The sequence below is a fragment of the Cupriavidus sp. UGS-1 genome (assembly GCF_021213615.1).
Lineage (GTDB): Bacteria > Pseudomonadota > Gammaproteobacteria > Burkholderiales > Burkholderiaceae > Cupriavidus.
Genome location: NZ_JAJQJF010000005.1, coordinates 169002 through 381055 on the forward strand (window position 1 = coordinate 169002; position 212054 = coordinate 381055).

Here is a 212054-nt window from a genome sequence, read left to right on the forward strand (position 1 = left end):
TGGCCATGCGGGGTCCTCGGGTAAGACAGCGTCCGGGAAATTCGTCGCCCCCGTGAATGCGGGGGCCCAGCGGCTTTTCCCATTTCCGCGTGGCGCGGCAAGCCACTGGGTCCCCGCCTGCGCGGGGACGACGGGATCAACGGCCCTCGGCGAGGGCCAGCGCACATATTGCTGCCGCGGCTTACTGCGGCCGAGCCAGGCCCAGCTTCTCGATGATGGCCTTTTCCTTCTTGACCGTATCGGCCGCGAACTTCGCGTACTGCTCGCTGTTCATGTAGAACGGCTCCATGTCGAACTTGGCCAGCGACTCGCGGTAGTTCGGCATCTCCATCGCCTGCTTGAACGCGTCATGCAGCTTCTTGACGATCTTCGGGTCGGTGCCCTTGGGCGCGGCCAGGCCGAACGGCGAGGTCTGCACGATGCCCAGGCCCAGCTCCTTGAGCGTCGGCACGTTGGGGAAGCGCGGCGAACGCTTGTCGCCCCACACCGACAGCAGGCGCAGGCGGCCCTGCTCGACGTACGGCGCCCAGGCCGGCGTGTCGGCCACCGACATCACGTGGCCGCCCAGCAGCGCCTGCATCGACTCGGAATTGCCCTTGAACGGGATGTGCGAGAACTGGACGTTCTGCTTCATCGCCAGCTCTTCCATCGTCAGATGCAGCGTCGTCATCGAGCCGGGCGTGCCGTAGGTCAGCTTGCCGGGGTTGGCCTTGGCGTAGGCGATGTACTCCTGCATCGTCTTGATCGGCGAATCGGCCGGCACGACCAGGCCGAACGCATAGCCGGCCAGGTTGATCACATAGGTCAGGTCCTTGACCGGGTCCCAGTTGATCTTGGTCGTGTACGGCAGGCGGAACACCGGCAGCGGGATCTGCGCCAGCGTATAGCCGTCGGGCGGCGTGGCCTGCATCATCTGCGCCGGCAGCACGCCGCCGGCACCGGGCTTGTTCTCGACGATCACCGGCTGGCCCAGGATCTTCGAGGCGTTCTCCGCGAGCACGCGGAACGGGATATCGGTGGAACCGCCCGCGGTATAGCCGATGATGAGGCGGATCGGCTTCTGCGGGAAATTGTCCGCCTGGGCGTGGGCCGCGGGGGTGGCGGCCAGGCCGGTTACCGCGGCGGCGGCGATGGCGCCCGCGCGGGCGAGGAAGTGGCGGCGTTGCATCTGTAGTCGTCTCCTGTTGCTACAAGGTACTGCTCGGGTACTCGTGGATTGCCTGAAAAAACCGGGGGTTCTGCGACCGCCTTGGCTTGGCATCGAGCGCGGCCCTAGTTGGGCGGCGCCGTGCCGAAGGCCGTCCGCAACGCGCGCACGGCATCGTCGTGCGCGCGCGCCACTGCCGGGACGAAGCGTCCCAGCTTGAAGAAATCATGGATCATGCCGGGGTAGTCCGCCACTTCTGCCGGCACGCCGGCGGCGCGCAGCTTGCCGGCATACGCGACGCCTTCGTCGTGCAGCGGATCGTAGCCCGCCACCGCGATCCAGGCCGGACAGCACCCGGCCACATCCGCACCGCTGCCGCCGCCATCGAGCGGCGCAAAGCGCCAGTCGTCGCGGCTCTGCTCGCGGTCCAGATACTGCGCGAAGAACCACTGGATCATCGACGCGGTCAGCAGATAGCCGTCGGCCAGCGCCCGCTGCGACGGCGTGTCCTGGCGCGCGCTGGTCCCCGGATACAGCAGCATCTGCAGCACCGGCGCGAGGCCGCGGTCGCGCGCCTCGACCGCACAGGCCGCCGCCAGCGTGCCGCCGGCGCTGTCGCCGCCCAGCGCAATGCGATTCGCATCCACGCCCAGCCGCGGCGCCTGCTCGAAGACCCAGTGCAGCACGTCGAACGCATCGTCGACGGCCGTGGGGAATTTCCATTGCGGTCCGAGCCGGTAGTCGACCGACAGCACCATCGCATCGGCGCGCGCGCACAGCAGCCGGCACAGCGGCTCGTGCGTGGCGATGCTGCCGACCGTGAAACCGCCGCCGTGGAAGTACAGCAGCAGCGGCAACGGCTCGGCCCAGTTCGCCTCGCGCGGCGCATAGAGCCGTACCGGAATCGGATGGCCATCGCGCGCGGGTACCGTCATGTCCTCGACGCTGTGCACCGGCGCCGGTGCCACGTCCAGGATCAGCGCGCTCTTCTCGTAGGCGGTCTTGGCGTCGGCCGGGTCCAGATGATGCAGCGGCGGCCGCTTGGCGCGCGCCACCATATCCAGCAGCTGCGCAATCTGCGGATCGAGCGGCTGAGCCGGCATGCCGGGCACGCTGGACTGGGGCGAGGACGCGGGGAACGCGGACGGGACGGCTGACATGAAGACGAGGCGATCGATGCGGTGGATCCGGTGTAACGGTGAACTGCGCGGCTGGAATTCCGGTGAAGTTCGAATTGTGAACGAGCGTTCGATTTTAGTATGATGCCAACGCTTTGTGGGCATACCGGCATGGAAAATGTGGCAATGCGACACCGCGTTTGCCCCCTCCCCACCCGACGGAAAACGCTGCGACAATCGTCCGGGCCTGGATTTGCACCGCGGCGCCGGCATGGCAGCGCAGCACGATACGGCCGCCCATCGCCCGCACCGACATAACAATCACGGAGACAAGCACGATGGCCTTTATCTATTACCTGACCCATATCCATCTCGATTTCGGCGCGGTCAAGCTGCTGAAGTCCGAATGCGAGCGCATCGGCATCCGGCGGCCGCTGCTGGTCACCGACAAGGGCGTGGTCGCCGCCGGCATCGCGCAGCGCGCCATCGACGCGCTCGCCGGGCTGCCGGTGGCCGTGTTCGACGACACCCCGTCCAACCCGACCGAGGCAATGGTGCGCCAGGCCGCCGCGCAATACCGCAGCGAGGGCTGCGACGGCCTGATCGCGGTCGGCGGCGGTTCTTCGATCGATCTGGCCAAGGGCATCGCCATCCTGGCCACGCACGAGGGCGAACTGACGACCTACGCGACCATCGAGGGCGGCAGCGGCAAGATCACCGAGCGCGCCGCGCCGCTGATCGCGGTGCCGACCACCTCGGGCACCGGCAGCGAGGTCGCGCGCGGCGCGATCATCATCCTCGACGACGGGCGCAAGCTCGGCTTCCATTCCTGGCATCTGCTGCCCAAGGCGGCGATCTGCGATCCCGAGCTGACGCTGGGCCTGCCGCCGGGGTTGACCGCGGCCACCGGCATGGACGCGATCGCCCATTGCATCGAAACCTTCCTCGCCCCGGCCTTCAACCCGCCCGCCGACGGCATCGCGCTGGACGGCCTGGAGCGCGCGTGGGCCCATATCGAACGCGCGACGCGCGACGGCAGCGACCGCGAGGCGCGGCTGAACATGATGAGCGCGTCGATGCAGGGCGCGATGGCGTTCCAGAAGGGGCTCGGCTGCGTGCATTCGCTGTCGCACCCGCTCGGCGGCTTGAAGATCGACGGCCGCACCGGCCTGCATCACGGCACGCTGAACGCGGTGGTGATGCCCGCGGTGCTGCGCTTCAATGCCGATGCGCCGAGCATCGTGCGCGAGGACCGCTATGGCCGCCTGCGCCGCGCCATGCATCTGCCTGCCGACGCCGATGTCGCGCAGGCGGTGTACGACATGACCGCACGGCTGGGCCTGCCGACCGGGCTGGCCGCGATGGGCGTGACCGAGGCGATGTTCGACAAGGTCGTGGCCGGCGCGCTGGCCGACCATTGCCACAAGACCAATCCGAAGGAAGCCAGCGCCGACGACTACCGGCGTATGCTGGCGGAATCGATGTAGGGCTCAACCGCTGCAAGCCGCGGTCGGTGTAAGCCGCAGTTGATGTAAGACGCAGTTGATGTAAGACGCAGTCGGTGTAGGGCGCAATCGTGTAAGGCTCGATCCGATGCCAACCGCATCGGGCGCAAGGAGGCAAGCATGGCTGGCGAACACTTGCAGGTGGTGCACGGCGATATCACGCGGATGGAGGTCGATGCGATCGTCAACGCGGCCAACAGCGGGCTGCTGGGCGGAGGCGGCGTCGATGGCGCGATCCACGGCGCCGGCGGTCCGGCCATCATGGCGGCCTGCCGCGAGATCCGCGATCGCCAGGGCGGCTGCCCGACCGGCGAGGCGGTGATCACGACTGGCGGCCTGTTGCCGGCGCCCTATGTGATCCACGCGGTCGGCCCGGTCTGGCGCGGGGGCAACGACAACGAGGACGCATTGCTGGCCAGCGCCTATCGCAGCAGCATCAAGCTGGCGGCCGAGCATCGGCTGCGCACGCTGGCGTTCCCCAATATCAGCACCGGGGTCTACGGCTTTCCGCGCGAACGCGCGGCCGATATCGCGATCGCCGCGGTGCGCGAGGCGCTGGCCGACGCCGACACGATCGAACAGGTGACCTTCGTCTGCTTCGACGACGAGAACTACCGGCTGTATCGGGAGCGGCTGGGGGCGTTTGGCGGGCTTTGATATACCGGCGGGTCAAGGGACGCCCTTGCGCCCCGTCCCTTTCCCTAGCTCAACGCGCTCCGAATCAGCAGATTGATCCGCTCCGGCTGCTCGTGCACGACCCAGTGGGTGCCTTCGGGAATCCGTTCGAGCCGCAGCTGTGGCACGAAGCGGTCGAGCCCGTCGACCAGTGACTTCGGCAGCGCGCGATCGTTCTCGCCCCAGATCACCAGCGTCGGCACGCGCACGACGAAGGCCTCCGGATCGAGGCGCGACAGATCGGGCGGCGGCTCGCCCGGCGCCGGCGGATGCAGCGGCGAGGCGCGATAGTAGTTGACGCTGCCGGTCAGCGGATGCGAACCGCCCTCGCCCGGCTGCGACCACGCGGCCAGATACTTGTCGCGCGTGTCGCCGCTGAACCAGTCCGGCGGCGCGTCGCCGCCGGACAGCAAGGCGGCCAGCTTCGCATGGTTGTCGGCCGCCAGCACCTCCTCACAGCCGGGCTTGCGCAGCCAGTTCATATAGGCCGACGCCGCCTGCTGCTGCGGATCCTCGGCCAGCGCCCGGGCGAACAGATACGGGTGCGGCGCGTTGACGATGACGAGCTGCTGCACCAGCGACGGATACTGGATCGCCAGGTTCCAGCACACCGCCCCGCCCCAGTCGTGCGCCACCACCACGCAGCGGTCATAGCCCAGCGCCGCGATGAACTGGACCAGATCCTCGACCAGATGGCGCGGCTTGTAGGCCTCGACCGCGGCCGGCTTGCTGGACAGATTGAAGCCGCGCAGATCCGGCGCAACCGCGAAATGGGTCTGGCCGAATTCGGCGAGCTGGGCCTCCCACGCGTACCAGAACTCGGGGAAGCCATGGACAAAGAGCATCAACGGCTTGCCGCGCTGCCCCGCGCTGGCATAGTGCAGCCGCGTGCCATTCGGCAGCGAGGCGTACTGCAGATGATGAATCACGGCCGATGTGCTCATGGTCTCCTCTCTGTGTGGTGCAAATGCCGTCGTCCCCGCGAAGGCGGGGACCCAGTGGCTTCCGCCGACGCGGAGAACGTCACTGGGCCCCGCCTTCGCGGGCGACGAGCGTGGTCGTCAATGGAACGGCATGCACGCTCCATGCCTGCGCGCGAAGGCCTGCCTCAGCCCCGCAGCGCCGCCACCAGCTCGTCGCGCACCTGCGGCTTGCCGGCGAACGGGTCGCCGGGATTGCGCTGCCCGACGATGTCCTCGAAACGCTGCTGCACCGGCGCCAGCGCGTGCGGATGCGAATAGATATAGAAGCGCTGCTCGCGGATCGCGTCGAAGGTCATCCGCGCCACGTCCTCCGCGCTGACCTTGCCCGAGGTGACCGCCTTGTCCGACAGCGCTTGCGCGACCAGCTGCGAGCGCGTCGGCGGCGCCTCGTTGCTCAGGTCCGCCGGGCGATTGCGGTGCGACTGGTGGATGCCGGTCGGCACGAAATACGGGCACAGCAGCGAGCAATGCACCTGTTCGGTCACCAGCGCCAGGTCCTGGTACAGCGACTCGGACAGCGACACCACCGCGTGCTTGGACACGTTGTAGATGCCCATCGCCGGCGGGTTCAGCAGCCCCGCCATCGATGCGGTATTGACGATATGGCCTTCGTACGAGGCATCGCGCGCGGCCGCCTCGAGCATCAGCGGCGTGAAGATGCGCACGCCGTGGATCACGCCGTGCAGGTTGACGCCGAGCACCCAGTCCCAGTCCTTCTGCGAGTTCTCCCAGACCAGCCCGCCGGCGCCGACGCCGGCATTGTTGAACAGCAGGTTGACCTCGCCGAACGCCTCGATCGCGGCATCGGCCAGCGCCTGCACCTGCTCGGCCTTCGATACGTCGACGCGCAGCCCGATCACGCGCGCGCCCTGCGTGCGCAGCTCGGCCACGGTGGCATCGAGCGCGTCCTGCTGGACGTCGGCCAGCACCAGCCGCATGCCGAGCGCCGCGCCAAGGCGCGCGAATTCCTTGCCGAATCCCGACGCGCCGCCGGTGATCACGGCCACCCTTTCCTGGAACTGTTTCATCGTGGTCTCCTGGTGGTCCCCTTCGCGCGTCAGTCGAGCAGGTCGGGCTGTTCCTTGACGATGCGCGCGTACAGCGGCTGGAACTGGAACCAGCCGGCCTGCGCGGTGCCGACGATCGAGTAGGCCTGGCGCGCCGCCGCGTCCGAGATCGTCTTCGGCGCGCCGCCGGTGCGCGCCGCGGCCGCCTCGGCCAGCAGCTGCACCTGGCACGAACGCTCCATCGTGATGAACCACCAGGCCGCCTCGTCCACCGTGCGGCCCACGGTCAGCAGGCCGTGGTTCTGCAGGATCACGGCCTTGTTGGCCCCCAGCGCATTGGCGATGCGCTGGCCCTCGTCCAGCTCGACCACCACACCGCCGAAGTCGTCGTAGACCGCATGGTCCTGGTAGAACGCGCAGACGTCCTGCGTCAGCGGATCGAGCGGCCGGCCCAGCGTCGACCAGGCGCGCCCATAGGTGCTGTGCGAATGCGCGGCGGCGACCGCGTCCTCGCGGGTCTGGTGCACGCGCGAGTGGATCGCGAAGGCGGCGGCGTTGACCGGGTGATCGCCCTCGACCACGTTGCCGTGATGGTCGCAGCGGATCAGGTTCGACACCTTGACTTGGCTGAAGTGGACGCCGAACGGGTTGACCCAGAAGGTATCGGGAAACTCCGGGTCGCGCGCGGTGATATGGCCGGCCACGCCCTCGTCAAAACCGAACTTCGAGAACAGCCGGAAGGCCGCCGCGAGCCGCTGCTTGCGGTGCAGGCGCTCCTCGGCGTGGGTCTCGAAGCGCGGCGGACGCGGCAACACGCGGTACTTCGCCTTGATTTCCTCGGGCAGATCGGCGCCGATCTCGTCGGCGCGGCCGGCACGCTGCGGTGCCTGGATGGGAGCGTTCATCGCGATCTCCTGCGGCTAATGAGCGGATAACGAGGGCCGATCAGATCAGCTTGACCAGCTGCTTGCCGAAGTTCTTGCCCTTGAGCAGGCCCATGAAGGCCTCGGGCGCGCTCTCCAGCCCCTGCGCCACGCTCTCGCGGAACTTCAGCTTGCCCTGCGCCACCGCGCCGCCGAGCTCGGACAGCGCCTGCGGCCATACGTCCATGTGCTCGGAAACGATGAAGCCCTCGATCTTCAGCCGCGACACCAGGATCAGTTGCGGATTCTTCATCGGCAGCGGCTCGCCGTCATAGCCGGCGATCATGCCGCACACCGCGATGCGGCCGAACGCGTTCATCCGCGACAGCACGGCATCGAGGATCTCGCCGCCGACGTTCTCGAAGTAGCCGTCGACGCCCTGCGGCGTGGCTTCCTTCAGCATCGCGTACAGCGCCTTCGGGTCGGACGCGGCCTTGTAGTCGACGCAGGCATCGAAGCCCAGCTCGTTGACCACGTAGTCGCACTTCTCCTTGCCGCCGGCGATGCCGACCGCGCGGCAGCTGGCCATCTTGGCGAGCTGTCCGACCACGCTGCCCACCGCGCCCGAGGCCGCGCTGACCACCACGGTCTCGCCCGCCTTCGGCGCGATGATGCGGTTCAGGCCGTACCAGGCGGTGACGCCGGGCATGCCGACCGCGCCCAGATAGGCCGACAGCGGGATCTTGCTGGTGTCGACCTTCTGCATGCCGCTGCCGTCGCTGACGCCCATCTCCTGCCAGCCGAACATGCCCAGCACCTTGTCGCCGACCGCGTACTTCGGATTGCGCGAGGCCACCACCTCGCCGACGGTGCCGCCGATCATCACCTCGTCCAGCGGCTGTGGTGTCGCGTAGGACTTGCCTTCGTTCATGCGGCCGCGCATGTACGGATCGAGCGACAGATAGTGGTTGCGGACCAGCACCTGGCCGTCGGCCAGCTCGGGCACCGGCACCTGCTCGAGCCGGAAGTTGTCCGGCGAGACGGCGCCGCTGGGACGGGAGGCGAGGACGATGCGCTTGTAGGTATCGGACATGGGCGGTTCCTTTGTCAGGGAGTCGTGGGACGTTGGACTTCGATGTTGGCGTCGGGTTTGGTGTCGACCCAGCCGCTCAGCGCTGCATCAGCGCGAACGCCAGCGCACGATAGGCGCGCAGCGTGATCGGGTCATTCGCGGCATTGCCGGCGATCGGGTGCGAGGCATAGCGCACGATGGTCATCTCGGCCTTCGGGTCGACATGGATGCGCTGGCCGAAGATGCCGCGCGCCTCGAACACACCGTGATCGTCGTGCGAGACCCACCACATATCGCGATAGCTCCAGCCAGGCAGATGAGCATAGACCGATTTGGCGAACTTCGCGCGGTCGCCGCCGCCGCGGATCTCGGCCACCACCGCGCCGGGGATCACCTGGCGGCCGTTGAAGCGCCCGTCGTTGCGCATCGCCTCGCCGAAGCGGGCCAGGTCGCGCAGCGTGGTGCTGATCGCGCCGCCGCCGCCCGGCGTGCCGATGCTGTCGACGGTGAAGTAGGCGTCCTCCTCGGCGCCGAGCGGCTGCCACAGCTTGTCGGACATCAGCTTCGGCAGCGGCACGCCCGATGCGCGCTGGACGATCCACGCCAGCACCTCGGCATTGACGGTCTTGTAGGCGAAGGCGCGGTCGTGCTCGCCCTCCTTGCGCAGCGTGGTCAGGAACTCGTAGAAGGTGCGCGGGCCCGCATAGTCGGGCGCGCGCGGGATCATGCCGCCGGCGCGCGCATAGTCGTTGACCTCGGCCTTCGGATCGGCGTAGTCCTCGGAGAATTTGACGCCGATCGTCATGTCCATCACCTGGCGCACAGTGGCGTCGCCATAGGCGGTATCGGCGAGCTCGGGCACGTAGCGCGTGACCGGCGCGCTCGGGTCCAGCTTGCCCTCGACGGCGAGCATCGCCGCCAGCGTGCCGACGAAGCTCTTGGTGATCGAGAACGCGGCGTGCGGCAGCTGTGGCTGCAGCGCGCCGAAGTATTTCTCGTAGACGACCTTGCCCTTGTGCATCACCAGGATGCCGTCGGTATAGGTCAGCGCCAGCATGTCGGCGAAGGTGCCGCGCGTGCCGTCGGCATCGACGAACGGAACGCCGCCGATATCGCGCTCGGCGCGCGGCAGTGCCGAGACCGGGCCCGGGCCGCGCCAGACCGAAACGGTCGGCACCAGCTCGCGCACATGCGAGAAGGTCCAGCGGTGCCGTGGGAAACCGTTGCTCTTGCCGCTGAAGCTGATGACCTTGTCCGGCGCCGGCGGAAAGCCCTGCATCCATCCCAGCGTGATGGGATCGGTCGCGGCGGCATCGGCGTAGGTGCGTGCCGGCGGGGTCTGTGCTTGCGTGGGATTCGTCATGGCGGTCAGCAGCGCGGCCGCGACGGACAACGCGGTGGGAGCGAAACCGGGAACAATACGGGGGAAGCTGCGGCGAAGGCGCGTGCGCCCGCGTCGAAAGGCCTGCATGGTGTCTCCATTTGTTTTTTCTCTTTGGATTCGGTTGGTGCGGATTGCTTGGTGCCGCAATACCCGGCGCGGGCAGCGTCAGCCGTCGGCGCCGGTATCCGCCGCGGTGTCGGCGCGCTGCGGCGGCGAGCGGCGCACGTACTTGAACGTGCCGGAGCTGCGCGCCACCAGCTTGCCGTCGGCGTCGACGATTTCCGCCTCGCAGAACGCCATCGACGTGGTGCGATGCACGCAGTCGCCGCGCGCAATCAGCGTGCCACGGCCTGGCGCCATGAAGCTGGTCTTCATCTCGATCGTCACCACGCCGCGGCCGTCCTCGGTATCGGCCGACCGGCAGGCCACCGCCATCGCGACGTCGAGCAGCGTCATCAGCACGCCGCCATGCGCCATTTCCCAACCGTTGTGATGGCGTTGCTCGATGTCGAGCTCGAGTTCGCTGACGCCGCCGCCCATGTGCGTGCAGCGCAGGCCGAGGTTATCGACGAAGGGGATCGGGATCGGGAAGCCTTTGCGCGGCTCGGTCATGGTGTGATGGTCCTTAGGGTGGTGGCGATGGCCTGGGTGTCGGTCGGGATGCGCTACTTTGCCCTCTCCCTCGATCCCTCTGCCGCAAGCGGGAGAGGGAAAAGAACCATCGAATCGCCGATGGTGTTCTCCCTCTCCCCTCATGGGGAGAGGGCTGGGGAGAGGGGTGGTCTCAGCGCACACAATCTCAAACCGCGCTGACGCCCCCATCCACCGCCAGGATCTGCCCGGTAATGTGCTTGCCCGCCTCCGTCGCGAACAGCAGCGCCGCGCCCTTCAGGTCCTCGTCGTCGCCGAGGCGATGCAGCGGCACACCCTCGCACATCTTGTCGACGCCAAGCCGCGCCAGCGAGCCCTGCGTCATCTTCGACGGGAAGAAGCCCGGCGCCAGCGCGTTGACGGTGATGTTGTGCTCGCCCCATTCGGCCGCCAGCGTGCGCGTGAAATTGACCACCGCGCCCTTGGACGTGTTGTAGGCGATCGTCTCCATCGTGCCCGGCGGATTGCCGGCCAGCCCCGCGATCGACGCGACGTTGATGATGCGGCCATAGCGGCGCGGAATCATCGATTGCTTGCCAATGCGCTGCGTCAGCAGGAACAGGCCGCGCACGTTCAGGTTCATCACCTTGTCCCAGGCCTCGACCGGATGGTCCTCGGCGGGCGCGCCCCAGGTTGCGCCGGCATTGTTGACCAGGATGTCGACGTGGCCCAGGCGCGCCAGCGTCTCGTCGGCCAGCCGCGCGATCTCGTCGTCGCGCGAGCCATCGGCGGCGATCCAGTCGGCCTCGATGCCGCGCGCCTTCAGATGTTCCTGCGCGGCCTTCAACTCGTCGGCCTTGCGCGCCGACAGTACCAGCCGCGCGCCCTGCTCGCCCAGCGCCTCGGCAATCTGCAGGCCGAGCCCGCGCGAGCCGCCGGTGATCAGCGCGGTGCGCCCTTTCAAGTCGAACAATTCAGCGATGGTCTTCATGGTGTCTCCTCGTTATTCGGTGCTGCCGGGCCGGTGCGCCGGCTAGAACCAGGCGTCCTGCATGTCCAGCGTGGTGCGGTCCAGCGACGCGAGCAGATCCAGCTGCGGTCCGACCTTCGGCAATTCCCAGCGGAAGAAGTAATCCGCCGCCGCCAGCTTGCCGCGATAGAAGTCCGCGTCCGCATGGCCCGACGGCCGCGCCGCCAGCGCGGTGTGCGCCAGCATCGCCTGCTCCAGCCAGATCCAGGCGACCACCACGTGGCCGAACGCTTCGAGGTAGACCGAGGCATTGGCCAGCGTGACCGCCGGATCGCCGGCCGCCCACAGTTGGGCCGTGACGTCGGCCAGCCGCGCGACGCGCGCGGCCAGCGCGCGGGCATGCGTGCCCAGCGCCGCGTCGCCGCTGGCCATCGCGCGCTCGATCGTCCCCTGCACCACCTGCCCCAGCGCCTTGAACGCGGCGCCGTCCTTCATCACGACCTTGCGCCCGAGCAGGTCCAGACCCTGGATGCCGTGCGTGCCTTCGTGGATCGGGTTCAGCCGATTGTCGCGATAGAACTGCTCGACGTTGTACTCGCGCGTATAGCCGTAGCCGCCGTGCACCTGGATCGCCAGGCTGTTGGCCTCCAGGCACCATTGCGACGGCCAGCTCTTGGCGATCGGGGTCAGGATGTCGAGTAGCAACGCGAGGCGCTGATGTTCCGCCGTATCGCCAGCCGTGGCGGCGGCGCGCTCCTCGTCGACCAGCCGCGCGCAGTACAGGTTCAGCGCGAGCCCGCCCTCGACGTAGCTCTTCTGCGCCAGCAGCATGCGGCGCACGTCGGCATGCTCGACCAGCCTGACCTGCGGGCTCGACGGGTCCTTGCCGCCGGGGCCCACCGGCCGGCCCTGCGGCCGGTTGCGCGCGTAGTCCAGCGCGTGCAGATAGCCGGTATAGCCGAGCATCACCGCGCCGAGGCCGACGCCGATGCGGGCCTCGTTCATCATGTGGAACATGCAGGCCAGGCCCTGGTGCGGCTCGCCGACCAGATAGCCGATCGCGCCCGCCTTGCCGCCCGGTCGGTAGCGCGTGCCCTCGCCGAAGTTCAGCAGGCAGTTGGTGGTGCCGCGATAGCCCATCTTGTGGTTCAGGCCGGCCAGCACCACGTCGTTGCGCTCGCCCAGCGAGCCGTCGGCATTGACCAGGAACTTGGGCACGATGAACAGCGAGATGCCCTTGACGCCGGGAATCAGCTTGCCGTCGGGGCCGGGGATCTTGGCCAGCACCAGATGGACGATGTTGTCGGACAGCTCGTGCTCGCCGGCCGAGATCCACATCTTGTTGCCGCGCAGCCGGTATTGCGCGCCCAGCGGCGATTCGCCCTCGTACTCGGCGCGCGTGGTGATGTCCGACAGCGACGAGCCGGCCTGCGGCTCGGACAGGCACATGGTGCCGAAGAAGCGCCCTTCCAGTTCAGGCTTGACGAACGTCTCGATCTGCGCCGGCGTGCCGTGCGTCAGCAGCAGATTGGCGTTGCCGATGGTCAGGAACGGATAGGAGCTGGTGCCGACGTTGGCGCCCTTGAAATACGCGAAGCCGGCCTTCTCGACCACCACCGGCAGCTGCATGCCGCCCAGCTCGTAGTCCTGCCCGGCCGCCATCAGGCCGGCCTCGCAAAACGCCTTCAGCGCGGTCTTGACCTCGGGAATGATGGTGACGGTGTCGCCGTCGAAATGCGGTTCCTGCTGGTCGTTCTTCTTGTTATGCGGCGCGAACAGATCGGTGGCGATCTTCTCGCAGGTATCGAGCGCGGCATCGAAGGTTTCGCGCGAGTGGTCGGCATAGCGCGGGATGCGCGTCAGCGTTTCGACATCGAGCCACTCGTAGAGCAGAAAATCGAGGTCGCGGCGGGAAAGGATCAACGACATGGCGATTGCCGCTCCTTGGGATGGAAATGGATTGGGGATGCGGGCGTGAGTTGCCCTCTCCCCCGGCCCTCTCCCGCGAGCGGGAAAGGGGAGCAGACCGATGGCATGTCAAAGCCCGCCGGTGTTCTCCCTCTCCCGCCTGCGGGAGAGGACCGGGGAGAGGGCAAGCCGCCCCACCCCAACAAAAAAACCGCTCAGCCCGCCTCGCCCATCCGTGCAATGGTGCCCTGCGCGACCGCGCACAGCCTTTCCTCGCCGTCCCGGACGGCGAAGACATCGCAACGGACCACGGCCTGCTGCCGCCCGCGGCTGATGCACTCGGCTCGCGCGATCAGGCGCTCGCCCAGCGCGGGGCGAACGTAGTTGATCTTGTATTCCGAGGTCACCACCGGCGCCGCCATCGCGGCGCCGCCGGCATAGGTCAGCGCATTGTCGGCCAGATAGCTGACCACGCCGCCGTGGGCGAAGCCATGCTGCTGCTTCAACGGTTGCCGCAGCGGCAATTGCAGCTCGGCACGCTGCGGCGTCAGCAGGGTCAGCTCCGCGCCGAGCAGCACCGAGAACGGCTGCTCGGCGAGGATCGCGCGGCCGTGGGCCAGCAGGTCGCCCGGCTGGCCCAGGTCACGCGGCTGGCCGCGCTCGGACGATGCCTCGGCGGAGCCGGCGGACGGTGCGGCGGACAGTGCGGTGGACGAGGTGGAAGACACCGCGGCCTGCGCTTACAGCACCTCGAACAGGCCTGCCGCGCCCTGGCCGCCCCCGATGCACATGGTGACGACCACGTACTTGACGCCGCGGCGCTTGCCTTCGATCAGCGCATGGCCGACCAGGCGAGCGCCCGACACGCCGTACGGGTGGCCCACCGCGATCGCCCCGCCGTTGACGTTCAGGCGGTCCATCGGGATGCCCAGCGTGTCGGCGCAGTACAGCACCTGCACGGCGAACGCCTCGTTCAGCTCCCACAGGCCGATGTCCTCGACCTTCAGGCCGGCCTTCTTCAGCAGCTTGGGCACGGCGAACACCGGGCCGATGCCCATTTCATCGGGCTCGCAGCCGGCCACCGCGAAGCCGCGGAAGGCGCCCAGCGGCTTCAGGCCGCGCTGCTCCGCCAGCTTGGCGCTCATCACCACCGCCGCCGAGGCGCCGTCCGAGAACTGCGACGCATTGCCGGCCGCGATCACGCCGCCCGGCATCGCCGTGCGGATCTTCGACACGCCTTCGTAGGTGGTATCCGGACGGATGCCCTCGTCGGCCGAGACGGTGACCTCGCGCGTCACCAGCTGCCCGGTGGCCTTGTCCGCCACGCCGGCCAGCACCGTCAGCGGCACGATCTCGTCGTTGAACTTGCCGGCCTCCTGGGCCGCCGCCGCGCGCATCTGGCTCTGCACGCCGTATTCGTCCTGGCGCTCGCGCGGGATGTTGTAGCGCTTGGCGACGTTCTCCGCGGTCTGCAGCATGCTCCAGTAGATCTCGGGCTTGTTCTTGACCAGCCAGCCTTCCTGGATCATGTGGCGGTTCATTTCCTGCTGCACGCAGGAGATGCTCTCCACCCCGCCGGCGACGAAGATGTCGCCCTCGTCCGCGATCACGCGCTGCGCAGCCATCGCGATGGTCTGCAGGCCCGACGAGCAGAAACGGTTCACCGTGGCGCCCGGCACCGTCACCGGGCAGCCGGCGCGCAGCGCGATCTGGCGCGCGATGTTGGCGCCGGTCGCGCCTTCGGGGTTGGCGCAGCCCATCAGCACGTCCTCGACCTCGCCCGGCTCGATGTTGGCGCGCGCGATCGCGTGCTGGACCACATGGCCGCCGAGGGTGGCGCCGTGCGTCATGTTGAAGCCGCCCTTCCAGCTCTTGGCCAGACCGGTCCGTGCGGTCGATACGATCACTGCCTCGTTCATTTGTTGCTCCTCAGTATTCTCGGTGTCTGGTGTATCGATGTCTCGATGTCTCGGTGCCCATGCGCTGTCGCACGGGCCATCTCAGCTCAGCAGCTCGGCGGCACGCACCCTGCCGACGCCCGCCTCGGCGAGGCTCGCCCAGGCGGCGTCCAGCGATCCGTTCAGGTCGATCGCGCGGCAGGCGTCCTCGACCACCACCGCATCGAAGCCCGCCGCGCGCGCGTCCAGCGCGCTCCAGGCCACGCAGTAGTCGGTCGCCAGGCCGACGCAGATCACGCGGCGCACGCCATGCTCGCGCAGATAGCCGGCCAGCCCGGTCGGGGTCGTGCGATCCGCCTCGACAAAGGCGGAATAGCTGTCGACCTCGCGCTGATGACCCTTGCGGATCACCAGCCGCGCGTGCGGCACCGCCAGTTGCGGATGCAGCTCGGCCCCCAGTTGCTCCTGCACGCAGTGCGCGGGCCAGAGCACCTGCTCGCCATACGGCAGCGTGGTGGTCTGGAACGGCGCCGCGCCGGCATGGTTGGCCGCGAACGACACGTGGTCGGCCGGGTGCCAGTCCTGCGTCAGCACCACATGCGTGAACGCCTCGGCCAGCCGGTTGATCACCGGCACGACCTGGTCGCCTTCGGGCACGGCGAGCGCGCCGCCGGGCATGAAGTCGTTCTGCACATCGATCACCAGCAGGCAATCGCTGTTGCCGAAGCGTCGTTGCATGGTCGCGTCCATTGCGTCGGTGCCGTGCCGTTCGCCGCTCAGCCGTTGAAGCCCTTGCCCTCGGCCGCCAGCTTCTTGAGCAGCGGCGCCGGCTCCCACGCTTCGCCGTGGTAGCCCTTGGCATAGCGCTGCATCGACAGCAGCACGTTGTACAGGCCGACCTGGTCCGCATACAGCATCGGGCCGCCGCGATGCAGCGGGAAGCCGTAGCCGGTCAGGTAGACCATGTCGATGTCCGAGGCCTTCGAGGCAATGCCTTCCTCGAGAATCTTCGCGCCTTCATTGACCAGCGCGTACACCAGACGCTCGACGATCTCCTCGTCCGAGATCTTGCGGCGCGTGATGCCCAGATCCTTGGAATGCTGGACGATCATCTCGTTGACCTGCTGGTTCGGGTACGGCTTGCGGTCGCCCGGCTTGTAGTCGTACCAGCCCGCGCCGGTCTTCTGGCCGAAGCGTCCCATCTCGCACAGCAGGTCGGCGGTCTTCGAATACTGGATGTCCGGCTTCTCGACCGCGCGGCGCTTGCGGATCGCCCAGCCGATGTCGTTGCCGGCCAGGTCGCCCATGCGGAACGGGCCCATCGCGAAGCCGAACTTCTCGATCGCCTTGTCGACCTGCTCGGGCAGCGCGCCCTCGTCGAGCAGGTAGCCGGCCTGGCGGCTGTACTGCTCGATCATGCGGTTGCCGATGAAGCCGTCGCAGACGCCCGACACCACCGCGGTCTTCTTGATCTTCTTGGCGACCTGCATGACCGTGGCCAGCACGTCCTTGCCGGTCTTGTCGCCGCGCACCACTTCCAGCAGCTTCATCACGTTGGCCGGGCTGAAGAAGTGCATGCCGACCACGTCCTGCGGACGCCTGGTGAACGAGGCGATCTTGTTGACGTCGAGCGTCGAGGTGTTCGAGGCCAGGATCGCGCCGGGCTTGGCAACCTCGTCCAGCTTCTTGAACACGGTCTCCTTGACGCCCATTTCCTCGAACACCGCCTCGATGATCAGGTCGGCGTCCTTGATGTCGTCATAGGACAGCGTGGTCGACAGCAGGCCCATGCGCTGCTCGACCTTCTCCTGCGTCAGCTTGCCCTTCTTGGCGCTGTTCTCGTAGTTGCGGCGGATCGTGGCCACGCCGCGGTCCAGCGCTTCCTGCTTGGTTTCCAGAACGGTGACGGGGATGCCGGCGTTCAGGAAGTTCATCGAGATGCCGCCGCCCATGGTGCCGGCGCCGATCACGGCAACCTTCTCGATCTTGCGGGTCGGCGTGTCCGACGGCACGTCGGGGATCTTGCTGGCGGCGCGCTCGCCGAAGAAGGCATGGCGCAGCGCGCGCGATTCCGGCGTATTGACCAGGAACATGAAGCCTTCGCGCTCCAGGCGCAGGCCCTCGTCGAAGGGCTTCAGCGAAGCGGCCACCGCCTCGACGCACTTGCCCGGCGCCGGGAAGTTCTTCGCCACGGCGGCGACGGTGTTCTTGGCGAAGGCGAGGAAGCCCTCTGCGTTTTCATGGCGCACCTTCAGGTCGCGCACCTTGGGGTGCGGGCCCGACGCGGCGCCGACATTGCGGGCGAAGGCGATCGCCGCGGGCAGCACGTCGCCATCGACGATCTCGTCGAACAGCTTGGTGCCGGCGAACTTCTCCGACAGCACCGGGTTGCCGGTCACGATCATGTTGAGCGCGGCCTCCAGGCCGATCACGCGCGGCAGGCGCTGCGTGCCGCCGGCGCCCGGCAGGATGCCCAGCTTGACTTCGGGCAGCGCGATCTGCGCACCCTTGGATGCGACGCGGTAGTTGCAACCCAGCGCCAGCTCCAGACCGCCGCCCATCGCCACCGAATGCACCGCGGCGACGACCGGCTTGGTCGAATTCTCGATCACCTTGATCACCGAATGCAGCGTCGGCTCCTGCGTCGCCTTCGGCGTATTGAACTCGCGGATGTCGGCGCCGCCCGAGAACGCCTTGCCGGCACCGGTGATGACGACCGCCTTGACCGCGGCATCGTCCAGCGCACGGGTCATGCCTTCGACGATGCCAAGCCGGGTGCTGTGACCCAGGCCGTTGACAGGGGGATTGTCGAGCGTGATGACGGCGATGCCGTCCTGAACCTGATACTGCGCTGTCATGCTGGTTCCTTTGGTGTCTTGGTTGTCTCGGGATTCGAATTCTCGAATATTGTTTTACTTCGGCTGCGCCATCGGCATCGCGGTGCGCCTCGGGAATAGTAGGCGCGAGCCGGCCGTCCGGGGAGGCGAGCGAAACAAGCATACACAAAATAGAACGGTCGTTCAATTTCTATTTTGGAGGAGAAATCCGCCGCCGCAGACACAAAAAAAGCGCGCCATGCGGGGGCTGCATGGCACGCCTTCATGGCATGCATGGTCGTGTGGGGAAAGAGGGAGTGAAGTCTCGAATCGAGCGCTGCTGCCCTCTCCCCCAGCCCCTCTCCCGCAAGCGGGAGAGGGGAGCAAACCGATGGCCCCCTGATGAGCACCGCGTGTGTCCCTCTGCGGGAGAAGGAGCAAACCGATGGCCCTGATCAGCACCGCCTGTGTTCTCCCTCTCCCGCTTGCGGGAGAGGGTCGGGGAGAGGGAAACGGCGCCGTATCGACCGATACGGCCGATCACACCTCCAACCACTCCTTGCGCACCTGCGCATTGGTCTTGAGCTCCGCCGGCGTCCCTTCGAAAACGATGTGCCCGTGGCCCATCACGTAGACGCGCTGCGAGATGTCCAGCGCGATCGCCAGCTTCTGCTCGATCAGCAGCACCGACACGCCGCGCTCCTTCAGCACCTTCAGGTAGTCGGCAACCTGGGCGACGATCATCGGCGCGAGCCCCTCGGTCGGCTCGTCGATCAGCACCAGGTCGGGGTCGCCCATCAGCGTGCGGCACAGCGTCAGCATCTGCTGCTCGCCGCCCGACAGCACGCCGGCCGGCGTGTTCTCGCGCTCCTTCAGGCGCGGGAACAGCGCGAACATGTCGTCGGTGCTCCAGCGCGGCCGGCTCTGGCGCGGGTTCGGCTTCTCGCCCAGCAGCAGGTTCTGGCGCACCGTCAGCGTCGGAAAGATGTCGCGATTCTCGGGCACGTAACCGACGCCGAGGTGCGCGATCTCGAAGGTACGCCGCCCCAGGATCTCGTCGCCGCGAAAGCGTACCGAGCCCTCGGCCTTGACCATGCCGAGGATGGCCTTGGCCATCGTCGAGCGCCCCACCCCGTTGCGTCCCAGCAGCGCGACGATCTCGCCCTCGTCGATATGCAGATCGACACCATGCAGGATATGGCTCTTGCCGTAGTAGGCGTGCAGCCCCTGCACCTCAAGCATGCGCTTGCCCATCAGTGCGCCCCCTCGCTTGCGCTTGCGCCTACCGCGCCCTCGCCTTCGCCCTCGTCCAGCGTTGTGCCCAGATAGGCTTCCTTGACGCGGCGATCGTTGCGGATGGCCTCGGGCGTACCGGTCGCGATCACCTCGCCGTAGACCAGCACCGAGATGCGGTCGGCCAGCCCGAACACCACGCTCATGTCGTGCTCGACCATCACCAGCGTCTTGCCCACGGTGACCTTGCGGATCAGCTCGACCGCATGGTCTGACTCCGAGCGGCTCATGCCGGCGGTCGGCTCATCCAGCAGGATCACATCGGCGCCGCCGGCGATCGTGATGCCGATCTCCAGCGCGCGCTGCTCGGCGTAGGTCAGCAGGCCCGACTGCGTATGGCGGCGATGCTGCAGGCCGATCAGCTCCAGCACCTCCTCGGCCCGTTCGCGCGCATCGCGCAATTCGGACAGCCGGTGCCAGAACGAATACTTGTAGCCGAGCGCCCATAGCACCGCGCAGCGCAGGTTCTCGAATACGGTCAGCCGATGGAAGATATTGGTGATCTGGAAGCTGCGCGACAGCCCCTTGCGATTGATCACGAACGGCTGCAGCCCGCCGATCTCCTCGCCATTGAGCCGCACCGATCCCGAGGTCGGCGCGAACCGGCCGGAGATCAGGTTGAAGGTGGTCGACTTGCCCGCGCCGTTGGGGCCGATCAGCGCATGGCGCTCGCCGCGCGCAATGTTCAGCGTCACGCCGCGGATGATCTCGGTCTGGCCGAAGCGCTTGCGCACATCGGTCAGCTCCAGCGCCGCCGTGGTATCCCGCCTCATGCCGCTCCTCCCGCGATTTCCGCCTGCACCTTGTCCCACCGCAGCCGCGCCTGCCCCACCGTGAAGCGCCATGCGGCCAGTCCGACCAGCCAGAGCGCCGCCGCCACGCCCCACGGCGCCAGCGTGCCGGCATCGAACGCGATGCCGAACAGCGACATCGCGGTGCCATTGGCGCTGTCGACCTGCACCTTGTAGACCAGCTCGACCGTCAGGATGATCGCCGCCAGCAGCACCACCCCGGCCAGCGCGCACAGCCCGTAGGACGGCAGCATCTGACGGAACTTGCCGCGCGCCACCAGCGGCAGCTGCATCATCAGCAGGCTGGCCAGCCCGCCCGGCACGAACATCACCATCAGCACGAAGAACAGGCCGAGGTACAGCAGCCACGCCTTGGTCAGGTCCGACAGCGCGACCGCGAACAGCACGAACACCACGGCGCCGACGATCGGCCCGAAGAAGAAGCCGGCGCCGCCGATGAAGGCCGCCAGCAGCACGCCGCCCGAGCGCACCGCGCTGACGTTCTCCGCCGACACGATCTCGAAGTTGATCGCCGCCAGCGCGCCGGAGATGCCGGCGAAGAATGCCGACAGGATCAGCACCAGATAGCGCACGCGCTGCGTGTTGTAGCCGATGAATTCGGCGCGCTCGGGGTTGTCCCGCACCGCGTTGGCGATGCGGCCGAGCGGCGTCTGCGTCCACGCATACATCGCCGCCATCGACAGCAGGCACCAGATCGCGATCAGGTAGTAGACCTGCCGGCCCGGCCCGAACGTGATGCCCAGGAACGGCTCGCCGACCACGCGGTTGGTCGAGATGCCGCCCTCGCCGCCGAAGAATTCCGGGAACATCAGCGAGCTGGCGAACACCATCTCGCCGATGCCGAGCGTGATCATCGCGAAGGTGGTGCCGGACTTCTTGGTCGTCACGTAGCCAAAGATGACGCCGAAGAAGGCACCGGCGAGTCCTCCGACCAGCGGCAGCAGCGACACCGGCATCCACACGGTGCCGGCGCCGGCCATGTTCAGCACATGGACCGCGATGAAGGCGCCCAGGCCCGAATAGACGGCGTGCCCGAACGACAGCATGCCGGTCTGGCCGAGCAGCATGTTGTAGGACAGCGCGAACACGATCATGATGCCCATCTGCGACATCAGCGTGATCGCAAACCCGCCGGTGAAGATCAGCGGCAGCACCAGCATCAGCAGCGCCGTGGTGCCCCACAGCACCCAGCGGCCCAGGTTCAGCGGCCGGTAGCGCATCGTGCGGCCGGTGACCGTGGTGTCTTGCGTGCGTTGCATCGTCGATTCCATCGCGTCAGCTCTCCCGGGTTCCCATCAGGCCGCGCGGGCGGAAGATCAGCATCACGACCAGCAGCAGATACGGCAGCACCGGGGCGACCTGCGCCACCGTCAGCCGCCACAGCGAATAGAACGGCGTTTCGCTGGTCACGTTCAGCCCCAGCGAATTGAACATGCCGGCGAGCGACGCGTCGATGGTGACCGCGAAGGTCTGCAGCAGCCCGATCAGGATCGACGCGATGAACGCCCCGACCAGCGAGCCCATGCCGCCGACCACCGCCACCACGAACACGATCGAGCCGACCGCGGCGGCCATCGACGGCTCGGTGACGAAGGCATTGCCGCCGATCACGCCGGCCAGGCCCGCCAGCGCGGCGCCGCCGCCGAACACCATCATGAACACGCGCGGCACGTTGTGGCCCAGGGCCTCGACCATCTCCGGATGCGTCAGGGCGGCCTGGATCACCAGCCCGATGCGGGTGCGCGTCAGCACCAGGTAGATCGCCACCAGCATCGCCAGCGACACCAGCATCATGAAGGCGCGGTACTTGGGGAAGGCCGAGGTGAACACGGTAAACAGCGGACCGTCGAGCTCGGCGGGAATCCGGTACGGCACCGCCGCCAGACCCCAGACCAGCTTGACGCCTTCCTCGATCAGGTAGGCCAGGCCAAAGGTGAACAACAGTTCGGCGACGTGGCCGTACTTGTGCACCGCCCGCAGGCCGAAGCGCTCGACCAGCGCGCCCGCGAACGCCACCAGCAGCGGCGCGGCGATCAGCGCCGGCCAGAAGCCGATCTTGGTCGAGATCGAATACGCGAAATAGGCGCCGAGCATGTAGAAGCTCGCATGCGCGAAGTTCAGCACGCCCATCATGCTGAAGATCAGCGTCAGGCCCGACGACAGCATGAACAGCAGCAGCCCATAGCTGATGCCGTTCAACAGCGAGATGATGAAGAATTCCACAGCCAGTCCTTCCATCTGGCGCCGGGCCGGCGGCAAGTGCCGCCGTCCGGCGAAGGCGAAGCGAGGGCGGGCGCGGCGGCCGTGTCTGCGCCCCCAGGGGCTGGCAGCATACCACCGGCGCTGGCGGTCAGAGGCCGCGCGGGCGCGCCGCGTGTGGCGCGTCCGGGATCAGCCTGGACGCTTCATCTGGCAGGAGGTGGGCTGGGCGGCGACATGCGCGTCCAGCACCGCGTTGGTCTTCCAGCCGTAGCCGGTGTTTTCCTGGTCGTACTTGACTTCCTTGCCGTCGACCTTGGTCCAGGTCGCGATGGTCAGCGGCTGCTGGGCCTGGTGGTCGGTCGCGCGCATCTCGACGGTGCCGTTCATGCTCTCGACCTTCATGCCCTCGAGCGCCTTGGCCACCTTGACCGGATCGGTCGACTTGGCGTTCTTGAAGGCCTGGCTGAGCATCGCGATGCCGGTATACGAGGCCATCACGTAGAAGTCGTCGTTGTACTTCTTCTCGTAGCCCTCGATCACTTCCGAGCCGCGGAAGCCCTTGTTGTTCGGGTTGTAGTAGCCGACGTAGCGCACGCGCTCGGCTCCCGCCGCGCCCATCGCGGTCGGCACCCCGGTGGTGGCCGCGTAGTAGGTGTAGAAATTGGCGGTCAGCCCGGCATCCTTGGCGGCCTTGATCAGCAGCGCGAGGTCGCTGCCCCAGTTGCCGGTGATCACGGTATCGGCGCCGGCCGCCTTGATCTTGGCCACGTAGGGCGAGAAGTCCTTGACCTGCGCCAGCGGGTGCAGGTCCTCGCCGACCACCTGGATGTCCGGGCGTTTGCGCTTCAGGTATTCCTTGGCGGCGCGCGCGACCTGGTGGCCGAACGAGTAGTTCTGGTTGATCAGGTAGACCTTCTTGACGTTCTGGTCCTGCGCCAGATAGGTGGTCAGCGCCTCCATCTTCATGTCGGAGTTGGCGTCCAGACGGAAATGCCAGTAGTTGCATTTCGAGTTGGTCATGTCCGGATCGACCGCGGCATAGTTCAGATAGATGATCTCCTTGCCCGGGTTGCGCTCGTTGTGCTTGGCCACCGCGTCCTGCAGCGCCAGGCCGACCGACGAGCCGTTGCCCTGCACCACGTAGCGAATGCCCTGATCGACGGCCTGCTTCAGGATCGTCAGGCTTTCCTGCGGCGACAGCTTGTTGTCGAATCCCACGACCTCGAACTTGTGCCCGCCGGCCCAGTTCTTCTGATTGGCCAGCTCGGCGACGTACTGCCAGCTCTTGAGCTGGTTCTGGCCGACCGGCGCCATCAGGCCAGACAGCGGATCGATGAACGCGATCTTCACCGTATCGGCCGCGGCGGCTCCCGAACCGAGCGCAGCCATCAATGCCACGCCGGCGACGAGCGGACGCAATCTGATCATGGTTTGTCTCCTTCTCTCTTTCTCTCGTTGGCTATCGTGATGAGCGGGCGCTCGGGGCTGCCGCTTTTATGCTGTCTCGCGGCTTGCCCGATGGTCCCGTTTGCTTCTACCGCGGCGCCGGGAAGACGCCGCCGCTGCTGCACGTGCCCTGCGACGGCCCTGGTTCAGGCCGTCGGCAGCCGATAGTCCTTGAACTGCTCGCGCAGCTTCAGCTTCTGCATCTTGCCGGTGGCCGTCAGCGGGATCTCGTCGACAAAGGCCACATCGTCGGGGATCCACCATTTGGCGACCTTGCCCTCGAAGAAGCTCAGCAGCTCCTCGCGGGTCAGCTCGGAGCCAGGCTTCTTCATCACCACCAGCAACGGCCGCTCGTCCCACTTGGGATGGTGGACCGAAATGCAGGCGGCCATATGTACCGCCGGATGCGCCGCGGCGACGTTCTCGACGTCGATCGACGAAATCCATTCGCCGCCGGACTTGATCACGTCCTTGCTGCGGTCGGTGATCTGCATATAGCCGTCCGCATCGATGGTGGCGACATCCCCGGTCGGGAACCAGCCGTCGGCCAGCGGCGAGCTGTCGCTGCGGTAATAGCGGTCGATGATCCAGGGGCCGCGCACCATCAGGTCGCCGAAGGCCTTGCCGTCCCATGGCAGCTCGCGCCCTTCGCCGTCGACGATCTTCATGTCGACGCCGTAGATGACGCGGCCCTGCTTTTCCAGGATGGCCTGCTGCTGCTCCGGCGGCAGCGATAGATGCTTGTTCAGCAGCTTGCAGGTGGTGCCCAGCGGCGACATCTCGGTCATGCCCCAGGCATGGATCACCTCGACATCGAGCGCGTTCAGCGCCTTGATCATCGCCGGCGGCGCGGCCGAGCCGCCGATCACCGTGCGCTTGAAGCTGGAGAAGCGCAGCTTGTTGGCCTGCACATGCTGCAGCAGGCCGAGCCAGACCGTCGGCACGCCCGCCGAAAAGGTGACCTGCTCCTGCTCGAACAGCTCGTACAGCGAGGCGCCGTCGAGCTTGGCGCCGGGGAATACCAGCTTGGCGCCGACCAGCGGCACCGAGTACGGCAGGCCCCAGGCATTGACGTGGAACATCGGCACGACCGGCAGGATCACGTCCTTGGCCGAGCAGCCCAGCGCGTCGGGCAAGGCGGACGCATACGAATGCAGCACCGTCGAGCGATGCGAATAAAGGGCGCCCTTCGGATTGCCAGTGGTGCCGGACGTGTAGCAAAGGCTCGACGCGGTGTTCTCGTCGAAGCTCGGCCAGCTGTAGTCGCCGTCCTGGCCCTCGATCAGGTCCTCGTAGCACAGCAGCGGCAACTTCGATTCGGCCGGCAGGTGCGCGCGGTCGCTCATCAGCACCCAGCCCTTGACCTGCGGGCAATGCGGCGCCAGGCCCTCGACCAGCGGCAGGAAGGTCAGGTCGAAGAACACATAGCGGTCTTCGGCGTGATTGACGATATAGGCCAGCTGCTCGGGGAACAGCCGCGGGTTGATCGTGTGGCAGACCGAACCCATGCCCGATACCGCGTAGTAGATCTCGAGGTGGCGGTAGCCATTCCACGCCAGCGTGCCGACCCGCTCGCCGGGCTGCACGCCCAACTTGCCCAGCGCCTGCGCCAGCTTGCGGGCGCGCAGTTCGCAGTCGCGGTAGGTATAGCGGTGGAGATCCCCTTCGGTGCGCCGCGAAACGATTTCGGTGCTGCCGTAATGGCGGGCGGCGTGGGTGATGATGGAGGAAATGAGCAACGGCGCGCCCATCATTTGTCCCATCAATGCCATGGGAATGGTCTCCTTTATCGGTGGCGACGTCCGCCCCGGCAACGCCGAGAAGCGAACAATCGTTCTTTTTTTAGGCCGACAAAAACCTTCCAGCGGAAGGCGTCGGCAGACACGCTCGCACTTTCCATCGATGCACTACCCCGGTGCACTGCGGGCGTGCAAGCGGGCGGCATGACGGGAAGACTGCCGGTGATGGCCGCGCCGCGCGATGGGTACAAGCAGGAGCAAGCGTGAACAAGCGGGAACACCGGCCGCGGCGCCGCGGTCAGACCAGGGAAAATGCGGCGTGCAAGTACAATACTGCCAGCCATGTTGCACCTCAACATGTCGTTTTCCCTAGCCTGCAAGCGCACTTCCAGGCAGGCCTCCGATTGCAGGCTGTTGCACCGCGCCGGTCCCCAGCCACCCTCCGCGACCATTCGCGCCCGGCGCGTGATGCCAAGGCCCCGACCTCATGTCCTCTGATCCGACCCCAGCTGTCTCCCCCGCTCCGGCCCCGTCGTCGCCTGCGACCAGCACGCAGCCGCCCTTCTCCGTGGCGCCGGGGTTTGCCGCGCTCGGCGAGCGTTTCTTCACGCGCCTGCGCCCCACGCCGCTGCCCGCGCCGTATCTCGTGGCCGTGGCGCCCGCCGCGGCGGAACTGCTGGGCTGGCAATGGAGCGACGGCGCCAGTGCCGGCAACGCGCTCCCGCCGGACTTCGCCGAGATCTTCATCGGCAACCGCGTGCCGGACTGGGCCGATCCGCTGGCCACCGTCTACTCGGGCCACCAGTTCGGCGTCTGGGCCGGCCAGCTCGGCGACGGGCGCGCGATCCGGCTCGCCGAGGCGCAGACCGCCAACGGTCCGTGGGAAATCCAGCTCAAGGGCTCCGGCAAGACGCCGTATTCGCGGATGGGCGATGGCCGCGCCGTGCTGCGCTCGTCGATCCGCGAATACCTGTGCTCGGAGGCCATGGCCGCGCTGGGCATCCCGACCACGCGCGCGCTGTCGATCGTCGGCTCCGACGCGCCGGTACGCCGCGAGACCATCGAGACCGCCGCGGTGGTCACGCGCCTGGCGCCCACCTTTATCCGCTTCGGCCATTTCGAGCATTTCGCCGCGCACGACGACGTGGCGGCGCTGCGCCAGCTGGCCGACTTCGTCATCGACCGCTTCATGCCGGAATGCCGCGACAGCACCGGCGGCGAGACCATCAGCCCCTACCAGGCGCTGCTGCGCGAAGTGTCGCTGCGCACCGCCGACCTGATGGCCCAGTGGCAGGCCGTGGGCTTCTGTCATGGCGTGATGAACACCGACAACATGTCGATCCTCGGCCTGACCATCGATTACGGCCCCTTCGGCTTTCTCGACGCCTTCGACGCCAACCATATCTGCAATCACTCGGACACCCAGGGCCGCTATGCCTACAGCCAGCAGCCGCAGGTCGGCTTCTGGAACCTGCATTGCCTGGCGCAGGCGCTGCTGCCGCTGTGGCTCGAGCGCGGGGATGGCGAGGCGCCGACCGAAGCCGCCAAGGAGGCCGCGATCGAGGCCGCGCACGCCGGGCTCGATCCCTTCCGCGACCGCTATGCGCAGCGCTTCTTCCAGCTGTACCGCGCCAAGCTGGGCCTGGCCAGCGCCGATATCGACCACGCGGCCGATGAGGCGCTGCTGACCGACCTGTTCCGCCTGCTGCATACCCAGCGGGTCGACTACACCTTGTTCTGGCGCAACCTCGCCCGCATCTCCTCGGCGGACGGCAGCCGCGACGCGCCGGTGCGCGACCTGTTCATGGACCGGGCCGGCTGGGACGCGTGGGCCGAACGCTACCGCGCCCGCCTGCGTGCCGAGAACTCGGACGACGCGGCCCGCGCGGCATCGATGCTGGCCGTCAATCCGAAGTACGTGCTGCGCAACCATCTGGCCGAGGTGGCGATCCAGCGCGCCAAGGAGAAGGACTTCAGCGAGGTGCAGCGGCTGCTGGCGGTGCTGTCGCGGCCATTCGACGAGCAGCCCGAGGCCGAGTCGTATGCCGCGCTGCCGCCGGACTGGGCGTCCGGTATCGAGGTAAGCTGTTCGTCCTGATATCGGTCCCCATCTCGAACCGATCCATCGAACCCAACACCGATCGCCCCCACAAGGATCCGCATCATGCCCGTCAACAAGACCGAAGCCGAATGGCGCGCGCAACTGTCCGACATCGAATACCGGGTCGCGCGCGAGGCCGCCACCGAACGCGCCTTCACCGGCCGCTACTGGGACCACTGGGAGCCCGGCATCTACCGCTGCGTGGGCTGCGGCACGCCGCTGTTCGAGTCCACCACCAAGTTCGATGCCGGCTGCGGCTGGCCCAGCTATTTCCGGCCCATCAACGGTGAGGTGATCGACGAACACGTCGACCGCAGCCACGGCATGGTCCGCATCGAGGTGCGCTGCAAGGAATGCGGCAGCCATCTGGGCCATGTGTTCGAGGATGGGCCCGCGCCGACCGGCCTGCGCTATTGCATCAATTCGGCTGCGCTAAAATTCGACGACCGCGAACCCGAAGCGGGCTCCGGCGAGGATGCCAGCCACGCCGGCAAGTCCGGCACGCCTGGCTGAGCCGCAGCGCTGACCAACGCACGCCGACCAACGCACGCTGACCAACGCACGCTGACCCGCCGCGGCCAGACCCCACGATAACGATTCCGCGATGCCGCGCGCCGGCATCGCCTTCCCCGACGGACCCGCATGAAATTTCTGTTCGACCTGTTCCCGGTCATCCTGTTTTTCGTCACCTTCAAGCTGGCGGGCATCTTTGCCGCCACCGCGGTCGCCATCGCGGCCACCATCGTGCAGATCGGCTGGGTCTGGCTGCGCCACCGCAAGGTCGAACCGATGCAGTGGATCAGCCTGCTGATCATCGTGGTGTTCGGCGGCGCCACGCTGCTGCTGCACAACGAGACCTTCATCAAGTGGAAGCCGACCGTGCTGTACTGGCTGTTCGCGGTCGCGCTGCTCGCCTCCGCCGCGATCTGGCGCAAGAACCTGATCCGCGCCATGATGGAAAAATCCGTCAAGCTGCCCGAGCCGGTCTGGGGACGCCTCAATACCGCCTGGGCCGGCTTCTTCGCCGTGATGGGCGTGCTGAACCTGTGGGTGGCCTACCAGTTCTCGACCGACATCTGGGTCAACTTCAAGCTGTTCGGCAGCATGGGCCTGATGCTGGTCTTCATCGTCGCGCAAAGCCTCTGGCTGTCGCGCCATATGAACGAAAACGCGCCCGAAAAAGCGCAGGAAAGCGCCCGCGATTGAGCAAGGGCATCGCAACCATGAACCACGTCTCTTCTTCGTTGCCTCCCGAAAACTCCGGAAGCCCCGAAAGCCCCGCCGGCGATACCGCCGCGCAGATCGATGCGCTGCTGCGCGCCGAACTGGCCCCGTCGCAACTGACGGTGCGCGACGACAGCGCGCTGCACGCGGGCCATCCGGGCGCGGCCTCCGGCGGCGGGCACTATCATGTCACCATCGTCAGCGAACGCTTCGCCGGCGCGAGCCGGGTTGCCCGGCATCGCATGGTGTATGATGCGCTGCGCAGTCTCTTCCCCATGCGGATCCATGCCTTGGCAGTGTCCGCATTCACCGAGCAAGAGTATTCCGCGCAGTGACCATCATCCGCGCGGTGTCTGCACAAGCCTCTGCGCAAGTATCTGCATAATCGTCCAGCCTTCCCCAGACTTCCCAACACTGATTCCATGAAGACCACTGTCCTCTCGTTCAGCCTGGCGGCTGTGCTTGCCGCTGGCAGCTTGCCCGCACTCGCCCAGAATGCCGCCGTCGTCAATGGCAAGGGCATTCCGTCGGCCAAGCTCGACAAGCTGATCGCCGGCACCGGCCAGCCGGATTCCCCGGAGCTGCGGGATCGCGCGCGCAATATGCTGATCGACCGCGAACTGCTGGTGCAGGAAGCCACCAAGCGCGGCGTCACGCAGAACCCGGACGTGCAGGAGCAGCTGGAACAGGCGCGCCTGAACGTGCTCGCCGGCGCGGTGTTCGAAGACTATGTGCGCACCCACGGCACCAGCGATGCCGAGCTGCGCAAGCAATACGACAAGATCAAGGCCCAGTTCGGCAACGGCAAGGAATACCGCGCCCGCCATATTCTGGTCGAGAAGGAATCGGAAGCGGTCGCGATCATCGCCAAGATCAAGGGCGGCGCCAAGTTCGCCGACGTGGCCAAGGCCTCGTCGAAGGATCCGGGCTCGGCCGCCAACGGTGGCGATCTCGACTGGGCCAGCAGCAACAGCTATGTGCCGGAGTTCTCGGCCGCGATGGCCGGGCTGAAGAAGGGCCAGATGACCGAGACCCCGGTCAAGACCCAGTTCGGCTGGCACGTGATCCTGCTCGAGGACGAGCGCGAGACCAAGATCCCGACCTTCGAGGAAGCCAAGCCCCAGCTGCAGCAGATGCTGATGAGCGACCAGAACTGGCAGCGCGAGCAGTTCCAGTCGATGATGAAGTCGCTGCGGGACAAGGCCAAGATCCAGTAAGCCATCCCGTCATTCCCGCGCACGCGGGAATCCAGCGTCTTTGGCAGGCCACTGGGTCCCCGCCTGCGCGGGGACGACAAAGAAAAACCGGCGCTTTAGGCGCCGGTTTTTCTTTGGGGCGGCGAGACCTTGGCCCGCCCTACTTCGTGTCGATCTTCACCGCGATACCATCCTCGGTCACGGTGATCGCGCCGGGCTCGACCTGCTTGCCGTTGACCTGCAGTTCCTCGGGCTTGAACGTGTGCAGCGGATAGTCCTTCAGCAGTTCCTGCGCCACCAGATTGCCCACCGCATTGAGCTGCGCGCTGTATTGGCCCGGCACGCCGTCGACCTGCACCTGCTCGACGGTCGGGTTGTCGAGCAGCACCGCGCGCTTGACCGGGTCGTAGCGCAGGCCGCTGTTCAGCGCCAGCGTGCCGTTGATCGGCGGCGCCGGCAGCAGGCTGTTGGTCAACTGCGCATCGACCTGCGTGGTGATGCGGTTGCCCGCCGCATCGAGCGTCAGCCGCGGCCGGGTCAGCCGGACGTCGAGCACTTGCGCATAGCGCAGCGTCGCCGGAAAGCGGCCTTCGACGGCGCGCTGCAGTTCCTGTCTGGTGAAGGTGTATTCGCCGGTCCAGATGTTGTAGCCGGCGATGGCGGCGCCCGAGAGCACGGCGAGGCCGGCACCGAGGCCAAGCGCCGCGGCGGTTGCCGTGGCCGCCAGGGGCCGCCGGAGGCCCCGGCGGCGGCCATGCGAAGGGATCGAAGACATGCGCGATGCTGGAGTGGTCACCTCGGTCAGACCCGGGCGGCGTCCCGGCGTTCCACCATCGGCGGTCCAGGGCGGCAATGGCTCAATAGTGCGGCGGTATTTCGTGCACCGACCCGTCGGCCGCGGTGCCCGTGGCGGCGGGCAATTGCTGGTACAGCGCCTGCATTTGCTCCTGCAGCAATTCGATCTGCCGCTGCTGCTTCGCGACGGTCAGGTTCAGCGTTTCCAGCAGGTCTTCCTGGAAGGCCAGCTTGACCTCCAGCTCGGTGATTCGCGATTCCATGAGGTCCTCCAATGCCAGATGTCAGACATACGGGCGGGCATGCGCCCGCGGGGCGCGCATTGTACCGGACCGGCGCCCCGGCCCGGGCCACCGCGGACGGGGTTGTCAGCACATCATAGAGCGTGTACGCTTGCGCGAGTCGTGCCGCGGAGAGCATTCGATTTCGGTCTGATTCCGATAGATCGCCCCCGCCGACGCACCGGCCGTCCCATGACGGTCGTGTGACGGTTTTCCACCCCTTTCGGTTCCGCTTGGGTTCCATGACGCCTGTACGCCGCGCTTCTTCGATTGCCGATCCGGTCCTGCCGACCGGTGGCGCGCGCGCGTCGGCGCCTCCCCGCGTTTCTCCTGTCTGGTCGCCGCCGGCCGCTGTCTGCTCGCCCCCGGCTGACGTCGCCGTCGTCGTGGCAGGCGTAGCACCGCCGCGCGCTGTCGTGGCCGGTGTTGCACCGCCGCCGCGCGCCGTCGTCGCAGCGGTCGCCCCGCCGCCCGCGGCCGTCCTCGGCTGACCCCAGCCGACCCCCACTCTTCCGTCTGACCGTGCGCGCCCGGCGCGCGCGAACGCCATTGCCGCCTGCTCGATGCCGCGCATCGCGCCGATGCCGGCTCGCATTCGCAGCCGGCGTTCGCTCACGGTCGACCGAAGCCCGTCACACCAATGACAGGTGAAACCGATGAACTTCCAAAGATTCGCGCATGCGGCGCGATCGACGTTGTCCTTGCTGTCGCTCTCGTCCTTCTCGACCTTCTCTTCCCGGCTGTTTCCGTCGTTGCCGGATACCTGGGCCGCCCACGGCTCCACGGCGCTGTTCGTGCTGCTGTGGAGCAGCGGCGCGATCGTCGCCAAATGGGGCCTGGCCTATGCCTCCGCCTTTGCCTTCCTGACGCTGCGCTTCGTGCTGGCGTTCGGCGTGCTGCTGGCGATCGCCGCATGGCGCCGCCGCTGGCTGCCCGAGCCCGGACAGCGGGCGCGGGTCGCAATGGTCGGGCTGCTGCTGACCGGCTGCTATTCGATCTGCTACCTGCTGGCCCTGGACCGCGGCGTCACGCCCGGCATGCTGGCCACGCTGCTCGGCGCCCAGCCGATCCTGACGCTGCTGCTGACCGAGCGCCGCTTCTCGGCGTTGCGGCTGGTCGGGCTGGTGCTGGCGCTGGCGGGGCTCGTGATGGTCGTCTACCAGGGCATCGGCATTGCCGGCACCCCGGTGGCCGGCATGCTCTATGCGCTGACCGCGCTGGCCACGATGACGGCCGGCACCATCGTGCAGAAAGGCATCCGGCAGGCGCCGATCGACGTGATGCCGCTGCAATACGGCATCGCGCTGCTGATGTGCCTGGCGCTGCTGCCGTTCGAGCCGATCCACGTCTCGTGGACGCCCGCGCTGCTGCTGCCGCTCGGCTGGATGGCGCTGGTGATCTCGATCGGCGCAACGCTGCTGCTGTACCGGATGATCCAGGGCGGCAATCTGGTCAACGTGACCAGCCTGTTCTACCTGGTGCCCGCCGGCACCGCGGTGCTCGACTATCTGATCCTCGGCAACCGGCTCGCGCCGCTTGCATTGGCCGGCATGGTTACGATCCTGCTCGGGCTGGCGCTGGTGTTTCGGAACAAGCCCGGCGCTTGATGGGTCCGTGCGACGTCGCTCCGCCGGCCGCCACTGCTCAGGGCGGCGGCCGGCGCCGGCGGGCCAGCACCGCGCCCAGGATCAGGCCGACCACCAGGGCGACCACGATCCACAGCCATGACGCGGCCGTCGGTGGCGCCGTAGCGGGCGCCGTCGGCGACCCGGGGGCGGCGGTTGGCGTCACGCCGGCCATCGTCGCGGTCAGCGCCTGCCAATCGGCTTTCGTGATCTGCGTCATGCGGGCCGCATCGGGCAGCCCGAACACGCAGATCTCGCCGCCCGGCAACTGGCAGAAGCGCTCGGCCGGGCAAGCCTTCAGGATCTGTGGGGTTTCTCCCGTGCCGCACCGTGCGCCGGCGCTCTTGAGCACCTGCAGGGTGACGTCGGGATGCTTGGTCAGTTGTTCCGGCATGGTGCCTCCCGCTGACATCGGCGACGAAACGCGTCGCAAGCGCGAGGCCCCTGCCCCGCCTTACTTCCAGAACCCAGTATGGGACTGGGCCGCCTCGTCTTCCAGCATCGGACCGTGCACCTCGATCTGGCGCTGTCCCCGCGCGAAGACTTCGCGGCAAGGCAGCGAGAAGGTCGGATTCTCCGGATGGTCGCCGGTCAGCCCCAGCAAGGTGTGCTCCGACAGCGCATAGACCACGCGGCCGATATTGCACCAGTAGATCGCGCCGGCGCACATGCAGCAGGGTTCGGCGCTGGTGTACAGCGTGCAGCGTGCCAACTGTTCCGGACTCAGGCGCTTGGCGGCCAGCGCCGCCGCGGCCAGCTCCGCATGCTGGGTCGGATCACCCTGCGGCGGCATCGAGTTGTTGCCGGCCGACGCGACGATATTGCCGTGCTCGTCCGCCACGATCGCGGCAAAGGGATGGCGGCCGTTCTGCTTCGATTGCTCGGCCAGCGCGATCGACTCGCGCAGCAGCCGCAGGTCCAGTTCGGACAGCGTGGAGGTGGTGGTACGGGTCTGGGTGTCGATGGCTGGCATCGGACGATTCTCCTGGCAAAGATGCGCGTGATGGCGCGATTCGATTCGATCCAAATAGATTGCGGCCGGCATGGCCCCTTGAGATCAGGACTGGCCCGAGGCGACGGCATGCTCGCTGTCGGTCACCGCGGCCTGCGATGTCCCACGATTGAGCAACAGGTTCAGCAGCACGGCCGTGATCGCGCCGAGGAAAATGCCGCTGTCGAGCACCAGCTTCAGCGGCCCTTCGACGCGCTCGAACAGCGCCGGCAGCGACATCGGCAATACGCCCACGCTGACCGACACCGCGACGATGATCGCGTTGCGCGTGCCGTCGAACTTCACGCGCGACAGCTCCTGGATGCCAGCCACCGTCGTCATGCCGAACATCACGATCGCGCAGCCGCCCAATACCGGCCGCGGTACCGATGCAATCAACGCGCCAAGCTTGGGGAACAGGCCCATCAGCACCATGATCGCGCCCGCCGAGGCGACGACATAGCGACTCTTGACGTTCGAAAGCGCGATGAGCCCGGTGTTCTGCGTGAACGCGTTATAGGGAAAGCTGTTGAAGACGCCGCCGAGCATCGTCGACAGTCCATCGGCGCGGAAGGCATCGCCCAGCGTGCGCTGCGTCGACGGCCGGCCGACGATGGTGCCGATCGCCAGCACATTGCCGGTGGTCTCGGCCATGATCACCAGCATCGCCAGCAGCATCACCAGCGTCGGCATCGGGGCGAACGACGGCGCGCCGAACGCGAACGGCGGGCTGATCTCGAACCAGGCGGCACGCCCGACCGCGTCGAAACTGGTCATGCCGCAGGCCATCGCGATCGCGGTGCCCGCCAGCAGGCCGATCAGCACCGATAGATTGCCGATAAAGCCGGAGAAGAGCGCATAGACGAACAGCGTGATGGCGATCGTCGCCAGGCCGAGCAGCAGGTTCGGCGTCGCGCCAAAGTCCGGTGCCGCGGGATTGCCGTCGCCCAGCCAGATCGCCGCCGCGGGCATCAGCGTGACGCCGATGATCACGATCAGACTGCCGATCACCACCGGCGGAAACCAGCGCAGCAGCCGGCTGAACAGCGGCGCGATCGCGATGGTCAGTGCACCGGCGGCAATGACGGCACCGAACACATGGCTGAGCCCGTATTGCTGGCCGATCAGGATCATCGGCGCGATCGCGATAAACGAACAACCCTGGATCAGCGGCAGGCGTGCGCCAAAGCGCCAGAAGCCCAGTGTCTGGATCAGCGTCGCGATGCCCGAGGTCAACAGATTGGCATTGATCAGCGTGACCATCTGCTGCTGGGTCAAGCCCAGCGCGCTGCCAAGAATCAGCGGCACCGCGACGGCGCCCGCGTACATCACCAGCACGTGCTGCAGGCCGAAGCTGGCCAGCTGCCGCACCGGCAATCGTTGGTCGACGGGGTGGACGGCCGGGCGGACGTCCGGGTGGTTGGCCGATTGATAGGCCGATTGATAGGCCGATTGATAGGCCGATTGATAGGCCGAGTCACCGGCCGAATGAGCGGCCGGCTCCTGCGGCATCGGTTCTGGTCCCGCCTGCTGCTGCGAATGCATCGTGGTCTCCTCCGTCTGGTCTGTGGTCCCGCGCTTTTGCGCCGGCCGGATCGGTGCGCCATAATCCGGCGGGTTTGCGCGGCGGGCCAAATCGGCAGCCATCGATTTTTTTGATAGGCAGTTTTTTGACGGGCAGGAGTCAGGCGGCGATGCGCTATTCGCTCGATCAGCTGGAAATGTTCACCCTGGTGGCCAGCACCGGCTCGTTCTCGGCCGCGGCCCGGCAACTGCGCAAGACGCAGTCCGCGGTCAGCACCGCCATCGCCAATCTGGAGGCCGACCTCGGCCTGGTGCTGTTCGAACGCGGCGGCAAGGCGTCGACGCTGACGCCGGCCGGAGAAAAGCTGCGCAACGAGGCCGAACTGGTGCTGGAGCGCTGCCTGCAACTGGAGGCGCATGCCAACGAGCTGGGCGAACGCGTCGAGCCGGCGCTGACGCTGGCGATCGAAGTCCCTTACTCCACCCTGATGCCGCCGCTACGCGACTTTGCCGAACGGTTTCCGCATGTCGACCTGCAGATCCGGCATCCGCTGCATGGCGATGTGGCCGAACTGCTGGCGCGCGGCGAAGCGGACCTGGGCATCGCGTTCTCGCAGCCGGCCTACCCGCGCGATCTCGGCTTTGCCCAGATGGGCAAGCTGATCCTGTCGCATGTCGCCCACCGCGACCACCCGCTGTCGCAATTGAAGCGCGTCGATTTCGCCGACCTGCGCGCGCACCGGCGGCTGGTGTTCAGCGGCCACAACCACAAGCTGCCCAGCAGCGAATACCTCGATGCGACGCGATGCTGGCAGGCGGAGAGCTACGCGGCGCTGCTGGAACTGGCGCGCACGGGCCTAGGATGGACCACGCTGCCGCGGCAACTGATCCTGTCCGAATTGGCGTCAGGCGAACTGGTGGAACTGCCACTGACCGCTTATCCGTACACCGACTGGCTGGTCGGTGTGGATCTGATCTGGGCGAAGGCGCATGTGCTCGGCAAGGCCGGGTTGTGGTTGAAGCGCCGGCTTGGCGAGCACAAGGTGTATGAGGTCGATCGGGAGGGGAAGAGGACGACGTTGTAGGTTGGCGTCGTCATTGGCAGTGCGACACGCGCATACCCCGCCTCTGCACTACCCGCAATTCGCGCTACCCAGCCCTACCCGACGTTAGCCGCCGGCGCGAACGACAAACGACTGTGTCGTCGTGAACGGCACCAGGGCACCGCTACCCCGAGCTGAACAACGCATGCCGTTCATCGCCCGGCGCGCCGCGTTGTCGACTGGCTGAAAGCCCGACGGTTTCTCCACCGCAGTGCGGGCGACGGAGCCATCCTCGCCGATCCAGACCCGTACCGTCACCGAAACCGGCTTGTCGGGCAGCTCGCTGACCAGGCTCAGGCGCGGCTGGGAGCAGCCGACATTGGGCGGCAGCCCTTCCCGATAGCTGACCGGCGCGGATGCCGCGGGACGCGGTGAGGTTTCTTCATTGCGGCAGATCGCCTGCTGTTCCTCGAACACCTTGCGCATCGCCTGCAGCGTCTTCGGCTGCGTGGCGGCGCCGGCGGACCACTTGGCCGCCAGCGGTGCCGGCAGGGCCTTGCCGACGACCGCGGATTCCTCGGGCGTCAGCCGGAAAACGAGATTGCCCGACGCCAGCCGTTCGGCTCGCGCCTGCTGGATGCGCTTGCCTTCCGGGGTATCGAGGAAGCGCGTCAGGGCAAGGAACTCGTCCCTGGAGAAATCCTCGGCGAGCGGATAGCCGATCCGGTTCGCGACGGTGCGCGGCTCCAGGGCAGACAGGCAGGCCGCGCGCGCCGGCGGCACCTTGTCGCCTTGCTGCTTCAGCGTGCCTTTTGCGGCGGCGATCACTTCGCCAGTGGCGACGGCTTCGGAGACGCGTTTTGCGGCGCGTTCCAGCGCAGCGGCGCCGTCTGCATTGCCGGCATCGGCGGCGACGGCCACGCCTGCAACGACCATCAGCGCCACGGCGGCCGTCAGCGAGCCAGGCCATCCGGCTCGCCGGAACGATGCGGCATCGCGCGTCATTCGGCGCTCAGCGTAGATTCGGCGGATTGCTGCTTGCATCCTTGACATAGGGATCGTCCTTCGAGACGGGCGCGGCCTCTTCGATGTCCTTCGGCCAGACCGGCACCCGGCAAGTTCTCATGACCAGCGCGCGCGTGCACGCCAGCAGAAGGTTGAATGGCCACATCAGCCAATAGATCGGCGGGGAACCGGCGTCATTGGCGAAGACACGTTCCAGGCCGACGCGGAAGCGCTCGCGCCGCCCGTCGATCGGCACGCAGTACCGGATCCGGTCGATCAGGTCCTTCGGCCCCTCTTCCATATACCGCCGCAGGAATTCCCAATGCGCCTTCAAGCGCTGTGGGTCGACTTCCCACAGCGAAAACGCGAACTGCTCGCGTACCGTGACGCCGTCGCGATCCAGCACCAGGCCGCGAATATCGCGCACCGGCTGAACCGAGCCGGAACAGCGCCCGAGCGTGAAGAACACATCGTCCCAGCGCACGCTCAGGATGCTGCCATCCAGCCGGAACACATGCAGCATCCGGTTGCGCCGATCCAGCCGGATCGGATAGTGCGTGTAGCGCCCGAGCTCCCGGCGTGCCATCCATACCGACAGCGCCACGATGGGCGCCATCACGAATGCCACGAAGCCGAGGAAGACGGCGGCGGTACCCGGGGTGTACAGCCCCAGCGCCAGCGGCCGCTGCGCGGCCAGGCTCATGGCGACGAAACCGCCGACGCAGACCATGATCACGACCAGCGCCATCAGCGTCAGCGCGCCCCGGGAGTCGTAGTAGCGGTCGACCGAATCCAGATAGCTGGAATTGATCTTGATCACGCAGAGCTGATCGTGCGGCTCGACCTGCAGACGCTGCCCCTGACGCAGGCGGTGAGCGCGCTCGTCGTCGTCGATTGGCCGGTTGACGCGGTACTTGCGCACCAGTCCCGTGAAATCCATATCAGTCCTTCGTGGCCAGCTTCAGCTGTTCCATCTCCTCTTCGACGTCCCCATAGCGCTCGTCGCTGAGGCTGCCCCAATAGCAGCGCTCGAGCCAATCCTGGATCTTGTCGTCGGCAAGCCAGGCGATCAGCCCCGCGATTACGAACATCACGATGGCAATCACGATGCCCCAGCCCGTCATGCCGACGTACACGGCCCAGACCATCAGCAGCCCCACCGCCGCCGACAGCACGTAGAGCCCGCCGACGATCACGTTGCCCTCCGAGAATTCGAGCCGTGCCTGGTTCAGATCGAGCACCGCGATGATGACACCGCCGACCGCGGTCGCGCGGCGCCCCACACTCTCCAGCATCTTGGCTAGCGACGCGTCCAGTGCGCGCCCGAACTGCAGGCCGAATGTGACGCGGGCCTTGGCGACCTTCGACACCAGTTCGATGATGCCGCCCGCGACGCCAACCACCCCGCCGAGAATGCGCCCCCATGTATCGCCGACCTTGTGATTCATCGAGTCGTCGCTGTCGCTCCACAGCTTGATCAGCAGCACGATATCGAGAACGGACGACGCCGCGCCGACGCGCACATCGGTATTGATGACGCCTTTCCATGCACCGGGCAGGCGCATCAGCGCATAGTTGTTTGGTAGCCGCAACGAGCGGGCCAACCACGCGGTACGCTGTGCCTTGGTCAGGCCGGAGGGCATGCCTTTCAGATGAGCGGGATCGACCAGCACCAGGAAGGACTTGTTGGTCGTTCCCTCCATCGGCAGTCCATGCACCTCGAGGCGCCGCAGCTCCAGCTCGACCGGGTCGTACAGGGCTCGGCGCGACGGCACATCCTGCCCCGCCTCCGCGCTCAAATTGCGGATCTTGCGGATCAGTTCGCGGCGGAACGTCCGGTAGTCGCCCTCGACCTGCAGCGGCACCATGGCCTTCCTGGACAACATGCCGAACAGAACGGCGATGCCCTTGATCGGCCCATCGGTGGTCGCCTTGCTCAGCGCCCATGCCAAAGGACCGTTGATGCCGAGAATGAAATTGGCAATCAGGCACGACGCCGTGGCCGGGTTCGACACGCGCTGGAAGGCGAAGTCGTAGACCTTGATCAGCGAAGGCCAGGACAGGTTCCACGGATCCACGCCGCTCGATGACGCCTTCGCGGCAGCCGCAAGCACGTCCTGCTGATTGAAGCCCAGCGCGCGCAGCAACAGGTTCTTCTGGTCGTCGGGACTTCCGTCGAGCCACTTCTTGTACAGATCGAAGCAGATCGGCTTGTCCTGCGTATTGCCGATACACAGCATCACGGCGCCGGTATAGGCCTCGCCGCTGCGCATATTGGTCTCGTCGTAGTTGCAGGCGAACACGTTGGCCATCGCCTCGCTCTCGAGCCACGCACGATGCGCCTTGGCCAGCGGATCGATCGTCTTCTTGTTGAACCCGTCGAGCGCGCGGTCGAATGCCTTCTGGAAATCGTCGCGGGCCTTCTCGTCATAGCGCTTCGCGCCGGTCACCATGCGCGTCTCGTACTTGGTCCACGAGCTGCTGCGCGCCTGGTGAAGGCGGGCCTTGGGCACATTGCGATAGGCCTCCGCAATACTGCGATTGCGGGCCTTCTCGGGTTCGCCGAGCAGCCATTCGGCCAGCATCTTGCCGGCCGCCAGGGTCTCCGCGCCCGCGCCGCCCGGAATCGGCATCGCATGCGGATCCGCGGTGCCGTAGATCTCGACGTTCTGGGCGCTCTCCTCGGCCGTACGCATGACTTCGAGTTCGGCATGGTTGCCGATCGACTCGCGGATCGACATGATCGCCTGCGACACGGCCAGCTTGCGGGCGCGGTCGGGATCTTCGTACAGGAAGTCCTCGTAGCACTCCCGCATCAGCGGATCGAGTTCCGACGCGATGCCGACCGGGTCCCACAGTGCCGCCAAGGCCGGCCGATACGGGGCGGCGGCGGTCTCGGCCCACTTCAGAAGATCGGCCTCTTGCTCCTTGCAGGCATTGAAGTCGTGCGGCGAGAAGCTGAAAGCCGGGTATGCCTTGATCACGATGGTCGGCAGCGTATGCGCGTCCGGATGACTTTCCGGCATCGGTTGCGCGGGCGTGTCCTCGACCGTCGCGCCCTCGGCACGGAACTCGGCCACCAGCTTGCCGGCGTCGGTCAGCGGGGCCATGTGAGGCAAGGCCGCACCGCCACCGCGCCACTTGTCGATATCGATCCGGCGCATATGCTTCTCGCGCCAGGCTTGGCGCTTGTGCCGCTTCTTGACCTCCTCGGTCCACATCACATCGGAGAAGCCGATCCAGACCGGACCGGCGACATGGGCGTCCTTGACCGTGATGCAGCGCGCGATCACCGCATCCTGCTTGTTGCTGCAGCTGAATTCGATGTCTTCCGGCAGCGGCGGTGCCGGGTCGTTGAAATCGAACTCATACAGGTAGCCGGCCTCGGTCACGACGTAAGCGGACCACAGGCCGCGCTTCTCGTTGAAGACGTAGAGGTAGCCGCCGCGCAGCAGGCGCAGGGTGTAACGGGCCACGTCCTCCGGCAACGAGATGGCCGTCACCTTGTCGCCGAACTGCGGATCGAGCGCCGGCGGTACCGGGGCCAATTGCCGTCCGCTCCTGTTCTTTCCGGTGCGGCCGATCGCGTATCGTACGGGCAGGATGGGCAGCCCTTCCTTGTCGCAGAAGGGGCATTTGGACGCTTCCTCGATGGCGGCTGCGTTCATGTCGCTTTATCCAGTAGTCGATCGTTGTGGTCCGTTCCGGTTGCAGGCGGAACGCCCAGCGGGTCGTCGGTCAGTTCGGCACAGGCGCCGACGTAGCTTAGTTCGCCGGCCTCGGCCTTTTGCAGCGCCGCCCTCAGCGCGGGATGGGCGTCGGGGCGGCCTTGCATCGCCACGCATTGGACGGCGTATAGCCGGCGGTCCGCGTCATCGCGCAGGTTGTGCCGTTGCGTGGCTTCGACCAGCGCTTCGTCCAGCTGCCGGCCCAGCGCGACCGCGTCGGCGCAGGGCCAACCGCCTCTGACCAGCGTTTGCAGGCAACCGTTGACCAGCCCCACACGCCGCAGCGGCCCGATCTGGCCGGTCCGGACCCGCAGCGGCAGATGGGGATCGCCGCTGGAGATGTGCTGGCGATGCTGCCCGATGGAGTCGACCCAATGCCATTGCGCGACAGGCCCCATCAGGGCGTCGAGTTGCGCCTCGTCGAGGATGCCCAGCAATTGCGTCATCACGCGCGGATCGCTGAAGCGCAGCAGAAAGCGGCCGCTGGCGGGCGCGCTTAGCAGCTGCGCCGTACCGAGATGGTGGGCAATCCGTTCGGTCGCGTGCTCGCTGACCAGGCAGGCGCTGAAATATGGGCGCAGATAGTCCTGCTGCCAGCGCGACGCGGCTTCGATCAGGCCGATCTTCTGCTGGCGATCGAGCTCGGCCAACGCAAGCAGTGCCGGCATCAGATGCGGCTGAACGTCGACGCCCCGAGGCACGAGCGGCGTCACCGGATACGCGGCCACGGCCTGCCGCCCCAGCTGCAGCGGGCTCAGCACGACGTGCGTGAAATCGTCCAGGAAGCGATGATGCAGATCGAACATCGCCATCAGCCCAACGGCACCAGCGCGTCGCCCGCGGCTTCGGCGCCGCGCGTCTTGAATTCGCACAGCCCCAGGTCGCCCTTGGCCAGCGAATTGTTCGCCTCGGCACCGCCCGGCCCCACAAACCGATGCCCCGCCCCCTTGAACTCCACCTTCCCGGGCGCGTGCAGTTCAATCTTGCCGCCCAGCACGCGGATCTGCGCGCCGGCGGCGTTCAGCAGCACGTGCTGCTTGCCCTCGACCGTAACGTTGGCCTGCGTCGAGGCGATCGTCACCGTGCGCTCGGCGGCGTAGCGGCTGGCGCCGGTCAGGCTGGCGACTTCGACCTTGCCGGCGGCGGCGTGCAAGGCCATGCCTTTCGCGTCGCCGCCCTTTTGCCCGGTCTGCGTACCTTGGCCGGTGGAACCAGAGCTTGAGCCGGAGCCCGAGCCCCCCTGCCCATCGGTAAACAGGCTAAGACCATCGGCCACCGCGACGGCGAGATTGCCGCCTGCCGCCAGATTGAAATGTTCCCCGGCCACCAGCGTGGCATTGGTGCCCGCGACGAGCACCGCATCGGCCGGCGTCGACAGCGCCACGCCCTTCGGGCCGGAGACCACCAGATGCGGCTCGCTGTAAGCAATCGCAGAGCCGCCGTCCTCGGCCTTCGCCTCGGTACGCAGCACCTCCGCGCTGCGCTTCAGCGATTCGAGCGCTGGCAGTGCATCGGCAGCGGGCTCGCCTGGCAGCGCGGCCTTCTGTTTTGCGGCCCGCTGCGCCAGCGTGCGGGCGAGCTCCAGGCTGTCTTCGACCTGCGTCGCCGCCTGTTCGCTCTGCAGCAGCGGTTGCGTGACGCTGCCATCTTCGGCGGCGATCAGCAGCCCGGAGCCGGCGCGGACGCTGCCGGAAGCGTCGGTGGCGAGCGCCGCGCCGTGGCCCAGGTCCGCCTCGCGGGCGTTGTCGCGCTGGAACAGGTGGTGGCCCAGCGTCAGCGACGTCGCGGCCTGCGTGGTCGACAGCAGCGTGCGGCTCTGGCCCTCGGTGTCGTCGAACACCAGCTGGTTGTAGCCGCCGTTGCCGGTCTGGCTCGCGGACAGCGCCTGCGTCTTGATGCCGGACAGCACGGCGTTGTGTGCGTGCGCCTTGTCGTTCTTGCCGTCACCGGCGAACCAGGCGGGGGCATTGCCGGTCGCGTTGGCGGCGCCGGCGTGTTGCTTGTTGATCTGCGCGTCGGGCTCGCCGGCGCCGTTGTAGGCCGCGCCGACGACCACCGGCCGGTCGATATCGCCGTTGACGAACTCGACCACCACTTCCTGGCCAACGCGCGGCAGCGCGACGCCGCCCCAGTTGTCGCCGGCCACCGGCGTGGCAACGCGCAGCCAGCAGCCCAGTGCGGACTCGGCCCGGGCGTTGTCGTCGCCGGCCGGGTGGGATTGGCGGCTGGATGAACGCCCGCCGCGCTGCCAATGGAATTGCACCTTGATGCGATGGTCCCGATCGGTATGGACAGGACCGCCGTCGCCGACGACCAGTGCGGTCTGGCCGCCGCGCACGGTGGGACGCGGATGCAGCAGGCGGCCGTCGTCGCCGCGCAGCGCGGGGCGGTATGGCACGCTCGCGCGCACGGCGGTGAAGCGGTTGCGGTATAGCGGCAGCGTTTCGTTGTCGCCGGCCGGCGCCAGGCCCGTCATCGCCAGCAAGGCTTGGCCGAATCCCTCGTTGAAGTTGTTGCGGGCCTCGTGCGTAACCGACAGCACCACGAAGCGGCGGCCGTCGTCCTCGTCGCCATCGTGCTCGTAGTGATCGAGCAGAGAGAACGTGGTGGCCGGCGCCAGCGTGCGGACCGTGCCGCCGCCATGGAAGGCCTTGTTGCGAACCTCGAGCGATTCCATCGCGATGCGCGCGATGCGCTGCGCCTGCTCGGCATCCTCGAACGCGTACTGGCCGACGTAGTCGGTGTCGGTCAGCGCGGTGGCTTGCTCGCCGTTGTCGTGGTGCGTGCTCAGCGTGGCGCTGCGCAGCGAGGCGGTGCGGTAGTCCCAGGTCGCCAGCTCGACCGCATTGGTCTGCCACTGGCGCTCGCCCTGCCATTCGGTGATCACGTCCTCCGAAGCGGTCGCATCGGCGCGGCCGAAGCGGATGCTGGCCTGCGCGTTGTCCTTGAAGACGTCGTTGCGATCGGCGATCACCATCCGATGCAGGCCGAGGGCGTCGCCATCGGCAGCCTCGTGCTCGAAGTAGTAGAACAACCCCTCCTCGGCCAGCAACCGCGTCACGAAGTGGAAGTCGGACTCGTCGTACTGCGTCACCACGCTGCGCTTCGGATAGATCGCGGGGTCGACCACCGCCCAGCGCCATTCCGGCACCAGCTTGCCCTGCCTGCGGTAGTCGCCGAGCACGCTGTCGACGACTTCGATCACCGACATGTCCTGGAACAGGAAGCTGTCGTGCCGATGCCGCAGGAAGGCCAGCCACGGCTCGATCACGAGCCGGTAGCGCGCCAGGCCGCCATTGGCGCCGACGCGCTCGAACACCGTCACATGGCCGTGCAACGCGCGCGGCTTGTCGCGGCTGAGCTGCGTCAGCAGATCGATGCGCACCGGCTGGCCGAGCAAGGCGGCCGGATCGAGCTTCGCGTCGTCCGACAGCGCCGACAGCTCGATACGAAAACCGCCGCCATCGAGCTGTTCGCGCGCGAGCAGACGCTCGGCCAGCAGCACGTCGTCGCCCAGCGGCGTCGCTAGCCGCAGCAGCCGGTCGTGCTGGCGGAAGGCCGCGCGCAGTTGCGCCGCCAGTTCATGCGCCATATCGGTCAGTACGCCCATCGCTGCCTCGACTGTGAGTTACGGTGTCAATCGACTCAATCGACTCAATCGACTCAATTGACTCAATTGACTCAATTGATCTTGTAGCGGAAGCCGCCGTTCTTGTTGACGCCGACCTTGATCTTCTGGATCGCCTCGCCCTGCGCCATCTTCGCCAGCACGGACTGCGCGATCTCGGGCAGCAGCGTGCCGTTCAGGATATGGTCGACCGCGCGCGCGCCGGTATCGACCTCGGTGCAGCGCTGCAGCACCGCCTCGGTCACGGCGTCATCCCATTCGAAGACGGCGCGGTGGTTCTGCTGAACGCGCTCGCCGATGCGGCGCAGCTTCAGCTCGATGATCTCGACCAGCGTGTCGTCGCTGATCGGGTAGTACGGCACCACCTTGGTCCGCCCGATAAACGCCGGCTTGAAGGTCTTGTACAGCGTCGGGCGCAGCGCCTCGGTCAGCGCGTCGGCGTCCGGCAGTTCTTCGGCCGACTTGTTCAGGCAGGCCTGCATGATCGAGGCCGAGCCCGCGTTGGAGGTCAGGATGATGATGGTGTTGCGGAAGTCGATGGTCCGGCCCTCGGCGTCCTCCATCCAGCCCTTGTCGAAGACCTGGAAGAACATCTCCAGCACGTCCGGATGCGCCTTCTCGATTTCGTCGAGCAGCACCACGCTGTACGGGTTGCGGCGCACCGCCTCGGTCAGCACCCCGCCCTCGCCATAGCCGACATAGCCCGGCGGCGAGCCCTTGAGCCCCGACACGCTGTGGGCCTCCTGGTACTCGCTCATATTGATGGTGATCAGCTTGCGCTCGCCCCCGTACAGGATGTCGGCCAGCGCCAGCGCGGTCTCGGTCTTGCCGACGCCGGACGGGCCGACGAACAGGAACACGCCGCGCGGCTTGTGCGGGTCTTCCAGATTGGCCGCCGCGGTACGCACGCGCTGCGCCACCGCTTCGAGCGCGTGCGGCTGGCCGACCACACGCTCCTCGAGCAGCGGCTTCAGGTTCATCACCGTGTGCAACTCGTCCTTGACCATGCGGCCCAGCGGAATGCCGGTCCAGGCGGAGACGATCTCGGATACGACCTGGCCGTCGACCTGGATCGGCACCAGCGGCTTTTCGCCCTGCAGTGCGCGCAGTTCGGCCTTCAGGCGCGACAGTTCGTCGGCCGGGGCCGCCGGCGCGGCGGCCTTGCGACGGCGCCCGGCGGCGGGCGCGATATCGCTGTTGGCAGCGACCGGCTCGGCTTCCTCGACGGCGGCCTCGACAGGAGCAGCGGCCTCGCCCGTACCCGCATCCCTCGAGCGCAGCAGCGCGACAATCCGTTCGACCAGCTCGCGTTCGCGTGCGAGCCGTTCGTTACCCGCGGCAATGCGCTCGCGCAGCGCCTGCTCCTGCTTTTGCAACTCGGCCAACCGTGCCTGATGCTGTCCGCCGGTCGACAGCTCGCGCTGCAGCGCGCCGATCTCGACGGTCAGGCGCTCCAGCGCCTTCTGGTCCTGTTCGATCTCGGCCGGCGTCGCGCTGTGCGCCAGCGCCACCTTCGCGCAGGCGGTGTCGAGCACGCTGACGGCCTTGTCCGGCAATTGCCGGCCGCTGATATAGCGGTGCGACAGCCGCACCGCCTCGGTGATCGCCTCGTCGAGCACGCGCACGTCGAAGTGCCGCTCCATCAGGCCGACCATGCCGCGCAGCATCGCCGAGGCCAGCGCCTCGTCCGGTTCCTCGACCTTGACGACCTGGAAGCGCCGCGCCAGCGCGGCATCCTTCTCGAAGTACTTCTTGTATTCGGCCCAGGTCGTGGCCGCGATCGTACGCAGCTCGCCGCGCGCCAGCGCGGGCTTCAGCAGATTGGCGGCGTCGTTCTGGCCCGCCTGGCCGCCCGCGCCGATGATGGTGTGCGCCTCGTCGATGAACAGGATGATCGGCTGCGGGCTGCGCTTGACCTCGTCGATCACGTTGCGCAGCCGGTTCTCGAATTCGCCCTTGACGCTGGCGCCGGCCTGCAGCAAGCCCATGTCCAGCGTACGCAGTGCGACGCCGCGCAGCGGCGGCGGCACGTCATCGGCGGCGATGCGCAAGGCCAGCCCTTCGACCACCGCGGTCTTGCCGACGCCGGCCTCGCCGGTCAGGATCGGGTTGTTCTGCCGGCGGCGCATCAGGATGTCGATCATCTGGCGGATCTCGGCGTCGCGGCCGATCACCGGATCGATGCGGCCGTCGCGCGCGGCGGCGGTCAGGTCGACGGTGTACTGGTCCAGCGCCGGGGTCTTCGACAGCGCGCCCTGCCCCGAGGGCTCGTCGGCCGCCGCGGCGCCCGCGTCCGCGAATGCCACGGCCTGCTCGGCCTCTTCCGAGCCCTTGGTCAAGGCGGCCAGTTCATGCTTGAGGCGCTCGACCGGGAACTGGCCGAAACGTTTGGAGCCGCGCTCGGCCAGCGGCGCCAGGCTCGGCTCGGTCAGCAGCGCCAGCAACAGATGACCGGAGCGGATGCGCGTGGTCTGCGAATCGAGCGAGGCGATCAGCCAGGCATGCTCGAACAGCTTCGGCAGCCACGGCGAGAACGCCGGCGTGCGCCCATTGCCCGTCTGGAAGCGCCCCAGCTCCCTGTCCAGATCGCTTTGCAGCGCGGCCGGATCGATACCGCTCGCCTTGGCCGCGACCGACACGTCGCTGCGGGGATTCTCCAGCAACGCCAGGAACAGATGCTCCAGGTCGACCTCATAGTGGCCGCGCGCCATGCACAGCGAGGCGGCCCGTTCGGCGGCCTGCCGGCTGGTGGCATTGAGCTTGGCGATCAGCGTCTTCAAGGGGGTGGCCATGATGGCTCGGCTCCGGTCTATCAATGAATGGGCGACAGCGTGTAATGCGCGTCGCTGCGATCCTGCGTGGCGGGTCGCGAAACGAGGAAGGTGTCCCAGCCGACATGGCCGCTGCCTGCGGCGCCGAGCCGGGACCCGGTCACGTCCTGCCGGCGCAGGATCGGTTTGACTTCGTATTCGAGCGTGGCGCCGCCCAGCACGGTCAGCATCTTGCGCAGCGCCAGCGCGCCCTCGGCGCCGGGCAGGAAGGCGCGGTACTGCTCGCGCGCCAGCGGCCCGATCCAGACGCGCACGCGCAGATCGCGCTGCCAGACCCGCTGACCGGCCAGCGCGGTGGCGCCGAGCACGTTATTGACGCCGCCCAGCCGCGACCACTGCGACGGCGGCACCCGATACCAGCCGCCGACGAACTGCTCGACGCGGAACGGCACGCGGAAATAATCGGCCAGCACCTGCTGCAGATACGACGCCGACATCGGCCGATGCCGCACTGCCGTCGCATAGCCGGCGACCGCTTCGTCGTGGATGGTCCCCGGCGTCTCGTGCAGGCCGCGGCGGACGCCGGCATCGGCGACGCCGGCCAGCGACAGCAGCAGCGGCAGGTAGTGGCGCGTGCGGTCGACCTCGTGCTGGAACGGCAGCCGGTATTTCTTCCACGCCAGATAGAACAGCGCGGCGGCGCGGTTCGAGAAGATATCGAAGAAGGCGCGCGCGGCCCCGTCGCGACGCATCGTCTCGCGCTCGGCGACCACTTCGGTGTAGTGCAGCGGCAGCGCGCCCTGCCCGCCCAGCATGCCGAAGAAGGCCGGCGTCACGGCCACGTCGTCGAGCGGGCGTTGTGCCAGCGCCTCGGCGAAGCCGGCATCGCTGTCGAGCGCCTCCTTGGCGAGGTTGCCCGCCTCGATGTGCACGATTTCGCTGGCCGGGAATGACAGCGACAGCGCGTTGGGAAAGCGCACGCGCGTGGCGAGCTGGTGCTCGGGAGTGTCGGCGACGCGCGCGATGGCATTGCCGTTCACTGCCCCGTTCACCGTGCGATTCGCCACGCCGTTGGCCGCGCCATGCACGCCGCCATTGGCATCGCCCTGCGCCCGGCCCTGACGCGCGAACTGAATCTGCAGCAGCCGCACCGCCTGGAAGAACTGGAAGCGATACGGCTGCCGCAGCAGCCGCCGTATCACACCAGGATCGATTCGCCGCTTCGGGGAGCGCATTGGATCAATTCCTTGCCGGTGCGGCGCGAGACGGCGACGAGCTGCACGAAGCTGTTCAGATGGACGTACAGACCGAAGAAGTGGTCCATCACGCGGATGAAGCGGTGCAGGCCGGTGCCGACAAAGGCTTCCTCGTCCAGCGTCAGGCGGACTTGCAAGCCACGCACGAACGTCGCGAACGGCTTGCCGGCCAGCCACTGGGTGGTGGGCTGATAGTCCAGTCCGACGATGCCTTCGATCTGCCGCGCCGAGATGCCGCTGCGGGCCAGATCATGCAGGCGCAGCATCTCCTTGAGCGCCGGCAGGCCGTCCTGCACCAGCGACAGATGGTTCAGCGCCAGCAGCGAGATCAGGCGCCATTGCGCCGCGCGGCCGCCCGGCAGCCTCAGCGACGGCGTCGGCTTGCGCAGGAACGTGATCTGTCGCGCGATCGACGTGCCTTCCATCGTCAGATCGCCGTCGGCATGGCCGAACGACAGGCTGGCCGGCAGATCGCGATTGGTGCAGGTGACGTCGATGCTCAGCGTATCGGTCTGCGGCTGCGCCGGATCGAAATCCAGGTCGACGATCGAGATCTCGGTTTCGTAGCCGGGACTGCGGCGCGCCACCAGCTCGTCGCGCCGCGCCAGCCAGAAATGGCCAGCGCGGTTCGGATCGTCGGCGTGATGCAGCGAATAGAACGGCCGGAATTCGATCAAGTCGTTGCCATTGGCGGTCTCGCGCACCAGATGAACGCGGTCGATCGAGTAGATGTCGTAGCCGTGCGCGCGGCGGCCGTCGGCCACCACCGGATAGGCGCTGGCCGTATGCTCGATGCGGATCGGGTCGGCCTTCTGTGCGAACAGGTTGACCACCGGTGTGCAATGCAGCCGCAGATGCTCGGCCTGCAGGCTCTCCAGCAGGCGCGCGGTGTGCGAGTCGCTGCGGATGTCGGTCATCACCAGATGCAGCTGCAGGCGCCGGGTGTTGCCGCCGGCCGGCCCCAGCGCGCGCCGCAGTGCCGCCAGGTCGATGTCGACAAAGTTGAATTTCTCGGCGAAGGCGAAGTGTTCGGACAGCAGCCGGTAGGCGGGATGCGAGCGCGCCGGCGTGTCGATCAGCGCCTCGTCGGCGGCAAAACCGACCTCGCGCAGCGGCACGGCGGACAGCCGCTGCCAGACGCCGGGCCTCGGGCCCTCCAGATACGCTGCCGCGGTATGCAGGAACAGCGCGTCGCCGAGCGCGGCGACGAAGGACGGCTCGCCGTCCAGATAGACCCGCAGCGTATCGAGCGCCAGCGTGTCGAAACCGCCCCGCTCGCCCTGGTATTCGAGCGAGACCGTCAATGCACCGGTCGCGCCCTTGGGCAGCACGGTGGCGGCCGGCGCCACCGCCGCGCCCCGATAGCTGGCCTCGGCGATGCGGACCGGGGCAAACGTCACGTCGTAGGCGGTACGAAAGCGGCATTCGACCCGGTTGACTGGCCGCGTGCTCAGCATCGTGCCGCGCGGCACCGTCATCGGCGCGGACAACTGCGCGGCCGCGCCACGGACATCGAAGTGCGCGATGGAACAGGACGGAAACGGCCGCAGGTAATGCGGATACATGACCTCCAGCAGCGCTTCGGTCAGTTCCGGGTAGTCGTCGTCGAGCTTCTTGCTGATGCGCGCCGTCAGGAAGGCGAAGGACTCGACCATCCGCTCGACGTGCGGATCGTCGCAACCGTCGGCCGACATGGCGAGCCGCCCCGCGATCTTCGGATATCGCTCGGCGAAGTCGCGCGAATACCGGCGCAGATAGGCCAGTTCACGCTCGTAGTAAGGCAGTAGCTCTTCCATGGCTGCTCGGCGGTCGGTGCGTGGCGGTGGCGGGTCGGATTGGCTCGGGCATGGCTTGGGACAATGACCCGTTCATGGATCCGTGCATGGGTCAAGGGCCATGCGCCTGCCTTGTCAGGTTCGTCCCCGCGTCACCGAGTACTGCAGCGTCGACGGCTGCAGCAACGCATCGAAGCTCACCGGCTCCCGCGCCGGCCCCACCAGCAGCATGGCGGTGATGCCGAAGCACAACGCATTGGTGTTGCGCTCGCTGACATCCAGCGACACGGTGACATTGCGCAGCCGCGGCTCGTGGCGCTCGATGGCCTTGGTCAGCGACTGGCAGATGTAGTTGCGGTCGTAGTAGCTGGCCAGACTGAGCCCGGCGAAATCGTTGAGCCCGTACGTCAGCAGCGAACGCTTGCACTCCGGCAGGCCGCTCAACTGCGCTTCGTCGATCACGATGCGCGTATTGAGCAACGCCTCGATGTCGCGCGCCACCGTCGACTTCAGCTCCTCGAGCGTCAGCTGCCGCATCGCGGTGGGCAGCGGCGCGTGGGGCTCGTCGTCGAACAGCTTGTCGAGCAGACTCGGTTCGAAACCTTTCATGGCAAGCGCCGGCACCCCGGCAACCCGCGCGTTGCCGCGCCGAATCGCCAGGATGCCGGCATTCGCTTCAACCGATCATCGGCCAGCATCGCCCCCAAGGAACGGCATCAGACCGAGTAGGTCTTGTCGTTCTTGGTCAGGCTCCAGGCGCCCTGCGAGTTGCCGCCCTGGTTGCCGCCGATCTTCTGCTGGGTGTACTTCCACTGCACCGCGGCATACTTCAGCGAGAACTTGTCGGTCGGCAGGCCTTCGGCCGCGACCTTCGCATCCACCGCGCCCAGGATCGCGTTCTTCAGCTTGATTTCCAGGTACTTGACGCGCTTGCCTTCGCCGTCCGCGCGCATGAAGTCGATCGTGACCTCGTCGAAGGTCGTGCCGCCCGACGCGTGCTGATACAGCAGCGGGCTCACCACGTCCATGTCCTTGGTAAAGATCATTTCGCCGTGCTCGCAGCGCTCGGCGGTGTGACCGCCAGCGGTCGAAGCGGTCGCCGAACGCGGCTGCTTGATGTTGTGCTCCCAGCTGAGGACTTCGATCCAGTCCTTGTGGTCCTTGTCCTGGGATTCACCCTTGATGGCGGGATTACCGAACTTGACGTAGATATCCTTCATGAGACCCTCGATGAGATAGTGGCTTTGTTTCGCCTTAGAAAGTACTGCTGCCTCGGCCGTCGGACGCCGGCACAATGCCGGGCACCGACGGCAACCGGTTACGAGTTGGCGGCCTGCGGCAGGTCGGCGACCAGGCGCAGCGAAATCGACAGCTCGTCGAGTTGGAAATGCGGACGCAGGAAGGCTACCGAACGGTAAGCGCCGGGCTTGCCCGGGATTTCGGAAACCTGGATCGACGCCTCGCGCAGCGGGAACTGCGCCTTCTGCTCCTGGCTGGCGTTGTCGTCCAGCAGAACGTATTGCGAGATCCAGCGGTTCAGGAAGCTTTCAACGTTCTGGGCCGAAGCAAAGCTGCCGATCTTGTCGCGCATCATCGCCTTCAGGTAATGAGCGACGCGCGAGACCGAGAAGATGTACTGCAGCTGGGCGGACAGCACCGCGTTGGCATTGGCGCTGTCGGTGTTGTACTTCTTCGGCTTCTGCACCGATTGCGCGGCGAAGAAGGCCGCGTAGTCAGAATTCTTGCAATGGACCAGCGGGATGAAGCCCAGGTCGCTGAGCTCCTTCTCGCGGCGGTCGGTGATCGCGATCTCGGTCGGGCACTTGAGCGCGATCTCGCCGTCGTCGGTCTTGAAGGTGTGGGTCGGCAGGTCTTCCACCAGGCCGCCACCCTCGACGCCGCGGATCGCCGCGCACCAGCCGAAGTCCTCGAACGCCGCGGTCAGGCGCGCGCCGAAGGCCCAGGCGGCGTTGCACCACAGGTACTTGCTGTGATCGGTACCGTCGACGTCTTCGACGAAGTTGAAGCCCTCGACCGTGGTGCCGTCCTTCGGGTTGTACGGCAGGCGGCCCAGGAAGCGCGGCATCGTCAGGCCGACGTAGCGCGAATCCTCGGACTCGCGGAACGACTTCCACTTGGCGTATTCGACGGTGTCGAACACCTTGGCGAGGTCACGCGGCTTGCCCAGGTCGGCAAACGATTCCAGGCCGAACAGCTCCGGCGAGGCCGAGGCGATGAACGGCGCGTGCGCGGCCGAGGCGACGTGCGACATCTGTTCGATGAAGTAGATGTCTTCCGGCTGGCGCGTGATTTCATAGTCGCCGATCAGCGCGCCGAACGGTGCGCCGCCGAAGGTACCGAACTCTTCCTCGTAGACCTTCTTGAACAGCGCGCTCTGGTCGAAATCGATCGCGGTCTTGAAGTCGCGCACCAGGTCGCGCTTCGTTGCGTTCAGCGCCTTGATCTTGATCATCGTGCCGGTCTGCGTTTCCTTGACCAGGTACGACATGCCGCGCCAGGTGCTTTCCAGCCTCTGGAATTCCGGCGCGTGCATCACGGCGCTCAACTGCGCCGAGATCAGGCGGTCCAGCTCGGCCACGCGGGCATCGAGCGTCGCGGACAGGTTGTCCGACACCACCACGGTGCCGTCCAGTACTTCCTTGACCAGCTCGCCGATGATGTCCTTGGCACGCGCGTGTTCGGCGTCGGACTTGGCGACACGGCTTTGCTCGACGATCTCGTCGAGCAGGCTGGCATTGGCAACGGGCGCCGCCTGCGCGGCGACTGCGGCTTGCGTCTCAGGCATCCTGACCACCCTTCGGTTCCTTGCCGCCATGGCCGAGCTGCTGCAGCTTCTCGGTATTGGTCAGCACTTCGCTAAGCAGATCTTCGAGCTTGTCGTTGCCGGCGAGCTTGTTACGCAGGTCGGCCAGCTTCGAGCGGGCCTCGAGCAGCTTGCGCAGCGGCTCGATCTGGTCGACCACGGCTTCCGGGCTGAAATCGTCGAGCGAGCGGAACTTCAGGTCGACGCCGAACTTGCCGCCATCCTCGGACAGCTTGTTGGGGACCTGAAAAGCCGCGCGCGGCTCGACCGCCGACATCACGTCGTCGAAGTTGTCCCGATCGATATTGACGAACTTGCGGTCGCGCAGCTTGGGCAGCGCGACTTCCGACTGGCCGGACAGGTCCGCTACCACGCCGACGACGAAGGGCAATTCCTTCTGCTCGATGGCGTCGCCCTTCTCGACGTCATAGGTGAGCTGCACCCGGGGCGGACGCACCTTCTGCAGACGCTTCTGCACGCTTTCCTTCTTGGCCATGCGGATTCTCCGGTTGTTCCGGTCGTGTTTGTCGGGGTGTTCGGGACGTGGGTGCCTGGCCGTGGATCAGCGCAGCGCGCCGAACGGATCGGCGGAACCACCGCCGGCATTAGCGGCGGCCGGCGCGGCAGCCGGAGCCGCCTGTTCCGCGGGCGCGGCCTTGGCGCGCGGCGCCGGACGCGCGACCGGACGCTTGCGCACCGGCGGCTTCTTTTCCTCGGGGAACAGCACCTGCTCGCCCAGCGTTTCGCGCAGCATCTTGGCCAGCACCTGCGCGTCGGTGCGCACGTCCCCCGCCAGCGCGCTGTCGTCGCGCAGTTCCATCACCGAGCGGCGCGCCACGCGCAGGCCGCTGACGGCCAGGATGCTCTTGGCCTTGCGATCGTTGCTGTCGCGCTGCAGCGCCTCTTCGGCAGCGAGGATGGCCTGCGGATATTTCTCGTCGGCGTACTGGATCTGCGCGATCTGCGACCACGGCTCCTGGCGAGCGGGGTTCGCCTTCGCGATCTCTTCGTACAGGCTCACCGCCTGCTCACGCTGGCCGCCCTTCAATGCCGCGTCGGCCTGCGCCATGCTTTGCGTGAATGCCTCTTCCGATTGCGGACCCGAGGTGCTCCCCGTGGAGGCGCAACCGGAAAACAATGCGGCGGCACCAATGGCAATTGCAAAAGATCGTGAAAAGCGAAAAGGGATCATGGCTCTGACCGTCGCGTGGCTTTGTTGTTGACGTATTGTTCAATGCCTTCTCCGCGCTGGATAAAACAAAGCGGAGTAATTGATTGGTAAGCGATATTGGCCCAATCGGCGCGCAATAGTACACTCTGCGCGTCGCCGCTGACAACCATACCGAGGGTAGGTTCCAGACAGTGAATTAAATGAAACTGAATTCTGGTTTTCATGTGGCAATGCATGGTTGTGCAAGCCATTACATAACACCGCCGCCAGACGTCAGGGTCGCCCGCCACATAGCACAGGCCAATAAGAAGAATCCGATTTGTATGACTTTTTTACAATTCTTTATAAAACCCCGGATAGCACTGGCCGGGCTGGCCGTCGTCACGCTGGCGTCATGCTCCGTTGGTACGCAAGTCCTGGCCGGCGCAGCCGGTGGAGCGCTGGAAGCGTTGGGAATCAAGCCTACCAACGTACCGGATGCGCAAAAGCCGCCGCGGCAGGTACCATTGCGGCTTTATGCCGGCAATAACCTGAATGCGGCCAATGACAACCGCGCCGCGGCATTGGTGGTACGGGTTTACACCTTAAAGGAATCGACCGCCTTTATGCAGGCGCCCTTCGACGCCTTTGTCGATCCGGCGCGCGAAAAACAGGTGCTCGGTTCCGAATTGGTCAACGTTCGCGAAATCACGCTGATTCCGGGTCAGCGTTATGACGTGATGGAAAAAGTCTCGCGCGAAGCGGGTGCGATCGGCGTGGTCGCCTTGTTCCGCAGTCCGGCGCCGCAGCGCTGGAAATTCGCCTTCGATGCAGCAAAGGGAGAGAAGTCCGGTATCACGATCGGCCTGCATGCCTGCGCGATGACGCTGACCGCGGGCGAGCCGCTGACGCCCAGCGATGGCGTGCCGCGGTCCTCGCTGAACCTGCTGTCGCCGACCAGTTGCCGGGCGTGAGAGCGCAGCCATGATGGCATCCATTGCCCGCGGCCGCGCCGATCGGGACAAGAAAGACAACAAGGCTATACAAGGCTAATTGTGAGCGATTCCGCCAAGATCCTCTGGGGCGAAGGTCTATTCCTTCGCCCGCAGCATTTCCAGCAGCAGGACGCCTATCACGAGGCGCGGCTGCACGCCACCGCGCAGGCGATCCAACCCTACGCCTGGGGGGTGCGCCACGCCCGCTTCGATACCGACGCACTCGCCAGCGGCATTCTGCGCATCAGCGAACTGTCGCTGTTCTTTCCCGATGGCGAATGGTATTGCGCGCCGCAATCGGACGAATTGCCGGCGCCGCTCGCCCTGGCCAATCTGCCGGCCGGCGTTTCCGAATCGACGTTCCATCTCGCGCTCTATCCGCTGCGCGATTTCGGCGGCAATTACCGCGAAGCCAGCGAAGGCTCGCCCTCTTCCCGCTTCGTCGGCCACCAGCGCGACACCGCCGATCTGTTTACCGAAGCAGAGCCGGCATCGATCACCTATCTGAAGAAGGCGGTCAAGCTGGTCGCCGATTCGGAACCGCGCGACCAATATATTTCGCTGCCGATCGTCCGCGTGCGCCGCACGGCCACCGGCGGTTTCGAGCTGGACGAGAATTTTGTCGCGCCAAGCCTGGCCATCAACGCATCGGCCGTGCTGTATCAACGGCTGCGCCGACTGCTCGATGCGCTGCAGGCCAAGGTCAATGCGCTGTACGGCTTCCATCGCGAGCCGACCAAGAACATCATCGAATTCCGCTCCGGCGATATCGCGTCGTTCTGGCTGCTGCATACGGCCAACGCCTCGTTCGCCGCGCTGTCGCACCTGTATCACCATCCCGAGGTCCATCCCGAACGGCTGTTCCAGGAACTGCTGCGCCTCGCCGGCGCCTTGATGACCTTCTCCAAGTCGTACTCGCTGGCCGACCTGCCGGTCTACGACCACGGCAATCCGGGCAAGGTCTTCGCGCAACTCGACACGATGGTGCGCGAGTTGCTCGATACCGTCATTTCCACGCGCTATTTCGCGATTGCGCTCGACGAATCGCGGCCATCGTTCCATCTCGGCCGCCTGGACTCCGGCAAGATCGACGACAAGACCCGCTTCTACCTGTCCGTATCGGCCGACATGCCGACCGTCGAACTGGTCGATGCGATTCCCGCGCGCTTCAAGGTCGGTGCGCCTGACGACGTCGACAAGCTGGTGCTGTCGTCGATGCCCGGCGTGCCGCTGACCTATACGCCGCAGGTGCCGCCCGCCATCCCGGTGCGCCCCGGCGCCTGCTATTTCGCCGTCGAGGCACGCGGGCCGTTGTACGAACGCATGCTGCAGGCGGGCACGATCACCATCTATACGCCGGCCGGTATCCGGGAACTTCAACTTGAACTGATCGCGGTGACCTCATGAGCTCCACTTCGATGCCCTCGCTGTTTGGCGACGCCCCCGCCGGCGCGGCCAGCACCTTTGCCGATTCGGGCGACGCCTCGCGCCACGCGCGCACGCTGCTCGATCTGCTGTACGACGGCTTCTTCATGCTGTTCCTGCTGCGTAATGGCCAGCCGCCCGACAGCGCCGAGAACTTCCTTGCCAAGGTACGTGGGTTTCTCGACGAGTTCGACCGTGGCGCCAAACGCCTGAACGTGTCGGCCGACGATGTCTTCGACGCCAAGTACGCGTTCTGCGCGGCCATCGACGAGACCATCCTCGCCTCGGACTTCGCAATTCGCGCCGATTGGGAGCGCCGCCCGCTGCAGCTGGTGCTGTTCGGCGAGCAGCTTGCCGGCGAAGCCTTCTTCACCAAGCTCGAGGCGCTGCGCGCACAGGGCGCTCCGCGTCTGCAGGCGCTGGAAGTCTTCCACATGTGCCTGCTGCTGGGATTTCGCGGCAAATACATCCTCGAAGGCCCGGAGAAGCTGTCCTACCTGACCGCGCGGCTCGGCGACGAGATCGCCGCGATCAAGGGCAAGCGCGCGCCGTTTGCCCCGCACTGGCCGCTGCCCGACAAGATCGCGCACACGCTCAAGCGCGAGACACCGCTGTGGATCTTCGGCGCCGTGTTCGCGCTGATCGCGCTGCTCGGCTACCTCGGCTTGTCGTCGGTGCTGAACAAGCAGACCAACGACGCGATGCAGGAGTACTCACAGGTAATCAAGCTCGGTCCGCGCTTCTCGCATCTGACGATTTCGCTGCCGTAAGGCGGATGCCGATCGAACGCCTGGTCGCGCCGCACTGACACAGAGAGAGCTCCGAAGCCGGACGCCTACCACCACCTCGCCAAGGTAGCCATGATGCCCACCACGTCGCTGCCGTCGGCCGTACTTGCCTCGCTGCTCGGCCAGGGCACGCGGCAGATCGCGCTCGACACCCCGCTTCGCGAAGCGAATCTGATCGTCGAGCGCTTTACCGCGATCGAGGCGGTCTCGCAGCCCTTCGCCATCGAGATCGACTGCCTGTCGCCGTCGGCACATCTCGATACGGTCGAACTGGCGCGCCAGGAAATCACGCTGCGGCTGATGCTGGCCGACGGCCGCTACCGCGCCTGGCACGGCTTCGTCGTCGATTGCGCGGCAATGGGCGGCGACGGCGGCCTGGCCCGTTACCGGATCACCGTGGCCCCTTGGCTCGAGCGCCTGCGCGGCCGCGTCGACTGCTACGTCTACCAGGACAAGACCGTGCAGGAGATCGTCGAGGAAGTGTTCCGCGACTATCCGGCCGCCAACTTCCAGTTCTCCGTCTCCCAACCGCTGCGCCGCCGCTCGATCTGCGCCCAGTACCGCGAGAGCGATTTCGACTTTGTGCAGCGGCTACTGGCCGAGGAAGGCCTGTCGTATCGCTTCGAGCACCTGCAGGGCGAAGACGACAAACCGGAAGGCAGCCAGGCTCGCCACAAGCTGGTGGTGTTCGACAACGATGCCGAACGCCCGCCCTGCCCCCAAGCGAGCATCCGCTTCCATCGTGCCGACATGACCGAGGAAACGGACACGATGACGGTCTGGTCCACGCGGCACAGCATCGGACCCAATGCCGTCACCGTCTCGTCGTGGGACTACAAGACGCTGACCGCCGCCTCGGCACAGGCCAATGCCGCGGCGGTGCCCGGCGAGTGGCCCACGCTGGAATCGTTCGATGCGCTGGGGCCCTATCGCTATCCCGATGCGGCGACCGCCGACCGTGCGGCGCAACTGCGCATGCAGGCCGAGGAAAGCGGCTTTGTCCGCTTCGACGGCGCCGGTACTGTGCGTCAGTTGGGCGCCGGTCAGCGCTTTGCCCTGACCGAACATTTCGCAGCCGACGGCGACGAGTTCGTCGCGCTGTCGGTGCGCCACGAAGCGGCCAACAACCTCGGCGCCGATGTCGCCAAGCTGCTCGGCACCACCGACATCGAGGCTGGCGGCTATCGCAACACGCTCGAAGTGGTGCGGGCCGATGCCCCGATCGTGCCGCGCTTTCGCGCCAAGCCGACCGCCCCGGAAGGCCAGACCGCGATCGTCATCGCCGAGGGTGAGACGCCCCTGCACACCGATCGCGATCATCGTGTGCGTGTTCGCTTTCCTTGGCTGCGGGCCCCTGCGCCGGCTGACCAAACCGGCCAGGCGGGCCAAGCCGCGGCCTTCACCGATCCCGGCTCTGATGACCTGACCCAGGTCACCGCCTGGGTCCGCGTCGCCGGCGCCATGGCGGGCCCCAACTGGGGCACCCACCACCTGCCGCGCGTCGGCACCGAACTGCTGCTGACCTTCCTCGACGGCGACATCGACCGGCCGCTGGCCGCGATGCAGCTGCACAACGAACAGGACACCCCGCCCTGGACCAACGACGACAAGCCGCTCGCTTCGATGCTGTCCGGCTGGCATACCCGCGGCCTGGGCGGCGATGGTTATAACCAGTGGGTCGTCGACGACTTCAAGGGCCGGCTGCGCATGCGGCTGGCCAGCTCCGCGGCGCAGGCCCAATTGAATCTGGGCTATCTGGTCGCTCAGGACCCGCAGGATGCGCAGCGCGGACCGTGGCGCGGCACCGGGGCTGAGCTGCGCAGCGATGCGTGGGCGGTGGTGCGCGCCGGCCAAGGCCTACTGCTATCGACCACCGCTCGTCCGCGCGCCACCGGCACCGTGATGGGCATGCCCGAGGCGATCGCGCTGCTCAAGGGCGCGCAACGCACCGCCGACCGCCTGTCGACGGCGGCACGCACGCAAACCGCCCTGCCCCTGGCTGCCAACGAAGCTTTCGAGCCGCTGCTGACCATGGTCGAGCCCCAACAGGATGGGCACTACGCCGACACGGTCAATGGGCAGGATGCCAAGCAGCCGGACGGTAAGCCCGTCGAGCGCTTCGCCGAGCCGTTGCTGGTAGCGGAGGCGCCGACTTCCATCGCGGTGTCGAGCCAAGAGACCACCGCAGTCTATTCGGGCCGACATCTGCATGGGACCGTGCAATCGGACTGGCAGTTGACAGCCGGCAAGACCATTGCGATGGCCGCCGCTCAAGGCGTGTCGCTGTTCGTGCAGCGCAATGGCTTGAAGGCCGTGGCGGCGAACGGGCCACTGTCGGTGCAAGCGCACGACGGCGCGATGGCGATTTTGGCGGACAAGGAAGTGGTGGTGACCTCGTCAAATGAGGCGGTCGAGATTCTGGCGAAGAACACCGTCGTGCTGCACGGCGCGGATTCGGCGATCCGGCTGGAGGGGAACGCGATTACGTTCGAGACGCCGGGGATGTTTGAGGTTAAGGGGGCTGGGCATCCGTTTAGTGGTGGGGCCGGAAATGCCGCCAGCATCCCCGCCCTTCCCACTGGCGCCACCGCGCTCGACCACTGGATCGAGATCAATCACCGCGACGTTGACGGTGAGCCGTTCGAAGGCCAAGCCTACAAGATCCACTTCGAGGATGGCCAAATCATATCGGGCAAGCTCGACGCCGCGGGTCATGCCCGCCATGAAGGTGTACCGCCGAAAGCGGTGCGCGTCGAATACGAATTACCCCCTCCCGGCGAAGACGAGCCGTGGGATCCCATCGCCAAACTGATTCAAGCCTCTCGCTCCAAGCTCGGATAAGACAACAATGTGGGAAGAACTCGAGAACGCGCTTGCGTGGTTCAAAAGCGCACCGTCCGACTGGGTCAAGAGCGGCAAGCAAAACCTCGCTGCGGCGGCGGAGTGGATCTGGACCGTAATCCAGGGCGATTTCGCCGACGAGCAATCCACCGCGCAAGTTGCGACGGGGACAGTCATCTCGATGATCCCCTTCGTCGACCAGATTTGCGACGTGCGGGACGTGGTCGCCAACTGTCGCAAGATCAATCAGGACACTTCCGATAAATGGGCGTGGATTGGGCTCATCTTGACCCTTATCGGGCTGTTTCCGGTGTTGGGATCGCTGGCAAAGGGCTGCTGCAAGATTCTATTTGCGTATGGACGCAAGTCTCTTGCCCGCGCCAGCAAGGCCGCCTTGGATGCGGATTTTTGGAAAGCCAGTAAACCATTTGTGGAGGCCGGCATCTTGACGCTGAACAGGCACCTTGAGTCGTCGGCAGTGCGCCGGGCGCTGAAGCTGGCCAAAATCGCGAACCCTTACCGGTGGCTTGCGGACAAGATCCGAGAAGTAATGGCGCGCCTCAGCGTTGCCGAACTGACAAGGTCCTTTGACAAGTCGATGGAGGCGTTCAACTATTTTGTCAATTTGATTAAGCGCTGGGGTACTGTGCCCATGGGTGCACAGGCGGAGGAATTGCTTGCTGTTGTGCAAAAAACCCGGGAAACAATGACCCAAAGACTTGGAGAATTCCTCACTCCCGTGCACGAATGGCTCCATCGCCTGGCGCGCCGCCTTGAAATCGAAGCGGACATACAATATCGCGCTCATGTTAATGCGATCAATCCACACAAATATCGCTTCATAACTCCGGATGAAGAGGCGAAGCTAATCGCAGATCATAAGCCGAACTGGACGACCAACTTAAAGAAGTTGCCATACGAGCCCATGCGTCGCTTCCGACCGGTCGACGGCTGGCCCGACTTAGACCCGGTGGTTCCACCTAGCAAGAAGCATCCACTCGATTCCGCCTACAAGACCTTCCACAGCGCTGAAGCTAAAACGATTCCTCCTGGAGAGGTACTTTATCGGGTGGTAGACCCCTCGTCGGGAGATAACAGCATTTGTTGGATGCGTAAGGGGGAATATGAAGCGCTTACTGGCCGCGCGGATTGGCGTAGTCGCTTCGCAGTTTGGCGCAGTTGGAATCGCAACGGAGAGTATGTAACTTATACGGTGCCGCCCGGCCCCGGCCTACGAGTGTGGGAAGGGCCGGCAGCCAGTCAGCGCCTCGCCGGCCATCCAGAACATGCTCTAGAGGGAGGGGGCATGCAGATTGTTCTTGATCCCACCCACCTGCATCCTGAATATCTAGGCAAGCGAATGTCGACTCCGTGGGGATATACCGATTTTCCAGGAGAGACCGACGAGTTCCTTGGGCTGCCGAAACTCGCAAACAATTTGAACAAGAAGAATTTGCCGCCCGACCATCCAATGAAGGACAACACGTGACCACGCCACTCTACGCTCAGGAGATCTATCTACTGGAACGCTACAGTTCTCCTGAGTATTTTGACAGCATGCGGCGCGCCTGGGAAACCATGCTGAGTCATGTCGAAGACTGCTTGGCACGTTTCATGACACAGCTGCCTGCGGACTATCGGAATCGCCCGCTTCCCATGCAACCAGACGTAGTTTGGGGCCAACGTGTACTTCCGAATTTTCGCCGAACCTCCCTAGTTCTGGATGACGGCTTTATCAAGCTCACTCACGGTGACGCCTCCGGACTGTTTGCTGCTGCCGGCGTCAATGGCGGCGTACGAGGACAAAGGGAATTCTCCTCCGACTGGTTCGATGAGGTGGACCCCGATGCAGGCGGGCTGTATCACGAGCTGCTCTACAAGGCTGATATGTATGCGTCAAACATCAGTGCTACGGTAGAAGCGGGATGGCCGCAAACTGTACTTTCCACAGATTATTCGACTCGGCATCAAGGGCCGCTTGATGCGCCCGCAGAATGGCCGAAGTATGAACTGGACGTCGCAGAAAGAATCCGGACTGGTGAACCAGTTAAGGAGTCTGGCGTCTACCTTCCAGATATCGACGATTCGTGCGCACAGTTCTTGGTAGCCGGTAAGCCAGCCCCCCCTGCATTGATTGGATTCGACGGCCAACAGTATGTGTCGGCGAATTTGGCTATCTGGACACGCGTCCGTCGCGTAGAAGGCGAAAGCGTAGCCGATGGGCTTGCCGACCTGTCGGCCGCGACGGAGGTACGACAGTCTGTCCGTGTGCCGGGCGGCGACGTATGCCCGAGGAGCGGATGGTGGTTCACGCCATCGAGGGCCGCTTCGCGTCGGTATTTCAATCAGGGCGAGTCGTTTCCGATCGTGGAAGGGAGTGAGTATGGTGTGACCTTCTGGCAGTGGGATGTCGACCAATCCCATCCCCAACTGTAAGCGTCATCATCGAGTTGGATTATCACGCTGCAAAGCACGTAGGGCTATTAACCTCACAATTCCTTTTCTCAAACACCTGCCGCTTTATTTGCTCAACAGGATGCCATTGCCTAATGCCTGGAACAGCTATTCCTAAATGCCTTCAAAAAATCGAGCTCAGCCTTCGTCGACAGAAGCCGGATATCGAATTGCTGCCAAGATCCTGACTCCTCAGAAGTTTCCAGGTCAGCTCTGAATGCATCAAATTTTACTGACATAGCTCTTAATTTTTCTCTGCAGTCATTATTTGCAGTAGAGCTCACAACCTCATCAATATTTTTTTGATATTTCGCGATCGCCTCGTCATAACATCCCTTCAGGATGAGGCCGCACCCAGATCCACACGATGTTAGTTCAGCACGGACGCGCTTTATGCATAAATCAAAATTTTTGTCCTTTACCGTTGCCCCATAGGCATATATTGGAAAACAAAGAAGCAACAATAGCGCCCACTTGAGATTGAGAAAATTACACCGGCTCTTCATAATCCACTCTCACTGTAACGTTGTTGCGGGGCACCACAAAATCGCGAATTGCTGATGTGTCATCATCATCCATTAGTATTCGCGCAGCGTATCTCGCATATGCCTGACGCTCATAATATCCGTTCCCACCGCCATTCACGAGGATATTAATCCTATGGATCGCCCTTGAATTGAACTCAGTGTCAGCTACACGGTTAATATTTATCTCAGTGCCGGTTCTGTTGAGAACTTTCTGCACCCAATAGAATCCTCCACTGTCACACGCCGTGTGTGCATCCGTTTCCACTATGGACGGATCATAGCGAGGCGCCCAACGTCTTGGCGTACCAATAACCCTAACAACACGTCCTCTGTCATCTCGTTGAGTCGGGTCTGCCCAATAGTGGCTTGAATCGGCTCTGATTCGGCGATCTCCGTATGTGCCGTGAAATTCCCTAAACCCGCGAAACTCACCATAGTCGGCATAGTTGCCCGCCCAGGTGAGTTGCATTATGCCGCGGCCATAAAAGGCCGCATAGTACTCTGCCATCGGAATCAATGGATGCGGAGCGCCCCTTCCATACTCATATACAACTTGCCAACGATCTGTTTCTATGATTGTTTGCGCAAAGAAGTGAGCAAATCTTTGCCTGGCCGAACTGACTCCGTATTTTCTCGCGGTCCTATTGAGGTGAGCAAAATAAGGACGAAGCCGGTTAATGGAGGAGATACGACTCACTAGGCCAGCGGCTTGGGCGGTCCTTACCTGACCGGTCTGCGAATAGGCTATGCGCCTAGGTATAAGCCGTGACATTTCGTCTAGGCTGAGCCAGCCGCATCGCCTAAATACTTGCACGAAGGCTCTTGGATGGAAATGCCAATGTCCGCCCGGTAGCGCCCTAGGTGCTTCTGATTGACCTTGCCCGTTATATTGAGACGCCTGCAACGCAGCCTGCCCCCAGAATGCCAACGCCTGAACGTGTGCCCGAATCCGGCCAAACTGCTCCTCCGTCATCGGCGTCGGGTTGTTCGGGCTCCGCACCTTCAGCCATCCCCATCGCGCTTCGACGGTGCTGGCATCCCACTCAGTCGGAAACTTGCAGATAAGCCGCTTCAAGAATGCCTGAATCTGCGGCGACCGTAGGCGCTCGTGCGCTTCATCGGCTGAGACACTGCCGTCTCGGTTCACGTCGACGGCGCGCAGGATGGTCGGCGCATTGCAGAGGCTGTTACCGTCCTCGGCGTCTTGGACCAAGAACCATCCGCGCCAGTGCGGAAAATCCGCATCGCTGTACTTCGTTACGCCAGCAGCGTTGAGGTTTACCCACCCGGTACCAGCAGGCGTACGAATCTGGCGCCAGTGCGGTACGTCCTGCGGCACCAAGGCGTCAGGGCCGATGACCCGCCCGAAGCGAAGCAACTCATATACTGCGCTCGGTGCCGGACGAGCATTGACTGGATATGCATCGCTGATGGCATTGGCATCGCGATACAGGTTGTATTCAGCGTCGCGTTCGGTGAGCGGGTCACCCAGCGCCGTACCGACCGGACGATAGGTCGTCACGTACGCATTGCCTCGCGCATCTTGCGCGCCGTCTCCTTCCGCATAGCGCAAGCCAACAAAGAGCTCTTCACCGAGCGGCGTCCCGCCGGCCGGCGCAGGCTGGTTCAATGGCGGACGCTCCGCATAAACCTGCGTACTTGCCGGGAGCCGGAAATAGATCTCACCGAAGACCGCATCGTCACGGCCATCCCGTGTCAGGGGGACATCGCCACTCGTCCTGCCGATCAGCTGGCGCAAGTTATCGTCGTCACAGATGATTTCGAAGTGGATCCGATTTGCCTGCCCGCGAACGTAGCCCGCCTGGCCCAGCTCGGCTTTTCGGTTGATCCGACTACCAACCTGAACCGTGTTCCTGACCGTATGCAGGTGCATATAGATGGAGAAGAACACAACACGGGTCGGCGCATTGCCCTGACGAGCGGCGCCAATCTCCGTTTCATGCCGAATGACGACCACTCCATCGCTGGTGCGGCCACCGAAACTCAACGGACTGTCAGGCGCAGGCGGAGGCGGCGGCTCGTGGGATCCGCGTCGATAGACGACTGTGCCGTCGGCAATCGCTCGTACCGGTTCCGTACCATTGGTACCCCGCGCAGGGGCCGTCAAATGCAAGCCTCCGTGCCAGCCGAGGTTATAGCTAACCGGATACGACCCGTCGCCCCGCTCGCCACCGGACATTGCGGCGTCGATCCATTCGCTTTCGGTTTGGTTGGCAGCGCGCGGCGGCAAAAAAGGAGGGCTGATCAGCATGGAGCTCGACCGGAGAAGTCAGTCTTAAATTGAGAAGGGGTAGTCGTTGTGGGGCGAAATGCTGTTCTGAGGGAATAGCGGCAGATCACGGTCAGTGCGAGCCGGCCCCTCAAACTTCCTCTGCGCACTCTTGTAAGTAATCGCCCCCGGGCACTCCACCGTAATATTCCCACCCTCGATCGTGATCGAAGCCCCGCCGGCCGTCGCCACGCGAATGCGCTTCGCGGCAGCAAAGTCCACCTGCATATTCGCCGACACGACCTTCAGCTCATCCTTGGCCTGCAGCTTCATCACGTCGTGCTGGGCTTGCACGTCGATGTCCTCGCTGCCCGCGATCAGCTTCAGGCCGGTGTCGCCTTCGCCCGCTTTCTCCAGCGCCGCGGCAATGCCGAGTGCCTGGCCGTTGTGCAGCCGTGCCTGTTTGCCGATCGCCAGGTTGGTGTCCTGCCCTGACGCCATGCCCAGCGACTTGCCGTTGACCATCTGCAGTTCCTGCCCGGCGATCATCGTCAGACCGGCACGGCCGGCCAGTTGCACGATGGCTTCGCTCGGATGCGGCACCTTGCCTTGCGTCTGCAGGTTACCGCTGGCGGCATCCTGCATCGCGGCGTCGTAGTCCTTGCCGTCGACCATGCCGGAGGCGGCGGTCTCGAGCTTGGCCAGCGGGGCTTGGTCGTCCTTGGCGGTCAGCAATGCAACGGTCTGGTGTTTGACCGCACCCTCGCCCAGCGTCTGCGTCAGCGACTTCGCCTGGCGGATCAGCGCGATGCCGGCGGCGTTGTCGCCGGTCGGCACCGGCCGCTGGCTCTGCGCATCGCGATAGGTGCTGATCAGCACGCCGGCCTTGCCGCGAATCGCGCCGTAGCCGTCGGTGCGCAGCTCGAACCCTTCGCCGCGGAAGCTGCCGCGGTAGTTGTCCTGCTGGTGGATCAGGTGGCCGAGATTGAGTTGGCTGTGCTGGACCGTCGTGGCCAGTTGCGTGCGCAGCTGGTTGTCGCTGTCGTCGAACACCAGCTGGTTGGTGCCGTCGCCACCGTGCTCGCGGCTCTTGAAGCCACTCAGTGCGGCGGCGTTGCGGTGTCCTTCCTGATCAGCGCTCATGCCGTGCCAGGCGGGCGCATGGCCACCGGCGACATTGGCCTGCGCGCTTGGCGCGGTGTCGCTGCCTTGCTGATACACCGAGGCATCGGCGGCAGCGGCCTGCTTGCCGCCCGGCGTCGGCGCAATGCCACCCTCACCCTGTCCGTTGTACAGTGCGCCGATCACGATCGGTTGATCGATATCGTCGTCGGCGAACTTGACCAGCACCTCCTGGCCGATACGCGGCAGCCATTGCCAGCCCATGCCGGCACCGGCCTGGCGCTGAGCGACGCGGACCCAGCGCGTGCTGCGGTCATCGTCGCGCTCGCCCTTCTGCCACGGGAAGCGGACCCGAATCTCGCCGCGCGGGCTGACATGGTGCTCGGCATCGCCGCTGGGCGTGGTCTCGCCTTGCGGGCCGACCACGGTCGCGGTCTGCACGCCGATCGCGGTCGGCGCGGCAAACAGCCTGGTGCCGTTGCCATCGACCACGCGCGGGCGCCACGGCCGGCGCGCATCGCAGGCGCGGAACAGATTGGCATAGCCGTATTGCTCGGCCGCCTGGCGCAGCGACGCCGTCGGCACGCTGCGCTCCACCGCATCGCCAAGCGCCAGGAAGCCCATCGTCATCGGCCCATTCTCCGGCGCGCTGGGCGGCGTATCGAAGCACAGCGCGGCCTCGAGCGGGCCGAGCCGCTGACCCAGCGCGGCGCGCGTCTCTGCTGCCAAATTGTTCAGGCCGCAGTGCTCGACGATATCGAGCAGCAACGGATAGGCGGCCTCGGCATCTTCCTGTTTGGGCAGATGCGGACAATCGGAGACCGCCACACGGGTGCCGCTGACGAAGGTGCGCACCGTACCCTGCCCGGCGAACAGCTGCGCGCGTGCCTCGATGCTCTCCATCAACTGCTCGGCCAGCCGCTGCGCGCCGGCGGCATCGCCGACCACCGACTGGCTGACCGACAGATAGGGCTCCGGGCATTGCGCGCCGCCGCCGAGCTTGGCTGGCGCATGGCCGCGCAGCGTGCGCTTGCCGTTGCCGTCCCACGCCACCACCGCGACGCCGGGCACCGTCACGCGGCTATGGCAAGCGAGCTGCTGCACAGCGTCGGCTTCTTCCTGGCTGTGGGCGCGGTGATAGCGAATGCCTGAAACCTGACCTTCCGGCAATTGCGGGCTGTCCGCGAAGATCGTCATCGCATGGCCGGACGGCGCCTGCTCGTCGTCGACGAAGGCGAAGCCCAACCCTGCCTCGGCCAGCAGCCGCGACAGGAACGCGTAATCGGTCTCGCGGTATTGGCTGACGTGTTCGCACGGACCCAGCGTGTCGATGCGCTGCTGCGCGCCCGCGGTATAGCGCCATACTGCATGCGGCGCGTACGGCGACAGGATTTGTTCGGCGATATCGGCCAGCGTGCGGTTCTGGAATACCTGGCTATGCCGCTGCTGCGTGGCGAGCCACAGCCACGGCACCACGGTCAGCCGATAGCGCGCCAGGCTGCCATCGGCGCCCAGCTTCTCGGCCTTGCGCACCAGGCCGCTGCGGCGAATGCGCCCGCCATCGGCCAGCGTGGTCCACAGCGTGACCTTCGCACCGAGCAGGGACTTCAGCGGCAGGCGGGCATTGGCGCTGACCGCGACGATGCGCCATTCGCTCAGCTCCGACAGCGCCTCGCGGCCGAGCCAGGCCTCGACGGCCAACTCGCCGACGGACCCCTCGCCTTCAAGCTGGAACAGCCGCCGCGCCGGGGAAAACAGGGTCTGAATCAGGGTGGTGTGGTCCATGGCGGTTCGGTGTCATGACGCGGGACAGGGGGCAGATAGCCAACACCGTCCATCCTGCCCCGTTGATCCCTACCAGGCTATGAGACAGAGCCACTCGAATTAACCACGCATCTCCATCTCGCGATATGCGCCCGACCATGCCGGCACATATCCGGCCCCCTTCTTGAACGACATTTGCTCTAGCCGAATTGGGCCAAGTCAAATCTTCGTTTCTTATTGTGACCGTCCGATGATCGCGTCGGTAATACGGCTACGGTGCATTTCGAGGGTGGCCTTGGCAGCGATGTCCCTCGTCAGTGCAAAGAACGATGCTTCATCGGGGGGCGCAACTCCTTCAAGCGGACCGAGCTACTGGCCCAGTGCGTCGCATGTCTCGGTTGCCAGATGGTTCGGGTCGCAGTGCGCGACGATATCGCGCAGAAAAAGTACGGGCCTGCGCCCCACGGGACCGCATGCCAATGGCACTGCTCCTGGCGTCCGCCTAACGATTCTGCCCTATATCTTCGAGTGAGGGACGCGAGTCCGTATTCGATTCACACTGTGACGCCGATACAAGCTCATACACCACTATTGGGCTTTTTCGGTAGCCCTGATCTTGACGCGTGCAGCGATTTCGCGTGCCAGCGCGAGGAACGAAGATTGGTCCAACGGCGCAACGCCAGCCTTCTTGGCGAAATCGGCGCGCTGTATGACGTAAAGCATCACACTCGAGCTGCCCCCGGTGCCTGGGCGACCCAATGCCACGATCAAGTAGCCATGGTCAATGGTTCCATCCTCGCGACGAAGACGCACGAATGACTCCACGCCCTTCACCCCGGCTATCGTGATGCTGCGGTAGCGGTCTTTCCAGACGCTTCGGACTTCCTCGCGATCCTGATACCGGGCGGTCCAGAAGAAGTCCGAGACACCCTCTGGGTCGCGCATCCTGGCATTCATCTTCAGATCCAGCGGGGTGGCGGACTTGTCTTCCAAACCGACAATGACATCGGGCTGCCCCTTCAGGCGATAGTTGGCCTCGACAAAGCGTGGCGCGACCCCATCGTCAGGAATGAAGATATATGGCATGCACAAACCTGGCATCGTGGGGACCACGTTAGCGTCACGGGGTCTCGCCTTGGCCACTGCTGACGCAAAATACGCTTGTTCGGCAGCGACATCGCCATCACGGTTGCTGAGTCTCCACCACAACCCGACCTTCCCAACCTCAGTAAATGCCGACAACTGGCTGCCAATACGCCAGGCCTTGCCTGTCTGCCCCGTCCAGTCCAATGGTTCGAACTTCACGCGGTCCCCGTAGACATCCTTGCCATCGCGAGCCTTCAACATGGCGATATCCTTCTTCAACCGCACGTTCACGGCGTCGCGCATCCTCGTCCGCGCTGCGTCGCTAAGCGGATGCGTAATCAGCGACGGCCCGCGACTGAGGTTCACACGAAAGGTACGCTGCCCATCGGGATAGCGCGTGGCGGGTTCAATGCCTAGGTCTCCACGGATGTCCTTGGCAACCTCGTCCGCATCCCAGGCCGCCTGTTCGGACGGTCCAGGCAAGCTCAATTCCAGGCGGCCGACACATTCGCGCAGCCATTGCGGTTCCCCAGATGCCATTTGTGCGTGTGCCAGCGACGTACACGTTAGTGCAACTGCAGATAACCACCAATGTGCCATAGACTCCCTCATACCGCGCTCCGTTCAGAAGGTCGCGCCGGATCGCTTCTGTGTGCGATAGCCATGCTCTCGCGATTGGTACCCGACGAAGGCTCATCATTGTCCGCGACCAGCATTGTCGGATATGAGAACCGGTTGAACTCGCCTTCCGTCCACTCAATCGGTAGAGCGGTAATAAATCCCTTGATCTTCTCCAATGAGCCCGCCTGATCGACGACGTGCCGTGGTGCCGTCCAAAACATGTCCTCCGAAGGTTGTGGAAAATCGGGGTATCCTTGCCCAACGCCATCCGGGCGTAGTTTTCCGGGATTCCAGTTCGGCACGATGGAAGCAAAACGGTCGGGTTGAAACGGAGATCTATTGCGCGGTACAAAATGAAACGCCTTCTCATAGGCTTCGGCATTGAGGCGCGCCTGTTGCTGTATCAGACGCCAGCTGTCCGGCTTGCCAGGCTCTTCAATGGCGCGAGCCAGATGGGATGCGGGCCGAACCTTGCCGCTGATGCCGAACAGCTTGTTCCACACCGCTTTCCGAAGCGCATGGGCACTATCCCTTGTCGGACGCATGCTGCCGGTACCATTGATATCGGCCCGTTTGGTATTCTCGTCGACAACCAGGACCGCGATCTCCGAATCGCGCTCTCCCAACAGACTCCGGTCATTGATATTGGCACTGCCCAATAGGGCGTAGAGATCGTCGACAACCATCAGCTTCGTATGGACGTAGATTTGCTCGGTCACGTAACGATCGCGGAGCTTGGTCCAATTGCGCAGGTTCAGCAGCGTCACATACTCGAAGCACTGTTCGATCGGAATGGACTCATATTCTCGATTGTGATCGTCCTGGATGACGCGGAGATATTGCGGGTCTTTCTTCTCGTACAGTTCCCGTGCCTTTAGCGCACGGCGTACGCCATTGAGCAGACTACGGCTGCCGTAGACCAGCGTCTGCATCGTCCAGTAAACTTGCACCGCAATCGTAGCGTTTGCCAACGCCCCCTCCGGATGTACGGGGAGGGTTATATAAACGTGATACTTCGGCTTGCCTTTGGTGAAGATCGCTTTGGTAATGCGCGTGATGAGCGCCTGGCACACACCGTTCTTCGGTGGGTCGAACATCCCCTTGTCGTCGACGTCCAGTTTGACCCGGAAGCCGTCGACCTTGGGACGCACTTTGCTGTCGTCATCGGCCATCACGGCCATGCGCGCACCACTCGAGGCATCCTTGCCGCCGAATGAATTGATATATTGCGCGGCCGGAGATAGTTCCTTCCCGAAATCCGCTTCCCGTCCGAAGGCCGAAACGAAGAACTGGCTTTCGATATAAATGAACCGGTCGCTCTTCGCGATCAATTGGAGCATCGCGCGATGGATATCGTCTTCGGTGCCGGATGGCGCCGCCCCCTTCGCCGTCATGCCCTTATGCTCGGCCTGCCGCATGCCGGCAGGCGCGCTGCGTAACACTTGAATTTGCACGGAACCGTTCTTCTCGTACTTCTCAGGCGGCTGGGGCGCTCGCAACTTTAGCTTGCTGCACGCATTCCATCGCACGACAAAATTGCGCGTCAGGTCGGAAACGGCTGGTCCTTGAATGCGGCTGTGCACGTCCTGCCAAGGCATACGCGGTTGTGCTTTTGCGCTCAGCGTCAGGCGGGAAACAGGGTTACGTTCGAAGCTGCTGCCTAGTCCAACAGCATCGCTGGCCACTGCGTCCGTGGGCGCCTCACCATAGGGCAGCTGAAACGCGCCCTTCTGAATTTTGGCAAGCACATCTTCGGCAGCGCTCTTGGTGAGAAAAGGCACCTTCGCACGATCGGCAGCACCAGAAAGCAAGTCAGGATCGATGAGGCTGTCAGACTTCTCCGGCAGCTTACCTACCCACGCGACGCAAGGGTTATAGCGGTTCAGCGCGTAACGGCCGTCCTTGTCGGCATGCAGGTCGTAAGTTTCGTCGTCATAACGGCCATATGCGAGATCGATGCCTCCGACATAGCCAATCTTTCTGTCGATGACGACCTGCTTCTGGTGATGGCTGAAGTAGGCGTTGTTTCGCGTAGCGTACGACTTCGGCAACTCGACGTGGACACGCTTCTCGCCCACCAACTTGTTGATGGCCTCGAGCGCCGCCTTGGCCTGATCGTCGTACGTTTGGACCGGATTGGTATCGTTCCAGGGCAGCACGTATATCTGCACACCACGCGTGGCGGCGCGGTGCAGCACATCCCACAATCGGACATTCGGTGCAAGCATGGCGTCCCAGTTGACTTGCCATCCGATGATGTAAATCTCCTGGGTAGCCTTATCGCACTCGGCGATCAGATCGGCGAAGTATGCCTTCCCAGTGGTGAAGAACTGGAAATGATTGCCGACCGTCGGCTGCGAGAATACGCCTTTGTGTCCGACCCAGACGTTGCTGGTCACCGTGGCTTCTGCCGCGGAACCATCTGCGCCGACAAGTTGCGGCAAGACGCGATTCGGACTGGCAGTCCTGGTCATGGTCATTTACTCCTTAGCGACTCAAGCAACGCCTTACCGGACCGCGTGTTTCCTTCGCGCATCGCCAAGTCGGCGTGAAACTCTGATACGTGAACTCCCTCGGCCGCATCAAGGCTGTCTGCATATCCCATCGCATTCAATGCGTGCGCCTTCTGCTGACGTTCAGACCAATCCTGCCTTTCTCGCATCATCGATATCTGGTAGGCGCGGCTCTCACACACGAGCCAGACACGACCACTGTCCTCGTTGCAGGCGTCCTGCAGCGTGCGCTGCTCCGTGTCCGATAGCGTCAATTTGCCTTCATCATCGCTCTGGCCCGCCAGCACGTCTTCCTCAGCCATTAGCGCCGACAACTCATTGTCCGCACGGACGACACGCCACTGTGTGAGCGGCAGGGCTACACCTGTCGGACCCGGAATGTCCTTCAGAACAAAATTGAACTTGACCGGAACGTCGGTAATAGGTGTATCGGGAAATGCTGGAAGGCTGGAAGGCGTATCCACCGGCCCATCGAATTTGCGCTGCGCACTCTTGTAAGTAATCGCCCCCGGGCACTCCACCGTAATATTCCCACCCTCCATCGTGATCGACGCCCCGCCAGCCGTCGCCACCCGAATCCGCTTCGCCGCAGCAAAGTCCACCTGCATATTCGCCGACACGACCTTGAGCTCATCCTTGGCCTGCAGCTTCATCGCATCGTGCTGGGCCTGCACGTCGATATCCTCGCTACCCGCGATCAGCTTCAGGCCGGTGTCGCCCTCGCCCGCTTTCTCCAGCGCCGCGGCGATGCCGATGGCTTGACCGCTGTGCAATCGTGCCTGCTTGCCGATCGCCAGGTTGGTGTCCTGGCCCGACACCATGCCCAGCGATTTGCCGTTGACCATCTGCAGCGCCTGCCCCGCAACCATGGCAAGGCCGGCACGGCCGGCCAGTTGCACGATGGCTTCGCTCGGATGCGGCACCTTGCCTTGCGTCTGCTTGTTGCCGCTGGCGGCGTCCTGCATCGCGGCGTCCAGGTCCTTGCCGTCGACCATGCCGGAGGCCGCGGTTTCGAGCTTGGCCAGCGGGGCCTCGTCGTCCTTCGCGGTCAGCAGGGCTGCCGTCTGGTGTTTGACCGCGCCATCGCCCAGCGTCTGCGTCAGCGACTTCGCCTGGCGGATCAGCGCGATGCCGGCGGCGTTGTCGCCGGTCGGCACCGGCCGCTGGCTCTGCGCATCGCGATAGGTGCTGATCAGCACGCCGGCCTTGCCGCGAATCGCGCCGTAGCCGTCGGTGCGCAGCTCGAAGCCTTCGCCGCGGAAGCTGCCGCGGTAGTTGTCCTGCTGGTGGATCAGGTGGCCGAGGTTGAGTTGGCTGTGCTGGACCGTCGTGGCCAGTTGCGTGCGCAGTTGGTTGTCGCTGTCGTCGAACACCAGCTGGTTGGCGCCGTCGCCACCGTGCTCGCGGCTCTTGAAGCCGCTCAGTGCGGCGGCGTTGCGGTGTCCTTCCTGATCAGCACTCATGCCGTGCCACGCGGGTGCATGGCCACCGGCGACATTGGCCTGCGCGCTCGGCGCGGTGTCGCTGCCTTGCTGGTACACCGAGGCATCGGCGGCAGCGGCCTGCTTGCCGCCCGGCGTCGGCGCAATGCCGCCCTCGCCCTGCCCGTTGTACAGCGCGCCGATCACGATCGGTTGATCGATATCGTCGTCGGCGAACTTGACCAGCACCTCCTGGCCGATCCGCGGCAGCCATTGCCAGCCCATACCGGCACCGGCCTGGCGCTGCGCCACGCGGACCCAGCGCGTGCTGCGGTCATCCTCGCGCTCGCCCTTCTGCCACGGGAAGCGGACCCGAATCTCGCCGCGCGGGCTGACGTGGTGTTCGGCATCGCCGCTCGGCTGCGTCTCGCCTTGCGGGCCGACCACGGTCGCCGTCTGCACGCCGATCGCGGTCGGCGTGGCGAACAGCCTGGCGCCGTTGCCGTCGACCACGCGCGGGCGCCACGGGCGGCGCGCATCGCAGGCGCGGAACAGATTGGCGTAGCCATATTGCTCGGCGGCCTGGCTCAGCGACGCCGTCGGCACGCTGCGCTCCACTGCATCGCCAAGCGCAAGGAAGCCCGTCGTCATCGGCCCGTTCTCGGGCGCGCTGGGCGGCGTATCGAAGCACAGCGCGGCCTCGAGCGGGCCCAGCCGCTGACCCAGCGCGGCGCGCGTCTCCGCCGCGAGGTTGTTCAGGCCGCAGTGCTCGACGATGTCGAGCAGCAGCGGATAGGCGGCCTCGGCATCTTCCTGTTTGGGCAGATGCGGGCAATCGGAGACCGCCACACGGGTGCCGCTGACGAAGGTGCGCACCGTACCCTGCCCGGCGAACAGCTGCGCGCGGGCCTCGATGCTCTCCATCAACTGCTCGGCTAGCCGCTGCGCGCCGGCGGCATCGCCGACCACCGACTGGCTGACCGACAGATAGGGCTCCGGGCATTGCGCGCCGCCGCCGAGCTTGGCCGGCGCATGGCCGCGCAGCGTGCGCTTGCCGTTGCCATCCCACGCCACCACCGCGACGCCGGGCACCGTCACGCGGCTATGGCAAGCGAGCTGCTGCACGGCGTCGGCTTCTTCCTGGCTGTGCGCGCGGTGATAGCGAACGCTTGAAACCTGCCCTTCCGGCAATTGCGGGCTGTCCGCGAAGATCGTCAGCGCATGCCCCGATGGTGCCTGCTCGTCGTCGACGAAGGCGAAGCCCAACCCCGCCTCGGCCAGCAGCCGCGACAGAAACGCGTAATCGGTCTCGCGATATTGGCTGACGTGTTCGCGCGGACCCAGCGTGTCGATGCGCTGCTGCGCGCCCGCGGTATAGCGCCATACCGCATGCGGCGCGTACGGCGACAGGATCTGTTCGGCGATATCGGCCAGCGTGCGGTTCTGGAATACCTGGCTATGCCGCTGCTGCGTGGCGAGCCACAGCCACGGCACCACGGTCAGCCGATAGCGCGCCAGGCTGCCATCGGCGCCCAGCTTCTCGGCCTTGCGCACCAGGCCGCTGCGGCGAATGCGCCCGCCATCGGCCAGCGTGGTCCACAGCGTGACCTTCGCACCGAGCAGGGACTTCAGCGGCAGGCGGGCATTGGCGCTGACCGCGACGATGCGCCATTCGCTCAGCTCCGACAGCGCCTCGCGGCCGAGCCAGGCCTCGACGGCCAGCTCGCCGACGGCCCCCTCGCCTTCGAGCTGGAACAGCCGCCGCGCCGGGGAAAACAGGGTCTGAATCAGGGTGGTGTGGTCCATGGCGGTTCGGTGTCGCAGCGGGTGTCGCAGGGGAGATCACAGCGGATGTCGAGCGATCGGCAAGCCCGATCGGTTGCCCGACAACGCCAATGGCCGCGTCGATGCCGCGGCCATCTGCTCTGTCAGCACCCTTGCCTCTCGGCCGTCATTACTGCGAACGCTGGGCGGTGCCGCTTTTGCGCGTCCGCGACGCGGTCGTGGTTTTCTCTTCGGGCGTGGGGGCCAGCAATGCCGCAAGCAATTCGGCATCGCGATCATTGCCGGTATTGGCGCCCATCTTTTTTGAAACTCGGCGCGTATTGTTGGAGGCAATACGCGAGCGCTCGGTTTTCGTCTTCCCTACAGTCGTAGGGTTCGAATTGGAACGCGAAGCAACCTTGGTCGCCGTATTCGAATGTTGCCGTTTTGTCGCGGTCTGATTCGATGCAGTGATCTTCGTTTTATTTACTTCTTGGTTTAGCGTTTTTTTATTCGGTTCCTTGGCGGCGACCGTCGTCGATTTGGCGTGACGGTCCGCAGCGCTCTTGTCATGATCTGGCGCCGCATTTGCTGCCAGCGCGGTACCGCCGGCCAGTGCCGCGGCACCGAGGCCGGCAGCGGCCAGATCGCCGGATGGCATCTTGCCGAGATTGTCGAGCGCATCGTCATCGGCATCGCGCTCGGGGCTGACATCGACGATGGTGGCGGAGCTGGCCGGCGCTTCGACGGAAGCGGCCGCGCCTGCCGCGGCGGCCTGCATGTCGGCGGCCGGGGCCGCGCTGGCGGCGGAACTCGTGCTTTCAGCCGGCACGACGGTGGCCACCGTTGGGGCCTCGACGTCGTTGCCCTTGCCCAGCCAGAAGGCCACGGCGCCCGCGCCGACCAACAGCAGCGCCAGCGTGGCGAACACGCCGTGGCGCTTGATATCGGGAGTCTTCTTCTTGACAGGAGCGTGACTGGCGACCCGCCCTTCGAGGCTGGCCAGGATGCGCGTATCGGGTCCCTGGCTGTCGGCATTGCCCGAGCCGAACAGCGACGGTGGTCCATTTCCTTTGAAGTCGTCGCCGTGGCTCATCTTTTGGCTCTCGAATTGCAATAAAATGCGCGTCGGGCAGCGCAGGGATGGAATTGAGTTAAGCGATCGGCAACATAACTCGAAGACAGGGCCCGAGCAGAAATTCGACGAGGTGGCGCCAGCTGCCGATGCGGACGAAGCGCGCAGATTTTATAGCTGGCCGCAACAAAAATGCAAATATGTGAACGGCGCCGTCACAACTCGCAGACGGCGATTTTTTTGCAGCCGAATGTCAGCCTGGAATCGAGCCAAATAAAATGTCACAAAATGTAACTATTGAAGCCGTTGTCAAGGACGGTTTGGACGGCGCGCGGCACGCGCACTGAGCGGATGATCTTTATTACGCTGTTCCTGTATTTCGCGCTGATGGTCGCGATCGCGGCCATTCTGCTGCTGCCGGACGTGCGCGAGCGCGTGCTGCTGGCCGCGCGCACGCAATGGCAGCGGCTCAGTATCCATGCCAGCGCGGCAAGCCAGCGCTCGGCCGGAACCCTACGAACGTCGGCTTCCCAGGCGGCCGATTCGATGGAAGCATTGCGCGCCTTCGTTGCGCGCCGAAAGGTCTTTCTGCTGTGCGCGGCGGGCGTCGTCGCGACCCCGCCGATCGTTGCCCTCGCCTTGCGACCGAAACTGCTGTTCGAGTACGATGACGCGCTGCGCGAGCCGGACCAGAAGATTTCCGCTTTATTGAATGGCGAACGCCTGGTTCCGCCGGCGCCATTGCCGCCGGAAGTATTCACCACGCAGGAAGTCGAACGGATTCGCCCGACCATTCGCGAAGCCAGCCGCAATTGGGATCTGCTCGACGCCGATTTTCGTCAGCGCCTGCTGCTGGTCTACAAGATCATGCGCGACGAGCATGGCTATGAAATGGCGCTGCTGGAGGGCTATCGCAGTCCGGAGCGCCAGGCCAGGCTGGCCGCGATGGGCACGCATGTCACAAAGGCGGGCGCCTATCACAGTTACCATCAGTTCGGCCTGGCCGCGGACAGCGCCTTCTATCGCGACGGCAAGCTGGTGATCAGCGAAAAGGATCCGTGGGCAATGCGCGGATACGAGTTGTATGGGCAAATCGCCGAGTCCGCGGGGCTGACCTGGGGCGGGCGCTGGAAGATGATGGATCTTGGGCACGTCGAGTTGCGCCGGCCCGGCGTGCTCGGCAAGAAGCCCGGCTAGCGTGCGATGTGCGGGGGCATGGCGCACGCAACGGCGGCCGGCGAAAGCAGGCTGCGAATCGATAGCTGGTGGCGGGATCGCCCTTCTCAGTCGAGAGAACAACAATGACACGGCCATTTATCGTATTGGGTGACAAGACCGACCACGGCGGCGTCGTGATCAGCGCGTCGGGCACCACGTCGACCAACGGCAAGGGCATCGCCTGCGTCGGCGATCGCGTGACCTGTCCGAAGTCGGGTCATGGCGAAACCACCATCGTCACCGGCGATTCGACCGTGATCATCGATGGCCGCGCCGCGGCCCGCCACGGCGACAAGACGGCATGCGGCGCGACGCTGCTGTCCAGCCAGGGAGTCACCGGCAGCGCGTAAGCCGGCGCGCCCTTCCGCTGCTGCGCTTCCTGTGCCGACCCTCCCCGACACCATGCTCGCACGCCTGTTCCGTTCCGGCCTGATCCTGTTCGCCGTCTTCGCGCTGGTCTGGACCGCGACGATCCTGTGGTGGCAATCGATCCATCGGATGCCGACCACGACCGATATCGTCACGCATCTGTTCCTGCTGCCGGCCGGCATGATTGCCGGCTATCTGGTCATCCGCCGCGCGCTGGACGGCATTCGCCGCAATGTCGCGGCCGCGGTCAGCCCGCCGGCGGCCGCCGCGCAAGACGGCGGGGACTCGGCCGACGGCGCCGTGCCCGACAACGATCCCACCCGCCGTTGGCGCGCGCTGGTGTTGGGCGCTGCCCTACATACCGCCAAGGGCGGCGACACGGCCGCCACCGCCGCGGCCACCGCCGGGCAGCAGCGGCCGGACGTTGTCGACGTGCTGGGCGATGGCGTGCCGATCTTCGCCGCGCCTGCCGAGGACATCGATGTCGATGGCACGCGCGAGGTGCTGGAGCAGGCCTTTGCCGAGCTGCCGTGGAATGACGAGGCCGTGCGCACCGTCGCGCTGGCCAGCGATGTGGCCGAGCGGCTGGTGGCGCAGGTGCTGGAGCAATATCCCGGCCTGTATTTCGCCGCCGCCGATGAGACAACCACGGCGCCGCAGGCCGAAGAGCCCCCGCGGCTGGTGCTGACGCTGCTGCTGCCGGAGCGCTGGCAGGCGCCGATGGCGGCGGCCGCCGGCCAATATGTGCGCGGCCGCCTGACCGGGCTGTGGCCGGTCGAACGGATCTCGATGGAGACGTTGACCGCCAAGGGCGACGGCGATGCGATGGTCCAGGTCGATCGCGCAATCCTTGCGCTGCATCGCGAACCGACGCACGAACTGCGCGGCGTGATCGCGGCGGATTCGCATATCGGTGCCGAAGCGATCGACCGGCTGCGCGCAACCAACCGGCTGTTCAGCGCCCAATGCGAGCACGGCGTCGCGCCCTCCGAGGCGGCGGCGGGCATCCTGCTGTATCCGCCGCAGGGACCGCTGGCCGCGATGCTCGCGCAGGACGCGCCGCCGGCGTCGATCGGTCGCGCCACGCTGACGCGGCTCGATGCGCCGACGCCCGACAAGGGCCAGCCGCGCACCGCGGCGCTCGATCAGGCCATTGCGCAGACCGTGGCGCTGCTGGCCGAACCGGCTGACGACGCGAAGACGAAAGACGACGACCAGGCAGAACCGGCCGCCGAACCAGCGCCGGCGCCCCAACCGGTCGTGGTCACCGCAGACATCAGCCCGCATCCGGTCCGCACCGTCGAACTGGCGCGGGTGTTCTCCGAACGCTTTGGCGAACTCGACGTCAGCGCGGACCTGCTGGCGGTCGGCACCGCCTGTGGATACACCGGCAATGCCGGCGCGCTGCTGGCGATCGTGCTCGCGCATCAGCAGTGCACCGAGCGCGGTGGCCCGGCACTCGCACTGACCGCGGCCGATCCGCAGCAGCGCGGCGCGATCGCGGTATTGCCGCCGGCCACCACCTAGCGGCCATCCGCCCCAAGCCAGAACACGCACGAACTCGCACCAAGCCCAAGCACAAGCACAAGAACCAGCACACGCATTCGCAAACCGCAGGCCACCATGCATCGATTCCTCAGTTTCCTGACCAACACGCGCACGCTGTCCGTGATAGGCGTCGTCGCGCTGACGCTCTTCCTGCTGCTGGCGGCCGATACCTTCGAGGTGGGGCTCACCTGGGTCGGCATCGTGCTCGGCCTGCTGGTGGTGGCATGGCTGATCGCCTTCGCATGGCGTCACTATCGCGCACGGCAAGCCAGCGGCAAGCTCGGCGCACTGCTGGAACAGCAGGCCAATGCGGCGGCCCAGGAAGCGCCGCAGGAAAAGCGCGGCGAGGTCGAGGCGCTGCGCACGCGGCTGGTCGATGCGGTCAAGACGATCAAGACGTCCAAGCTCGGCCAGCTGTCGGGCAACGAGGCACTGTACGAACTGCCGTGGTACATCGTGATCGGCAACCCCGCCGCGGGCAAGAGCACCGCGGTGCTGAACTCGGGCCTGCAGTTCCCGTTCGCCGACAAGAACAACGCGATCATCCACGGCATCGGCGGCACGCGTAATTGCGACTGGTTCTTCACCACCGAGGGCATCCTGCTCGATACCGCGGGCCGCTATTCGGTGCACGAGGAAGACCGCAAGGAATGGCTGGGCTTCCTGGACCTGCTCAAGCGTTACCGCCCGCGCGCGCCAATCAACGGCATCGTGGTCACCGTCAGCATTCCGGAGCTGACGCAGAACCGTCCCGAGTTTGCGATCCAGCTGGCCAAGAACCTGCGCCAGCGCGTGCAGGAACTGACCGAGCGCCTTGAAGTCTTCGCGCCGGTCTACGTGATGTTCACCAAGGCGGACCTGATCACCGGCTTCACCGAATTCTTCGGCGACAGCGACAAGCACGAGCGCGACCGCGTCTGGGGCGCTACCCTGCCCTTCGAGCCGGGCGAAAAGCGCGATGCCGCCGCGATGTTCGACGAGCGCTTCGACGAGCTGTACGACGGCCTGAAGGAAATCAGCGTGGCGCAGATCGCGCAGCACCGCAACGGCAAGCTGTCGCCGGGGCTGCTGAGCTTCCCGCTCGAGTTCGCGTCGATCAAGCCGGCGCTGCGCGCCTTCCTGGTGACGCTGTTCGACGAGAACCCGTTCCAGTACAAGCCGGTGTTCCGCGGCTTCTATTTCACCAGCGCGGTGCAGGAGGCCAGCACCACCAGCGCCTCGGCCGAACGGATTGCCCGCCGCTTCGGCCTGAAGCTGGACAGTGCCGCCCATAGCCGCGAGGTGTTCTCGAAGAACGGCTTCTTCCTGCGCGACCTGTTCTCCAAGGTGGTGTTCGCCGACCGCAAGACGGTCCGCCAGTTCTCCAGCCCGGCCAAGACGCGGATGCGCTTCGTCACGTTCTTCGGGCTGGTGCTGGCGCTTGGCCTGCTGCTGGGCGGCTGGACCTGGTCGTTTATCAGCAACCGCCAGCTGACCGCCAATGTGCAGGCCGACCTCGACAAGATCGTCAAGCTGCAGCAGAACCGCATCGACCTGCAATCGCGGCTGGAGGCGCTGGATATCCTGCAGGACCGCATCGAGCAGCTGGAGCGCTTCCGCGCCGATCATCCGATCGCGCTGTCGCTGGGCCTCTATCAGGGCGATACGCTGCAGCACAAGCTGCTCGACGAGTATTACAACGGCCTGCGCCAGGTCATGCTGAAGCCGGTCGGCACGTCGATCGAACGCTTCCTCGCCGAAGTCAACGCGCATCCGGACCAGCTCGCACAGAACGTGCGGGCGCCGGCCGCCAATGGCGCCGTGGTGCCGGCCTCGGCGCAAGCCGGTGCGAGCGCGGCGGCCGCCGCCCCGGCCACGGCAGCCACTACGGCGGCTGCCGCCACGCCTTCCGCGGCCGACATGACGGCCGCGCTCAATACCGAATCGCCGAACGCGAAGCGCTATGCCGACGCCTCGCCGACCAATGTCGAGGACGCCTACAACGCGCTGAAGACGTATCTGATGCTGGCGGACAAGCGCCATGTCGAGGTCGCGCATCTGACCGACCAGGTCACGCGCTTCTGGCGCGGCTGGCTCGAGGAGAACCGCGGCAACATGCCGCGCGAGCAGCTGATCCGCGCGGCCGAGCGCAACATCTCGTTCTACCTGGCCCGCGTCAACGACGACAACTGGCCGCTGCTCGAAAGCAATCTGTCGTTGATCGACCAGACCCGCGAGAACCTGCGCCGCGTGGTGCGCGGCATGCCGGCGCGCGAGCGCGCCTACGCCGAGATCAAGGCGCGCGCGGCAACGCGCTTCGCGCCGATGACCGTGGCCCGCATCGTCGGCGACGCCGGCGCCACCGTAGTCACCGGCAGCTACGCGGTGCCCGGCACCTTCACGCGGGAGGCCTGGCTGCAATACGTGCAGCCGGCCATCCGCGAGGCGGCCAGCAAGGAGCTGCAAAGCAAGGACTGGGTGCTGAACGTCGCCGCCCGCGACGACCTGACGCTCGAGGGCAGCCCCGAGCAGATCCAGAAGACGCTGGTGTCGATGTACAAGAACGAATACGCGAAGGAGTGGCAACGCTTCATGCAGGGCGTCGCGGTACAGGAATTCAAGAGCTTCGATCAGGCCGTCACCGCGATGAACCTGCTCGGCGATCCGGTCAATTCGCCGATTCGCAAGCTGTTCGACGCGGCCTACGAGCAGACCTCGTGGGACAACCCGTCGATCGTCAACGCGGGCCTGAAGCAGGCCAAGACCGGCGTGATCGAATGGTTCAAGCGCTGGGTCTCGCGCGGCACGCCATCCGGTGTCAGCGTCAATGTCGACAGCGCGAGCCTCGCCTCCTCGTCCGAAGCCGGCAACATCCCGATGGGGCCGGTCGGCAAGGAGTTTTCGGGCTTGGCCAAGATCGCCGTGATGCGCGACAACAATTCGCTGCTGCGCGGCTATATGGAGACGCTGTCGAAGGTCCGCACGCGCTTCAACACCATCAAGAACCAGGGCGATCCCGGCCCCGGCGCACGCCAGCTGATGCAGCAGACGCTGGACGGCAACGGCTCCGAGCTGGCCGATGCGCTGAAGTACGTCGACGAGCAGATGCTGACCGGCATGACCGACAGCCAGCGCCAGACGCTGCGTCCGCTGCTGGTGCGGCCGCTGCTGCAGTCGTATGCGGTGACGATCCGCCCTGCCAGCGTGGAAATCAACAAGGTGTGGAACGCGCAGGTCTACCAGCCGTTCATGCAGACGCTGGCGACCAAGTACCCGTTCGCGTCGGACGCCAAGATCGAGGCCAGCGCGGCCGAGATCGGCCAGGTGTTCGGTCCGGACGGCGCCATCGCCAAGTTCGCCGGCACCACCATCGGCCCGCTGTCGGTGCGCCGAGGCGACATGATCGCCGCGCGGACCTGGGGCGACCTTGGCGTGACCTTCGCGCCGGAGTTCACCACCAACTTCACCCGTTGGATCGCGCCGCTGACCGGCGGCGCGGCGGCGGGCGCCGGCGGTGCCGCCGCTGCGGCCCCGCAGACCGTGTTCCAGATCCTGCCCTCGCCGGCGGCCGGCACTACCGAGTACACGATCGAGATCGATGGACAACAGCTGCGCTATCGCAATACGCCGCCGCAGTGGACCAACTTCGTCTGGCCCAATCCGCAGGGCACGCCGGGCGCGCGCATCACCGCGACGACCTTCGATGGCCGCACCGTCGAGGTGCTCAGCGAACCGGGCCGCTTCGGCCTGGAGCGCTTGATCGCCACGGCCTCGCGCAAGCGTCGTCCGGATGGCGCCTTCGAACTGTCGTGGACGCAGGGCGGCACCACGGTCGCGGTGGCGCTGCGCATCGTCAGCAGCCCGCAGACCACCACGGCGGCCGCGGACTCGCCGCAGGGACAAGGCCTGCGCGGCCTCAAGCTGCCGCCGGCGATTGCCGACGCCTCGGCGCCTGTCAGCACGACCGAGGCGGCACAGCCCGCCGCATCGGCACCGGTTGCGCAATCCGGCGCGCCCGTCGCGCAATCCGGCGCCACCGTGCGTGCAGGAGGTGCGCAATGAGCCAGGCAGCGCAATTGCAGCTCGCGTACTTCGGCAAGCTTCCGTCGCGCGGGGATTTCGTCAAGAGCCCGAACCAGACCCAGCTGCTCGATACGCTGGACCGCTGGCTGTCGCAGGCGATGGAAATGCTGGCCGAGGATCCGGGCTGGAAGACCGTCTATGACGCGTGGCAGCCGGTCCAGTTCGCCTTCCTCGGCTCGCAGAGCCGGCTGGCGATCGCCGGCACGGTGATGGCCAGCAACGACCAGTCGTCGCGCCGCTTCCCCTTCCTCGCCGCCGCCGCATTGGAGATCGATCAGCCTCTGCCGTTCATCGCGCGCAGCCCGCTGGCGCTGACCCGGCTGTGGACACGCGCCAGCCATCAGATGCAGGAACTGGTTTCCGCCGCCGATCCGGCCGAAGGGCTGCGCAATCTGGCGCAGACCCAATTCGCGGTCGAGATCGGCGCGGGCGCGCAGGCCTACGACGCCAGCTTCAAGGACTTCATCGAGTTCCAGACGGTGGCCGGCCTGGAGCAGATGCTGCGCGCCGACGGGCAGACGCTGCGCCTGCGCCGCACGCTGGTCGCGCTCGGCATCCTGCTCGAACCGGTGATGAGCGCCGGCACCTCGCGGCTGGACAAAGGCTTGACGTTGCCGTTGCCGTCCGATCCGGTCTATCGCAGCCTGGTGGCCAGTTTCTGGCTCGATCTGGTGTCGGGCTTCCTGAAGCGCGGGGACTTCGAGCTGTCGCTGTTCCTGGGCCGCGTCGGCAATCCCGGCGCCGGACAAGCCGGCCGCAGCGAACGCCTGGTGATCGGCTTCAACGGCGCCTCGTCGCGCACGCTGCACGGCATCATGTCGCCGCTGGCGTACGGCGAAGTCAATATCGACATCGACGACCCGCAGTGGGTGGACCAGCATGCCGGCTCGCGCTATGGCGTGGCCAAGCTGGCCAGCTATCTCGAGCAGCCGCAGCTGTCGCTGCGCGCGGCGCTCGACACCTTCCGCGAAGTCTTCATCGGAGAATGATCATGCGTTCGGTTTTCCCGGCCTGCCGCGCTGTTGCGCTGGCGACGGCCCTGACCTGGCTGCTGGCGGCGCCCGCCTCCGCCCAGACGCCTGCCGGCGCGGAGGCGGCGGCGGGCCGCGTGGTAGCCGGCGGCGCGGTGCCGGACGAGGCCACCAAGGCCGAGGTGCTCGCACGGCTGCGCGAGCTGTATGGCGCGGCCAATGTGGTCGACCAGATCGAGGTGGGCGGCGTAGTGTCGCCGCCGAACTGGACCGCCAATGTACAGAAGGTGCTGTCGCCGCAGATCAAGCAGGTCAAGCGGGGCCAGTTGAGCATCGACGGCACGCAGATCGCGCTGTATGGCGACGTCGCCGACGAGGGGCAACGCCAACAGCTTGCCACGATGATGTCCAGCGGACTGGGGCAGAACTACACGATCAAGAACGGTCTGCGCGTGCCGGCCTCGGGCCAGGACCTGCTGGACCGTACGCTGGCGAACCGGATCATCGAATTCGAGACCGGCAGCGCCACGCTGACGCCGAAGGGCCGCGTGATTCTCGACGAGATGGCGGCGGTGCTGCCAAAGCTGTCGGGACGCAAGATCGAGATCGTCGGCCACACCGACAATTCGGGCAGCCGCGCGCTCAATCTGGCGCTGTCGCAATCGCGCGCGGAGACGGTCAAGAGCTATCTGGCCGGCAAGGGCATCGAGCCGTCGGTGCTGTCGGCGGTCGGCGTAGGACCCGATCAGCCGATCGCGCCGAACGACAAGGAAGAGAACCGGGCGCGCAATCGACGCATCGAGTTCAGGGCGAGTCAGTAAAAAACCGAACGTCCGGCCGCCGTCGTCCCCGCGCACGCGGGGACCCAGTGGCTTTGATCCATTGCTGGCAGCCGTGCAGGTCGCTGGGTCCCCGCCTGCGCGGGGACGACAGGTTGTTGGCTGCGCGGCGGGCTGACTCAGCTGCCCGAATCGCTCTCCGCGTCCGGCATCACGCCCAGCAACTCCTCGATCTGCGACAACGTCGCATCGTCCTTCACGACGGTGCGCAGCCACGCGTGCAGCGGCATCTCGCCCCACTTGGCGGCGCGCGCGGCGAGATAGGCGACCGGGCTGTGCGGCTCGGTACGGCGGAAGAAATCGGCGACTTCGCGCAGTTGCGCCAGGGCCTGCTGACGCGTGCGGATCGGGCCGCCGGCCGCGGCGGCGCCCTGCCCGCCCACTGCCGGCGCTTCGACACGGCCGACGGCCGTCGGCGCAGCTGCCTGCTGCGCGTCGCCGGCGGCAGTGGCGGGTGCGGCGGGCTTGCCGACAAAGCGCTCGACCAGCGCCCGCACCGCTTCCAGCGCCTCGCGCGCCTGCCGGAAGCTCGGCGCATGCTCGCCGGCCTTGGCGTCCAGCACATCGCTGAGCCTTGCCAGCGCCTGCTGGCACGACACGACGTCCTGCAGCAGCGCGACATGGAATTCGGCCGGCGTCGCCTTGCGCGCGGCCTCGAACGCTTCCTGCGTGACCTTGCCCTCGGACAGTTCGTCGGCGTGGTCCGGATCGCGGCGGATCGCCTCGGTCAGCGCGGTCGCGACCTCCCAATCGACATAGCCATAGCCGCCGGCGGCCTCTTCGACCAGCGCAATCTCGCGGATCAGCTGGCGCGAGCGCGTCGCCAGCCAGGCCACGCTGCCGGTGCGGTACTCAAGGTCTTCCTCGTCGGCACGCGGATGCAGCCCGGTCCAGAACGACTCGCACAGCTGCGCGGTCACCGTATAGCCATCGCGCAAACCCGCAAACCCTCTGGTCTTGGCCAACGCCTCGGTCAGCCACACCGCCAGCCGCAGATCCTTGGTCCGCTCGGACAGCAGCCGCGTCGACAGGTCGACCACCTGGCGCCAGTCCGCCTCCTTCAACTCGGTCACCCACTCGCCTTGATCCAGCGAAGGATCGTCGAAACGGCGCGCCTCCTGAATGCGGTCGAATTCGGCCGAGAACAACAGATCCTCGCCGCAAGGGTCGTCGCCCGAAACAGGTTGCAGCAAACGGTCGAAGGAGAGAGTCGCCATGTCAGCCCGCAGGAAATGGAATGGCGGGTAGTTTAGCGCCTGCCGCTTCGCCGGCCAAACATGGGGCCAGACAAAGCAAAAAGGCCCGCATCGTGCGGGCCTTTTTGCTTCAAACCAACCTCAACCGAGATCGGTGCCGGAACGCCTTACCCCACCCACTTGCGCGCATTGCGGAACATGCGCATCCACGGGCTGGCGCCGTCGGGGATCTGCTTCCAGGCGTCCGGGGCCCAGCTCATCGTGGCGGCGCGGAACACGCGCTCCGGATGGGGCATCAGCACGGTGAAGCGGCCGTCGACCGTGGTCACCGAGGTGATGCCGTCCGGCGAGCCGTTCGGGTTCAGCGGATAGGCCTGCGTCACCGCGCCGCGGTTGTCGACGAAGCGCAGCGATACGTCGACCTTGCTCTTGTCGCCCTGCTGCGAGAAGTCAGCATAGCCCTCGCCGTGCGCGACGACGATCGGGATGCGGCTGCCTTCCATGCCGGCGAAGAAGATCGACGGCGACTGCTGGACCTCGACCGTGACGAAGCGGGCTTCGTACTGCTCGCTCTGGTTGCGGGTGAACTTCGGCCACGCGCCGGCGCCGGGGATGATCGGCGCCAGATTGCTCATCATCTGGCAGCCGTTGCAGACGCCCAGCGCGAAGGTGTCGGCGCGGTTGAAGAAGGCCGCGAACTGCTCGGCCATCGCGCCGTTGAACAGGATGGTCTTGGCCCAGCCTTCGCCGGCGCCCAGCACGTCGCCGTAGCTGAAGCCGCCGCAGGCGACGAAGCCGACGAAGTCGTCCAGCTTCGCGCGGCCCGCGATCAGGTCGCTCATATGGACGTCGTAGGTGTCGAAGCCTGCGCGGTCCATGCTGTAGGCCATCTCGATCTGCGAGTTGACGCCCTGCTCGCGCAGGATCGCCACGCGCGGCCGGGCGCCGCTGGCGATGAACGGCGCGGCGATGTCTTCGGCCGGATCGAAGGTCAGGCTCGGCGTGATGCCGGGGTCCGCGGCGTCGAGCAGCAGTTCATATTCGCTGTCGGCGCAGGCCGGGTTGTCGCGCAGCCGGGCGATGCGCCAGCTGACCTCGCTCCAGACACGTTGCAGCTCGGCGCGCGGCGCGCCGAACACCTTCTTCGCGTCCCGGTAGATCTCGATCTGGTCGCTGCCATTGGGCTTGCCGACCACATGGCTGCAGGCGGACAGGCCGGCCTCGCGCAGCGCGGCGAACACGGCGTCGCGGTCTTCCAGCTTGACCTGGATCACCGCGCCCAGCTCCTCGGAGAACAGCGCGCGCAGCGTCTGGTCGTTGCGGCGCTCGGCGATCTGCTGGGCCCAGTTCTTGGCGTCGCCGTAGTCCTGTTCCTGCGTCGGATCGAGCGTCAGCATGTCGACGTTCAGCGACAGGCCGCAATGGCCGGCAAACGCCATCTCGGCCAGCGTCGCCATCAGGCCGCCGTCCGAACGGTCGTGGTACGCCAGCAGCTTGCCCTCGCGGTTCAGGCGCTGGATCGCATTGAAGAAGTTGCGCAGATCGGCCGGGTCATCGACATCGGGAACGCTGTCGCCGACCTGCTGCGTGACCTGCGCCAGGATGCTGCCGCCGAGGCGGTTCTTGCCGCGGCCCAGGTCGATCGCGATCAGCACGGAATCGCCCAGATCGGTGCGCAGCTGCGGCGTCAACGTGCGGTCGACGTCGTCGACGGCCGCAAACGCCGAGATGATCAGCGACACCGGTGCGACCACTTCCTTGGCCACGCCCGCATCGTCCCACTTGGTGCGCATCGACAGCGAATCCTTGCCGACCGGAATGCTGATGCCCAGCGCCGGGCACAGCTCCATGCCGACCGCACGCACCGTGTCATACAGCTTCGCATCCTCGCCCTCGACGCCGCAGGCTGCCATCCAGTTGGCCGACAGCTTGACCTTGCCGAGGTCCTTGATCGGGGCGGCGGCCAGATTGGTCAGCGCCTCGCCGATCGCCATGCGGCCCGATGCGGGCGCGTCGATCACGGCCAGCGGCGTGCGCTCGCCCATCGTCATCGCCTCGCCGGCCTTGCCCTGATAGTCAAGCGTGGTGACCGCGACATCGGCCACCGGCACCTGCCACGGGCCGACCATCTGGTCGCGTGCGTTCATGCCGCCGACGCTGCGGTCGCCGATCGTGATCAGGAAGGACTTGCTGGCGACGGTCGGATGGCGCAGCACGTCGCGCACCGCCTGATCCAGCGCGATGCCGGTGACATCCACCGCCGGCAGCGATTGTTCGACCCGCTTGACGTCGCGATGCATGCGCGGCGGCTTGCCGAGCAGCACGTCCATCGGCATGTCGACGGCGTAGTGTTCCTTCAGCGCCTGGTCGACGCTGGCATCGACCAGCTGCAGCTGCTTTTCCTCGGTCGCCACGCCGACCACCGCGAACGGCGAGCGCTCGCGCTCGCACATCGCGGCAAAGCGCGGGAAGCTGTCCGGCGCGATCGCCAGCACATAGCGCTCCTGCGATTCGTTGCACCAGATCTCGGCCGGCGACAGGCCCGACTCTTCCAGATGGATCTGGCGCAGCTCGAAGCGCGCGCCGCGGCCGGCGCCATCGACCACTTCGGGGAAGGCATTGGACAGGCCGCCCGCACCGACGTCGTGAATCGACAGGATCGGGTTCTCGTCGCCAAGCTGCCAGCAGGCGTTGATCACTTCCTGCGCGCGCCGCTCCATTTCCGGATTGCCGCGCTGCACCGAATCGAAATCGAGGTCGGCCGTATTGGCGCCGGTCGCCATCGAGCTGGCCGCGCCGCCGCCCATGCCGATGCGCATGCCCGGGCCGCCCAGCTGGATCAGCAGCGAACCGGCCGGCAGCGGCTCCTTGTGGGTGTGCGAGGCGTCGATATTACCGATGCCGCCGGCGATCATGATCGGCTTGTGATAGCCGCGCACGGTGCCGCCGACGTTCTGCTCGTAGACACGGAAATAGCCGCCCAGGTTGGCGCGGCCGAACTCGTTGTTGAAAGCAGCGCCGCCGAGCGGGCCTTCGATCATGATCTGCAGCGGCGAGGCGATGCGCTCCGGCTTGCCGGTCACCGCAGGACGCTCGTCGGGATTGCGGAAGGCGAGCGGCTGGGCGGCGTCGCGCGCGTTCTCCCACGGCTCGACCGCGTCGGGCAGCATCAGGTTGGACACCGTGAAGCCGGTCAGGCCGGCCTTGGGCTTGGCGCCGCGGCCGGTCGCGCCCTCGTCGCGGATTTCGCCGCCGGCGCCGGTCGATGCCCCGGGGAACGGCGAGATCGCGGTCGGGTGGTTATGCGTCTCGACCTTCATCAGCGTATGGGTCAGCGCCTGATGGCGGCCATACTGGTGGGCGTCGCCGCGCGGGAACCAGCGTTCGGCGACATCGCCTTCCATCACCGCCGAGTTGTCCGAATACGCGACGATCGAACCCTGCGGGTTCAGCTGGTGCGTGTTGCGGATCATCGCGAACAGCGACTTGTCCTGTTCCTCGCCGTCGATGGTCCACGTGGCGTTGAAGATCTTGTGGCGGCAGTGCTCGCTGTTGGCCTGCGCGAACATCATCAGCTCGACGTCGGTCGGGTTGCGGCCCAGCTTCGCGTAGGCATCGACCAGATAGTCGATCTCGTCGTCGGACAGCGCCAGCCCCATCGCGACGTTGGCCTCGGCCAGCGCGGCGCGGCCGCCCGCCAGGTCGATGAAGCGCAGCGGCTTGGCCGGCAGTTCCTCGAACAGCCCGGCCGCGGCGTCCCGCGTGGCGACCACGGTCTCGGTCATCCGGTCGAACAGCAGCGCGGCGACGGCATCGCGCGTCAGCGGATCCAGCGTCTTGCGCCCGCGCAACAGGCCCTTCTTGCAGATCACCGTGAATTCGATGCCGCGCTCGATCCGGTGCACGTGCGACAGGCCGCAGTTGTGCGCGATATCGGTGGCCTTGCTGGCCCACGGCGAAATCGTGCCAAAACGCGGGATCACGACGAAGCGGTCACCCTCGGCCTGCTCGGCGAACGGCGCGCCATAGGTCAGCAGCGCGCGGATACGGTCGGTATCGCCCTTGTCCAGCGGCTGGTCGGTGTCGACGAAGTGCAGGAACTGGCCGTGCACCGACTCGATGTCGGCGTCGATCTGTTGCAGGGCGGTGAGCAGGCGTTGCTGGCGGAAGGCCGACAGGGCCAATGCGCCGGGGAAGCACGAGAAATGCGCCATGATCTGAGCGGTCGGAGGGCGATGGAGGGTAAGACGGCGGCCGGGCCGCTGGCGCGGGGGTGGCGCCAGCCGGGGCAGTCCGGCGAAAACCGCTATTGTACCTTGCCGGGCGGTAATCCTTGCGGCGCAGCATCCGCCCGATTTCGGCCCCCGGCGGCCGCCGATCCAGCACCGACCAGCCACCGGGCCGCCCCCCGGGGTGCGCCCTGCGCATCACGCCGCTGTCACAACGCCCTGCTCCAATCCCCTTTTGACGGCCGCTGCGGCTCGTCCACGGCCGTTCACGGCTTTTTTCCCTTCGGGACGCGCTCCCGAGCCACTCCCAACGAGAACGACAAGACATGGACAGAAGGCGATTTCTGAAGCTGGGCGGCTTCATCACGGTGTCGGTGGCCACGGCGGGTGGGCTGGCGGCATGCGGGGGCGACGACCACGCCGACGGCCACCCGGATGGCGGGACGCCGGCCGCGCCACCGGCCACCGGCACGAACTGGAAATTCCCGCAGAGCGTGGCGTCGGGCGATCCGAGGCCGGACGGCATCCTGCTGTGGACCCGCGTCGTGCCGGCGAACGTCGACGATGCCGCGGCGGCCAGCCTCGACGCCAGCTTTGCGATCCGGCTGCGCGTGACGGCCGCCGACAATGCCGGCGCGCTCGGCACTACCACGGCGCTGGCCGGCGCCGCGGTAGTCGATGCCGCGATCCCGGTGTCCGGCGCCTACGACTGCACGGTGCGCCACAAGATCACCGGCCTGGATGCCGGACGCACCTACTACTACCAGTTCACTGCCGGCGAGGTCCGCTCGCGCGTCGGACGGTTCCGCACCGCCCCTGCCGCGGATGCCGACGTGTCGCAGCTGCGCCTCGGTTTCCTCAGCTGCCAGGACTGGAGCATCAACCACTGGGGCACGTTCGAAGCGCTGGCGGCCGAGGACCTGGATTTCGTCGTCCATCTGGGCGACTACATCTACGAGACCGTCGGCGAGGACTTCCAGACCGGCGCGGTCGAAAGCCTGCACACCGCCCTCGTGCTGCCGGACGGCACCTTCAAGAACGGCAGCAGCGGCGCCAGGTACGCGACCACGCTGAACGACTACCGCTACCTGTACAAGCGCTACCGCAGCGACCCGCGCCTGCAGGCGGTGCACGAGCGCTTCGCCATGGTCGCCACCTGGGACGACCACGAGTTCAGCGACGACTGCTGGGGCGACGCCGAGACCTACAACGCGGCGGGCAGCGGCGTCGAGCAGCACCAGCCCGCCCGCCGGCGCGCCGCGAGCCGCGCCTGGTTCGAATTCATGCCGGCCGACATCGTGTTCGACGAGAAGCAGGACGGCATCCATGCGATCCGCATCTACCGCGAGTTGCGCTTCGGCAAGCTGGCCCATCTGGTGATGACGGACGAGCGGCTGTACCGCACCGACCACGTGCTGCCCGAGTCGGCGATCAACCCCGCCACCGGCGCGCCGCTGGGCAGCATCGGCGCCCGCTACATGGTGCCGGCGGCGGCGCTGGCCGCCGCCGAGGCGGCCAAGATGGCCGCCGCTGGATCCGCCGACACGCTGGCGCTGACGTCGATCCTCGGCAATGAACAGCGCAACTGGTGGCGCGACACGATGGCACGCTCGCCGGCAATCTGGAAGCTGTGGGGCAACGAGGTCTCGCTGCTGCGCATGGGCATCGATGGCAGCAACGCCATTGCGACGCTGGTCGCGCTGCAGGCCGTCGGCACGCTGTCGGCCAGCATCCAGGGCGCGCTGGCCTCGACCGGCGGCAATGCGCCGGTCGCCGCGGCGGTGGTCGCCGCCGTCACGGCCGGCGCCTCTCAGGCCAGCGCAGCGACAGCAGCGCAGGCAATTGCGATGGCCGACGCCACCGCAGGCGACAAGACCGCGGCCGCCATCGGCGCCGGACTGACCGCAGCGCAGGCCGGCATCGCAGTGCTGGCCTTCGAGCAGGCCAAGGCCGCTGCCGCCGGCGGCGTGGCGGCGCAGATCGGCGCGGCCTCACAGGCGATCGCGTTCGGCTACGTGAAGCCGGACGTGCTGGCCAATCGCGAAAAGTCGGCTTTTATCCCAGCGGCGCAGAAGACGGCGCTGGCGGCCTTCTTCCAGCGCTTCCTGCTGAACGCCGACCAGTGGGACGGCTTCAACGCCGAGCGCAAGGCCCTGATGCGGCATCTGGCGGACAACGGCATCCGCAATGTGGTGGCGCTGACCGGCGACATTCATGCGTTCTACGCCGGCACCGTGCACGACGATTACGACGCCGAGGGCGGCGGCACGCCGGTGATGGTCGACCTGGTCACGGCCGGCATCAGCTCGGACTCGTTCTTCTCGTATCTGAAGTCGGCGGTCGGCGCGCTGTCGGAGAGCCTGTCGACGCTGGTCTACCGCACGCTGTCGCTGCCCGTTCCCGCGCTGGGCAGCGAGCCGGTGTCGGTCGACGTCAACCTGCTGGACCATACGCTGGCGCCGTCGACGGTCACCGCCGCCACCGTTGCCGAATCGCTGCGGATCTCACTGCGCGGCGCGCTGGCGGCACGGGGCGTGGCCGAGGGACAGCTCGATGCGACCACCGATGCGGTGCTGGCCGCGCTGCAGGCCGATGCGGGCTTCGTGCAGCAGGTCGTGCCGCTTTGCCAGCAGCTGGCGGCACTGCGCAGCAATCCGTGGCTGCAGTACGCCAATACCGACGCGCAGGGCTATGCGGTGGTGACCGTCACGCCGGCCGCGCTGACCTGCGAGTTCAGGCACGTCAACCGGCTGGTCGGCGGCAGGGCGCCGGCCGCGGTGGTGGCGCGGACGGTGAAGGCGACGGTGCCGCGGGATACGGCGGCGGTATCGATCGAGCGGTAGCGATACGCTGGCCGCTCTTGCCCTCTCCCCCGGCCCCTCTCCCGCTCGCGGGAGAGGGGAGAAGACCGGCGGACCGATAGACCTACGTCACAACGCACACGACGCTCCCCTCTCCCGCTTGCGGGAGAGGGGCTGGGGGAGAGGGCAACCGCCGGCCCTCCCCGCCTACACCGCCCCAAATCCCCCACCCCCGGGCGTCTCGATCACGAACACATCCCCGGCGCCCATCTCGGTCCGCGCCACATGCGGCAGCGTCTCCTCGCTGCCGTCGGCGCGGATCACGCGGTTGCGGCCCGTCGCGCCCGGCTCGCCGCCCGCCATGCCGAACGGCGCATGGACACGGTTGTTCGACAGGATCGACGCCGTCATCGGCTCGAGGAAACGTACCTTGCGCACGCCGCCATTACCGCCGTGCCAGCGCCCCGACCCGCCCGATCCATGCCGGATCTCGTAGCTGTCCAGCCGTACCGGAAAGCGCCATTCCAGCACCTCGGGATCGGTCAGGCGCGAGTTGGTCATATGCGTCTGCACCACGTCGCAGCCGTCGAAGCCGTTGCCGGCGCCGCTGCCGCCCGAGATCGTCTCGTAATACTGGTAGCGCGCGTTGCCGAAGGTGAAATTGTTCATCGTGCCCTGGCTGGCCGCGACCACGCCCAGCGCGCCATACAGCGCGTTGGTGATGCACGACGACGTCTCGACATTGCCCGACACCACCGAGGCCGGATAGCGTGGATTGAGCATCGAGCCCTCGGGGATCACCACATGCAGCGGCTTCAGGCAACCGGCGTTCAGCGGGATGTCCTGGTCGACCAGCGTGCGGAACACGTACAGCACCGCGGCCATGCAGACGGCGCGGGGCGCGTTGAAGTTGTTCGGCAGCTGGTCCGAGGTACCGGTGAAATCGACGGTCGCTTCCCTGCGCTGCCGATCGACGGTCACGCGCACGCGGATCTGCGCGCCATTGTCGAGCGGATAGGTATAGCTGCCGTCCTTCAGCGCCGTGATCACGCGCCGCACCGCTTCCTCGGCGTTGTCCTGCACATGGCCCATATAGGCGCGCACCACCGGCAGGCCGAAGTGCGCGACCATCTTGCGCAGCTCCTCGACGCCCTTCGCGTTGGCCGCGACCTGCGCGCGCAGATCGGCCATGTTCTGGTCGACATTGCGGGCCGGATAGCGCGCGCCGGCCAGCAGCGCCCGCATGCCGGCGTCGTCAAGCACGCCGCCATCGACCAGCAGGAAGTTGTCGATCAGCACGCCCTCCTCCTCGACCACCGTCGAGTCCGGCGGCATCGAGCCCGGCGTGATGCCGCCGATATCGGCGTGGTGGCCGCGCGAGCCGACGTAGAACAGCACCTCGCGGCCGTCGGCATCGAACACCGGCGTGATCACCGTCACGTCCGGCAGGTGCGTGCCGCCGTTGTACGGGTCGTTCAGCACGTAGACATCGCCGTCCTTCATCCGCCCGGCATTGCGCGCGATCACGGTCTTGATGCTTTCGCCCATCGAACCCAGATGCACCGGCATATGCGGCGCGTTGGCGATCAGGTTGCCCTCGGCGTCGAAGATCGCGCAGGAGAAGTCCAGCCGTTCCTTGATGTTGACCGAGTAGGCGGTGTTCTGCAGCCGCAGTCCCATCTGCTCGGCGATCGACATGAACAGGTTGTTGAAGACCTCGAGCATCACCGGATCGGCCTCGGTGCCGATGGCGCGGCGCTGGGGCCGCGGCACCGCGCGCGTCAGCACCAGATGGTCCTGCTCCGTCAACAGCGCCTGCCAACCGGGTTCGACCACGGTGGTGGCGTTCTGCTCGGCAATGATGGCCGGACCGGCGAGCCGGTCGCCGGGACGCAGCGTATCGCGCCGGTACAGGCCCGTGTCGTGCCAGGCGCCGCCGCTGAACATCCGTACCGTCTCCACCGGCCGCGGCGGGCCTTCGCGCGGCGCCAGTTCGGGCGGCCGCTCCTGCGGCGCCTGCGCGACGCCGACCGCCTCGACCGAGACCGCCTCGACGATCAGCCCCTTGTCCGGCATCAGGAAGGCATAGCGCTGCCGGTAGGCGGCCTCGAAGCCCGCCCGCATCGCGCCGGCGTCGCCGAACGGCACCACCAGCGCAGCATCGGTGCCCTCGTAGCGCAGATGGACGCGCCGCAGCACCTCGATGCGGCCGGCGTCCTCGCCCTGCTCCAGCAGCTCGTCGCGCGCCTGCTGCGCGAGCGCGTCGAGCCGCTGCGCCAGCATCGGCACCGCGGCCTCGTCCAGCTTCGCTTCGATCGACAGCTCGCGCATCGCCGTGCGGTCGGCCAGGCCCATGCCGTAGGCCGACAGCACGCCGGCCAGCGGATGGACGAACACGGTCTGCATGCCGAGCGCATCGGCCACCAGGCAGGCATGCTGGCCGCCGGCACCGCCGAAGGTCGTCAGCGTGTAGCCGGTCACGTCGTGGCCGCGCTGCACCGAGATCTGCTTGATCGCGTTGGCCATGTTGCCGACCGCGATCTCGATGAAGCCCTCGGCGACCTGCTCGGGCGTGCGCCGGTCGCCGGTATGCTCGGCGATCTGCGCCGCCAGGTCCTCGAAGCGCGCGACCACGGCATCGCGATCGAGCGGCGCGTCGGCGCGGGGGCCGAACACCGCCGGGAAATGCGCCGGCTGGATCTTGCCGAGCATCACGTTGCAGTCGGTCACCGCCAGCGGGCCGCCGCGCCGATAGCTGGCCGGCCCTGGATTCGCGCCCGCCGAATCGGGGCCGACCCGATAGCGGCTGCCGTCGAAATGCAGCACCGAACCGCCGCCCGCCGCCACCGTATGGATGCTCATCATCGGCGCGCGCATGCGCACCCCGGCCACGCTCGTCTCGAACACGCGCTCGAAGTCATTCGGGTGCTTGCCGCTGAAGTGCGACACGTCCGTGGAAGTGCCGCCCATGTCGAAGCCGATGATGCGACCGAAGCCGGCGCGCTGCGACGCGCGCACCATGCCGACGATGCCGCCAGCCGGTCCCGACAGGATCGCGTCCTTGCCCTGGAAGCGATGCGCGTCGGTCAGCCCCCCGCTGCTTTGCATGAACTGCAGGTTCACGCCGGGCATCTCGCGCTCGATCTGCTCGACATAGCGGCGCAGGATCGGCGACAGATAGGCATCGACCACCGTGGTGTCGCCGCGTGGCACCAGCTTCATCAGCGGCGATACCTCGTGCGACACCGATACCTGCGCGAAGCCCAGTTCGCGCGCGATCCGCGCCGCGCGCGCCTCGTGATCCGAATGGCGATAGCCGTGCATCAGCACGATCGCCACGGCGCGAATGCCGTCGGCCAGCACGCGGGTCATCTGTTCGCGCAGCGCGGTCTCGTCCAGCGGCAGCACCACGTCGCCATGCGCGCCGATCCGCTCGTCGACCTCCACCACCTCGCGGTACAGCAGCTCGGGCAACACGATATTCAGGTCGAACAGCCGCGGCCGGTTCTGGTAGGCGATCCGCAGCGCGTCGCGATAACCGCGCGTGATGAACAGCGCCGTCGGCTCGCCCTTGCGCTCGAGCAGCGCGTTGGTGGCCACCGTGGTGCCCATCTTCACCGCGGACACCAGGCGCGGCGTGATCGGCTCGCCGGCAGCCAGGCCAAGCAGATGGCGGATGCCGGCGACCGCCGCATCGGCGTATTGCTCGGGGTTCTCCGACAGCAGCTTGTGCGTGACCACGGTGCCGTCCGGACGCAGCCCGACGATATCGGTGAAGGTGCCGCCCCGATCGATCCAGAATTGCCAGCGCGGGCCGGTCGAAGGCGTTGGCGATGCGGCTTGCGATGCGGCTTGCGATGCGGCTTGCGATGCGAAAGAAGACACGCTGAACTACCTCGCGATAGGGATGGTTGTCTGTCGTCCCCCGCGCAGGAGGGGACCCAGTGGCTCGCGTGCTGCTGCAAGACGCTGGCCCCCCGCTTTCGCCGGGGCGACGTGATAGGAGCGCGCTACAGCGACGTCGCCGAGCGCGCCGCCTGCTCGTACAGTCCGGTCAGCACCCGCAGCAGCCGTGCCAGTTCGCCGATCTCGGCGTTCTCGGCGCTGCCCGGGGTCATATTGCTGGTCAGGCATTGCTCGCGGATTTCGCGATAGCGCGCGCACGCCTCGGTGCCTGCCGCGGTGGTGCTGTAGGTCGCCTCCTTGCCCACGCGCACGCCGGCGACCAGGCTCATGCCCTGCAGCTTCTTCAGCGAGTAGGTCACCAGATGGGTGTCCTCGACGTTCAGCACGAAGCAGATGTCGGCGAGCCGCTTGGCGCGCCCACGGTGGTTGACGTGATGGAGCACCAGCACGTCGAGGAAGGTCAGGTCGCGTACGCCGGCCGCGCCCATGCAGCGCACGACCCAGCGGCTATAGGCGTTGTAGGCGGTGTTCAGGCCGAACTCGAATTCCGACAGTTCGGGACTGCGCGAGGACACCAGATGGGCGGACGACACGATGCCGGCGCTGCTCGGACGAACAACCGCTTCGGCAGCCGCGGCATCGGCCGATGCGGTATCGGCGGAAACCAGGTCGGCAGCGGCAACATCGGGAGACGCAACCTCGTCGCGGCGGCTCGGCTTTCGGGCCATGGACGGCACTCCTGCAGAAGGACAGCGGAGAACGAACGATCAGGCACGCCGTGTAGGGATTTCCCGGGGGCCGCGGCAGTAATTTCAGCTTGACAGTTTATCGACAAATTATGAGCATGAGTACCCGGTAACGATGGGGATTGCGCGGCACTGAAACGACCGCCTCCGACTCGATTCGCGCACGAATTCTGGGCATCCGTGGGGCCGCGCACTGCTGCGGGGCAAGCGGCAACGAGTACGGCCCCATCCTCCGTTCCTGGCTTCCACCGACGCCCGAGCGCACTGCCCGGACACACCATCCGGACACACAACCCGAACTTGTACCGATGACGATGCCTGCCGCGCTGCTCCCCGATATCGACACGCTGAACCGCCTGGCCCGCGATGGCCGATTGTCGCGCGCGGCACTGTTGCAGCAGGCCGAGGCCCGGGCGAAGGAGCCGTCGGCGCACGCGGTATTCCTGCAGACCAGCTTCGATACCGCAGCCAGCGCGGCGCAGGCCGCCGATGCCGCGGCGCTGGCCGGCAAGCCGCTGCATCCGCTGGCGGGGCTGCCGGTATCGATCAAGGACCTGTTCGATATCGGCGGCGATGTCACGCGCGCCGCCTCGACGGTGCGCGCCGATGCCGCGCCGGCAACCGACGATGCGCCGGTCGTGGCGCGGCTGCGAGCGGTGGGCGCCGCGCTGGTCGGCCGCACCAATATGACCGAGTTCGCCTTCTCCGGCGTCGGCATCAACCCGCACTACGGCACGCCGGTCAATCCGCACGACAGCACGGTGGCGCGCATCTGCGGCGGCTCGTCGTCGGGCGCGGCGGCCTCGGTGGCGCTTGGCCTCGCGGTGGCGGCACTGGGCAGCGATACCGGCGGGTCGATCCGCATCCCGGCCGCGCTGTGCGGCTTGACGGGTTTCAAGCCGACCGCGCGGCGCGTGCCGCTGACGGGCGCGTTTCCGCTGTCGTTCTCGCTCGATACCGCCTGCGCGATGGCGCGCACCGTGGCCGATTGCGTGCTGGTCGACGGCGTGATCGCCGATCAGGCGCTGGTGCCCGTGCGCAAGGCCGCCAGCGCGCTGCGGGTGGCCGTGCCGCGCCAGCTGCTGCTCGACGATCTCGACGAGACCGTGTCGCGCGCCTTCGATCGCACGTTGGGACGGCTGTCCGCCGCCGGTGTGCAGATCGAACACGTTGACCTGCCCGAACTGCTGGAACTGTCGACGCTGAACGCGCAAGGCGGGCTGACCGCGGCCGAGGCCTATGCGATCCACCGCGGCACACTGTCGTCGCGGCGCGCGCTGTACGACCCGCGCGTGGCGGCGCGCATCGATCGCGGCGCCGCAATCGGCGCGGCCGACTATGTGGATCTGGTGCGCGCCCGCGCCGTCTGGAGCGAGCGCGTGATGGCGCGGCTCGACGGCTTCGATGCGCTGGCCTGCCCCACCGTGCCGGTGGTGGCGCCACCGATCGCTCCGCTGGTCGCCGACGATGCGCTGTTTACGCGCACCAATGCGCTGCTGCTGCGCAATCCCTCCACCATCAACTTCCTCGATGGCTGCGCGATCTCGCTGCCATGCCACCAGCCCGACGAACTGCCGGTCGGACTGATGCTCTCGCATGGCCCGATGCGCGACGCGCCGCTGCTGGGCACGGCGCTTGCATTGGAGGCCGTGCTCGCGCCGATGCCGCAGCAGGCCTGAGCCGGCGCGCGGGACGGGGCCAACGACGCGCGACAACCTAGTGGACGACCCAGTGGACGAGCCACCGCTGGCGGCGCAAGATCCACGGACGCGTGCGCACCAGGATGCGCCACCACGCGCAACGACGCGGTACTGACACAACCAGGAGAGAAATGATGCAGCGCAAGGGATTGCTCAAGTCGATGTCTGCGTGCGGGCTGCTCGCCTGCGCCTTCGCGATGGCGCCGCTGGCGCAGGCCCAGGTCAAATGGGATCTGCCGACCGGCTATCCGGCCAACAACCCGCATACGGTCAACCTGGACCAGTTCGCCAAGGAGGTCAGCGCGGCCACGCAGGGCAAGCTGGCCATCACGCTGCATCCGAACGGTTCGCTGTTCAAGGCCAACGAGATCAAGCGCGCGGTGCAGAGCAACCAGGCCCAGGCCGGCGAGGTACTGATGTCGCTGCTGGAGAACGAGAATGCGCTGTTCGGCGTCGACGCCGTGCCCTTCCTCGCCACCGGCTTCGATGCATCGTACAAGCTGTGGCAGGCGCAGCGGCCCGTGATCGACCGCCTGCTGGACCGCCAGGGCATCAAGCTGCTGTACGCGGTCGCCTGGCCGCCGCAGGGCATCTACGCGAAGAAGGAAATCCGCTCGGGCGCCGACATGAAGGGCCTGAAGTGGCGCGCCTACAATCCGGCCACCACGCGCATCGCACAGGCGGTGGGCGCGCAGCCGATGACGATCCAGGCCGCCGAGCTGTCGCAGGCGCTGGCCACCGGCGTGGTCGACAGCTTCATGTCGTCGGGCGCCACCGGCGTCGACAGCAAGGTCTGGGAAAGCCTGTCGCACTTCCACACGGTCGATGCCTGGCTGCCGAAGAACATGGTGATCGTCAACAAGCGCGAGTTCGACAAGCTCGACAAGCCGTCGCAGGAGGCGCTGATCAAGGCCGCGCAGGCCGCCGAGACGCGCGGCTGGCAGCGGATGCGCGAATACACGCAGCAATCGCTGGACACGCTGGCCAAGAACAAGATGACCATCGTCAAGCCCACGCCGCAACTGCAGGCCGACATGAAGAAGATCGGCGACGAACTGCTGGCCGAATGGGAAAAGAAGGCCGGGCCCGACGGCAAGGAGATCATCTCCGCGTATCGCAAGTAAGGCGATCGTTTCCGCGATGCCGGCCCCGGCTTGCTCCACCACTTCGTCGCCCCCGCGCAGGCGGGGGCCCAGTGTCTTGGTGCAAGCCGCTGGGTCCCCGCTTTCGCGGGGACGACGTGCTGCTGGAGTCCGACATCCGGCCGCGGCCTTCGCCTTCTCCTCCTAGCCTCCCGGACGCATCATGACTTCCCGCTTCCAGTGGTTCTACCAGGCGCTCGGCGCGCTGGCGGCCGTCTTCATCTGCCTGACGCTGCTGATCGAACTGGCCATCATTGTCGGGCGCTTCGCCCATTTCCAGATCGATGGCGGCGATGCCTACGCCGGCTATTTCATGGCGGCCGGGTCGTTCCTCGCGCTGGCCGCGACGCTGCGCCAGGGCGACCATATCCGCGTCACGCTGATCCTGCAGCGCCTGCACGGCAAGCCGCGCGTCTGGGTGGAGATCTTCTGCCTGGCGGTGGCCACGCTGCTGACCGCGTACTTCACCTACTACGCGGGCAAGCTCGCGTACGACTCGTACATCTATCACGACATCTCGCAGAACACCGACGCCACGCCGCTGTGGATTCCGCAGCTGTCGATGGCGGTGGGCCTGTTCGGACTGTTCGTCGCCTTCGCCGAGGAGTTCGTCTACGTGCTGCGCACGCGCCGTCTGCCGCGCGAGGAAGGCGGCGAGATGGCGCGCACCGAATGACGCCGCATACCGACACGTAGCCTCCGTATCGCACCAGCCGGCCCGACTGAACGGCATCCCCACAGGAACGCAACAACATGGATCTCTGGATCACCCTCTTCCTGATCGTCGCGATCTTCGCCGTGCTCGGCGCCGGCGTCTGGATCGGCATCGCGATTCTCGGCGTCGCGTGGATCGCGATGGAGCTGTTCACCAACAAGGTCGGCGGCGAATCGATGGCGCTGACGGTCTGGGGCTCGCTGTCGAGCTGGACGCTGACGGCGCTGCCGCTGTTCATCTGGATGGGCGAGATCCTGCTCAAGACCAAGCTGTCCGAAGGCATGTTCCGCGGGCTGGCACCCTGGCTGCAGCGCCTGCCGGGCCGGCTGCTGCATGTCAACGTGATCGGCTGCACGATCTTCGCCGCGGTGTCCGGCTCGAGCGCCGCCACCTGCGCGACCATCGGCAAGATTTCGCTGCCGGAACTGGCCAAGCGCGGCTATCCCGATTCGATGGCGATCGGCTCGCTGGCCGGCGCCGGCACGCTCGGGCTGCTGATTCCGCCGTCGATCATCATGATCGTCTATGGCGTCACCGCGGACGTGTCGATCGGCAAGCTGTTCATCGGCGGCGTGTTGCCGGGCCTGCTGCTGGCGCTGCTGTTCATGGGCTATGTCGCGGTCTGGGGCTGGCGCCATCGCGACGCAATTCCGGTGCCCGAGCATCGGCTGGACCTGCACGCCAAGCTGGCCGAATCGCGCCACCTGATTCCGGTGGTGCTGCTGATCGGCGCGGTGCTGGGCTCGATCTATGCCGGCGTCGCTACCGCGACCGAAGCGGCGGCGCTGGGCGTGGTCGGTGCGCTGGTACTCGCGCTGGCGCAGCGCACGCTGACCTGGCAGACCTTCCGCGATTCGCTGATGTCGGCCACGCGGCTGTACTGCATGATCGCGCTGATCCTGGCGGGCTCGTCGTTCCTGACGCTGGCGATGGGATTCATCGGCCTGCCGCGCCATCTTGCCGAATGGATCGTCGGCCTGAACCTGACGCCGTTCCTGCTGATCGTCGCGCTGATGGTGTTCTTCATCATCCTCGGCTGTTTCCTCGACGGCATCTCGATGGTGGTGCTGACGATGTCGGTGCTGCTGCCGACGATCCAGGCGGTCGGCATCGACCTGCTGTGGTTCGGCATCTTCGTCGTGCTGGTGGTCGAGATGGCGCAGATCACGCCGCCGGTCGGCTTCAACCTGTTCGTGCTGCAGGGGATGACCCGGCGCAATATCAGTTATATCGCCTGGGCCGCCTTCCCCTTCTTCGTGCTGATGGTGGTGGCGGTGCTGCTGATCTGGGCCTTCCCCGGCCTGGTGACCTATCTGCCCGCGCAGATGAAGATGTAGATCCCCATGCGCGCCATCGTGATCGGGGCCGGCGTGATCGGCGTGTGCTCGGCCTGGTATCTGCGCGAGGCCGGATTCGAGGTCACCGTGCTGGACCGGCGCGCCTCTCCGGCCCAGGAGACCAGCTTCGGCAACGCCGGCGTCATCGCGCCCGGCTATGTGACACCGTGGGCCGCGCCGGGGATGCCGGCCAAGGTGCTGCGCACCCTGTTCGCCAGTACCTCGCCGGTGGTATTCCGGCCGAGCGCCGACCCCGCGATGTGGCGCTGGATCGCGCGCTGGCTCGGCGAATGCCGGCTCGAGCGCTACCGCGTCAACAAGCTGCGCATGCAGCGGCTGGCCTTCTACAGCCGCGCCTGCCTGCACCAGTTGCGCGACCAGCTGCAGATCGACTACGAGCAGTCGCAGGGCTATCTGCAGCTGTTCAGGACCGAGCGCGACCTTCAGATGGCCCAGCCCGCGCTGGCGCTGCTGCGCGAGAACGCCGTGCCCCATCGGCTGGTCGATGCGGCCGAATGCCGCCGGCTCGAGCCTGGGCTGGCTCCGGACACCGCGCTGGCCGGCGGGCTGCATCTGCCCGAGGACGAATCGGGCAATTGCCCGATGTTCACGCGCCGGCTGCGGCAGTTCGCTGAGGCCGCGGGCGTGCGGTTTCAGATGGACACCACCGTTCACGGCATCGCCGCGCCTGGCGACGGCGTGCTGTCGGTGTCCGTGCGGTGCCAGGGAGGGGACTCGATCCTGCGCGCGCAACATGTCGTGGTTGCCGCCGGCGTCGCCAGTGCCGCGCTGCTGCGCCCGCTCGGCCTGCGCGTGCCGCTCTATCCGGTCAAGGGCTATTCGGCCACGGTGCCGGTGCGCGATGCCCTGCAGGCGCCGCTGGCCGCGCTGATGGACGAGTCGTACAAGGTCGCGATCACCCGCATGGGCAATCGCATTCGGCTGGCCGGCACCGCCGAGCTGGGCTCGCGCGAGCTGGACCTGCGCCAGGCCGCGGTGCGCACGCTGCTGAAGGTCGGCCGCGACTGGTTCCCGGGCGCGGCGAACTACGCCGAAGCGTCGCTATGGACCGGTGCCCGGCCGATGCTGCCGGACGGCCCGCCGCTGATCGGCGCCACCGCCGTGCGCGGGCTGTTCCTCAATCTCGGCCATGGGTCCACCGGCTGGGCGATGGCCTGCGGCTCCGGCAAGCTGCTTGCGGCTCAGGTGTCCGGCGCGCCGGCCGAGATCGACCTGGAAGGCCTGACGCCGGACCGCTACGGCCTGGGCCCGCGGCGATGAGCCGTTTGCCGGCGGCGCTGCGATAATGCGCCGATGACGCCCTTCTCCTCTCCCGCCGTTGCCGGGACGGCCGCCCAGGCCGCGGACTGGTTGCGCTTCGATCCGCTCAGCGCCACGTCCATTCCGCTGTTCGACAGCGCAGCGATCCGCCGGCTCGAACAGGCGGCCTACGCCACCCTGTCGCCGTTCACGCTGATGGCCCGTGCCGGGGCTGCCGCTGCCGCCTGGCTGAGCGCCCATGCACCGGCCGGACCGCTGTTGTTGCTGGCGGGCCCCGGCAATAACGGCGGCGACGCCCTGGTCGCGGCGACGCACCTGCATCAGGCCGGCCGCGAGGTACAGGCATGGCTGCTGGCCGATCCCGCGCGCCTGCCCGCCGACGCCGCACGCGCGTGGCAGGAGGCGAACGATGCCGGCGTGCCGCTGCAGGTGCTGGTGCCCGATGCCGCCTCGCCGCAAACCGCGCCGCCCTGGCCTGCGGCGGCGCCGCGTTTTGCCGCGGTGGTCGACGGCCTGCTCGGTATCGGCCTGAACCGTCCCGCCAGCGGCGTGCTGGCCGAATGGATCGCGTTGCTGTGCGCACTGGCCGACGACGGGGTGCCGGTGTTCGCGCTCGACGTGCCGAGCGGCCTGTCGGCCGATACCGGCGCCGGTACGCCCGCGGTGCGCGCGACCCGGACGTTGACCTTCATCGCCGCGAAGCCGGGCCTGCTGACGCTGGACGGCCGCGACTGTGCCGGCGAACTCGATATCGCGCCGCTCGGCCTCGACTATCCGCCGCAGGATGCAGCGGCGGCCTGGGCCGCGTGGGCCAATACGCCTGCCCGCTTCGCCGCGGCGCTGCCCGGCCGGCGGCATGCCAGCCACAAGGGCAGCTTCGGCACGCTGGCGGTGATCGGCGGCAGCATCGGCATGGTCGGCGCGCCGCTGCTGAGCGCGCGGGCCGCGTTGCATCTGGGCGCCGGGCGCGTGCATATCGGCTTTCTGGCCGACCCCGCGCCGCCATTCGATCCGGTGCATCCCGAGCTGATGCTGCATCCGGTCGACCGGCTGCAGTTGCAAGAGATGTCGGCGCTGGTGGCCGGCCCCGGCATGGGAACCGGCGAGGACGCGCGCCGATGGCTCGAGACGGTACTGCGTTCGGGTACGCCGGCCGTGCTCGATGCCGATGCGCTGAACCTGCTGGCCGCAGACGCGGCGTTGGCCGCGCTGGCGAAGGCCGGCGCCGCACCGCGCGTGCTGACGCCGCATCCGCTCGAAGCGGCGCGGCTGATGGGCTGCACCGTGGCGGAAATCCAGCGCGATCGACTCGGCGCGGCGCGCGCGCTGGCCAAGCAGTGGCAAGCGGTGGTTGTGCTGAAGGGCTCGGGTACCGTGATCGCCCGGCGAGACGGGAACGCGGTCGCCATCAATCCCACTGGCAATGCGGGCCTGGCCACCGCCGGCACTGGCGACGTGCTGGCCGGCATGATCGGCGCGCTACTGGCACAGGGCATGGCGGCCGCGCCCGCGGCGCTGGCCGCGGTCTGGCTGCATGGCCGCGCCGCCGATCGCCTGGTGGCCGGCGGCCAAGGCCCGGCTGGGCTGACGGCCGGCGAATTGCCCCGCGCCGCGCGGCATGAGCTCAATGCGTTGAACGCGATGAAGGTGCCGAACATGCCGGGCCCGCGGCGATGAGCGGCGCGATCCCGCTACAGAGCGCAGCGCCGAGCCGCCGGCAGCTGTTGACCGGCATCGCGCTGCTGGTGCTGGGCCAATGGATCCTGACGCTGCTCGACGCGACCGGCAAGACGCTGACCCAGCAGGGCCTGCCGATCATGGCGGTGGCCTGGGTCCGTTACGTGGGCCATGTGGTCGCCATCTTTCTGCTGCTCGGTCCGGCGCGCTTCCGGGCCCAGGTCCGCACCGGCCAGCCAAGGCTGCAATGGATGCGCGGCGCCCTGATGCTGGCCTCGACGCTGGTGTTCTTTTCGGTGCTGAAGCTGATGCCGTTGGCGACCGCCACCGCGCTGAACTTCTGCGCGCCGCTGTTCGTGGTCGCGCTGTCGCCATGGCTGCTCGGCGAACGGCCGGGGCGCAACGCCCGCCTGATGCGCTGGAGCGGCGTGCTGATCGGCTTTGCCGGCATGCTGGTGGTGGTGCGCCCCGGCGGCGAGCTGACGCCGCGCGGCGTGGCGCTGGGTCTCACCTCGGCACTGCTGTTCGCGCTGCTGCAAATGCTGACGCGACGCATGGCGGCCCACGACGCGCCGATGACCACGCTGATCTGGAGCGGCATCACCGGCGCCGCGCTGACGACGCTGCTGGTGCCCTTCTTCTGGTTCACCGCGATGCCGACGCCGCTGCAATGCGCGCTGCTGCTGTCCGCCGGCATCACCGGGTCGCTCGGGCACTACTTCGTGATCCGCGCGTTCCAGTACGCCGACGCCTCGTTCCTCAGTCCCTTCCTCTATCTGCAGATCATCTCGGCGACCACGGTCGGCTTCCTCGCCTTCGGCCAGTTGCCGGACTGGACCACGGCGCTGGGGATTGCGGTGATCTGCGCCGGCGGCCTGTGGGTCGCGGGCGGCGAATCGGCATTGCGGCTGGTGGCCCGCAGCCTCGGCGGAACGCGCTGATTGCGGCGTTGTCTGACAGTTCTCGCCGAATGTGCGCGCTATACTCGGCACGTTCCGCGTCTTCTGCGCTCGTACTATCCGGTCGTACTATCCGGTCGTACTATCCGCTCGACACTTTTTCGCCCGTATTTCGCAATGCCCACTGACCTTCCCGCCTGGCAACGTCTGCAGCAGCACTACCAAGCGATCCGCGACCAGCGGATGCGCGACTGGTTTGCCGCGCCCGACGCCGGCGAGCGGGTCGACCGGTTCTCGCTGGAAGCGGCCGGCCTGTTCCTGGACTATTCGAAAAACCGCATCGTGCCGGAGACGATGGACCTGCTGGTCCAGCTCGCCGAAGAGGCCAAGGTACCCGCGCGGCGCGATGCCATGTTCGCTGGCACACATATCAATGCGACCGAGGACCGCGCCGCGCTGCATATGGCGCTGCGTGCCGCACCGGACGCGCCGTTCCAGGTCGACGGCAAGCCAGTGATGCCGGCCGTGCACGATGTGCTCTCGCGCATGCGGGACTTCTCGCAGCGCGTGCGCAGCGGCGAATGGAAGGGCCATGGCGGCAAGACCATCACCGACGTGGTCAACCTTGGCATCGGCGGCTCGGACCTCGGGCCGCGCATGGTGTGCCGGGCGCTGGCGCACCTTGCGGGCGATGGCCGTGGTGACAGCAGCGGTAGCGCGGCTTCTGGCCCGCGCGTGCATTTCGTGTCCAACGTCGACGGCACCGAACTGGCCGAAACGCTGGCGCGGCTCGATCCCGAACGCACGCTGGTGATCGTCTGCTCGAAGACCTTCACCACGCTGGAGACGATGGCGAACGCCAACAGCACGCGCCAATGGTTTATCGCGCGCGGCGTGCCGGAGAGCGGACTGGCGCGCCATTTCGTCGCGGTGTCGACCAACCTGGAAGCGGTGCGCGCCTTCGGCATCGATCCGGCCAATATGTTCGAGTTCTGGGACTGGATCGGCGGACGCTTCTCGCTGTGGTCCTCGGTCGGGCTGTCGATCACGCTGGCGCTCGGCTTCGAAGCCTTCGCGGAACTGCTGGCCGGCGGCCGCGAGATGGACGAGCACTTCCGCAGCGCACCGCTCGCGCGCAACATGCCGGTGATCCTGGGCCTGCTGGGGGTCTGGTACCGCAATGTGTTCGGCCTGCCGACCAGCTGCATGTCACCCTACTCGACCTCGCTGGAACTGTTTCCCGCCTTCCTGCAGCAGCTCGAAATGGAGAGCAACGGCAAGTCGGTGCAGCGCGATGGCCAGCCGGTGCGCGTGGACACCTCGCCGGTGGTCTGGGGAACGGCCGGCACCAATGGCCAGCACGCGTATTTCCAGCTGATCCACCAGGGCTCGCAGATCGTGCCGGTCGATTTCGTTGCACCGCTGTCCGCGCCGCGCACGCTGCCGGGCCATCATGCCAAGCTGCTGGCCAACTGCTTCGCGCAGGCCGAGGCGCTGATGCGCGGGCGGACCGAGGAAGAACTGCGCGAGGCCGGCATCGTCGAGCCCGAGCGCATCGCGCATATGCGCTTCGAGGGCAATCGGCCCAGCAATATGCTGCTGATCGACGGCATCACGCCGCGCGCGCTGGGCGCGCTGATCGCGCTGTACGAGCACCGCACCTTCGTGATGGGCGCGATCTGGAATATCAATTCGTTCGACCAGTGGGGTGTCGAACTGGGCAAGCTGCTGGCGCGGCCGATCGAGGCCGAGCTGAACGGACGCGCCGAGGGGCCGCACGATCCGTCCACCAGCGCGCTGATCGCGCGCGCGCGAGGCGCGCTGGCCCGGGGAGGCTGAGGGCCTGCCCTTGCCCTCGATTTCGCGTTCTCAGACTTCCGCGCCCATCCACTCGTCGCTGGCGACCTTGCCTGCCTCGATCGTCAGGATGCGACCGCAGCGGGCCGCCACCGAGCGATCGTGCGTGACCAGCACCAGCGTCGAGCCGGCGTCGCGATTCAGTTCGAACATCAGCGCGATCACCGCTTCGCCGGTCGCGGTGTCGAGGCTGCCGGTCGGCTCGTCGGCGAACAGGATGTCGGGCCGCGTGACGAAGGCACGGGCCAGCGCGACGCGCTGCTGCTCGCCGCCCGACAGCGTGCGCGGATAGTGCGACAGCCGCGCGCCCAGGCCGACCCGCTCCAGCATCGCCTTGGCGCGCTCTCGCACGCCGTCGGCCTCGCCGCGCAGCTCCAGTGGCAGCATCACATTCTCCAGCGCGGTCAGATGGCCGACCAGCTGGAACGACTGGAACACGAAGCCGACATGCCGCCCCCGCAGCGCGGCGCGCTGGTCCTCGTCCAGCGCGAACAGGTCGTGACCGTGCAGCGACACGGTGCCGCGGCTGGGCAGGTCGAGCCCGGCCATCAGCCCGAGCAGCGTCGACTTGCCCGACCCCGAGGCGCCGACGATGGCCAGCGTTTCGCCGGGCGTGACGGAAAAGGACACGTCGTGCAGAATCGTCAGCGAACCGGTCGCGTCCGTCACGGTCTTTCCCAAGGATTCGACAGCAAGAATGGATGAGGACATGAGCAAGGGTTTCCGGAACGGTTTCTGGCGGGACATCGGTGGACGCTGGCGCGCCCTGGTGCTGGGCGGGCTGCTGGCGCTGGCAGCGATGCCCGCGCTGGCGCAACGCGCGCCCACGATCCTGGTGCTTGGCGACAGCCTGTCGGCGGAATACGGCATCGCGCGCGGCGCAGGATGGGTCAAGTTATTGGAAGACCGCCTGCGCGCGGAGAGGTTCGATTATAGCGTCGTCAATGCGAGCATCAGCGGCGAGACCACGGTAGGCGGCAAGACCCGTCTGCCCGATCTGCTGTCCCGGCACCGGCCCGCCGTGGTGGTCGTCGAACTGGGCGCCAACGACGCGCTGCGCGGCCTGCCGCTGCAGAGCACCGAGGCCAACCTGCGCCAGATCGTCACCAGCGCCAAAGCCGCGAAGGCCAATGTGCTGCTGATCGGCATGCGGATCCCGCCGAACTACGGGCCCGACTACACCGAGCGCTTCTTCGCGCTGTATCCGAAGCTGGCCAAGGAATACCAGCTGCCGCTGGTGCCCTTCCTGCTGGACAAGGTGGTGACGCGGCCGGACTGGTTCCAGGACGATCGCATCCATCCAACCGCGCAGGCCCAGCCGGCGCTGCTCGACACCGTGTGGCCGCAGCTGGAGCCGCTGCTCAAGCGCCAGCGGCGCAGCGCGGAGGATGGCAAGGCGCAGCAACGGCGCGGATGAACGGCGGGCCGGCGGCATCGGCCGCCGGTGCATGACACCGGCGCATGACATCGGCGCATGACAAAGGGGCCCCGCGGGGCCCCTTCTTCATCGCTGCAGGACCGACCTGTGCGGCCGGCCACGTCAATCGTCGTCAGCCTGCCGGCTGCGATTCCGCCGGCGCCGCGGGCTTGAGCACCTCGACGTCCGAACGCGCCTTCAGGCTCTCGAAGAACGCTTCCAGCTCGCTCTGGCCGGCCAGTTGCGACAGCTGCTGCGCGTCGGCCTGGCGTTGCGCCGGATTGGCCTGCGCCGGCTGCGAAACCTTGGCGATGCGATAGATCGCATAGCCCTGCGCGCCCAGATCGACGCCGACCATCGCCGGCAGCTTCGATGCATCGGCGCGCATCACGGCCTCGACCGCCTTCGGCGCGAGACCGGCCGGTTGCTGCCGCGACACTGTGACGGCGCCGCCAAAGCCATCGGCCGACCCGCTCTGCTTCAGTTTGGCCAGCTGCGCTTCGCCGTCCTTGCGCGCCAGTTCGGCGGCCTGCTCGGCGACGTACTGCGCGCGGACCTGATCGCGCACCGCGTCGAACGGACGCACCGACGCCGGGCGATACTCGACCACGCGGCCGGCGACCAGCGTTTCCGGACCGACCTGGATCGCTTCGGTATTGCGCTTGTTCTTGATCGCGTCGTCGCTGAACAGCGCGGTCAGCACCTTCTCGTTGTTCAGCGGATTGTTCGCGCCCAGCGCGGGGTTCGGCGCGCGGGTCACGTTGTCGGCGGTCTGGATCGTCAGCTTGAACTTGTCGGCGGCCGGCTTCAGGCTGTCCGACTGCTCGTAGACGGTATTGCCGAAGGCATCGGCCTGCTCGGTGAACTGCTTGGCCGCGAGCTGCTTGCGCAGTTCGGCCTCGAGTTCGGCCTTGACCGACTCGAGCGGACGCGTCTGCGACGGCTTGACCTCGGTCACCTTGATGATGTGATAGCCGTAGTCGGTCTCGACCACATCGCTGAGCTGGTTCGGCTGCAGCGCATACATCGCGTCCTCGAACGGCTTGACCAGCGCGCCGCGGCCCATGAAACCGAGGTCACCGCCCTTCTCCGCCGAGCCCGGATCCTGCGACTGCTTGCGCGCGACATCGGCGAAGGTGTCCGGCTGCTTGCGCAGTTCTTCCAGCAGCCTGGTGGCCTTGTCCTTGGCGGCCTGACGCTCCGCGGCGGGCGCATCCTTCGGCGCCGCGATCAGGATATGGCTGGCGCGGCGCTGCTCGTCGGTACGGAAGCGCGCGATATTGCTGTCGTAGTAGGACTTCAGCTGCTCGGGCGTGATGCTGATGCCCGCGGCCAGCGCATCGGCCGACAGCACCAGGTATTCGACCTTGGCCTGCTCGGGCACGCTGAAGGCCTGGCGATGCTTGTCGTAGTACGCCTTCAGCGCGGCGTCGTCGGCCGACACCTTGGCGGCGTAGTCGCTGGCCTTCAGCAGCAGCGGCTGGACCTCGCGCTGCTGGTCGCGCGCGGCGATCAGGCGGTCCAGCAACGACTTCGGCATGAAGGCGGTCGCGCCGATCGACTGGCCGAGCTGCTGCGTCGCCAGGTCGAAGCGCATGCGCGCGTCGAACTGTTCGGGGGTCATGCCCTGCGAGGCCAGCAGTTCGAGATAGGCCTTGTCCTCGACCCGCCCGTCCGCCTTCTTCGGCAGCTGCGCGATCGCAGGAATATTGACGATCGCCTCGTACAGGCGCTCGTTCGACACGGTCAGATGCTCGCGATTGACCTCGTTGGCGACCACGCGCTGCAGGATCAGCTGGTCCAGCACGGCCTTGCGCGCTTCCGGACCTTCGAACTGGCGCGGATCGTAGGCGGCGCCCAGCACCTGACGCATCCGCTCGGACTGCTCGCGCAGCACGTTGTCGACTTCCTGTTGGGTGATGGCACGGCCATCGACCTTGGCGGCGTCGTGCGAACTGTCCATGAAGCGCGAATAGCTTTCCACGCCGAAGAACACGAACGACGGAAACACCAGCACCAGCAGCAGCAAAAGCATCAGGCGCCGGTTGTTGCGAACGAAATCAAGCATGCTGACTCGGGATCAAGTTGGGACGGAGGTCAAACTCCGCGATTCTAGCAGGCTGCGCGGGGCCGCCCGGTGGATGTGGCGTCGGCGGCCGCTAAGGGTGGGCTACAGACCGGGTCTGCAAATGAAAACAGCCGCATGGAGGCGGCTGATTCGGCCGGCCACCTGGCGGTGCCCGGATGCAATGTGGCGGAGTGGACGGGACTCGAACCCGCGACCCCCGGCGTGACAGGCCGGTATTCTAACCGACTGAACTACCACTCCGATGTCGGTCTCGCTGCCCGGCGACACGGCCCGATCAGTTGAGGCATGACGATCGGGCCATCGAGAGAGTGGTGGGTGCTGAGGGGATCGAACCCCCGACCTACGCCTTGTAAGGGCGCCGCTCTACCAGCTGAGCTAAGCACCCGCTCGATGTTGCCGCGATGTTGCCACCCGATGTTTCCACCATGTGGCCGCAATGCTGCCAATCCGGCTGTATCGCCGCGCACGTATCAGCCGTCGACTGCCGTTTGCGCTGCGAGGCCGCAAGTGTAATACAGCGTGTTTGGCTTTGCCAAGCCGAACACCGCGCGGCGCGCAAAAAAAACCGCAGGGCGAACCTGCGGTCTTTGCGGTGCCAGCCGGTGGAATCGCCGGGCCGGCGCACGCTCGGCACGATCAGTGGTGAATCATCTCGTGCGTGGCGGCCGCGCCCTTGTCCTTGACTTCGGCAGGGCTGGCGACTTCCTCCGGCAGCGGCTCGGGTACGCGCTCGAGCGCCATTTCCAACACCTTGTCGATCCAGCGCACCGGAACGATCTCGATGTTGTTCTTGACGTTGTCCGGAATCTCGGCGAGGTCCTTGACGTTCTCCTCAGGAATCAGCGCCAGCTTGATGCCACCGCGGTGGGCGGCCAGCAGCTTCTCCTTCAGACCGCCGATCGGCAGCACTTCGCCGCGCAGCGTGATCTCGCCGGTCATCGCCACATCGGCGCGCACCGGAATACCGCTGAGCACCGACACCAGCGCCGTCGTCATCGCGATACCGGCGGACGGACCGTCCTTCGGCGTCGCGCCCTCGGGCACGTGGATGTGGATGTCCCGCTTCTCGAACATCTCGTCGGTGATGCCGAGCCGGCGGGCGCGCGAACGCACCACCGAACGCGCGGCCTCGACCGATTCCTTCATCACGTCGCCCAGCGAGCCGGTGCGCGTGATATTGCCCTTGCCCGGCATCAGCGCCGCCTCGATCGTCAGCAGATCGCCGCCGACCTCGGTCCACGCCAGACCGGTGACCTGGCCCACCTGGTTTTCCTTGCCGGCCAGGCCGAAGTCGTACTTGCGCACGCCGAGGAATTTGTCCAGGTTCTCCGAGTCGACCTTGACCGTGCCGCTCTCCTTCTTCAGCAGCAGCATCTTGACGACCTTGCGGGCGATCTTCGACACCTCGCGTTCCAGCGAGCGCACGCCGGCTTCGCGGGTGTAGTAGCGGATGATGTCGCGGATCGCCGCTTCGCTGACCTCGATTTCACCCGGCTTCAGACCGTTGTTGCGGATCTGCTTTGGCAGCAGATAGCGCTGGGTGATATTGACCTTCTCTTCCTCCGTGTAGCCGGACAGCCGGATCACTTCCATCCGGTCGAGCAGCGGCGGCGGAATGTTCAGCGAGTTCGACGTGGCCACGAACATCACGTCCGACAGGTCGAAGTCCACCTCGATGTAGTGGTCCTGGAACGTGTGGTTCTGTTCCGGGTCCAGCACCTCGAGCAGCGCCGACGACGGGTCGCCGCGGAAGTCCATACCCATCTTGTCGATCTCGTCGAGCAGGAAGAGCGGATTGCGCACGCCGACCTTGGTCAGGCTCTGCAGGATCTTGCCGGGCATCGAACCGATATAGGTACGGCGGTGACCGCGGATCTCGGCTTCGTCGCGCACGCCGCCCAGCGCCATGCGGACGAACTTGCGGTTCGTCGCACGCGCCACCGACTGGCCCAGCGAGGTCTTGCCGACCCCGGGCGGCCCGACCAGGCACAGGATCGGCGCCTTGACCTTGTCGACGCGCTGCTGCACGGCGAGGTATTCGAGGATCCGTTCCTTGACCTTCTCGAGACCGTAGTGGTCCTCGTCCAGCACGCGCTCGGCGTTGGCCAGGTCGTTATTGACCTTGCTCTTCTTGCGCCACGGCAGGTTGACCAGCGTGTCGATGTAGTTGCGCACGACGGTCGCCTCGGCGGACATCGGCGACATCAGCTTGAGCTTCTTGAACTCGGCCTCGGCCTTCTTCTTGGCCTCCTTCGGCATGCGGGCGGCCTTGATGCGCTTGTCGAGTTCCTCGAGATCCGCGCCCTCTTCGCCTTCGCCCAGTTCCTTCTGGATGGCCTTGACCTGCTCGTTCAGGTAGTACTCGCGCTGGCTCTTCTCCATCTGGCGCTTGACGCGGCCACGGATGCGCTTCTCGACCTGCAGGATGTCGATCTCGCCCTCGAGCTGCGACAGCAGGCTCTCCAGGCGCTCGGTCACGTTGACCATCTCCAGGATCTTCTGCTTCTGCTCGAGCTTGATCGGCAGATGCGCGGCGATGGTATCGGCCAGGCGGCCCGGCTCGTCGATGCCCGACAGCGAGGTCAGGATCTCCGGCGGGATCTTCTTGTTCAGCTTCACGTACTGGTCGAACTGCGACACGATCGCGCGGCGCAGGGCCTCGGTTTCGGCGCTTTCGCCCGGGCCCAGGGGCACCGGCACGGCCTCGCACATGAAGTGCGAGTCGTCCTCGCTCACTTCGCGGATATTCGCGCGCTGCGTGCCTTCGACCAGCACCTTCACGGTGCCGTCCGGCAGCTTCAGCATCTGCAGGATATTGGCGATGCAGCCGACCTCGTACAGGTCTTCGGCGGTGGGCTCATCCTTCGCCGCCGTTTTCTGGGCCACGAGCATGATGCTCTTGCCCGACTCCATCGCAGTTTCCAGCGCCTTGATGGACTTCGGGCGACCCACGAACAGCGGGATCACCATGTGCGGAAACACCACCACGTCGCGCAGCGGCAACAGTGGGAGGCGAATCGGCTCAGCCGGGAGGAGTTGTGTTCCAGACATCAGTTTCCCCAGTCAGTCATTTAAGGCGTAAATTGGGTCGCACGAACCGATTACAAGACAGCAATCACCGGTTCGCAGCATCAGTCAAATGACGGCCCCGACACTTGCGAATCCCGCGCAAACAGCATACCCGCGTTTCCTCCCGTTCGTTTGGCGAAATGAAGAAAAAAAGCCGCTCGCTTCTCGCGAACGGCCTGTCGGTGGGCTGCCGGCGGGATACGCCCTTGCGCCGGCGTTCGCGTCAGTTGGAGCCAGCCACCTTGGGCTGCTCCTCGTACATCAGCAAGGGGGGCGCGTCGCCGGTGATCGTGCTTTCGTCGATCACGACTTTTTGCACGCCCTTGTAATTCGGCAGGTCGTACATGACATCCATCAGCGATTGTTCGAGGATCGAACGCAGGCCGCGCGCACCCGTCTTGCGCTTGATGGCCTTGCGGGCAATCGCGGACAGCGCCGCCGGCCGGATCTCCAGTTCGACGCCTTCCATCGCCAGCAGTTTCTGATACTGCTTGACCAGCGCGTTCTTCGGCTCGATCAGGATCTGCACCAGTGCGGCCTCGTCCAGCTTGGACAGCGTCGCGACCACCGGCAGGCGGCCGATCAGTTCCGGAATCAGGCCGAACTTGATCAGATCCTCGGGTTCGGTCTGCGGCAGCACCTCGCTGACATCGCGCTCTTCCTTGCTCTGGACCTGGGCGCCGAAGCCGATGCCGGTCTTGTCCGAGCGCTGCATGATGACCTTTTCCAGTCCATCGAAGGCACCGCCGCAGATGAACAGGATGTTGGTGGTATCGACCTGCAGGAAGTCCTGGTTCGGATGCTTGCGCCCGCCTTGCGGCGGCACCGAGGCCATGGTGCCCTCGATCAGCTTCAGCAGCGCCTGCTGCACGCCCTCGCCCGACACGTCGCGGGTGATGGACGGGTTGTCCGACTTGCGCGAGATCTTGTCGATCTCGTCGATGTAGACGATGCCGCGCTGGGCCTTCTCGACCTCGTAATTGCAGTTCTGCAGCAGCTTCTGGATGATGTTCTCGACGTCCTCGCCGACATAGCCGGCTTCGGTCAGCGTGGTCGCGTCGGCGATCACGAAGGGAACGTTGAGCAGGCGTGCCAGCGTCTGGGCGAGCAGCGTCTTGCCCGAACCGGTCGGGCCGATCAGCAGGATATTGCTCTTGGAGAGCTCGACATCGTCCTTCTTGCCGAGATGCTTGAGCCGCTTGTAGTGGTTGTAGACAGCCACGGCCAGAATCTTCTTGGCCTGCTCCTGGCCAATCACATACTGGTCGAGGCTTTCGCGGATCTCGTGCGGCGTCGGCAGGTCCGACTTGGCCGCGGCCGGGGCGTCCTTGTCGGCGCCGGCGGCTTCATCGCGAATGATCTCGTTGCACAGGTCGATGCATTCGTCGCAGATGAACACCGACGGGCCGGCGATCAGCTTCTTGACCTCGTGCTGGCTTTTGCCGCAGAAGGAGCAATACAGAAGCTTCTCGCTGGATGAACCTTTTTTGTCCGCCATAGGAATCGTCACATTAGCATGGGCGCGCCAGGGCGCAGAAAGGACCTTGGCGATACGCGTCAAACGCATCATACGCCAAAACCTTTAGGGCAGCGGGCGGAACCCCCAAGGTGTGGGGGCAAACACCACAAACGAGGCGCGGGGCCTCGTTTTGTGGTGTAGGCTTGGCCGTTTGAGGCCGGGCCGGGACTCGAAAGCCGGCGGCCCCGGAAAACCGGGCCGCCGCGTCCGGCTTAACCGCGGCGGGCGATCACCTTGTCGATCAGGCCGTAATCGACTGCCTGGTCGCCGCTCATGAAATTGTCCCGGTCGGTATCGCGGGCAATCTTCTCGACCGGCTGACCGGTCACCTCGGCCAGGATCGAATTCAGGCGTTCACGCAGATAGAGGATCTCGCGCGCCTGGATCTCGATGTCCGAGGCCTGGCCGCGCGCGCCGCCCAGCGGCTGGTGGATCATGATCCGCGAGTTGGGCAGCGCCAGGCGCTTGCCCTTGGCGCCGGCGGCCAGCAGGAACGCGCCCATGCTGGCGGCCATGCCCATGCACAGCGTCGACACGTCCGGCTTGATGAACTGCATCGTGTCGTACACCGCCAGACCGGCCGAGACCGAACCGCCCGGCGAGTTGATGTAGAGGAAGACATCCTTGTCGGGATTCTCGCTCTCCAGAAACAGCAGCTGCGCGATCACCAGATTGGCGGTCTGGTCGTTGACTTCGCCCACCATGAACACCAGGCGCTCCTTCAGCAGGCGCGAGTAGATGTCATAGGCGCGTTCGCCCCGACCGGACTGCTCGACCACCATCGGCACCAGCCCGAGGCCCATGGTCTCCAGCGCCGAGGCTTGCGTGGTGGCGAGACGATCGAGCAAATCATTGCGGGTCATGCAGAGTTCTCCAGGAATTCGGTGGCAGGCCAGTGGCCTCGGCAAAAGGCAAACAAGCCGCCCGAAGGCGGCTTTGCCCTGAGGCGGCTGTCGATCAGGCTTGCTGGCCGCCGTTGCCTTCGGCCGTCAGCTCCTCGAAGGACACCGACTTGTCGGTAACCTTGGCCTTCTCGCACACGAAATTTACCACGTTGTTTTCGAGCACGTAGGCTTCCATCTCGGCCAGGCGCTGCTGGTCGCCGTAGTACCAGCGCATGACTTCCTTCGGATCCTCGTAGCTCTTGGCGAACTCCTCGATCTCCGCCTTGATCTGGTCGGCCTTCGCTTCGAGGCCGTTGGCCTTGACGATCTCGGCCAGGATCAGGCCCAGCTTGACGCGGCGCTCGGCCTGCTGCGCGAACATCTCCGGCGGAATCGGCATGTCCTTGGCGTTCGGCATGCCACGCTGCTCCAGATCGCGGCGGGCCATCTGCACCAGGCGCTCCTGGTCCTGTTCGATCAGGGCCTTGGGCACGTCCAGCTCGCTGGCCTTCAGCAGCGCTTCCATGACCTGGTCCTTCAGCATCGCGTGCGTGCGGCGCTTGACCTCGCGCTCCAGGTTCTCGCGGATGTCGGCGCGCATCTTCTCGACGCTGCCGTCGGCGATGCCCAGCGACTTGGCGAAGTTGTCGTCGACCTCGGGCAGGTGCGCCCACTCGACCTGCTTCATCGTGATGGTGAATTCGGCGGTCTTGCCGGCGACTTCCTTGCCGTGATAGTCCTCGGCGAAGGCCAGCGGGAAGGTCTTGCTCTCGCCGACCTTCAGGCCCAGCGCGGCCTGCTCGAACTCGGGCAGCATGCGGCCTTCGCCCAGCACGAAGACGAAGTCCTCGGCCTTGCCGCCGGCGAACTCGACGCCGTCGATCTTGCCGACGAAGTCGACCGTCACGCGGTCGCCATTCTTGGCTGCGACTTCGCCGCCGCCATCGCCATGCTCGCCGGCTTCGCCGCGGGCGTGGTAGTGGACGCGCTGCTTGCGCAGGATGTCGATGGTCTTGTCGATCTCGGCGTCGGTGATCTCGGTCTTCGTGCGGGTCACCTCGGCGGCCGACAGGTCACCGATCTTGACTTCCGGGTAGACCTCGAAGGTGGCGTCGAATGCCACTTCGTCGTCCGCCACGCCTTCGGTCTTGATCTCGAACTTGGGCTGGCCAGCGACCTTGACGTCCTGCTGCTGCGTGATGTCGAAGAACTTGCGGGCGGCCTTGTCGAAGCGCACTTCGAACTCGACCTGCTGGCCGTACTGCTTCTCGACCATCTTCATCGGCACCTTGCCCGGGCGGAAGCCGGCCATCTTGACCGTCTTCGACAGGCGAACCAGGCGTTCCTGCTTCTCCTTCTCGACCTCGGCCTTCGGGATGGCCAGGGTCACCTTGCGGTCGAGTTTGCCGAGGTTTTCAATCACATTCGACATGGTCGTCAATCCAATCCAGAAATGTTGTTGTGTTCGTCAGCGCGTTCCGCTTGCGTGCCTGCGTGCAGGGGTTTTCTCCCTCAGGCCGTCGAACGGTTCGCACGCACCAGCCACGCATGAGGCACGCGGGCAAGCCGCCTGAGCCCCGATCGCGAACTCGCGCAAACAAACACACCGCGCAAACGGAAAACGCGGATTATCGCACGGTTTCGAATCGGTTCCGGCAGTTTTTACCCTGACAAGGCTTGACCGGGGCTCGGACCGAGGCCCTCATCGCCCTGCCCGGCCTCGTGCCCGGCATCCTGGTCGGCGCCACCGTGCTGCCCATGCCGCAGCGCGCGCAGCAGCAGCCGCGCCGGATCGAGCGCGTCGGCCAGGTCGCTTTCCAGCGGCAACGGCTCCCCTTCGATCCGGCTGGCCAGCAGTTCCCCGGCCAGCGCCGCCCAGGTCAACCCGCGCGAGGCAAAGGCCAGCGCCACATACAGGCCCGGCAGCCGCGGCAGATCCCGCAGATGCGCGCCGCGCAGCGAGGCGGACCGGCGCTCGCATTCGGCCTCGTCGGCGACCTGGCCGACCCACGGCAGGCGATTGTGCGAGACGCTGCGCACGCCGACATAGCCGTGCAGCGCAGACGGGTCCAACCCATCCACGGCCGCGCCCCTGTCCGGCAGCAGCGTCGACAGGCGGCGCAGATTGTCGGCATGGGTCTCGACCCGTTCGACCAGCGGCCCTTCGTCCGGCTCGTAGCTCGAGCCGATGCGGGCGCTGCCGTCGTCGTCGCGCGGCAGCAGGTAGCCGCTACCCGTCACCACGCAGTCGGGCCAGCGGCCCAGTCGGGCCACATCGCCGGGCTCCAGCGTCGTCAACTGCCCTCGTACGCGGCGGATCGGCAGATGGCGCAGCCGCAACAGCTTGCTCGCGTGGTGCGCGTTGGCCAGCACCAGCACCGGCGCTTCGGCCACCCGCTCTCCGGCCTCGTCGAACACCTGCCAGCCGTCATCGGCGTGGCGCAGCGAGGCGATGCGGGAGCCGAACCGCGTCTCCACGGCCGCGCCGGCCATCGCCAGCTGCGCGCGGCAGACGTCGGGGGGCGCCACCCATCCGCCTTGCGGGAACCACAGGCCGCCGCGCGCCACCGTCGCGCCATGCTCGGCGGCCGCTTGCGGCGCGCTCATCCATTGCACGTACTCCGGCGGCAAGCCGAGTTCGGCCAACGCGCGCTGCTGGAGCGCCGAGTCCTCGTCGTCCTGGCCGACCTGCAGCACGCCGCACCCCTTCCAGCCGACCGGATGCCCCGCTGCGGCCAGCGCCCGCCAGGCGCGCAAGGCGTACTGATTGCCGGCGCGCGACAGCCGCGACAGCACGCTGTCGTCCGGCGAGAGATGCGGATGCATGGCCGCGGCGCGATGCGACGAGGTCTCGCGCGCCGGACCGTCGTGCGCATCGATCAGCGTCACGCGCCAGCCACGCGCGGCCAGCCGCTCGGTCACCGCGCAACCAGCCAGGCCCGCGCCGATCACGATCGCGTGGCGCCGCGTCCAGGCACCGGGCATCGGCGGGGCATGGCGACGGCGGCGTTCGGCGGGCATGTGGGCGACCGTCATGTCGCGCTTGCTGCCGAAGCCGGGCACCTTGCTGACTGCGAAGCCCGCCGCCTGCAGGCCGCGCCTGACGAAGCCGGCGGCCGTATAGGTCGCCAGCGTGGCGCCGGGACGGGCCAGCCTGGCCAGCCCCTTCATCACCGTCGGGTCCCACATGTCGGCATTGCGCGCCGGGGCGAAGCCATCCAGATAGAAGGCGTCGGCGCCGAAGGCCAGCCGCGGCAGCAGCGCCTGCACGTCGCCCAGCGCCAGCGTCAGCACCACCGCGCCGCCGTCGAAGGCGAGCCGATGCAGCCCGGGCAACGCCAACGGCCACGCGGCCTGCAACTGCCGCGCCAATGGAGCGAGCTCGTCGAGGCCGGCGTGCAGCTCGGCCAGCCCCTCGCGCGTGAACGGATGCTTCTCGATCGAGACGAAATGCAGGCGCGCGCAGCGGCGCGGATCGTCGCGCCAGGCCTGCCACGTCGCGAGGAAATTAAGGCCTTGGCCGAAGCCCGTCTCGACGATGACGAACTGCTCGCGGCCCTGCCAGGCCTGCGGCAGCCCGTTGCCGCCGAGAAAGACATGGCGCGCCTGCGCCAGCCCGCCCTCGACGCTGTGATAGACGTCGTCATAGCGGGGCGAGTACGGCGTCCCCTGGTCGGACAGGATCGGCTCGGCGGGATCGAGGGCGCGGGGCATGGAGCAAACGGAAAACAGGGTGGCGAACGGCAGAAGGACGCCGCCGCAAAGCCGGCCGGATGGTAGCATGGCGCCCTGCTCCGCCCGCCCCTGCCATGCTCAGCTATCGCCACGCCTTCCACGCCGGCAATCACGCCGACGTTCTCAAGCACGCCATCGTCACCCACCTGCTCGACTACCTGACGCAGAAGGACAAGCCGTTCTGGTATATCGACACGCACGCCGGCGCCGGCCTCTACGCGCTGGACGAGGGCTACGCGACCAAGAAGTCCGAGTTCGAAACCGGCATCGGGCCGCTGTGGCGCGCCGCCGCGGACGGCCGCGCGCTGCCGCCGCTGCTGCAGGAATATCTGGACCAGGTACGCACGCTGAACCCCGACGGCCGCCTGCGGCACTATCCCGGCTCGCCGTGGCTGGCCTGGCAGATGCTGCGCGAAGCGGACCGGCTGCGGCTGTTCGAGTTGCACAGCACCGAAATCCAGGTGCTGCGCGACAACTTCCGCGGCGCGGGCCGCCGCGTGATGCTCTATGACGGCGACGGCTTCGGCGGCATCAAGGCCATCCTTCCCCCGCCGCCGCGCCGCGCGCTGGTGCTGATCGATCCGTCGTACGAGGACAAGCAGGACTACGCCCGCACCGTGCAATGCCTGCGCGACGGCCTGCAGCGGTTTGCGACCGGCACCTATGCCGTCTGGTATCCGCAGGTGCAGCGGCGCGAGTCCGTGCAATTGCCGGTCCAGATGAAGGCGCTGCCGTTCAAGAGCTGGCTGCACGCGACGCTGACCGTCAAGCATCCGGTGCCCGGCGGGCTCGGCCTGCACGGCAGCGGCATGTTGGTCGCCAATCCGCCGTGGACCCTGCGCGCGGCGCTGGAGGCGGCGCTGCCGGCGCTGGCCGAACTGCTCGGCCAGGACGCCGGCGCCACCTTCACGCTGGAAGGCGAACAGCCTTGAGCGCAGGACAGCGCTGCCTGCCGGCGCTGCGCCCTCCCCGCTACATCATGCGACGGGTGAACTGCCCTCGCTCGGCGCCGGACATCAGTTCGAGGAAGGCCTCCGTCGTCATATGGATCAGTTCCTCGTGGTCGCCCGCCTCGAAATAGACCTCGGGCTGGCCGAGCAGGCTGTCGTCGATATAGGTGCGCATGCCATAGGCCATGCCGACCGGCGGGATCGCGCCGAGCACGCAGTCCTTGAACACTTCGCGCACCTCGTCCTCGCTGGCCATCGTCAGCCGGCGGCCGGTGCGCTCGCATAGTTCCGCCAGGTCGAGCAGGCGAGTCGACGGCATCACCGCGACCACGTAGCCCGCCTCGTCCTCGAGCAGTACAGTCTTGACCAGGCGATCGCCCGGCACATGGGCGGCCTGCGCGGTGGCCATGCTGCCCAGCGCATAGGGGTGGCGGATGATATCGAAATGGCTGTTCTTGCTGCTCAGGCAAGTCGCCAGGGTGGTTGCCAGTGCCATGATGGGTCCCCTCATCGAGATACAGGGATGGCGCGCACTGGCGTGAGGCGCGTGGCGCGCCGTCCATCAGCCATCAGTTGGGGGCGCCGGTGCAACGCTGGCCTGCGGGTATCTACTATAGGACGCGGGGGACGTGGCGCGGGAACGGGACGGCGGCGATCGCGCCGCCCGATGCGGAGGGAAATCAGCGGGGAAAGGTCACGGTACCGTGCACGGTGACGCCCGGCGGCACATAGACCGGGGCCGGCTCGACATAGACCGGCGCCGGACCGTAGTAGCCATAGCGCGGTCCCTTGCACTTGCGCTCTTCCTTGTAGTCGCCGTTGCCCTTGAACTTGCGTTCGACCTTGCAGTTACCGTCCCAGTACTCTTCCTTGTAGTCGCCGCCATGGTGATGGCCGCGCCATTTGCCATGGCCGCTTTCGTCCTTCCAGGGGTCGGCCTGGGCGGCCAGCGGCAGGGCGAGCAAGGCGGCGAGACAGAGGGACTTTGCGGTAGGGGTCATGATCGTGTCCCGCCTCGACGCGGGCGTGATGCGCAGTTCTTCTTGTCTGGGACATTAGCGCCGGCATCGGTCCGCGGCGAGGCAGAAGGTGAAACGACCGTAAGCAAATGTTTCGCCGATCACAACGGCCGGGGCATGCCGGTTCCGATCGAAGCGATGAAGCGGTGTGGTGCGAGGGAGGGGACTCGAACCCCTACACCATTGCTGGCGTCAGGACCTAAACCTGGTGCGTCTACCAATTTCGCCACCCTCGCGGTCCAGGCGGTGCCGTCCTGAAGGGAGGCGCCGCGTGTCTGCCGAACATCGGGCCGAAAAAACAAAAGAGGCGACCGGAACCGCTTGCCGCCCCCTGCTTCTCCGACCGGCCTGCGGCGTTGCACCGCTGCCCGGCAAAGACCGCGGATTGTAGCGCATGGTTTCGCGCGAATCCAGTCCCCCGGGCAGCCGGCGGGCATCCGGCGGTCAACGCACCATCAGGCCATCACGCCACTGCCCTCTTCCGGCCGCCGCACGCGGAACCAGGCGGCGTACAGCGCCGGCAGGAACAGCAGCGTCAGCACCGTGGCGACGATCAGCCCGCCCATGATCGCCACCGCCATCGGCCCCCAGAACACCGAGCGTGACAGCGGGATCATCGCCAGCACGGCGGCCGCCGCGGTCAGCATGATCGGCCGGAAGCGGCGTACCGCGGCCTCGACGATCGCGGTCCAGGCTGGCACGCCGGCGCGGATGTCCTGCTCGATCTGGTCGACCAGGATCACCGAGTTGCGGATGATCATGCCGACCAGCGCCGTGATGCCGAGCTGGGCGACAAAGCCCATCGGCGAGCGCAGCAGCAACAGCGTCGCGGCGGCGCCGATCAGCCCGAGCGGGCCGGTCAGGAACACCATCACGGCGCGCGAGAAGCTATGCAGCTGCAGCATCAGCAGCGTGAAGATCAGGAACACGCACAGCGGCAGTTGCGCGGCAATCGACGCGCCGGCCTTGCCGCTCTCCTCCTCCGCCCCTGCCACCGTGATCAGGTAGCCGGCCGGCAGCTCGGCGCGCAGCTTGTCGAGCTGCGGATCGATCTGCGCCGTCACGGTCGGCCCCTGGATACCGTCGACCACGTCCGCCTGTACGGTCACGCCGAAATCGCGATTCTCGCGCCAGACGATGCCCGGCTCGGAGCGGATGCCGATGCGAGCCACCTGCGTCAGCGGCACCGCGCGGCCGCTGCTCGTCGGCACCTGCACGTTGTGCAGATCGGCCAGTGCCTCGCGTTCGTCCTTGGCCGAGCGCATCACGATGTCGATCAGCTTGTCGCCGTCGCGATACTGCCCGACCGGCGCGCCGGTCAGCACGGTCTGGGTGACGCGGGCGATCGCATTGGTGGTCACGCCGAGCGCGCGGGCCTTTTCCTGGTCGATGTCGAGGCGCAGCACCTTGACGTTCTCGTTCCAGTTATCGTTGACGCCGACGGTGTTGGGGTTCGCACTCATGATCGCCTTGACCTGGTCGGCGATCCGGCGCACCGCCGCCGCTTCGGGCCCGATCACGCGGAACTGCACCGGATAGGCCACCGGCGGCCCGTTCGGCAACAGCTTCACGCGGCCGCGCAGCTGCGGGAAGTCGCTCGCCAGCAGCGCGATGATGCGCTGGCGCAGCCGCTCGCGCACCTCGACGTCGACCGGCAGCACGATCAGCTGCACCACATTGCTCTGCGGGAAGATCTGATCCAGCGGCAGGTAGAAGCGCGGCGCGCCGGTGCCGACGAACGTCGTGATGCTGCCGACATCGGCATCGCCGCGCAGCGCCGCCTCGAAGCGCCTGGCCACGGCCTCGCTCTGCGCGAAGCTGGCGCCTTCGGGCAGCCACATCTCGACCATCAGCTCGGGCCGGCTGGAATCGGGGAAGAACTGCTTCTCGACGAACTGGAAGGCAAAGATGCCGAGCGCGAAGGTTCCCAGCGTGATCGCGATCACGGTCTTGCGCCAGTCCACGCACCAGTCCACCGCGCGCCGGAAGCGCGCATAGAACGGCGTGTCGAACACCTCGTGATGGCCGCCCTCGCTCGGCTTGACCTTCAGCAGCAGGTAGCCGAGGTACGGCGTGAAATAGACCGCCGCCAGCCACGACAGCACCAGCGCGAGCGCCGTCACCGCGAAGATTGCGAACGTGTATTCGCCGACCGTCGAACGCGCCAGCCCCACCGGCAGAAAACCGGCTGCGGTGATCAAGGTGCCGGTCAGCATCGGCATCGCGGTCGAGGTATAGGCGAAGGTTGCGGCCTCCATCTTGGAGAAGCCTTCCTCGAGCTTGCGCACCATCATCTCGACCGCGATGATCGCGTCGTCGACCAGCAGGCCCAGCGCGATGATCAACGCGCCCAGCGATACCTTGTGCAGGCCGATGTCGAACACGTTCATGAACAGGAAGGTGACCGCCAGCACCAGCGGGATCGTCAGCGCCACCACCAGGCCGGGACGCGCATCGAGCCGCAGCGGCTTCGTGTGCAAGCCCAGCGAGATGAAGCTGACCGCCAGCACGATCACCACGGCCTCGATCAGCACGCGCACGAACTCGCCCACCGAACGCTTGACCGCCTCCGGCTGGTCCTGCACCTGCTCCATTTCGATGCCGACCGGCAGCTGCTTGCGCAACGCGTCGGCCTCGGCGCGCAGTGCCTCGCCCAGCGCGATGATGTCGCCGCCCTTCTCCATCGAGATGCCCAGGCCGATCACGTCCTTGCCGTTGAAGCGCATGCGTGGGGCGGGCGGATCGACATAGCCGCGATAGACCCGCGCGATATCGCCGAGCCGGATGTTGGCCGCGCCATTGGGGCCGCGCAGCACCATGTTGCGCAGGTCGGCGACATCGGCGAACTGGCCCGACACGCGTACCTGCACGTTGTCGCTGGGCGTCACCAGCACGCCGCTGGCGGTCAGGTTGTTCTGCTCGGCGATCTGGTCGGCGATCGCGTTCAGGTCCAGGCCGAGCTGCGCGAAGCGGGTCTGATTGAATTCGATATAGATCTTCTCGTCCTGCAGCCCGATCAGCGACACCTTGGCCACCGACGGCACGCGCAGCAACTGCTGCCGCACCAGGTCTGCGTACTCGCGCAGCTCCTTGTAGGTGAAGCCGTCGGCCGACAGCGCATAGATGGTGCCGTAGACATCGCCGAACTCGTCGTTGAAGAACGGCCCGCGCACGCCGGCGGGCAGCGTGCCGGCGATATCGCCGATCTTCTTGCGCACCGTGTACCAGATCTGCGCGGTCTCCTTGGCCGGCGCATCGTCGCGCAGCTGAAAGATCACCGTGGTCTCGCCCGGCTTGGAGAAGCTGCGGATCTTGTCCGCGTACGGCACCTCCTGCAGCTGGCGTTCGAGCTTGTCGGTGACCTGCACCGCGATCTGCTCCGCGGTGGCACCGGGCCAGAAGGCCTGCACCACCATCACGCGGAAGGTGAACGGCGGGTCCTCGTCCTGGCCCAGCTGGAAGTACGACATCAGCCCGGCCAGCAGCAGCACCACCAGCAGATAGCGGGTCAGCGCCTGGTGCTCGAGCGCCCAGCGCGACAGGTTGAATCGGGAATGCTCCATCGCGGCGCCCTTAGCTGCGGGCAGCCGGCGCGCTGGCCGGGGCGCCGGCCGGAGCGGCAGTGGGGATCGGCGCCGACGCGGGCGCTACGGTCTGCAGCGGCCGCACCTTCTGGCCCGGCTTGAGCAGATGTACGCCCGCGGTGACGATGGTCTGGCCGGGACGCAGCCCGCTGCTGACTTCGATCTCGTTGCCGATCGGCTGGCCCAGCGTGACGGCGACCGGCTGTACCGTGCCGGCCGCGCCGTCGTAGACCCAGACCTGGTTGGTGCCCTGCTGCTGCAACAGCGCGGTCAGCGGCACGCGCACCGCGGGCGATGCGCCGGTCCGCACGAAGGTGACCATCGCGGTCATGCCGAACTTCAGGTCGGCGGGCGGATTGGGCACCGTGATGCGTGCCGCGTAGGTACGCGTGACCGGATCCGCGGCCGCCGCGATCTCGCGCACACGGCCCGGCAGCCTGCGCTCCGGCTCGGCCCAGGTCCGCACGCTGACGTCGCCGATGTCGCGCAGCCAGTCGACCTGATCCTCGGGCAACCCGATCGCGACCTCCTTCTCGGCGGTCTGCGCGACCCGCACCACCGACTGTCCGGCGCTGACCACCTGCCCCACTTCCGCGTCGATTGCGGTGACCACGCCGTCGGCATCGGCGGCGAGCACGGTATAGCCGGTCTGGTTGCTCTGCTCGCGCAGCGCGGCCTCGGCCTGGCGCAGCCGCGCGGCGGCGGCCTCGTAGCTGGCCTGCCGACGGTTCTGCTCGGCCGCGCTGATGAAGCCCTTGGCGAACAGATCGTTGTAGCGCTTCAGGTCGGCCGCCGCCAGGTCGCGATCGGTTCGCGCCGCCTCGTACTGCGCGCGGGAGCCCTGCTCGGCCAGGTTCAGGTCGGTCGGATCGAGCCGGGCCAGCGGCTGCCCGCGCCGCACCGTCGCGCCCACGTCGACCAGCCGCGCGGCGATCTTGCCGCCGACGCGGAAGCCGAGCCGGGACTCGACGCGCGGCCGCACGTCGCCGGAAAACTCATACGCGGACTGGCCGGTGGCCGACTGCAGCTGCAGCAGGCGCACGGGCCGGACGTCGGGCGCCCGCTCGGCCTCGCGCGAGCAGCCGCCGAGCACCAGCAGGGCAAGCAACAACGGCAACACCATGCCGACGGTCGACGGCAGGGGCTTCAAAGCGTTGACGGCCGCGACTTCCGGCCCGGGACAAGGCACTGGCATGGATGGCGATAAGACGGGTGCAACGGCATGACGAGGGGCGACGCGCGCCGGCACGGCCGGACTGGCGGCGAGCTGCAACGCTGCCGCGCGACACGACAATGGCGCCGCCCGAGGGACGGCGGGTCCGGCAGTAAATAACCGGCCGGTCAGCAATATATCGACCCCTTCGGGGTGCGTCAAACGCGACGCGACGAACCACCCCATTTGGGGGGTGAAACGATCGATTTAGGCCCCAATTGGCGCGTGTTGCGTCTCGAGACGCCCCCACTCGGTAGGGTGCAGGGCGCCCCCGGATGCCCTCTCAAGCAGGCCGCGTGGTTACAATGCTGCCGCCATGTCCAAGCCCGACGCGCCTTCCGCCGATACCCCGCAAACGCCGTCCCCGATGCCGGCGTCAATGCCGGACGCCCCCGCGGCCGCGGAAGGCTATGCCGTCGACCACTACGAGAACTTTCCGGTGGCCAGCGTGCTGCTGCCCCGGCCGCTGCGCCGGCCAGTGGCGGTGATCTACCGCTTCGCCCGCACCGCCGACGATCTGGCGGACGAGGGCGATGCGGCGCCCGCCGAGCGGCTGGCCGCGCTCGGCGCCCTGTCCGATGCGCTCGAACGCATCGCCGCCGGCACCGATCCCGGTACGCCGATGATGCGCGCGCTGGCCGAGGTCATCGCCGAATACCGGCTGCCGCTGCCGCTGTTCCACGATCTGCTCGACGCGTTCCGGCAGGACGTGACCGTGCACCGCCATGCCGACTGGGACAGCCTGCTCGACTATTCGCGCCGCTCCGCCAATCCGGTGGGCCGGCTGATGCTGCATCTGTACGGCGCGGCCACGCCGGACCGCTTCGCGCGTGCCGATGCGATCTGCACCGGCCTGCAGCTGGTCAACTTCTGGCAGGACGTCGCGATCGACTTCGCGCGCGGCCGCATCTACCTGCCCGCCGACGCGATGGCGCGCCACGGCGTCGACGAAAACGCGCTGGCCGAGGGCCGCTGCGATGTGTGCTGGCTAGCGCTGATGGAGGAGCTGAAGATCCGCACGGAGGCGATGCTACAATCCGGCGCTTCGCTCGCGCTGGACCTGCCTCGCACGGTGGACTGGCGTATCGGCTGGGAGCTGCGGCTGGTGGTGCAAGGCGGCCTGCGCGTGCTGGAACGCATCGAGGCCGTCGGCTACGATGTCTTCCGGCGCCGTCCGACGCTCGGGCCCGCCGACTGGCTGCTGTTGGCATGGCGGGCGGCAGCGCGCTACCGGAGTGGCACCGCGCCGAGCAAGCCCGTTCATTGAACTCGGGATCGAGCCCGGATGGATTCCGGGATCGCCCCCGGACCGAGCCGCCGATCGAGTCCACCGAGTGTGTCCCCTAGCGAGCGCGAGACCGCTTTGACGCCCGACCAGTACTGTCAAGACAAGGCCGCCCAGAGCGGCTCCAGCTTCTACTACAGCTTCCTGTTCCTGCCGCCGGAACGGCGGCGCGCCATTACCGCGCTCTATGCCTGGTGCCGCGAGGTCGACGACGTCGTCGACGAGACCCAGGACCTGACCGTCGCCCAACAGCAGCTGGCCTGGTGGCACGGCGAGCTCAAGCGCCTGTTCGCCGGCGAACCGACCCATCCGACCACGCTCGCGCTGCAGCCGCATCTGGCCTCCTGCGGCCTGACGCAGCCGATGCTCGCCGAGGTGCTGGAGGGCATGGAGATGGACCTGATGCAGACGCGCTATCTGGACGAGGCGGGCCTGGACCGTTATTGCCATTGCGTGGCCGGCGTGGTCGGCACGATGAGCGCGCGCATCTTCGGCTACCGCGATCCGCGCACGCTCGAATTCGCCGAGAAACTGGGGCGCTCGCTGCAGCTGGTCAATATCATCCGCGACGTCGGCGAGGACGCGCGGCGCGGCCGGCTCTATCTGCCGGTCAATGTGCTGCAGCGCTTCGAAGTGCCGGCCGCCGACATCATGCAGGGCCGCCATTCGCCGCGCTTCGTCGCGCTGATGGAGTATCACGCCGAACGCGCGCGCACCTTCTACCGCGAGGCGCTGGCGCTGCTGCCCGATAGCGACCGCCGCGCCCAGCGCGCCGGCCTGCTGATGGGCGCGATCTATCACGCCCTGCTCGACGAGATCGAGGCCAGCGGCTTCCAGGTATTGAACCAGCGCATTTCGCTGACACCCATGCGCAAGCTGTGGATCGCATGGAAGACGTGGATACGCAACCGCTGAACCTCGCGATGGCGGAACGCACCGCCACGCCCGACGCAACGTCGCCGCGGACCGGCGGCGCGGTCGGCGCGGTCGGCGCGGTCGGCGCGGTCGGCGTCATTGGCGGCGGCTGGGCCGGCATGGCGGCCGCGCTGGAACTGGCGCAGGCCGGCCGCGTGGTCCACGTGTTCGAGGCCGCGCCGGTGCTCGGCGGCCGCGCGCGCCGCGTCGCCCGGCGTCATCCGCAGGTGGCAGGCGAACTCGACAACGGCCAGCATCTTCTGCTCGGCGCCTATCGCCATACCCTCGCGCTGATGCGCCGCGCCGGCGTCGATCCCGATGCCGCGCTGCTGCGGCTGCCGCTGCAGATGGCCTATGCCGACGGCTGGCAGCTGCAGGCGCCGCGCCTGCCGGCGCCCTGGCATCTGCTCGGCATGGGCCTGACCGCCCGTGGACTGGGCTGGCGCGAGCGCGCTGCATTGGCGCGGGCGCTGTCGCGGCTGCGCGCCGACAGCGATGCGGAGGATGCCGAAGATGCAGTCGATGGCACCGATGCCGGCACCGCCGGCGAGACCGTCGCCGCGTGGCTGGCGCAGGCACCGTCGTCGCTGCGGGAACGCCTGTGGTTCCCGCTGTGCGTGGCGGCGCTGAACACGCCGGCCGAACAGGCCGATGCCCGCGTATTCCGCCGCGTGCTGCGCGACAGCCTGCTGGCGGCGCGCGGCGACAGCGACATGCTGGTTCCGCGCCGGGACCTGAGCCGGCTGTTTCCCGAGGCCGCCGCGCAGGCAATCGTTGCCGCGGGCGGCACGGTACGGACCGGCGCCGCGGTACAGCAGATCTCGCAAGCCCAGCACGGCTGGCTGCTGCAGACCGGTGCCGGCCGGCAGGAAGTCGCGCAGTTGGTCATCGCCACCGCGCCGCGGCAGGCGGCGCGGCTGCTGGCGCAGATCACGCATCGCTCGCACCAGCCCGCGCTGCAGGCGGCCGCGGCGAAGCTGCAGGCGTTCGACCATGTGCCGATCGTCACGCTGTATCTGAACGTCGGCGCGCTGCGCCTGCCGCGTCCGTTTCTTGCGCTCGACGCCAGCGCCGCCGCGCCGGGTCAGTTCGTCTTCGATCGCGCCGCGCTGTCGACCGAACCCCACGCATCGGCCGCGCCGGACCGCGACAACGTCTGGTCGGTCGTGATCAGCGCGGCCGACGATGCCGCAGCGATGCCGCAGGCGGAACTGGCGCGGCGCGTGCGCGCGCAGCTTGCCGCGCAACTGGCGCCCTGCATCCCCGATGCCGCGCGCCTTGCCGATGCGCGCGGCGAATTCGTGATCGCCGAACGCCTGGCCACGTTCCGCTGCGTGCCGGGCCTGGCGCGTCCCGGCAACGATATCGGCGTGCCGCGCCTGGCGCTGGCCGGCGACTATACCGACGGGCCCGACCGGGCATACGGACCGTATCCGGCCACCATCGAAGCGGCGACGCGCAGCGGCTCGGCCGCCGCGGCGCTGCTGCAGCGCGAGCGCGTGCCGTCCGCCGAGACGGCATGACGTTCGCCGCATGACCCTCCTTCCCATCGACGTACCGAAGAGCCAGCACATGCATTCCCCCTCTCCTTCCCTTGGCCAGTCCATTCTCGATGCCGCCGATGCGCTCGCGCGCTTCTCCGATATGGAGGGCGGCCTCACCTGCGCCTATCTGACGCCGGCCCATCGCGCCGCCGCCGCGATGCTGGCCGAGCGCATGCGCGCGGCAGGCATGCAGGTGCGCGTCGATGCGATCGGCAACGTGATCGGCCGCTACGAGGCCGATCCGTCCGCCGGCCCGGATGCAAAGGTACTGATGACCGGTTCGCACTTCGACACGGTGCGCAACGGCGGGCGCTATGACGGCCGGCTCGGCATCCTGCTGCCGATCGCGGTGGTCGGCGCGCTGAACGAGGCCGGCATCCGGCTGCCCTACCATTTCGAGGTGGTCGGCTTCGCCGAGGAGGAGGGGCTGCGCTTCAAGACCAGCTTCCTGGCCAGCAGCGTGCTGGCCGGCCGCTTCGACCCGGCGCTGCTGGCGCGCGCCGACGCAGACGGCATCACGCTGGCGCAGGTGCTGGCGCAATCCGACCTGCCGGGCGGCGGCGATCCCGAGGCGCTGCGCGCGGCCGCGGTCGACCCGGCGACGCTGCTGGCCTTCGTCGAGGTCCATATCGAACAGGGACCGGTGCTGCTGCACCATGACCTGCCGCTGGGCATCGTCACGCAGATCGCCGGCAGCAGCCGCTTTCAGGTGCGGGTCGAGGGCCTGGCCAGCCATGCCGGCACCACGCCGATGACGATGCGCAAGGATGCGGCCGCCGCGGCCGCCGAGATGGTGCTGCTGGTCGAGTCGCGCTGCGCGCAGGCGCCGACGCTGGTCGGCACGGTCGGCCAGCTGCAGGTGCCGAACGGCTCGAGCAACGTGATTCCCGCCGCGTGTCACTTCTCGATGGATATCCGCGCCGGCGAGGACGCCGTGCGCGAGGCCGCGATCGCCGATATCGTCGCCGGCATCGAGGCGATCGCCGCGCGCCGCGGCGTGCGTGCCGAGGTGGAACGGGTGCCGCCGGTCAACAACGCGCCGTGCGCGCCGTGGCTGCGCGAGCAATTCGCGGCGGTGCTGAACAAGCGCGGCCTGCAGGCCTTCGAGCTGCCGTCCGGTGCCGGGCACGACGCGATGATGATGCAGCGGATCACCGACGTGGCGATGCTGTTCGTCCGCTGCGGCAACGGCGGCATCAGCCACAACCCGTTGGAGACCATCACCGCGGAGGACGCGCAGCTGGCGGCGGAGGTGTTCGTCGATTTCCTGCGGCATTTCAAGGGGCGATGAGCGCAGCCGCGGAGAGCGGGCCGTCGCTGCGCCCTACCTCTTGTAGGAAGCCGCGGAGAAAGAGCTGTCGCTCCCCTCTCCCGCACGCGGGAGAGGGGAGAAAACCATCGGGCACTGCTGCAACCGCTAGCTTTCCTTTGCCTTGCCGCTCAATTGCCGTGGTACATCTCCCTGCCGATGTCGTACAGGCTCTGCCGCAGCTTGCGCCGCTCGTCGGCGGACAGCTTGCCGCCCCGCCCCTGCCGCTCGGCGGCGTCGCGCTCGGCGCGCTGGCGGTTGGTGCGGCCCCGGCTTTCGCGCGGCGACGGGCGCTCGCGCTCGTGGCGCGCATGACCCGGATTGCCCGCATAGCCCTCCCCGCCCCGGCCCGGATGGCGCCCGTGTCCCTGCAGCAGCGCGCCGAGTCCCGGCGACTGCGCGGACGCGCTCGCGGCATGCAGCAGCATCGACGGCAGCAGCAGCGCAAGCAGGGCTCCGGCGACACGGCGTCGGGCGCCGGAGGCGCGGCGCGGTTCGGACCGGGTGGATTTCGCTTTCATTGATAATGGCGGTCTGGGGCTTGCCCGCTCGGGCTACCGCTGGACGACGCCAAGGCTCCCGGATCGAGGCTGACCGATTTGCCCTTTGCGGGCAGCGCGCAGTGTAAACGCTGCCCGCTGTGCACTTGGCGAGCCGCAAGGTAAAGTATGTAACCTTTTGTTAAGCCATTTTGACCCCTAGCGAGACTCGCTAAGATTAGCGCCATGGAAAATACCAGCCACAAGATTCTCGTCGTGGACGACGACCCCCGTCTCCGCGATCTGCTGCGCCGCTATCTCGGCGAGCAAGGCTTTACCGTGCTGGTCGCGGAAAACGCCACCGCCATGAACAAGCTCTGGCTGCGCGAGCGTTTCGACCTGCTCGTGCTCGATCTGATGATGCCGGGCGAAGACGGCCTGTCGATCTGCCGCCGTCTGCGCGGCGCCAACGACCAGACGCCGATCATCATGCTGACGGCCAAGGGCGAGGACGTGGACCGCATCGTCGGCCTGGAAATGGGCGCCGACGACTATCTGCCCAAGCCGTTCAATCCGCGCGAACTGATCGCGCGCATCCACGCGGTGCTGCGCCGCAAGGGCCCGGCCGAAGTGCCCGGCGCCCCGTCGGAAACGCCGGAGACCTTCGCCTTCGGCGACTTCGTGCTGAACCTGGCCACCCGCACGCTGACCAAGAACGACGAGGAAATCACGCTGACCACCGGCGAGTTCTCGGTGCTCAAGGTGTTCGCCCGCCATCCGCGCCAGCCGCTGTCGCGCGAGAAGCTGATGGAAATGGCGCGCGGCCGCGAATACGAAGTGTTCGACCGCAGCCTTGACGTGCAGATCTCGCGCCTGCGCAAGCTGATCGAACCCGATCCCGGCAATCCGCGTTTCATCCAGACCGTCTGGGGGCTGGGCTACGTCTTCATTCCCGATGGCGTGAAATAAGTCCCGGCCGTTATCGTGGCGACTGTGATCCGCCGCACGGCCACGCGTTTCTTCGGTTCGCTGTTCTGGCGGACCTTCATGCTGATCGCGCTGTTGCTGGCCATTTCGCTGGGCATCTGGTTCCAGAGCTACCGGCTGTTCGAACGCGCCCCGCGCGCGCAGCAGATCGCGATGCAGGTGGTCAGCGTGGTCAAGCTGACGCGCGCGGCCCTGCTCTATTCCGACCCCGCGCGGCGCCGCTTCCTGCTGCTGGACCTGGTGCAGAACGAAGGCATCAAGGTCTATCCGCGCGAGCGCGACGACGACTTCACCACGCCCACCGCGAATCCCTTCCTGACCCAGCTGGTGCAGCAGGAAATCCGCGGCCGGCTCGGCGGCGATACCGTGATCGCGACCACGGTCAACGACATTCCCGGCGTCTGGGTCAGCTTCGAGATCGAGGGCGACGACTACTGGGTCGCCATCAGCCCGGAGCGCTTCGAGCGCGTGCCGGGGCTGCAATGGCTGTGGTGGACCGTGGCCGCCCTGCTGCTGTCGATCTTCGGCGCGGCCTTCATCACCGCGCGGGTCAACCGGCCGCTCAAGCGGCTGGCCGATGCCGCGCGTGCGATCGGTTCGGGCGGCGATCCGCCGCCCCTGCCCGAGCGCGGCGCCAGCGAGGTCGCCCAGGCCAACCACAGCTTCAACCAGATGGTGCGCGACCTGCGCCAGCTCGACGATGATCGCGTGGTAATGCTGGCCGGCATCTCGCACGACCTGCGTACGCCGCTGACGCGGCTGCGGCTCGAGACCGAGATGTCCCCGGTCGACGACAGCACGCGCGAGGCGATGATCGCCGACATCGAGCAGATGGACGCGATCATCGGCCAGTTCCTGAACTATGCGCGGCCCGCGCAGGAGAGCAGCGAGCCGGTCGACCTGTCCTCGCTGGTGCGCGATGCGGTCAACGTCTATGCCGCGCACGATGACATCCGCATCCGCGTGCATGCGCCCGAGCCGGTGATGGCGATGGCCAACCGGATGGAGGTGCAGCGCATCCTCGACAACCTGGTCGAGAACGCGCGCCGCTATGCCAAGGATCCGGACAGCGGCATCGCCGAGGTCGACATCACCACGCGCAATCACGACAAGGAGGCGATGCTGGTGGTGGCCGATTGCGGCGACGGCGTGCCCGACGCCCAGCTGCCGCTGCTGACGCGGCCCTTCTACCGGCTCGACGCGGCGCGCAGCGAGGCCAAGGGCGCCGGGCTCGGCATGTCGATCGTCAACCGCATCATGCAGCGCAATGGCGGCCGCCTGGTGCTGACCAATCGTCCGGCACCGGACAGCGGGCTCGTCGTCAGCGCGTGTTTCCGTCGCGCGTGAGGCGGGTCCGGAAGGCGCCCGAAACGCGCGGGAAGCGCACCTGAAACGCGCCCGAAGCGCCCCGCGTCGCCGTTCCGTCATCGCAATCGTGTATCGTTGCCGGATGGCCGCGAGCCGGCGCACCGCGCCGCTTCGCGCCGTCCCTTGCGGGTCCCTCGCCTATCGGGCTCTTTGAGATTTTCAATTAGCCGTGCCGAGCAGGATGCTGCATACTTCCCATTCGTTGCGCGGCGTGCGCAAGGACCCGAGAAAGTCGTCTTCGACGATGGTCGTTTGTCATGCCGCGCTGGCGTCTGTTCAACCGTATCCAGGAGAAGTCCATGAAGACCGTTGGTGACAAGCTCGAACCGTTCCACGTCGTCGGTGTCAAGCCGGGTTTCAACGCCCACGAAGAAAACGGCCAGTCGGCCTTTGAAGACATCACCGAAAAGTCGTTCGAAGGCAAGTGGAAAATCATCTACTTCTACCCGAAGGACTTCACCTTCGTGTGCCCGACCGAGATCGTGGCCTTCGCCAAGCTGAACCAGGACTTCGCCGATCGCGACGCTGTCGTGCTGGGCGGCTCGACCGACAACGAGTTCGTCAAGCTGGCATGGCGCCGTGAACACAAGGACCTGAACAAGCTGAACTCGTGGCAGTTCGCCGATACCACCGGCTCGCTGGTCGACCAGCTGGGCGTGCGCGAGAAGGAAGCCGGCGTTGCGCTGCGCGCCACCTTCATCGTCGACCCGGACAACACGATCCAGCACGTGTCGGTCAACAACCTGAACGTCGGCCGTAACCCGGAAGAAGTGCTGCGCATTCTGGACGGCCTGCAGACCGACGAGCTGTGCCCGTGCAACCGCGCGGTCGGCGGCGCGACGCTGTAATTCGCGCGACGTCGATGTTGCCGGCGGCCCCGCCGCCGGCAACCGCGCCCCAGTGCGCACCGAAACCCGCTGACGCGGGTTTTTTCCGCCCAAAGCGATAGGAGAATTTGATGGAATTCCTTACCACGATCAAGAATCTCATTCCCGACTATGCGAAGGACATTCGCCTGAACCTGGACGGCACCATCGCACGCTCCTCGCTGGAGGGTAACGATGCCGTGGGCGTGGCGCTGGCCGCCGCCTTCGCCGCCAAGAGCAAGATCATCGTCGACGCGATCCGCAACGCCGGCGTGCTGTCGCCCGAAGAGCTGAACGGCGCGCTGACCGCGGCCGCGCTGATGGGCATGAACAATGTCTGGTATCCGTATGTCGAGATGGCGGCCGATCCCGATCTGGCCAGCCAGCCCGCGGGACTGCGCATGAACGCGTATGCGACCCACGGCGGCGTCGACAAGCGCCGCTTCGAGATGTACGCGCTGGCCGCGTCGATCGTCGGCAAGTGCCATTTCTGCATCCGCTCGCACTACGAGCTGCTGAAGAACGAGCAAGGCATGACCTCGCAGCAGTTGCGCGATGTCGGCCGGATCGCGGCCGTGATCACCGCCGCGGCGAACGTGATCGCAGCCGAGTAAGGTCGGACCGCGAGTCCTGACCGGGTACCGCGCACGCGGGCATCCCGGATGATCGATGGCCGCCCCGCGCGGCCATCGTCATTTCCGGCGCGCCGACGCCACCGCGCGTCCGCATTTCTCCGACTGCATTTGTGCACGGTCCGGCCTACAATCGAGGCAGATTCTGCTTCGCGGACCGTCCATGAGCCAACTGCCCTCGCCCTCCTCGCCGCATTTCCACTATCGCCTCGCCACCGCTTCGGACTGGGGCCAGATCGCCGCGGTCACGCAGGAAGCGTATGCGCAGTACGAGCTCGAGATCATGGAAGACTGCCGCGCGTCGTTCCAGCAGGGCATGCGTTCGGTGCTCGCGACCAAAACGTCCGACATGGAATGGTGGGTCGCCGAGGCCGATCACGGCATCAGCGGCGCGGTGCTGTTCTGCCATCCGGGCGCGACGCTGCAGGCGCTGGACGGCAGCACGGTGACACTGGCCCTGCCCGAGGCGCGGCTGCTGTCAGTCAGCCCGCAGGCACGCGGGCTGGGGCTCGGGCGGACGCTGATGCAGATCTGCATCGAGCGTGCGCGCGATATCGGCGCGCAGGCGCTGGTGGTGCGCACGATGCCGGAAATGGGTGCCGCCAACCGCCTGTGCCAGCAGATGGGCTTCGTCAAGCGGACCGAGGCCGGGGCGCGTTCGGGGCCGCTGGAACGGTTGGTCGACTACGTCTACGCGATCGAGCCGAAGGAAGCCGACGCGCCGCAGCCGGGCCTGTAGCGGCACGCATCGCGCCGAAACCACGACGCCGCGCTCTCGACGCGCTCTCGACGCGCCGGCGCTCAGTCCTGCGGCGCGACGATCGCGCCGCGCCACAGCAGCACCACCGCCTGCGCGACGATTCCCTCCTGGCGCCCTTCGAAGCCCAGCTTCTCGTTGGTCTTGGCCTTGACGTTGCAGCGGCCGGCCGCGATGCCCAGATCCTCGGCCAGATTGGCCACCATCGCGCCAATATGCGGCGCCAGCTTCGGCGCCTGCGCGATCACCGTCGCATCGACATTGCCGACCTCATAGCCGGCCTCGCGCACCCGTCGCACCGCCTCGCGCAGCAGCGCGCGGCTGTCGGCGCCGGCAAAGGCGGGATCGGTATCGGGGAAATGCCTGCCGATATCGCCCAGGCCCGCGGCACCGAACAAGGCGTCGGTGATCGCGTGCAGCAAGGCATCGGCATCGGAATGGCCGAGCAGGCCGCGGTCGTGAGGAATCTCCACGCCGCCGAGCACCAGCTTGCGGCCCGGCACCAGCGCGTGCACGTCGTAGCCTTGTCCCACGCGGATATCGAAGGGCATCATCGCGATCGGTCTCCAGAATAACCAGAAGAAGCGGCGGCGGACGAGCCGCCGAGCAGGACTTCAGCCAGCGCGAAGTCCTCGGGATAGGTCACCTTGAAATTGCGCAGCGAGCCGTTGACCAGCCGTGGCTTCAGGCCGAGCCGCTCGATCGCGCTGGCCTCGTCGGTCACGACCGCGCCGTTGGCAAGCGCGTCTTCCAGCGCCTGGCGCAGAACGCCGACGCGGAACATCTGCGGGGTCTGCGCCTGCCACAACCCTTCGCGCGGCACCGTGCCGCCGATGCGGGACGGCTGCGAGGGATGCAGCGGTTCCGCCTCGGCACGCTTGAGCGTGTCGGGTACCGGCACCGCCAGGATGCCGCCGATCGCCGCGTCGGGCCCATCGCCATCGTCCCCTTCGACCGCGCGGATCAGCGTATCGATCATCAGCGGCGTCAGCCCGGGGCGGGCGGCGTCGTGGACCAGCACCCAGTCCTGATCCTCCGCGCCCAGCTGGACCAGATGCCGCAGCCCGTTCAGCACCGATTCATGGCGCGACTGGCCGCCGACGAAGGCCGTATCGAAGCGCAATCCGGCAAAGGCCGCCGAGCCGAAGCGCGCCTCCAGCGGCAGGTCGTCGGGCGCCAGCACCAGCGCGGTGGCGCTGATCGACTCGCACGCCGAGAACGCGGCCAGCGCGTACCAGATCATCGGATGGCCGGCCAGCTCGCGATATTGCTTGGGCAGGCCCGCGCCCGCACGGCTGCCGCTGCCGGCACAGGGAATCAGGGCAAATCGTCGTTCGGACATGCGGCGGACTGGCGGAACAAGGCGGATAACGCGGATAACGGAATGGGGCGGCACCAATTGGGCCACCGACTGCGGCACCGACTGCGCCACCGAAGGCCGCATCAAAGCGGCACCCGATGGCCGGGCGCTGCGCATTCTATAATACGACCCTCTTCTCGACACCCCCGCCCGCGCTGCCGGCGGGGCGTCGTCGTTTGATCCGAACCGCTTTTATGTCCGACGCCAACTCGCTTTCCGCGCTTCCCGTTTCCACTCAGCTACCGCTGATCAAGGCGGGCCAGCGCCACCAGATCGCCGGCCTGCACGGCTCGGCCGATGCGCTGGCGCTGGCCGCCTATGCCCGCGCGCATCACGACAAGGGGCAGATGCCGATGCTGGCGGTGATCTGCGCCAACGCGGTCGACGCGCAGCGGCTGGCCGACGAGATCCCGTGGTTCGCGCCGGAGCTGCGCGTGCGCGTGCTGCCCGACTGGGAGACGCTGCCTTACGACAGTTTCTCGCCGCACCAGGACCTGGTGTCCGAACGCCTGGCGACGCTGCACGATATCCAGACGGGCCAGTGCGACGTGATGCTGGTGCCCGCGCAGACCGCGCTGTACCGGCTCGCGCCGCCCGCCTTCCTGGCCGCCTACACGTTCTTCTTCAAGCAGGGCGAACGGCTCGACGAGGCCGCGCTGAAGGCGCAGTTCACGCTGGCCGGCTACGAACACGTCAGCGCGGTGATGCGGCCCGGCGAATACAGCGTGCGCGGCGGCCTGATCGACCTGTTCCCGATGGGCTCGGCGCTGCCCTACCGGATCGACCTGTTCGGCGACGAGATCGAGACGATCCGCGCGTTCGATCCGGACACGCAGCGCAGCCTGTATCCGGTCAAGGAGGTGCGCCTGCTGCCCGGCCGCGAGTTTCCGCTGGACGAGGCCGCGCGCACCGCGTTCCGCGGCCGCTGGCGCGAGGTGTTCGAGGGCGACCCGAGCAAGTCGCCGATCTACAAGGACATCGGCAACGGCGTGCCGTCGGCCGGCATCGAGTACTACCTGCCGCTGTTCTTCGAGTCGGCCGCGACGCTGTTCGACTACCTGCCGGCCGGCACGCAGCTGGCCTATGTCGGCGCGATTGACGACGCGATCCGCCGCTTCTGGACCGATACGCAGCAGCGCTACGACTTCATGCGGCACGACCGCGAACGTCCGCTGCTGCCGCCCGCGCAGCTGTTCCTGAACGAGGAGCAGTTCTTTACCGCCGCCAAGCCGCTGGCGCGGCTGGTGCTGCAGCAGGGCCCGGCCGGCGCCGATGCTGCGCCGCTGTCGGCCGCGCTGCCCGACGTCTCGGTCAATCGTCGCGCCGAGGACCCGCTGGTCAATCTGGAGGCGCTGCTGCTGCGCAAGCAGGCACGCGTGCTGATGTGCGCCGACTCGGCGGGCCGCCGCGAGACGCTGCTGCAGCTGTTCGCCGACAGCGGCCTGCGTCCGCACCCGGTCGAGGACTGCGCGGCCTTCCTCGCCAGCGACGCGACGTTCGCGATCGCGGTGGCACCGCTGCAGAGCGGCTTCGTGCTGCCCGGTGCCGACGGCCATCCCGATCTCGCCTTCGTCACCGAGGCCGAGCTCTATGCGAATACCGCGCGCCGCGCCGGCCGCCGCAAGCAGGAGCAGGCCAGCAGCGTCGACGCGATGGTGCGCGACCTGGCCGAGCTGAAGATCGGCGATCCGGTCGTGCACAGCGAGCACGGCATCGGCCGCTACCAGGGCCTGGTCACGCTGGACATGGGCCAGGGCGACGAGGAATTCCTGCATCTGGACTACGACAAGGGCAGCAAGCTGTATGTGCCGGTCCACCAGCTGCATGTGATCTCGCGCTATTCGGGCGCCGATCCGGAGACCGCGCCGCTGCATTCGCTGGGCTCGGGCCAGTGGGAACGCGCCAAGCGCCGCGCCGCGCAGCAGATCCGCGATACCGCCGCCGAGCTGCTGAACCTGTACGCGCGCCGCGCGCTGCGCGAGGGCCATGCGTTCGCGCTGTCGCCGAAGGACTACGAGACCTTCGCCGAGAGCTTCGGCTTCGAGGAGACGCCGGACCAGGCCGCGGCGATCGCGGCGGTGATCGCCGACATGACCTCGGGCAAGCCGATGGACCGGCTGGTCTGCGGCGACGTCGGCTTCGGCAAGACCGAGGTGGCGCTGCGCGCGGCCTTCGTCGCGGTGATGGGCGGCAAGCAGGTCGCGATGCTGGCGCCGACCACGCTGCTGGCCGAGCAGCATTTCCAGACGCTGTCGGACCGCTTCGCCGACTGGCCGGTGCGCATCGTCGAGCTGTCGCGCTTCAAGACGAAGAAGGAGGTCGAGGCCGCGATCAAGCAGATCAACGACGGCACCGTCGACATCGTGATCGGCACGCACAAGCTGCTGTCCGACGACGTGCGCTTCCAGCGGCTGGGCCTGGTCATCATCGACGAGGAGCATCGCTTCGGCGTGCGCCAGAAGGAGGCGCTGAAGACGCTGCGCGCCGAGGTCGACGTGCTGACGCTGACCGCGACGCCGATCCCGCGCACGCTCGGCATGGCGCTCGAGGGACTGCGCGACTTCTCGGTGATCGCCACCGCGCCGCAGAAGCGGCTGGCGATCAAGACGTTCGTGCGGCGCGAGGAAGACGGCGTGCTGCGCGAGGCGATCCTGCGCGAGCTCAAGCGTGGCGGCCAGGTCTACTTCCTGCACAACGAGGTCGAGACCATCGAGAACAAGCGCGCGCGGCTGGCCGAGCTGGTGCCAGAGGCCCGCATCGCGGTCGCGCACGGACAGATGCACGAGCGCGAGCTGGAGCGCGTGATGCGCGATTTCGTCGCGAGGCGCGCCAATATCCTGCTGTGCACGACGATCATCGAGACCGGCATCGACGTGCCGTCCGCCAACACGATCCTGATCCACCGCGCCGACAAGTTCGGCCTGGCGCAGCTGCACCAGCTGCGCGGCCGCGTCGGCCGCTCGCATCACCAGGCCTATGCCTATCTGCTGGTGCACGATCCGGAAGGCTTGACCAAGCAGGCACAGCGGCGGCTCGAGGCGATCCAGCAGATGGAGGAACTGGGCTCGGGCTTCTACCTGGCGATGCACGACCTCGAGATCCGCGGCGCCGGCGAGGTGCTGGGCGACAAGCAGTCGGGCGAGATCCACGAGATCGGCTTCCAGCTGTACACCGACATGCTGAACGCCGCGGTCAAGGCGCTGAAGGCCGGCAAGGAGCCGGACCTGATGGCGCCGCTGGCGGCCACCACCGAGATCAACCTGGGCACGCCGGCGCTGCTGCCGAACGACTACTGCACCGACGTGCACGAGCGGCTGTCGCTGTACAAACGGCTGGCCAACTGCGAGCGGCCCGAGCAGGTCGACGACATCCACGAGGAACTGGTCGACCGCTTCGGCCGCCCACCGGCGCAGGCGCAGGCGCTGATCGAGACGCACCGGCTGCGCATCGCCGCGGTGCCGCTGGGCGTGCGCAAGATCGACGCCGGCGAGGCCTCGATCAGCGTGCAGTTCGTGCCCAACCCGCCGATCGACGCGATCCGCATCATCGACCTGGTGCAGAAGAACCGGCATATCAAGCTGGCCGGCCAGGACAAGCTGCGCATCGAGGCGAAGATGCCGGACGTGGCGGTGCGCGCGCAGACGATCAAGCAGACGCTGCGGCAGCTGGCTTGAGCGGATGATGGGCTGTGGGATGACGGGCGGCGGTTGCCCTGTCCCCCACCCTCTCCCGCAAGGCGGGAGAGGGAAGCATCCTGCCTGCAATCGGGCGCAGGAGTTCTGCAGCGAAGGCCGCAGCTGAAGCGCTCGCGTTCGGCCCCCTCTCCCGCTTGCGGGAGAGGGTTGGGGAGAGGGCCGCCCACTGGGCAAAGTGGACCCCACCACATATCCGGGTGTAGGATCGGACATCCAACAGCGTGATCCTGCCGCATGCCTGCCCATACCCCTGCCCCCGCCGACGCCCTCGCCGATGCCCCCGAACACTCCGCCCTCGACTGGACCCGCCGGCTGATCGAGTTCGACACCACCAGCCGCGAGTCCAATCTCGGCCTGATCGAAACGGTGCGCGACCACTTCGTCGCGCAAGGCCTGAAGCCCCACCTGAGCTACAACCCGCAGCGCAACAAGGCCAATCTGCATGTCATCGTGCCCGCCGCCGACGGCAGCGAGCAGCGCGGCATCGTGCTGTCCGGGCATACCGACGTGGTACCGGTGGACGGCCAGGACTGGAGCACCGATCCGTTCCGGCCCGCGCTGCGCGACGGCCGGCTGTACGGCCGCGGCGCCTGCGACATGAAGGGCTTCATCGGCACCAGCCTGGCGCTGTTGCCCACGCTGCTGCAGGCGCGGCTGCGCGAACCGGTGCACTACGCGCTGTCGTTCGACGAGGAAGTCGGCTGCATGGGCGCCCCCTATCTGATCGACGACCTGCGCGAGCGCGGCATCCAGCCCGCGGGCTGCATCGTCGGCGAGCCGACCAGCATGCGCGTGATCGTCGCGCACAAGGGCATCAACGCCTATCGCTGCTGCGTCAAGGGCCAGGCCGCGCATTCCTCGCTGACCCCGCGCGGCGTCAATGCGATCGAATACGCGGCGCGGCTGATCTGCTTCATCCGCGACCTCGCCGACGAGTTCCGCGCCAAGGGGCCCTACGACGATGCGTTCGACGTGCCCTTCACCACCGCGTCGACCGGCACGATCCAGGGCGGCATCGCGCTGAACACGATTCCCGCGCTGTGCGAGTTCGTGTTCGAGTACCGCAACCTGCCGGGCGTCGATCCGGAAGCGATCCGCACGCGCATCGAGGCCTATGTCAACGATGTGCTGCTGCCGCGCATGCGCGCCGAGCATGCCGACGCGGACCTGAGCATCACGCGGATCGCCGCGGCACCGGCGCTCGACGCCGCCGAGCGCGATGCGATCACGCAGCTGGTGCGCGCGCTGACCGGCGACAACGCGATCAGCAAGGTGGCCTACGCCACCGAGGGCGGCCTGTTCCAGCGCGCCGGCATCCCGGCCGTGGTCTGCGGCCCCGGCGACATCCAGCAGGCCCACAAGGCCGACGAGTTCGTCGCGCTGGAGCAGCTCGCGCAATGCGAGGCCTTCCTGCACAAGGTCGTCGACAGCCTTCGCCTCGCGGCCTGACGGCTCCCGTCCAACGCCAGGACACCGAAGACACCAGTCCCCGGAAGCGCATCGCGCTTCCTCACCGATGGCCTGAACGGCCGGGCCGCGCATGGTCCGGCCGGATCGACGAGGGCACGCAGAGGCCCCGTTGCAGCATGCACCGCAACACCAACCACAACGACACCAAAGGAGAACTCGACATGGCAGCACGCCGCTCCCCCGCTCCCGCCCGCACCCAACGCTTGCTGACGCTGCCAGCCGCCCTCTCGGCGCTGGCAGCGGCCACCGGCCTGCTGTGCGGCTCGGCCCTGCTTTCGCCGGCAATGGCGCAGACCGCATCGCCGGCCGCCGCGCAGAGCCAGGCGAGCACCGGAGACCCTGCGCTGCACGCGCAGATCGAGACGCGCGCCAAGGCGGCCGAGGCCCGGCTGATCGCCTGGCGGCGCGACATCCACCAGCATCCGGAGCTCGGCAACTACGAGACGCGCACCGCGAAGCTGGTGGCCGACCACCTGCGCAAGCTCGGCATGGACGTCCAGACCGGCGTCGCCAAGACAGGCGTGGTGGGCCTGCTCAAGGGCGGCAAGCCGGGACCGGTGGTGGCGCTGCGCGCCGACATGGATGCGCTGCCGGTCAAGGAGCGCGTCGACGTGCCGTTCGCCTCGAAGGCCAAGGGCAAGTACCTCGGCAAGGAGGTCGACGTGATGCACGCCTGCGGCCACGACACCCACGTCGCGATCCTCATGGCGACCGCCGAGGTGCTGGCCGGCATGAAGGACCAGCTGCCCGGCACCGTCAAGTTCATCTTCCAGCCGGCCGAGGAAAGCCCGGCGGACATCGAGCCGGACGGCACCAATATCTGGGGCGCCAAGCAGATGGTGGCCGAGGGCGTGCTGGAGAACCCGAAGGTCGATGCGATCTTCGGCCTGCATGTCAGCAGCGGCATCGAGTCGGGCAAGCTGGCCTGGCGCAGCGGTCCGGCGATGGCCGCCGCCGACCAGTTCTGGATCGACGTCAAGGGCCGCCAGACGCATGGCGCGCGCCCGTGGGGCGGCATCGACCCGATCGTGGTGTCGTCGCAGATCGTGATGGGTCTGCAGACGATCCAGAGCCGGCAGGTCAATGCGATGCTGGAGCCGTCGGTGATTACGGTCGGCACGATCCACGGCGGCAACCGGATGAACATCGTGCCCGAGAAGGTCGAGATGATGGGCACGATCCGGACCTACGACGAAGGCATGAAGAAGGATATCCATGCGCGGATGAAGCGCACCACCGAGTCGATCGCGGCCAGCACCGGGGCGGAGGCGACCTTCCGCGTGGTCGAGCTGTACAACGCGACCGTCAACCAGCCCGCGCTGACCGAGAAGATGGCGCCAACGCTCAAGCGCGTGGCCGGCGACGGCAACTGGATGCTGGCGCCCAAGGCCACCGCGTCAGAGGACTTCTCGTTCTACCAGGAAAAGGTGCCGGGCCTGTTCTTCAATCTCGGCGTGACGCCGAAGGGCACCGATGTCACCAAGGCGCCGTCGAACCACTCGCCGGAGTTCTACGTCGACGAGCCGGCGCTGATCCATGGCGTGCGGGCGCTGTCGAACCTGACGGTCGACTACATGACGATGGCGCAGCGCTGATCGGCATGGCGCAGGGGCAGGCGCGGGACGATTACAATAGCGTCCTTTCACCGCCGCCCCTGCCCCGGCACCGTCGGCCCCGCGCTTTCCTGTCGCCCCCCGCGCACGCGGGGGCCCAGCGGCCTCCTGGCCGCTGCCGGTTCAACAAGCCGCTGGGTCCCCGCCTTCGCGGGGACGACGCAAGACTTGATTTCCCATGCCCCTGATCGTCCAAAGCCTCCAACCCATCGCCTCCCAGGATATCGACGCGCTGCGCGCGCTTGCCGACGCGCCCGGCCTGAGCCTGCGCGGCGACACCGTCGCCACCGCCGAGGCCTGCGCGCCGCTCGACGACCGGCTGCGCGATGCGCTGGAGGCGTTTTGCGAGCCGCGCCGGCTCGACTGGGCGGTGCTGCCGACGCACCGGAAGCTGTCCGACTTCCGGCTGGTCGCGATGGACATGGATTCGACGCTGATCACGATCGAGTGTATCGACGAGATCGCCGATTTCTGCGGGCTGAAGGCCGAGGTCTCGGCGATCACCGAGGCCGCGATGCGCGGCGAGATCACCGACTTCAACGAAAGCCTGCGGCGCCGCGTCGCGCTGCTGAAGGGTCTCGACGCCAGCGTGCTGGACCGCGTCTACGAGGAACGGCTGCGGCTGTCGCCGGGCGCGGAGCGGATGCTGCAGGCGGCGCGCGCCGCGGGCCTGCGGACGCTGCTGGTATCGGGCGGCTTCGTGCACTTCACCGAGAAGCTCAAGGCCCGGCTGGGCCTGGACTTCACCCGCGCCAATACGCTCGAGATCGTCGACGGCAAGCTGACCGGCCGCGTCGAAGGCGAGATCGTCAATGCCGAGGTCAAGGCCCGCACCGTGCGCGAGACCTGCGAAGCGATCGGCGCCGACCCGCGCCAGGCCATCGTGATGGGCGACGGCTCCAACGACCTGAAGATGATGGCGATCGCCGGCCTGTCGGTCGCCTTCCGCGCCAAGCCGGTGGTACGCGCGCAGGCCAGCGTGGCGTTCAACCATGTCGGACTCGATGGGTTGTTGAATCTGTTCGCGGGTTGACGCTTCTCGGCGGGCTTCGCTGCCGGCCAGCCTGGCGTCTGTAGTTCTCCCAGGCCGCATTGCCCTCTCCCCAACCCTCTCCCGCAAGCGGGAGAGGGAGAACGCCGTTGGTGTCGGCGAACCGATCTCGTGTCCGTAACACTCCCCGCCTGCGCCAACCGGCTCCCCTCTCCCGCTTGCGGGAGAGGGGCTGGGGGAGAGGACAAGCCGCCCCTCTCACCCGACTATCAATACATTGCAAACAATATCAATAACTTGCATCGTCAAATACGAATCATTACCATTTGTGTTTTGAATTCGGTAACAAAATATTGGCGATGCAACTCTTTGCCGCTCTACTCGGCCTGGCGGGCGCTGCCTGCCTGTATCTGGCCGGTCCCAACCAGGTGCTGCTGCGCCAGCCTCCCCAACGCCGGATGATGGTTTGGCTCGGCATCGTGCTGACCTCGGCCGGTGCGGTCGGCTGGTCGGCCGAGCACAGCTGGCCCTCCTCCATCGCCGCGACGCTGGCCACGCTCGGCACCGGCCTGTCGCTGTGGCCCTTTCTCGGCTGTTATCTGCACAAGCGCCGCGGCGGCGAGGAGACGGCATGAACGGCGGCATCGGCACCAAATGGCTGGCCGGCACGCTGCTCGGCTTTCCGCTGTCGCTGGCGGTCTGCACGCTGGCCATCCTGTGGCTGCCGGGCGGCTGGCAGAGCGGCATCATCGGCGCGGTGACCGCCAGCCTGCCGCTATGGGTAGCGATCATCAGCACCAGCCTGCTGTTTTCCAGCAGCCGCGCCGCCTGGCTCTGGCTGGGCGCGGCCAACCTGATCTGTTTCGGTGCGTTGTGGGGATGGCGGCTGATGGCCGTGCCCGGCGCGGCCGCGTAAGGAGTCCCCCATGAAGGCTGCAACGCTGCGCGTTTATCAGACGCTGCATACCTGGGTCGGCCTGATGGCCGGCTGGGCCCTGTTCATCGCGTTCTTCGCCGGCGCGATCACGGTGTTCCACCACGAGCTGCACGAGTGGCAGTCGCCGGCGCGCATCCGCGGCGAGACCCACGCCGCCGCCAAGCCCTCGCCCGAGGACCTGGACCGCTTCGTCGCCACGCTGGTCAAGGCCCATCCCGAGGCGGCGGCCAGCGTCTATATCGGCCTGCCGACTGAAGGCGAGCCGCACACCACCGCCTACTGGATGGATGCCAAGGGCGAGTGGCAGACCACCAACGAGGAAAAGCTCGGCGCCGGACGCACCTCGCCGCAGGACACCTCGCTGGACGGCGTGCGCGGTGAATTGTCGAACTTCCTGAACGCGCTGCACTACACGCTGGGCCTGCCGATGCAGGTAGGCATGCATTTCATGGGCGTGGTGTCGGTGCTGTACGGGCTGGCGCTCGTTTCCGGCGTGCTGCTGCACCTGCCGCGGCTGAAGAAGGACCTGTTCGCCGTGCGCCCGGGCCGCAACCTGAAGCGCTTCTGGATGGACGCGCACAACGTGATCGGCCTGTTCAGCCTGCCCTTCCACTTGGTCATCGCGATTACCGGCGCGCTGTTTTGCGTGTCGATGACGCTGGCGATGGCCTTCAACGTGCTGACCTTCGACGGCAAGCTGATGTCGGCGCTGCCGACCGCGATGTCGTCGGTGCCCGAGGTGCAGGCGGCCGGCAAGCCGGCCCCGCTGATGCCGGCACGCGAACTGATCGACATTGCGCAGCGCACCGCCGGCGAGGGCTTCAAGCCCAATTCGGTGCGTTACCAGCGCGTCGGCGACGCCAATGCGCTGATCGAGGTGCGCGGCGACAGCGAGCGCGCGCTCGGCAACTTCGGCTCGGTCGGCATTCACGCCGCCGCGGGCCAGCCCGACAGCGGCCGCGTGATCGCCAACCAGACCGCCAGCGGCCGCGACGCGAACCACGGCCTGTACAGCGCGCTGTTCGCGCTGCATTTCGGCACCTACGGCGACCTGGCCCTGCGGCTGGTCTATCTGATCGCCGGGCTGGCCGGGGCCTTCCTGTTCTACTCGGGCAATCTGCTGTGGATCGAGTCGCGGCGCAAGGCGCGCCAGGCCGAGCAGCCGCGCGCGCACCGGCTGCTGGCGCAGGCGACCGTCGGCGTCTGCATCGGCTGCTGCGTCGGCGTGGCGGTGGCCTTCACCGGCGCGCTGCTGTGGCCCGAGCGTCCGTCGTCGTTCGTCTACTTCCCGGTGTTCTTCGCCGCGCTGGCCTGGGCGCTGCTGCGCCCGCCGGTGCGCGCGGCGATCGAGCTGCTGTACGCGGCGGCGCTTGCCTATCTGGTGGTGCCGGTAGCCAACGCGATCCTGACCGGCGACCATCTGCTGCGCAGCGTGCAGCACGGCGAATGGGCCGTGGCCGGCTTCGACATCGGCGCGCTGGTGTTCGCGGTGGGCTTCGTCGCGCTGGCGCGCGCCACGCAGCGCCGCGCCCGCACCGGCCCGGCGGACTCGGTATGGGCGCCGCGCCCGAGCCGCGGCGATCCCGGGCCGTCGGCGCCGCCCGTGGTCGACACGCCGTAATTCCCTTCGCGCCCAACCGGGCGCGCCAGGGCTGATCGTCGCCATTCCGCGGCGTCCCGGCCCCACAAGACACACCCCCACCCGATTTGCACTGCTCCGAGGCGCATGCGGTTCTCCGCGGCGTCCGCGGAGCCGTGCGCGTTCGCATAACAAGTTCGCATAACAAGTTCGCATAACAAGTTCGCATAACAAGTTCGCATAACAAGTTCGCACAACAAGTTCGCACAACAAGTTCGCACAACAAGTTCGCACAACAAGTTCGCACAACACGTTCGCATAACACCGAAGAGGAAATCGAGCCATGCCCAACCCTCGCCGCGGCCGCCCCGCGCTGACACCGCTGGCGTGCCAGCTGGCCCTGATCGTCGCCGTCGGCGGCGTCACGCCGGCGCTCGCGCAGAACGCCACGCCCACCGCCTCCGCTCCGGCCGCACCCGCCGCCACACCCGCCGCCGCACCCACCGCCACCGCGCAGGCCGAACTGCCGACCGTCCACGTCACCGCCGGCAGCGAGCCCGCCTATCGCGCCCGCGACGCCAGCACCGGCGCCCTCGGCGACAAACCGCTGCAGGACACGCCGTTCTCGGTCTCAGTGGTGCCGCAGGAGCTGATCGAGAACCGCCAGGCGATCACGCTGGGCGACGTGTTCCGCGGCGATCCGTCGGTTGCGCCGATTGGCGACGGCTATATCGGCGAGTCGGCGGGTTTGACGATCCGCGGGCTGCATCTCGATCTGCTCGAGGGCTACAAGATCGACGGCCTCGCGATCCCGAACTGGGGCAGCGACGTGCCGCTCGAACACTTCGAACGCGTCGAGCTGCTCAAGGGCCTGGGCGGCTTCATGTACGGCTTCGGCGCGCCGGGCGGCATCGCCAACTTCGTCACCAAGCGTCCCACCTCGAAGTTCGCCGGCAACGCGACGCTCGGCTATGTCTCGGACGGCGTGCTGCGCGAGTCGATCGACGTCGGCGGCCGCTTCGGCGCCAACGACATGTTCGGCGCGCGCGTCGGCTTCGTGCACGAGGAAGGCGACACCTTCGTCGACGGCGGCCATATCAAGCGCGACTCGGCGTCGGTGGCGCTGGACGCCAGGCTGACCCGCAACCTGCGCTGGTCGCTCGATGGCCTGTACCAGCAGCGCAACGTCAAGGGCGCCTACTACGGCATCATCCCCGGCCAGGACTTCGGCGCGCCGGTGACCGAGTTCGTCAACACGCCTCGCACGCTCGACGGCAGCCAACGCGTGGCCAGCAAGGGCACGTACTACGAGACCGAAATCAAGAGCATCGGCACCGAGCTCAACTGGGGCTTCGCCGACGACTGGAACCTGCGCACCTCGTACCGCTTCACGCAGCAGAACCGCGGCAACGCCGACAGCGCGATCCTGCTGCTGGACAACGCCGGCAACTACGCCGAGAACCAGTACAGCTCGTATTCGCGCTACCACTATCAGCACGCGCAGACGATGGCGACCGGCAAGGTCCGCACCGGCAGCATCGAGCACGATATCGCCGCCGGCCTGTCGTGGCAGAGCCTGGTGCAGAACTGGGGCAGTTTTGCCGGCGGCGGCATCATCGGCTACGGCAACCTGTACGATCCGGGCCAATTCGTGCCGACCGGCCTGCCGCTGTCGCGCGTACCGTCATCGGACGTGCTGTACCGCGCGTCGAAGATCGAGCAGAAGTCGGTCTTCTTCAGCGACACGATCAAGTTCAACGAGCAGTGGTCGGTGCTGGCCGGCCTGCGCTACACCCGCTACGACCAGACCGGCTACACGCCGGAGGGCACGATCTCAAGCACCTACAAGAAGTCGCCGCTGACGCCGACCGTCGCGCTGATGTACAAGCCGGTGCAGCCGCTGACGCTGTACGGCAGCTATGTCGAATCGCTGGAAGCCGGTGGCTCCGCGCCGCTGACCGCGCGCAACGCGGGTGAGGTGTTCGGCCCGCTCAAGAGCCGCCAGTACGAGATCGGCGCCAAGGCCGAACTGGAGGACTGGACCATCCATGCGGCGCTGTTCCAGATCCAGCGCGGCCTGAACTACCTTCGCAACGACAACGTCTACACGCAGGATGGCGAGACCCGCTATCGCGGCATCGAACTGTCGGCGCGCGGCAAGCTCGCGCGCGACTGGACGCTGATGGGCGGCGTCACGCTGCTCGATTCCGAGAATGTCGAGGCCTCGCCAGACGTGCTGGGCAAGCGCGCCTACAGCGCGCCAACCTTCAAGGCCACCGCCTACATCGAGTACGCGGTACCGCCCGTGCCGGGCCTGGTGCTGACCGCCGGCGGCCAGTACGTGTCGAAGATGGCGCTCGAGGCCAACAACAGCAACTGGGTGCCCGCGTACCACACCTTCGATGCGGGCATCCGCTATTCGACGAAGCTGGGCAAGACGCCCGCGGTGTTCCGGCTGGTGGTCGACAACCTGACCAACGAGAAGTACTGGCTGCCCAGCTACGGCTTCATCCTGACCCAGGGCGCGCCGCGTACGGTGCGGGCCAGCGCGACGTTCAGCTTCTGACGTGGTGCCGTCGCGGCAGCAAGACGCAAGCTGAAACGAGAAAGGCGGACCGGTGGGTCCGCCTTGTTGTCGAGCTGGTCCTTGGCCAGCGTCGCGTCAGGCCCGGAAAACGTCCTCGATCACTTCCGCGCGCAGAAGCTGAATGCCCCAGCGCTCGAGTTCCTCAGGGGTCGCGATCTCGATCCGCTGCACAACGGACGTGTGCAGCGAGCCGAAGCGCTCGGCCAACTGCTTTTGCAGCATGCGGGCCTCCCCTTCCTGCCGAGCCTCCTCGCGGAGCTTGTGGGTGAAACGTTGTAGATTGGCACCTACCACTTGCATGTCGACCTCCATCAATTGAAACACCTGATCGGGTGTCAGGACGCTGCCCCGTTGGCCGCACAGCAGTGCCGCGAAGGTATTGGCGAACGCCAGCTTGAGTTTCGGCTCATGCCGCAAGCGCGTCCTGCATTCGATCATCAGCGACACGACAGTATCGTAATCGGCTGCCCGCTCAATGCGAAACAGCAGCGACGCTAGATTGTCATCGGGCAACTGCGCTTCGCTCAATCGGTTGATGTCCAGCAACGTATGTTGCTGGTGCAATTGACACGCTGCCAAGCCATTGGGCAGCGACACAACGACATCGCGGATGTTCGTACATGCGCTCCATGGCGTATCGCCGTTATACAGGACGATCGACAGCGCCGCAGGCACCCTGCGATCCGGCAACACCTGGCCCGCGCGAACAAGCTCCTGGTGCAGCAAAGCCGTATAGGTCGCCATGCGCGGCGCCATGTAGCGATCGATGGTGCTCTGGAATTCGAGCAGCACGTACAGGTGGCCCCATGGATCGCCGGCATCGACACGCCACACCATGTCGCTGGCACGCTGCCGCATGTTGTCGGCGACGTAGTTGCCGGAAACCCGTTCCAGCGTCGAGTAGTCCAGCGCGCGAAGCCAGTCGCTGCGAATGAATTCGCGCAAGAGGTCGCGCATCATTTCCGGCATGGCGAACAACAGCTTGTAGCCGGCGTCGTAGTCCCTGGCCATTGCTTCGTTCAGCGTTGTTGAGATGCCGCAAAGAATGCCTTTGCACGGGACCTCGTGCTGACGAAAAGATGTGCCGTACTTTAGGTTGCAGACGGGATGGGGCGAGCCAGCTTCGCCACGGCGTGATCCGGCTTCCGGACCCTGCAACGGAACGAGGCCCGCTCAACCGACCAGCTTCGCCTCCATCGCCGCCTTCAGATCCGCGATCAGATCGCGCGTATCTTCGAGCCCGATATAGAGCCGCACCAGCTCTCCGGCATCCTGCCAGCCGGCGGGCGGCCAGCTGCCCGCCGGACGCATGGTGGGCACGTGGTATGGCACGGCCAGGCTGTGCGCCCCGCCCCACGACCAGCCGATCGAGAACAGCCGCAGCGCTTCAACGAAGGCATCGACCTGGGCGCGCGGATAGCGCGCGCGCAGCACCACCGCGAACAGGCCGCTGGCCCCCGAGAAATCGCGGCGCCAGAACACATGGCCGGGGCAGTCGGGCAAGGCCGGATGCAGGACTCTCGCCACCTCGGGCCGCTGCGCCAGCCACTCGGCGACCTCGCGCGCGGCGCGGTCATGGGCGGCGAGCCGCACCGGCATGCTCGGCAGCGAGCGCAGCACCAGGTAGCAGTCGTCGGCCGACACGCCCCAGCCCATCAGCATGCGCACGCGCTTGATGCGCTGGTAGAGCTTCTCGTCGCGGCACAGCACCGCGCCCATCAGCACGTCGCTGCCGCCGGACTGGTACTTGGTCAGCGCCTGCACGGACAGGTCGATGCCCTTGTCGAAGGGTCGGAAATAGATGCCGGCCGACCAGGTGTTATCGATCGCGGTCAGCACGCCGCGCGCCTTGGCGGCGGCGACGATCGCCTCGCTGTCGGGCACCTCCATCGTCACGGAGCCCGGGGCCTCCATCCAGATCAGCCGCGTATTGGGCTGGATCAGCTCGGCGATGCCGGCGCCGATCATCGGGTCGTAGGGTCGTACCGTGATGCCGAAATCGCGCGCCAGCCATTCGCCGTGCTCGCGATTGGGACCGTAGACGTTGTACGGCACCAGCACGTCGTCACCGGCCTTCAACAATGCGAAATAGACCAGCGAGATGGCGCCGAGACCGGATGGCAGCAACAGCGCGTGGTTGGCTCCCTCCAGCATCGCCAGATGCTGGCACAGCGCCTCGCTGGTGGGGGTCGCGTGGATGCCGTAGCGCCAGTAGGTGGTGGCGCCGTCGCCATGCGCGCGCAGCTCGGCGAGATTGCGGAACACCACGGTGGAGCCGCGCTGGGTCGGCTGGGAGAAGGAGGCGAAACCGGGAGGAACCTGCAGCGGCGGCTGCACCGCCAGCGTCTGCACGTAGCAGTCGGGCGTTGCGGAGGGATCGTGGTCGTTCGGGGAAGCGGCGTTCGTATCGGTCAGGGGACGGTCGGACACGGCGGATTCCTTGTCTGGCGAGTGCGGATAGAGTCTCCGAGCTTACCAGCAATGGCGCCCGCGCCGCCATGGAACGGATGACCGCTGCGCGGCCCTCCCCGCTTAAGCGCTTGCGCGCTCAGCGCTTCCGGTCTTCGACGATTCCCGAGCGTGGGGGCGGCGGTCCGTAGACCACGCCGCTATTGGGCGTCATGTCGATCGACGGCACCGCGACCACGCCGTCGGGGCCGACATAGACAGGCATTTGCGCGCCGGAGGGATATGGCTGGGGCGGCGGCGTGGCGGGAACGGCGGGCATGCCGCGTGCGGCGTCGCGGTGGCGTTGCGCCGGCGCATGGCCGGTGCCGCTGCGATCGCCACTGCCGGCGCGAGCTGGCGACGCGGTCGACAGGACCGTGTCGCCTGCCGCGGCGGCCGGCACCGGCGAGACCAGCGTGGCCCCCGCCACGACCGCGCCGATCGCTGCAACGAAGCCTGCCCCGCGCCGCCGTTCCATGGTCAGATCCGCTCGAAGATCGCGGCGATGCCCTGGCCGCCGCCGATGCACATCGTCACCAGTGCATAGCGGCCCTGCACCCGCTGCAGTTCGTACAGCGCCTTGACCGTGATCAGCGCGCCGGTCGCGCCGATCGGATGCCCCAGCGAGATGCCCGAACCGTTCGGATTGACCTTCAGCGGGTCCAGGCCGAGGGCCTTGTTGACCGCGCAGGCCTGCGCGGCGAACGCCTCGTTGGCCTCGATCACGTCCAGATCGGCGACCGACAAGCCGGCGCGCTCGAGCGCCTTGCGTGTGGCCGGCACCGGGCCGATGCCCATGGTCTTCGGGTCGACGCCCGCATGGCCGTACGACACCAGCCGCGCCAGCGGCTTCAGGCCGCGCCGCTCGGCGACGCCGCGCTCCATCAGCACGACCGCGGCCGCACCATCGTTCAGGCCCGACGCATTGCCGGCCGTCACGGTGCCGTTCTCCTTGACGAAGACCGGCTTGAGCTTGGACATGTCCTCGGCCTTGGCGTCGTGGCGCACATGCTCGTCGGTATCGAACACGACGTCGCCCTTGCGCGACTTCAGCGTGACGGGAAGGATCTGGTCCTTGAAGCGCCCTTCGCGGATCGCGGCCGACGCGCGGCGATGCGATTCCAGCGCGGCCTCGTCCTGCTGGGCGCGGCTGATGTCGTATTCGCGCGCGACGTTCTCGGCCGTCACGCCCATGTGGATCGAATGGAAGGGGTCGTGCAGCGCGCCCAGCATCATGTCGAGCAGCTTGGCGTCACCCATGCGCGCTCCCCAGCGGGCAGCGGGCGCCAGATACGGCGCGCGGCTCATGCTCTCGGCGCCGCCGCCGATGGCGACGTCGGCATCGCCCAGCATCACGGTCTGCGCCGCGCTGACGATGGCCTGCAGGCCGGAGCCGCACAGCCGGTTGACCGTCAGCGCCGGGGCGTCGATCGACACGCCGCCCTCGACCGCCGCGACACGCGCCAGATACATGTCGCGCGGCTCGGTCTGAATCACGTTGCCAAACACCACGTGGCCGACCTCGTCGCCCTGCACGCTGGCGCGGGCCAGCGCCTCGCGCACCACCATCGCGCCAAGCTCGGTCGGCGACAGGTCCTTGAGGCTGCCGCCGAAGGTTCCGATCGGGGTCCGTACGCCGCTGACCACCACCACTTCACGGGTCATGTCTGTCTCCATTGGGTAATGTTGCACCGCAAAGTATAGCCCTGCGGTCCATTTTCCGAACGATCGTACTTTTACCTAATGTCGGTGGCGATCCGTGCGGCGGCCGGTACGGGTCGGCGCGCCGGCGGCGTTACACCACCGCCTCGCCCCACAGATCGTGGCCGTCGGCGCCGGTAATGCGGACCGAGACGAACTCGCCGGTCTTGTAGCGCTGGTACGGCTTCGCGGGCGGATCGATATAGACCAGACCGTCGATCTCGGGCGCATCGGCGGCCGAGCGGCCGATGCCGCCGTCCTGGTTGACTTCGTCGACCAGCACGCGCAGCGTCTGGCCGACCTTGCGCTGCAGGCGGCGGGCCGAGACCTCCTCGGCGACTTCCATGAAGCGCGCGCGGCGCTCCTCGCGGACCTCGTCCGGCAGCGCGCCGGGCAGGTCGTTGGCGGTGGCGCCCTCGACCGGCGAATAGGCAAAGCAGCCGACGCGGTCCAGCTCGGCCTCGGCGATGAAGTCGAGCAGCGTCTGGAACTCGGCCTCGGTCTCGCCCGGGAAGCCGGCGATGAAGGTGCTGCGGATGGTCAGGTCCGGGCAGATCTCGCGCCAGGCGCGGATCCGCTCCATGGTCTTCTCGGCGTTCGCCGGGCGCTTCATCCGCTTGAGCACATCCGGATGCGCGTGCTGCAGCGGCACGTCCAGATACGGCAGCACATGGCCGTCGTTCATCAGCGGGATGATTTCGTCGACATGCGGATACGGATAGACGTAGTGCAGCCGCACCCAGGCACCGTACTCACGCGCCAGTTCGCCCAGCGCGCCGACCAGTTCGGTCATCCGCGTCTTCAGCGGACGGCCGTTCCAGAAGCCGGTACGGTACTTGACGTCGACGCCGTAGGCACTCGTGTCCTGCGAAATGACCAGCAGTTCCTTGACGCCGGACTTGAACAGGTTCTCGGCCTCGAGCATCACCTCGGCGACCGGACGCGACACCAGGTCGCCGCGCATCGAGGGGATGATGCAGAACGAGCAGCGGTGATTGCAGCCCTCGGAAATCTTCAGGTAGGCGTAGTGCTTGGGCGTCAGCTTGATGCCGGCGGGCGGCACCAGATCGACGAAGGGGTCGTGCGGCTTGGGAAGGTGCGTGTGCACCGCCTGCATGACCTCGCCGAGCGCATGGGGGCCGGTGACGGCCAGTACCTTCGGATGCACGCTGGTGACGATATCGTTGCCGCCGGCGTCCTTCTTGGCGCCAAGGCAACCGGTGACGATGACCTTGCCGTTCTCGGTCAGCGCCTCGCCGATCGCGTCCAGGCTCTCCTGCACCGCCTCGTCGATAAAGCCGCAGGTATTGACGACCACCAGATCGGCACCGTCATAGGTGCCGCTAATGGCATAACCCTCGGCACGCAGCTGGGTGATGATCTGTTCGGAATCGACGAGGGCCTTGGGGCAACCGAGTGATACGAAGCCCACCTTCGGCGTGGTGGAGGCCGCGCCAGTGACGGCGCCGGCGGGAGACGAGGACGGAGAGGACGACTGAGACGACATGGATTTCGCGGTGTGGGGGGCCGCGCCTTCGGGTGGCGCGCGCGGTCTTGGGCCGCGACCTGCCATCCCGAAGACGGCCGTGGCGGCGGAACGACCGCGATTCTACCCCGAGACCACCGCGTCGGCAGGCGGGCGCTCTGGCCCGCCGCGACTGCAGTTCAACGACAGGCGGCGTTCAGCCCTGGCCGGTCTTCTTGTTGTTGTCCGGCTGGTTGAACGGGAAATTGCCGAACATGTTCTTGGCCTGGTTCTGCATCTGCTCCTGCATCTGCACGAACAGGTTCTTGCTCTGCTCGATGTAGTTGCTCATCATGCCCTGCATCATCGGCGCCTGCATGTTCATGAATTGCGACCACATGTCCGGGCTGAAGGCTTCGCCCGAATACAGGCCCTTCGAGTTCTCGGCCAGCTTGTTCTGGATGTCGATGAAGGCCTGGATGTTCTTCTCCAGGTAGGTGCCCATCATGCCCTGCATCGCATGGCCGTAGAAACGGATGATCTGCGACAGCATCGCGCTGGAGAACATCGGCACGCCACCGGTTTCTTCCTCGAGGATGATTTGCAGCAGGATGCTGCGGGTCAGTTCGTCGCCCGACTTGGCGTCGACGACCTTGAACTCCTCGTTGTCCATCACGAGCTGCTTGACATCGGCCAGGGTGATATAGGTGCTGGTCTGCGTGTCGTAGAGCCGGCGATTGGGATATTTCTTGATCAGTCGCTCTGCGCCTTTCTTGGTGGTGGCCATCGGTGCTCTATCCTTTTGTAGTCCGCTGCCGGTGCGCTGACGCCGCGGCCCGTGCTCGTGCGGCACGGTCGATCGGTTCGCTGTTGCACCGCATGCCGTGCGGTGCGCAATCCGGCAACGCTTGCGGCGCGGGGCCGATCCGCCGGCCAAGGCGCGATCCGCGTCGTATTTCTCGATGTCCCAAATTGGTGCCGGCGGCGTTGATGCCCTGATTCTATGCTTAACAAGGCACTGTGAAAAGGCGCGGGCGCTAAGGAAAACCCGCAAGTAAACGCGCGAAATCGCCGGGTAAAAGCGGGAAAAACGAAGTATCGGCGCGCGACGCGAGCGGGCGCCGGCACCGTGCTGCGGCGCGTCCAACGCAGCGCAGCACCGCCCGGCGCCATGTCGGCGTCGGGCGGGCAGCGGGCCGGAGCGGTGCCGGCCCGCTCGGTCAGCCCATGTGCAGGCCGCCGTTCAGCGAGAAGTCGGCACCGGTGGCAAAGCCGGATTCCTCCGACGCGAGCCAGGCGCAGATCGAGGCGATCTCCTCCGGCTGGCCCAGGCGCTTGACAGGGATCGTGCCGACGATCTTGTCGAGCACGTCCTGACGGATCGCCTTGACCATGTCGGTGGCGATATAGCCCGGCGACACCGTGTTGACCGTCACGCCCTTGGTCGCGACTTCCTGCGCCAGCGCCATCGTGAAGCCGTGCAGGCCGGCCTTGGCGGTCGAGTAGTTGGTCTGGCCGAACTGCCCCTTCTGCCCGTTGACCGACGAGATATTGATGATCCGGCCCCAGCCGCGATCCGCCATGCCGTCGATCACCTGCTTGGTGACGTTGAACAGCGAGGTCAGGTTGGTGTCGATCACCGCGTCCCAGTCGGCGCGCGTCATCTTGCGGAACACCACATCGCGCGTGATGCCCGCATTGTTGATCAGCACGTCGACCTCGCCGACCTCCGCCTTGACCTTGTCGAACGCCGCCTTGGTCGAATCCCAGTCGGCCACGTTGCCCTCGGAGGCAATGAAGTCGAAGCCGAGCGCCTTCTGCTGTTCCAGCCAGCGCTCACGGCGCGGCGAGTTGGGGCCGCAGCCCGCGATCACGCGAAAGCCGTCCTTGGCCAGGCGCTGGCAGATCGCGGTGCCGATGCCGCCCATGCCGCCCGTTACGTATGCAATGCGCTGAGTCATATCCACTCCTGATCAGATTCTTGTTATCGACGCCGGCGCGCCGGTCGGACGGCGCCATGCCGTCCGCATTGAAACCGCGCGTGCCGGCCCACCCCTCCTCACCGTTCCACGGCGAGCGCCACCCCCATGCCGCCGCCGATGCACAGCGACGCCAGGCCCTTCTTCGCATCGCGCCGCTTCATTTCGTGCAGCAGCGTCACCAGAATGCGGCAGCCTGACGCGCCGATCGGATGGCCGATCGCGATCGCGCCGCCATTGACGTTGACCTTGTCGGTGTCCCAGCCCATCTGCTTGTGCACTGCCAGCGCTTGCGCGGCGAACGCCTCGTTGATCTCCATCAGGTCCAGGTCCTGCACGCTCCAGCCGGCGCGCGACAGGCAGCGCTGCGAGGCCGGCACCGGGCCCATGCCCATGACCTTCGGATCGACGCCGGCGTTGGCGAACGCGCGGATCGTGGCGAGCGGAGTCAGGCCCAGCTCGCGCGCCTTGGCGGCCGACATCACAACCACGGCGGCGGCGCCATCGTTGATGCCCGAGGCATTGGCCGCGGTCACGGTGCCTGCCTTGTCGAAGGCCGGCTTCAGGCCGGCGATGCTCTCGAGCGTGGCGCCGTGGCGAACGAACTCGTCGGTGGCGAACGCCACCGGTTCGCCCTTGCGCTGCGGGATCATCACCGGAACGATTTCCTCGTCGAAGCGCCCGGCCTTCTGCGCGGCCTCGGCCTTGTTCTGCGAGCTGACCGCGAACTCGTCCTGCGCCTCGCGCGAGATACCGTATTCCTTGGCGACGTTCTCGGCGGTGATGCCCATGTGGTACTGGTTATAGACGTCCCACAGGCCGTCGACGATCATCGTGTCGATCAGCTTGGCATCGCCCATGCGGAAGCCGTCGCGCGAGCCGGGCAGTACGTGCGGCGCCGCGCTCATGTTCTCCTGGCCGCCGGCCACGACGATCTCGGCATCGCCGGAGGCGATCGCATTGGCGGCCAGCATCACCGCCTTCAGGCCCGAACCGCACACCTTGTTGATCGTCATCGCCGGAACCATATGCGGCAGTCCGGCCTTGATCGCGGCCTGGCGCGCGGGGTTCTGGCCCGAGCCGGCGGTCAGCACCTGGCCCATGATCACTTCGCTGACCTGCTCCGGCTTGACGCCGGCGCGCTCGAGCGCGGCCTGGATGACGATGGCGCCCAGCTCGGGGGCCGGCACCTTGGCCAGCGAGCCGCCGAATTTGCCTACCGCGGTGCGCGCGGCCGATACGATCACAACGTCAGTCATGTTCAGTCCTCTCAATGGAATGCGGATACTGCGGATTCAGGTTGTCGATGCGGATGTCGATGCGAGGGGGCGGAAAAGGCAGCGGCCGAGTCGGTCTCCCATGAAGGGTTCGCCTTCGGTGACGGTTGAGCTCGTTGGCAGCCCGGCGCTCTCCCCCTCTCGCGTTGCCCCGGTTCTCTAAGCCTTGGCCTTGACGTAGCGGCCAGGCGCCGGCTCGATGGCCGGATAGTCGCGGCTGCCGTACTGCGTCGGTGCCGCCTTTTTCGCGCCAGCGTGCTTGCCGAGCCAGGCAAACCAGTCCGGCCACCAGCTGCCGGGCGCCTCCGTGGCGCCGGCCAGCCAGTCGTTCGGGCTGTCGGGCAGGTCTTCGTTGAGCCAGTGGCTGCGCTTGTTCTTCGCCGGCGGATTGATGACGCCGGCGATATGCCCGGACGCGCCCAGCACGAAGCGCAGGTCATTGGACAACAGCCGCGTCGACGCATACGCCGCGGTCCACGGCACGATATGGTCCTCGCGCGAGCCGTACAGATAGGTCGGCACGTCGATCTTGCCGAGGTCGACCGGCACGCCGCAGACGGTCAGCTTGCCGGGCACCTTCAATTCGTCCTGCAGATAGGTGTGGCGCAGATACCAGCAATACCAGGGTCCCGGCAGATTGGTCGCGTCGCCGTTCCAGAACAGCAGGTCGAACGGCACCGGCGTGTTGCCCTTCAGATAGTTGTCGACCACGTAGTTCCAGACCAGGTCGTTCGGCCGCAGGAACGAGAACGTGTTGGCCAGCTCGATGCCGCGCAGCAACGCGCAGGGCGCACCAGCCGCGCCGCCGAGCGTGGCTTCGCGCAACTGCACGTGGGCTTCGTCGACGAAGACGTCGAGCACGCCGGTGTCGGAGAAATCGAGCAGCGTGGTCAGCAGCGTCAGGCTCTGCGCCGGACGTTCGCCGCGCCCTGCCATCACCGCCAGCGCGGTCGACACGATGGTGCCGCCCACGCAGAAGCCGAGCACATTGATGCGCGGCTGCCCGCTGATGGCACGCGCGACCTCGATCGCGCGGATCGCGCCGTGCTCGATATAGTCGTCCCAGGTACGCGCCGCCATGCTCGCATCCGGATTGCGCCACGACACCAGGAACACGGTATGGCCCTGCTCGACGATGTGGCGGACCAGCGAGCTCTCCGGCTGCAGGTCGAGGATGTAGTACTTGTTGATGCACGGCGGCACCATCAACAGCGGCCGTGCATGGACCTTGGCGGTCAGCGGCTTGTACTGCAACAACTGGAAGTATTCGTTCTCGTAGACCACCGCGCCCTCGGTGACCGCGACATTGCGGCCCACTTCGAAGGCCGACTCGTCGGTCTGCGAGATCTTGCCGCGCGTCAGGTCCTCGAGCATGTTGCGCAGCCCCGCGCGCAACGATTCGCCGTTCGATTCGATCAGGCGCCGCTGCGCCTCCGGGTTGGTCGCGAGGAAATTGGCCGGCGACATCGCATCGACCCACTGCGTCACCGCGAAGCGGATGCGCTGCCGCGTCTTCGCGTCGGCCTCGACGGCATCGGCCATCTCGCTCATCGCGCGCGCGGTCAGCAGATAGAAGGCCGCGGCGTAGCGATACGGCGCGTTGCTGCGCCAGGCATCGCCGGCGAAGCGCCGGTCGGTCAGCTGCACCTGCTGCTGGTCGCCGGCCGCCATCGCGCGCCACAGGTCGGTGAAACCCTGCATGAAGCGCTGCTGGATCTCGGCGAGCTGCGCCGGGGCAATCTTGATGCCGGGAAATGCAGCGCCGGGGAATCCGGCACCAGGGAAGGCGCCGCCGGGGAAGCCGCCCAACGCCGCGAACGCTTCCGCGCCCGGCATGCCGCCGGCCGCGCGGCCATTGGCCTGAGCCTGCCTGGACCACTCCAGCCATGTCGCTGGATCGAATGGCCCCGGCGTCGATGAAAACGGTGTGGTCTTTTCTTCCTGTCCGGAAGCTGCCGCGCCTTTGCCGGTCGCCATGATGTCGTGTCTCTCTGCCGTCTAATGGTAAGCCGGCCCGGAACGCGTTCAGCGATTCGCTCCGGGAGAACCGGCACGCGTCGCGCTCCTCCGGCCACGGAGCGCGTGCGGTATGCTTGCCGAATGACGGCCAGCGCGCTTTCCACGGCATACCGTGGTGCGGGGCGCTGCGGGCCGCACAGTGACTCGCCGTCCGGGGCATTGTTGCCTTGCAACGATGACGCTGTCAATGCGGGAAACGTCTTGACGCAAAGGCGCTGCGCGACCGCCGAGTTCGGCCGCGGCAGTGTCCACGAAGAGGATGAAATTCCGATGTATATCGTCGCGATCGGCTGGCTCTACGTCGCGCTGATGATGGCCATTACCGAACACACGGTGGTGGCGGCGATCGCCACCTTCCTGCTGTATGGCGTCGGGCCGGTCGCGTTGCTGCTCTACATTCTCGGCACGCCGGGACGCCGCAAGCGGCGGCGGGCCGCCGAACAGGCAGAAGAACAAGCGGCACGGCAGGCGAAGGCAGCAACGCCGCCGGACGGCGGCGCTGCATGAGGCCAAATGTCATGTCGTTCGGACAATAGAGCAGCGGAACCGCCTCGCTGCCCTGCCACTTGGCTCACCGCCTATCGTTCCTTCGCGGCCGGCTCCAGCCAGACCAGGCTCGCCATCCGCCCGGTCACGCCATCGCGCCGGTACGAATAGAAGCGCTGCGGATCGCTGACCGTGCAGGCATCGCCGCCATGGACGTCGACACAACCTGCGCGCGCGAGCCGGGTGCGGGCCAGCGCGTACAGGTCGGCGAGGTACTTGCCGGCCGCAGCGGGCCGGAACGCTCGCACGACGGCATCGTGCTCGTGCGGCAGGGCCTGCTCGAGAAACGCCGCACGGACTTCGGCGCCGACCTCGAACGCATCCGGGCCGATCGCCGGGCCCAGCCATGCGAGCCACTGCGGCCGCGATCCCGCGTCCTTGCGTTGCGCGTCCATGCGGGCCAGCGTGGCCTCGATCACGCCGGCGCACAGGCCGCGCCAGCCCGCATGCGCGGCACCGACCACCGTGCCGGCACGATCGCACAGCAGCACCGGCAGGCAGTCCGCCGTCATTACCGCGCAGACCTGTCCCGGCGTGGTGCTGATGCTCGCATCGGCGCGCGGCGGCGCGCCGTTCGCCAAGCGCTCGACATCCTCGACGTCATCGGCACCGTCGGTCCCCTCGTCAGTCGCCACCGCGCAGCCGTGCACCTGCTCCAGCCATCTGGGTGCCGACGGCAGCCAGGACTGCAGGCGCCGCCGGTTCTGCGCGACCGCATCGGCATCGTCGCCAACATGAGTACCGAGATTGAGCCCGCCGGGGCTGCCGTCGGCGAGACCATACGGACCGCGGCTGACGCCGCCGATGCGCATCGTCGACAGCGCCCGCACCCACGCCGGCGCGGGCCAGTCGGGTACCAGCTGCGAGAGCCTGCCGGCATCAACGTTGGTCATCGTCATCGTCGTCATCGCCCTCGTAAAGGATGGCGCCATCCCATGCCTCACCGTCGCCATCGTCCTCATCGTCGTAGCGATCGCGCTCTTCCAGCGTGGTGAACTCCAGCGCGTCGATCAACGCCTGCAGGTCGTCCGGGGCCGGCGCGCGCCACGACATCGCCTTGCCGGTGACCGGATGCACCAGACCGAGCCGATAGGCATGCAGCGCCTGGCGTTCGAACGGCACCGGCAACGGCGCCTTGATGGCCGGACGCTGGCCGCGCTGGGTAGCGCGGTGATAGACCGGGTCGCCCAGCAGCGGATGGCCGATCGATTCGAAATGCACGCGGATCTGATGCGTGCGGCCGGTCTCGAGCTGGCACATCACCATCGACACGCAGCCGCGTCCGAGCGGCGCCACGCCCAGCGTGCGGAAATGCGTGCGCGAAGGCTTGCCGCTGGCGGTATGGACCACGGCCATCCGGGTACGCTCGCGCGGATCGCGGCCGATCGGCGCATCGATGGTGCCCTCGTCGGGGGCCTCGCCCCACACCAGCGCCAGGTAGGTCCGCTTGACGGTGCGCGCCTGCAGCTGCCGCACCAGATCGGTCTGCGCCGTCAGCGTGCGCGCCACCACCATCAGGCCCGAGGTCTCCTTGTCGAGCCGGTGGACGATGCCGGCCCGTGGCAGTGTGGCCGCGGCCGGGTCGCGATGCAGCAGTCCGTTGAGCACGGTGCCGCTCCAGTTGCCGGCGGCGGGATGCACGACCAGGCCGGCCGGCTTGTCGATGACCAGCAGCGCGGTGTCTTCGTAGACGACCTGCAGCGGCACCGGCTCGGGCGTGAAGGCCAGCGTTTCGGGCGCGGCCTGCGGCCTGACCTCGATGCGCTGCCCCATCTGCACGCTGTCGCGCGGCCGGCGTACGGCACCGTCGACGGTCACGGCGCCGCTGTCGATCCACTGCTGGATGCGGCTGCGCGAGAATTCGCTGAACTGCCGCGCCAGTAATTTATCGAGGCGTTCTCCGTGTGCGGCGCTGTCGACTTCCAGCACCAGCGGGACCATGTCGGCGCCGCTTTCCGCCTCGACAAGTGCGGCCGCGGGCAGCTCGTCGAAATCCTCCAGCTCCGTTTCCACCGCCGCATCGCGTGCGGGCTCGCCGTCGAAGGCCATTTGCGGGCTGGCGACCGAGGGGCTTGGGCTATAATGCTTGACGCTTTTTTTCATCCGGAATAGGTTGCCCATGCAATCGATGAGCATGAGACGCGCCAGTTGGCGCGCAAGATTTGGAGCGATTCTGCTCGCGGGCGGCTGCGTCATGCTGTCGGCATGCGGCCTGCTCTCGGAACAACCCGACGAAACCGCGGGTTGGTCAGCCAACAAATTATATTCGGAAGCCAAGGACGCCCTCGACAGCGGCGACTATCCGCGCGCGGTCAAGCTGTACGAAAAGCTCGAGGGCCGCTACCCGTTCGGCCGCTTCGCGCAGCAGGCGCAGATCGATACGGCCTACGCCAACTACAAGGACGGCGAGACCGCCGCGGCGCTGGCCTCGGTCGACCGCTTCATCCAGCTGCACCCGAACCATCCGTCGGTCGATTACGCCTACTACCTGAAGGGCCTGATCAACTTCAACGACAACCTCGGCTGGCTCGGCCGCTTCTCGGGCCAGGACCTGAGCGAGCGCGATCCGAAGGCGGCGCGCGCGGCCTACGACGCGTTCCATACGCTGGTCACGCGCTTCCCCGAGAGCCGCTACACGCCGGACGCCGCGGCGCGGATGCAGTACATCGTCAACTCGCTGGCCCAGCACGAGGTCCACGCGGCGCGCTACTACTATCGCCGCGGCGCCTATCTGGCGGCGGTCAACCGCGCGCAGCAGGCCCTGAAGGAATACGATGGCGCGCCGGCCAACGAAGAGGCGCTGTACATCATGATCCGTTCGTACGAGGCGCTCGGCATGAAGGACCTGCGCGACGACACGGCGCGCGTGATGGAGATGAACTTCCCCAACAGCGACTTCATGAAGTACGGCGAGCGCCGCGAGAAGGACAAGCCGTGGTGGAAGCTGTTCTGATGCCACTGCGACAGGCATAGGAAGCATAAGAAAAGCCCGGTTCGATCTACCGAACCGGGCTTTTTGTTTTGGCGGCTTGTTTTGGCGGCTTGTTTTGGCGGCTTGTTTTGGCGGCAATCGCGGGCCCACCGGACCGCGGTCGCCGCTGTCGCGCTACGCCTTCTTCAACCCTTCCAGAAACGCCACCACCGTGTCCCGCTCGCGCGTGCGCTTGAACGGCGGCAAGCTTTGCCAGATCTGCCGTCCATAGGGCTTCTCGACCAGCCGCGTGTCGCAGATCACCAGCACGCCGCGGTCGGTCTCGGAGCGGATCAGCCGGCCGGCGCCCTGCTTCAGCGTGATCACCGCATGCGGCAGCTGGTGCACGGCGAACGGGCTCAGGCCCTTCTTCTGCAGCGCCTCCATCCGCGCGGCCAGCACCGGATCGTCGGGCGGCGCGAACGGCAGCTTGTCGATCACCACCAGCGACAACGCTTCGCCGCGCACATCGACGCCCTCCCAGAAGCTCTGGCTGCCGACCAGCACCGCGTTGCCCAGCTCACGGAAGCGATCGAGCAGTTCGGTACGGCTGGCCTGGCCCTGCACCAGGATCGGCAGCTGCAGCCCGCGCTCGGCGAACGCCTCGTACAGCAGGTCGGAGGCGCGCTGCACCGCGCGCAGCGTGGTGCAAAGCACGAAGGTACGCCCGCCGGCCGCCTCGATCAGCGGCAAGGCGGCCGCCACCACCGTGTCGGTGAACTGTGGCGACTGGGGCGCCGGCAGGTCGCGCGGCACGTACAGCAGGCCCTGCTCGCCGTAATCGAAGGGGCTGGGCAGCGACAGCGAGCGGTCCTTGTCGAGCCCCAGCTGCGCGGCATAGTGGCCGAAATTGCCTTTGACCGACAGCGTCGCCGACGTGAAGATCCACGCGCGCGGATGTCCCGCACGCTGGCGCGAGAAGATCGGCGCGATCGACAGCGGCGTGCGGTGCAGCTGCACGGTATGCGAGAACACTTCGACCCAGCGCACCGTTTCGGGCGGATGGAATGAGGGCGCGGAGTCGGCGGACACGGCGCCCGCCGATTCAGCGCTCGCCTCACCGGACTCCGACAACGCCGCCAGCGCCGGCTGCGCTGCCTCGGCGCCACCGGCATCGACCGCCGGCTGCGGCGCCGCACTGTCGTCGCGCCAGGCCGCCAGCCGCTGCGCCAGTTCCTGCGCGCGCCGATGGCACTGCTCCAGCGATTCGGCGCGCTCGGCCTGCCCCTGCAGCAGCGCGACCACGTCGCTCAACGCCTTCTCCAGCGCATCGAGCGTGTCGAAGAACGGCTCGCCAATGCGCGCATCGGCCTCGATCTGTCCCAGCGCCAGGCGGACGTTGTCCTTGCCGAAGGCCAGCCGCAGGTCGCGCGTGGCGCGCTCGAACGGCGCGACGATGCCGACCCAGTCGGCCGCATCGCGCGCGTGCGACAGGCCCTCGGCCACCGTATCGCGCGCCAGCTCCAGCAACTGGCTGGTCGACAGGCTGTCGCCGAAGAACAGCGTCGCGGTCTCCGGCAGCTGGTGCGCCTCGTCGAAGATCACCGTATTCGCCGCTGGCAGCAGCTCGGCCATGCCGGTATCGCGCAGCACCACGTCGGCGAAGAACAGATGATGGTTGACCACCACCAGGTCGGCCTGCTGCGCTTCCTTGCGCGCCCGCATCACGAAGCATTCCTTGTGGTGCGGGCATTCGGTTCCCAGGCAGTTGTCGCGGGTCGAGGTCACCAGCTGCCATACCGGCGCGTTCTCGGGCACGCTGGCGAGCTCGGCCTTGTCGCCCGACGACGTGGTCTTGGCGAAGTTCGCGATCTCGCGCAGCCACGCCGCGTCCTGCTTGGACGCCAGCCGCCCGTTCATCTGCGCGCGCTCCATGTGGTAGTGGCAGACGTAGTTGGCGCGGCCCTTCAGCAGCGCGACCGAGACCGGCACATTGAGCGCGCGGCGCACGGTCGGGATGTCGCGCAGGAACAGCTGGTCCTGCAGGTTCTTGGTGCCGGTCGACAGGATCACCTTGCCGCCCCACAGCATCGCCGGTACCAGATAGGCAAAGGTCTTGCCGGTACCGGTGCCCGCCTCGACGATCACCGTGTCGTTCGCCTCGATCGCATCGGCCACCGCGGCGGCCATCTTCGCCTGCGCATCGCGCGGCCGGTAGCCGTCGATGGCCTGCGCCAGCGTGCCGCTCGGCGCGAAGATGCGCGCCAGCGCCGCGGCGCGCGCGTCGGCGGCGTCCGGCTGGATGGCGGGACCGGCGGCATCGTCGCCGGGATGGGAAAGATCGGAATCGGACAAGGCTGGCAGGAATTCGGTGCGCCACCGGCGGTGGCCGGCGGCGCTGGCGTGGCGGCCCGCGGCATCGCGGACCGGGAGATCAGGCGGGAACGTCGGGTTCGAGCTGCAGCTGCAGCAGCGTGATGGCGTCCTTCAGCTTCAGCCGGCGCTTCTTGAGCCGGCGCAATTGCAGTTCATCGTGGCTGGCCTCGGCGGACAGCCGGTCGATCAGATAGTCCAGATCGCGGTGCTCGATCTGCAGCTCGATGATCTGGCGTGCGACGGTGTTCAGATCGCGGTCCATCGTCCATTGGCCTCCCCCACCGGCGACGTCCATCATCAGAAGCCGAACGGCCGCGGCGACTCGCCGCTGCCCTGCTTTTCCTTGGCCTTGGCGCGGCGCTCCTCGACCTCGCGCTGGCGCTGGATCGCTTGCTGCTGCTTGGCCTCGTACGCCTTGACGTTCTCGGCGCGCTGGCGGGCCTGCTCGGCGCCGCGTTCGCGCGCCTCGCGCATCCGCGCGTCGTAGTCGGCCTGCTTCTGCTGGTATTCGGCGGCATTGGCGGCACGTTGGGGCGCCTCGGCCTGGCGCTGCGCGTCGCGCAGCTTCTGCTCCTGCTGCTTGCGCTCGAACTCGGCGCGGTTGGCCTGTTCCTCGGCCGCGCGCTGCGGCTGGCTGGCCTCGTACTCGGCCTGGCGCAGCGCCTGCTCGCGATCGCGCTTCGCGGCCTTGAAGGCACGCTCGGCCTCGCCGATCTCCAGTTCGCGCTCCCTCAGCACGGCCAGCTCGGTGCGCTGGGTTTCCTTGGCGCGCTCGATGCAGTTGGTGACGAAGAACTTGTCGTAGCAGGCGCGCTCGGCGGTGGCGAAGCGGTAGTGGGTCCAGGCGCGGGAATCCGCCACGGCCTTGCGCTCGGCGTCGAAGTCGCGCGGCGGCTGCAATTCGGCGGAGCCCGAGGTGGCCGCTGCCGGGGCGGAAGCCGCGCCCTGCGCCAGCGCCGCGGGCAGCGGCACGGTCAGGCACGCCAGAGCCAGCGTCAGCGCCAGCATCGGGCCCCTGGCCGGCCCGGCGGCGACCGTCGTTGCCGCGCGATCGGCGGCCGGAAAACTTGCCGGCAAAGCGGCCCGTTGTGGCTTGAGGTTCATGGGCGGATTCTACCATCGGGGCATGCCCCCGCGCCCGCGCGCGGCCTGTCCGTCAAGGCGATTCAGAATCGAACCCGTACGTACCGCATGCCGGGGGAAACGCCCGTTGCTTGTGGCAAAATGCCCCGCTTTCGACTGAGTGTTTCTTCGATGTCCAACCTGCCAGCTTCCGTCACGCAAAAGATCGTGTCGCTCATCGCGGCCGAGCTGTCCGTCCAACCCCGCCAAGTGGCGGCGGCCGTCGAACTGCTCGACGAAGGCGCCACCGTGCCGTTCATCGCGCGCTACCGCAAGGAAGTCACCGGCAACCTCGACGACACGCAGCTCCGCACGCTCGAGGAACGGCTACTGTACCTGCGCGACATGGAGGAACGCCGCGCCGCGATCCTGGCCTCGATCGAGGAACAAGGCAAGCTGACCCCCGAGCTGCGCACCGCGATCGAAGCGGCGGTCACCAAGCAGGCGCTGGAAGACCTGTACCTGCCCTACAAGCCCAAGCGCCGCACCCGCGCCCAGATCGCGCGCGAATGCGGGCTGGAGCCGCTGGCGCACGCGCTGCTGGCCGACCCGACGCTGGATCCCCAGGCCGAGGCGGCCAGGTACGTCAACGGCAAGCCCACCGCCGACGGCGGCGTGCCCGACGTCAAGGCCGCGCTGGATGGCGCGCGCGACATCCTGTCGGAGCAGTTCGGCGAGACCGCCGAGCTGCTGGGCAAGCTGCGCGAGCATCTGTGGTCCAACGGCGTGGTCACCTCGTCGGTGGTCGAAGGCAAGGAAACCGCCGAGGAAGAGAAGTTCCGCGACTACTACAACTACAGCGAGACCATCCGCACGATCCCGTCGCACCGCGCGCTGGCGCTGTTCCGCGGCCGCAATGCCGGCGTGCTGATGATCAAGCTCGGCCTGGGCGAGGAACAGGACGCGCTGGTGCCGCACCCGTGCGAGGCGATGATCGCGCGCCATGTCGGCATCCAGAACCTGAACCGCCCGGCCGACAAATGGCTGGGCGACGTCTGCCGCTGGTGCTGGCGCGTCAAGGTGCAGCCGCATCTGGAGACCGAGCTGCTGACGCAGTTGCGCGAGAGCGCGGAAGGCGAGGCGATCAAGATCTTCGGCCGCAATCTGCACGAACTGCTGCTGGCCGCGCCGGCCGGCCCGAAGGCGGTGATGGGCATCGACCCGGGCATCCGCACCGGCTGCAAGATCGCGGTGGTCGACGCCACCGGCAAGCTGCTGGAGACCGCGACGATCTACCCGCATGAGCCGCGCCGCGACTGGAACGGCTCGCTGGCCACGCTGGCGCGCCTGGCCAGGCAGCACGGCGTCTCGCTGGTGTCGATCGGCAACGGCACCGCCAGCCGCGAAACCGACAAGCTGGTGCAGGACCTGATGCGCCAGGCGCCCGAACTGAAGCTGACGAAGATCGTCGTCAGCGAAGCCGGCGCCTCGGTCTATTCCGCCTCGGAGCTGGCGGCCAAGGAATTCCCCGAGCTGGACGTGTCGCTGCGCGGCGCGGTCTCGATCGCGCGCCGGCTGCAGGATCCGCTCGCCGAACTGGTCAAGATCGATCCGAAATCGATCGGCGTCGGCCAGTACCAGCACGACGTCAACCAGCGCGAGCTGGCGCGCACGCTCGATGCGGTGGTCGAGGACTGCGTGAACGCCGTGGGCGTCGACGTCAATACCGCGTCCGTGCCGCTGCTGGCGCGCGTGTCGGGCCTGAACAGCGTGCTGGCGCGCAATATCGTCGAGTTCCGCGATGCCAATGGCGCGTTCCCCAATCGCGACGCGCTGAAGAAGGTGCCGCGGCTCGGCGACAAGACCTTCGAGCAGGCGGCGGGCTTCCTGCGCATCAATGACGGCGACAATCCGCTGGACCGCTCGTCGGTTCACCCGGAGGCCTATCCGGTCGTCAAGCGCATCCTCGACCATATCAAGAAGGACCTGCGCGAGGTGATGGGCAATCGCGACGCGCTGCGCGGCCTGTCGCCGACGCAGTTCACCGACGACACCTTCGGCCTGCCGACCGTGCGCGACATCCTCAGCGAACTGGAAAAGCCGGGCCGCGACCCGCGTCCGGAATTCAAGACGGCGACCTTCCAGGATGGCGTCGAGGACATCAAGGACCTGCAGCCCGGCATGGTGCTCGAGGGCGTGGTGACCAACGTCGCCGCCTTCGGCGCCTTCGTCGATATCGGCGTGCACCAGGACGGCCTGGTCCATATCTCGGCGCTGTCGAACAAGTTCGTCAAGGACGCGCACGAGGTCGTCAAGGCCGGCCAGATCGTCAAGGTCAAGGTGATGGAGGTCGACGTCAAGCGCAACCGCATCGGCCTGTCGATGCGCCTGGACGACGAGCCCGGCCAGAGCGGCAATCGCGCGGCCGGCGGCGAGCGCCAGGAGCGCGGCGGCAATCGCCCGAGCCGCGGCTTCCAGGGCGGCGGCCGGCGCGAAGCCGAACCGGCCGGCGCGATGGCGGCGGCGTTTGCCAAGCTGAAGCGGTAAGCAGATACGGGCGCGACCCGGGGCGGCCGCAGTGCCGCCCCGGTGCCGCCCGCCATCGAGCGGGATCTCAAAGCCCGCGTTGGTTTTTCGATATCCCCCTGGCTGGTACGGTCGAGACTTCCGGCACGCGTTACGGCGGCAAGCCGGCCGACGTCGCGCACCATTGCCAGGAGGAATCGACGCATGCAGGCAGCCCGCAGTCTTGCCTCGTCCGCGCCCGCGCGGCCTACTTCGAACCATCCCGAACCGGCCGCTGCCAGCGGCATGCGGGAGTCGCCGCACGGCTCGGATGCAGGCGCCGGGATGCCCGCCATCTCGCCCTTGCGCCCGCAAGCCGATGCACAGCCCGGACAGCCCGGCCAGACACTGCTGGCTCGGTGGCTGTCATGGAGCCGTCGGCACCTCGGCCAGGCGGCGACGTGGCGGGCCATGGATGCCGCCGCCTGGTCGGTTCGCGGCCCCAGCCCCGCGGCGCGCGCCTGGCCCCGCGGGCTCGGTTTCGCGGCATTGCCTGAACCCATCGTGATGCAATTGGCTGGTTATCTCGGCCCGCGGGACATCAGCGCGCTGTCTCGCGTGGAGCCGCATTGCCGTCGCCTGCTGGGACCGATGGCGTTCCGGCACGGTATCGACGTGCGCAGCGATCGTGCGGTGACACCATCGAACCTCGATGCGGTATTGCGCGACAGCGCTCGCCTGCTGCCCGGGCCCCGCGCCGAGGTTCTGGCGCGGCTGGGCCGATCGATTTGCCGGATGCCGCCAGCGCTGTGGCTGTCCGCCGCCGGTTCGCTGCTCGGCGCGGTGGAGCGTCTGCCGGAGGCGGCGCGGCCCGCACCGCTCGGCATGGTGGCGCTCGTGATGCTGGCGTGCGACGACTTGCCCCCGTCATGCGCCCTGGAGTCGCGCAGGCAGCTGTATCGACGTGTGCAGGACGCGCTGATGGACCTGCCCGTGTCATTGCGGGTGGATGCCCTGTCAGTCGTGCTGCGCGACCTCCCGTCGCAGCGAATGGCCAAGCCCCCGGTCAACCACTGTCTGGCCGCGATGGTGGCGTCCACTTTGGAGGTGGAACAAATCTGGACGCTGCGCAGCGCGGCACGGCGGACATTCGAAGCGCCGCCGGCCTTTCGGCACGCCGACAATGCCCTGCGCCGCGCCATCGCGGCGTTGCCGGCCGATACGCCTGAGGCATTGCTGATGGCGTTCGCCATGCCGACGCCAGCGATGCAGACGCAGACCGCCACGCAGCACTACGAACGCTTCATCGAATTCGCCGCCTCCCACGAGGGATCGTCAGCCGCGCTCGGTCATATCGCCGCTGCACAGCTGCTGCCGTTGCTACCGCCGGAGGACTGCCTGGTGGGCTGGCATGGCGCGATCTACAAGCTTGGCGAACTGCCGCCCGATTTGCATTGCTGGCTGCTGGAGGCGCTGGCTGACGCACTTCCCGGACTCCCGCCAGAATTGCAGGCGGATTACTGGCTGACCCTGTATACCCTGGCCATGGTCCACCTGCGGTCATCCGGCGAGCGCTACATCGTCCTGCGGCAGCTTTGTCGGGTCCAGAACGGGATCGTCGGCGAGCACAACATCGATCTCGTGACCACGCTGATCGACGCTAGCGCCGTGCAAGCGCTGCCGTTCCGTCTCATTCTGCTGCCCCTGGCGCTGGTGTCCGGCGAGCCGAGGGTGCAGGCGTGGAATACGGTCCTGGGCCATGCCGAGGTGCTTGAACCTGAACAGCGCAATCAGGTGCTGCCGGCACTCGCGTTGACACTGGACAGGGCGCCCGACAGCGGCGCCGCATGGGACGCGATTCTCGCCATGACGCTTGAACTGCCTGTCCACGAACAAGGCGCGGCCCTGTCGGCCCTGGCGAATGCCATGGCTCACCTGCCCCGTGAGCAGGTGGATTCGGCGCTGGATCGCCTGCTGGAAGCCGCCGGCCGCTTGCCTCGCCAGGACCGCATCGACCTGCTGGCGCTGCTATCGCGGCTGGTGGTCGACAGCGGGCTGTGGCAGCAGGTATTTCGCGCGATCCAGGCGCTGCCGCGCCTGGATCGACCGTTGCCGCTGTCCAGTCTGGCCGACAATATCGAACGGCTGCACACGGCAACGGAGATGACGGCGGCCTGGCAACGGATATGGGAGGCCACGCTGGCGTTGCATCCCAACGATCGACTGCTGCCGTTGATGGCGCTCGGTTCGACCCGGAACAGGCTGCCGGCGCGGGGCGGCTGGCTGGCGGATTGGCAATGGAAACGCCAAACGGCGGCGTTGCCGCGGACGGACGCGATCTGGCTGGACGGGTCCGCCTTTCGTGCCCGCCCCTAGCCGGCGGCACCGTCCGCGGCAAAACCGCACGCATGGGCGGCCCGCATGGATGCCCCCGCCGGATCAGTCCGCGTTGTACTTCGGCGAGCGCGGGCCGTACAGGATGCCGCCGGGCTGGCCGGCCGTCAGCAGGCGGCTGGTCGTGACGCCCGCCACGGTGTGGCCAGCATCGGTGGCGCTGTTGATGATCTGCTTGACCGCCGCCGCGATCAGCATGCCGACCAGGCCGCCGCCCGAGCTGTTGCCGCCCTCGTTGCTCGACGCCGAAGCGGAGCCCGTCCACAGCTGCGTGCCGGTCTTCAGGTCGACCAGCTTGGCCTTCGCCGTCACCACGGTGGCGCTGTCGATCACGTAGTACTTGGTGCCGTAGCTGGTGATGTCGATGTACAGCGCGGCGTCCGCACCGAAGATCTCCTTGAGCCTGGCCGGCGCCACCGCGTGCATTTCGCCTGGCTGAGTGATGCCGTTCTGCTTGAACGTTTCGTCGACCAGGGTCACCGGCAGCACGTAGTAGCCGGCCTCGGCCAGCGGATACGTGGCCTGCGACAGCACGCTATAGGTCGCCTGCACTTCGGGCGATTCGTTCTGCGGCGGCAGCACGAGGATGGTGCGCGGACGCGCCTGCTTGAACGCGGCGTAGTCGATCTGCTTCGGCGCGGCACAGCCGGTGGCGAGCGCGGCGACGGCCACCAGCGGAAGCAGCCGCGAGAGCAGCGTGCGAGAAAACGGCGTGCGGGAAAACAGCGTCTTCATTTACTTGACCTCCACCTTGTTGCCGCCGGCGTCGGCCTTCTTCTCCGGACGCTTGATATTGCGCAGCAGGAAGTCGACATAGGTGCCCGACTCCGGGAACAGCGCCTTCTCGGTCTGGAACTCGCGCACCATTTCGTCGTCCTTGCCAAGATCGGCGTACAGCAGCCCCAGATGGGCGTGGTAGCCGGGCGGCGGCAGCTTGCCGGCGGACTTGATCTTCTCGAGATCGCGCTCGAGCACGATCACCTGCTCCTGCTTCGGCTCGCCCTTGAAGTAGTTGTAGACCTGGGGCTGATACCCCTCCCACTGGTACAGCGTGTTCTGGGGCCTGCGTGCGGCTCGGGCGGACGTCCCCGAGGAGTTTACGGTGCCGCCCTACGAAAGTTGACACTACGGCACGTCACTCCCCTCGTCAGTAGGGCAAGGGGCAACAAAAAAGCCTGCAAACGGCGGTGCCGCATGCAGGCTTCCTGGTGATGCGACGGGCGCGCCCGCAGGCGCGCCGCCGCCGCGCTCAGATCTCGACCTTGGTCCCCAGCTCCACCACCCGATTGGCCGGGATGCGGAAGAAATCCGACGGCTTGGCGCCGTTCTGATGCATCCACGCGAACAGCGTCTCGCGCCACATCGGCATGCCGGGCAGGCGCGACGGGATCACGGATTCCCGGGCGATGAAGAACGAGGTCTCCATCAGTTCGAACTCCATGTTCAGCTTGCGCTTGGACAGATCGAGCACCTTGTGCACGTCGGGGGTTTCCTTGAAGCCGTATTCGGACTTCAGGATAAAGACGCCGCCGCCCAGGTCCTTGCAGCTGAGCCGGTGATCGTCGTCGACATACGGAATGTCGCGCGTGACGAAGCTCAGGAACACCACGCGCTCATGCAGCACGCGGTTGTGCTTCAGGTTGTGCAGCAGCGACACCGGCACGAATTCGGTGTTGCCGGTCAGGAAGACCGCGGTGCCCTCGACGCGGTGCGGCGGATGGGCCAGCAGCCCGGCCATGAAGGGCTCCAGCGGAATGCCCTCCTCCAGGCTGCGCGCGCGCAGCAGCTTGCGGCCGCCGTACCAGGTCATCAGCAGGAAGAAGGCGGCGCTGCCCAGCAGCAGCGGGAACCAGCCGCCCTCGGCAATCTTGAGCAGGTTGGCCGAGAAAAACGACAGGTCGATCACCAGGAAGGCCGCGCCCGCGGCGGCGACCACCGCCGGCGGCCATTTCCACACGTGGCGCATCACGACGATCGACAGCAGCGTGGTGATCACCATCGTGGTGGTTACCGCGATGCCGTAGGCAGCGGCCAGGTTCTCCGACTTCTTGAAGGCCAGCACCACCAGCACCACGGCCACCAGCAACACCCAGTTGATCACCGGCAGATAGATCTGGCCGATCTCGGCTTCCGAGGTGTAGCGGATCCGCATGCGCGGGATGAAGCCGAGCTGGATCGCCTGGCTGGTCAGCGAGAACGCGCCCGAAATCACCGCCTGCGACGCGATCACCGCGGCGCAGGTGGCCAGCAGCACCATCGGGATCAGCAGCAGCTCGGGCACCATCAGGTAGAACGGATTGCGCACCGCGCTGGGGTCACCCAGCAGCATCGCGCCCTGGCCGAAGTAGTTCAGCATCAGGCAGGGCATCACGATCGCGAACCAACCACGGCGGATCGGCGCGGGACCGAAATGGCCCATGTCGATATACAGCGCCTCGGCGCCGGTCAGCACCAGGAACACCGCGCCGAGCACGATGAAGGCCTGCAGCGAATGCTCGAGCAGGAAGCGCACCCCGTACAGCGGATTGATCGCGGCGAGAATGGCCGGCGACTCGATCAGGTGATAGATGCCCAGCGCGCCGAGCGACAGGAACCACGCCACCATGATCGGCCCGAACAGCTTGCCCACCGAGGAGGTACCGCGCCGCTGCAGCAGGAACAGCACCAGCAGGATCGCCAGGGTGATCGGGATCACGTAGTGCGACAGTGCCGGCGTCGCGATCTCGATGCCCTCGACCGCCGACAGCACCGAGATGGCCGGCGTGATCACCGCATCGCCGTAGAACATGCAGGCGCCGAAGATGCCCAGCATCATCAGCAGCTTGGCCCGCCGCGAGCGCGGTGCGGCGCTGCGCAGCGCCAGCGCCATCAGCGCCAGCACGCCGCCCTCGCCGTCGTTGTCCGCGCGCATCACGAACACCACGTACTTGATCGACACCACCAGGATCATTGCCCAGAACAGCAGCGAGATCACGCCCATCACGGCTTCGGGACTGAACGGAATGCCATGCTCGGCGCTGAAGCACTCCTTCAGGGCATACAGGGGACTGGTGCCGATATCGCCGAAGACGACACCGATCGCCGCGAGTACCAGCATGCGCATGCTGGGCGTCTCGACGAAGTAATGGCTCGTGGTGGGTTGTGTCATGGATTCGCAGCGGGAGGCCCGTCATGCCGCGGCCGGCCGCATCGTTCGAGAATTTTTTTGCAATGCACAATCGGGCGCCATTCTAGTGGAAACGGGCCGGCAGCGTCATCAGGAATCTTTTTGGGACCGTTCCGAGGCCCTTCCGGAGCCGTTTCGGCACGCGCTGCGGTTCGAGCGCGACAACGTCGCTGGCCGGCGATCGCCCTCCCCAGGAACGCAAGGATGCGAGCGAAGCAGCGCTCGGTCAACCCTTGGGTGTGGCGCGCCCGCCATAGAAAAACGGCGCGACAAGCGGTATTCGCGCCGTTCCATGTCTGCTATGTCTTCTACGAGTTCGCCGATATCACCGCGCTGGATCGAGGCACCGAATGCGGCCGAACTTCGAGGCGCTCAGACGCCGAGATACCGCTCGAGCAGGCCCGGCGTGGCCGCCAGTTCGGCCGCCGCGCCACTTGCCGCGACCAGTCCCTTCTCGAGCACCACCACGCGGTCGGCCTGCGCCAGCACCGCGCGATAGTTGCGGTCGACCACCACGGTCGAAATGCCGGTGGCCCGCACCGCGGCGATCACGTCCCAGATCTCGCGGACGATCTTCGGTGCCAGTCCTTCGGTCGCCTCGTCGAGGATCAGGCAGTCGGGATTGGTCATCAGCGCGCGGCCGATCGACAGCATCTGCTGCTCGCCGCCCGAAAGCTGCTGGCCGCCATGGTCGAGCCGCTCCTTCAGACGCGGGAACAAGTCGAGCACCCTCGCCTCGTCCCAGTCGTTACGCCCGTTGCAGCCCTTGCGCGCGGCCATCAGCAGATTCTCGCGCACCGACAGGTTCGGAAAGATGCCGCGGCCCTCCGGCACGTAAGCGACGCCGAGGCGCGCGACATCGTAGGGCCGCGCGCGCGAGACGTCGCGGCCGGCGACGACGATGGTGCCGGCGCGCTGCGTGACGTGGCCCAGCAAGGTCCGCAGCAGCGTGCTCTTGCCCATGCCGTTGCGCCCCAGCAGGCCGACGGTTTCGCCGGCGTCGACGCGGAAGTCGACACCGCGCAGCACATGGCTGGTGCCATACCAGGCCTGCACGCCGGTGGCTTCGATCATCGGCTTCACGCTGCGCACTCCTTGCGCGTGCCGGCGGCCGCGCCGGCGCCCGCGCCTGCGCCATGGGGATGGGAATCGGCGTCGGCCGCGACATCGGCAAGCTCGCCCGCGCCTTCGTCGTCGCCCAGGTAGGCTTGTTGCACCTCTCGGTTCGCGCGAATCGCGGCCGGCTCGCCCGAGGCGATCACCACGCCGTTGACCATCACGGTGATGCGGTCTGCCACCGCGAACACCGCATCCATGTCGTGCTCGACCAGCAGGATCGCATGGCCCTCGCGCAGATCGCGCAGCAGCGACAGCATCCGCGCCGATTCCTCGGCGCCCATGCCGGCCAGCGGCTCGTCGAGCAGCAGCGCGACCGGCTGTGTGGCCAGGCACATCGCCACCTCCAGTTGGCGCTTCTGCCCGTGCGACAGCGCCATCGCCGGCAGCGCCGCGCAGTCCGCCAGACCGGCCCTTTCCATCGCCTCGTCGCCAAGCGCGCGCGCGGTGCGGCACGATTGCGCGCTTTCCCACAGGCGCCAGGCACGCTGCGCGCGCGACTGCGCCGCCAGCCGGCAGTTCTCGCGCACGCTCAGCGGTGCGAACACGTTGTTGCGCTGATAGCTGCGTCCGACGCCGGCGCAGGCCAGCCGCGGCTGCGGCCAGCCGGTGACGTCGGCGCCGTGCAGGAACAGCTGGCCCGCGGTCGGCGCAAGTTCGCCCGACAGCAGATTGATCAGCGTCGATTTGCCGGCGCCGTTGGTGCCGATCACGGCGTGGATCTGATGCAGGTCCAGCGCCAGATCGACGCCGGACACCGCGGTCAGGCCGCCGAAGCGGCGCGTCAGTCCGGCCGCGCGCAGCACCGGTTCGTTGCCATGGCGCGCGTTCATCGCCGCTCTCCTCGCATGCCAACCCCGCGGCGATCCGCGCCACCACCGAGCCGGCGGCGCAGCAATGCCGCCAATCCGACCAGCCCGCCCGGCAGCAGCGCCACCGCGCCAATGATGAAGCCGCCCATCAGCAGCTGCCAGTGCTTGGTCAGCGTGCTGAACCATTCGGCCAGCAGCACGAACGAGAACGCACCGATCACCGCGCCGGCGAGGCTGCCGACCCCGCCCAGGATCACCATCAGCATCGCGTTGCCCGACTGGTGCCACGACGCGATCTCCGGATTGACGAAGCCGAACTGGATCGCATACAGATAGCCGGCCAGCCCCGCAAAGGCGCCGCCGGCGACAAAGGCGCCGAGCTGGTAGCGGTAGGTGGCGAAGCCCGCCGCGCGCATGCGTTGCTCGTTGTGGCGGATGCCGATCAGCGCATGGCCGAAGCGCGAACGCAGCACCATCGCCAGCGCCGCCACCGTGAAGATCAGCGCGCCCAGCACCAGCCAGTAGAAATGCACGGGATCGTCGATGCCCAGCGGCCGCGCGCCGAACACGCCGAACTCGGGCCGGAAATAGATGTAGGTGCCGTCGCTGCCGCCGGCGATCTTGGTGTCGTGGAAGATGAAATAGACCATCTGCGCGAACGCCAGCGTGACCATGATGAAGTAGATCCCCCGCGTGCGCAGCACCAGCATGCCGACCAGCAACGCCAGCACCGCAGCCGCGGCGACCGCCGCCACCAGCAGCCACCAGCCATTGCCGGGCTCGGACTGCGGCGCCAGCATCGCGGTCGCATAGGCCGCGGTGGCGAAGTACGCGGCATGGCCCAGGCTGACCAGGCCCGTATAGCCGATCAGCAGCTGCAGCGACAGCGCGAAGATCGCCATGATCATCACCTTGCTGAGCAGGTCGATGTAGAACTTGTTGCCCTCGCCGCCGAGCGCCAGCGGCAGCGCGGCCAGCGCCGCGAAGGCGATCGCCCACGCCAGCGTGGTCCAGCGCAGGCTGGCGCGCCGCTGCAGGTCGAAGGCCGCGCCGATGTCGGCGCCGAGGTTGGTCGGAGGTGTCGATGCCATCGCGCTAGCCCGCCTTGAACAGGCCCTGGGGTTTCCAGAGCAGAATGATCGCCATCAGCAAGTAGACCAGCACGCCCGCCGCCTCCTGCCAGAACACCTTGCCGAAGGTATCGACGAAGCCGAGCAGCAGCGCGGCGACCATCGCGCCCTTGACCGAGCCGATGCCGCCGATCACCACCACGACGAAACAGACGATCAGCACCTGGCTGCCCATGCCGGGATAGACCGACGACACGGGCGCGGCGATCATGCCGGCGAGCACCGCCAGCGCGACGCCGAGCGCGAACACCAGCCGGTACAGCCGGCCGATATTGACGCCCAGCGACTGCACCATCTCGCGATTGCTGGCGCCCGCGCGGATCGTCATGCCCAGCCGCGTGCGGCGGATCACGTAGTACATCGCCGCGGCCACCAGCAGGCACACCGCCGAGATGAACAGCCGGTAGACCGGATAGGTCATCTCGTTGCCGATCGGCAGCGCGCCGTCGAGCAGCGGCGGCACCGGCACGCCATGCACGTCGTCGCCGACCAGGATGCTGCGCATCTCCTCGAACACCAGGATCAGCCCATAGGTCATCAGCACCTGCTGCAGGTGATCGCGTTCGTACAGATAGCTGAAGAACACCCACTCGAGCAGATAGCCGAACGCCACCGCCAGCACGATGCCCAGCGGCAGCGCGATGAACAGGCTGCCGGTCATGCTCGCCAGCGTGAAGGCCAGGTAGGCGCCCAGCATGTAGAAGCTGCCGTGGGCGAGATTGATCACGCCCATGATGCCGAAGATCAGCGTCAGGCCGCTGGCGACCAGGAACAGCAGCAGACCGTACTGCACGCTGTTCAGGCACTGGATCAGGAAGGAGACGAAGTCCATGCGAGGCGATCGGTCGTTGACGAGGCCGCGGCCGGCAAGCGCCGGCATGCCGCGGCCGGTGACGCGCGCAAGGCGCAGGCGATGGGCGTTGGCGGCCTCGCGTTACAGGCGGCAGCCGCGCGCGGGATCGGCAAGCGCCTTGACCGCGATGCCGGCGACCTTGTTCTCGCGGCCCTCGACCTTGCGCAGATAGAAGTCCTGCACCGGGTTATGGGCACGCGACAGCGTGAAGGTGCCGCGCGGGCTGTCGATGCGCGCGGCGGCGATGGCCTTGTAGACGTCCGCCTTGCGGCTCATGTCGCCCTTGACGGCGGCGGCGCCGGCGGCCAGCATCTGCGCCGCGTCGTAGCCCTGCACCGCGTAGACATCGGGCTGCAGCTTGTAAGCCTTCGCGTAATTGAGCCGGAACTGCTTGTCGCGCGGATTCTGCAGGCCGTCGGCGTAGTGCAGCGTGGTCTCCAGGCCCTGCGCCGCGGTACCCTGCGCCTCGAGCGTGCCGTCGGTCAGGAAGCCCGATGCATAGAGCGGAATCTTGTCCTTCAGGCCCGCCGCGGCCCAGTCCTTGACGAACTTGACGGCGCCGCCGCCGGCGAAGAAGACGAATACCGCATCGGGCTTGAGCGAGGCGATCTCGGTGATCTGCGCCTGGAATTCGACGTTCGGGAAGGGCAGGCTCAGTTCCTTGACGATCTTGCCGCCCTTGGCCTCGAACGCCTCCTTGAAGCCGCGCACCGACTGCTCGCCCGCCGCGTACTTCCACGTCAGCGTGACGACCCGCTTCATGCCGCGTTCGGCCACCACCTGCCCCATCGCATAGCCTGGCTGCCAGTTCGAGAACGACGAGCGGAAGATATTGGGCCCGCACAGCGGACCGGTAGCCTCGTCGGCGCCCGCGTTCGGAATGATCAGCAGCGTGTTGCTTTCCTTGGCCACCTTGACGATGCCCATCTGCACGCCCGAGTGCACGGTGCCGATCACCACGTCGACCTGGTCGCGCTTGACCAGCTTGTTGGCATTCTCCGGCGCCTTGGCCGGATCCGATTCGTCGTCGACCTTGAAGAATTCGACCTCGCGCCCGCCCAGCCGGCCGCCCTGCTCCTGCACGTACATGCGGAAGCCGTTCTCGATCGCCGTGCCGAGCGCCGCATAGGTGCCGGTGTAGGGCAGCATGAAGCCGACCTTGATCTTGCCGGCGGCCGCCGATGGCGCGGGCTGCGCCGCGGCGGTGCCCGCCAGCGTCAGCGCCAGCGCGGCGGCGGCAACACAGGTCGGCGCCAGGCGGCGCGAGATGAAGCGATGCATGGATGTCTCCTCCTGGTGGTTCAAGCGGTTCGCTCGCTCGACGGTGCGGCGGCGCCGGCTGCCGAGGCGGTGCGGCGCCAAATTATTTTAGGTTTGAAGTTTTCGCCGTTATAAACCCCGCCATGGATGGCGTCAATGCAGTGGAACCCGGCGCCGGCCCTGCCTGGCTTGCCCCGGCCACCGGCTCGCGCCCGAGTGTAATGACGCGTGGGCCTCGGGGATATCGCGGCTTACCCTGTCTCATGACGTGGATGGCGAAGGGATGGCGCCCGCCGTGTCCGACGCGCCCGCCGCGTCCGACGCGGCATCGCGCGCCTGTTGCTCGCGCTGCCGCAGGCGGAAGCGCTGGATCTTGCCGGTGGCGGTCTTGGGCAACTCGGCCACGCATTCGATCCGGCGCGGGTACTTGTACGGCGCCAGGCTGCTCTTGACGAAGGCCTGCAGCTCGGCCTCCATGCCTTCGTGCCAGGCATGGCCCGGCCGCAGCACCACGTAGGCCTTGGGCTTGACCAGGCGATCGGCATCCTCGACGCCGATCACGGCGGCCTCCAGTACCGCCGGATGCCGCGCCAGCGCCGCCTCGACTTCGAACGGCGACACGTAGATGCCGCCGACCTTCAGCATGTCGTCGCTGCGCCCGGCATAGACGTAATAGCCGTCGGCATCGCACAGGTACTTGTCGCCGCTGCGGGTCCATTCGCCGACGAAAGTATCGCGGGTCTTGTCGCGATTGCCCCAGTACATCAGCGCGGCAGATGGGCCCTTGATAAACAGATCGCCGATCTCGCCCGCGGCGCAGGGCCGGCCGGCGTCGTCCAGCAGTTTCAGCTCGTAGCCGGGCACGGGCTTCCCTGTGGTGCCGTAGCGCACGTCGCCGGGACGATTCGACAGGAAGATATGCAGCATCTCGGTCGAGCCGATGCCGTCGAGGATGTCGCAGCCGAAATGGGCGCGGAACCGTTCGCCGATATCGCGCGGCAAGGCCTCGCCGGCGGAGGTGCAGACGCGCAGCGCGACCGCCTCGCGCGACGGCAGGTCAGGCGCGGCCAGCATGCCGGCGAACAGCGTCGGCACGCCGCAGAACACCGTCGGCCGCTGTTCGGTCAGGCGGCGGAATACCGCCTGCGGCGTCGGGCGCTCCGCCATCAGCACCGTGGTGGCGCCGACCGACAGCGGAAAGGTCAAGGCGTTGCCGAGCCCGTAGGCGAAGAACAGCTTGGCGGCGGAGAACACCACGTCGCCCTCGCCCAGGCCCAGCACCTGGCGGGCATACAGATCGGCGGTATGGAACAGGTTGCCGTGGGTATGGACGGTTCCCTTCGGCCGTCCGGTCGAACCGGACGAATAGAGCCAGAACGCCATGTGGTCGGGCCCCGTTGCGGCAGCGTGCGCGAGCGGCGTACCGCTACCCGCCAGGCCCGCCACGGTCGCCGCCGCCGGCTCCTCGCCTAGCGGTAGCTGCCCATCGGCGGGCAGCGGCGCCGCGACGATCCACAGCGGTTCGACCCCGGCGCGCTGCGCCGCCTCGCGCAAGGCCGGCAACAGCGGCGCGGAGACCACCACGGCGCGCGCGCCGCTGTGCTCCAGCATGTAGGCGTAGTCATCCACCGTCAGCAGCGTATTGACCGCCACCGGTACCACCCCGGCCAGCAGGGAGCCCAGAAACGCTACCGGAAAATCGATCGTGTCGAGCGCGCACAGCAGCAGCCGCTCCTCGGGCCGCACGCCGGCCGCCAGCAGCGCGCCGGCGAAGCCCCGGCTGCGCGCATCCAGCTCGGCAAAGGTCAGCGTGGCGGTGTCGTCGCGATAGGCCAGCTTGTCGCCCCGGCCGGCATCCAGATTGCGCGACAGCAGATCGGCGGCGGCGTTGTAACGCGCCGGCAAAGCGGTCGGGGACGTCATGTCTCACTCCTTGGGCGGCCCGAGGGCGGCCTCTTGTCGGCCGTTGGTGCGTGCGCCGGCGGCGGTTGTGGAGCGCTGATGTGGCGCTGATGTGTCGCTGATGTGGCGCTGGTCTGGCAGCTGTGTGGCGGCTTGGCTGCACCACCTTGTCGTTGTTGATGCATTTTATTGCACATCGACTAAGATGCAAGCTCAGGAATGCACTATATGGCAGTGAAACAGGCTCGGGGTCTACCCGGAGTTTGCGGTTCGTGTGCCCTATAATGCCGCACCCAGCGCCCGTCGCTGCCCTTCCATCGAACCCATGTCCGAGATGCGCCGCGCCACCGAAGCTACTGCGCCCTTGTCCGACGCCGAGCCACGCCAGCCCGGCGAGCGCGATCCGTATCTGACCCAGCTGGGCGAGCGCATCCGTTCGCTGCGCGCGGCCCGCGGCATGTCGCGCAAGGATCTGGCGCGCGGCGCCGGCGTCTCCGAGCGCTATCTCGCCAATCTGGAAACGGGTACCGGCAATGCCTCCGTGCTGCTGCTGCGCCAGGTGGCGGCCGCGCTCAACGTGCCGCTGCCGGTGGTGCTGGCCGAGGCCGATGGCGGCAACGGCGCGCGCGCCGCCGAGTTCGGCCAGCTGCTGCAATGGCTGGCGCAACTGCCGCCGGCCGATCTGGCGCGCGTGCGCGAGGCCTGCCGCAATGCGCTGGCGCCGTCGGCGCCGTTCGACGCCCGCCATCAGCGGATCGCGCTGATCGGCCTGCGCGGCGCCGGCAAATCGACGCTGGGCCGGGCATTGGCCGCCGCGCGCGAGCTGCCATTCGTCGAGCTGAACGGCGCGATCGAACAGGAGGCCGGCGCGACGCTGTCGGAAATCCATTCGCTGTACGGCCAGGCCGCCTACCGCCGCTACGAGCTGCGGGCACTGGAGCGCGTGCTGCGCGAACACGAGCGGCTGGTGCTGGCGACGCCGGGCAGCCTGGTGTCGGAGCCGGCCACCTTCAATCTGCTGCTGGCCAACTGCTACACGGTCTGGGTCAAGACCTCGCCCGAGGAGCACATGGCGCGCGTGGTCGCGCAGGGCGATATGCGGCCGATGCAGGGCAACAGCGAGGCCATGGCCGATCTGCGCCGCATCCTGCAGGCGCGCACCCCGCTCTACTCGCGGGCCGACGCCATCATCGACACCAGCGGCCAGAGTCTCGACGCCTCGCTGCAGGCGCTGCAGACGGTGCTGCAGGACGCCGGCGCCTGATTCCTGGCCGCTCCGGCCGTGCGAGGCCTTCCCCGGCCGGGGTCGCGCTCTATTTCATCGCCGGTGGCGACCCTGCCGGCAAGTCGTTTCGGCCTGTCCCGGGCAGCCCGGGAACGGCTTGCGAACGCCGGCGGTCGAACCGGCGTGCGCAAGGAATCCCCGCAAACGTGGTTTTCCTGCTTCCCTTGCGAAACAAGTGGCCTATAATGTTTCCAAGGAAACAGGAGCATGGCGATGCAGACCAAGCAACTTCGGCAGCAGCTTCCCGCCGGCGCCCCGGATGCCGGGGCGACCCTGACCAAGGCCGTGATGCGCGCGGCCGGCTTCCTCGGAATCAGCCAGGCCGTGGTCGCCAGCGTGCTCGGCATCAGCACGGCCTCCGTCTCGCGCATGGCTTCCGGCCATTACGTACTGGACAACCACCGCAAGGAATGGGAGTTCGGCGTGCTGTTCGTGCGGCTGTTCCGCTCCCTCGACGCCATCCTCGGACATGGCGACCAGGCCCGGCTGTGGCTGGCCAATGACAACCTCGCGCTGGGCGGCAAGCCGCTCGAACTGATCCGCACTACCGAAGGCCTCGTTCGTGTCGTTCACTACCTGGACGCCACCCGCGGTCGCATCTGAGCGCAAGCCGTTTGCGCTCACGTTGTGGCGGGCGGTGGAAGCCCAGCATGTGGTTTCCACGATGCCGCTGGTCGACAGCCTCGAAGAGCAGGCTGTGCTGGAAGCCGTGCTCGATGCCGGCAAGCCGGCAGTCCCCTCCTACGCCCGCCATCTTCACTATCTGCTGTTCACGCCGTTCCGCTATCCGCCGTCGCCGTGGGGCTCGCGCTTTCGCGCGGCCCACGATCCCGGCGTGTTCTATGGCGCGGACGAGATCCGCACCGCCTGCGCGGAACTGGGCTACTGGCGCTGGCGCTTCCTGCGCGACAGCCCCGCGCTGCCGCGCATCGATGCGCGCGCGCAGACCTTGTTCCAGGTCGGCGTGCGTACCGAAGGCGTTGCGCTGGACGAGGCGCCGTTCGCACGCGACGCCGCGCAATGGCAGGACCCGGTGCACTACGACGGCTGCCAGGCCTTTGCCCGTGTCGCGCGCGAGGCCGGACTCGGGCTGATCCGCTACCGCTCGGTGCGCGATCCCGGTCAGGGCCACTGCGCCGCAGTGCTGACGCCGCTGGCCTTCTCCGCGCCGGCGCCGCTGGTCACGACCACCTGGATGCTGACGGTGCGGCCCGACCGCGTGATCTGGCAACGGGACGATCTGCTGCAACGCGAGAATTTCGAGTTCGAGGCGGCGATGTGGGAACGCCCGAACGGCAATGCGGCGCCCGTGACCGCTTGAAATGCGGCACGCGATACTTCGGTCAAAGCTGCTGTTGCATTGCGAAAGCGTTTGCCATATAATCACTTCTTCGACGGACGCGGGGTGGAGCAGTCTGGCAGCTCGTCGGGCTCATAACCCGAAGGTCGCAGGTTCAAATCCTGCCCCCGCAACCAACCGATCGAAGCCGGCGACAGCGTCGCAAGAATCCACCGCCCCCGAGGCGGTTTTTTTACGCCCTTCGCTTGCCCCTCCCCCTCAAGGTCCTGCCCCCTCGGGCACGTTACCGCCGGCGCCCTTGCCGCAAGCGGCTCCGGCGTAATGCGCGAGCCCGTGGCCCAATGACCAGTTCTCCTTCGCCACCTCGACCAGGCTGACGAACACATCCTCCGGTCGGATACCGGGGCGATCGCCGAGCAAGTCGGCGGTGCGCCGGAACAGCGCCTTCTTCTGCTCCAACGTGCGCGTGTTGTTGGCCGTGATCTGGATGAAGACCAGGTCGTCGCTGCGCGCGACGCCGAGACAGGACGCGCCATAGCGAAAGTTCGCCGGCTCATGCTCGGTGATGGTCATGAATTGATCGTCTTCGGGCACATTGAACGTTTCCCGCAGTGCGCGATAGACGCTATCGAAGATGGCCTGGCGATACGCGTCCGGCTTTCCGGCACGCATCGCGATATGGACGAGCGGCATGGCGGCTCCCTGGTGGTTTCGTGCTGCCATCCTATTTATTTCGCTATGCTATGGACAGTTATTTCATCGATAAGAGATTGAAATGAAGAGCCGGCCTCTGGATCTCGATGCCGTCCAGGCCTTTGTCCGCATCGCCGAGCTTGGCAGCTTCACGCTGGCCGCCGAAGCGATGCAAACCACGCAGGCCGCGGTCAGCCTGAAACTGAAACGGCTGGAAGACAGGCTGGGCTTCCGGCTGATCGAGCGCACGCCCCGCTACGTCGAGCTTTCCGCGAGCGGAGCGGCGTTTCTGGAACACGCCCGCGAACTGCTGGAAGCGCACGATCGCGCGTTGTCTGTTCTGGCCGGCGGGCGCCAGCGGCTGACCATCGGCATCAGCGACCATGTCGCCGGCCCCGAGCTGCCCACGCTGATCGCCCGCATGAATGCCCAGGATCCGGAGTTGCTGATCGAGATCCGCATCGGTTCGTCGGGCGAACTGCTGCAGAGCTTCGACCGCCGCGAACTCGATACGGTGATCGTCCGGCTGCATGCGGGTCGCAGCGACGGGCAATTGCTGGCCGAAGAGAAATTCGGCTGGTTCGCCGCACCGGGCTGGCAGCATCGGGCAGACGAGCCGCTGCCGCTTGCCACGCTGGCCGAGCCGTGCGGCGTGCGCGCGATGGCGGCGCAGTGCCTCGATGCGGCAGCCGTGCCCTGGCAGGAGATCTTTGTCGGCGGCGGCGTCGCGGCCGTGGCCGCGGCGGTGATGGCGGGGCTGGGCGTGGCAGCGCTGGCGCCGCGCATGCTTCCGTTCGGCGCGCTCGAGGTAGGCGCCCGCCTGGGTTTGCCCGAGTTGCCGCGTTTGCCGATCGTGCTGCATTCGCGCGTCAGGGACGGCCGGCCGCGGGATGCGCTGGCCGCGCTCGGTGCCGCGTTCCGCAGCGCGGTGCGCGGCTAGGCTGCCTGTGCGGCGCCGTCGTTCGGGATCGCCCTGACGCCCCCGGGCCCGGTGATAAACTGCGCCCATTCCTCCCGGACCGAATCCATGAAATTCTGCTCGAACTGCGGCCATGCGGTCGTGCTGCGCATTCCCGATGGCGACAACCGGCCGCGCCATCTCTGCGATCAATGCGGCGCCATCCATTACGTCAATCCGCGCAATGTGGTCGGCACGGTTCCGGTCTGGGAAGACAAGATCCTGCTGTGCAAGCGCGCGATCGAGCCCCGCTACGGATTCTGGACGCTGCCGGCGGGCTTCATGGAGATCGGCGAGACCACCGCGCAGGCCGCCGCACGCGAGACGCTGGAGGAAGCCGGCGCCCGCGTGCAGATCGGCGAGCTGTTCTCGATGCTGAACGTGCCGCACGTGCATCAGGTCCATCTGTTCTATCTGGCCAGGCTGGAAGATCTCGATATCGCGCCGGGCGAGGAAAGCCTCGAGGTCAAGCTGGTCGACGAGGCCGACGTGCCCTGGGACGAGCTGGCCTTCCCCACGGTGATCCACACGCTGCGCTGCTTCTTCGCCGACCGCGCCGCCGGCCGCATCGCCGACGGCAGCTTCCGGCTGCATACGCTCGATATCGACAAGCCGATGCGCCCGCTGTCGGCGCGCGCGACGGTGGAGCCCTGAACGCAGGGCACGCCGCCACGGCCCGCCATGCCCACCAAGGCCGCCCCCTCCCGGTTCAACCGCTGGTTCGCCCCCGCCTCCGCCCGCGCATGATCGCCTGGCTCGACCCGCACGATCCGTTTCCCCCGGTCGATGCCGCGCTGGGCCCCGACTCCGAAGCCCCCGGCCTGCTGGCCGCCAGCCGCGACCTGACCCCGCAGCGCCTGCTGCTGGCCTACCGCCATGGCATCTTTCCCTGGTATGCGCAGGGCCAGCCGGTGCTGTGGTGGAGCACCGATCCGCGCATGGTGCTCGACCCGGCTGCGCTGCGGGTCTCGTTGAGCCTGCGCAAGACGCTCAAGCGCGTGCTGCGCGAAAACGACTGGCAGATCCGCGTGGACGACGATTTCGCATCGGTGATGCGCGCCTGCGCCGAGACCCCGCGCGCGGGCCAGCACGGCACCTGGATCACGCCGGAGATCGTCGAGGCCTATGGCGCGCTGCACGCGCGCGGCATGGCCCATTCGGTCGAGACCTGGTACCGCGGCGAGCGCGTCGGCGGCCTGTACGGCGTGGCGCTCGGCCGCATGTTCTACGGCGAGTCGATGTTCGCGCGCCGCACGGACGCGTCGAAGATCGCCCTGGCGGCGCTGTGCGGCTTCCTCGCCGGCCACGGGGTGACGATGATAGACTGCCAGCAGGAAACCGAGCACCTCGCCTCGCTGGGCGCGCGGCCGATTCCGCGCAGCGAGTTCGTCGCGCATCTGCGCACGGCGACCGCGCAGCCGCAGATCGTGCCCTGGCGGTTCGACAAGACGGTGCTCGAATGGTGGACACGGGCGCGCGACGCTGAACGCTAGCGCCTCGCGCTCCGACCGCGGCAGCACCCGACGGCAGCACCCGATCATGAGCAAGCTCAAGGAATTGCCCCTTTCCGCGCTGCAGTTCTATGCAACGGCGCCCTACGCTTGCAGCTATCTCGAAGGCCGCATGGCCCGCTCGCAGGTGGCCACCCCCGCGCACCTGATCAATGCCGACGTCTATTCCCGCCTGGTCCGCGCCGGCTTCCGGCGCAGCGGCGTCTTCACCTATCGCCCCTATTGCGACGATTGCCATGCCTGCACGCCGTGCCGGCTGGCGGTCGACCAGTTCGAGCCGGACCGCAGCCAGCGCCGCGCCTGGCAGCGCCACCGCCATCTGCAGGCGCTGGTCGCGCCGCTGACCTACGTCGAGGAACACTACGCGCTGTATCTGCGCTACCAGTCGATGCGCCATGCCGGCGGTGGCATGGACCAGGACAGCCGCGACCAGTACGAACAGTTCCTGCTGCAGAGCCGCGTCAATTCGCGGCTGGTCGAATTCCGTGATCCGGCAGACGCCGCCGAGCCGGGCAAGCTGCGGATGGTCAGCATGATCGACGTGCTCGACGACGGCCTGTCGTCGGTCTACACGTTCTACGATCCGCTGCAGCCCAAGACCAGCTACGGCACCTACAACATCCTGTGGCAGATCGAGCAGACCCGCGAATTGGGCCTGCCTCACCTTTATCTCGGCTACTGGATCGCCAACAGCCGCAAGATGGCCTACAAGGCGCGCTTCCAGCCGCTGCAGGTGCTGGTCGGCAACCAGTGGCGGCCGTTCGAGGCCGACGCCGCCTGAACGCGCACGCCCCCGCGCCGGCCTGGCGCTGGCGGACTGCCGGCGTCCCAAGCGCCGCTGCCGTTACAATATCGCCCTGACCGCGCCGCGATCCGCCCGCGGTGCATTCCGGTACTGCCCGCCGCTCTCCGACAGGTCGCCCGGTACCGGTTCCCTGCCCCGATTCTCTGTCCTTCCCTGCCCCGATTTCCGCCGTGCTCAACGCGCTCTATCCCCTGTTTCGTCCCGCCCTGTTCTCGATGGACGCCGAGGACGCTCACCATCTGACTCTCGACAATCTGCGCCGCGCGCAGCGCCTTGGACTGGCCGGCTGCCTCGGCAACCGCATCGACGACGATCCGCGCACCGTGATGGGCGTGCGCTTCCCGAATCCGGTCGGACTCGCTGCCGGTCTCGACAAGGACGGCGCCTATATCGACGGCCTGGCCGCGTTCGGCTTCGGCTTCATCGAGGTCGGCACGGTGACGCCGCGCCCGCAACCGGGCAATCCGCGCCCGCGCATGTTCCGGCTGCCGAAGGCCGAGGCGCTGATCAACCGGATGGGCTTCAACAACGGCGGCGTCGACGCCTTCGTCGCGAACGTCAACGCGTCGCGCTGGAAGGCCGAAGGCGGCGTGCTGGGACTGAACATCGGCAAGAACGCCGACACGCCGATCGAGCGCGCGGTCGACGACTATCTGTACTGCCTGGAGCGCGTCTATCCGCATGCGAGCTACGTGACCGTCAACATCTCGTCGCCCAATACCAAGAACCTGCGCCAGCTGCAGGGCGCGAGCGAGCTCGACGGCCTGCTGTCCGCGCTGAAGACCGCGCAGCAGCGGCTGGCCGACCAGCACCGGCGCTACGTGCCGCTGGCGCTGAAGATCGCGCCCGATCTCGACGCCGACCAGATCGGCAATATCGGCGACGCGCTGGTCCGCCATCGCATCGACGGCGTGATCGCCACCAACACGACGATCTCGCGCGAGGCCGTCAAGGGCCTGCCGCACGCCGAGGAAGCCGGCGGCCTGTCGGGCCGCCCGGTGTTCGATGCGTCGACCGCGGTGGTGCGCGCGCTGCGCGCGGTGGTCGGCGACGCGCTGCCGATCGTCGGCGTCGGCGGCATCTTCGACGGCGCGCAAGCGCGCGCCAAGATCGACGCGGGCGCGCAGCTGGTGCAGCTCTACACCGGGCTGATCTACCGCGGCCCGGCGCTGGTCAAGGAATGCGCGGCCGCGCTGCGCGCTTGATGTCCGCTCGATGCGCGCCTGACGCGGGCTTGCCGGCCCGCTGATGCGCCCGTCCCTTTCGTCCCGCCCCATTCAAAGGAATACCGCATGGAAACGATCCGACTAGGCCAGAGCGATTTGCAGGTCTCGCGCATCTGCCTCGGCACGATGACCTTCGGCGAACAGAACACCGAGGCCGAAGGCCACCAGCAGCTCGACTATGCGTTCTCGCGCGGCATCAACTTCATCGATACCGCGGAGATGTACCCGGTCAAGCCGCGCGCCGAGACCTATGGCCGCACCGAGCAGATCGTCGGCAGCTGGCTCAAGCGCCAGCCGCGCGACCGCATCGTGCTGGCCACCAAGGTCGCCGGCCCGGCGCGCATGCCGTGGATCCGCAACGGCGGCGACCTGACGCCGCACAGCATTCGCGCCGCCGTCGACGAGTCGCTGAAGCGCCTGCAGACCGACTACATCGACCTGTACCAGATCCACTGGCCCGCCCGTAACGCGCCGATCTTCGGCCAGAAGCAGTTCGATCCGTCGCGCGAGCGCGCCTGCACCAGCATCGCCGCGCAGCTCGATGCGATGGCCCAGCTGGTGCGCACCGGCAAGATCCGCTACGTCGGCGTGTCGAACGAAACGCCGTGGGGCATCGCCGAATTCGTCAAGCAGGCGGAGCTGCACGGGCTGCCGCGCATCGCCACGGTGCAGAACCCCTACAACCTGGTCAATCGCAGCTTCGAGCAGGGCCTGGACGAAGCCTGCTACCGCACCGGCGTCAGCCTGCTGGTCTACAGCCCGCTGGCGTTCGGCCAGCTGACCGGCAAATACCTGAAGGCCAACACCGCGCAGCCCACCTTCGACGCCTCGGCGCAGGGCCGGCTGACGCGCTTCCCGGCCGACTGGAGCCCGCGCTATCTGCGCCCGGAGACGCTGGCGGCCAGCGCGCGCTACGTCGAGCTGGCACGCGCGCATGGCCTGTCGCCGGCCACGCTGGCGCTGGCCTGGTGCTATTCGCGCTGGTTCGCGCACAGCACGATCATCGGTGCGACCACGCTGGCGCAGCTGCAGGAAAACATCGATGCCTGGGGCGTGCGGCTGCCGGATGAGGTGCTGGCCGGCATCGAGCGGATCCACGCCGAGATTCACAATCCGGCGCAATAACACGTCCAGTGAATCGGCCCGGAAACCCGACCTCGGTGGGGGTTCCACACCGCGCCGCAACAAGGCACCGCGGGCCGGGGAAGTGGTATCCTCGCGGGCTTGACGCCGCCCCGCGGCAGGTGCGCGAACCGCGCGCGCCGGCCGGCGATCCACTGGAACCACCGAGGCACAGGGGCGGCCGACCCGAACGAAACCCACAACCAAATATTCGAGGGGAGATTCGACCATGACCATGCTGAAAACTTCGACCAAGACCCTGCTGGCCGGCGCCGTTGCGCTGGCCCTGCTGCACGGCGGCGCGGTGAACGCGCAGACCGTCAAGGTGCTCTCGATCGTCGATCACCCCGCGCTGGACGCGATCCGCGACGGCGTGCGCGCAGAACTGAAGACGGCCGGCTACGACGCCGACAAGAACCTGAAGTGGGAATACCAGAGCGCGCAGGGCAATACCGGCACCGCCGCGCAGATCGCCCGCAAGTTCGTCGGCGACCAGCCGAACGCGATCGTCGCGATCGCGACGCCGGCCGCGCAGGCCGTGGTCGCCTCGACCAAGACCGTGCCGGTCGTCTACTCGGGCGTCACCGATCCGGTCGCGGCACAACTGGTCAAGGGCTGGCAGGCCAGCGGCACCAACGTGACCGGCGTGTCCGACAAGCTGCCGCTGGACAAGCAGGTCGCGCTGATCAAGCGCGTGGTGCCCAAGGCCAAGACCGTCGGCATGGTCTACAACCCGGGCGAGGCCAACTCGGTCGTGGTGGTCAAGGAACTGAAGACGCTGCTGGCCAAGGAAGGCCTGACGCTGAAGGAAGCCGCCGCGCCGCGTACCGTCGATATCGGTCCGGCGGCCAAGAGCCTGGTCGGCAAGGTCGACGTGATCTACACGAATACCGACAACAACGTGGTGTCGGCCTACGAGGCGCTGGTCAAGGTCGCCAACGAATCGAAGGTGCCGCTGGTGGCCGCCGATACCGACAGCGTCAAGCGCGGTGCGATCGCGGCGCTGGGCATCAACTACGGCGACCTGGGCGTGCAGACCGGCAAGATCGTGGTGCGCATCCTGAAGGGCGAGAAGCCGGGCGCGATCCCGTCCGAGACCAGCGACAAGCTGGAGCTGTTCGTCAACACGACGGCCGCCGAGAAGCAAGGCGTGACGCTGTCGCAGGACCTGATCAAGGAAGCCAAGCAGGTCATCAAGTAATGACGCCATGACGACCCGCCGCCCGGCTGCCGGCACGCCGCGCAGCGGGCGGCTGGCCGGCGCCACGCCCTACCCGGCCACGCGCCGACGCCGCTGGTTGCAGCCTGCGGCCCGCCCAGGCGCTTGATCCGCCGGCGGCAGCCGCGCCAGTCAGCACGCCCGGCCACCGGCGGGCGCGCATACCGCAACAGGATTCACCATGTCCCTCTTCTCCCTTCTGGGCGCGCTGGAGATCGGCCTGATCTTCAGCCTCGTCGCCCTCGGGGTGCTGATCTCCTTCCGCATCCTCAATTTCCCCGATCTGACCGTCGATGGCAGCTTTCCGCTGGGCGGAGCCGTCGCGGCCACGCTGATCGCCATGGGCCAGGACCCGTTCCTCGCCACGGCGCTGGCCATCGTCGCCGGCGCGATCGCCGGCCTGATCACCGGCTGGCTCAATGTCCGGCTCAAGATCATGGACCTGCTGGCGTCGATCCTGATGATGATCGCGCTGTACTCGATCAATCTGCGGATCATGGGCCGGCCCAACGTGCCGCTGATCACCGAGCCGACGATGTTCACGGTGCTGCAGCCGGAATGGCTGCCCGACTTCATGCTGCGCCCGCTGGTGCTGGTGGTCATCGTGATCGTCGCCAAGCTCGGCCTGGACTGGTTCTTCTCGTCGCAGCTCGGGCTGGCGATGCGGGCCACCGGCGCCAATCCGCGCATGGCGCGCGCGCAGGGCATCGCCACCGGCCGCGCCACGCTGGCCGGCATGGCGCTGTCGAACGCGCTGGTCGCACTGGCCGGCGCGCTGTTCGCGCAGACTCAGGGCGGCTCCGACATCTCGATGGGCATCGGCACGATCGTGATCGGCCTGGCCGCGGTGATCATCGGCGAGACGATCCTGCCGGCCCGCCGGCTGATTCTGACGACGCTGGCCGTGGTGCTCGGCGCGATCCTCTACCGCTTCTTCATCGCGCTGGCGCTGAACAGCGATTTCATCGGCCTGAAGGCACAGGACCTGAACCTGGTCACCGCGCTGCTGGTGACGGTCGCGCTGGTGCTGCCGGCCACGCGCAAGAAGCTGTTCGGCCGCAAGGCGAATGGAGGCTGACATGCTGCGCGCACAAGACCTGAAGCTGACCTTCAATCCCGGCACGCCGATCGAGACGCGCGCGCTGCGCGGGCTGAGCCTGGAGATTCCGTCGGGCCAGTTCGTCGCCGTGATCGGCTCGAACGGCGCCGGCAAGTCGACCTTCCTGAACGCCATCAGCGGCGACCAGATGGTCGATGCCGGCACCATCACGATCGACGGCAACGACGTCACGCGCAAGCCCGCCTGGGACCGCGCGCCGCTGGTCGCCCGCGTGTTCCAGGACCCGATGGCCGGCACCTGCGAGGCGCTGACGATCGAGGAAAACATGGCGCTGGCGATGGCGCGCGGCTCGCGCCGGGGTTTTCGGCCGGCGCTGAACCGTTCGTCGCGCGAGCTGTTCCGCGACAAGCTGCGGCTGCTGAACCTGGGGCTGGAAAACCGGCTGACCGACCGCATCGGCCTGCTGTCCGGCGGCCAGCGCCAGGCGGTCAGCCTGCTGATGGCATCGCTGCAGCCCTCGCGCATCCTGCTGCTCGACGAGCATACCGCCGCGCTGGACCCGAAGACCGCGGCCTTCGTGCTCGAGCTGACCGCCCGCATCGTCGAGGAAAACAAGCTGACCACGATGATGGTGACCCACAGCATGCGGCAGGCGCTGGACTACGGCCAGCGCACCGTGATGCTGCACCAGGGCCAGGTGGTGCTCGACGTGTCGGGCGACGAACGCAAGGGCCTGGACGTGCCGGACCTGCTGCGCATGTTCGAGCGCAGCCGGCACGAGCAGCTGGACGACGACGCGCTGCTGCTGGGCTGATTTCGCCCCTGCGGCGCGACCAACGTCATTCCCGCGCATGCGGGAATCCAGCGGCTTTAGAAGTCACTGGGTCCCCGCATGCGCGGGGACGACACTGTGGGTTGGCAAAACGAAACCCCGGCCTTGGCCGGGGTTTTTTTGTTGCCGCGTGGATGGAAACTCAGGGGCTCAGGGGCTCAGCACTCAGGCCGTCGCCGCCTTCGCGAGCCAGCGCTCCAGCTGGTCCGTCACCGCGGAGCTGGAAAACGAGCAGCTGTCCTGGGCAAACACCGCCGACATCTCGAGGCGGCGCAGCAGTTCCTCCATCGCCTGGCCGAATACCGGCGGCAGCGTCAGTGCCGGCGCCTGTTCGCGCCACACGCGCACGAGCGCGTCGGCGGGCAACGTACCGGCACGATGGCGGTCCAGCGCTTCTCGCATCGCGCGCAAGGGCGCCTGGTTGGCGGGATCGCTCATGCCTTCGCCCTCCTTTCCTTGTAGAGATCGCGGAAGGTGCGGCCGGTGGGCGCCGGCATGTCGCGCGTATCGGTCCAGCCGCGGCCGCCCAGCGGCAGCTTGGCGATGCGTCCGTCGTTGCGGCCCATGCGCGACAGCACGCTGGCTCCCAGTCGCGTGGCCAGCGCATAGAGCCCCGGCCGCTTGGCGACATAGCCCCAGGCGCGCAGCGCCCAGCGTTCCTGCCACGGCCGCATGCCGCGCTCCATCTGCTTCTCGCGCAGCTTGCGCAGCAGGTCCGACAGCGGGATCGAGGCCGGGCAGACGCGGTTGCACTCGCCGCACAGCGTGGCCGCCTGCGGCAGGTCGATCGCGTTGCCCAGGCCGACATAGCTGGGCGTCAGCACGCTGCCCATCGGCCCAGGATAGACCCAGCCATAGGCATGACCGCCGATCTTCTGGTAGACCGGGCAGTGGTTCATGCAGGCGCCGCAACGGATGCAGCGCAGCATCTCCTGGAAGTCGCCGCCGATCAGGCCGGTGCGGCCGCCATCGACCAGCACGAAGTACATGTGCTCGGGGCCGTCCTGCTCGCCGGGCGCGCGCGGGCCGGTCAGCAGCGAGAAATAGTTCGAAATCGCCTGGCCGGTCGCCGAGCGCGGCAGCAGCCGCATCACGGTGGCCAGGTCCTCCAGCGTCGGCAGCACCTTCTCGATGCCGGTGACGGCGACATGCACGCGCGGCATCACCGTACACATGCCCTCGTTGCCCTCGTTGGTCACCACCGCGACCGAGCCCGTTTCCGCGATCAGGAAGTTGCCGCCGGTCACGCCCATATCGGCCGACAGGAACTCCGGGCGCAGCACCTCGCGCGCTTCCCGCGTCATGTCGGGAATCTCGGTCAGCCGCGGCTTCTGGTGGACCTTGGCGAACAGGTCGGCGATCTCGTCCTTGTCCTTGTGCACCACCGGCGCAATGATGTGCGACGGCGGCTCGGCGTCGTTGATCTGCAGGATGTATTCGCCGAGATCGGTCTCGATGCTCTGCACGCCGAGCTCGCCGAGCACCTCGTTCAGCCGCATCTCCTCGGTCACCATCGACTTGCTCTTGATGACCTTGCGCACGCCGTGACGCTGCGCGATCTCGCCGACCAGCCTTGCCGCGTCGGCGGTCGTCTCGGCAAACAGCACCGTGGCGCCGCGGCGCGTGGCGTTCTCCTCGAAGGTCGCCAGCCAGACGTCCAGATTGGCGAGCGCACGGTCGCGGCGCTCCTTCAGCGCCTCCCGCGTGGCGGCGAAGTCGATGTCCTCGATCGCGGCCGCGCGCGCGGTGACGAACTTGGTCGACAGCTTCTTCAGGTTCTGCTGCAGGCGCTGGTCGGCCAGCTTCTGGCCGGCGCGCGCCTTGAATTCCATGCTGTGCACTTGCATGCGTGGTGGCCTCTTGCGTGGTGCGCGATCGATGCGGGAATGCCGGGATCGGGGATGCGGCGATCAGGCGTCGCCGGCCAGGACCTGCGCGATATGCAGCACGCGGGTGCGCGTATCGCCGGTCCTGCGCAGCCGGCCTTCGATGTTGAGGATGCAGCCCAGGTCGCCGAGCACCACCGCCTCGGCGCCGCTGGCCGCGATATTGGCGCACTTCTCGTCGACGATGGCGGTCGAGATATTGCCGTACTTGACCGCGAACGTACCGCCGAAACCGCAGCAGGCCTCGCAGTCCTTCATCTCGGTCAGCTGCACGCCGGGCAGCTTGCCGAGCAAGGCGCGCGGCTGCTGCTTGACGCCGAGTTCGCGCAGCCCGGAGCACGAGTCGTGGTAGGTCACGTGGCCGGCGAAATTGCTGTCCAGCGAGTCGATGCGGGCGACATTGGCCAGGAAGTCGGTCAGCTCGTAGACCCGCGTGCGCAGGCGCTCGTAGCGGCCGTTCAGTTCGGGATCGTTGCGCAGCAGGTCGCCGTAGTGATGCAGGATCATGCCGCCGCAGGAGCCCGACGGCACCACCACGTAGTCGAACATCTCGAACTCGCGCAGGAATTTCTCGGCCAGGTCGCGCGAGGCGGCGCGCTCGCCGGAGTTATAGGCCGGCTGGCCGCAGCAGGTCTGGGCCTCGGGGACCATGACCTCGTAGCCGGCCTTCTCCAGCAGCTTGAGTACCGAAAAGCCGATCTCCGGCCGCATCAGGTCCACCAGACAGGTGACGAACAGACCGACTCGCATGGGGATTCCTACCTTTTTCCAGACCCAAAACCTCGCAATTATGCGCTTCTGCGCAGCGGTTCCGCCACTGCGGCGCGCCGCCACCGGCGCTTTTGTCGGCCGCCACCGTCCTTCCGGGGCCTTTTGGCGCCCCATTCTGGGGCGCATTGATGTGCAGAATGCCCGACTATGACATTTCACGTATTGAAATTTTCACGATGCGAGATAGAATCAGGCAGTCGCTTAATTTGCCGCATGGCAACAATTTCCCCATGGCTGAAGCAGAAAAGGAACCCGGCAAGACGTCGATCCAGGTGATCGAGCGGATGATGACGCTGCTCGATGCGCTCGCGCGGCATGCCGATCCGGTCAGTCTGAAGGAACTCTCCCAGGCTACCGGTCTGCATCCCTCGACGGCGCACCGCATCCTCAACGACATGGTCGCGTGCCGCTTCGTCGACCGCTCCGATCCGGGCAGCTACCGGCTCGGCATGCGGCTGCTGGAACTGGGCAATCTGGTCAAGGCCCGGCTGTCGGTACGCGAGGCGGCGCTGGCACCGATGCGCGCGCTGCACCGCGTCACCGGCCAGACCGTCAACCTGTCGGTGCGCCAGGGCGACGAGATCGTCTATATCGAACGCGCCTACAGCGAGCGCTCCGGCATGCAGGTGGTGCGCGCCATCGGCGGCCGCGCCCCGCTGCACCTGACCTCGGTCGGCAAGCTGTTCCTCGCCGCGGACGAGGTCGCACGGGTGCGCAACTACGCCACCCGCACCGGCCTGGCCGGACATACCCGTACTTCGATCACCGACCTGTCGAAGCTGGAGCGTGAGCTGAACTGGGTCCGCACCAACGGCTATGCGCGCGACAACGAGGAGCTCGAACTCGGCGTGCGCTGCATCGCGGCGGGCATCTACGACGACTCGCGCCGGCTGGTCGCCGGCCTGTCGCTGTCGGCCCCGGCGGATCGCCTGCAGGACAGCTGGCTGCAGAACCTGAAGGAAACGGCGTTGCAGATTTCGCGCGGCATGGGCTATACCGCCGATAGCGACGTGTAGCGACGTGTAGGGGCGCGTGCAGGGGCGCGTGTAGGGGCGCGCAGTCTTCCGCCGCCCCGCACGCCACGCCCCGGAGCGCGACGCCACGCGCCGCGCCCTTCCCGATTTCGACAGACAGCACACGACGAGATGCAAGACTCCGGTTTTCTGCCGCGCCTGCTCGAGGCGCTGGGACCCGATGTGGTGACCACCGATGCGCAGGCGATCGCGCCCTGGCTCAGCGACTGGCGCGGAATCTACCGGGGCGATGCCCAGGCCGTGGTCCGGCCCCGCAATACCGACGAAGTCGCGCGCTGCCTGGCGCTGTGCCAGCAGTGGCGCGTGCCGGTGGTGCCGCGCGGCGGCAATACCGGCCTGTGCGGCGGCGCGACGCCCGACGATCGCCCCGCCAACGTGGTGCTGAGCCTGGACCGGATGAACGCGATCCGCTCGGTCGATACCATCGCCAACACGATGGTCGCCGAGGCCGGCTGCATTCTCGGCAATCTGCGCCGCGCCGCCCATGACGCGGACCGCCAGTTGCCGCTGTCGCTGGCCGCCGAGGACTCGTGCCAGATCGGCGGCAACCTCGCCACCAATGCCGGCGGCGTCAACGTGGTCCGCTACGGCATGGCGCGCGAGCTGGTGCTCGGACTGGAAGCGGTGCTGCCGGACGGCGAGGTCTTCCACGGACTACGCACGCTGCGCAAGGACAACACCGGCTACGACCTGAAGCAACTGCTGATCGGGTCCGAAGGCACGCTGGGCGTCATCACAGCGGTCGCGCTGCGGCTCCTGCCGCGCACCGATCAACGCGCCGTGGTGCTGGCCGCGGTGGAGTCGCCGCAGCAGGCGCTGCAGCTGTTCTCGCTGCTGTACTCGCGTTGCGGCGCACGGCTTCAGGCCTTCGAATTCTTCACCGGCCCCTGCCTGGATCTGGTGCTGACGCATGCGGAAGGCGTGCAGGAGCCCTTCGCCGACCGCCATCCGGCCTATGTGCTGGTCGAACTGGCCGACACCACCGACGAGGCGGGACTGAATTCGCTGCTCGAAGCGACCATCGGCGACGCGCTGGAACAGGGCCTGTGCCTCGACGCCGCGGTATCGGCGTCGCTGAGCCAGGTCCACGCGATGTGGAAGCTGCGCGAGGAAATCTCCGAAGCCCAGCGCGCCGACGGCCCGCATCTGAAGCACGACATCTCGCTGCCGATCGAATCGATCCCGGTGTTCATGGCGCGGATGGAGGCACGGCTGCAGCGGCTCGACGCCGCGATCCGCCCCTTCGTGTTCGGCCACTTCGGCGACGGCAACCTGCACTACAACCTGTCGCGCCCGGCCGGCGCACCGAAGGACTGGGCGACGACCCACGGCGAGGCCGTCACGGCCGAGGTATTGGACGAGGTGATGCGCCATGGCGGCAGCATCAGCGCGGAGCACGGCATCGGCCAGCTCAAGCGCGAGTATTTCCACCGCTACAAGGATCCGCTCGAGCTGCGGCTGATGGTCGGCATCAAGCGGCTGCTCGATCCGGCGGGGATCATGAATCCGGGCAAGCTGCTGTGATCGGCTGAACCAAGCCGGTTGCTTGACCGCCTGGCCGGCCCTGAAACGACGACGCGCCCTCGAGGGGCGCGTCTTTCGTTGCGGGACGGGCTTGCGTCCTGCGGTTCGGTCCAGCTCAGCTCAGGCCAGCTCAGATGCCGCGAGCCTGCTGCGACGTCAGCACGTAATGCGGCGAGTTGGCCGGACCTTGCGTCAGGTTCGGCGTGCTCGGGAAGCGGTTCGGCGCCGACGGCGGCGAATGCTCTAGCCAGTCGCGCACGCGGTTGGCATCGGCAAAGCGCGTCAGGTTGCCGGACGAGTCCAGGAACACCATCACCACATCGCGGCCGCCGACGCGTGCCTGCATCACCAGGCAGCGCCCCGCTTCCGAGATGAAGCCGGTCTTCTGCAGGCCGATGTCCCAGTTGCCGCCGCGCACCAGGCGATTGGTGCTGACGTAGTGCTGGGTGCGGCCAAGCACGTTGACCTCATGCTCGGTCTGCGTCGAGAACGCGCGGATGGTCGGATTGCGATAGGCCGCCTTGACCAGCCGGGCCAGGTCCAGCGCCGACGAGACATTGCTGCTCGACAGCCCGCTCGAATCGACGAAGTGGGAGTCGTTCATGCCCAGTTCGCGGGCCTTGCGGTTCATCGCCTGCACGAAGGCCGGCAGCCCGCCCGGATAGTGGCGGCCGAGCGCCGAGGCGGCGCGGTTTTCCGACGACATCAGGGCCAGCAGCATCAGTTCCTGCCGGGTCAGCTGCGTGCCGAAGCGCAGACGCGAGCTGCTGTGCTTCTCGGTGTCGCGGTCCTCTTCGGTGATGGTCAGCACCTCGTCCATCGGCAGGCGTGCGTCCATCACCACCAGCGCGGTCATCAGCTTGGTGATCGACGCGATCGGCAGCACCGCGGCCGCGTTCTTCTGGAACAGCACTTCGTTGGTGTTCTGGTCCATCACCAAGGCGACGCTGGAGCGCAGCGACAGCGCATCGTCGGTATCGCGCAGTCCGAGCGCCTCGCCCAGCGACGGGCGCGACGGCGGCGTATAGGCGGCGCGCACCGGGGCGGCCTGGCGCTGGACCAGAATGACCTTGCGCTTGCCATTCTTCGAAACGATGACCTTGCGGCTGCCGGTCTTGGCCACCGTCGAGCGCTTCGACACGCTGCTGGCCTTGGCGGACTTGGTGGATTTCGACGATTTAGCCGAGGATTTTTGGAGTTTGACGACCTTTTCGGTCTTTTTAGCGGATTTAGACGACTTACTCGCCGCCTCCGCCATGGGCGCGGCAATCAGCGCCGCCGACACCAGCATGGTCGCTGCCACCGAGGGCAGAGGCAGGGTGCCGAGAAATCTCAGGAATGGGAGGTCGAACCGGGACATGATTCTCGGGCGCGCATCGGGAATGGCGCCAGTGTAGAAAAAAAAGAATTTGTTAGCAAGATTAATGACTTACACAGCGGACTTAAAGCTTCGATTACAGACATTTCCGTAATGCGAAAAATAAGACGCTTGCAGCACATGAAAATCTGCATGACGCGGCCTCCCGGCCCGGCAATCTTCCGCCCTGCGCACGCGCATGCCTTACTAACGTCAGTTCTGGCGAGAAATTGAGTGGCCGGCGCAAAGTCGGCCGCGTCATCTGGATCAGCAACGCGCGGAACCGCGTTCCGGTTCACATCCGCACCGCAACATTCGCCGCGCGGCGCGCCGGCTGCCCTGCCCCCGATACCGGGCGCCAGGGACAGGCCGGTACGGCACCTGCGCGCGCTCACGTTCACGCTCCCTACCGATCCACAGCCGCCACCAGCAGCGGCTCGAGTGCCTTGCGCAACGGCTCAGGCAAGGCGACCGGGCGGCGCGTCTGGCGGTCGACGTAGACATGCACGAAGTGCCCCTGCGCGGCGGCGCTGTCATCGCCCTCGCGAAACAGCCCCACCTCGTAGCGCACACTGCTGTTGCCGAGCCGCGCGACGCGCAGACCCGCGATCACCGTTTCGGGAAAGCTCAGCGAGGCGAAGTAGTTGCACTGCGTCTCGATGACCAGCCCGATGGTGTCCCCTGCCTCGATGTCGAGCACGCCGCGCTCGATCAGGTAGCGATTCACCACGGTGTCGAAATAACTGTAGTAGACAACGTTGTTGACGTGGCCATAAACATCGTTGTCCATCCAGCGCGTCGTGATCGGCAGGAAGTGGCGATAGCAGTCGCGGGTCTGGGCTTGCGGCTTCATGGCGGGGAAAGAGCAATAACGGTGGGCGGAAGGAGGGTTGCGCGCGGGCCGGTCAAGCGCGGCGCGACGGCGCCGCCGCGCCGCGCATCACCAGCGCGACGCCGGCCGCCGCGAGCGCCATGCCGGCCGCGGCCATCGGCGGAAAGCGTTCGTCGAACAACAGCCAGGCCATCACGGCGGTGGTCGGCGGCGTCAGGTACATCAGGCTCGATACGCTGGTGGCGGCGCCGCGCCGGATCAGCACGAACAGCAGCGAGATCGCGCCGATCGACAGGGCCACGATCGACCAGGCCAGCGCGCCGACCATCTCGAGGTTCCAGTCGACTTCGCGCGTTTCGAACAGGAACATCCAGGGCAGGCAGGCCAGCGCCGCCGCGGTGAACTGGATCAGCGAGCCCATGCGCAGATCGAACACCGGGCAGCGATGCTTCTGATACAGCGTGCCGACGGTGATCGACAGCAAGGCGCCGACCGCGAGCAGCACGCTGAACGGCGTCGCCGAGCCGGCCGACAGCTTGCCGGCCACCACCAGGCCGACGCCGACGATGCCGAGCAGCAGGCCCAGCCACTGCCAGCCGCGCAGGCGTTCGCCGAGACGCAGCGAAATCAGCGCCGTCAGCAGCGGCTGCATGCCGACGATCAACGCGGCCATGCCGGCCGGCATGCCGAGCTTGACCGCGGCCCAGACCCCGCCCAGATAGCCGGTCTGCAACAGCAGCCCCGCCAGCGCAATGCGCCCGATCATGGCCCAATCCACATGGCCATCGCGACGAGGCAGCGGCACGCGCGCCAGCACGACGAACGGCACCATCAGCACCACCACGCCGGCAAAGCGCAGGAACAGAAAGGTCATCGGCTCGGCATGCGGCATGCCGTACTTGGCGACGATAAAGCCGGTGCTCCAGATCAGCACGAACAGCCAGGGCATCGACACCAGCCACGCATTGGTGCCGTCTGACGCGGTTCGGCCCGCGCTGGCCTCTGACGCCGGCCTCACGCACGCCCCTTCATGGGTGCGCCGATGTCGAACGGATTGGGACGCAATGGAATCGCGATGCGGACAAAACGGCTGCGGGAGGCTTGGCGGGACATCGGCAACAAGGGCGGAACGGGCGGGCCGCGCGGCGATCAGGCATATCGCCCTGCCCGGCCATGCGTTGAATGGAATGGGCGATGGTAGCACCGGCCAGTTCGTCACGTCGCCCGAGGCCCCGCAGGTGATCGGGCAGTCGCAATGTGGCGAAGCCGCCCGAGGGTTTACCCCAGACCGGTTGTGCGATGCACAAAAACCGCTTGACACACCAAACATGGTCCATACAATACGGAATTGTTGCGACGCACCATGAATCGAAAAGACGGTTTCCGGCCGGCCAAATCGAGTCGTTGGAGCGCACGCACAAACCATTAACGCGCCTGGGCTGGCCACCGCAACGTCACGGCCTTGACATCTAGGCGACCTATTTTTTGAGTTCGCTTGAACTCGACTTCATTTGATGGAGACCAGCATGTCCTTTACCCCCGAACAAGTTGCCGCCGCCCACAAAGCCAATCTGGAAACCCTGTTCGGTTTGACCACCAAGGCCTTCGAAGGCGTGGAAAAGCTGGTCGAGCTGAACATGCAAGTGGTCAAGACCACGCTGGCTGAAAACGTCGAGCACGCCAAGCGCACGCTGACCGCCCGCGACGCCCAGGAACTGCTGGCGCTGCAGGTTTCGCTGATCCAGCCGGTCGCCGAAAAGGCCGTCGCCTACAGCCGCCACGTGTACGAAATCGCGGCCGACACGCAGTCGGAATTCACCCGCGTCGCCGAGGCCCAGCTGGCCGAAAGCTCACGCAACGTGCAAAGCCTGGTCGACAACTTCGCCAAGAACGCCCCGGCCGGTTCGGAATCGACCGTGGCCATCGTGAAGTCGGCCATCTCGGCCGCCAACAACGCCTACGAGTCGGTCCAGAAGGCTACCAAGCAAGCCGTCGAAATCGCCGAAAGCAATTTCCAGGCGGCCGCCACCGCCGCGACCAAGGCCGCCCAGCAAGCGAGCGCCACCGCCCGCACCGCTGGCAAGAAGACCACCGCAGCCTGATCGCGCTGAACGGTGCCCCGCTCGCGGGGCACCCGGTCGACGCTGACCTCCGAAGCCCGGCATTGATGCCGGGCTTTTTTATTGCCTCTGGCACCGCAATTAGCGCATTCGAACTTCAGCCCGGGATCGTCACAGTCGTACAACGTTCGGACGCTGCATCGCAACGATCATCGCCGCCTTTCGCCAGGCGATCCGGTTGCGCTTCGCAGTCAGTTTGTCATGGTGATGCCAGGGCGGCTGGTGCATCCGTCGCTTGCGATTTATATCCGAACAGGTATAAATCGTGCCCGACGAACGCAAGCTGTTGTATTGGGAAGGCTCCTCGAAAAAGGACTTCAAAGCATTCCCCATTCCGGTTCAAAAAGACATGGGGGTAGCCCTGTTCGTCGTGCAGTTGGGGCGCACGCCTCCTTCAGCAAAGCCGTGGAAGGGCCTGGGTTCGGGCGTGTACGAACTGGTCGACGATCACTGCGGCGATACCTTCCGGGCCGTATACACGGTCTGCGTCGGCAACGCAGTCCACGTGCTGCGCGCGTTTCAGAAAAAGTCCAAGTCGGGCATCGCCACGCCGCAACCGGATATCGCCTTGATCGAGAAGCGGCTGAAGGCGGTGCTCGCCAGATACGGAAAAAGCGGGAGATCGTGATGCCATGCAATCGCACTAGAACAGGCACGGACGATGTGTTGGCCGACCTCGGATTTGCCGATGCCGAGGAACTGTCGGCAAAAGCGCTGCTGGCGGTCAAAGTCAACGAAGTGATCGACAAGCGAGGGCTCAGCCAGGTCGAAGCCGCCCATATCGTCGGCATGAGCCAGCCAAAGGTGTCGCAGATCCGGCGCTACAAACTCGACAACATCTCTCTGGAGCGCCTGATGCAGGCGCTCGTCTCGCTCGATCAGCACGTGGAAATCGTGGTTCGGCCGGCTCGCCAGTCGGCAGCCGCAGGAATTTTCGTTACAGCCTGACCGCGCCCCGCACTTGTCAGCTTCAGCGCAGCTATATCTGTATTTCGAAAATAATGGCGGTTAATTGCATTCTCAAGTAAAACAAGGCCCGCCATCCCGGCGGGCCCTGCTCCTGTACTGCTACAACCGGCCGCTCAGCGCTTGCGCGGCGGCGGCACGTCCGTGCAGACGCCCTCGTAGATCTCGGCCGCCATGCCGATCGACTCGCCTAGCGTCGGGTGCGGGTGGATGGTCTTGCCGATATCGACCGCATCGGCGCCCATCTCGATCGCCAGGCACACTTCGCCGATCAGGTCGCCCGCATGCGTGCCGACGATGCCGCCGCCGATGATGCGGTGCGTTTCCTCGTCGAACAGCAGCTTGGTGAAGCCCTCGTCGCGGCCGTTGGCGATCGCGCGGCCCGAAGCGGCCCACGGGAAAACGCCCTTGCCGTACTTGATGCCCTGCGCCTTGCACTGTTCTTCGGTCAGACCAGCCCACGCGACTTCCGGATCGGTATAGGCCACCGACGGAATCTGCCTGGCATCGAAGTACGCCTTCTCGCCGTGCGCGGCTTCGGCGGCCACGTGGGCCTCATGCACGGCCTTGTGCGCCAGCATCGGCTGCCCGACGATGTCGCCGATCGCGAAGATATGCGGCACGTTGGTGCGCATCTGGCTGTCGACGTCGATGAAGCCGCGGTCGGTCACCGCGACGCCCGCCTTCTCCGCGCCGATCCGCTTGCCGTTGGGCGAACGGCCCACCGACACCAGCACCAGGTCGTAGCGCTGCGCCTCCGCCGGGGCCTGCTCGCCCTCGAACTTGACGTAGATGCCATCGGCCCTGGCTTCGACGCCGACGGTCTTGGTCTTGAGCATCACGTTGTCGAAGCGATGCTTGTTCATCTTCTCCCAGACCTTGACCAGATCGCGGTCCGCGCCCTGCATCAGGCCGTCGAGCATTTCGACGACATCGATGCTGGCGCCCAGCGTGCTGTAGACCGTGGCCATTTCCAGCCCGATGATGCCGCCGCCGATCACCAGCATGCGCTTGGGGATCTCGCGCAGTTCCAGCGCGCCGGTCGAATCGACGATGCGCGGGTCTTCCGGGATGAACGGCAGTTTCACCGCCTGGCTGCCGGCCGCGATGATGGCCTTGTCGAAACGGATCACCGTCTTCTTGCCGGTGGGATCCTTGCCGTCGCCGCCGGTTTCCTGGACCTCGAGATGATGCGGATCGAGGAAGGTACCGATGCCGCGCACGACCTGCACCTTGCGCGCCTTGGCCATGCCGGCGAGGCCGCCGGTCAGCTTGCCGACCACGGATTCCTTGTACTTGCGCAGCCCGTCCAGATCGATCTTCGCGTCGCCGAACACGATGCCGTGCGCGGCCAGCGCCTTGGCCTCGTCGATGATCGCCGCGTTATGCAGCAGCGCCTTCGACGGGATGCAACCGACATTCAGGCAAACCCCGCCCAGGCTCGCATAGCGCTCGACCAGCACGGTATTCATGCCGAGGTCGGCGCTGCGGAACGCCGCCGAATAGCCGCCGGGGCCGGCGCCCAGCACCAGCATCTCGCACTGGATGTCGGCGCCGCCGGCATGCGTCGCCGCAGCCGGTGCCGGTGCCGGTGCCGGCGATGCTGCCGGCGCGGGCGCCGCAGCCGGGCTCGAAGCAGCCGGAGCCGCCGCGGGTGCGGGTGCGGGTGCGGGCGCTGCCGCCGCGGCCTGCGCCTCGACCGTGCAGATCACCGTGTCCTTGGCGACCTTGTCGCCGACCTTGACCTTGACCTCGACGACCTTGCCGGCCGCCGACGACGGCACGTCCATGCTGGCCTTGTCCGACTCCAGCACGATCAGCGACTGTTCCTGCTCGATCGTGTCGCCGGCCTTGACCAGCACCTCGATCACCTCTACCGCGTCGAAATCGCCGATGTCCGGCACCTTGACTTCGATCACACTCATGCTTTGCTCCTGTGGCCGAGCCGCTTACAGCAGAATGCGGCGGAAATCGGCCAGCAGCTGACCGAAGTAGGTATTGAAGCGGGCCGCCTCGGCGCCGTCGATCACGCGGTGGTCCCACGACAGCGACAGCGGCAGCGTCAGGCGCGGCACGAACTGCTTGCCGTCCCAGACCGGCTTCTGATACGACTTGCAGACGCCCATGATGGCCACTTCCGGCGCATTGATGATCGGCGTGAAGTAGGTACCGCCCAGGCCGCCGAGCGACGAGATCGAGAAGCAGCCGCCCTGCATCTGGTCGGGCTTGAGCTTGCCCTCGCGCGCCAGCTTGGCCAGTTCCGCCATCTCCTGCGCGATCTCGATCACGCCCTTCTTGTCGGCGTCCTTGATCACCGGCACGACCAGGCCATTCGGCGTATCGGCGGCGAACCCGATGTTGAAGTACTTCTTCAGGACGAGGTTGTCGCCGTCGAGCGAGGCATTGAAGTTCGGGAACTTCTTCAGCGCGGCGACCGTGGCCTTGATCATGAAGGCCAGCATCGTGACCTTGACGCCCTGCTTCTCGTATTCCTTGTTCAGCTGCACGCGGAACGCTTCGAGCTCGGTGATGTCGGCCTCGTCGTGATTGGTCACGTGGGGGATCATCACCCAGTTGCGATGCAGGTTCGCGCCCGAAATCTTCTTGATGCGCGACAGCGGCTTGCTTTCGATCTCGCCGTAGCGGGTGAAATCGACCTTCGGCCACGGCAGCAGACCGAGTTCGCCGCCACCGGCACCAGCGGCCGCTTGCGCCGGCGCAGCGGCCTGCCCCGTCATCACGCCCTTGACGTAGCGCTGCACGTCTTCATGGGTGATCCGGCCCTTCGGACCGGAGCCCGGCACGCGCGACACGTCGACGCCGAGTTCGCGCGCGTACTTGCGCACCGACGGGCTGGCATGCGCGGCCTTGCCGCTGACGCCGGCCGGCGCGGCCTGTGCCGCCGGAGCCGGCGCAGGGGCCGCAGCGGCAGCCGGGGCCGCTGCAGCGGCCGGCGCGGGAGACGGTGCCGCGGCAGGCGCGGGAGCGGGAGCGGCAGCCGGAGCAGCACCGGCGCCTTCCAGGATCACGATCAGCGTGCCTTCGGACACGTTGTCGCCGACCTTGACCTTGACTTCCTTGACCACGCCGGCCGATGGCGACGGCACGTCCATCGTGGCCTTGTCCGACTCGAGCGTGATCAGCGATTCCTCGGCATTGACGCTGTCGCCGGGCTTCACGTGGACCTCGATGACCGGCACGCCTTCGTAGTCGCCGATATCGGGCACCTTGACCTCGACGGTGCCGCCACCGCCGGCAGCGGCCGGGGCAGGCGCCGGCGCGGCGGCGGGAGCCGGTGCCGGTGCTGGTGCCG

The 212054-nt window shown here is 67.1% G+C and carries 165 protein-coding genes, 4 tRNA genes and 1 pseudogene (1 of these 170 only partly in view); 72 read left to right on the forward strand and 98 right to left on the reverse strand.

All coding sequences use genetic code 11. The annotated features are described in order from the left end of the window. The 3 genes from LRR16_RS09285 to LRR16_RS09295 all read right to left on the reverse strand — a co-directional run. Nucleotides 1-7, reverse strand: partial view of a YbgC/FadM family acyl-CoA thioesterase gene (locus LRR16_RS09285; RefSeq protein ID WP_023264187.1) — the 5' end (the start) only. Its footprint begins 431 nt before the window's first position; the window shows 7 of its 438 coding nt (coding positions 1-7); the start codon lies at nucleotides 5-7; the stop codon falls past the left edge of the window. Between the two features lie 174 nt (nucleotides 8-181). After that, entirely contained in the window at nucleotides 182-1168 is a 987-nt protein-coding gene (locus tag LRR16_RS09290; RefSeq protein ID WP_064573510.1) for a tripartite tricarboxylate transporter substrate binding protein, read from the reverse strand. A gap of 104 nt (nucleotides 1169-1272) precedes the next feature. Beyond that, entirely contained in the window at nucleotides 1273-2307 is a 1035-nt protein-coding gene (locus LRR16_RS09295) for an alpha/beta hydrolase (protein WP_232205678.1), read from the reverse strand. Nucleotides 2308-2603: 296 nt separating this feature from the next. Between LRR16_RS09295 and LRR16_RS09300 the strand changes: the two genes are divergently transcribed. Then, entirely contained in the window at nucleotides 2604-3752 is a 1149-nt protein-coding gene (locus tag LRR16_RS09300; RefSeq protein WP_232205679.1) for an iron-containing alcohol dehydrogenase, read from the forward strand. Nucleotides 3753-3890: 138 nt separating this feature from the next. Next, on the forward strand, nucleotides 3891-4427 hold the full coding sequence (locus LRR16_RS09305; RefSeq protein ID WP_232205680.1) for an O-acetyl-ADP-ribose deacetylase: 537 nt from the start codon (nucleotides 3891-3893) through the stop codon (nucleotides 4425-4427). A gap of 44 nt (nucleotides 4428-4471) precedes the next feature. Here the strand turns inward: LRR16_RS09305 and LRR16_RS09310 are convergent, their stop codons facing one another. The 18 genes from LRR16_RS09310 to LRR16_RS09395 all read right to left on the reverse strand — a co-directional run bounded on the left by LRR16_RS09310 (nucleotide 4472) and on the right by LRR16_RS09395 (nucleotide 25462). Next, a complete protein-coding gene (locus LRR16_RS09310; RefSeq protein ID WP_232205681.1) occupies nucleotides 4472-5389 on the reverse strand; it encodes an alpha/beta fold hydrolase in 918 nt (305 codons plus the stop codon). 164 nt (nucleotides 5390-5553) lie between these two features. Next, the gene (locus LRR16_RS09315) at nucleotides 5554-6456 is read right to left on the reverse strand and encodes an SDR family oxidoreductase (RefSeq protein ID WP_150082965.1); all 903 of its coding nucleotides are present in this window, start codon (nucleotides 6454-6456) and stop codon (nucleotides 5554-5556) included. A gap of 29 nt (nucleotides 6457-6485) precedes the next feature. Further along, nucleotides 6486-7340 (reverse strand): class II aldolase/adducin family protein, encoded by an 855-nt coding sequence (locus tag LRR16_RS09320; protein WP_174781716.1) that lies wholly within the window; start codon nucleotides 7338-7340, stop codon nucleotides 6486-6488. 40 nt (nucleotides 7341-7380) lie between these two features. Beyond that, nucleotides 7381-8391 (reverse strand): NADP-dependent oxidoreductase, encoded by a 1011-nt coding sequence (locus LRR16_RS09325; RefSeq protein ID WP_232205682.1) that lies wholly within the window; start codon nucleotides 8389-8391, stop codon nucleotides 7381-7383. 76 nt (nucleotides 8392-8467) lie between these two features. After that, complete coding sequence (locus tag LRR16_RS09330) at nucleotides 8468-9733, reverse strand: serine hydrolase (RefSeq protein ID WP_232205683.1); 1266 nt, start codon at nucleotides 9731-9733, stop codon at nucleotides 8468-8470. A 186-nt stretch (nucleotides 9734-9919) separates the two neighbouring features. Next, complete coding sequence (locus tag LRR16_RS09335) at nucleotides 9920-10366, reverse strand: PaaI family thioesterase (protein ID WP_006577666.1); 447 nt, start codon at nucleotides 10364-10366, stop codon at nucleotides 9920-9922. Between the two features lie 187 nt (nucleotides 10367-10553). Further along, nucleotides 10554-11336 (reverse strand): SDR family oxidoreductase, encoded by a 783-nt coding sequence (locus tag LRR16_RS09340; RefSeq protein ID WP_232205684.1) that lies wholly within the window; start codon nucleotides 11334-11336, stop codon nucleotides 10554-10556. A gap of 42 nt (nucleotides 11337-11378) precedes the next feature. Beyond that, nucleotides 11379-13244 (reverse strand): acyl-CoA dehydrogenase, encoded by a 1866-nt coding sequence (locus LRR16_RS09345; protein ID WP_232205685.1) that lies wholly within the window; start codon nucleotides 13242-13244, stop codon nucleotides 11379-11381. A gap of 194 nt (nucleotides 13245-13438) precedes the next feature. After that, nucleotides 13439-13864, reverse strand: coding sequence for a PaaI family thioesterase (locus LRR16_RS09350; RefSeq protein ID WP_232205771.1), 426 nt, complete (start codon nucleotides 13862-13864; stop codon nucleotides 13439-13441). Nucleotides 13865-13963: 99 nt separating this feature from the next. Further along, nucleotides 13964-15142 (reverse strand): acetyl-CoA C-acyltransferase, encoded by a 1179-nt coding sequence (locus LRR16_RS09355; RefSeq protein WP_053821888.1) that lies wholly within the window; start codon nucleotides 15140-15142, stop codon nucleotides 13964-13966. Between the two features lie 81 nt (nucleotides 15143-15223). Continuing rightward, nucleotides 15224-15859, reverse strand: coding sequence for a bifunctional nicotinamidase/pyrazinamidase (gene pncA, locus LRR16_RS09360; RefSeq protein WP_232205686.1), 636 nt, complete (start codon nucleotides 15857-15859; stop codon nucleotides 15224-15226). Nucleotides 15860-15897: 38 nt separating this feature from the next. Beyond that, complete coding sequence (locus LRR16_RS09365; RefSeq protein WP_006576135.1) at nucleotides 15898-17979, reverse strand: 3-hydroxyacyl-CoA dehydrogenase NAD-binding domain-containing protein; 2082 nt, start codon at nucleotides 17977-17979, stop codon at nucleotides 15898-15900. A gap of 498 nt (nucleotides 17980-18477) precedes the next feature. Beyond that, nucleotides 18478-19191 carry an ABC transporter ATP-binding protein gene (locus LRR16_RS09370; RefSeq protein ID WP_232205687.1) on the reverse strand — a complete coding sequence of 238 codons (714 nt, stop codon included), beginning with the start codon at nucleotides 19189-19191 and terminating at the stop codon, nucleotides 18478-18480. Further along, nucleotides 19191-20003 carry an ABC transporter ATP-binding protein gene (locus LRR16_RS09375; RefSeq protein WP_006576137.1) on the reverse strand — a complete coding sequence of 271 codons (813 nt, stop codon included), beginning with the start codon at nucleotides 20001-20003 and terminating at the stop codon, nucleotides 19191-19193. Before LRR16_RS09375 ends, LRR16_RS09370 begins: the two co-directional genes overlap by 1 nt. Further along, nucleotides 20000-21313: a branched-chain amino acid ABC transporter permease gene (locus LRR16_RS09380; protein WP_006576138.1), complete on the reverse strand. Its 1314-nt coding sequence runs from the start codon at nucleotides 21311-21313 to the stop codon at nucleotides 20000-20002. Before LRR16_RS09380 ends, LRR16_RS09375 begins: the two co-directional genes overlap by 4 nt. A 4-nt stretch (nucleotides 21314-21317) precedes the next feature. Next, on the reverse strand, nucleotides 21318-22265 hold the full coding sequence (locus tag LRR16_RS09385) for a branched-chain amino acid ABC transporter permease (RefSeq protein WP_064573489.1): 948 nt from the start codon (nucleotides 22263-22265) through the stop codon (nucleotides 21318-21320). A gap of 168 nt (nucleotides 22266-22433) precedes the next feature. After that, the gene (locus LRR16_RS09390; protein WP_006576140.1) at nucleotides 22434-23672 is read right to left on the reverse strand and encodes a branched-chain amino acid ABC transporter substrate-binding protein; all 1239 of its coding nucleotides are present in this window, start codon (nucleotides 23670-23672) and stop codon (nucleotides 22434-22436) included. Nucleotides 23673-23836: 164 nt separating this feature from the next. Then, nucleotides 23837-25462 carry a 3-(methylthio)propionyl-CoA ligase gene (locus LRR16_RS09395; protein WP_043437580.1) on the reverse strand — a complete coding sequence of 542 codons (1626 nt, stop codon included), beginning with the start codon at nucleotides 25460-25462 and terminating at the stop codon, nucleotides 23837-23839. A gap of 454 nt (nucleotides 25463-25916) precedes the next feature. Between LRR16_RS09395 and LRR16_RS09400 the strand changes: the two genes are divergently transcribed. The 5 genes from LRR16_RS09400 to LRR16_RS09420 all read left to right on the forward strand — a co-directional run bounded on the left by LRR16_RS09400 (nucleotide 25917) and on the right by LRR16_RS09420 (nucleotide 29971). Continuing rightward, on the forward strand, nucleotides 25917-27527 hold the full coding sequence (locus LRR16_RS09400) for a YdiU family protein (protein ID WP_232205688.1): 1611 nt from the start codon (nucleotides 25917-25919) through the stop codon (nucleotides 27525-27527). Between the two features lie 66 nt (nucleotides 27528-27593). Further along, the gene (msrB, locus tag LRR16_RS09405) at nucleotides 27594-28043 is read left to right on the forward strand and encodes a peptide-methionine (R)-S-oxide reductase MsrB (protein ID WP_232205689.1); all 450 of its coding nucleotides are present in this window, start codon (nucleotides 27594-27596) and stop codon (nucleotides 28041-28043) included. A gap of 129 nt (nucleotides 28044-28172) precedes the next feature. Beyond that, nucleotides 28173-28736, forward strand: coding sequence for a septation protein A (locus LRR16_RS09410; RefSeq protein ID WP_064573482.1), 564 nt, complete (start codon nucleotides 28173-28175; stop codon nucleotides 28734-28736). Nucleotides 28737-28774: 38 nt separating this feature from the next. Next, on the forward strand, nucleotides 28775-29089 hold the full coding sequence (locus tag LRR16_RS09415) for a BolA family protein (RefSeq protein WP_052511271.1): 315 nt from the start codon (nucleotides 28775-28777) through the stop codon (nucleotides 29087-29089). Between the two features lie 87 nt (nucleotides 29090-29176). Further along, nucleotides 29177-29971: a peptidylprolyl isomerase gene (locus LRR16_RS09420; RefSeq protein WP_053821898.1), complete on the forward strand. Its 795-nt coding sequence runs from the start codon at nucleotides 29177-29179 to the stop codon at nucleotides 29969-29971. Between the two features lie 139 nt (nucleotides 29972-30110). Here the strand turns inward: LRR16_RS09420 and LRR16_RS09425 are convergent, their stop codons facing one another. Both LRR16_RS09425 and LRR16_RS09430 read right to left on the reverse strand, forming a co-directional pair. After that, on the reverse strand, nucleotides 30111-30725 hold the full coding sequence (locus LRR16_RS09425; protein WP_006576147.1) for a DUF1439 domain-containing protein: 615 nt from the start codon (nucleotides 30723-30725) through the stop codon (nucleotides 30111-30113). 82 nt (nucleotides 30726-30807) lie between these two features. Next, entirely contained in the window at nucleotides 30808-31008 is a 201-nt protein-coding gene (locus LRR16_RS09430; RefSeq protein WP_006576148.1) for a SlyX family protein, read from the reverse strand. Nucleotides 31009-31682: 674 nt separating this feature from the next. On the opposite strand from LRR16_RS09430, the gene LRR16_RS09435 reads away from it, so the two are divergent. Then, nucleotides 31683-32633 carry a DMT family transporter gene (locus LRR16_RS09435; RefSeq protein WP_006580244.1) on the forward strand — a complete coding sequence of 317 codons (951 nt, stop codon included), beginning with the start codon at nucleotides 31683-31685 and terminating at the stop codon, nucleotides 32631-32633. Between the two features lie 37 nt (nucleotides 32634-32670). Here LRR16_RS09435 and LRR16_RS09440 read toward each other — a convergent pair whose 3' ends face one another. The 3 genes from LRR16_RS09440 to LRR16_RS09450 form a co-directional block, all read right to left on the reverse strand. Continuing rightward, nucleotides 32671-33045 carry a hypothetical protein gene (locus LRR16_RS09440; RefSeq protein ID WP_232205691.1) on the reverse strand — a complete coding sequence of 125 codons (375 nt, stop codon included), beginning with the start codon at nucleotides 33043-33045 and terminating at the stop codon, nucleotides 32671-32673. A gap of 60 nt (nucleotides 33046-33105) precedes the next feature. Further along, nucleotides 33106-33624 (reverse strand): nucleoside deaminase, encoded by a 519-nt coding sequence (locus tag LRR16_RS09445; protein ID WP_043437575.1) that lies wholly within the window; start codon nucleotides 33622-33624, stop codon nucleotides 33106-33108. A gap of 84 nt (nucleotides 33625-33708) precedes the next feature. Continuing rightward, entirely contained in the window at nucleotides 33709-35187 is a 1479-nt protein-coding gene (locus LRR16_RS09450) for a nucleobase:cation symporter-2 family protein (RefSeq protein ID WP_232205692.1), read from the reverse strand. A 149-nt stretch (nucleotides 35188-35336) separates the two neighbouring features. On the opposite strand from LRR16_RS09450, the gene LRR16_RS09455 reads away from it, so the two are divergent. Further along, nucleotides 35337-36251 carry a LysR family transcriptional regulator gene (locus LRR16_RS09455; RefSeq protein WP_006577888.1) on the forward strand — a complete coding sequence of 305 codons (915 nt, stop codon included), beginning with the start codon at nucleotides 35337-35339 and terminating at the stop codon, nucleotides 36249-36251. A gap of 84 nt (nucleotides 36252-36335) precedes the next feature. Here the strand turns inward: LRR16_RS09455 and LRR16_RS09460 are convergent, their stop codons facing one another. The 13 genes from LRR16_RS09460 to LRR16_RS09520 all read right to left on the reverse strand — a co-directional run bounded on the left by LRR16_RS09460 (nucleotide 36336) and on the right by LRR16_RS09520 (nucleotide 54388). Then, a complete protein-coding gene (locus LRR16_RS09460; protein ID WP_232205693.1) occupies nucleotides 36336-37214 on the reverse strand; it encodes an energy transducer TonB in 879 nt (292 codons plus the stop codon). Between the two features lie 7 nt (nucleotides 37215-37221). Continuing rightward, nucleotides 37222-38154: a DUF6708 domain-containing protein gene (locus LRR16_RS09465; RefSeq protein ID WP_232205694.1), complete on the reverse strand. Its 933-nt coding sequence runs from the start codon at nucleotides 38152-38154 to the stop codon at nucleotides 37222-37224. 1 nt (nucleotide 38155) lies between these two features. Continuing rightward, nucleotides 38156-40882 carry a T6SS effector BTH_I2691 family protein gene (locus LRR16_RS09470; RefSeq protein WP_232205695.1) on the reverse strand — a complete coding sequence of 909 codons (2727 nt, stop codon included), beginning with the start codon at nucleotides 40880-40882 and terminating at the stop codon, nucleotides 38156-38158. Continuing rightward, a complete protein-coding gene (locus LRR16_RS09475; RefSeq protein ID WP_232205696.1) occupies nucleotides 40879-41754 on the reverse strand; it encodes a DUF4123 domain-containing protein in 876 nt (291 codons plus the stop codon). Before LRR16_RS09475 ends, LRR16_RS09470 begins: the two co-directional genes overlap by 4 nt. Beyond that, complete coding sequence (locus LRR16_RS09480) at nucleotides 41754-44552, reverse strand: type VI secretion system Vgr family protein (protein ID WP_232205697.1); 2799 nt, start codon at nucleotides 44550-44552, stop codon at nucleotides 41754-41756. Before LRR16_RS09480 ends, LRR16_RS09475 begins: the two co-directional genes overlap by 1 nt. A gap of 71 nt (nucleotides 44553-44623) precedes the next feature. Beyond that, a complete protein-coding gene (gene tssH, locus LRR16_RS09485; protein WP_232205698.1) occupies nucleotides 44624-47362 on the reverse strand; it encodes a type VI secretion system ATPase TssH in 2739 nt (912 codons plus the stop codon). A 20-nt stretch (nucleotides 47363-47382) separates the two neighbouring features. Beyond that, entirely contained in the window at nucleotides 47383-48576 is a 1194-nt protein-coding gene (gene tssG / locus LRR16_RS09490; RefSeq protein ID WP_232205699.1) for a type VI secretion system baseplate subunit TssG, read from the reverse strand. Beyond that, nucleotides 48540-50393, reverse strand: a complete 1854-nt coding sequence (gene tssF / locus LRR16_RS09495; RefSeq protein WP_232205700.1) for a type VI secretion system baseplate subunit TssF — start codon at nucleotides 50391-50393, stop codon at nucleotides 48540-48542. The genes tssG and tssF overlap by 37 nt, the downstream gene beginning before the upstream one ends. A gap of 114 nt (nucleotides 50394-50507) precedes the next feature. Beyond that, on the reverse strand, nucleotides 50508-50981 hold the full coding sequence (gene tssE / locus LRR16_RS09500) for a type VI secretion system baseplate subunit TssE (protein WP_023263644.1): 474 nt from the start codon (nucleotides 50979-50981) through the stop codon (nucleotides 50508-50510). Between the two features lie 107 nt (nucleotides 50982-51088). Beyond that, nucleotides 51089-51592 (reverse strand): Hcp family type VI secretion system effector, encoded by a 504-nt coding sequence (locus LRR16_RS09505; RefSeq protein ID WP_006577978.1) that lies wholly within the window; start codon nucleotides 51590-51592, stop codon nucleotides 51089-51091. Nucleotides 51593-51690: 98 nt separating this feature from the next. Next, entirely contained in the window at nucleotides 51691-53178 is a 1488-nt protein-coding gene (gene tssC / locus LRR16_RS09510; protein WP_232205701.1) for a type VI secretion system contractile sheath large subunit, read from the reverse strand. After that, complete coding sequence (gene tssB / locus LRR16_RS09515; RefSeq protein ID WP_006577976.1) at nucleotides 53171-53692, reverse strand: type VI secretion system contractile sheath small subunit; 522 nt, start codon at nucleotides 53690-53692, stop codon at nucleotides 53171-53173. Before tssB ends, tssC begins: the two co-directional genes overlap by 8 nt. Before the next feature lie 66 nt (nucleotides 53693-53758). Beyond that, on the reverse strand, nucleotides 53759-54388 hold the full coding sequence (locus LRR16_RS09520; protein ID WP_232205702.1) for a hypothetical protein: 630 nt from the start codon (nucleotides 54386-54388) through the stop codon (nucleotides 53759-53761). Between the two features lie 302 nt (nucleotides 54389-54690). Between LRR16_RS09520 and tssJ the strand changes: the two genes are divergently transcribed. The 6 genes from tssJ to LRR16_RS09550 all read left to right on the forward strand — a co-directional run bounded on the left by tssJ (nucleotide 54691) and on the right by LRR16_RS09550 (nucleotide 62831). Next, nucleotides 54691-55320 carry a type VI secretion system lipoprotein TssJ gene (tssJ, locus tag LRR16_RS09525; protein WP_064573450.1) on the forward strand — a complete coding sequence of 210 codons (630 nt, stop codon included), beginning with the start codon at nucleotides 54691-54693 and terminating at the stop codon, nucleotides 55318-55320. An 81-nt stretch (nucleotides 55321-55401) separates the two neighbouring features. Then, nucleotides 55402-56748: a type VI secretion system baseplate subunit TssK gene (gene tssK, locus LRR16_RS09530; protein ID WP_006578249.1), complete on the forward strand. Its 1347-nt coding sequence runs from the start codon at nucleotides 55402-55404 to the stop codon at nucleotides 56746-56748. Continuing rightward, on the forward strand, nucleotides 56745-57536 hold the full coding sequence (gene icmH, locus LRR16_RS09535; RefSeq protein ID WP_232205703.1) for a type IVB secretion system protein IcmH/DotU: 792 nt from the start codon (nucleotides 56745-56747) through the stop codon (nucleotides 57534-57536). The genes tssK and icmH overlap by 4 nt, the downstream gene beginning before the upstream one ends. A 90-nt stretch (nucleotides 57537-57626) precedes the next feature. Further along, a complete protein-coding gene (locus tag LRR16_RS09540) occupies nucleotides 57627-60395 on the forward strand; it encodes a type VI secretion system Vgr family protein (protein WP_232205704.1) in 2769 nt (922 codons plus the stop codon). A gap of 7 nt (nucleotides 60396-60402) precedes the next feature. Continuing rightward, on the forward strand, nucleotides 60403-61884 hold the full coding sequence (locus LRR16_RS09545; RefSeq protein WP_232205705.1) for a hypothetical protein: 1482 nt from the start codon (nucleotides 60403-60405) through the stop codon (nucleotides 61882-61884). Further along, complete coding sequence (locus tag LRR16_RS09550; RefSeq protein WP_232205706.1) at nucleotides 61881-62831, forward strand: hypothetical protein; 951 nt, start codon at nucleotides 61881-61883, stop codon at nucleotides 62829-62831. Before LRR16_RS09545 ends, LRR16_RS09550 begins: the two co-directional genes overlap by 4 nt. 507 nt (nucleotides 62832-63338) lie before the next feature. Here the strand turns inward: LRR16_RS09550 and LRR16_RS09555 are convergent. The 6 genes from LRR16_RS09555 to LRR16_RS09580 form a co-directional block, all read right to left on the reverse strand. After that, the gene (locus LRR16_RS09555) at nucleotides 63339-65648 is read right to left on the reverse strand and encodes a M23 family metallopeptidase (RefSeq protein WP_232205707.1); all 2310 of its coding nucleotides are present in this window, start codon (nucleotides 65646-65648) and stop codon (nucleotides 63339-63341) included. 24 nt (nucleotides 65649-65672) lie between these two features. Beyond that, nucleotides 65673-68513, reverse strand: coding sequence for a type VI secretion system Vgr family protein (locus LRR16_RS09560; RefSeq protein ID WP_232205708.1), 2841 nt, complete (start codon nucleotides 68511-68513; stop codon nucleotides 65673-65675). Nucleotides 68514-69080: 567 nt separating this feature from the next. Then, nucleotides 69081-70118: a T6SS immunity protein Tli4 family protein gene (locus LRR16_RS09565; RefSeq protein ID WP_232205709.1), complete on the reverse strand. Its 1038-nt coding sequence runs from the start codon at nucleotides 70116-70118 to the stop codon at nucleotides 69081-69083. A 68-nt stretch (nucleotides 70119-70186) separates the two neighbouring features. Further along, on the reverse strand, nucleotides 70187-72673 hold the full coding sequence (locus LRR16_RS09570) for a phospholipase D-like domain-containing protein (protein WP_232205710.1): 2487 nt from the start codon (nucleotides 72671-72673) through the stop codon (nucleotides 70187-70189). Nucleotides 72674-72675: 2 nt separating this feature from the next. Continuing rightward, nucleotides 72676-75939 (reverse strand): type VI secretion system Vgr family protein, encoded by a 3264-nt coding sequence (locus tag LRR16_RS09575; RefSeq protein ID WP_232205711.1) that lies wholly within the window; start codon nucleotides 75937-75939, stop codon nucleotides 72676-72678. Between the two features lie 148 nt (nucleotides 75940-76087). Continuing rightward, nucleotides 76088-76993, reverse strand: a complete 906-nt coding sequence (locus LRR16_RS09580; RefSeq protein ID WP_232205712.1) for a hypothetical protein — start codon at nucleotides 76991-76993, stop codon at nucleotides 76088-76090. 330 nt (nucleotides 76994-77323) lie between these two features. Here LRR16_RS09580 and LRR16_RS09585 point away from each other — a divergent pair, with 330 nt between their 5' ends. The 6 genes from LRR16_RS09585 (at nucleotide 77324) to LRR16_RS09610 (ending at nucleotide 85961) form a co-directional block, all read left to right on the forward strand. After that, a complete protein-coding gene (locus LRR16_RS09585) occupies nucleotides 77324-78169 on the forward strand; it encodes a M15 family metallopeptidase (RefSeq protein WP_064573402.1) in 846 nt (281 codons plus the stop codon). A gap of 104 nt (nucleotides 78170-78273) precedes the next feature. Then, nucleotides 78274-78540, forward strand: coding sequence for a PAAR domain-containing protein (locus LRR16_RS09590; RefSeq protein ID WP_006575567.1), 267 nt, complete (start codon nucleotides 78274-78276; stop codon nucleotides 78538-78540). Nucleotides 78541-78592: 52 nt separating this feature from the next. Further along, nucleotides 78593-80086, forward strand: coding sequence for a hypothetical protein (locus LRR16_RS09595; RefSeq protein WP_232205713.1), 1494 nt, complete (start codon nucleotides 78593-78595; stop codon nucleotides 80084-80086). Between the two features lie 96 nt (nucleotides 80087-80182). Then, the gene (gene tssM / locus LRR16_RS09600) at nucleotides 80183-84148 is read left to right on the forward strand and encodes a type VI secretion system membrane subunit TssM (protein WP_232205714.1); all 3966 of its coding nucleotides are present in this window, start codon (nucleotides 80183-80185) and stop codon (nucleotides 84146-84148) included. Further along, complete coding sequence (tagF, locus tag LRR16_RS09605; protein ID WP_232205715.1) at nucleotides 84145-85158, forward strand: type VI secretion system-associated protein TagF; 1014 nt, start codon at nucleotides 84145-84147, stop codon at nucleotides 85156-85158. Before tssM ends, tagF begins: the two co-directional genes overlap by 4 nt. Next, nucleotides 85155-85961: an OmpA family protein gene (locus LRR16_RS09610; RefSeq protein ID WP_023264548.1), complete on the forward strand. Its 807-nt coding sequence runs from the start codon at nucleotides 85155-85157 to the stop codon at nucleotides 85959-85961. Before tagF ends, LRR16_RS09610 begins: the two co-directional genes overlap by 4 nt. Nucleotides 85962-86098: 137 nt before the next feature. On the opposite strand, the gene tssA is transcribed toward LRR16_RS09610, so the two are convergent. Continuing rightward, on the reverse strand, nucleotides 86099-87196 hold the full coding sequence (gene tssA / locus LRR16_RS09615) for a type VI secretion system protein TssA (protein WP_232205716.1): 1098 nt from the start codon (nucleotides 87194-87196) through the stop codon (nucleotides 86099-86101). A gap of 146 nt (nucleotides 87197-87342) precedes the next feature. Continuing rightward, entirely contained in the window at nucleotides 87343-91389 is a 4047-nt protein-coding gene (gene purL, locus LRR16_RS09620; RefSeq protein ID WP_232205717.1) for a phosphoribosylformylglycinamidine synthase, read from the reverse strand. Between the two features lie 341 nt (nucleotides 91390-91730). On the opposite strand from purL, the gene LRR16_RS09625 reads away from it, so the two are divergent. Continuing rightward, nucleotides 91731-94247, forward strand: coding sequence for an alkaline phosphatase (locus tag LRR16_RS09625; protein ID WP_232205718.1), 2517 nt, complete (start codon nucleotides 91731-91733; stop codon nucleotides 94245-94247). 165 nt (nucleotides 94248-94412) lie between these two features. Here the strand turns inward: LRR16_RS09625 and LRR16_RS09630 are convergent, their stop codons facing one another. Together LRR16_RS09630 and LRR16_RS09635 are read right to left on the reverse strand one after the other, a co-directional pair. Further along, nucleotides 94413-98000 carry a hydantoinase B/oxoprolinase family protein gene (locus tag LRR16_RS09630; RefSeq protein WP_232205772.1) on the reverse strand — a complete coding sequence of 1196 codons (3588 nt, stop codon included), beginning with the start codon at nucleotides 97998-98000 and terminating at the stop codon, nucleotides 94413-94415. A 215-nt stretch (nucleotides 98001-98215) separates the two neighbouring features. After that, complete coding sequence (locus tag LRR16_RS09635; protein WP_232205719.1) at nucleotides 98216-98839, reverse strand: winged helix DNA-binding protein; 624 nt, start codon at nucleotides 98837-98839, stop codon at nucleotides 98216-98218. 326 nt (nucleotides 98840-99165) lie between these two features. Here LRR16_RS09635 and LRR16_RS09640 point away from each other — a divergent pair, with 326 nt between their 5' ends. From LRR16_RS09640 to pgi, 8 genes are all read left to right on the forward strand, one after another. Next, nucleotides 99166-100536 carry an amidase gene (locus LRR16_RS09640; RefSeq protein ID WP_370646778.1) on the forward strand — a complete coding sequence of 457 codons (1371 nt, stop codon included), beginning with the start codon at nucleotides 99166-99168 and terminating at the stop codon, nucleotides 100534-100536. A gap of 155 nt (nucleotides 100537-100691) precedes the next feature. Beyond that, nucleotides 100692-101681: a TRAP transporter substrate-binding protein gene (locus LRR16_RS09645; RefSeq protein ID WP_043437308.1), complete on the forward strand. Its 990-nt coding sequence runs from the start codon at nucleotides 100692-100694 to the stop codon at nucleotides 101679-101681. A gap of 181 nt (nucleotides 101682-101862) precedes the next feature. After that, the gene (locus tag LRR16_RS09650) at nucleotides 101863-102375 is read left to right on the forward strand and encodes a TRAP transporter small permease (protein WP_232205720.1); all 513 of its coding nucleotides are present in this window, start codon (nucleotides 101863-101865) and stop codon (nucleotides 102373-102375) included. A gap of 77 nt (nucleotides 102376-102452) precedes the next feature. Further along, the gene (locus LRR16_RS09655; protein ID WP_232205721.1) at nucleotides 102453-103751 is read left to right on the forward strand and encodes a TRAP transporter large permease; all 1299 of its coding nucleotides are present in this window, start codon (nucleotides 102453-102455) and stop codon (nucleotides 103749-103751) included. A gap of 6 nt (nucleotides 103752-103757) precedes the next feature. Continuing rightward, nucleotides 103758-105032: a D-amino acid dehydrogenase gene (locus LRR16_RS09660; protein WP_232205722.1), complete on the forward strand. Its 1275-nt coding sequence runs from the start codon at nucleotides 103758-103760 to the stop codon at nucleotides 105030-105032. A 33-nt stretch (nucleotides 105033-105065) separates the two neighbouring features. Then, nucleotides 105066-106709 (forward strand): NAD(P)H-hydrate dehydratase, encoded by a 1644-nt coding sequence (locus tag LRR16_RS09665; RefSeq protein WP_232205723.1) that lies wholly within the window; start codon nucleotides 105066-105068, stop codon nucleotides 106707-106709. Continuing rightward, nucleotides 106706-107650: a DMT family transporter gene (locus tag LRR16_RS09670; protein ID WP_232205724.1), complete on the forward strand. Its 945-nt coding sequence runs from the start codon at nucleotides 106706-106708 to the stop codon at nucleotides 107648-107650. Before LRR16_RS09665 ends, LRR16_RS09670 begins: the two co-directional genes overlap by 4 nt. Nucleotides 107651-107785: 135 nt before the next feature. Then, nucleotides 107786-109447, forward strand: a complete 1662-nt coding sequence (gene pgi / locus LRR16_RS09675) for a glucose-6-phosphate isomerase (RefSeq protein WP_232205725.1) — start codon at nucleotides 107786-107788, stop codon at nucleotides 109445-109447. A 30-nt stretch (nucleotides 109448-109477) separates the two neighbouring features. Here the strand turns inward: pgi and LRR16_RS09680 are convergent, their stop codons facing one another. Further along, nucleotides 109478-110176 (reverse strand): ABC transporter ATP-binding protein, encoded by a 699-nt coding sequence (locus LRR16_RS09680; protein WP_023263540.1) that lies wholly within the window; start codon nucleotides 110174-110176, stop codon nucleotides 109478-109480. Here LRR16_RS09680 and LRR16_RS09685 point away from each other — a divergent pair. Beyond that, on the forward strand, nucleotides 110175-110882 hold the full coding sequence (locus LRR16_RS09685) for an arylesterase (RefSeq protein WP_232205726.1): 708 nt from the start codon (nucleotides 110175-110177) through the stop codon (nucleotides 110880-110882). The two genes, LRR16_RS09680 and LRR16_RS09685, sit on opposite strands and share 2 nt — an antisense overlap. 133 nt (nucleotides 110883-111015) lie before the next feature. Here the strand turns inward: LRR16_RS09685 and LRR16_RS09690 are convergent, their stop codons facing one another. From LRR16_RS09690 to mnmC, 8 genes are all read right to left on the reverse strand, one after another. Beyond that, entirely contained in the window at nucleotides 111016-112950 is a 1935-nt protein-coding gene (locus tag LRR16_RS09690) for a SurA N-terminal domain-containing protein (protein ID WP_232205727.1), read from the reverse strand. Nucleotides 112951-113134: 184 nt separating this feature from the next. Next, nucleotides 113135-113211: transfer RNA gene (locus LRR16_RS09695), tRNA-Asp, on the reverse strand. A 69-nt stretch (nucleotides 113212-113280) separates the two neighbouring features. After that, nucleotides 113281-113356, reverse strand: a tRNA-Val gene (locus LRR16_RS09700). Nucleotides 113357-113607: 251 nt separating this feature from the next. After that, nucleotides 113608-116022 (reverse strand): endopeptidase La, encoded by a 2415-nt coding sequence (lon, locus tag LRR16_RS09705; protein ID WP_023263542.1) that lies wholly within the window; start codon nucleotides 116020-116022, stop codon nucleotides 113608-113610. Nucleotides 116023-116263: 241 nt separating this feature from the next. Next, the gene (clpX, locus tag LRR16_RS09710; protein ID WP_006575958.1) at nucleotides 116264-117538 is read right to left on the reverse strand and encodes an ATP-dependent Clp protease ATP-binding subunit ClpX; all 1275 of its coding nucleotides are present in this window, start codon (nucleotides 117536-117538) and stop codon (nucleotides 116264-116266) included. 233 nt (nucleotides 117539-117771) lie between these two features. Beyond that, entirely contained in the window at nucleotides 117772-118422 is a 651-nt protein-coding gene (gene clpP, locus LRR16_RS09715; RefSeq protein WP_006575957.1) for an ATP-dependent Clp endopeptidase proteolytic subunit ClpP, read from the reverse strand. A gap of 94 nt (nucleotides 118423-118516) precedes the next feature. Further along, nucleotides 118517-119875: a trigger factor gene (tig, locus tag LRR16_RS09720; RefSeq protein WP_232205728.1), complete on the reverse strand. Its 1359-nt coding sequence runs from the start codon at nucleotides 119873-119875 to the stop codon at nucleotides 118517-118519. 230 nt (nucleotides 119876-120105) lie between these two features. Next, nucleotides 120106-122157 carry a bifunctional tRNA (5-methylaminomethyl-2-thiouridine)(34)-methyltransferase MnmD/FAD-dependent 5-carboxymethylaminomethyl-2-thiouridine(34) oxidoreductase MnmC gene (mnmC, locus tag LRR16_RS09725; RefSeq protein ID WP_232205729.1) on the reverse strand — a complete coding sequence of 684 codons (2052 nt, stop codon included), beginning with the start codon at nucleotides 122155-122157 and terminating at the stop codon, nucleotides 120106-120108. Nucleotides 122158-122252: 95 nt separating this feature from the next. Here mnmC and LRR16_RS09730 point away from each other — a divergent pair, with 95 nt between their 5' ends. Continuing rightward, nucleotides 122253-123110, forward strand: a complete 858-nt coding sequence (locus tag LRR16_RS09730) for a 23S rRNA (adenine(2030)-N(6))-methyltransferase RlmJ (RefSeq protein ID WP_232205730.1) — start codon at nucleotides 122253-122255, stop codon at nucleotides 123108-123110. A 40-nt stretch (nucleotides 123111-123150) separates the two neighbouring features. Here the strand turns inward: LRR16_RS09730 and LRR16_RS09735 are convergent, their stop codons facing one another. The 5 genes from LRR16_RS09735 to LRR16_RS09755 all read right to left on the reverse strand — a co-directional run bounded on the left by LRR16_RS09735 (nucleotide 123151) and on the right by LRR16_RS09755 (nucleotide 128854). Continuing rightward, nucleotides 123151-123624, reverse strand: a complete 474-nt coding sequence (locus tag LRR16_RS09735; protein ID WP_023263545.1) for an aminoacyl-tRNA deacylase — start codon at nucleotides 123622-123624, stop codon at nucleotides 123151-123153. Between the two features lie 184 nt (nucleotides 123625-123808). After that, the gene (locus tag LRR16_RS09740) at nucleotides 123809-124129 is read right to left on the reverse strand and encodes a hypothetical protein (protein WP_064573358.1); all 321 of its coding nucleotides are present in this window, start codon (nucleotides 124127-124129) and stop codon (nucleotides 123809-123811) included. Nucleotides 124130-124296: 167 nt separating this feature from the next. Beyond that, a tRNA-Leu gene (locus LRR16_RS09745) sits at nucleotides 124297-124383 on the reverse strand. A 219-nt stretch (nucleotides 124384-124602) separates the two neighbouring features. Beyond that, nucleotides 124603-127710 (reverse strand): efflux RND transporter permease subunit, encoded by a 3108-nt coding sequence (locus tag LRR16_RS09750; protein ID WP_232205731.1) that lies wholly within the window; start codon nucleotides 127708-127710, stop codon nucleotides 124603-124605. A 10-nt stretch (nucleotides 127711-127720) separates the two neighbouring features. Further along, on the reverse strand, nucleotides 127721-128854 hold the full coding sequence (locus LRR16_RS09755) for an efflux RND transporter periplasmic adaptor subunit (protein WP_232205774.1): 1134 nt from the start codon (nucleotides 128852-128854) through the stop codon (nucleotides 127721-127723). Nucleotides 128855-129323: 469 nt separating this feature from the next. On the opposite strand from LRR16_RS09755, the gene hpnC reads away from it, so the two are divergent. The 4 genes from hpnC to LRR16_RS09775 all read left to right on the forward strand — a co-directional run bounded on the left by hpnC (nucleotide 129324) and on the right by LRR16_RS09775 (nucleotide 133979). After that, nucleotides 129324-130211, forward strand: coding sequence for a squalene synthase HpnC (gene hpnC, locus LRR16_RS09760; protein ID WP_232205775.1), 888 nt, complete (start codon nucleotides 129324-129326; stop codon nucleotides 130209-130211). Nucleotides 130212-130307: 96 nt separating this feature from the next. After that, nucleotides 130308-131144: a presqualene diphosphate synthase HpnD gene (gene hpnD, locus LRR16_RS09765; RefSeq protein WP_006578558.1), complete on the forward strand. Its 837-nt coding sequence runs from the start codon at nucleotides 130308-130310 to the stop codon at nucleotides 131142-131144. Next, entirely contained in the window at nucleotides 131117-132667 is a 1551-nt protein-coding gene (gene hpnE / locus LRR16_RS09770) for a hydroxysqualene dehydroxylase HpnE (RefSeq protein WP_232205732.1), read from the forward strand. Before hpnD ends, hpnE begins: the two co-directional genes overlap by 28 nt. A gap of 49 nt (nucleotides 132668-132716) precedes the next feature. Further along, the gene (locus LRR16_RS09775) at nucleotides 132717-133979 is read left to right on the forward strand and encodes a Zn-dependent hydrolase (protein WP_232205776.1); all 1263 of its coding nucleotides are present in this window, start codon (nucleotides 132717-132719) and stop codon (nucleotides 133977-133979) included. 149 nt (nucleotides 133980-134128) lie between these two features. On the opposite strand, the gene LRR16_RS09780 is transcribed toward LRR16_RS09775, so the two are convergent. After that, nucleotides 134129-134518 (reverse strand): hypothetical protein, encoded by a 390-nt coding sequence (locus LRR16_RS09780; protein ID WP_232205733.1) that lies wholly within the window; start codon nucleotides 134516-134518, stop codon nucleotides 134129-134131. A gap of 204 nt (nucleotides 134519-134722) precedes the next feature. Here LRR16_RS09780 and ompR point away from each other — a divergent pair, with 204 nt between their 5' ends. The 5 genes from ompR to LRR16_RS09805 all read left to right on the forward strand — a co-directional run bounded on the left by ompR (nucleotide 134723) and on the right by LRR16_RS09805 (nucleotide 139068). Then, nucleotides 134723-135445, forward strand: coding sequence for a two-component system response regulator OmpR (gene ompR, locus LRR16_RS09785; RefSeq protein ID WP_006576352.1), 723 nt, complete (start codon nucleotides 134723-134725; stop codon nucleotides 135443-135445). 15 nt (nucleotides 135446-135460) lie between these two features. Continuing rightward, nucleotides 135461-136810 (forward strand): ATP-binding protein, encoded by a 1350-nt coding sequence (locus LRR16_RS09790; RefSeq protein ID WP_006576351.1) that lies wholly within the window; start codon nucleotides 135461-135463, stop codon nucleotides 136808-136810. A 320-nt stretch (nucleotides 136811-137130) separates the two neighbouring features. After that, on the forward strand, nucleotides 137131-137679 hold the full coding sequence (locus LRR16_RS09795; protein ID WP_006576350.1) for a peroxiredoxin: 549 nt from the start codon (nucleotides 137131-137133) through the stop codon (nucleotides 137677-137679). A gap of 110 nt (nucleotides 137680-137789) precedes the next feature. Continuing rightward, nucleotides 137790-138311: a carboxymuconolactone decarboxylase family protein gene (locus tag LRR16_RS09800; protein WP_064573348.1), complete on the forward strand. Its 522-nt coding sequence runs from the start codon at nucleotides 137790-137792 to the stop codon at nucleotides 138309-138311. A 181-nt stretch (nucleotides 138312-138492) separates the two neighbouring features. Beyond that, nucleotides 138493-139068 carry a GNAT family N-acetyltransferase gene (locus LRR16_RS09805; protein WP_064573347.1) on the forward strand — a complete coding sequence of 192 codons (576 nt, stop codon included), beginning with the start codon at nucleotides 138493-138495 and terminating at the stop codon, nucleotides 139066-139068. 62 nt (nucleotides 139069-139130) lie between these two features. Here the strand turns inward: LRR16_RS09805 and ispF are convergent, their stop codons facing one another. After that, complete coding sequence (gene ispF / locus LRR16_RS09810) at nucleotides 139131-139640, reverse strand: 2-C-methyl-D-erythritol 2,4-cyclodiphosphate synthase (RefSeq protein WP_006576348.1); 510 nt, start codon at nucleotides 139638-139640, stop codon at nucleotides 139131-139133. Then, nucleotides 139637-140428 carry a 2-C-methyl-D-erythritol 4-phosphate cytidylyltransferase gene (gene ispD, locus LRR16_RS09815; protein WP_064573346.1) on the reverse strand — a complete coding sequence of 264 codons (792 nt, stop codon included), beginning with the start codon at nucleotides 140426-140428 and terminating at the stop codon, nucleotides 139637-139639. The genes ispF and ispD overlap by 4 nt, the downstream gene beginning before the upstream one ends. A gap of 116 nt (nucleotides 140429-140544) precedes the next feature. On the opposite strand from ispD, the gene mfd reads away from it, so the two are divergent. The 8 genes from mfd to LRR16_RS09855 all read left to right on the forward strand — a co-directional run bounded on the left by mfd (nucleotide 140545) and on the right by LRR16_RS09855 (nucleotide 153297). After that, nucleotides 140545-144120: a transcription-repair coupling factor gene (mfd, locus tag LRR16_RS09820; protein WP_156526377.1), complete on the forward strand. Its 3576-nt coding sequence runs from the start codon at nucleotides 140545-140547 to the stop codon at nucleotides 144118-144120. 255 nt (nucleotides 144121-144375) lie between these two features. Continuing rightward, on the forward strand, nucleotides 144376-145590 hold the full coding sequence (argE, locus tag LRR16_RS09825; protein WP_232205734.1) for an acetylornithine deacetylase: 1215 nt from the start codon (nucleotides 144376-144378) through the stop codon (nucleotides 145588-145590). A 182-nt stretch (nucleotides 145591-145772) separates the two neighbouring features. After that, nucleotides 145773-147206 (forward strand): amidohydrolase, encoded by a 1434-nt coding sequence (locus tag LRR16_RS09830; RefSeq protein ID WP_232205735.1) that lies wholly within the window; start codon nucleotides 145773-145775, stop codon nucleotides 147204-147206. Between the two features lie 196 nt (nucleotides 147207-147402). Then, nucleotides 147403-148257 carry a phosphoserine phosphatase SerB gene (serB, locus tag LRR16_RS09835; RefSeq protein ID WP_232205736.1) on the forward strand — a complete coding sequence of 285 codons (855 nt, stop codon included), beginning with the start codon at nucleotides 147403-147405 and terminating at the stop codon, nucleotides 148255-148257. A 317-nt stretch (nucleotides 148258-148574) separates the two neighbouring features. Then, nucleotides 148575-148850, forward strand: a complete 276-nt coding sequence (locus tag LRR16_RS09840) for a hypothetical protein (RefSeq protein ID WP_232205737.1) — start codon at nucleotides 148575-148577, stop codon at nucleotides 148848-148850. Next, nucleotides 148847-149131: a hypothetical protein gene (locus LRR16_RS09845; RefSeq protein WP_006576342.1), complete on the forward strand. Its 285-nt coding sequence runs from the start codon at nucleotides 148847-148849 to the stop codon at nucleotides 149129-149131. The genes LRR16_RS09840 and LRR16_RS09845 overlap by 4 nt, the downstream gene beginning before the upstream one ends. Before the next feature lie 10 nt (nucleotides 149132-149141). Beyond that, a complete protein-coding gene (locus tag LRR16_RS09850; protein ID WP_232205738.1) occupies nucleotides 149142-150773 on the forward strand; it encodes a PepSY domain-containing protein in 1632 nt (543 codons plus the stop codon). Between the two features lie 301 nt (nucleotides 150774-151074). Continuing rightward, nucleotides 151075-153297 carry a TonB-dependent siderophore receptor gene (locus LRR16_RS09855; protein WP_232205739.1) on the forward strand — a complete coding sequence of 741 codons (2223 nt, stop codon included), beginning with the start codon at nucleotides 151075-151077 and terminating at the stop codon, nucleotides 153295-153297. A gap of 96 nt (nucleotides 153298-153393) precedes the next feature. On the opposite strand, the gene LRR16_RS09860 is transcribed toward LRR16_RS09855, so the two are convergent. From LRR16_RS09860 to phaC, 9 genes are all read right to left on the reverse strand, one after another. Beyond that, nucleotides 153394-154329, reverse strand: a complete 936-nt coding sequence (locus tag LRR16_RS09860) for an Rpn family recombination-promoting nuclease/putative transposase (protein WP_232205740.1) — start codon at nucleotides 154327-154329, stop codon at nucleotides 153394-153396. A gap of 162 nt (nucleotides 154330-154491) precedes the next feature. Beyond that, entirely contained in the window at nucleotides 154492-155733 is a 1242-nt protein-coding gene (locus LRR16_RS09865; RefSeq protein WP_255674092.1) for a cystathionine beta-lyase, read from the reverse strand. Nucleotides 155734-155866: 133 nt separating this feature from the next. Further along, nucleotides 155867-156244 carry a hypothetical protein gene (locus LRR16_RS09870; RefSeq protein ID WP_232205741.1) on the reverse strand — a complete coding sequence of 126 codons (378 nt, stop codon included), beginning with the start codon at nucleotides 156242-156244 and terminating at the stop codon, nucleotides 155867-155869. 2 nt (nucleotides 156245-156246) lie between these two features. Further along, complete coding sequence (gene bktB, locus LRR16_RS09875) at nucleotides 156247-157431, reverse strand: beta-ketothiolase BktB (protein ID WP_053821966.1); 1185 nt, start codon at nucleotides 157429-157431, stop codon at nucleotides 156247-156249. 130 nt (nucleotides 157432-157561) lie between these two features. Next, complete coding sequence (gene rimO / locus LRR16_RS09880) at nucleotides 157562-158974, reverse strand: 30S ribosomal protein S12 methylthiotransferase RimO (protein ID WP_232205742.1); 1413 nt, start codon at nucleotides 158972-158974, stop codon at nucleotides 157562-157564. 175 nt (nucleotides 158975-159149) lie between these two features. Beyond that, a complete protein-coding gene (gene phaR, locus LRR16_RS09885) occupies nucleotides 159150-159719 on the reverse strand; it encodes a polyhydroxyalkanoate synthesis repressor PhaR (RefSeq protein ID WP_023264416.1) in 570 nt (189 codons plus the stop codon). A gap of 433 nt (nucleotides 159720-160152) precedes the next feature. Beyond that, nucleotides 160153-160893, reverse strand: a complete 741-nt coding sequence (locus LRR16_RS09890) for a 3-ketoacyl-ACP reductase (RefSeq protein WP_006577377.1) — start codon at nucleotides 160891-160893, stop codon at nucleotides 160153-160155. A gap of 98 nt (nucleotides 160894-160991) precedes the next feature. Next, nucleotides 160992-162170, reverse strand: a complete 1179-nt coding sequence (locus LRR16_RS09895; protein ID WP_006577376.1) for an acetyl-CoA C-acetyltransferase — start codon at nucleotides 162168-162170, stop codon at nucleotides 160992-160994. A gap of 177 nt (nucleotides 162171-162347) precedes the next feature. Continuing rightward, nucleotides 162348-164165: a class I poly(R)-hydroxyalkanoic acid synthase gene (gene phaC / locus LRR16_RS09900; protein WP_053821969.1), complete on the reverse strand. Its 1818-nt coding sequence runs from the start codon at nucleotides 164163-164165 to the stop codon at nucleotides 162348-162350. 312 nt (nucleotides 164166-164477) lie between these two features. Here phaC and LRR16_RS09905 point away from each other — a divergent pair, with 312 nt between their 5' ends. Further along, entirely contained in the window at nucleotides 164478-164714 is a 237-nt protein-coding gene (locus tag LRR16_RS09905; RefSeq protein ID WP_006577374.1) for a hypothetical protein, read from the forward strand. A gap of 71 nt (nucleotides 164715-164785) precedes the next feature. Here LRR16_RS09905 and pgeF read toward each other — a convergent pair whose 3' ends face one another. Beyond that, on the reverse strand, nucleotides 164786-165646 hold the full coding sequence (gene pgeF / locus LRR16_RS09910) for a peptidoglycan editing factor PgeF (protein WP_232205743.1): 861 nt from the start codon (nucleotides 165644-165646) through the stop codon (nucleotides 164786-164788). Continuing rightward, nucleotides 165633-166856, reverse strand: coding sequence for an RluA family pseudouridine synthase (locus LRR16_RS09915; RefSeq protein WP_064573806.1), 1224 nt, complete (start codon nucleotides 166854-166856; stop codon nucleotides 165633-165635). Before LRR16_RS09915 ends, pgeF begins: the two co-directional genes overlap by 14 nt. Nucleotides 166857-166872: 16 nt before the next feature. Between LRR16_RS09915 and LRR16_RS09920 the strand changes: the two genes are divergently transcribed. Continuing rightward, a complete protein-coding gene (locus LRR16_RS09920; RefSeq protein WP_023263940.1) occupies nucleotides 166873-167706 on the forward strand; it encodes an outer membrane protein assembly factor BamD in 834 nt (277 codons plus the stop codon). A gap of 153 nt (nucleotides 167707-167859) precedes the next feature. On the opposite strand, the gene LRR16_RS09925 is transcribed toward LRR16_RS09920, so the two are convergent. The 3 genes from LRR16_RS09925 to LRR16_RS09935 form a co-directional block, all read right to left on the reverse strand. Then, on the reverse strand, nucleotides 167860-170028 hold the full coding sequence (locus LRR16_RS09925; RefSeq protein ID WP_370646782.1) for an ATP-dependent DNA helicase: 2169 nt from the start codon (nucleotides 170026-170028) through the stop codon (nucleotides 167860-167862). 70 nt (nucleotides 170029-170098) lie between these two features. Beyond that, the gene (locus LRR16_RS09930; protein WP_006580152.1) at nucleotides 170099-170302 is read right to left on the reverse strand and encodes a DUF465 domain-containing protein; all 204 of its coding nucleotides are present in this window, start codon (nucleotides 170300-170302) and stop codon (nucleotides 170099-170101) included. Between the two features lie 35 nt (nucleotides 170303-170337). Then, nucleotides 170338-171144 carry a hypothetical protein gene (locus LRR16_RS09935; RefSeq protein ID WP_232205744.1) on the reverse strand — a complete coding sequence of 269 codons (807 nt, stop codon included), beginning with the start codon at nucleotides 171142-171144 and terminating at the stop codon, nucleotides 170338-170340. Nucleotides 171145-171294: 150 nt separating this feature from the next. On the opposite strand from LRR16_RS09935, the gene LRR16_RS09940 reads away from it, so the two are divergent. Both LRR16_RS09940 and LRR16_RS09945 read left to right on the forward strand, forming a co-directional pair. Further along, entirely contained in the window at nucleotides 171295-173649 is a 2355-nt protein-coding gene (locus tag LRR16_RS09940; protein WP_232205745.1) for a Tex family protein, read from the forward strand. Nucleotides 173650-173832: 183 nt separating this feature from the next. Further along, nucleotides 173833-175983, forward strand: a complete 2151-nt coding sequence (locus LRR16_RS09945) for a hypothetical protein (RefSeq protein ID WP_232205746.1) — start codon at nucleotides 173833-173835, stop codon at nucleotides 175981-175983. 63 nt (nucleotides 175984-176046) lie between these two features. Here the strand turns inward: LRR16_RS09945 and LRR16_RS09950 are convergent, their stop codons facing one another. From LRR16_RS09950 to LRR16_RS09990, 9 genes and pseudogenes are all read right to left on the reverse strand, one after another. Continuing rightward, nucleotides 176047-176736, reverse strand: a complete 690-nt coding sequence (locus tag LRR16_RS09950; RefSeq protein ID WP_232205747.1) for a DUF799 domain-containing protein — start codon at nucleotides 176734-176736, stop codon at nucleotides 176047-176049. Further along, nucleotides 176737-177057: pseudogene (locus LRR16_RS09955) on the reverse strand (DUF4810 domain-containing protein); the annotation flags it as partial. A gap of 193 nt (nucleotides 177058-177250) precedes the next feature. Further along, a complete protein-coding gene (locus LRR16_RS09960) occupies nucleotides 177251-179149 on the reverse strand; it encodes a potassium transporter Kup (protein ID WP_064573317.1) in 1899 nt (632 codons plus the stop codon). A gap of 390 nt (nucleotides 179150-179539) precedes the next feature. Beyond that, nucleotides 179540-180241 (reverse strand): ABC transporter ATP-binding protein, encoded by a 702-nt coding sequence (locus LRR16_RS09965; protein WP_043437435.1) that lies wholly within the window; start codon nucleotides 180239-180241, stop codon nucleotides 179540-179542. 5 nt (nucleotides 180242-180246) lie between these two features. Beyond that, nucleotides 180247-181116, reverse strand: a complete 870-nt coding sequence (locus tag LRR16_RS09970; protein WP_232205748.1) for an ABC transporter ATP-binding protein — start codon at nucleotides 181114-181116, stop codon at nucleotides 180247-180249. After that, a complete protein-coding gene (locus LRR16_RS09975) occupies nucleotides 181113-182186 on the reverse strand; it encodes a branched-chain amino acid ABC transporter permease (protein WP_006575834.1) in 1074 nt (357 codons plus the stop codon). The genes LRR16_RS09970 and LRR16_RS09975 overlap by 4 nt, the downstream gene beginning before the upstream one ends. A gap of 4 nt (nucleotides 182187-182190) precedes the next feature. After that, nucleotides 182191-183057 carry a branched-chain amino acid ABC transporter permease gene (locus LRR16_RS09980; protein ID WP_064573315.1) on the reverse strand — a complete coding sequence of 289 codons (867 nt, stop codon included), beginning with the start codon at nucleotides 183055-183057 and terminating at the stop codon, nucleotides 182191-182193. 102 nt (nucleotides 183058-183159) lie between these two features. Next, on the reverse strand, nucleotides 183160-184359 hold the full coding sequence (locus LRR16_RS09985) for an ABC transporter substrate-binding protein (RefSeq protein ID WP_064573313.1): 1200 nt from the start codon (nucleotides 184357-184359) through the stop codon (nucleotides 183160-183162). A 240-nt stretch (nucleotides 184360-184599) separates the two neighbouring features. Further along, a complete protein-coding gene (locus LRR16_RS09990; protein WP_232205749.1) occupies nucleotides 184600-186261 on the reverse strand; it encodes a benzoate-CoA ligase family protein in 1662 nt (553 codons plus the stop codon). A gap of 313 nt (nucleotides 186262-186574) precedes the next feature. On the opposite strand from LRR16_RS09990, the gene LRR16_RS09995 reads away from it, so the two are divergent. The 4 genes from LRR16_RS09995 to LRR16_RS10010 all read left to right on the forward strand — a co-directional run bounded on the left by LRR16_RS09995 (nucleotide 186575) and on the right by LRR16_RS10010 (nucleotide 189001). Continuing rightward, nucleotides 186575-187504, forward strand: coding sequence for a helix-turn-helix transcriptional regulator (locus tag LRR16_RS09995; RefSeq protein WP_043439160.1), 930 nt, complete (start codon nucleotides 186575-186577; stop codon nucleotides 187502-187504). Nucleotides 187505-187732: 228 nt separating this feature from the next. Beyond that, on the forward strand, nucleotides 187733-188128 hold the full coding sequence (locus LRR16_RS10000) for an antitoxin Xre/MbcA/ParS toxin-binding domain-containing protein (protein WP_370639503.1): 396 nt from the start codon (nucleotides 187733-187735) through the stop codon (nucleotides 188126-188128). Then, nucleotides 188088-188846: an RES family NAD+ phosphorylase gene (locus LRR16_RS10005; protein WP_023264174.1), complete on the forward strand. Its 759-nt coding sequence runs from the start codon at nucleotides 188088-188090 to the stop codon at nucleotides 188844-188846. Before LRR16_RS10000 ends, LRR16_RS10005 begins: the two co-directional genes overlap by 41 nt. Nucleotides 188847-188924: 78 nt before the next feature. Beyond that, nucleotides 188925-189001, forward strand: a tRNA-Met gene (locus tag LRR16_RS10010). 82 nt (nucleotides 189002-189083) lie between these two features. Here LRR16_RS10010 and LRR16_RS10015 read toward each other — a convergent pair. Then, nucleotides 189084-189518, reverse strand: coding sequence for a tautomerase family protein (locus tag LRR16_RS10015; protein ID WP_232205750.1), 435 nt, complete (start codon nucleotides 189516-189518; stop codon nucleotides 189084-189086). Between the two features lie 82 nt (nucleotides 189519-189600). Between LRR16_RS10015 and LRR16_RS10020 the strand changes: the two genes are divergently transcribed. The 9 genes from LRR16_RS10020 to LRR16_RS10060 all read left to right on the forward strand — a co-directional run bounded on the left by LRR16_RS10020 (nucleotide 189601) and on the right by LRR16_RS10060 (nucleotide 198233). Beyond that, nucleotides 189601-190458, forward strand: coding sequence for a LysR family transcriptional regulator (locus LRR16_RS10020; RefSeq protein WP_232205751.1), 858 nt, complete (start codon nucleotides 189601-189603; stop codon nucleotides 190456-190458). Nucleotides 190459-190545: 87 nt separating this feature from the next. Continuing rightward, complete coding sequence (locus tag LRR16_RS10025; RefSeq protein ID WP_232205752.1) at nucleotides 190546-191130, forward strand: NUDIX hydrolase; 585 nt, start codon at nucleotides 190546-190548, stop codon at nucleotides 191128-191130. 89 nt (nucleotides 191131-191219) lie between these two features. Then, nucleotides 191220-191969: a leucyl/phenylalanyl-tRNA--protein transferase gene (gene aat, locus LRR16_RS10030; RefSeq protein WP_064573309.1), complete on the forward strand. Its 750-nt coding sequence runs from the start codon at nucleotides 191220-191222 to the stop codon at nucleotides 191967-191969. A gap of 46 nt (nucleotides 191970-192015) precedes the next feature. Continuing rightward, on the forward strand, nucleotides 192016-192768 hold the full coding sequence (locus tag LRR16_RS10035; RefSeq protein WP_006577461.1) for an arginyltransferase: 753 nt from the start codon (nucleotides 192016-192018) through the stop codon (nucleotides 192766-192768). 194 nt (nucleotides 192769-192962) lie between these two features. Further along, nucleotides 192963-193997, forward strand: a complete 1035-nt coding sequence (locus LRR16_RS10040; RefSeq protein WP_023264172.1) for a quinone-dependent dihydroorotate dehydrogenase — start codon at nucleotides 192963-192965, stop codon at nucleotides 193995-193997. A gap of 87 nt (nucleotides 193998-194084) precedes the next feature. Continuing rightward, a complete protein-coding gene (locus tag LRR16_RS10045) occupies nucleotides 194085-195143 on the forward strand; it encodes an aldo/keto reductase (protein ID WP_232205753.1) in 1059 nt (352 codons plus the stop codon). A 226-nt stretch (nucleotides 195144-195369) separates the two neighbouring features. Continuing rightward, nucleotides 195370-196341, forward strand: a complete 972-nt coding sequence (locus tag LRR16_RS10050) for an ABC transporter substrate-binding protein (protein ID WP_232205754.1) — start codon at nucleotides 195370-195372, stop codon at nucleotides 196339-196341. Between the two features lie 199 nt (nucleotides 196342-196540). Further along, on the forward strand, nucleotides 196541-197437 hold the full coding sequence (locus LRR16_RS10055) for an ABC transporter permease (protein ID WP_023263787.1): 897 nt from the start codon (nucleotides 196541-196543) through the stop codon (nucleotides 197435-197437). Nucleotide 197438: 1 nt separating this feature from the next. Then, nucleotides 197439-198233 carry an ABC transporter ATP-binding protein gene (locus tag LRR16_RS10060; protein ID WP_006578408.1) on the forward strand — a complete coding sequence of 265 codons (795 nt, stop codon included), beginning with the start codon at nucleotides 197439-197441 and terminating at the stop codon, nucleotides 198231-198233. A gap of 183 nt (nucleotides 198234-198416) precedes the next feature. Here the strand turns inward: LRR16_RS10060 and LRR16_RS10065 are convergent, their stop codons facing one another. The 3 genes from LRR16_RS10065 to LRR16_RS10075 form a co-directional block, all read right to left on the reverse strand. Next, entirely contained in the window at nucleotides 198417-198689 is a 273-nt protein-coding gene (locus LRR16_RS10065; RefSeq protein ID WP_023263785.1) for a hypothetical protein, read from the reverse strand. Further along, entirely contained in the window at nucleotides 198686-200098 is a 1413-nt protein-coding gene (locus tag LRR16_RS10070; RefSeq protein ID WP_023263784.1) for a LutB/LldF family L-lactate oxidation iron-sulfur protein, read from the reverse strand. Before LRR16_RS10070 ends, LRR16_RS10065 begins: the two co-directional genes overlap by 4 nt. Nucleotides 200099-200161: 63 nt before the next feature. Then, the gene (locus LRR16_RS10075; RefSeq protein ID WP_006578409.1) at nucleotides 200162-200887 is read right to left on the reverse strand and encodes a (Fe-S)-binding protein; all 726 of its coding nucleotides are present in this window, start codon (nucleotides 200885-200887) and stop codon (nucleotides 200162-200164) included. 251 nt (nucleotides 200888-201138) lie between these two features. Between LRR16_RS10075 and LRR16_RS10080 the strand changes: the two genes are divergently transcribed. Both LRR16_RS10080 and LRR16_RS10085 read left to right on the forward strand, forming a co-directional pair. Then, complete coding sequence (locus LRR16_RS10080) at nucleotides 201139-201924, forward strand: IclR family transcriptional regulator (RefSeq protein ID WP_006578410.1); 786 nt, start codon at nucleotides 201139-201141, stop codon at nucleotides 201922-201924. 129 nt (nucleotides 201925-202053) lie between these two features. Next, nucleotides 202054-203466 (forward strand): FAD-binding oxidoreductase, encoded by a 1413-nt coding sequence (locus tag LRR16_RS10085; protein WP_232205755.1) that lies wholly within the window; start codon nucleotides 202054-202056, stop codon nucleotides 203464-203466. A gap of 130 nt (nucleotides 203467-203596) precedes the next feature. Here LRR16_RS10085 and pbpG read toward each other — a convergent pair whose 3' ends face one another. Beyond that, nucleotides 203597-204607, reverse strand: coding sequence for a D-alanyl-D-alanine endopeptidase (gene pbpG, locus LRR16_RS10090; RefSeq protein WP_231906249.1), 1011 nt, complete (start codon nucleotides 204605-204607; stop codon nucleotides 203597-203599). Between pbpG and LRR16_RS24500 the strand changes: the two genes are divergently transcribed. Further along, nucleotides 204582-204863 carry a hypothetical protein gene (locus LRR16_RS24500; RefSeq protein ID WP_232205756.1) on the forward strand — a complete coding sequence of 94 codons (282 nt, stop codon included), beginning with the start codon at nucleotides 204582-204584 and terminating at the stop codon, nucleotides 204861-204863. The genes pbpG and LRR16_RS24500 overlap by 26 nt on opposite strands. A 366-nt stretch (nucleotides 204864-205229) precedes the next feature. On the opposite strand, the gene LRR16_RS10100 is transcribed toward LRR16_RS24500, so the two are convergent. Next, a complete protein-coding gene (locus tag LRR16_RS10100) occupies nucleotides 205230-205676 on the reverse strand; it encodes a thioesterase family protein (RefSeq protein WP_006578414.1) in 447 nt (148 codons plus the stop codon). 52 nt (nucleotides 205677-205728) lie between these two features. Further along, entirely contained in the window at nucleotides 205729-206604 is an 876-nt protein-coding gene (locus LRR16_RS10105) for a DMT family transporter (RefSeq protein ID WP_064573297.1), read from the reverse strand. A 577-nt stretch (nucleotides 206605-207181) separates the two neighbouring features. On the opposite strand from LRR16_RS10105, the gene LRR16_RS10110 reads away from it, so the two are divergent. The 3 genes from LRR16_RS10110 (at nucleotide 207182) to LRR16_RS10120 (ending at nucleotide 208723) form a co-directional block, all read left to right on the forward strand. Then, the gene (locus LRR16_RS10110; RefSeq protein ID WP_043439695.1) at nucleotides 207182-207757 is read left to right on the forward strand and encodes a phasin family protein; all 576 of its coding nucleotides are present in this window, start codon (nucleotides 207182-207184) and stop codon (nucleotides 207755-207757) included. A 283-nt stretch (nucleotides 207758-208040) separates the two neighbouring features. Beyond that, nucleotides 208041-208403 carry a type II toxin-antitoxin system RelE/ParE family toxin gene (locus LRR16_RS10115; RefSeq protein WP_232205757.1) on the forward strand — a complete coding sequence of 121 codons (363 nt, stop codon included), beginning with the start codon at nucleotides 208041-208043 and terminating at the stop codon, nucleotides 208401-208403. Next, the gene (locus LRR16_RS10120) at nucleotides 208403-208723 is read left to right on the forward strand and encodes a helix-turn-helix domain-containing protein (protein ID WP_232205758.1); all 321 of its coding nucleotides are present in this window, start codon (nucleotides 208403-208405) and stop codon (nucleotides 208721-208723) included. Before LRR16_RS10115 ends, LRR16_RS10120 begins: the two co-directional genes overlap by 1 nt. Before the next feature lie 134 nt (nucleotides 208724-208857). On the opposite strand, the gene lpdA is transcribed toward LRR16_RS10120, so the two are convergent. Together lpdA and aceF are read right to left on the reverse strand one after the other, a co-directional pair. Next, on the reverse strand, nucleotides 208858-210666 hold the full coding sequence (lpdA, locus tag LRR16_RS10125) for a dihydrolipoyl dehydrogenase (protein ID WP_255674084.1): 1809 nt from the start codon (nucleotides 210664-210666) through the stop codon (nucleotides 208858-208860). A gap of 24 nt (nucleotides 210667-210690) precedes the next feature. Next, nucleotides 210691-212054 (reverse strand): dihydrolipoyllysine-residue acetyltransferase (gene aceF, locus LRR16_RS10140; protein ID WP_232205759.1); only part of this gene is annotated, 1364 nt, incomplete at its 5' end.

Excerpts from the sequence above, each read along its gene's own strand:
- LRR16_RS09290 (WP_064573510.1), bottom strand. The coding sequence starts at position 1,168 with ATGCAACGCCGCCACTTCCTCGCCCGCGCGGGCGCCATCGCCGCCGCC.
- LRR16_RS09295 (WP_232205678.1), bottom strand. The coding sequence starts at position 2,307 with ATGTCAGCCGTCCCGTCCGCGTTCCCCGCGTCCTCGCCCCAGTCCAGC.
- LRR16_RS09300 (WP_232205679.1), top strand. The coding sequence starts at position 2,604 with ATGGCCTTTATCTATTACCTGACCCATATCCATCTCGATTTCGGCGCG.
- LRR16_RS09305 (WP_232205680.1), top strand. The coding sequence starts at position 3,891 with ATGGCTGGCGAACACTTGCAGGTGGTGCACGGCGATATCACGCGGATG.
- LRR16_RS09310 (WP_232205681.1), bottom strand. The coding sequence starts at position 5,389 with ATGAGCACATCGGCCGTGATTCATCATCTGCAGTACGCCTCGCTGCCG.
- LRR16_RS09315 (WP_150082965.1), bottom strand. The coding sequence starts at position 6,456 with ATGAAACAGTTCCAGGAAAGGGTGGCCGTGATCACCGGCGGCGCGTCG.
- LRR16_RS09320 (WP_174781716.1), bottom strand. The coding sequence starts at position 7,340 with ATGAACGCTCCCATCCAGGCACCGCAGCGTGCCGGCCGCGCCGACGAG.
- LRR16_RS09325 (WP_232205682.1), bottom strand. The coding sequence starts at position 8,391 with ATGTCCGATACCTACAAGCGCATCGTCCTCGCCTCCCGTCCCAGCGGC.
- LRR16_RS09330 (WP_232205683.1), bottom strand. The coding sequence starts at position 9,733 with ATGACGAATCCCACGCAAGCACAGACCCCGCCGGCACGCACCTACGCC.
- LRR16_RS09335 (WP_006577666.1), bottom strand. The coding sequence starts at position 10,366 with ATGACCGAGCCGCGCAAAGGCTTCCCGATCCCGATCCCCTTCGTCGAT.
- LRR16_RS09340 (WP_232205684.1), bottom strand. The coding sequence starts at position 11,336 with ATGAAGACCATCGCTGAATTGTTCGACTTGAAAGGGCGCACCGCGCTG.
- LRR16_RS09345 (WP_232205685.1), bottom strand. The coding sequence starts at position 13,244 with ATGTCGTTGATCCTTTCCCGCCGCGACCTCGATTTTCTGCTCTACGAG.
- LRR16_RS09355 (WP_053821888.1), bottom strand. The coding sequence starts at position 15,142 with ATGAACGAGGCAGTGATCGTATCGACCGCACGGACCGGTCTGGCCAAG.
- pncA (WP_232205686.1), bottom strand. The coding sequence starts at position 15,859 with ATGCAACGACGCTTCGGCAACAGCGATTGCCTGCTGGTGATCGATGTG.
- LRR16_RS09365 (WP_006576135.1), bottom strand. The coding sequence starts at position 17,979 with ATGACAGCGCAGTATCAGGTTCAGGACGGCATCGCCGTCATCACGCTC.
- LRR16_RS09370 (WP_232205687.1), bottom strand. The coding sequence starts at position 19,191 with ATGGGCAAGCGCATGCTTGAGGTGCAGGGGCTGCACGCCTACTACGGC.
- LRR16_RS09375 (WP_006576137.1), bottom strand. The coding sequence starts at position 20,003 with ATGAGGCGGGATACCACGGCGGCGCTGGAGCTGACCGATGTGCGCAAG.
- LRR16_RS09380 (WP_006576138.1), bottom strand. The coding sequence starts at position 21,313 with ATGGAATCGACGATGCAACGCACGCAAGACACCACGGTCACCGGCCGC.
- LRR16_RS09390 (WP_006576140.1), bottom strand. The coding sequence starts at position 23,672 with ATGATCAGATTGCGTCCGCTCGTCGCCGGCGTGGCATTGATGGCTGCG.
- LRR16_RS09395 (WP_043437580.1), bottom strand. The coding sequence starts at position 25,462 with ATGGCATTGATGGGACAAATGATGGGCGCGCCGTTGCTCATTTCCTCC.
- LRR16_RS09400 (WP_232205688.1), top strand. The coding sequence starts at position 25,917 with ATGTCCTCTGATCCGACCCCAGCTGTCTCCCCCGCTCCGGCCCCGTCG.
- msrB (WP_232205689.1), top strand. The coding sequence starts at position 27,594 with ATGCCCGTCAACAAGACCGAAGCCGAATGGCGCGCGCAACTGTCCGAC.
- LRR16_RS09410 (WP_064573482.1), top strand. The coding sequence starts at position 28,173 with ATGAAATTTCTGTTCGACCTGTTCCCGGTCATCCTGTTTTTCGTCACC.
- LRR16_RS09420 (WP_053821898.1), top strand. The coding sequence starts at position 29,177 with ATGAAGACCACTGTCCTCTCGTTCAGCCTGGCGGCTGTGCTTGCCGCT.
- LRR16_RS09425 (WP_006576147.1), bottom strand. The coding sequence starts at position 30,725 with ATGTCTTCGATCCCTTCGCATGGCCGCCGCCGGGGCCTCCGGCGGCCC.
- LRR16_RS09430 (WP_006576148.1), bottom strand. The coding sequence starts at position 31,008 with ATGGAATCGCGAATCACCGAGCTGGAGGTCAAGCTGGCCTTCCAGGAA.
- LRR16_RS09435 (WP_006580244.1), top strand. The coding sequence starts at position 31,683 with ATGAACTTCCAAAGATTCGCGCATGCGGCGCGATCGACGTTGTCCTTG.
- LRR16_RS09440 (WP_232205691.1), bottom strand. The coding sequence starts at position 33,045 with ATGCCGGAACAACTGACCAAGCATCCCGACGTCACCCTGCAGGTGCTC.
- LRR16_RS09445 (WP_043437575.1), bottom strand. The coding sequence starts at position 33,624 with ATGCCAGCCATCGACACCCAGACCCGTACCACCACCTCCACGCTGTCC.
- LRR16_RS09450 (WP_232205692.1), bottom strand. The coding sequence starts at position 35,187 with ATGCATTCGCAGCAGCAGGCGGGACCAGAACCGATGCCGCAGGAGCCG.
- LRR16_RS09455 (WP_006577888.1), top strand. The coding sequence starts at position 35,337 with ATGCGCTATTCGCTCGATCAGCTGGAAATGTTCACCCTGGTGGCCAGC.
- LRR16_RS09460 (WP_232205693.1), bottom strand. The coding sequence starts at position 37,214 with ATGACGCGCGATGCCGCATCGTTCCGGCGAGCCGGATGGCCTGGCTCG.
- LRR16_RS09465 (WP_232205694.1), bottom strand. The coding sequence starts at position 38,154 with ATGGATTTCACGGGACTGGTGCGCAAGTACCGCGTCAACCGGCCAATC.
- LRR16_RS09470 (WP_232205695.1), bottom strand. The coding sequence starts at position 40,882 with ATGAACGCAGCCGCCATCGAGGAAGCGTCCAAATGCCCCTTCTGCGAC.
- LRR16_RS09475 (WP_232205696.1), bottom strand. The coding sequence starts at position 41,754 with ATGGCGATGTTCGATCTGCATCATCGCTTCCTGGACGATTTCACGCAC.
- LRR16_RS09480 (WP_232205697.1), bottom strand. The coding sequence starts at position 44,552 with ATGGGCGTACTGACCGATATGGCGCATGAACTGGCGGCGCAACTGCGC.
- tssH (WP_232205698.1), bottom strand. The coding sequence starts at position 47,362 with ATGGCCACCCCCTTGAAGACGCTGATCGCCAAGCTCAATGCCACCAGC.
- tssG (WP_232205699.1), bottom strand. The coding sequence starts at position 48,576 with ATGCGCTCCCCGAAGCGGCGAATCGATCCTGGTGTGATACGGCGGCTG.
- tssF (WP_232205700.1), bottom strand. The coding sequence starts at position 50,393 with ATGGAAGAGCTACTGCCTTACTACGAGCGTGAACTGGCCTATCTGCGC.
- tssE (WP_023263644.1), bottom strand. The coding sequence starts at position 50,981 with ATGAAAGGTTTCGAACCGAGTCTGCTCGACAAGCTGTTCGACGACGAG.
- LRR16_RS09505 (WP_006577978.1), bottom strand. The coding sequence starts at position 51,592 with ATGAAGGATATCTACGTCAAGTTCGGTAATCCCGCCATCAAGGGTGAA.
- tssC (WP_232205701.1), bottom strand. The coding sequence starts at position 53,178 with ATGCCTGAGACGCAAGCCGCAGTCGCCGCGCAGGCGGCGCCCGTTGCC.
- tssB (WP_006577976.1), bottom strand. The coding sequence starts at position 53,692 with ATGGCCAAGAAGGAAAGCGTGCAGAAGCGTCTGCAGAAGGTGCGTCCG.
- LRR16_RS09520 (WP_232205702.1), bottom strand. The coding sequence starts at position 54,388 with ATGATCCCTTTTCGCTTTTCACGATCTTTTGCAATTGCCATTGGTGCC.
- tssJ (WP_064573450.1), top strand. The coding sequence starts at position 54,691 with ATGACTTTTTTACAATTCTTTATAAAACCCCGGATAGCACTGGCCGGG.
- icmH (WP_232205703.1), top strand. The coding sequence starts at position 56,745 with ATGAGCTCCACTTCGATGCCCTCGCTGTTTGGCGACGCCCCCGCCGGC.
- LRR16_RS09540 (WP_232205704.1), top strand. The coding sequence starts at position 57,627 with ATGATGCCCACCACGTCGCTGCCGTCGGCCGTACTTGCCTCGCTGCTC.
- LRR16_RS09545 (WP_232205705.1), top strand. The coding sequence starts at position 60,403 with ATGTGGGAAGAACTCGAGAACGCGCTTGCGTGGTTCAAAAGCGCACCG.
- LRR16_RS09555 (WP_232205707.1), bottom strand. The coding sequence starts at position 65,648 with ATGCTGATCAGCCCTCCTTTTTTGCCGCCGCGCGCTGCCAACCAAACC.
- LRR16_RS09560 (WP_232205708.1), bottom strand. The coding sequence starts at position 68,513 with ATGGACCACACCACCCTGATTCAGACCCTGTTTTCCCCGGCGCGGCGG.
- LRR16_RS09565 (WP_232205709.1), bottom strand. The coding sequence starts at position 70,118 with ATGGCATCTGGGGAACCGCAATGGCTGCGCGAATGTGTCGGCCGCCTG.
- LRR16_RS09570 (WP_232205710.1), bottom strand. The coding sequence starts at position 72,673 with ATGACCAGGACTGCCAGTCCGAATCGCGTCTTGCCGCAACTTGTCGGC.
- LRR16_RS09575 (WP_232205711.1), bottom strand. The coding sequence starts at position 75,939 with ATGGACCACACCACCCTGATTCAGACCCTGTTTTCCCCGGCGCGGCGG.
- LRR16_RS09580 (WP_232205712.1), bottom strand. The coding sequence starts at position 76,993 with ATGAGCCACGGCGACGACTTCAAAGGAAATGGACCACCGTCGCTGTTC.
- LRR16_RS09585 (WP_064573402.1), top strand. The coding sequence starts at position 77,324 with ATGATCTTTATTACGCTGTTCCTGTATTTCGCGCTGATGGTCGCGATC.
- LRR16_RS09590 (WP_006575567.1), top strand. The coding sequence starts at position 78,274 with ATGACACGGCCATTTATCGTATTGGGTGACAAGACCGACCACGGCGGC.
- LRR16_RS09595 (WP_232205713.1), top strand. The coding sequence starts at position 78,593 with ATGCTCGCACGCCTGTTCCGTTCCGGCCTGATCCTGTTCGCCGTCTTC.
- tssM (WP_232205714.1), top strand. The coding sequence starts at position 80,183 with ATGCATCGATTCCTCAGTTTCCTGACCAACACGCGCACGCTGTCCGTG.
- tagF (WP_232205715.1), top strand. The coding sequence starts at position 84,145 with ATGAGCCAGGCAGCGCAATTGCAGCTCGCGTACTTCGGCAAGCTTCCG.
- LRR16_RS09610 (WP_023264548.1), top strand. The coding sequence starts at position 85,155 with ATGATCATGCGTTCGGTTTTCCCGGCCTGCCGCGCTGTTGCGCTGGCG.
- tssA (WP_232205716.1), bottom strand. The coding sequence starts at position 87,196 with ATGGCGACTCTCTCCTTCGACCGTTTGCTGCAACCTGTTTCGGGCGAC.
- purL (WP_232205717.1), bottom strand. The coding sequence starts at position 91,389 with ATGGCGCATTTCTCGTGCTTCCCCGGCGCATTGGCCCTGTCGGCCTTC.
- LRR16_RS09625 (WP_232205718.1), top strand. The coding sequence starts at position 91,731 with ATGGACAGAAGGCGATTTCTGAAGCTGGGCGGCTTCATCACGGTGTCG.
- LRR16_RS09635 (WP_232205719.1), bottom strand. The coding sequence starts at position 98,839 with ATGGCCCGAAAGCCGAGCCGCCGCGACGAGGTTGCGTCTCCCGATGTT.
- LRR16_RS09640 (WP_370646778.1), top strand. The coding sequence starts at position 99,166 with ATGACGATGCCTGCCGCGCTGCTCCCCGATATCGACACGCTGAACCGC.
- LRR16_RS09645 (WP_043437308.1), top strand. The coding sequence starts at position 100,692 with ATGCAGCGCAAGGGATTGCTCAAGTCGATGTCTGCGTGCGGGCTGCTC.
- LRR16_RS09650 (WP_232205720.1), top strand. The coding sequence starts at position 101,863 with ATGACTTCCCGCTTCCAGTGGTTCTACCAGGCGCTCGGCGCGCTGGCG.
- LRR16_RS09655 (WP_232205721.1), top strand. The coding sequence starts at position 102,453 with ATGGATCTCTGGATCACCCTCTTCCTGATCGTCGCGATCTTCGCCGTG.
- LRR16_RS09660 (WP_232205722.1), top strand. The coding sequence starts at position 103,758 with ATGCGCGCCATCGTGATCGGGGCCGGCGTGATCGGCGTGTGCTCGGCC.
- LRR16_RS09665 (WP_232205723.1), top strand. The coding sequence starts at position 105,066 with ATGACGCCCTTCTCCTCTCCCGCCGTTGCCGGGACGGCCGCCCAGGCC.
- LRR16_RS09670 (WP_232205724.1), top strand. The coding sequence starts at position 106,706 with ATGAGCGGCGCGATCCCGCTACAGAGCGCAGCGCCGAGCCGCCGGCAG.
- pgi (WP_232205725.1), top strand. The coding sequence starts at position 107,786 with ATGCCCACTGACCTTCCCGCCTGGCAACGTCTGCAGCAGCACTACCAA.
- LRR16_RS09685 (WP_232205726.1), top strand. The coding sequence starts at position 110,175 with ATGAGCAAGGGTTTCCGGAACGGTTTCTGGCGGGACATCGGTGGACGC.
- LRR16_RS09680 (WP_023263540.1), bottom strand. The coding sequence starts at position 110,176 with ATGTCCTCATCCATTCTTGCTGTCGAATCCTTGGGAAAGACCGTGACG.
- LRR16_RS09690 (WP_232205727.1), bottom strand. The coding sequence starts at position 112,950 with ATGCTTGATTTCGTTCGCAACAACCGGCGCCTGATGCTTTTGCTGCTG.
- lon (WP_023263542.1), bottom strand. The coding sequence starts at position 116,022 with ATGTCTGGAACACAACTCCTCCCGGCTGAGCCGATTCGCCTCCCACTG.
- clpX (WP_006575958.1), bottom strand. The coding sequence starts at position 117,538 with ATGGCGGACAAAAAAGGTTCATCCAGCGAGAAGCTTCTGTATTGCTCC.
- clpP (WP_006575957.1), bottom strand. The coding sequence starts at position 118,422 with ATGACCCGCAATGATTTGCTCGATCGTCTCGCCACCACGCAAGCCTCG.
- tig (WP_232205728.1), bottom strand. The coding sequence starts at position 119,875 with ATGTCGAATGTGATTGAAAACCTCGGCAAACTCGACCGCAAGGTGACC.
- mnmC (WP_232205729.1), bottom strand. The coding sequence starts at position 122,157 with ATGCCCCGCGCCCTCGATCCCGCCGAGCCGATCCTGTCCGACCAGGGG.
- LRR16_RS09730 (WP_232205730.1), top strand. The coding sequence starts at position 122,253 with ATGCTCAGCTATCGCCACGCCTTCCACGCCGGCAATCACGCCGACGTT.
- LRR16_RS09735 (WP_023263545.1), bottom strand. The coding sequence starts at position 123,624 with ATGGCACTGGCAACCACCCTGGCGACTTGCCTGAGCAGCAAGAACAGC.
- LRR16_RS09740 (WP_064573358.1), bottom strand. The coding sequence starts at position 124,129 with ATGACCCCTACCGCAAAGTCCCTCTGTCTCGCCGCCTTGCTCGCCCTG.
- LRR16_RS09750 (WP_232205731.1), bottom strand. The coding sequence starts at position 127,710 with ATGGAGCATTCCCGATTCAACCTGTCGCGCTGGGCGCTCGAGCACCAG.
- LRR16_RS09755 (WP_232205774.1), bottom strand. The coding sequence starts at position 128,854 with ATGGTGTTGCCGTTGTTGCTTGCCCTGCTGGTGCTCGGCGGCTGCTCG.
- hpnC (WP_232205775.1), top strand. The coding sequence starts at position 129,324 with ATGCCGGACGCCCCCGCGGCCGCGGAAGGCTATGCCGTCGACCACTAC.
- hpnE (WP_232205732.1), top strand. The coding sequence starts at position 131,117 with ATGGAAGACGTGGATACGCAACCGCTGAACCTCGCGATGGCGGAACGC.
- LRR16_RS09775 (WP_232205776.1), top strand. The coding sequence starts at position 132,717 with ATGCATTCCCCCTCTCCTTCCCTTGGCCAGTCCATTCTCGATGCCGCC.
- LRR16_RS09780 (WP_232205733.1), bottom strand. The coding sequence starts at position 134,518 with ATGAAAGCGAAATCCACCCGGTCCGAACCGCGCCGCGCCTCCGGCGCC.
- ompR (WP_006576352.1), top strand. The coding sequence starts at position 134,723 with ATGGAAAATACCAGCCACAAGATTCTCGTCGTGGACGACGACCCCCGT.
- LRR16_RS09795 (WP_006576350.1), top strand. The coding sequence starts at position 137,131 with ATGAAGACCGTTGGTGACAAGCTCGAACCGTTCCACGTCGTCGGTGTC.
- LRR16_RS09800 (WP_064573348.1), top strand. The coding sequence starts at position 137,790 with ATGGAATTCCTTACCACGATCAAGAATCTCATTCCCGACTATGCGAAG.
- LRR16_RS09805 (WP_064573347.1), top strand. The coding sequence starts at position 138,493 with ATGAGCCAACTGCCCTCGCCCTCCTCGCCGCATTTCCACTATCGCCTC.
- ispF (WP_006576348.1), bottom strand. The coding sequence starts at position 139,640 with ATGATGCCCTTCGATATCCGCGTGGGACAAGGCTACGACGTGCACGCG.
- ispD (WP_064573346.1), bottom strand. The coding sequence starts at position 140,428 with ATGTCCGAACGACGATTTGCCCTGATTCCCTGTGCCGGCAGCGGCAGC.
- mfd (WP_156526377.1), top strand. The coding sequence starts at position 140,545 with ATGGCCGGGCGCTGCGCATTCTATAATACGACCCTCTTCTCGACACCC.
- argE (WP_232205734.1), top strand. The coding sequence starts at position 144,376 with ATGCCTGCCCATACCCCTGCCCCCGCCGACGCCCTCGCCGATGCCCCC.
- LRR16_RS09830 (WP_232205735.1), top strand. The coding sequence starts at position 145,773 with ATGGCAGCACGCCGCTCCCCCGCTCCCGCCCGCACCCAACGCTTGCTG.
- serB (WP_232205736.1), top strand. The coding sequence starts at position 147,403 with ATGCCCCTGATCGTCCAAAGCCTCCAACCCATCGCCTCCCAGGATATC.
- LRR16_RS09840 (WP_232205737.1), top strand. The coding sequence starts at position 148,575 with ATGCAACTCTTTGCCGCTCTACTCGGCCTGGCGGGCGCTGCCTGCCTG.
- LRR16_RS09845 (WP_006576342.1), top strand. The coding sequence starts at position 148,847 with ATGAACGGCGGCATCGGCACCAAATGGCTGGCCGGCACGCTGCTCGGC.
- LRR16_RS09850 (WP_232205738.1), top strand. The coding sequence starts at position 149,142 with ATGAAGGCTGCAACGCTGCGCGTTTATCAGACGCTGCATACCTGGGTC.
- LRR16_RS09855 (WP_232205739.1), top strand. The coding sequence starts at position 151,075 with ATGCCCAACCCTCGCCGCGGCCGCCCCGCGCTGACACCGCTGGCGTGC.
- LRR16_RS09860 (WP_232205740.1), bottom strand. The coding sequence starts at position 154,329 with ATGGCCAGGGACTACGACGCCGGCTACAAGCTGTTGTTCGCCATGCCG.
- LRR16_RS09870 (WP_232205741.1), bottom strand. The coding sequence starts at position 156,244 with ATGGAACGGCGGCGCGGGGCAGGCTTCGTTGCAGCGATCGGCGCGGTC.
- bktB (WP_053821966.1), bottom strand. The coding sequence starts at position 157,431 with ATGACCCGTGAAGTGGTGGTGGTCAGCGGCGTACGGACCCCGATCGGA.
- rimO (WP_232205742.1), bottom strand. The coding sequence starts at position 158,974 with ATGTCGTCTCAGTCGTCCTCTCCGTCCTCGTCTCCCGCCGGCGCCGTC.
- phaR (WP_023264416.1), bottom strand. The coding sequence starts at position 159,719 with ATGGCCACCACCAAGAAAGGCGCAGAGCGACTGATCAAGAAATATCCC.
- LRR16_RS09890 (WP_006577377.1), bottom strand. The coding sequence starts at position 160,893 with ATGACTCAGCGCATTGCATACGTAACGGGCGGCATGGGCGGCATCGGC.
- LRR16_RS09895 (WP_006577376.1), bottom strand. The coding sequence starts at position 162,170 with ATGACTGACGTTGTGATCGTATCGGCCGCGCGCACCGCGGTAGGCAAA.
- phaC (WP_053821969.1), bottom strand. The coding sequence starts at position 164,165 with ATGGCGACCGGCAAAGGCGCGGCAGCTTCCGGACAGGAAGAAAAGACC.
- LRR16_RS09905 (WP_006577374.1), top strand. The coding sequence starts at position 164,478 with ATGTATATCGTCGCGATCGGCTGGCTCTACGTCGCGCTGATGATGGCC.
- pgeF (WP_232205743.1), bottom strand. The coding sequence starts at position 165,646 with ATGACCAACGTTGATGCCGGCAGGCTCTCGCAGCTGGTACCCGACTGG.
- LRR16_RS09915 (WP_064573806.1), bottom strand. The coding sequence starts at position 166,856 with ATGAAAAAAAGCGTCAAGCATTATAGCCCAAGCCCCTCGGTCGCCAGC.
- LRR16_RS09920 (WP_023263940.1), top strand. The coding sequence starts at position 166,873 with ATGCAATCGATGAGCATGAGACGCGCCAGTTGGCGCGCAAGATTTGGA.
- LRR16_RS09930 (WP_006580152.1), bottom strand. The coding sequence starts at position 170,302 with ATGGACCGCGATCTGAACACCGTCGCACGCCAGATCATCGAGCTGCAG.
- LRR16_RS09935 (WP_232205744.1), bottom strand. The coding sequence starts at position 171,144 with ATGAACCTCAAGCCACAACGGGCCGCTTTGCCGGCAAGTTTTCCGGCC.
- LRR16_RS09940 (WP_232205745.1), top strand. The coding sequence starts at position 171,295 with ATGTCCAACCTGCCAGCTTCCGTCACGCAAAAGATCGTGTCGCTCATC.
- LRR16_RS09945 (WP_232205746.1), top strand. The coding sequence starts at position 173,833 with ATGCAGGCAGCCCGCAGTCTTGCCTCGTCCGCGCCCGCGCGGCCTACT.
- LRR16_RS09950 (WP_232205747.1), bottom strand. The coding sequence starts at position 176,736 with ATGAAGACGCTGTTTTCCCGCACGCCGTTTTCTCGCACGCTGCTCTCG.
- LRR16_RS09960 (WP_064573317.1), bottom strand. The coding sequence starts at position 179,149 with ATGACACAACCCACCACGAGCCATTACTTCGTCGAGACGCCCAGCATG.
- LRR16_RS09965 (WP_043437435.1), bottom strand. The coding sequence starts at position 180,241 with ATGATCGAAGCCACCGGCGTGCAGGCCTGGTATGGCACCAGCCATGTG.
- LRR16_RS09970 (WP_232205748.1), bottom strand. The coding sequence starts at position 181,116 with ATGAACGCGCGCCATGGCAACGAACCGGTGCTGCGCGCGGCCGGACTG.
- LRR16_RS09975 (WP_006575834.1), bottom strand. The coding sequence starts at position 182,186 with ATGGCATCGACACCTCCGACCAACCTCGGCGCCGACATCGGCGCGGCC.
- LRR16_RS09980 (WP_064573315.1), bottom strand. The coding sequence starts at position 183,057 with ATGGACTTCGTCTCCTTCCTGATCCAGTGCCTGAACAGCGTGCAGTAC.
- LRR16_RS09985 (WP_064573313.1), bottom strand. The coding sequence starts at position 184,359 with ATGCATCGCTTCATCTCGCGCCGCCTGGCGCCGACCTGTGTTGCCGCC.
- LRR16_RS09990 (WP_232205749.1), bottom strand. The coding sequence starts at position 186,261 with ATGACGTCCCCGACCGCTTTGCCGGCGCGTTACAACGCCGCCGCCGAT.
- LRR16_RS09995 (WP_043439160.1), top strand. The coding sequence starts at position 186,575 with ATGCGCCGCGCCACCGAAGCTACTGCGCCCTTGTCCGACGCCGAGCCA.
- LRR16_RS10000 (WP_370639503.1), top strand. The coding sequence starts at position 187,733 with ATGGCGATGCAGACCAAGCAACTTCGGCAGCAGCTTCCCGCCGGCGCC.
- LRR16_RS10015 (WP_232205750.1), bottom strand. The coding sequence starts at position 189,518 with ATGCCGCTCGTCCATATCGCGATGCGTGCCGGAAAGCCGGACGCGTAT.
- LRR16_RS10020 (WP_232205751.1), top strand. The coding sequence starts at position 189,601 with ATGAAGAGCCGGCCTCTGGATCTCGATGCCGTCCAGGCCTTTGTCCGC.
- LRR16_RS10025 (WP_232205752.1), top strand. The coding sequence starts at position 190,546 with ATGAAATTCTGCTCGAACTGCGGCCATGCGGTCGTGCTGCGCATTCCC.
- aat (WP_064573309.1), top strand. The coding sequence starts at position 191,220 with ATGATCGCCTGGCTCGACCCGCACGATCCGTTTCCCCCGGTCGATGCC.
- LRR16_RS10035 (WP_006577461.1), top strand. The coding sequence starts at position 192,016 with ATGAGCAAGCTCAAGGAATTGCCCCTTTCCGCGCTGCAGTTCTATGCA.
- LRR16_RS10045 (WP_232205753.1), top strand. The coding sequence starts at position 194,085 with ATGGAAACGATCCGACTAGGCCAGAGCGATTTGCAGGTCTCGCGCATC.
- LRR16_RS10050 (WP_232205754.1), top strand. The coding sequence starts at position 195,370 with ATGACCATGCTGAAAACTTCGACCAAGACCCTGCTGGCCGGCGCCGTT.
- LRR16_RS10055 (WP_023263787.1), top strand. The coding sequence starts at position 196,541 with ATGTCCCTCTTCTCCCTTCTGGGCGCGCTGGAGATCGGCCTGATCTTC.
- LRR16_RS10060 (WP_006578408.1), top strand. The coding sequence starts at position 197,439 with ATGCTGCGCGCACAAGACCTGAAGCTGACCTTCAATCCCGGCACGCCG.
- LRR16_RS10065 (WP_023263785.1), bottom strand. The coding sequence starts at position 198,689 with ATGAGCGATCCCGCCAACCAGGCGCCCTTGCGCGCGATGCGAGAAGCG.
- LRR16_RS10070 (WP_023263784.1), bottom strand. The coding sequence starts at position 200,098 with ATGCAAGTGCACAGCATGGAATTCAAGGCGCGCGCCGGCCAGAAGCTG.
- LRR16_RS10075 (WP_006578409.1), bottom strand. The coding sequence starts at position 200,887 with ATGCGAGTCGGTCTGTTCGTCACCTGTCTGGTGGACCTGATGCGGCCG.
- LRR16_RS10080 (WP_006578410.1), top strand. The coding sequence starts at position 201,139 with ATGGCTGAAGCAGAAAAGGAACCCGGCAAGACGTCGATCCAGGTGATC.
- LRR16_RS10085 (WP_232205755.1), top strand. The coding sequence starts at position 202,054 with ATGCAAGACTCCGGTTTTCTGCCGCGCCTGCTCGAGGCGCTGGGACCC.
- LRR16_RS10100 (WP_006578414.1), bottom strand. The coding sequence starts at position 205,676 with ATGAAGCCGCAAGCCCAGACCCGCGACTGCTATCGCCACTTCCTGCCG.
- LRR16_RS10105 (WP_064573297.1), bottom strand. The coding sequence starts at position 206,604 with ATGCCCTGGCTGTTCGTGCTGATCTGGAGCACCGGCTTTATCGTCGCC.
- LRR16_RS10110 (WP_043439695.1), top strand. The coding sequence starts at position 207,182 with ATGTCCTTTACCCCCGAACAAGTTGCCGCCGCCCACAAAGCCAATCTG.
- LRR16_RS10120 (WP_232205758.1), top strand. The coding sequence starts at position 208,403 with ATGCCATGCAATCGCACTAGAACAGGCACGGACGATGTGTTGGCCGAC.
- lpdA (WP_255674084.1), bottom strand. The coding sequence starts at position 210,666 with ATGAGTGTGATCGAAGTCAAGGTGCCGGACATCGGCGATTTCGACGCG.